At 70.7% G+C, this 230,686-nt stretch carries 203 protein-coding genes, 3 tRNA genes, 3 pseudogenes and 1 riboswitch (2 of these 210 cut by a window edge); of the genes and pseudogenes, 108 read left to right on the forward strand and 101 right to left on the reverse strand.

Translation table 11 applies throughout. The annotated features are described in order from the left end of the window. On the reverse strand, window positions 1-358 hold the 5' end (the start) of the coding sequence (locus KUM40_RS04575; RefSeq protein ID WP_217163096.1) for an ABC transporter permease. 551 nt of this gene lie to the left of the window's left edge; 358 of the gene's 909 nt are visible here — the first part of the coding sequence; the start codon lies at window positions 356-358; its stop codon lies beyond the left edge, outside the window. Then, window positions 348-1,310 carry an ABC transporter ATP-binding protein gene (locus tag KUM40_RS04580; RefSeq protein WP_308401058.1) on the reverse strand — a complete coding sequence of 321 codons (963 nt, stop codon included), beginning with the start codon at window positions 1,308-1,310 and terminating at the stop codon, window positions 348-350. The genes KUM40_RS04575 and KUM40_RS04580 overlap by 11 nt, the downstream gene beginning before the upstream one ends. Before the next feature lie 256 nt (window positions 1,311-1,566). On the opposite strand from KUM40_RS04580, the gene KUM40_RS04585 reads away from it, so the two are divergent. From KUM40_RS04585 to KUM40_RS04605, 5 genes are all read left to right on the forward strand, one after another. Beyond that, complete coding sequence (locus KUM40_RS04585) at window positions 1,567-3,324, forward strand: SDR family oxidoreductase (protein WP_217163100.1); 1,758 nt, start codon at window positions 1,567-1,569, stop codon at window positions 3,322-3,324. A 152-nt stretch (window positions 3,325-3,476) separates the two neighbouring features. After that, window positions 3,477-4,025, forward strand: coding sequence for an RNA 2'-phosphotransferase (locus KUM40_RS04590; RefSeq protein WP_217163584.1), 549 nt, complete (start codon window positions 3,477-3,479; stop codon window positions 4,023-4,025). A 6-nt stretch (window positions 4,026-4,031) separates the two neighbouring features. Then, a complete protein-coding gene (locus KUM40_RS04595) occupies window positions 4,032-4,490 on the forward strand; it encodes a hypothetical protein (RefSeq protein ID WP_217163102.1) in 459 nt (152 codons plus the stop codon). Between the two features lie 52 nt (window positions 4,491-4,542). Then, window positions 4,543-5,448, forward strand: a complete 906-nt coding sequence (locus KUM40_RS04600; RefSeq protein WP_217163104.1) for an LLM class flavin-dependent oxidoreductase — start codon at window positions 4,543-4,545, stop codon at window positions 5,446-5,448. Between the two features lie 82 nt (window positions 5,449-5,530). Next, window positions 5,531-6,418 carry an HAD family hydrolase gene (locus KUM40_RS04605; RefSeq protein WP_217163106.1) on the forward strand — a complete coding sequence of 296 codons (888 nt, stop codon included), beginning with the start codon at window positions 5,531-5,533 and terminating at the stop codon, window positions 6,416-6,418. Between the two features lie 32 nt (window positions 6,419-6,450). Here the strand turns inward: KUM40_RS04605 and KUM40_RS04610 are convergent, their stop codons facing one another. From KUM40_RS04610 to hisC, 6 genes are all read right to left on the reverse strand, one after another. Then, window positions 6,451-7,497: a M23 family metallopeptidase gene (locus tag KUM40_RS04610; RefSeq protein WP_217163108.1), complete on the reverse strand. Its 1,047-nt coding sequence runs from the start codon at window positions 7,495-7,497 to the stop codon at window positions 6,451-6,453. A gap of 122 nt (window positions 7,498-7,619) precedes the next feature. Further along, window positions 7,620-9,323 carry a GAF domain-containing sensor histidine kinase gene (locus tag KUM40_RS04615; RefSeq protein WP_217163110.1) on the reverse strand — a complete coding sequence of 568 codons (1,704 nt, stop codon included), beginning with the start codon at window positions 9,321-9,323 and terminating at the stop codon, window positions 7,620-7,622. An 80-nt stretch (window positions 9,324-9,403) separates the two neighbouring features. After that, window positions 9,404-12,907 carry a thiol reductant ABC exporter subunit CydD gene (gene cydD, locus KUM40_RS04620; RefSeq protein WP_217163113.1) on the reverse strand — a complete coding sequence of 1,168 codons (3,504 nt, stop codon included), beginning with the start codon at window positions 12,905-12,907 and terminating at the stop codon, window positions 9,404-9,406. Window positions 12,908-12,965: 58 nt separating this feature from the next. Then, window positions 12,966-13,970: a cytochrome d ubiquinol oxidase subunit II gene (cydB, locus tag KUM40_RS04625; RefSeq protein ID WP_217163115.1), complete on the reverse strand. Its 1,005-nt coding sequence runs from the start codon at window positions 13,968-13,970 to the stop codon at window positions 12,966-12,968. Between the two features lie 20 nt (window positions 13,971-13,990). After that, on the reverse strand, window positions 13,991-15,496 hold the full coding sequence (locus KUM40_RS04630; protein ID WP_217163117.1) for a cytochrome ubiquinol oxidase subunit I: 1,506 nt from the start codon (window positions 15,494-15,496) through the stop codon (window positions 13,991-13,993). Between the two features lie 342 nt (window positions 15,497-15,838). Further along, the gene (hisC, locus tag KUM40_RS04635) at window positions 15,839-16,924 is read right to left on the reverse strand and encodes a histidinol-phosphate transaminase (RefSeq protein WP_217163119.1); all 1,086 of its coding nucleotides are present in this window, start codon (window positions 16,922-16,924) and stop codon (window positions 15,839-15,841) included. A gap of 401 nt (window positions 16,925-17,325) precedes the next feature. On the opposite strand from hisC, the gene KUM40_RS04640 reads away from it, so the two are divergent. The 3 genes from KUM40_RS04640 (at window position 17,326) to KUM40_RS04650 (ending at window position 21,034) form a co-directional block, all read left to right on the forward strand. After that, window positions 17,326-18,438 (forward strand): LacI family DNA-binding transcriptional regulator, encoded by a 1,113-nt coding sequence (locus tag KUM40_RS04640; RefSeq protein ID WP_217163121.1) that lies wholly within the window; start codon window positions 17,326-17,328, stop codon window positions 18,436-18,438. A gap of 410 nt (window positions 18,439-18,848) precedes the next feature. Continuing rightward, on the forward strand, window positions 18,849-19,967 hold the full coding sequence (gene sppA / locus KUM40_RS04645) for a Ser/Thr/Tyr protein phosphatase SppA (protein WP_254394541.1): 1,119 nt from the start codon (window positions 18,849-18,851) through the stop codon (window positions 19,965-19,967). A gap of 194 nt (window positions 19,968-20,161) precedes the next feature. Next, entirely contained in the window at window positions 20,162-21,034 is an 873-nt protein-coding gene (locus tag KUM40_RS04650; RefSeq protein ID WP_217163125.1) for a hypothetical protein, read from the forward strand. A gap of 24 nt (window positions 21,035-21,058) precedes the next feature. On the opposite strand, the gene KUM40_RS04655 is transcribed toward KUM40_RS04650, so the two are convergent. Together KUM40_RS04655 and thiC are read right to left on the reverse strand one after the other, a co-directional pair. Further along, window positions 21,059-22,480, reverse strand: a complete 1,422-nt coding sequence (locus tag KUM40_RS04655) for a VWA domain-containing protein (protein ID WP_217163127.1) — start codon at window positions 22,478-22,480, stop codon at window positions 21,059-21,061. A gap of 106 nt (window positions 22,481-22,586) precedes the next feature. Then, window positions 22,587-24,380, reverse strand: coding sequence for a phosphomethylpyrimidine synthase ThiC (gene thiC, locus KUM40_RS04660; protein WP_254394542.1), 1,794 nt, complete (start codon window positions 24,378-24,380; stop codon window positions 22,587-22,589). Next, window positions 24,373-24,562, reverse strand: a riboswitch (TPP riboswitch). (Overlaps the previous gene by 8 nt.) A gap of 71 nt (window positions 24,563-24,633) precedes the next feature. Here thiC and KUM40_RS04665 point away from each other — a divergent pair. Next, window positions 24,634-26,148, forward strand: a complete 1,515-nt coding sequence (locus tag KUM40_RS04665) for a YibE/F family protein (protein WP_217163129.1) — start codon at window positions 24,634-24,636, stop codon at window positions 26,146-26,148. Between the two features lie 48 nt (window positions 26,149-26,196). On the opposite strand, the gene KUM40_RS04670 is transcribed toward KUM40_RS04665, so the two are convergent. The 4 genes from KUM40_RS04670 to KUM40_RS04685 all read right to left on the reverse strand — a co-directional run bounded on the left by KUM40_RS04670 (window position 26,197) and on the right by KUM40_RS04685 (window position 28,437). After that, window positions 26,197-26,634 (reverse strand): SsgA family sporulation/cell division regulator, encoded by a 438-nt coding sequence (locus tag KUM40_RS04670; protein ID WP_217163131.1) that lies wholly within the window; start codon window positions 26,632-26,634, stop codon window positions 26,197-26,199. A gap of 100 nt (window positions 26,635-26,734) precedes the next feature. After that, window positions 26,735-27,469 (reverse strand): IclR family transcriptional regulator C-terminal domain-containing protein, encoded by a 735-nt coding sequence (locus tag KUM40_RS04675; RefSeq protein ID WP_308401066.1) that lies wholly within the window; start codon window positions 27,467-27,469, stop codon window positions 26,735-26,737. Between the two features lie 309 nt (window positions 27,470-27,778). Beyond that, window positions 27,779-27,991, reverse strand: coding sequence for a DUF5326 family protein (locus KUM40_RS04680; RefSeq protein WP_217163133.1), 213 nt, complete (start codon window positions 27,989-27,991; stop codon window positions 27,779-27,781). 128 nt (window positions 27,992-28,119) lie between these two features. Next, the gene (locus KUM40_RS04685) at window positions 28,120-28,437 is read right to left on the reverse strand and encodes a cupin domain-containing protein (protein ID WP_217163135.1); all 318 of its coding nucleotides are present in this window, start codon (window positions 28,435-28,437) and stop codon (window positions 28,120-28,122) included. A 59-nt stretch (window positions 28,438-28,496) separates the two neighbouring features. Between KUM40_RS04685 and KUM40_RS04690 the strand changes: the two genes are divergently transcribed. The 6 genes from KUM40_RS04690 (at window position 28,497) to KUM40_RS04715 (ending at window position 33,259) form a co-directional block, all read left to right on the forward strand. After that, window positions 28,497-28,874 (forward strand): phage holin family protein, encoded by a 378-nt coding sequence (locus KUM40_RS04690; protein WP_217163136.1) that lies wholly within the window; start codon window positions 28,497-28,499, stop codon window positions 28,872-28,874. Window positions 28,875-28,879: 5 nt separating this feature from the next. Further along, on the forward strand, window positions 28,880-29,374 hold the full coding sequence (locus tag KUM40_RS04695; protein ID WP_217163138.1) for a low molecular weight protein-tyrosine-phosphatase: 495 nt from the start codon (window positions 28,880-28,882) through the stop codon (window positions 29,372-29,374). After that, window positions 29,371-30,549: a cystathionine gamma-lyase gene (locus KUM40_RS04700; RefSeq protein ID WP_217163143.1), complete on the forward strand. Its 1,179-nt coding sequence runs from the start codon at window positions 29,371-29,373 to the stop codon at window positions 30,547-30,549. Before KUM40_RS04695 ends, KUM40_RS04700 begins: the two co-directional genes overlap by 4 nt. Before the next feature lie 241 nt (window positions 30,550-30,790). Continuing rightward, window positions 30,791-31,696 carry a LysR family transcriptional regulator gene (locus tag KUM40_RS04705; RefSeq protein ID WP_217163144.1) on the forward strand — a complete coding sequence of 302 codons (906 nt, stop codon included), beginning with the start codon at window positions 30,791-30,793 and terminating at the stop codon, window positions 31,694-31,696. 70 nt (window positions 31,697-31,766) lie between these two features. Then, on the forward strand, window positions 31,767-32,249 hold the full coding sequence (locus KUM40_RS04710) for an NUDIX domain-containing protein (RefSeq protein ID WP_217163145.1): 483 nt from the start codon (window positions 31,767-31,769) through the stop codon (window positions 32,247-32,249). 143 nt (window positions 32,250-32,392) lie between these two features. Beyond that, window positions 32,393-33,259: a GNAT family N-acetyltransferase gene (locus KUM40_RS04715; RefSeq protein WP_217163148.1), complete on the forward strand. Its 867-nt coding sequence runs from the start codon at window positions 32,393-32,395 to the stop codon at window positions 33,257-33,259. Window positions 33,260-33,342: 83 nt separating this feature from the next. Here KUM40_RS04715 and KUM40_RS04720 read toward each other — a convergent pair whose 3' ends face one another. Then, window positions 33,343-33,762 (reverse strand): heme-binding protein, encoded by a 420-nt coding sequence (locus tag KUM40_RS04720; protein ID WP_217163150.1) that lies wholly within the window; start codon window positions 33,760-33,762, stop codon window positions 33,343-33,345. Window positions 33,763-33,878: 116 nt separating this feature from the next. Further along, a complete protein-coding gene (locus KUM40_RS04725; RefSeq protein ID WP_217163152.1) occupies window positions 33,879-35,090 on the reverse strand; it encodes an MFS transporter in 1,212 nt (403 codons plus the stop codon). Between the two features lie 140 nt (window positions 35,091-35,230). Between KUM40_RS04725 and KUM40_RS04730 the strand changes: the two genes are divergently transcribed. Together KUM40_RS04730 and KUM40_RS04735 are read left to right on the forward strand one after the other, a co-directional pair. Next, window positions 35,231-35,695, forward strand: coding sequence for a MarR family winged helix-turn-helix transcriptional regulator (locus tag KUM40_RS04730; RefSeq protein ID WP_217163153.1), 465 nt, complete (start codon window positions 35,231-35,233; stop codon window positions 35,693-35,695). Window positions 35,696-35,714: 19 nt separating this feature from the next. Further along, window positions 35,715-36,167, forward strand: coding sequence for a GNAT family N-acetyltransferase (locus KUM40_RS04735; protein ID WP_217163154.1), 453 nt, complete (start codon window positions 35,715-35,717; stop codon window positions 36,165-36,167). An 81-nt stretch (window positions 36,168-36,248) separates the two neighbouring features. Here KUM40_RS04735 and KUM40_RS04740 read toward each other — a convergent pair whose 3' ends face one another. Further along, window positions 36,249-37,634, reverse strand: a complete 1,386-nt coding sequence (locus KUM40_RS04740) for a serine hydrolase (RefSeq protein WP_217163155.1) — start codon at window positions 37,632-37,634, stop codon at window positions 36,249-36,251. Between the two features lie 58 nt (window positions 37,635-37,692). Next, entirely contained in the window at window positions 37,693-39,171 is a 1,479-nt protein-coding gene (gene dnaB, locus KUM40_RS04745) for a replicative DNA helicase (protein WP_217163156.1), read from the reverse strand. A 459-nt stretch (window positions 39,172-39,630) separates the two neighbouring features. Here dnaB and KUM40_RS04750 point away from each other — a divergent pair, with 459 nt between their 5' ends. Next, window positions 39,631-40,968: an MATE family efflux transporter gene (locus KUM40_RS04750; protein ID WP_217163158.1), complete on the forward strand. Its 1,338-nt coding sequence runs from the start codon at window positions 39,631-39,633 to the stop codon at window positions 40,966-40,968. Window positions 40,969-41,103: 135 nt separating this feature from the next. Here KUM40_RS04750 and rplI read toward each other — a convergent pair whose 3' ends face one another. From rplI to rpsF, 4 genes are all read right to left on the reverse strand, one after another. After that, complete coding sequence (rplI, locus tag KUM40_RS04755) at window positions 41,104-41,550, reverse strand: 50S ribosomal protein L9 (RefSeq protein ID WP_217163159.1); 447 nt, start codon at window positions 41,548-41,550, stop codon at window positions 41,104-41,106. An 18-nt stretch (window positions 41,551-41,568) separates the two neighbouring features. Further along, the gene (rpsR, locus tag KUM40_RS04760) at window positions 41,569-41,805 is read right to left on the reverse strand and encodes a 30S ribosomal protein S18 (RefSeq protein WP_003949403.1); all 237 of its coding nucleotides are present in this window, start codon (window positions 41,803-41,805) and stop codon (window positions 41,569-41,571) included. A 42-nt stretch (window positions 41,806-41,847) separates the two neighbouring features. Continuing rightward, on the reverse strand, window positions 41,848-42,459 hold the full coding sequence (locus tag KUM40_RS04765) for a single-stranded DNA-binding protein (RefSeq protein WP_217163161.1): 612 nt from the start codon (window positions 42,457-42,459) through the stop codon (window positions 41,848-41,850). 79 nt (window positions 42,460-42,538) lie between these two features. Beyond that, window positions 42,539-42,829 carry a 30S ribosomal protein S6 gene (gene rpsF / locus KUM40_RS04770; protein ID WP_217163163.1) on the reverse strand — a complete coding sequence of 97 codons (291 nt, stop codon included), beginning with the start codon at window positions 42,827-42,829 and terminating at the stop codon, window positions 42,539-42,541. 275 nt (window positions 42,830-43,104) lie between these two features. Here rpsF and KUM40_RS04775 point away from each other — a divergent pair, with 275 nt between their 5' ends. From KUM40_RS04775 to KUM40_RS04785, 3 genes are all read left to right on the forward strand, one after another. Beyond that, window positions 43,105-43,410, forward strand: a complete 306-nt coding sequence (locus KUM40_RS04775) for a hypothetical protein (RefSeq protein ID WP_217163165.1) — start codon at window positions 43,105-43,107, stop codon at window positions 43,408-43,410. Between the two features lie 136 nt (window positions 43,411-43,546). Continuing rightward, window positions 43,547-44,668, forward strand: coding sequence for a peptidoglycan bridge formation glycyltransferase FemX (gene femX, locus KUM40_RS04780; protein WP_217163167.1), 1,122 nt, complete (start codon window positions 43,547-43,549; stop codon window positions 44,666-44,668). Between the two features lie 61 nt (window positions 44,669-44,729). After that, window positions 44,730-45,761, forward strand: coding sequence for an alanine racemase (locus KUM40_RS04785; protein ID WP_217163169.1), 1,032 nt, complete (start codon window positions 44,730-44,732; stop codon window positions 45,759-45,761). Window positions 45,762-45,831: 70 nt separating this feature from the next. On the opposite strand, the gene KUM40_RS04790 is transcribed toward KUM40_RS04785, so the two are convergent. Both KUM40_RS04790 and KUM40_RS04795 read right to left on the reverse strand, forming a co-directional pair. Next, window positions 45,832-47,340, reverse strand: coding sequence for a glycosyltransferase family 87 protein (locus KUM40_RS04790; RefSeq protein ID WP_217163178.1), 1,509 nt, complete (start codon window positions 47,338-47,340; stop codon window positions 45,832-45,834). Between the two features lie 125 nt (window positions 47,341-47,465). Further along, a complete protein-coding gene (locus KUM40_RS04795; protein ID WP_217163179.1) occupies window positions 47,466-49,859 on the reverse strand; it encodes a transglycosylase domain-containing protein in 2,394 nt (797 codons plus the stop codon). Window positions 49,860-50,523: 664 nt separating this feature from the next. Here KUM40_RS04795 and KUM40_RS04800 point away from each other — a divergent pair. The 4 genes from KUM40_RS04800 to KUM40_RS04815 all read left to right on the forward strand — a co-directional run bounded on the left by KUM40_RS04800 (window position 50,524) and on the right by KUM40_RS04815 (window position 54,319). Continuing rightward, entirely contained in the window at window positions 50,524-51,201 is a 678-nt protein-coding gene (locus KUM40_RS04800; RefSeq protein WP_217163181.1) for a PadR family transcriptional regulator, read from the forward strand. 44 nt (window positions 51,202-51,245) lie between these two features. Further along, a complete protein-coding gene (locus KUM40_RS04805) occupies window positions 51,246-52,328 on the forward strand; it encodes an inositol-3-phosphate synthase (RefSeq protein ID WP_217163183.1) in 1,083 nt (360 codons plus the stop codon). 78 nt (window positions 52,329-52,406) lie between these two features. After that, window positions 52,407-53,684 carry an MFS transporter gene (locus KUM40_RS04810; RefSeq protein WP_217163185.1) on the forward strand — a complete coding sequence of 426 codons (1,278 nt, stop codon included), beginning with the start codon at window positions 52,407-52,409 and terminating at the stop codon, window positions 53,682-53,684. A 107-nt stretch (window positions 53,685-53,791) separates the two neighbouring features. Further along, window positions 53,792-54,319: a hypothetical protein gene (locus KUM40_RS04815; protein ID WP_217163187.1), complete on the forward strand. Its 528-nt coding sequence runs from the start codon at window positions 53,792-53,794 to the stop codon at window positions 54,317-54,319. 123 nt (window positions 54,320-54,442) lie between these two features. Here the strand turns inward: KUM40_RS04815 and KUM40_RS04820 are convergent, their stop codons facing one another. After that, on the reverse strand, window positions 54,443-55,888 hold the full coding sequence (locus KUM40_RS04820; RefSeq protein WP_217163189.1) for a CCA tRNA nucleotidyltransferase: 1,446 nt from the start codon (window positions 55,886-55,888) through the stop codon (window positions 54,443-54,445). Between the two features lie 227 nt (window positions 55,889-56,115). On the opposite strand from KUM40_RS04820, the gene KUM40_RS04825 reads away from it, so the two are divergent. The 7 genes from KUM40_RS04825 to trxA all read left to right on the forward strand — a co-directional run bounded on the left by KUM40_RS04825 (window position 56,116) and on the right by trxA (window position 66,048). Then, complete coding sequence (locus KUM40_RS04825; protein WP_217163191.1) at window positions 56,116-58,539, forward strand: DUF6049 family protein; 2,424 nt, start codon at window positions 56,116-56,118, stop codon at window positions 58,537-58,539. A 44-nt stretch (window positions 58,540-58,583) separates the two neighbouring features. Continuing rightward, the gene (gene murJ, locus KUM40_RS04830) at window positions 58,584-61,019 is read left to right on the forward strand and encodes a murein biosynthesis integral membrane protein MurJ (RefSeq protein WP_217163193.1); all 2,436 of its coding nucleotides are present in this window, start codon (window positions 58,584-58,586) and stop codon (window positions 61,017-61,019) included. Between the two features lie 139 nt (window positions 61,020-61,158). Beyond that, entirely contained in the window at window positions 61,159-62,877 is a 1,719-nt protein-coding gene (locus KUM40_RS04835; protein ID WP_217163195.1) for a protein kinase family protein, read from the forward strand. A 29-nt stretch (window positions 62,878-62,906) separates the two neighbouring features. Continuing rightward, window positions 62,907-63,632 carry an RNA polymerase sigma factor SigM gene (gene sigM, locus KUM40_RS04840; protein WP_217163197.1) on the forward strand — a complete coding sequence of 242 codons (726 nt, stop codon included), beginning with the start codon at window positions 62,907-62,909 and terminating at the stop codon, window positions 63,630-63,632. A 17-nt stretch (window positions 63,633-63,649) separates the two neighbouring features. Further along, on the forward strand, window positions 63,650-64,549 hold the full coding sequence (locus tag KUM40_RS04845; protein WP_217163589.1) for a hypothetical protein: 900 nt from the start codon (window positions 63,650-63,652) through the stop codon (window positions 64,547-64,549). Between the two features lie 159 nt (window positions 64,550-64,708). Then, window positions 64,709-65,677, forward strand: a complete 969-nt coding sequence (gene trxB / locus KUM40_RS04850) for a thioredoxin-disulfide reductase (protein ID WP_217163199.1) — start codon at window positions 64,709-64,711, stop codon at window positions 65,675-65,677. A gap of 38 nt (window positions 65,678-65,715) precedes the next feature. Beyond that, window positions 65,716-66,048 (forward strand): thioredoxin, encoded by a 333-nt coding sequence (trxA, locus tag KUM40_RS04855; RefSeq protein ID WP_217163200.1) that lies wholly within the window; start codon window positions 65,716-65,718, stop codon window positions 66,046-66,048. A 52-nt stretch (window positions 66,049-66,100) separates the two neighbouring features. Here the strand turns inward: trxA and KUM40_RS04860 are convergent, their stop codons facing one another. The 9 genes from KUM40_RS04860 to rpmH form a co-directional block, all read right to left on the reverse strand. Beyond that, window positions 66,101-66,718: a GNAT family N-acetyltransferase gene (locus KUM40_RS04860; RefSeq protein ID WP_217163202.1), complete on the reverse strand. Its 618-nt coding sequence runs from the start codon at window positions 66,716-66,718 to the stop codon at window positions 66,101-66,103. A gap of 337 nt (window positions 66,719-67,055) precedes the next feature. Continuing rightward, window positions 67,056-68,156: a ParB/RepB/Spo0J family partition protein gene (locus tag KUM40_RS04865; RefSeq protein WP_217163204.1), complete on the reverse strand. Its 1,101-nt coding sequence runs from the start codon at window positions 68,154-68,156 to the stop codon at window positions 67,056-67,058. Then, a complete protein-coding gene (locus tag KUM40_RS04870; protein ID WP_217163591.1) occupies window positions 68,153-69,226 on the reverse strand; it encodes a ParA family protein in 1,074 nt (357 codons plus the stop codon). The genes KUM40_RS04865 and KUM40_RS04870 overlap by 4 nt, the downstream gene beginning before the upstream one ends. 300 nt (window positions 69,227-69,526) lie before the next feature. Then, window positions 69,527-70,246: a 16S rRNA (guanine(527)-N(7))-methyltransferase RsmG gene (gene rsmG, locus KUM40_RS04875; protein ID WP_217163206.1), complete on the reverse strand. Its 720-nt coding sequence runs from the start codon at window positions 70,244-70,246 to the stop codon at window positions 69,527-69,529. 124 nt (window positions 70,247-70,370) lie between these two features. Next, window positions 70,371-70,883 (reverse strand): R3H domain-containing nucleic acid-binding protein, encoded by a 513-nt coding sequence (locus KUM40_RS04880; protein ID WP_217163207.1) that lies wholly within the window; start codon window positions 70,881-70,883, stop codon window positions 70,371-70,373. Window positions 70,884-70,899: 16 nt separating this feature from the next. Next, window positions 70,900-72,207 (reverse strand): membrane protein insertase YidC, encoded by a 1,308-nt coding sequence (gene yidC, locus KUM40_RS04885; RefSeq protein ID WP_217163209.1) that lies wholly within the window; start codon window positions 72,205-72,207, stop codon window positions 70,900-70,902. Between the two features lie 3 nt (window positions 72,208-72,210). Next, entirely contained in the window at window positions 72,211-72,585 is a 375-nt protein-coding gene (gene yidD / locus KUM40_RS04890; protein WP_217163211.1) for a membrane protein insertion efficiency factor YidD, read from the reverse strand. Then, entirely contained in the window at window positions 72,582-72,953 is a 372-nt protein-coding gene (gene rnpA, locus KUM40_RS04895; protein WP_061443637.1) for a ribonuclease P protein component, read from the reverse strand. The genes yidD and rnpA overlap by 4 nt, the downstream gene beginning before the upstream one ends. A gap of 21 nt (window positions 72,954-72,974) precedes the next feature. Beyond that, on the reverse strand, window positions 72,975-73,112 hold the full coding sequence (gene rpmH, locus KUM40_RS04900) for a 50S ribosomal protein L34 (protein ID WP_217163213.1): 138 nt from the start codon (window positions 73,110-73,112) through the stop codon (window positions 72,975-72,977). A 377-nt stretch (window positions 73,113-73,489) separates the two neighbouring features. Between rpmH and dnaA the strand changes: the two genes are divergently transcribed. The 9 genes from dnaA to KUM40_RS04945 all read left to right on the forward strand — a co-directional run bounded on the left by dnaA (window position 73,490) and on the right by KUM40_RS04945 (window position 86,458). Beyond that, window positions 73,490-75,490, forward strand: a complete 2,001-nt coding sequence (gene dnaA / locus KUM40_RS04905; protein WP_217163215.1) for a chromosomal replication initiator protein DnaA — start codon at window positions 73,490-73,492, stop codon at window positions 75,488-75,490. Between the two features lie 869 nt (window positions 75,491-76,359). Next, the gene (gene dnaN / locus KUM40_RS04910; protein WP_217163217.1) at window positions 76,360-77,490 is read left to right on the forward strand and encodes a DNA polymerase III subunit beta; all 1,131 of its coding nucleotides are present in this window, start codon (window positions 76,360-76,362) and stop codon (window positions 77,488-77,490) included. Window positions 77,491-77,716: 226 nt separating this feature from the next. Further along, window positions 77,717-78,595, forward strand: coding sequence for a phosphogluconate dehydrogenase (NAD(+)-dependent, decarboxylating) (gene gnd, locus KUM40_RS04915; RefSeq protein WP_217163220.1), 879 nt, complete (start codon window positions 77,717-77,719; stop codon window positions 78,593-78,595). Window positions 78,596-78,659: 64 nt separating this feature from the next. Next, window positions 78,660-79,781, forward strand: a complete 1,122-nt coding sequence (recF, locus tag KUM40_RS04920) for a DNA replication/repair protein RecF (protein ID WP_217163222.1) — start codon at window positions 78,660-78,662, stop codon at window positions 79,779-79,781. Beyond that, the gene (locus tag KUM40_RS04925; protein ID WP_217163224.1) at window positions 79,778-80,344 is read left to right on the forward strand and encodes a DUF721 domain-containing protein; all 567 of its coding nucleotides are present in this window, start codon (window positions 79,778-79,780) and stop codon (window positions 80,342-80,344) included. The genes recF and KUM40_RS04925 overlap by 4 nt, the downstream gene beginning before the upstream one ends. A gap of 434 nt (window positions 80,345-80,778) precedes the next feature. Next, the gene (gene gyrB / locus KUM40_RS04930; RefSeq protein WP_217163226.1) at window positions 80,779-82,839 is read left to right on the forward strand and encodes a DNA topoisomerase (ATP-hydrolyzing) subunit B; all 2,061 of its coding nucleotides are present in this window, start codon (window positions 80,779-80,781) and stop codon (window positions 82,837-82,839) included. 59 nt (window positions 82,840-82,898) lie between these two features. Further along, window positions 82,899-85,493: a DNA gyrase subunit A gene (gyrA, locus tag KUM40_RS04935; RefSeq protein WP_217163228.1), complete on the forward strand. Its 2,595-nt coding sequence runs from the start codon at window positions 82,899-82,901 to the stop codon at window positions 85,491-85,493. 18 nt (window positions 85,494-85,511) lie between these two features. Beyond that, on the forward strand, window positions 85,512-86,237 hold the full coding sequence (locus tag KUM40_RS04940) for a DUF3566 domain-containing protein (RefSeq protein WP_217163231.1): 726 nt from the start codon (window positions 85,512-85,514) through the stop codon (window positions 86,235-86,237). A 144-nt stretch (window positions 86,238-86,381) separates the two neighbouring features. Further along, a tRNA-Ile gene (locus KUM40_RS04945) sits at window positions 86,382-86,458 on the forward strand. A gap of 229 nt (window positions 86,459-86,687) precedes the next feature. Here the strand turns inward: KUM40_RS04945 and KUM40_RS04950 are convergent. Then, on the reverse strand, window positions 86,688-90,872 hold the full coding sequence (locus tag KUM40_RS04950; RefSeq protein ID WP_217163233.1) for a hypothetical protein: 4,185 nt from the start codon (window positions 90,870-90,872) through the stop codon (window positions 86,688-86,690). A 444-nt stretch (window positions 90,873-91,316) separates the two neighbouring features. Here KUM40_RS04950 and KUM40_RS04955 point away from each other — a divergent pair, with 444 nt between their 5' ends. Both KUM40_RS04955 and KUM40_RS04960 read left to right on the forward strand, forming a co-directional pair. Then, the gene (locus KUM40_RS04955; protein ID WP_217163235.1) at window positions 91,317-91,511 is read left to right on the forward strand and encodes a ferredoxin; all 195 of its coding nucleotides are present in this window, start codon (window positions 91,317-91,319) and stop codon (window positions 91,509-91,511) included. A gap of 62 nt (window positions 91,512-91,573) precedes the next feature. Continuing rightward, window positions 91,574-92,449, forward strand: a complete 876-nt coding sequence (locus KUM40_RS04960; RefSeq protein ID WP_217163593.1) for an FkbM family methyltransferase — start codon at window positions 91,574-91,576, stop codon at window positions 92,447-92,449. A gap of 52 nt (window positions 92,450-92,501) precedes the next feature. Here the strand turns inward: KUM40_RS04960 and KUM40_RS04965 are convergent, their stop codons facing one another. Together KUM40_RS04965 and KUM40_RS04970 are read right to left on the reverse strand one after the other, a co-directional pair. After that, entirely contained in the window at window positions 92,502-93,302 is an 801-nt protein-coding gene (locus KUM40_RS04965) for a glycosyltransferase family 2 protein (RefSeq protein ID WP_308401059.1), read from the reverse strand. Window positions 93,303-93,917: 615 nt separating this feature from the next. Then, window positions 93,918-94,280 (reverse strand): DUF6344 domain-containing protein, encoded by a 363-nt coding sequence (locus KUM40_RS04970; protein ID WP_217163237.1) that lies wholly within the window; start codon window positions 94,278-94,280, stop codon window positions 93,918-93,920. Between the two features lie 338 nt (window positions 94,281-94,618). Between KUM40_RS04970 and KUM40_RS04975 the strand changes: the two genes are divergently transcribed. After that, window positions 94,619-94,747 carry a DLW-39 family protein gene (locus tag KUM40_RS04975; protein ID WP_003999697.1) on the forward strand — a complete coding sequence of 43 codons (129 nt, stop codon included), beginning with the start codon at window positions 94,619-94,621 and terminating at the stop codon, window positions 94,745-94,747. A gap of 186 nt (window positions 94,748-94,933) precedes the next feature. Continuing rightward, window positions 94,934-96,277, forward strand: a complete 1,344-nt coding sequence (locus tag KUM40_RS04980; RefSeq protein ID WP_217163239.1) for a hypothetical protein — start codon at window positions 94,934-94,936, stop codon at window positions 96,275-96,277. Between the two features lie 16 nt (window positions 96,278-96,293). Here KUM40_RS04980 and KUM40_RS04985 read toward each other — a convergent pair whose 3' ends face one another. Further along, window positions 96,294-97,862: a serine/threonine-protein kinase gene (locus KUM40_RS04985; RefSeq protein WP_217163241.1), complete on the reverse strand. Its 1,569-nt coding sequence runs from the start codon at window positions 97,860-97,862 to the stop codon at window positions 96,294-96,296. A gap of 86 nt (window positions 97,863-97,948) precedes the next feature. Next, window positions 97,949-98,497: a DNA-binding protein gene (locus KUM40_RS04990; protein ID WP_217163242.1), complete on the reverse strand. Its 549-nt coding sequence runs from the start codon at window positions 98,495-98,497 to the stop codon at window positions 97,949-97,951. A gap of 180 nt (window positions 98,498-98,677) precedes the next feature. On the opposite strand from KUM40_RS04990, the gene KUM40_RS04995 reads away from it, so the two are divergent. Further along, window positions 98,678-98,750: transfer RNA gene (locus tag KUM40_RS04995), tRNA-Ala, on the forward strand. A 399-nt stretch (window positions 98,751-99,149) separates the two neighbouring features. After that, window positions 99,150-99,926: an isoprenyl transferase gene (locus tag KUM40_RS05000; protein ID WP_217163243.1), complete on the forward strand. Its 777-nt coding sequence runs from the start codon at window positions 99,150-99,152 to the stop codon at window positions 99,924-99,926. 105 nt (window positions 99,927-100,031) lie between these two features. Here the strand turns inward: KUM40_RS05000 and KUM40_RS05005 are convergent, their stop codons facing one another. Continuing rightward, window positions 100,032-100,733 (reverse strand): DUF5324 family protein, encoded by a 702-nt coding sequence (locus KUM40_RS05005; protein ID WP_217163244.1) that lies wholly within the window; start codon window positions 100,731-100,733, stop codon window positions 100,032-100,034. A gap of 331 nt (window positions 100,734-101,064) precedes the next feature. On the opposite strand from KUM40_RS05005, the gene KUM40_RS05010 reads away from it, so the two are divergent. Together KUM40_RS05010 and KUM40_RS05015 are read left to right on the forward strand one after the other, a co-directional pair. Beyond that, window positions 101,065-101,598, forward strand: a complete 534-nt coding sequence (locus tag KUM40_RS05010; RefSeq protein WP_217163246.1) for a peptidylprolyl isomerase — start codon at window positions 101,065-101,067, stop codon at window positions 101,596-101,598. A gap of 102 nt (window positions 101,599-101,700) precedes the next feature. Further along, window positions 101,701-102,591 (forward strand): rhomboid family intramembrane serine protease, encoded by an 891-nt coding sequence (locus KUM40_RS05015; RefSeq protein WP_217163249.1) that lies wholly within the window; start codon window positions 101,701-101,703, stop codon window positions 102,589-102,591. A gap of 288 nt (window positions 102,592-102,879) precedes the next feature. On the opposite strand, the gene crgA is transcribed toward KUM40_RS05015, so the two are convergent. Continuing rightward, the gene (gene crgA / locus KUM40_RS05020) at window positions 102,880-103,134 is read right to left on the reverse strand and encodes a cell division protein CrgA (RefSeq protein ID WP_217163251.1); all 255 of its coding nucleotides are present in this window, start codon (window positions 103,132-103,134) and stop codon (window positions 102,880-102,882) included. A 151-nt stretch (window positions 103,135-103,285) separates the two neighbouring features. Between crgA and KUM40_RS05025 the strand changes: the two genes are divergently transcribed. The 5 genes from KUM40_RS05025 to KUM40_RS05045 all read left to right on the forward strand — a co-directional run bounded on the left by KUM40_RS05025 (window position 103,286) and on the right by KUM40_RS05045 (window position 106,761). After that, complete coding sequence (locus KUM40_RS05025) at window positions 103,286-104,065, forward strand: DUF881 domain-containing protein (protein WP_217163253.1); 780 nt, start codon at window positions 103,286-103,288, stop codon at window positions 104,063-104,065. Window positions 104,066-104,146: 81 nt separating this feature from the next. Then, complete coding sequence (locus KUM40_RS05030; RefSeq protein WP_043382636.1) at window positions 104,147-104,308, forward strand: hypothetical protein; 162 nt, start codon at window positions 104,147-104,149, stop codon at window positions 104,306-104,308. Continuing rightward, on the forward strand, window positions 104,305-104,943 hold the full coding sequence (locus KUM40_RS05035; protein ID WP_217163255.1) for an aminodeoxychorismate/anthranilate synthase component II: 639 nt from the start codon (window positions 104,305-104,307) through the stop codon (window positions 104,941-104,943). The genes KUM40_RS05030 and KUM40_RS05035 overlap by 4 nt, the downstream gene beginning before the upstream one ends. Next, entirely contained in the window at window positions 104,940-105,986 is a 1,047-nt protein-coding gene (locus KUM40_RS05040; protein WP_217163257.1) for a class E sortase, read from the forward strand. The genes KUM40_RS05035 and KUM40_RS05040 overlap by 4 nt, the downstream gene beginning before the upstream one ends. Before the next feature lie 13 nt (window positions 105,987-105,999). Beyond that, window positions 106,000-106,761 (forward strand): class E sortase, encoded by a 762-nt coding sequence (locus tag KUM40_RS05045; protein ID WP_217163259.1) that lies wholly within the window; start codon window positions 106,000-106,002, stop codon window positions 106,759-106,761. A gap of 37 nt (window positions 106,762-106,798) precedes the next feature. On the opposite strand, the gene KUM40_RS05050 is transcribed toward KUM40_RS05045, so the two are convergent. The 7 genes from KUM40_RS05050 to KUM40_RS05080 all read right to left on the reverse strand — a co-directional run bounded on the left by KUM40_RS05050 (window position 106,799) and on the right by KUM40_RS05080 (window position 116,261). Beyond that, entirely contained in the window at window positions 106,799-107,848 is a 1,050-nt protein-coding gene (locus KUM40_RS05050) for a restriction endonuclease (RefSeq protein ID WP_217163261.1), read from the reverse strand. A 153-nt stretch (window positions 107,849-108,001) separates the two neighbouring features. Beyond that, window positions 108,002-110,014 (reverse strand): Stk1 family PASTA domain-containing Ser/Thr kinase, encoded by a 2,013-nt coding sequence (gene pknB, locus KUM40_RS05055; protein ID WP_217163263.1) that lies wholly within the window; start codon window positions 110,012-110,014, stop codon window positions 108,002-108,004. Between the two features lie 190 nt (window positions 110,015-110,204). Continuing rightward, window positions 110,205-111,677 carry a penicillin-binding protein 2 gene (locus tag KUM40_RS05060; protein WP_217163265.1) on the reverse strand — a complete coding sequence of 491 codons (1,473 nt, stop codon included), beginning with the start codon at window positions 111,675-111,677 and terminating at the stop codon, window positions 110,205-110,207. After that, entirely contained in the window at window positions 111,674-113,110 is a 1,437-nt protein-coding gene (locus KUM40_RS05065; RefSeq protein WP_217163267.1) for an FtsW/RodA/SpoVE family cell cycle protein, read from the reverse strand. Before KUM40_RS05065 ends, KUM40_RS05060 begins: the two co-directional genes overlap by 4 nt. Window positions 113,111-113,137: 27 nt before the next feature. Continuing rightward, complete coding sequence (locus KUM40_RS05070) at window positions 113,138-114,682, reverse strand: Stp1/IreP family PP2C-type Ser/Thr phosphatase (RefSeq protein ID WP_217163601.1); 1,545 nt, start codon at window positions 114,680-114,682, stop codon at window positions 113,138-113,140. 141 nt (window positions 114,683-114,823) lie between these two features. Then, complete coding sequence (gene fhaB / locus KUM40_RS05075; RefSeq protein WP_217163269.1) at window positions 114,824-115,342, reverse strand: antibiotic biosynthesis regulator FhaB; 519 nt, start codon at window positions 115,340-115,342, stop codon at window positions 114,824-114,826. Window positions 115,343-115,352: 10 nt separating this feature from the next. Next, window positions 115,353-116,261, reverse strand: coding sequence for a DUF3662 and FHA domain-containing protein (locus tag KUM40_RS05080; protein WP_217163271.1), 909 nt, complete (start codon window positions 116,259-116,261; stop codon window positions 115,353-115,355). A 442-nt stretch (window positions 116,262-116,703) separates the two neighbouring features. On the opposite strand from KUM40_RS05080, the gene KUM40_RS05085 reads away from it, so the two are divergent. Further along, a tRNA-Leu gene (locus KUM40_RS05085) sits at window positions 116,704-116,790 on the forward strand. Between the two features lie 104 nt (window positions 116,791-116,894). On the opposite strand, the gene KUM40_RS05090 is transcribed toward KUM40_RS05085, so the two are convergent. Then, window positions 116,895-117,800 carry a carbohydrate-binding protein gene (locus tag KUM40_RS05090; RefSeq protein ID WP_217163273.1) on the reverse strand — a complete coding sequence of 302 codons (906 nt, stop codon included), beginning with the start codon at window positions 117,798-117,800 and terminating at the stop codon, window positions 116,895-116,897. Window positions 117,801-118,342: 542 nt separating this feature from the next. Here KUM40_RS05090 and KUM40_RS05095 point away from each other — a divergent pair. From KUM40_RS05095 to KUM40_RS05120, 6 genes are all read left to right on the forward strand, one after another. After that, window positions 118,343-119,782: a DUF2252 domain-containing protein gene (locus KUM40_RS05095; protein WP_217163603.1), complete on the forward strand. Its 1,440-nt coding sequence runs from the start codon at window positions 118,343-118,345 to the stop codon at window positions 119,780-119,782. Between the two features lie 182 nt (window positions 119,783-119,964). Then, window positions 119,965-120,780, forward strand: a complete 816-nt coding sequence (locus tag KUM40_RS05100) for a hypothetical protein (protein WP_217163275.1) — start codon at window positions 119,965-119,967, stop codon at window positions 120,778-120,780. Window positions 120,781-120,829: 49 nt separating this feature from the next. Next, window positions 120,830-121,159, forward strand: a complete 330-nt coding sequence (locus tag KUM40_RS05105; protein WP_217163605.1) for a rhodanese-like domain-containing protein — start codon at window positions 120,830-120,832, stop codon at window positions 121,157-121,159. 184 nt (window positions 121,160-121,343) lie between these two features. After that, window positions 121,344-122,297 (forward strand): DUF5819 family protein, encoded by a 954-nt coding sequence (locus KUM40_RS05110; protein ID WP_217163277.1) that lies wholly within the window; start codon window positions 121,344-121,346, stop codon window positions 122,295-122,297. Continuing rightward, window positions 122,294-123,607 (forward strand): HTTM domain-containing protein, encoded by a 1,314-nt coding sequence (locus KUM40_RS05115; RefSeq protein WP_217163279.1) that lies wholly within the window; start codon window positions 122,294-122,296, stop codon window positions 123,605-123,607. Before KUM40_RS05110 ends, KUM40_RS05115 begins: the two co-directional genes overlap by 4 nt. Continuing rightward, on the forward strand, window positions 123,604-124,407 hold the full coding sequence (locus KUM40_RS05120; protein WP_217163281.1) for an RNA methyltransferase: 804 nt from the start codon (window positions 123,604-123,606) through the stop codon (window positions 124,405-124,407). The genes KUM40_RS05115 and KUM40_RS05120 overlap by 4 nt, the downstream gene beginning before the upstream one ends. A gap of 42 nt (window positions 124,408-124,449) precedes the next feature. Here the strand turns inward: KUM40_RS05120 and paaN are convergent, their stop codons facing one another. Further along, window positions 124,450-126,141 carry a phenylacetic acid degradation protein PaaN gene (gene paaN, locus KUM40_RS05125; RefSeq protein WP_217163283.1) on the reverse strand — a complete coding sequence of 564 codons (1,692 nt, stop codon included), beginning with the start codon at window positions 126,139-126,141 and terminating at the stop codon, window positions 124,450-124,452. Between the two features lie 158 nt (window positions 126,142-126,299). On the opposite strand from paaN, the gene KUM40_RS05130 reads away from it, so the two are divergent. Continuing rightward, window positions 126,300-127,817 (forward strand): 3-hydroxyacyl-CoA dehydrogenase, encoded by a 1,518-nt coding sequence (locus KUM40_RS05130; RefSeq protein ID WP_217163285.1) that lies wholly within the window; start codon window positions 126,300-126,302, stop codon window positions 127,815-127,817. After that, window positions 127,814-128,416 (forward strand): TetR/AcrR family transcriptional regulator, encoded by a 603-nt coding sequence (locus tag KUM40_RS05135; RefSeq protein WP_217163287.1) that lies wholly within the window; start codon window positions 127,814-127,816, stop codon window positions 128,414-128,416. Before KUM40_RS05130 ends, KUM40_RS05135 begins: the two co-directional genes overlap by 4 nt. A 76-nt stretch (window positions 128,417-128,492) precedes the next feature. Here the strand turns inward: KUM40_RS05135 and KUM40_RS05140 are convergent, their stop codons facing one another. Further along, window positions 128,493-129,011: an Lrp/AsnC family transcriptional regulator gene (locus KUM40_RS05140; RefSeq protein WP_254394547.1), complete on the reverse strand. Its 519-nt coding sequence runs from the start codon at window positions 129,009-129,011 to the stop codon at window positions 128,493-128,495. Window positions 129,012-129,185: 174 nt separating this feature from the next. Here KUM40_RS05140 and pdhA (KUM40_RS05145) point away from each other — a divergent pair, with 174 nt between their 5' ends. The 8 genes from pdhA (KUM40_RS05145) to KUM40_RS05180 all read left to right on the forward strand — a co-directional run bounded on the left by pdhA (KUM40_RS05145) (window position 129,186) and on the right by KUM40_RS05180 (window position 139,113). Continuing rightward, on the forward strand, window positions 129,186-130,412 hold the full coding sequence (gene pdhA / locus KUM40_RS05145; RefSeq protein ID WP_254394548.1) for a pyruvate dehydrogenase (acetyl-transferring) E1 component subunit alpha: 1,227 nt from the start codon (window positions 129,186-129,188) through the stop codon (window positions 130,410-130,412). Continuing rightward, window positions 130,409-131,413, forward strand: coding sequence for an alpha-ketoacid dehydrogenase subunit beta (locus tag KUM40_RS05150; RefSeq protein ID WP_217163289.1), 1,005 nt, complete (start codon window positions 130,409-130,411; stop codon window positions 131,411-131,413). The genes pdhA (KUM40_RS05145) and KUM40_RS05150 overlap by 4 nt, the downstream gene beginning before the upstream one ends. After that, complete coding sequence (locus KUM40_RS05155) at window positions 131,413-132,819, forward strand: dihydrolipoamide acetyltransferase family protein (protein WP_217163291.1); 1,407 nt, start codon at window positions 131,413-131,415, stop codon at window positions 132,817-132,819. Before KUM40_RS05150 ends, KUM40_RS05155 begins: the two co-directional genes overlap by 1 nt. Before the next feature lie 114 nt (window positions 132,820-132,933). Next, window positions 132,934-133,974, forward strand: a complete 1,041-nt coding sequence (locus KUM40_RS05160) for an NTP transferase domain-containing protein (RefSeq protein WP_374227340.1) — start codon at window positions 132,934-132,936, stop codon at window positions 133,972-133,974. Next, window positions 133,974-135,365, forward strand: coding sequence for a molybdopterin molybdotransferase MoeA (locus KUM40_RS05165; RefSeq protein ID WP_217163293.1), 1,392 nt, complete (start codon window positions 133,974-133,976; stop codon window positions 135,363-135,365). Before KUM40_RS05160 ends, KUM40_RS05165 begins: the two co-directional genes overlap by 1 nt. Beyond that, complete coding sequence (locus tag KUM40_RS05170) at window positions 135,362-136,459, forward strand: TrkA family potassium uptake protein (RefSeq protein WP_217163295.1); 1,098 nt, start codon at window positions 135,362-135,364, stop codon at window positions 136,457-136,459. Before KUM40_RS05165 ends, KUM40_RS05170 begins: the two co-directional genes overlap by 4 nt. A gap of 200 nt (window positions 136,460-136,659) precedes the next feature. Next, window positions 136,660-137,883, forward strand: coding sequence for an RNA-guided endonuclease TnpB family protein (locus tag KUM40_RS05175; RefSeq protein ID WP_217163296.1), 1,224 nt, complete (start codon window positions 136,660-136,662; stop codon window positions 137,881-137,883). A gap of 249 nt (window positions 137,884-138,132) precedes the next feature. Next, window positions 138,133-139,113, forward strand: coding sequence for an NAD(P)H-quinone oxidoreductase (locus KUM40_RS05180; RefSeq protein WP_217163298.1), 981 nt, complete (start codon window positions 138,133-138,135; stop codon window positions 139,111-139,113). Between the two features lie 7 nt (window positions 139,114-139,120). On the opposite strand, the gene KUM40_RS05185 is transcribed toward KUM40_RS05180, so the two are convergent. Beyond that, on the reverse strand, window positions 139,121-139,855 hold the full coding sequence (locus KUM40_RS05185; protein ID WP_217163630.1) for a hypothetical protein: 735 nt from the start codon (window positions 139,853-139,855) through the stop codon (window positions 139,121-139,123). A 223-nt stretch (window positions 139,856-140,078) separates the two neighbouring features. Here KUM40_RS05185 and KUM40_RS05190 point away from each other — a divergent pair, with 223 nt between their 5' ends. Beyond that, complete coding sequence (locus tag KUM40_RS05190) at window positions 140,079-140,621, forward strand: bacterial proteasome activator family protein (RefSeq protein WP_217163299.1); 543 nt, start codon at window positions 140,079-140,081, stop codon at window positions 140,619-140,621. Window positions 140,622-140,738: 117 nt separating this feature from the next. Here the strand turns inward: KUM40_RS05190 and KUM40_RS05195 are convergent, their stop codons facing one another. Then, the gene (locus KUM40_RS05195) at window positions 140,739-142,409 is read right to left on the reverse strand and encodes a Stk1 family PASTA domain-containing Ser/Thr kinase (RefSeq protein WP_217163301.1); all 1,671 of its coding nucleotides are present in this window, start codon (window positions 142,407-142,409) and stop codon (window positions 140,739-140,741) included. Window positions 142,410-142,757: 348 nt separating this feature from the next. On the opposite strand from KUM40_RS05195, the gene KUM40_RS05200 reads away from it, so the two are divergent. After that, window positions 142,758-144,368, forward strand: coding sequence for a protein kinase (locus tag KUM40_RS05200; protein ID WP_217163304.1), 1,611 nt, complete (start codon window positions 142,758-142,760; stop codon window positions 144,366-144,368). A gap of 44 nt (window positions 144,369-144,412) precedes the next feature. On the opposite strand, the gene KUM40_RS05205 is transcribed toward KUM40_RS05200, so the two are convergent. Together KUM40_RS05205 and KUM40_RS05210 are read right to left on the reverse strand one after the other, a co-directional pair. Beyond that, a complete protein-coding gene (locus tag KUM40_RS05205) occupies window positions 144,413-144,835 on the reverse strand; it encodes a pyridoxamine 5'-phosphate oxidase family protein (protein WP_254394549.1) in 423 nt (140 codons plus the stop codon). A 131-nt stretch (window positions 144,836-144,966) separates the two neighbouring features. Beyond that, window positions 144,967-145,623: a response regulator transcription factor gene (locus KUM40_RS05210; protein ID WP_217163306.1), complete on the reverse strand. Its 657-nt coding sequence runs from the start codon at window positions 145,621-145,623 to the stop codon at window positions 144,967-144,969. Window positions 145,624-145,946: 323 nt separating this feature from the next. Here KUM40_RS05210 and pdhA (KUM40_RS05215) point away from each other — a divergent pair, with 323 nt between their 5' ends. From pdhA (KUM40_RS05215) to KUM40_RS05225, 3 genes are read left to right on the forward strand one after another with little or no spacing between them, the layout of a single operon-like run. After that, a complete protein-coding gene (gene pdhA, locus KUM40_RS05215) occupies window positions 145,947-147,227 on the forward strand; it encodes a pyruvate dehydrogenase (acetyl-transferring) E1 component subunit alpha (RefSeq protein ID WP_217163308.1) in 1,281 nt (426 codons plus the stop codon). A gap of 16 nt (window positions 147,228-147,243) precedes the next feature. After that, window positions 147,244-148,209: an alpha-ketoacid dehydrogenase subunit beta gene (locus tag KUM40_RS05220; protein WP_217163613.1), complete on the forward strand. Its 966-nt coding sequence runs from the start codon at window positions 147,244-147,246 to the stop codon at window positions 148,207-148,209. A 10-nt stretch (window positions 148,210-148,219) separates the two neighbouring features. After that, entirely contained in the window at window positions 148,220-149,644 is a 1,425-nt protein-coding gene (locus KUM40_RS05225) for a dihydrolipoamide acetyltransferase family protein (RefSeq protein ID WP_217163310.1), read from the forward strand. A gap of 78 nt (window positions 149,645-149,722) precedes the next feature. Here the strand turns inward: KUM40_RS05225 and KUM40_RS05230 are convergent, their stop codons facing one another. After that, window positions 149,723-150,700, reverse strand: a complete 978-nt coding sequence (locus KUM40_RS05230; protein ID WP_217163312.1) for a Bro-N domain-containing protein — start codon at window positions 150,698-150,700, stop codon at window positions 149,723-149,725. 178 nt (window positions 150,701-150,878) lie between these two features. Continuing rightward, complete coding sequence (locus KUM40_RS05235; protein WP_217163313.1) at window positions 150,879-151,793, reverse strand: aminoglycoside phosphotransferase family protein; 915 nt, start codon at window positions 151,791-151,793, stop codon at window positions 150,879-150,881. 636 nt (window positions 151,794-152,429) lie between these two features. On the opposite strand from KUM40_RS05235, the gene KUM40_RS05240 reads away from it, so the two are divergent. Next, the gene (locus KUM40_RS05240; protein WP_217163314.1) at window positions 152,430-152,993 is read left to right on the forward strand and encodes a DUF5753 domain-containing protein; all 564 of its coding nucleotides are present in this window, start codon (window positions 152,430-152,432) and stop codon (window positions 152,991-152,993) included. Between the two features lie 5 nt (window positions 152,994-152,998). Further along, a complete protein-coding gene (locus tag KUM40_RS05245) occupies window positions 152,999-153,202 on the forward strand; it encodes a DUF397 domain-containing protein (RefSeq protein ID WP_217163315.1) in 204 nt (67 codons plus the stop codon). A 69-nt stretch (window positions 153,203-153,271) separates the two neighbouring features. On the opposite strand, the gene KUM40_RS05250 is transcribed toward KUM40_RS05245, so the two are convergent. Then, the gene (locus tag KUM40_RS05250) at window positions 153,272-154,192 is read right to left on the reverse strand and encodes a D-alanyl-D-alanine carboxypeptidase family protein (protein ID WP_217163316.1); all 921 of its coding nucleotides are present in this window, start codon (window positions 154,190-154,192) and stop codon (window positions 153,272-153,274) included. A 211-nt stretch (window positions 154,193-154,403) separates the two neighbouring features. Here KUM40_RS05250 and KUM40_RS05255 point away from each other — a divergent pair, with 211 nt between their 5' ends. After that, a complete protein-coding gene (locus KUM40_RS05255; protein WP_217163317.1) occupies window positions 154,404-155,054 on the forward strand; it encodes a GntR family transcriptional regulator in 651 nt (216 codons plus the stop codon). Next, window positions 155,051-156,361, forward strand: a complete 1,311-nt coding sequence (locus tag KUM40_RS05260) for a nitrate/nitrite transporter (RefSeq protein WP_217163318.1) — start codon at window positions 155,051-155,053, stop codon at window positions 156,359-156,361. Before KUM40_RS05255 ends, KUM40_RS05260 begins: the two co-directional genes overlap by 4 nt. A 100-nt stretch (window positions 156,362-156,461) precedes the next feature. Here KUM40_RS05260 and KUM40_RS05265 read toward each other — a convergent pair whose 3' ends face one another. Then, a complete protein-coding gene (locus KUM40_RS05265; protein ID WP_217163319.1) occupies window positions 156,462-157,286 on the reverse strand; it encodes a maleylpyruvate isomerase family mycothiol-dependent enzyme in 825 nt (274 codons plus the stop codon). A gap of 187 nt (window positions 157,287-157,473) precedes the next feature. On the opposite strand from KUM40_RS05265, the gene KUM40_RS05270 reads away from it, so the two are divergent. Further along, window positions 157,474-158,268, forward strand: coding sequence for a carbon-nitrogen family hydrolase (locus KUM40_RS05270; RefSeq protein ID WP_217163321.1), 795 nt, complete (start codon window positions 157,474-157,476; stop codon window positions 158,266-158,268). Window positions 158,269-158,948: 680 nt separating this feature from the next. Here the strand turns inward: KUM40_RS05270 and KUM40_RS05275 are convergent. Next, a complete protein-coding gene (locus KUM40_RS05275; protein ID WP_217163322.1) occupies window positions 158,949-159,443 on the reverse strand; it encodes an LURP-one-related/scramblase family protein in 495 nt (164 codons plus the stop codon). Continuing rightward, complete coding sequence (locus tag KUM40_RS05280; RefSeq protein WP_217163324.1) at window positions 159,440-160,447, reverse strand: helix-turn-helix domain-containing protein; 1,008 nt, start codon at window positions 160,445-160,447, stop codon at window positions 159,440-159,442. The genes KUM40_RS05275 and KUM40_RS05280 overlap by 4 nt, the downstream gene beginning before the upstream one ends. Before the next feature lie 76 nt (window positions 160,448-160,523). Between KUM40_RS05280 and KUM40_RS05285 the strand changes: the two genes are divergently transcribed. Further along, a complete protein-coding gene (locus KUM40_RS05285) occupies window positions 160,524-160,916 on the forward strand; it encodes a cupin domain-containing protein (protein ID WP_217163614.1) in 393 nt (130 codons plus the stop codon). 69 nt (window positions 160,917-160,985) lie between these two features. On the opposite strand, the gene KUM40_RS05290 is transcribed toward KUM40_RS05285, so the two are convergent. The 3 genes from KUM40_RS05290 to KUM40_RS05300 form a co-directional block, all read right to left on the reverse strand. Next, window positions 160,986-161,243, reverse strand: coding sequence for a DUF6458 family protein (locus tag KUM40_RS05290; protein ID WP_217163326.1), 258 nt, complete (start codon window positions 161,241-161,243; stop codon window positions 160,986-160,988). Between the two features lie 123 nt (window positions 161,244-161,366). After that, window positions 161,367-162,689: a M18 family aminopeptidase gene (locus tag KUM40_RS05295; protein WP_217163328.1), complete on the reverse strand. Its 1,323-nt coding sequence runs from the start codon at window positions 162,687-162,689 to the stop codon at window positions 161,367-161,369. 163 nt (window positions 162,690-162,852) lie between these two features. Beyond that, entirely contained in the window at window positions 162,853-164,679 is a 1,827-nt protein-coding gene (locus KUM40_RS05300; RefSeq protein WP_217163330.1) for an acyl-CoA dehydrogenase, read from the reverse strand. Between the two features lie 162 nt (window positions 164,680-164,841). Between KUM40_RS05300 and KUM40_RS05305 the strand changes: the two genes are divergently transcribed. Together KUM40_RS05305 and KUM40_RS05310 are read left to right on the forward strand one after the other, a co-directional pair. Next, on the forward strand, window positions 164,842-165,312 hold the full coding sequence (locus tag KUM40_RS05305; RefSeq protein ID WP_217163332.1) for an SseB family protein: 471 nt from the start codon (window positions 164,842-164,844) through the stop codon (window positions 165,310-165,312). A gap of 115 nt (window positions 165,313-165,427) precedes the next feature. Continuing rightward, the gene (locus KUM40_RS05310) at window positions 165,428-166,378 is read left to right on the forward strand and encodes a pirin family protein (RefSeq protein ID WP_217163334.1); all 951 of its coding nucleotides are present in this window, start codon (window positions 165,428-165,430) and stop codon (window positions 166,376-166,378) included. A 267-nt stretch (window positions 166,379-166,645) separates the two neighbouring features. Here the strand turns inward: KUM40_RS05310 and KUM40_RS05315 are convergent, their stop codons facing one another. Next, window positions 166,646-168,238 carry a recombinase family protein gene (locus KUM40_RS05315; protein WP_217163335.1) on the reverse strand — a complete coding sequence of 531 codons (1,593 nt, stop codon included), beginning with the start codon at window positions 168,236-168,238 and terminating at the stop codon, window positions 166,646-166,648. A gap of 78 nt (window positions 168,239-168,316) precedes the next feature. Here KUM40_RS05315 and KUM40_RS05320 point away from each other — a divergent pair. Beyond that, window positions 168,317-168,663 (forward strand): annotated as a pseudogene (locus KUM40_RS05320) (pirin-like C-terminal cupin domain-containing protein); the annotation flags it as partial. Window positions 168,664-169,363: 700 nt separating this feature from the next. Here KUM40_RS05320 and KUM40_RS05325 read toward each other — a convergent pair. Then, window positions 169,364-170,533, reverse strand: coding sequence for a hypothetical protein (locus tag KUM40_RS05325; protein ID WP_217163337.1), 1,170 nt, complete (start codon window positions 170,531-170,533; stop codon window positions 169,364-169,366). 795 nt (window positions 170,534-171,328) lie between these two features. Here KUM40_RS05325 and KUM40_RS05330 point away from each other — a divergent pair. Further along, on the forward strand, window positions 171,329-171,796 hold the full coding sequence (locus tag KUM40_RS05330) for a hypothetical protein (RefSeq protein ID WP_217163339.1): 468 nt from the start codon (window positions 171,329-171,331) through the stop codon (window positions 171,794-171,796). A 57-nt stretch (window positions 171,797-171,853) separates the two neighbouring features. On the opposite strand, the gene KUM40_RS05335 is transcribed toward KUM40_RS05330, so the two are convergent. Next, window positions 171,854-172,090, reverse strand: coding sequence for a hypothetical protein (locus KUM40_RS05335; RefSeq protein WP_217163341.1), 237 nt, complete (start codon window positions 172,088-172,090; stop codon window positions 171,854-171,856). Window positions 172,091-172,120: 30 nt separating this feature from the next. On the opposite strand from KUM40_RS05335, the gene KUM40_RS05340 reads away from it, so the two are divergent. The 3 genes and pseudogenes from KUM40_RS05340 to KUM40_RS05350 all read left to right on the forward strand — a co-directional run bounded on the left by KUM40_RS05340 (window position 172,121) and on the right by KUM40_RS05350 (window position 174,922). After that, entirely contained in the window at window positions 172,121-172,789 is a 669-nt protein-coding gene (locus KUM40_RS05340; protein WP_254394550.1) for a hypothetical protein, read from the forward strand. Beyond that, window positions 172,786-173,603, forward strand: a pseudogene (locus tag KUM40_RS05345) (class I SAM-dependent methyltransferase). Before KUM40_RS05340 ends, KUM40_RS05345 begins: the two are co-directional and overlap by 4 nt. Window positions 173,604-173,800: 197 nt before the next feature. Further along, window positions 173,801-174,922 (forward strand): AI-2E family transporter, encoded by a 1,122-nt coding sequence (locus tag KUM40_RS05350; protein WP_217163343.1) that lies wholly within the window; start codon window positions 173,801-173,803, stop codon window positions 174,920-174,922. Here the strand turns inward: KUM40_RS05350 and KUM40_RS05355 are convergent. Continuing rightward, the gene (locus KUM40_RS05355) at window positions 174,817-177,015 is read right to left on the reverse strand and encodes a SpoIIE family protein phosphatase (RefSeq protein ID WP_217163345.1); all 2,199 of its coding nucleotides are present in this window, start codon (window positions 177,013-177,015) and stop codon (window positions 174,817-174,819) included. The genes KUM40_RS05350 and KUM40_RS05355 overlap by 106 nt on opposite strands. A gap of 231 nt (window positions 177,016-177,246) precedes the next feature. Here KUM40_RS05355 and aspS point away from each other — a divergent pair, with 231 nt between their 5' ends. Beyond that, window positions 177,247-179,010, forward strand: coding sequence for an aspartate--tRNA ligase (aspS, locus tag KUM40_RS05360; RefSeq protein ID WP_217163347.1), 1,764 nt, complete (start codon window positions 177,247-177,249; stop codon window positions 179,008-179,010). A 157-nt stretch (window positions 179,011-179,167) separates the two neighbouring features. Here the strand turns inward: aspS and KUM40_RS41020 are convergent. The 6 genes and pseudogenes from KUM40_RS41020 to KUM40_RS05385 form a co-directional block, all read right to left on the reverse strand. After that, window positions 179,168-179,496 (reverse strand): annotated as a pseudogene (locus tag KUM40_RS41020) (helix-turn-helix domain-containing protein); the annotation flags it as partial. A 159-nt stretch (window positions 179,497-179,655) separates the two neighbouring features. After that, window positions 179,656-179,796, reverse strand: coding sequence for a hypothetical protein (locus KUM40_RS42330; RefSeq protein ID WP_308401061.1), 141 nt, complete (start codon window positions 179,794-179,796; stop codon window positions 179,656-179,658). Between the two features lie 315 nt (window positions 179,797-180,111). Beyond that, entirely contained in the window at window positions 180,112-180,408 is a 297-nt protein-coding gene (locus KUM40_RS05370) for a hypothetical protein (protein ID WP_217163349.1), read from the reverse strand. Window positions 180,409-180,610: 202 nt separating this feature from the next. Next, window positions 180,611-180,976 (reverse strand): PH domain-containing protein, encoded by a 366-nt coding sequence (locus KUM40_RS05375; protein WP_217163351.1) that lies wholly within the window; start codon window positions 180,974-180,976, stop codon window positions 180,611-180,613. Window positions 180,977-181,077: 101 nt separating this feature from the next. Then, complete coding sequence (gene metG / locus KUM40_RS05380) at window positions 181,078-182,694, reverse strand: methionine--tRNA ligase (protein WP_217163353.1); 1,617 nt, start codon at window positions 182,692-182,694, stop codon at window positions 181,078-181,080. A gap of 148 nt (window positions 182,695-182,842) precedes the next feature. Next, on the reverse strand, window positions 182,843-184,228 hold the full coding sequence (locus KUM40_RS05385; protein WP_217163354.1) for a VWA domain-containing protein: 1,386 nt from the start codon (window positions 184,226-184,228) through the stop codon (window positions 182,843-182,845). Window positions 184,229-184,492: 264 nt separating this feature from the next. Here KUM40_RS05385 and KUM40_RS05390 point away from each other — a divergent pair, with 264 nt between their 5' ends. Next, window positions 184,493-186,583 carry a PhoX family phosphatase gene (locus KUM40_RS05390; protein ID WP_217163356.1) on the forward strand — a complete coding sequence of 697 codons (2,091 nt, stop codon included), beginning with the start codon at window positions 184,493-184,495 and terminating at the stop codon, window positions 186,581-186,583. Window positions 186,584-186,644: 61 nt separating this feature from the next. On the opposite strand, the gene KUM40_RS05395 is transcribed toward KUM40_RS05390, so the two are convergent. The 3 genes from KUM40_RS05395 to KUM40_RS05405 all read right to left on the reverse strand — a co-directional run bounded on the left by KUM40_RS05395 (window position 186,645) and on the right by KUM40_RS05405 (window position 189,478). Beyond that, on the reverse strand, window positions 186,645-187,661 hold the full coding sequence (locus KUM40_RS05395; protein ID WP_217163358.1) for an endonuclease/exonuclease/phosphatase family protein: 1,017 nt from the start codon (window positions 187,659-187,661) through the stop codon (window positions 186,645-186,647). 254 nt (window positions 187,662-187,915) lie between these two features. After that, window positions 187,916-188,893, reverse strand: a complete 978-nt coding sequence (locus tag KUM40_RS05400; RefSeq protein WP_217163360.1) for a hypothetical protein — start codon at window positions 188,891-188,893, stop codon at window positions 187,916-187,918. A gap of 96 nt (window positions 188,894-188,989) precedes the next feature. Beyond that, complete coding sequence (locus KUM40_RS05405; protein ID WP_217163362.1) at window positions 188,990-189,478, reverse strand: hypothetical protein; 489 nt, start codon at window positions 189,476-189,478, stop codon at window positions 188,990-188,992. A 67-nt stretch (window positions 189,479-189,545) separates the two neighbouring features. Here KUM40_RS05405 and KUM40_RS05410 point away from each other — a divergent pair, with 67 nt between their 5' ends. Together KUM40_RS05410 and KUM40_RS05415 are read left to right on the forward strand one after the other, a co-directional pair. After that, window positions 189,546-190,793: a PP2C family protein-serine/threonine phosphatase gene (locus KUM40_RS05410; RefSeq protein ID WP_217163364.1), complete on the forward strand. Its 1,248-nt coding sequence runs from the start codon at window positions 189,546-189,548 to the stop codon at window positions 190,791-190,793. An 82-nt stretch (window positions 190,794-190,875) separates the two neighbouring features. Then, window positions 190,876-191,979, forward strand: coding sequence for a hypothetical protein (locus KUM40_RS05415; protein WP_217163365.1), 1,104 nt, complete (start codon window positions 190,876-190,878; stop codon window positions 191,977-191,979). Window positions 191,980-192,189: 210 nt separating this feature from the next. On the opposite strand, the gene KUM40_RS05420 is transcribed toward KUM40_RS05415, so the two are convergent. Then, window positions 192,190-192,378 (reverse strand): hypothetical protein, encoded by a 189-nt coding sequence (locus KUM40_RS05420; RefSeq protein WP_217163367.1) that lies wholly within the window; start codon window positions 192,376-192,378, stop codon window positions 192,190-192,192. A gap of 113 nt (window positions 192,379-192,491) precedes the next feature. On the opposite strand from KUM40_RS05420, the gene KUM40_RS05425 reads away from it, so the two are divergent. Next, window positions 192,492-193,841, forward strand: coding sequence for a helix-turn-helix domain-containing protein (locus tag KUM40_RS05425; RefSeq protein ID WP_217163369.1), 1,350 nt, complete (start codon window positions 192,492-192,494; stop codon window positions 193,839-193,841). 257 nt (window positions 193,842-194,098) lie between these two features. Here KUM40_RS05425 and KUM40_RS05430 read toward each other — a convergent pair whose 3' ends face one another. From KUM40_RS05430 to KUM40_RS05465, 8 genes are all read right to left on the reverse strand, one after another. Further along, window positions 194,099-194,914: a hypothetical protein gene (locus KUM40_RS05430; RefSeq protein ID WP_217163371.1), complete on the reverse strand. Its 816-nt coding sequence runs from the start codon at window positions 194,912-194,914 to the stop codon at window positions 194,099-194,101. A gap of 188 nt (window positions 194,915-195,102) precedes the next feature. Further along, a complete protein-coding gene (locus tag KUM40_RS05435) occupies window positions 195,103-196,779 on the reverse strand; it encodes a glycoside hydrolase family 13 protein (RefSeq protein WP_217163374.1) in 1,677 nt (558 codons plus the stop codon). A gap of 160 nt (window positions 196,780-196,939) precedes the next feature. Further along, window positions 196,940-197,932 (reverse strand): nucleoside hydrolase, encoded by a 993-nt coding sequence (locus KUM40_RS05440; RefSeq protein WP_217163376.1) that lies wholly within the window; start codon window positions 197,930-197,932, stop codon window positions 196,940-196,942. Between the two features lie 144 nt (window positions 197,933-198,076). After that, window positions 198,077-199,348 carry a threonine--tRNA ligase gene (gene thrS, locus KUM40_RS05445; RefSeq protein WP_217163378.1) on the reverse strand — a complete coding sequence of 424 codons (1,272 nt, stop codon included), beginning with the start codon at window positions 199,346-199,348 and terminating at the stop codon, window positions 198,077-198,079. Between the two features lie 237 nt (window positions 199,349-199,585). Further along, window positions 199,586-200,752: an aminopeptidase P family protein gene (locus tag KUM40_RS05450; RefSeq protein ID WP_217163380.1), complete on the reverse strand. Its 1,167-nt coding sequence runs from the start codon at window positions 200,750-200,752 to the stop codon at window positions 199,586-199,588. A gap of 130 nt (window positions 200,753-200,882) precedes the next feature. Further along, window positions 200,883-201,254: a DUF6479 family protein gene (locus KUM40_RS05455; RefSeq protein ID WP_217163382.1), complete on the reverse strand. Its 372-nt coding sequence runs from the start codon at window positions 201,252-201,254 to the stop codon at window positions 200,883-200,885. A gap of 110 nt (window positions 201,255-201,364) precedes the next feature. Beyond that, window positions 201,365-202,249 (reverse strand): serine hydrolase, encoded by an 885-nt coding sequence (locus KUM40_RS05460; RefSeq protein ID WP_217163385.1) that lies wholly within the window; start codon window positions 202,247-202,249, stop codon window positions 201,365-201,367. Between the two features lie 250 nt (window positions 202,250-202,499). Continuing rightward, window positions 202,500-203,462: a LysR family transcriptional regulator gene (locus tag KUM40_RS05465; protein WP_217163386.1), complete on the reverse strand. Its 963-nt coding sequence runs from the start codon at window positions 203,460-203,462 to the stop codon at window positions 202,500-202,502. Between the two features lie 85 nt (window positions 203,463-203,547). On the opposite strand from KUM40_RS05465, the gene KUM40_RS05470 reads away from it, so the two are divergent. Together KUM40_RS05470 and KUM40_RS05475 are read left to right on the forward strand one after the other, a co-directional pair. After that, entirely contained in the window at window positions 203,548-204,615 is a 1,068-nt protein-coding gene (locus tag KUM40_RS05470; protein ID WP_217163388.1) for a PHB depolymerase family esterase, read from the forward strand. A 22-nt stretch (window positions 204,616-204,637) separates the two neighbouring features. Beyond that, entirely contained in the window at window positions 204,638-206,272 is a 1,635-nt protein-coding gene (locus KUM40_RS05475) for a penicillin-binding transpeptidase domain-containing protein (RefSeq protein WP_217163391.1), read from the forward strand. Window positions 206,273-206,318: 46 nt separating this feature from the next. Here the strand turns inward: KUM40_RS05475 and KUM40_RS05480 are convergent, their stop codons facing one another. Continuing rightward, window positions 206,319-207,464, reverse strand: a complete 1,146-nt coding sequence (locus tag KUM40_RS05480; RefSeq protein WP_217163393.1) for a cytochrome P450 — start codon at window positions 207,462-207,464, stop codon at window positions 206,319-206,321. Window positions 207,465-207,581: 117 nt separating this feature from the next. Between KUM40_RS05480 and KUM40_RS05485 the strand changes: the two genes are divergently transcribed. After that, window positions 207,582-208,319, forward strand: a complete 738-nt coding sequence (locus KUM40_RS05485; protein ID WP_217163395.1) for a TetR/AcrR family transcriptional regulator — start codon at window positions 207,582-207,584, stop codon at window positions 208,317-208,319. Between the two features lie 12 nt (window positions 208,320-208,331). Here the strand turns inward: KUM40_RS05485 and KUM40_RS05490 are convergent, their stop codons facing one another. Together KUM40_RS05490 and KUM40_RS05495 are read right to left on the reverse strand one after the other, a co-directional pair. Next, entirely contained in the window at window positions 208,332-208,622 is a 291-nt protein-coding gene (locus KUM40_RS05490; protein ID WP_217163396.1) for a twin-arginine translocase TatA/TatE family subunit, read from the reverse strand. 88 nt (window positions 208,623-208,710) lie between these two features. After that, window positions 208,711-209,166, reverse strand: coding sequence for a tellurite resistance TerB family protein (locus KUM40_RS05495; protein ID WP_217163398.1), 456 nt, complete (start codon window positions 209,164-209,166; stop codon window positions 208,711-208,713). Window positions 209,167-209,481: 315 nt separating this feature from the next. Between KUM40_RS05495 and KUM40_RS05500 the strand changes: the two genes are divergently transcribed. From KUM40_RS05500 to KUM40_RS05510, 3 genes are all read left to right on the forward strand, one after another. Next, a complete protein-coding gene (locus KUM40_RS05500; protein ID WP_217163401.1) occupies window positions 209,482-210,831 on the forward strand; it encodes a hemolysin family protein in 1,350 nt (449 codons plus the stop codon). Further along, window positions 210,828-211,850 (forward strand): hemolysin family protein, encoded by a 1,023-nt coding sequence (locus KUM40_RS05505; protein ID WP_217163403.1) that lies wholly within the window; start codon window positions 210,828-210,830, stop codon window positions 211,848-211,850. Before KUM40_RS05500 ends, KUM40_RS05505 begins: the two co-directional genes overlap by 4 nt. 150 nt (window positions 211,851-212,000) lie before the next feature. After that, entirely contained in the window at window positions 212,001-213,452 is a 1,452-nt protein-coding gene (locus KUM40_RS05510; protein WP_217163405.1) for an MFS transporter, read from the forward strand. 241 nt (window positions 213,453-213,693) lie between these two features. Here the strand turns inward: KUM40_RS05510 and KUM40_RS05515 are convergent, their stop codons facing one another. Next, complete coding sequence (locus KUM40_RS05515; RefSeq protein ID WP_217163407.1) at window positions 213,694-213,930, reverse strand: hypothetical protein; 237 nt, start codon at window positions 213,928-213,930, stop codon at window positions 213,694-213,696. Between the two features lie 478 nt (window positions 213,931-214,408). Between KUM40_RS05515 and KUM40_RS05520 the strand changes: the two genes are divergently transcribed. From KUM40_RS05520 to KUM40_RS05530, 3 genes are read left to right on the forward strand one after another with little or no spacing between them, the layout of a single operon-like run. Beyond that, entirely contained in the window at window positions 214,409-215,155 is a 747-nt protein-coding gene (locus KUM40_RS05520) for an ABC transporter ATP-binding protein (RefSeq protein ID WP_217163409.1), read from the forward strand. Beyond that, window positions 215,152-216,402, forward strand: a complete 1,251-nt coding sequence (locus tag KUM40_RS05525; RefSeq protein ID WP_217163411.1) for a hypothetical protein — start codon at window positions 215,152-215,154, stop codon at window positions 216,400-216,402. The genes KUM40_RS05520 and KUM40_RS05525 overlap by 4 nt, the downstream gene beginning before the upstream one ends. Further along, entirely contained in the window at window positions 216,399-216,956 is a 558-nt protein-coding gene (locus KUM40_RS05530; RefSeq protein ID WP_217163413.1) for a hypothetical protein, read from the forward strand. Before KUM40_RS05525 ends, KUM40_RS05530 begins: the two co-directional genes overlap by 4 nt. Window positions 216,957-217,164: 208 nt before the next feature. Here the strand turns inward: KUM40_RS05530 and KUM40_RS05535 are convergent, their stop codons facing one another. Next, entirely contained in the window at window positions 217,165-218,067 is a 903-nt protein-coding gene (locus KUM40_RS05535; RefSeq protein ID WP_217163414.1) for an AraC family transcriptional regulator, read from the reverse strand. A 148-nt stretch (window positions 218,068-218,215) separates the two neighbouring features. Between KUM40_RS05535 and KUM40_RS05540 the strand changes: the two genes are divergently transcribed. Beyond that, the gene (locus KUM40_RS05540; protein ID WP_217163417.1) at window positions 218,216-218,596 is read left to right on the forward strand and encodes a nuclear transport factor 2 family protein; all 381 of its coding nucleotides are present in this window, start codon (window positions 218,216-218,218) and stop codon (window positions 218,594-218,596) included. Window positions 218,597-219,065: 469 nt separating this feature from the next. Here the strand turns inward: KUM40_RS05540 and KUM40_RS05545 are convergent, their stop codons facing one another. The 4 genes from KUM40_RS05545 to KUM40_RS05555 form a co-directional block, all read right to left on the reverse strand. Continuing rightward, window positions 219,066-220,019, reverse strand: coding sequence for a helix-turn-helix domain-containing protein (locus KUM40_RS05545; RefSeq protein WP_217163419.1), 954 nt, complete (start codon window positions 220,017-220,019; stop codon window positions 219,066-219,068). Between the two features lie 262 nt (window positions 220,020-220,281). Next, entirely contained in the window at window positions 220,282-220,473 is a 192-nt protein-coding gene (locus tag KUM40_RS05550; protein WP_217163427.1) for a DUF397 domain-containing protein, read from the reverse strand. A gap of 10 nt (window positions 220,474-220,483) precedes the next feature. Further along, on the reverse strand, window positions 220,484-220,597 hold the full coding sequence (locus KUM40_RS41025; protein WP_308401067.1) for a DUF397 domain-containing protein: 114 nt from the start codon (window positions 220,595-220,597) through the stop codon (window positions 220,484-220,486). Next, a complete protein-coding gene (locus tag KUM40_RS05555) occupies window positions 220,545-221,501 on the reverse strand; it encodes a helix-turn-helix transcriptional regulator (protein ID WP_217163429.1) in 957 nt (318 codons plus the stop codon). Before KUM40_RS05555 ends, KUM40_RS41025 begins: the two co-directional genes overlap by 53 nt. A gap of 115 nt (window positions 221,502-221,616) precedes the next feature. Between KUM40_RS05555 and KUM40_RS42335 the strand changes: the two genes are divergently transcribed. Then, window positions 221,617-222,225: a hypothetical protein gene (locus KUM40_RS42335; RefSeq protein WP_217163431.1), complete on the forward strand. Its 609-nt coding sequence runs from the start codon at window positions 221,617-221,619 to the stop codon at window positions 222,223-222,225. A gap of 54 nt (window positions 222,226-222,279) precedes the next feature. Continuing rightward, window positions 222,280-222,501, forward strand: a complete 222-nt coding sequence (locus tag KUM40_RS05565) for a hypothetical protein (protein WP_217163631.1) — start codon at window positions 222,280-222,282, stop codon at window positions 222,499-222,501. Between the two features lie 4 nt (window positions 222,502-222,505). Here the strand turns inward: KUM40_RS05565 and KUM40_RS05570 are convergent, their stop codons facing one another. Together KUM40_RS05570 and KUM40_RS05575 are read right to left on the reverse strand one after the other, a co-directional pair. Further along, on the reverse strand, window positions 222,506-223,156 hold the full coding sequence (locus KUM40_RS05570; protein ID WP_217163432.1) for a WbqC family protein: 651 nt from the start codon (window positions 223,154-223,156) through the stop codon (window positions 222,506-222,508). Window positions 223,157-223,386: 230 nt separating this feature from the next. Then, on the reverse strand, window positions 223,387-224,355 hold the full coding sequence (locus KUM40_RS05575) for a helix-turn-helix domain-containing protein (RefSeq protein WP_217163434.1): 969 nt from the start codon (window positions 224,353-224,355) through the stop codon (window positions 223,387-223,389). Window positions 224,356-224,483: 128 nt separating this feature from the next. Here KUM40_RS05575 and KUM40_RS05580 point away from each other — a divergent pair, with 128 nt between their 5' ends. Continuing rightward, entirely contained in the window at window positions 224,484-225,521 is a 1,038-nt protein-coding gene (locus KUM40_RS05580; protein WP_217163436.1) for a trans-acting enoyl reductase family protein, read from the forward strand. A gap of 222 nt (window positions 225,522-225,743) precedes the next feature. Here KUM40_RS05580 and KUM40_RS05585 read toward each other — a convergent pair whose 3' ends face one another. Beyond that, window positions 225,744-226,412, reverse strand: coding sequence for a YdcF family protein (locus tag KUM40_RS05585; RefSeq protein WP_217163438.1), 669 nt, complete (start codon window positions 226,410-226,412; stop codon window positions 225,744-225,746). A 122-nt stretch (window positions 226,413-226,534) separates the two neighbouring features. On the opposite strand from KUM40_RS05585, the gene KUM40_RS05590 reads away from it, so the two are divergent. Then, window positions 226,535-227,161, forward strand: a complete 627-nt coding sequence (locus tag KUM40_RS05590) for an ATP-binding protein (RefSeq protein WP_254394553.1) — start codon at window positions 226,535-226,537, stop codon at window positions 227,159-227,161. Here the strand turns inward: KUM40_RS05590 and KUM40_RS05595 are convergent. The 3 genes in view from KUM40_RS05595 to KUM40_RS05605 are tightly spaced (at most 3 nt apart) and all read right to left on the reverse strand, a layout consistent with a single transcriptional unit that may run on beyond the window. Next, window positions 227,158-229,710 (reverse strand): FtsX-like permease family protein, encoded by a 2,553-nt coding sequence (locus KUM40_RS05595; protein ID WP_217163440.1) that lies wholly within the window; start codon window positions 229,708-229,710, stop codon window positions 227,158-227,160. The two genes, KUM40_RS05590 and KUM40_RS05595, sit on opposite strands and share 4 nt — an antisense overlap. A gap of 3 nt (window positions 229,711-229,713) precedes the next feature. Then, window positions 229,714-230,466 (reverse strand): ABC transporter ATP-binding protein, encoded by a 753-nt coding sequence (locus KUM40_RS05600; RefSeq protein WP_217163441.1) that lies wholly within the window; start codon window positions 230,464-230,466, stop codon window positions 229,714-229,716. After that, window positions 230,463-230,686: the 3' portion of a hypothetical protein gene (locus KUM40_RS05605; protein ID WP_217163443.1), read on the reverse strand. The gene runs 49 nt beyond the window's last position; 224 of the gene's 273 nt are visible here — the last part of the coding sequence; its start codon lies beyond the right edge, outside the window — the gene reads right to left on this strand; it ends in the stop codon at window positions 230,463-230,465. Before KUM40_RS05605 ends, KUM40_RS05600 begins: the two co-directional genes overlap by 4 nt.

Raw genomic sequence — 230,686 nt, forward strand, 5'->3', positions numbered from 1 at the left:
TGAAGCGCAGGTCGCGCGAGACGGACTGGGGTGCCTGGGCCGCGACGTAGAGGCTGATGACCGCCTGCAGGACGATCGCGTAGCGCGTGTAGCCCAGGGGCAGGTCGTTGGCCTTGGTGGCGACGGCGACGGCGACCATGATGGCCGCCGGCAGGCACATCACCACGAACAGCAGCATCGGCAGCACCTTGGACTTGGCCGAGCGGCCGAGGCCGTAGGCGCCGCGCAGGGACTGCGAGTAGAGCGAGCGGCGGGCGTAGGCGCGGCCGAGGCGGGGGCCGCCGTAGCTGCGGTAGCCGATGTTGTGGATGCGAGTCTGGTCGCCCGGGACCGTGGCTGTGGGCTGTTCAGCTACCATGGCCGACCGCCTCCTTCCGTTCTGCGTCGCTGTCGGTGAAGACCTCCGAGATGTGGTGCCGGCGCTGTTCCATGCGCACCAGGCCGAGGCCGAGGTCGGCGATGACGTCGCGCACCAGGTCGTAGGTCTCCTCGCCTGCCGAGGTGAGCAGCAGGACGTGGCCGGCGCCGGGCAGACCGCTGCCGTCCTGGACGCTCATCCCGCGCGCGTCGAGCGCGTCGCGGACCGCGCGGGTGCCGTCGGGGTGCTCGTCGGTGTCGGTGACCTCGATCGCGAGGGTCGTCGTGGTCTGGGTGAAGTCCGTGGTGGAGCTGGAGCGCAGCAGCTTGCCGCCGTCCACGACGACGACGTGGTCGCAGGTGCGTTCCAGCTCGCCCAGCAGGTGCGAGGTGACGAGGACCGAGATGCCGAAGTCGGTGTAAATACGGCGGATGAGGCCGAGCATCTCGTCGCGGCCGACCGGGTCGAGGCCGTTGGTCGGTTCGTCGAGGAAGACCAGTTGAGGGTCGTGCACGAGGGCCTGCGCGAGCTTCACGCGCTGCTTCATGCCGGTCGAGTAGCCGCCTATGGGCCGGTAGCGCTCCTCGTACAGGCCGACGTGGCGCAGGGTGTCGGCCGTGCGCTCGCGGGCGGCGGTGGGCGGCAGGCCGGACATGCGCGCCATGTGGACGACGAACTCGGTGGCCGAGACGTCGGGTGGCAGGCAGTCGTGTTCCGGCATGTAGCCGACCCGCTCGCGGATGTCGGCGCCCTTGGTGGCGACATCGAGTCCGAGCACTTCGGCCCGGCCCTCGGTGGCGGGAGACAGACCCAGCAGGATCTTGATCAGAGTGGACTTGCCGGCGCCGTTGGCACCGACGAGTCCGGTCACACCGGGTCCGACGTCCACGGAGAGCCGGTCGAGAGCGGTCACCCGGGGGAACCGCTTGCTCAGGCTTTCGGTCGCGATCACAGTCACATCCATGACAGTAGTGACGGCCGCCACCGCGGTCGTCAGACCGGAGAGCCGTCTTGGCGTCAGACTCGAGTAGTACGGGCCCGTAGGGGATGCCGTACCTGAGAGCCACGGCGCGGCCCCCGAGGCCGCCGCCCACCGCCCTATTGACGTTGGGTCTAACAACTGGGAGATTCGGCAGCACGATCCTCGTCGTCACCGACTCGCGGGGCCCGGGGAGAGCGTGGGGACTGCGGCGCTGGGCGGAGGAGAGATGACGGTGCTGGACGGTGCGAGGGAACGCTGGGTGCGCACGGGCGGGGTCGAGCTGTGCGTGGCCGAGCTGGGCGATCCCGGGCAGCCCACGGTCGTCCTGGTGCACGGCTACCCGGACAGCAAGGAGGTCTGGTCCGAGGTCGCCACCCGGCTGGCCCGCCGCTTCCACGTGGTCCTCTACGACGTCCGCGGCCACGGCCGGTCCACCGCGCCGAGCCCGCTGCGCGGCGGGTTCACGCTGGAGAAGCTGACGGACGACTTCCTGGCCGTCGCGGACGCGGTGAGCCCGGACCGCCCGGTGCACCTGGTGGGCCACGACTGGGGCTCCGTGCAGTCCTGGGAGTTCGTCACGGTCAAGCGCGCCGAGGGCCGCATCGCGTCCTTCACCTCGATGTCGGGCCCGTCCCTCGACCACTTCGGGCACTGGATCGGCAAGCGCCTGAAGCGCCCCACCCCGCGCCGGGTCGGACAGCTCCTCGGCCAGGGCGCCAAGTCCTGGTACGTCTACTTGCTGCACACTCCCGTACTGCCCGAACTGGCCTGGCGCGGCCCCCTCGGCAAGCGCTGGCCACGCATCCTGGAGCGCCTCGAGAAGGTACCGAGCGGCGATTACCCGACCCCGTCCCTGCCGACGGACGCGGCGCACGGGGCGTGGCTGTACCGGGACAACGTGCGGCCCCGGCTGCGCCACCCGCGCGAGGACGCCTACGCGCACGCGCCCGTGCAGCTCATCACGCCCCTGGGTGACGCGTTCCTGTCGGAGCGGCTCTACGACGGACTGGAGCTGTGGGCGCCGCGGCTGACCCGGCGCACGCTGCCCGCGGGGCACTGGGTGCCGCGCACCCGGCCGGACCGGCTGGCGGACTGGATCACGGAGTTCGTCACCGCTGTCGACGGCGGGCGGTCCGGGACGGCGTCGAGCGGCAGGTACGCCGACCGCTTCGGCGGGCAACTGGTACTGGTCACCGGCGCGGGCAACGGCATCGGGCGGGCGACGGCGTTCGCGTTCGCCGAGGCCGGCGCGCGCGTCGTGGCCGTCGACCGGGATGCCGAGTCCGCGGCCCGCACCGCGGAGCTGTCCCGGCTGGTCGGTGCGCCGGCCGCCTGGGCGGAGACCGTCGACGTCTCCGACGAGCAGGCCATGGAGAAGCTGGCGGCCAGGGTCGCCGCCGAGTACGGCGTGGTGGACGTGCTCGTGAACAACGCCGGGATCGGCCTGTCGGGCTCCTTCTTCGACACCACGCCGGAGGACTGGAAGAAGGTCCTCGACGTCAACCTGTGGGGAGTGATCCACGGCTGCCGGCTGTTCGGCCGGCAGATGGCCGAGCGCGGACAGGGCGGTCACATCGTCAACACCGCGTCGGCGGCCGCCTTCCAGCCCTCCCGGGCGCTGCCGGCCTACGGCACCTCCAAGGCGGCCGTCCTGATGCTCAGCGAGTGCCTGCGGGCCGAACTGGCCGATCAGGGCATCGGCGTCACGGCCATCTGCCCCGGGTTCGTCAACACCAACATCACCTCCACGGCGCACTTCGCGGGCGTCGACGCCGACGAGGAGAAGCGCCGCCAAAAGCACACCGCCCGGCTGTACGGGATGCGCAACTACCCCCCGGAGAAGGTGGCCGACGCCGTCCTCGAGGCGGTCGTGCACAACAGGGCCGTAGTCCCGGTGACGCCGGAGGCACGAGGGGCACGACTCATGTCCCGGTTCGCACCCGGGGTGTTGAGGCGCGTCGCCCGGGTGAAGCCGCCTCTGTAGTTTCCACAGAGAACCTCAACCATCCTGTGGATAACTCGACTTGACTGTGGATCAAACCTCGTCGACAAAATCGATCGCGTGATGCGCGTCTCAGTCGGCAGGCTGGTGCCATGCGACAAGAACGCCAAGAACTCCACGAACGCCAGGAACACCTGGCCGACAGACGCACGGTGAAGGTGTCCAAGTATCTGTCGAAGCACCTGCGCCACCAGCCGGAGAGAATCGGGCTCACGCTCGACGAGGGCGGCTGGATCGAGATCGACACCCTGATCGCCGCGGCGGCCTCGCACGGCTTCCCCTTCACCCGCGAAGAGCTCGACCACGTGGTCGACACCAACGACAAGCGACGCTTCGCCGTCGAAGGCACCCGCATCCGCGCCAGCCAGGGCCACAGCATCGACGTGGACCTCGGACTGCCCTCGGCGGCACCGCCTCCGTACCTCTACCACGGGACCGTGGCCCGGCACCTGGACGCCATCCGCACCGAGGGACTGCGGCCGATGAACCGGCACGACGTGCATCTCTCCCCGGACCGGGAGACCGCGACCCGGGTCGGGGCCCGCCGCGGCCGGCCGGTCGTGCTCCCGGTGGACGCCGCCGCCATGCACCGCGACGGGCACGTCTTCCACGTCAGCGAGAACGGCGTCTGGCTGACGCAGAGCGTGCCGCCACGGTATCTGCGCTTTCCCGTTCCGCACTGACCCAGCATGATCGAAGACATGGAACACCTGCCCACCACCCAGGCCGCCGTCACCGCCCTCCGCTCCATCGCCGAGGAGTACGGCCTGGAGGTCGAGGTCACCGACGCCATCGGCGCCGACCAGACCTCCCGCCGCAGCTCCGCGGGCGTGGGCGTGACCACCGACGCCGACGGTTCCCTCCCGCACGAGGCGTTCGTCGAGTTCGGCGGCGTTCCCCGGGTGAGCGTCCGGCTCTTCCCCGACGACGACGCCCTGATCACCGTCGAGAACGTGGAGTGCCCCGACATCCCACGTGACGAGGTCCCCGCGTTCCTGCGCTCCGTCTTCGGCGACCGTGCCTTCGTCAAGGGACGCCGCTTCCCGCCCGGCTACCACCTGATCGTGCCGCTGCCCGGTGACCGCACCCACAGGGAGTACGTTCCGATGATCTTCCTCAGTCCGTGGCTGAGCAGTCGCGTACGGTGACGCCGGAGGCTGTTTCACGTGAAACCGGGGACGGCCGCATAGGCTCGGAGACATGAGCCTGCGTCTGAGCACCGTGATCCTTCCGTACCGCCGCTGGCAGGACGGCGGCCGTTCGACCTGGACACGGGCCGAGCAGCTCGGTTTCCACACGGCGTACACCTACGACCACCTCTCCTGGCGGAGCTTCAGGGACGGCCCGTGGTTCGGCGCCGTGCCCACGCTCACCGCCGCCGCGGCCGTCACCGGGCGGTTGCGGCTGGGCACCCTCGTCACCTCGCCGAACTTCCGGCACCCGGTGACGCTCGCCAAGGAACTGATCTCCCTCGACGACATCTCCGGCGGCCGGATCACGCTCGGCATAGGAGCGGGCGGCACCGGCTTCGACGCCACGGCACTCGGCCAGGAGCCGTGGACGCCGCGTGAGCGGGGGGACCGGTTCGGCGAGTTCCTGCCGTTGCTCGACCGGCTGCTGACCGAGGACGCCGTGTCGTACGAGGGCGACTTCTACTCGGCACACGAGGCGCGCAACATCCCGGGCTGTGTACAGCGGCCCCGGCTGCCCTTCGCGGTGGCCGCGACCGGTCCGCGGGGTCTGCGGCTCGCCGCCCGGCACGGGCAGGCGTGGGTGACCACCGGCGACCCGAAGCTGTTCGAGAACGGCACCTCCGAGCAGTCGGACCGGGCGTTGCGGGAGCAGGGCGACAGGCTGGCCGACGCCTGTGCCGCGATCGGCCGCGAGGTGAGCGAGCTGGACAGGGTCCTGCTCACCGGCTTCACACCGGAGCGAAGCCGCCCGCTGGAGTCCGTCGACGCGTTCGTGGACTTCGCCGGCCGGCACCGGGACCTGGGCTTCACCGAGCTGGTCGTCCACTGGCCGATCGCCGACTCGGACTTCACCGCGGACGAGAAGATCTTCGAGCGGATCGCCATGGAGGCACCGGCGCAGCTCAAGGAATGAGAGCCGTTGCTGAACGAACGTGGTCGAGGAATGAGAGCCGTAGCTCACAGATGTGCGGACTGGCGCACGGGCGTGCAGGCATATGCGTGACAATGACCGGGTGACCTCAGCGACCCGACAGCCCGAGCCCCCGGCCGCCGCCACTCGCCCGCGACTCATCGCAACCGACCTCGACGGCACGCTGCTGCGCGACGACAAGTCGGTCTCTGCGCGTACGGTCGCCGCGCTGGGTGCCGCGGAGAAGGCGGGCATCGAGGTCTTCTTCGTCACCGGCCGCCCCGCCCGCTGGATGGACGTCGTCAGTGCCCACGTCCACGGTCACGGCCTCGCCATCTGCGGCAACGGCGCCGCCGTGGTCGACCTGCACGGCGGCCCCGGATCGCACCGGTTCGTCAAGGTCCGCGAGCTGCCTCAGCAGAACGCGCTGGACGCCGTACGGCTGCTGCGTGAGGCGGCGCCCGGCACGGTGTACGCGATCGAGCAGACGTACGGCTTCCACCAGGAGCCGGCGTACCCGAAGCTGCACATGGAGGTTCCCGACGACCTGCTGCCCGCCGAGGAGATCCTGGCGCCGGGCGGTCGCGCCGCCGCCGAGCCGGTCCTCAAGATCCTTGCCTTCCATCCGGAGCTGGACCCGGACGGCTTCCTCACGCTGGCCCGTCTCGCCATCGGGGACCGCGCCAATGTCACCCGGTCCAGCCCGAGCGCCCTGCTGGAGATCAGTGGGCCGGGCGTCTCCAAGGCCAGCACGCTGGCCCTGTGCTGCGCCGAGCGCGGCATCTCGCACGAGGAGGTCGTCGCCTTCGGCGACATGCCGAACGACGTCGAGATGCTCACCTGGGCGGGCCGGTCGTACGCGATGGGCAACGCGCACCCGGACGTGATCGCCGCCGCCTCGGGTCGGACGGTCGCCAACAACGACGACGGGGTGGCGATCGTGATCGAGCGGATGCTGGCGGACCTGCCCTGACGTCCGGTCGTCCCGCGGCCCGTGCGGTGCCGTCAGAGCGGTACCCCGCGCTGTGACAGCCACGGCACCGGGTCCAGTGCCGAGCCCATCTCGGGTGTGACCCGTACCTCGAAGTGCAGGTGGGGTCCGGTGGAGTTGCCGGTGCTGCCGGACTGGCCGATCCACTGCCCGGGTCCGACCCGGTCGCCCTGGTCGACGGCGACGGCGGCCAGATGGGCGTACTGCGTGTAGTAGCCGCCCGCGTGCTGGACGACGACCTGGATGCCGAAGGCCCCACCGCAGGACACCTTCAGGACGCGGCCGGTGCCGACCGAGCGCACCGGTGTGCCGACCGGCACCGCGAAGTCCTGGCCGGTGTGCCGGTTCGCCCACCGCGAGCCGCCGCTGCCGAAGGTCGCCGACAGTTCGTAGGTCTCGACCGGTGCCACCCAGGACGGGCCGACGCGCGTGTCCGGCTGGTCGAGGCGGACCGCGCCGGGGCACGAGCCGGCCGTGACGGAGGCGTCGGCCTGTCCGTCCAGCCGCGAACGCGCCGCTTCCAGCTTGCCCTCGATCTTCTTCTTCAGCTTCGCCAGGTCGGCGTTGCGTTTCTCCAGCGCCCGCCAGGCCGCCTGTGCCTCGGTCTCGTCGGCGGCGAGCCGGGCCTCGGCCCGCAGGCTCTTGCCGATGGCCCTGTTGACGGCCAGGTCCGCGCGGGACACGGCCCGCTGACCACGCATCAGCTCGTCGGGGTCGTCGGCGAGGAGCATCCGCGCGGTGAGCGGGAGCCCGCCGCCGCGGTACTGGGCACGGGCGATCCGGCCCAGGTCTTCGTGCATGGCGTCGATCTTCTGCCGTTGCTCGTCGAGGAGTCGCTCGGCCTTCAGGGCCTTCGACCGTTGTGCCTCGGCCTCGCGGCGCCCGTTCTCGTACTGGCGGGTGGCGTTGGCCGCGTCCTTGTACAGCCGCGCCACCTGCGGGCCGAGGCCGGCGCCGGATCCGCCGTCCCCGTCCATGCCGTCGGTGGGGCGGGCCGCGAGCACGGCGAGTGCGCACAGCAGCGCCGGAACGAGCAGCGGATGTCGGCGGGATGAGCGCATGTCAGCGATCGTGGACCGGCGCGGGGCCCACGGTCCTGTTCAGGTCGTACGAGTGGGGGACCCGTTGCTGCACACGGCCCAGTGCGGCTGCTGCACACGGGTCAACACGGCGTCGGCAGCGCTCAGTACGGCGCTTCCCACAGCACCGTCGTGCCACCGCCACCGCCACCGCCGTCGCCGTCGCCGTCGGCCCCGATGCCCGGCCCGAGCCGGCTGGCGCCGCCGACGCTCTCGGCACGGCGCTCCAGATTGCGCAGGCCACTGCGCCGGCCGCCCTCGGGGATGCCGACACCGTCGTCCGCGACGGTCAGGCGCACGCCAGGCCGGCCGTCCGGCAGAGCCGCCGTCGCGTCCACGACCACCTCGATCCGGGTGGCGTGGGCGTGCCGGAAGGCGTTGGACAGCGTCTCGCGGAGCGCGGCGATGAGGTTCTTTCCGGTCAGGTCGCCGACAGCGGTGTCGACCGGGCCGACGAAACGGTGCGTGGGCGTGAAACCCAGCGGTACGGCGGCCATGGTGATCTCGCGCAGTACGCGGGTGCGCAGTCCCGCGGGCGCCTCGGCGGGCTGCTGGAGCGCGAAGATCGCCGAGCGGATCTCCTGGATGGTGACGTCGAGTTCGTCGACGGCCCCGCCGACCCCCTCGCGCACCTCGGGCACGGCCGACCCGCGCTGGGCGCTCTCCAGCATCATCCCCGTCGCGAACAACCGCTGGATGACGAGATCGTGCAGGTCCCGGGCGATGCGGTCCCGGTCCTCGTACACGGCGAGCCGTTCCCGGTCGCGCTGGGCGTCGGCCATCATCAGCGCCAGCGCGGCCTGCGAGGCGAACTGGTCGCCGAGCGCGCGCTCCGTCCGGGTGAACGGACGATCCCCCCGGGCGCGGGGCATGACGAGGCTCCCGAGGACCTTCCCGTCCCTGCACAGCGGCAACAGCATGATCGGCCCGTAGGAGCGCGCCAGTCCGGTGTCCAGGCGCGGGTCGGTGGCGGCGTCGTCCACGAACACGGAGCGCCCGGCGAGGAGTTCGGCGACGATGCCGTTCTCCGGCGCGATGACCCTGCCGAGGGCGTTCGTGCGGTGCGGCGCGTCGACGGCGACGATCTCCAGGCCGCCCCCGTCGGCCGGCAGCAGCACGATCCCGGCGGCCGCTCGGGAGAGCCGACGGGCCTGCTCGGCGACGGTCTGGAGGGCGTCGTCGATGTCGCCGCCGGCCAGCAGCGCGGTGGTGACGGCGACCGACCCGTCGATCCAGCGCTCCCGCTGCTGGGCGGCCTCGTACAGGCGCGCGTTGCCGATGGCGATACCGGCCTCCGTGGCCAGGACCCGGACCATGGCGAGGTCGTAGTCGTTGAAGGTCTCGTCGGCGTGCTTGTCGGTCAGGTAGAGGTGGCCGAAGATCTCGCCCTGCACACGGATGGGGACTCCCAGGAAGCTCTGCGTCGGCGGGTGGTGACCGGTTCCGCAGGAGCGCGGGTTCTCGGCCGGGCCGGCGAGCCGGACCGGCCCCGGACCACGGACGAGCGCGCCGAGCAGGTCCTTACGACGGTCGGGGAGGTGTCCGACACGCCGGGCGACCGCCTCGTCGACGCCGTGATGCACGAAGTCGGTCAGGCCTTCGCCGTCCTCGTCGACGACCCCGATGGCCGCGTAGCGGGCGTTCGCCAGGTCGGCCGCCGTCTCGCAGATCCGGTTCAGCGCGGAGTGCAGCTCCAGTCCACTGCCGACGGACCGCATCGCGTCCAGCAGTTTCGGCACCCGTGCCAGAAGCTCGGCCGAGGCCTCCTCACGGGGCGGCGGGGAGCCGGGAGGCGGTGCTGGGGGCATGCCCCGAGCCTAATGAGACCTTTTTGTTCTGAAAAGTCGGATTGCACGGGAATCTCGCGGCGCCGTGGCGGGGCAGCCGGTCACCCTGCTCCCACCAGCAGCTCCGCCGCCGCCTCCCGTCCGGCCAGCTCCCGCAGCGGCCCCGGCACGGCCGCCAGCTCCGCGTACGTGCCGCGCTGTACGACCCGGCCCCTGTCCAGCACGACCACCTCGTCCACGGCCCGCAGACCAGCCAGCCGGTGTGTGATCAGCAGGGTGGTCCTGCCCTCGGTGGCGGCCAGCAGATCCGCGGTGAGCGCGTCGGCGGTCGGCAGGTCGAGGTGCTCGGCGGGCTCGTCGAGCACGAGGACGGGGAAGTCGGCCAGCAGCGCCCGGGCCAGGGCCAGCCGCTGACGCTGGCCACCGGACAGCCGGGCACCGTGCTCACCGACCAGTGTGTCCAGGCCGTCGGGCAGGCTGTCGGCCCACTCCAGCAGCCGGGCCCGGGCCAGCGCGTCGCGCAGTTCGCCCTCGGTGGCGTCCTTCCTGGCCAGGAGCAGGTTCTCGCGCACCGAGCTGTCGAAGAGGTGGGCGTCCTGGGCGCACAGCCCGACGAGCCGCCGTACGTCGTCGCCGGCCAGGGCGTAGGCGTCCACACCGGCCAGCGTGTAGGAGCCCGCGTCCGAGTCGAGGAAGCGCAGCAGAACCTGCGCCAGGGTCGTCTTGCCGGAGCCGGACGGTCCGACCACGGCGATGCGGCGCCCCTGCGCCAGCGTCAGGTCCAGCCCGGCCAGCGCGTCCCGGTCCTGCCCGGCGTGACGCGCGGCCAGCCCCCTGAGGACCACCGGGAACGGCGAGGCGGGCGCCTGCCGGGGCGCCTCCGGCTCCCGCACCGGTTCCGGGGCGTCGAGCACCTCGTACACGCGCTCGGCGCTCCTGCGTACGCGCTGCCTGTACTGCACGGCGAGCGGCAGTCCGAGTACGGCCTCGAAGGCGGCCAGCGGGGTGAGGACGACGACGGCCACCGCCACCCCGGCGAGGCGGCCGTCGGCGACCGCCTGGACCCCGACGAGGGCGGCGCCCGCGACGGTCAGGCCGGAGACGAGCGCGGTGAGCCCGTCGCCCAGCGCGGTGGCGGCGGCGGCACGCGAGGCGATCCGGGTGAGCGTGCCGTCGGCCCGCCGCGCCTCGGCAGCCCGTCCGGGCAGGGCACCGGCGACGGTCAGCTCGGCGGTGCCGGTGAGCAGGTCCGTCACCCGGGTGGCGAGCACGCCCCTGGCAGGGGCGAGCCTGCGCTCGGCCCGCCGTGCCACGGCTGCGGTGACCAGCGGAACACCCGCACCGGCCGCCAGCAGACCCACCGCGAGCACCGCACCGGCCTCCGGCAGCAGCCAGGCCGTGAAGCCGACCGACGCGGCGGAGACGACCACCGCGCCGCCGGCGGGCAGCAGCCAGCGCAGCCAGTAGTCCTGCAACGCGTCGACGTCGGCGACGAGCCGGGACAGCAGGTCGCCCCGGCGGCTGCGGCGCAGCCCCGAGGGAGACAGCCGCTCCAGCCTCCGGTACACGGCTACCCGCGTGTCGGCCAGCATCCGCAGCACCGCCTCGTGCGACACGAGCCGCTCGGCGTAGCGGAACACGGCCCGCCCGATACCGAAGGCGCGCGTCGCCGTCACGGCCACCATCAGATACAGCACAGGCGGCTGCTCGGAGGCGCGCGAGATGAGGAACCCGGAGGTGGCCATCAGGCCGACCGCGCTGCCGAGTGCCAGGCTGCTGAACAGCAGCGCGAGGCCGAGCCGCCCGCGCCGGGCGGCGGAAAGGGAACGGACCCTGGAGAGAACGCCTCCGCGGGCACCCGTCGAGGACTCCGAGGCGTCGAGAGAAGCGGGCGCGGGGGCTTCTAGCGGCTCCCCGGCGGTTCGGACGCCCGGCACCACCGCGGGGGTTTCGTCGGCTCCTGCGGCGGTGGCCGGCCCGTCCAGCCGCACCACCCGGTCGGCCACCTCCAGCAGCGCCGGCCGGTGCACCACCAGCAGTACCGTCCGCCCCTCCGCCAGCCTGCGCACGGCGGCCACGACCTCGGCCTCGGTGGCCCCGTCCAGGGCGGCCGTGGGCTCGTCGAGCAGCAGCACCTCCCGGTCCGCGAGAAACGCCCGGGCCAGCGCGAGCCGCTGCCGCTGGCCGGCGGACAGTCCGGTCCCGTCCTCCCCGAGCACGGTCGCCGTGCCCTCGGGCAGGGCGTCCACGAACTCCAGGGCGCCCGCGTCCCGCAGGGCCCGCCGTACGGCGATGTCGTCGGCCTCGGGCCGGGCCAGCCGTACGTTCTCCGCGATGGTGCCCGCGTACAGGTGCGGATGCTGCGGCACCCAGGCGACGCGGGCGTGCCACCGCGCCAGGTCGAGGGAGGAGAGATCGGCCTTCCCGACCCGGACCCGCCCCCCGGCCGGGGACACGAAGCCGAGGAGGGCGTTGACAAGCGTCGACTTGCCCGCGCCGCTCGGGCCGACGAGCGCGACCGTCTCCCCGGGCTCGACGGTGAAGCTCACGCCGGTGACGGCGTCCGCGGCGCGGCCGGGATAGCGGACCGTCACGTCCTCGAAGGCCAGGGCACCGTCCGCCGGAACCGGGCCGGTCCCCGACGCCGGCGCGGGACGCTCCAGCACCGAGAAGATGTCCTCGGCTGCGGCGAGGCCCTCGGCCGCCGCGTGGTACTGCGCCCCCACCTGCCGCAACGGCAGATAGGCCTCGGGGGCGAGTACGAGCACGACCAGACCGTCGTACAGCGTCATGTCGCCGTGGACCAGGCGCATGCCGATGGTGACGGCGACGAGCGCCACGGACAGCGTGGCGAGCAGTTCCAGCGCGAAGGACGACAGGAAGGCGATCCGCAGGGTCCGCATGGTGGCCCGGCGGTACTCGCCGGTGATGCGTTTGATCGACTCGGCCTGTGCCTTGGCCCGGCCGAAGACCTTCAGCGTCGGCAGCCCCGCGACCACGTCCAGGAAGTGTCCGGACAGCCGAGACAGCAGCCGCCATTGCTGGTCCATCCGGGACTGGGTGGCCCAGCCGATCAGCACCATGAAGATCGGGATGAGCGGCAGGGTGCCGACGATGATGGCCGCCGAGACCCAGTCCTCGGTGACGATCCGGGCGAGCACCGCCACGGGCACGACCACGGCGAGGCCCAACTGCGGCAGATAGCGCGAGAAGTAGTCGTCGAGAGCGTCGACTCCCCGGGTGGCCAGAGCGACCAGCGATCCGGTCCGCTGTCCGCTCAGCCAGCCGGGGCCGAGCACGGTGGCCCGCTCCAGCAGCCGGCCCCGAAGCTCCGACTTCACCGCCGCGCTCGCCCGGTGCGCGGCCAGTTCGGTGAGCCAGCCGACCAGTGCACGGCCGCAGGCGACGGCCACCAACAGCAGCAGCGGAGTACGGAGTCCGGCGGCCGTCGTGCCGTGCTGGAAGGCGCCCACCACCACCTCGGCGATGAGCATCGCCTGCGCGACGAGCAATCCGGCGCCGACGGCGCCCAGGGCGACCACGGCCGCCAGAAAGAGCCGGGTGGCGCGGGCGTACCGCAGAAGACGTGGATCGATGGGTTTCACGTGAAACAGGCCTTCCTGCCCGGTGGGTGCGTTTCACGTGAAACGCACCCCGTTGGGCTCAGTGCGCGGCGTCGGCGAGGTGCTGGGTGCCGATGCGCTTGCGGAACACCCAGTACGTCCAGCCCTGGTAGAGCAGGACGACCGGCGTGGCGATCACGGCCAGCCAGGTCATGATCTTCAGGGTGTAGGGGCTGGACGAGGCGTTGGTGACGGTCAGGCTCCAGTCCGCGTCGAGCGTGGACGGCATGACGTTCGGGAAGAGCGTCAGGAAGAGCATCGCCACGGCGGCCACGATGGTGACGCCGGACAGGGCGAACGACCAGCCCTCACGCCCGGCCTGGTTCGCCATCAGGGCGGCGACCAGCGCGGCGACGGCCACCACGAGGGCGACCAGACTCTTGGCGTCCCCGTTGTCGGCCTGCGTCCAGAGGAGGAAGACCAGGGCCAGCACGGCCGTGACCAGGCCGACCCGCAGCGCCAGGGTCCGCGCCCGCTCACGGATCTCACCGACGGTCTTGAGTGCCGTGAACACCGTTCCGTGGAAGGTGAAAAGCGTCAGCGTGACCAGGCCGCCGAGGAGGGCGTAGGGGTTGAGCAGGTCCCAGACGGAGCCGACGTACTCCAGGTCCCGGTCGATCTCCACGCCGTGGACGATGTTGCCGAAGGCCACGCCCCACAGGAACGCCGGGATCAGCGAGGTCCAGAAGATCGCGGTCTCCCAGTTGCGCTGCCACTTGTCCTCGGGCCGCTTCACCCGGTACTCGAAGGCGACGCCCCGGACGATCAGGCAGACCAGGATGACGAGCAGGGGAAGGTAGAACCCGGAGAAGAGCGTGGCGTACCACTCCGGGAAGGCGGCGAAGGTCGCACCGCCCGCCGTGAGCAGCCACACCTCGTTGCCGTCCCACACGGGCCCGATGGTGTTGATCAGCACTCGCTTCTCGGCCCGGTTCCGGGCGAGCAGTTTGGTGAGCACACCGACCCCGAAGTCGAAGCCCTCCAGGAAGAAGTAGCCGGTCCACAGGACGGCGATCAGAACGAACCAGACGTCGTGCAGTTCCATGACTGTGCAGCTCCCTCGGCCTAGTACGAGAAGGCCATCGGCTTGTCGGCGTCACGGAGATCGCCACCGATCTTCGTGGGCGGGTTGAGGTCGGCCTCGGCCAGCTCGGGCGGGCCCGCCTTGACGTACTTCGCGAGCAGCTTGACCTCGATGACCGCCAGGACGGCGTACAGCAGGGTGAAGACGGACATCGAGATGACGACCTCGGCCGTGGAGACACCGGGGGAGACCGCGTCCCGGGTCTGCATCACGCCGTAGACCACCCAGGGCTGCCGGCCCATCTCGGTGAAGATCCAGCCCCACGAGTTGGCGATCAGCGGGAACGCCATCGTCCACACCGCCAGCAGCCAGTACATCCGGGAGAGCCCTGCCCCGAGCGGCTGCTTCAGCAGGACCAGGTGCGGGACCTCGTCCTCCCCGGTACGCAGGGCGGCCGGCAGCAGGAACCTCTTGCGCGTCAGCCACAGGCCGAGCAGACCGAGGGAGAAGGACGCCATGCCGAAGCCGATCATCCAGCGGAAACCCCAGTAGGCGACCGGGACGATGGGCTTGTAGTCGCCGGGGCCGAACTTCTCCTGGAGGTCCTTGTTGGTGTCGTTGATGCCGGGCACGTAGGACTCGAAGTCGCTGTGCGCGAGGAAGGACAGCAGGCCGGGGATCTGCAGGGCGACCTTGTTGTGCCCCTTGTCGACATCCCCGTAGGCGAACACGGAGAACGGCGCCGGTTGCTCGCCGTCCCACAGGGCTTCGGCAGCGGCCATCTTCATCGGCTGCTGCTCGTACATGACCTTGCCGAGGGTGTCGCCGCTGACCGCGGTGAGGATGCCGCCGACCGCCAGGGTGACCAGACCGAGCCGGAGCGAGGTCCGCATCACCGGGATGTGCTTCTTGCGCATCAGGTGGAAGGCGGCGATGCCGACCATGAAGGCGCCGCCCGTGAGGAAGGCCGCGGAGAAGCTGTGGAAGACCTGGTTGAGGGTGGTGTTCTGGGTGAGGACCTGCCAGAAGTCGGTGAGTTCGGCGCGGCCCTTCTCCTCGTTGATCCGGTAGCCGACGGGGTGCTGCATCCAGGAGTTGGCGGCGAGGATGAAGTACGCCGACAGCAGGGTGCCGATCGAGACCATCCAGATGCAGGCTAGGTGGATCTTCTTGGGCAGCTTGTCCCAGCCGAAGATCCACAGTCCGATGAAGGTGGACTCGAAGAAGAAGGCGATCAGCGCCTCGAAGGCGAGCGGGGCACCGAAGACGTCCCCGACGAAGCGGGAGTAGTCGGACCAGTTCATCCCGAACTGGAACTCCTGCACGATGCCGGTGACGACACCCATCGCGATGTTGATCAGGAACAGCTTGCCCCAGAACTTCGTCGCCCTGAGGTACTTCTCCTTCTCCGTGCGAACCCAGGCGGTCTGCAGCCCGGCCGTGAGGGCGGCCAGCGAGATCGTCAGCGGGACGAACAGGAAGTGGTAGACGGTCGTGATGCCGAACTGCCACCGCGCCAGTGTCTCCGGCGCCAGAGCCATGTCCACGTCGTCACTCTCCTTACATCGCCACACAGCCACATCGCCACACAGCCACGTCGCCGCATCGCCCACATCGCCGCCGGCAGCGGCGGTTTGGGCGTGTTCGTCACACCCAACACGGGCGCAACCGGGACACGCTTGTGAACGCGTTCACATTCACAAGCAATTATGACCTACTGCTTTTCGACACCGGAAGGGGGGTCCCGTGTGACGTCAACCCCTTGGCGGGAACTTCAACATCCCGTTGAATCCGCGGCAGGACCCGGGAGAGCGCCAAGGCTCACGGGCACAAGAAGAGCGCGAGACGGCCCCTGCCGTCCCGCGCGTTCCTGCGACGTCCCGAACTCCCTACAGCTCCTGCTCCTTGCGGAACGCTTCCGCCACCTTCAGGAAGATGTCGTTCGCCTCGCTCTCCCCGACCGTCACCCGCACACCCTCGCCCGCGAAGGGCCGGACGACCACGCCGCCCTGCTCACAGGCGTTCGCGAAGGCGACCGTGCGCTCCCCCAGCCGCAGCCAGACGAAGTTGGCCTGGGTCTCCGGCACCGTCCATCCCTGTGCGCGCAGCGCGTCGACCACGCGCGTGCGCTCGCACACCAGCGAGCCGACCCGGCCGATCAGCTCGTCCTCGGCACGCAGCGAGGCGATCGCGGCCTCCTGTGCGATGTGGCTGACTCCGAAGGGCACCGCCGTCTTGCGCAGCGCCGCCGCCACCGGCTCGTGGGCGATGGCGAACCCCACCCGCAGGCCGGCCAGACCGTAGGCCTTGGAGAAGGTGCGCAGGACGCAGACATTGGGCCGCTCACGGTAGAGCTCGACACCGTCCGGGACCTCGGCGTCTCGGATGAACTCGCGGTACGCCTCGTCCAGGACCACCAGCACATCGCTCGGCACCCGGTCGAGGAACCGCTCCAGCTCGGCCCGCCGCACCACCGTGCCCGTCGGGTTGTTCGGGTTGCAGACGAAGATCAGCCGGGTCCGGTCGGTGATCGCGTCCGCCATCGCGTCCAGGTCGTGCACGTCGCCCGGCGTCAACGGCACCTGCACGGACGTCGCACCGCTGATCTGCACGATGATCGGGTACGCCTCGAAGGAACGCCAGGCGTAGATCACCTCGTCGCCGGGGCCCGAGGTCGCCTGGACAAGCTGCTGGGCCACGCCGACCGAGCCGGTGCCGGTGGCCAGATGGGAGAGCGGCACGCCGAAGCGGTCCGACAGCTCGCTCATCAGCGACGTACAGGCCATGTCCGGGTACCGGTTGAAGGCGGCCGCGGCGGCCGTCACCGTCTCCATCACACCCGGCAGGGGCGGATAGGGGTTCTCGTTGGAGGACAGCTTGTAGGCCACCGGACCGTCCGCCGCGGCGGGCTTGCCCGGCTTGTAGGTGGGAATCCCCTCCAGCTCGGCGCGCAGTTTGGGGCTCTTCTCGCTCACCGCAGTCCTCCTCGTGACCACCACCGGCATCGAATACTTCTCACCTTAAGAGGATTCGCCGCCACTGCGTATAGGTGGGACCAGACCTCATTCGTCACACTGGCATCAGGGGCATCAGCACACGAAGGCGCACGATTCGGGGGGCGCGCTGCACATATATCTACGCGCCGGTGGCTCGCGCCGTGGCGCGCATCCCCCGTGCAGGTGAGTTGAGACCTCTTCGCAACATCTGCCACTTGGCAGGCCCTCACTGGTTGACACGCCAGGTAATGGGTTGGTCAGGCTCAACTGGCTTGCATTCCATGGCCGTTCAGCGTTAATGATCATGCAGAAACGTGACTGTCAACGCGTGCATATGCGTCCGCCCTACCCCACCCCATGAGCCCTACTATCGGCTCGCCATGACAGCAGCAGGGAAGCACCAGGTGAGCCGCGCGGAAACCTCACGTCGAGGCAGTCGGCCGGGCCGGGCGGGTATCAGGGACGTGGCCGCCGCCGCCGGAGTATCCATCACTACCGTCTCCGATGCCCTCAACGGCAAGGGCCGACTCCCGGATGTCACCCGGCGCCATGTGCGCGAGGTCGCCGACCGACTGGGCTACCGGCCCTCGGCCGCCGCCCGCACGCTCCGCACCGGCAAGTCCGGACTCATCGGCCTGACCGTGACGACGTACGGGGATGAACCTTTCACCTTCACCGAGTTCGCGTACTTCGCCGAGATGGCGCGCGCCGCCACGTCCGCCGCGCTCGCCCGCGGCTACGCCCTCGTCATCCTCCCGGCGACCTCCCGTCACGACGTGTGGTCCAACGTCGCGCTCGACGGCACGGTCGTCATCGACCCCTCCGACCACGACCCGGTCGTCAGCGAACTGGTACGCCAGGGCTTACCCGTCGTCTCCGACGGCCGCCCGGCCGGTTCGCTGCCCGTCACCGCCTGGGTCGACAACGACCACGAGGCCGCCGTACTCGGCATCCTCGACCACCTCGCCGACGCCGGCGCCCGCAGGATCGGCCTGCTCACCGGCAACACGACCGACACGTACACCCATCTGTCGACCACCGCCTACCTGCGCTGGTGCGAGCGCGTGGGCCAGGACCCGGTCTACGAGGCCTACCCGGCGCACGACCCGTGCGCCGGGGCGGTCGCCGCCGACCGGCTGCTCGCCCGCCCCGACCGGCCCGACGCCGTCTACGGGCTGTTCGATCCGAACGGCACCGATCTGCTCGCCGCCGCCCGCCGCTACGGGCTGCGCGTCCCGGAGGACCTGCTGCTGGTCTGCTGCAGCGAGTCCACCGTGTACGCCAGCACCGAGCCGCCCGTCACCACCCTCTCGCTGAAACCCCGCCGCATCGGCACGGCCGTGATCCAGGTCCTCATCGACGCGATCGAGGGCCTCCACTCCGACGCGCCGGTCGAGCAGGTGATACCGACCGAACTGATCGTGCGTACCTCGTCGCAGCGCCGCCCGCCCCGTACGACGGTCAGCCCCCCTCGCTCACCCGAGCGCGAGTAGGGCCGCCGCCCGGGAGCGGGAGGGCGGGGCCGGGCCGACGGGCCCGGCCGACGCACCCCGCGCGGGAGCGGCGGCAGCGCCCGCGCGGGCGGAGACGCCCACGAACGGAAGCGGCGGCGGGGGCGGGGACGCCCACGAACAAAAGCGGCGGCCGGGGCGGGGACACCGGCGAACGAAAGCGGCGGCGGAGGCGGCCGAGACGGTGCCCCGGTACGTCCTGGGCGTGATCACACCCCCGTCACGGAGGGGCGAAGCCAGGCCCAATCGGGGCGAAAGCCGCGGTGAACCGGGGTCCTGTTCCGATTCACTACCCCTGGGTCATCACACAGCGCGATCCGCATTCCTATGATGGGCCCACACACCGCGGGCCGCTGCGACCAGGCAGTCCGAAGCGGTGCAGATGCGGCGCGATGGTGGAGGGGTCGATGACTCAGGGGGCCGGTCAGGGACCCGAGGTGGAACGGACGGCGACGGTGCGCGACTTCCGGGTACCCGCGTACGTCCACGAGACCGCTCCGTACGCCACCACCGGCCCACACGCACGCGAGGCCGCTCCTCCCTCCGAGGAGGGGTTCGAGGAGGGGTACGAGGAGGCCGGTCCGGAGGGATACACACCCACGCAGCGGGATCTGCCCGTCATCCGTCGGGGTGACACGGTTCAGGTCACCGTCGACCCCGAACCGGTAGCGGTGCAGCAGCCGGCCACCGGCCAGGGTCCGCTGTTCGTCGTCGGCGACGTGCACGGCTATCTCGACGAGCTGCTGGCCGCCCTGCGGGAGAAGGGCCTTGTCGACGACGCGGGCCAGTGGTGCGCGGGCACCTCGCGCCTGTGGTTCCTCGGAGACTTCACCGACCGCGGCCCGGACGGCATCGGCGTCATCGACCTGGTGATGCGGCTGTCCGCGGAGGCCGCCGCGGCCGGCGGCTACTGCAAGGCGCTGATGGGCAACCACGAACTGCTGCTGCTCGGCGCCAAGCGGTTCGGCGACACGCCCGTCAACTCCGGCGCGGGCACCGCCACCTTCCAGGCCGCCTGGCTGCTGAACGGCGGCCAGAAGACCGACATGGACCGCCTTCAGGACCACCACCTGCAGTGGATGGCCCGCCTCGACGCGATGGAAGAGGTCGACGACCACCTCCTGGTCCACTCGGACGCCACCACCTACCTCGACTACGGCCGCTCCATCGAAGAGGTCAACGACACCGTCCGCGAGACGCTCACGCGCAACGACGCGGAGGAGGTCTGGGACCTGTTCCGCAAGTTCACCAAGCGGTTCTCCTTCCGCGACGAGGGCGGCGCCGACGCCGTGCGTTCGCTGCTGGACACGTACGGCGGCACCCGGATCGTCCACGGCCACAGCCCCATCCCCTACCTGCTGGGCGAAGTCGGCTCCGAGGACGGCGAGGACGACACCCGGACCGCGGTCGAGGGACCCCACGTCTACGCGGAAGGGCTGGCCATCGCGATGGACGGCGGCGTGACCATGGCCGGAAAGCTGCTGGTCCAGCAACTTCCGCTCGACTCCTGAGCGTTCGCCGAACGTCCGCCCGACGGGGTTTTCGGCGGCGGTGTCCGTACAAGACCGGCACCCAATTTCTGGAAACCCCCTGTCACCGCCCACCGTCACCGCTCTACCATCGGCTTATCCGTAGCAGGCTCCCCTCCGTTTCTGCCCGACGGCTCGTTGGCATGCGAGCCCCAAGCCCTACGGAGCATCGGGGGATGCACATGAACAGCGTTCCGCAGCACCTGTCGAACGAGGACCGCCAAGAGTACGAGCGGATCCTCGACGAGGCGCTGCGCTCCGCACCACACCGCCCGGAACTGGCCGCCGTCGGACAGCGGCTCAACTCCGAACAACTGCGCACCATGGCACTCAACGCGACCGCCCTCATCACGGCGGCGGCCACGACCGAGTACCAGCACTACGTGAAGGCCCGCGAGGAACTGCGCCATCCGGCGCCGTCCGGCCCGTCGTCGCCCGCCACGCGCGAATCCGGCTCCGAGGAGCAGGGCTCGGGCGCGGTGGGACTCGCCGCCACCATGGGCGAGGTGGCCGAGGCGACCGGTGCGGGTGCCGTCGCCGTCGTCGCCGTCCTGGCACCGGTCCTGGCCGGCACCGCCGCGGCGATCTTCCTGCTCGTCGGCTACCTCCTGAAGATGCTCGACCCGGGGCAGACCTTCGCGCGGACCATGCTCACCACGGGGTGGGTGTTCGGCGCCGTGACCGCGGTGGCGATCCTCGTCGCCGCGGTGGGGCTGCTGCTCACCGCCCTGCGCAACCGCCCCTCCGCCGAGTCCGGCTTCTACGGTCCACTCGACGAGGAAGTGGCCCGCGCCAGGGACGCCTGGCACGACGCCCTGCTGGAACGCGGCATCCTGCCCTTCCTGCGGGAGGCGCTCACCGAACCGGGCACGGCGGTACTGCACCGCACGGGACCAGCGGTCCCGGGCAGCCGTATGCCGCACCTCGGCTACGGCCGTCCCGGGTTCACCAGTCCCGACGGCGGCCCCGAGGCGGGCCCTCGTCCGAGCTACTCCAGCCCGGACTACAGCAGCCCGGACTACGGCGGCCCGGAGCACCGGCCCGACTAGCCACCGGCACGGGCGGGCAGCGCGTCAGAGGATGCCCGCCCGGCCGGCGGCAGTGATCCAGGACGGGAACTCGGACAGCAGACGGTCGTACAGCTCCGGGTCGGGTACGGTGCCGATGTCGTCGACGGCGAAGAAGCCGACGTTGTCGACGCGACGGTCCGGCAGGGTGTCGAAACGCTCCAGCACCCCGTAGTTGGCGCGCCCGAGCCCCACGAACTGCCAGAAGACCGGCTCCTCCACCGCCCCGCGCAGCTCCCGCTCGATCTCGGCATCGCGGTAGACGCCGCCGTCGGAGAAGAACAGCACCAGGGTCGGAACCGGTGCCGGGTTGTCCCGGACGAAGGCGCGGACCTCGGCGATCACCTTCTGCTCCTCGTTCTGGATACCGACCGCCCGCATGTCGACCTGCTCGGGGTGCAGGCCCTTCTTCCTGCCCCGGCGGAACAGACTGATCTCCCCCACGCGTACGTGCAGCGGCAGCCACTCGGGCAGTTCACCCAGACGCAGGTCGGGCAGCCGCGCCGAGTTGGAGGCGAAGGTCCATGCCTGCATCTCCCCGTCGTCGTCCAACTGCGCGGCGACGGCGGCCATCCGCTCCACGACGTCCGCGACCACGCCCTTCGAGTAGAGGAAGGACATGGACCCGGAGGCGTCCAGTACGAGGACGACCCGCGCGGTGACCCCGGCCGCCCCGTGCTTGCTCAGGCTGACCGCGACCTGCTCCTTGCGCAGGGACAGCCGCTTGCGCATGTCCACGGGCAGACGGTCCTCCCCCTTGGTGAGACGGGGGCCGGCGGAAGCCGAGGACGGAGCCGGCGGTGGTACGGGCGTGGGGGAAGCCGTTGCCGTGGGCGGTGCGGCGGCCGGGGCGGCAGTCGGCGGTGCGGCGGCCGCCGGGGGAGCGTCGTCCACGGAGATGCCGAAGTCGGTGGCCAGCCCCGCGAGTCCGGAGGCGTACCCCTGTCCGACGGCGCGGAACTTCCACTTCCCCTGGCGCCGGTACAGCTCGCCGCCGACCAACGCGGTCTCCGTCCCGGCCGTCATGTCGAACCTGGCCAACTCGGTGCCGGCCCCGGCGTCCAGCAACCGCAGCGACAACCCCGGAACCTGGCCGAACGTCCCGCCGTCCGCCGAGGCGCACAGCACGATGCGTTCGACGGCCGGCTCCACCGAGCGCAGGTCCACCTCGACGGCATCGGTCGTGACACCCGCGTCAGCGCCGGATCCGCCACGCTTGCCCAGATGCCCCACCGCGCCGGACGCGTGACGGGGCTGGTTGTAGAAGACGAAGTCACCGTCGTCCCGCACCCGTCCGGCCGAGGTGAGCAGCAGCGCGGAGGCGTCGACCTCGGGGACACCTGGTCCGGCGGACCAGACGAGTTCGACGCGCACCGCGGGGGAGTCGACGGCGACGTTGGCACCCTTGCTCAGGGAGGTGGCTGTCATGCGCCCAGTCTGCCGAGCGGAACGCCCCCGCGGGGAGAGGGCGGCGCTCACGGCCTGTCCCCTCCCCACGCCGGACGATCCAGCCCGCTCAGTCCGCTCAGCCCACTCAGTCCGCGATCGGCAGATACACGCGGTTGCCCGCCGCCGCGAACTCCTGCGACTTCTGCGCCATACCCTCCTCGATCTCGGCCTTGCTGCCCCCGTGCTCCCGGCGAATGTCGTGCGAGATCTTCATCGAGCAGAATTTCGGCCCGCACATGGAGCAGAAGTGGGCCGTCTTGGCAGGTTCGGCCGGCAGGGTCTCGTCGTGGAACTCCCGTGCCGTGTCCGGATCGAGGGCCAGGTTGAACTGGTCCTCCCACCGGAACTCGAACCGGGCGTCGGACAGCGCGTCGTCCCACTCCTGTGCACCTGGGTGCCCCTTGGCGAGGTCGGCGGCATGGGCGGCGATCTTGTAGGTGATGACGCCGGTCTTGACGTCGTCACGGTTGGGCAGGCCCAGGTGTTCCTTGGGCGTGACGTAGCAGAGCATGGCCGTGCCCCACCAGGCGATCATCGCGGCACCGATGCCGGAGGTGATGTGGTCGTACGCCGGCGCGACGTCCGTCGTCAGCGGGCCGAGCGTATAGAACGGAGCTTCATCGCAGATCTCCTGCTGAAGGTCGATGTTCTCCTTGATCTTGTGCATCGGGACATGGCCCGGGCCCTCGATCATGGTCTGTACGTTCAAACGCTTGGCGATCCGGTTGAGTTCCCCGAGGGTGCGCAACTCGGCGAACTGCGCCTCGTCGTTGGCGTCCGCGATCGAGCCCGGACGCAGGCCGTCGCCGAGGGAGTACGTGACGTCGTAGGCGGCGAGGATCTCGCAGAGTTCCTCGAAGTTCTCGTACAGGAACGACTCCTTGTGGTGCGCCAGACACCACGCCGCCATGATCGAGCCGCCGCGCGAGACGATGCCGGTCTTGCGGTTCGCGGTCAGCGGTACGTACGCCAGGCGCACGCCTGCGTGAACCGTCATGTAGTCCACGCCCTGCTCGGCCTGTTCGATGACCGTGTCCTTGTAGATCTCCCAGGTCAGCTCCTCGGCCCGGCCGTCGACCTTCTCCAGGGCCTGGTAGAGCGGGACGGTTCCGATGGGAACGGGGGAGTTGCGCAGCACCCACTCGCGGGTGGTGTGAATGTTGCGGCCGGTGGAGAGGTCCATGACCGTGTCGGCGCCCCACCGGGTCGCCCAGGTCATCTTCTCGACCTCCTCCTCGATGGAGGACGTCACCGCCGAGTTGCCGATGTTGGCGTTGACCTTCACCAGGAACCGCTTGCCGATGATCATCGGCTCGTTCTCGGGGTGGTTGACGTTGGCGGGAAGCACCGCACGTCCCGCCGCGATCTCCTCGCGGACCACTTCCGGCGAGACGTTCTCCCGGAGGGCCACGTACTCCATCTCCGGCGTGATCTCGCCCCGGCGCGCGTACGCGAGCTGCGTCACCGCACTGCCGTCCCGGCCCCGGCGCGGCCGGCGCGGCCGTCCGGGGAAGACGGCGTCGAGGTTGCGCAGGCCGCCGCGCGGCGAGGTGTGCTTGAGTCCGTCGTCCTCGGGACGGACGGGACGGCCCTCGTACTCCGCGGTGTCCCCGCGGGCGATGATCCAGTGCTCCCGCAGCGGCGCCAGGCCCCTGCGGACATCGGTGTCGACGAGTGGATCGGTGTACGGGCCCGACGTGTCGTACAGCGTGACCGACTGCCCGTTGGTGAGGTGCACCTGACGGACCGGCACCCGCAGATCGGGGCGCGAGCCCTCGACGTACGCCTTGTGCCAGCCGATGGACTTCCCGGCCTCCGTGGGCTCCTCCTGGGCGGAGTTCTGCTCGGAGGCAGGCGTGCGTGCGTCCTTGATGGTCATGAGACCTACTCCCTACGCCGGCATTACCCGGTAACAGGTTCGGCGGTCGACGCAGCGGCTTCCGTCCGTCGACGTTTCGTGGGATACGTCACTCGACTTCGGTGACGTTTCCCGTGAAACATCGCTGGGACGGAGGTCAGCGCCCTCTCAGCCCGGTGCTCCGAGCTCCCGCGTGTACAAAGGTGGCTCCACGCTAGCGCCCATTCGGGCGCGGTGAACAGAGGGCCCCCCTCGTTCTTGCGATGATCGGGCGGTGACCACACCGCAGCATCCCGCCTTTCCGCCGCACGAGCCCCACCGCGGACCGGACGCCGAAGAGGGCGACAGCCGTGCAGCCGGCCGCGTCCCCGTCGGCGCCCACGGTGCGAGCGAGGACAGACAGGATGCGGGCCACGGACACGGGGCGGGCCAGGCGGGCCACGGACACGGTGGCGGCGGGCCGGGTGCGGGCGGCGGGCACGGGCACTCGCACAGCCACGGACCGGCGGCGCCCGTCTCCCGGCATCTGCGCAAGGTCATCGCCGCGATCCTGATCCCCTTCGCCGCGGCGGTGCTGGTCGGGCTCGCGGTGCTGTGGCCGGGCGGTGCGCCGCCGCACGAGCGCACCGGGGTCGGCTTCGACCGGCAGACCCAGCAGGCCACCGTCACCAAGGTGGTCGAGCTGAGCTGCCAGTCCGTCAACGCCTCGGGCGGTACCCCGACCGGCGACACGTCCACCGCCGAGGGTTCCGCCGCGGTGCAGCAGGCGAACGGCGACTGCAAGCGGGCGACGATCCGCGTCGACACCGGCGAGGGCAAGGGCCGTACGTTCACCGAGATCGTGCAGCCGGACCAGTCACGGCAGTTGCACGAGGGCCAGAAGGTCGTGGTCGCCTACGAGCCGTCCGCGCCCAAGGACCTGCAGTACTCGGTGACCGACATCAACCGCCGGCTCCCCCTGGCCCTGCTCGCCGGCATCTTCGCCCTCGCCGTCGTGGTCGTCGGACGACTGCGCGGCCTCATGGCGCTGGTCTCGCTGGCCATCAGCTTCCTGCTGCTGAACTTCTTCATCCTGCCCGCGATCCTTCAGGGCTCGAACCCTCTGGTCGTCGCGGTGATCGGGTCCAGCGCCATCATGCTGATCGCGTTGTACCTGTGCCACGGGCTGTCGGCCCGTACGTCCGTGGCGGTGCTGGGCACCCTGATCTCGTTGTTGCTGATCGGTGTTCTCGGGTCACTGTTCATCGGCTGGGCCGCGCTCACCGGCAACACGGACGACAACACCGGCCTCATCCACGGCCTGTATCCGTCGATCGACATGAGCGGTCTGCTGCTCGCCGGAATCATCATCGGTTCGCTCGGTGTCCTCGACGACGTGACGGTCACCCAGACGTCGGCGGTCTGGGAACTGCACGAGGCCAACCCGACGATGGGCTGGCGCGGGCTGTACCGCGCGGGCATCCGTATCGGCCGTGACCACATCGCCTCGGTCGTCAACACGCTCGTCCTCGCCTACGCGGGTGCCGCGCTGCCCCTGCTGCTGCTGTTCTCGATCGCGCAGAGCGGTGTGGGGACGGTCGCCAACAGCGAACTGGTCGCGCAGGAGATCGTGCGGACGCTGGTCGGCTCGATCGGGCTGGTGGCTTCCGTGCCGGTCACCACCGCCCTGGCCGCCCTGGTCGTGTCGGCGGACCGACCGGCCGACCGGCTGGCCCAGGCCGCGGCGGCGCCGGGTCCGGGGGCGACAGCGCCGGCACGTGGCGGGCGGGGCCGCCGCCGTAAGCGCTGACGCGCCCGGTGAGGCGTTATGGCACCGCCGCAGGGCTGCCGTAACGGTTCAGCCCGCGCTCTGTTCCTCCGCCAGGATGCGGTCCAGGGCCTCGTCGAGGTGGGTGTCGAAGTCGGCGAGCGCACCCTCCTGGCCCAGTGGCACCAGCTTGTCGGTGCGGTCGAGGAAGGCCACGAGGGGCGCAGCGGAGGAGCGGAACAGCGCCTGGTCGCCGCCGACCTGAAGGCGGATCAGCACCTCGGCAAGCGGTTCCGGATCGACCGGTGCGATGCGCACGTCGCCGTCGCCGCACGGCCGGCCCACCCCGTCGACCAGCAACTCCCGGCCGAAGGCCCAGGTCACCGGCGCGTCCCCGGGCAGATGGAAGGTCAGGCGCACGGCATAGGGATCACGGGTCTCGTAGCGCAGCTCCACCGGGATGCGGAAGGAGAGCTCCTCGGACACGAGAAAGCTCATCATGACCTCTGCCTGTACGGACTCGCCCATTCGCCTACCCCGTCATTCGCCGTCGACTGTCCGGGAATCAAACCTCTAACACTGGTGGCATCTTGCTCAACGTACACACCAGATCACAAGGAGTGAGTTTTCAGATACTGATAGAGAGTGCGAGCGACCCCAGACGCCGCCCCACCTCGTTCTGCAACCGCTGCGCCGCGGGCAGCAAACGGTCCGCCTGATGGAGGGGCAGTGAGATGGCCATCGTCGCGGCCGTGGTGCCGACGGTGATCGGGATCGCCGCGCAGACCGTCCCCAGGGCGTACTCCTGGCGCTCGGTCACCGGCGCCATCCGACGCATGCGTTCCAGTCGTTTCAGCACACTGTGGCCGTCACGCACCGTGTACGGCGTGACCGGCTGCACCGGGTAGCGGTCCAGGTGGTCACTGCGGGCGTCGTCGTCCAGTTGGGACAGCAGGCACTGCCCGATGGCGTGCGCGTGCCCGGTCTCGCGGAAGTCCGCCCATTCCTCGACCGCGGGATTGCCCGGGGTGTCGGAGACGCACATGACCTCGATCTCGCCGTCCCGGTAGATGGCGTAGTAGACGGGGACGCCGATCGCGTCCCGCCAGCGCGCCATGGTGTCGACCACCGTGCTGCGACGTTTCTGCTCGGCTCCGCTGCCGCTCAGCCGCTCGGCGGCCTCACCGAGGAAGAACAGCCCCTTCTCCCGGCGCAGGTAGCCCTCGTGCACCAGGGTGCGCAGCAGGTGGTACGCCGTGGGCAGCGCCAGCCGCGTCTCGCGGGCCAGTTGCTTGGCCGGGGCCCCGTACTCGTGCTCGGCGACGCACTCGAGGAGGCGCATCGCCCGCTGTACGGAGCCGATGAGCGTCGCGGAGGGCGGGTCGGCGGAGGGTGGCGCCGGGGGTGTCCGAGACGTCGAGCAGGGCTGCACGGGCAAGGTGTGCAGCGGGGCGAATGCGGTGTCAGCCGTGGCCAAGGGTCACTCCCGGAACGCGAGGGGGCAGCCCGTGCGGGGAACACGGGTGGGGGTGTACGCCGTTCGCGAGGTCGCCCCCGCGTGGAGTTCCGGACTCTAACCGCCGGTCACCGCTCACCGACGGCCCGTCCGGGAAACTTCCCCCGCCCGAGGGAACCGGTGGTTCCTGTTACCGCCACCGGTGTCCCACTGCTCTCACCAGTCGCTGCGTGACGACGAGCCCGACATGAACTTGCGTACGACGTAGATCAGTCCGCCGACGAGCGCGACGAAGACCAGCAGCTTGAACAGCAGTCCGATCACGAACCCGACCACGCTGGCGATCAGCCCGCCGAACACGACCAGAGCGATGACCGGCACCGCGATCCACTTCACCCACCACGGCAGTCCCGTGAAGATCTCTCGCATCGCCCTCGTCCTTACCTCTGGGTCCACTGATGTCCTGCACTCGATGCTAGAGCCGCGAGGGTGCCGGCAGGGCGCGCGCATCCCTTGTCTCCCCCTGACCGATCCCCTAGGGAACCCCGGGGTCGGGCTCAGCTCTCCGGTGGAGAGAACATCACCAGAACCCGCAGGTCCTCAGTGATGTGATGGAACTTGTGGGCGACCCCGGCCGGCACATAGACCACACTGCCGCGGGCCACGTGGGTGGTCTCCATGTCCACGGTGATCGCGGCCCGCCCGCTCACCACGAAGTACACCTCGTCCTGCGCGTGCGGTTTCTGCGGGTCGGTCGTCCCCGCGTCGAGGGCGTACAGACCGACCGACATGTTCCGCTCCCGCAGGAACTGCAGGTAGGCACCGTCGTTGGCGGCGCGCTCCGCCTCCAGTTCGTCCAGCCGGAATGCCTTCATCGCCTCGTCCGCCCCTGCCTCACCGTTCGTGTCCGATCGCGTCTGCCACGATCAGACACATGAAGAATTTCCTAGTCAAGACGATCGCCAACGCGGGCGCCCTCGCCGTCGCCGTGTGGCTGCTCGACAAGATCACCCTCACCGGGGGCAGCACCGGGGAGAAGACGGTCACACTGATCGTGGTCGCCCTGGTGTTCGGCCTGGTCAACATGCTGGTGAAGCCGATCCTGCAGGTGCTGACCTTCCCGCTGTTCATCCTGACCCTCGGCCTGTTCACGCTGGTGGTCAACGCGCTGATGCTGTTGCTCACGTCGTGGCTGGCAGACAAGCTGGATCTGAGCTTCCACGTCGACGGGTTCTGGACCGCCGTCCTGGGCGGACTGATCATCTCGGTCGTCTCCTGGGCCCTCAACGCGTTCCTGCCCGACGGGGACTGATTCCGATGACCTACCGCGTCTGCTTCGTGTGCACGGGCAACATCTGCCGCTCCCCGATGGCCGAGGCCGTCTTCCACGCGCGCGTGGCGGACGCCGGGCTCGACGGCCTGGTCGAGGCCGACAGCGCCGGCACCGGCGGCTGGCACGAGGGCGAGGGCGCCGACCCGCGCACCGTGGCCGTCCTCGCGGACAACGGCCACGACCTCGATCGCACGGCCCGCCGGTTCCAGCAGTCCTGGTTCTCCCGCCTCGACCTCGTCGTCGCGCTCGACGCCGGGCATCTGAGGGCCCTGCGACGGCTCGCGCCCACGGAGCAGGACGCGGCCAAGGTCCGCCTGCTGCAGTCGTACGATCCCGCCGCCGACAGCGGTGACCTGGACGTCCCGGACCCGTACTACGGGGGCGTGGACGGCTTCGAGGAGTGCCTTGAGATGGTGGAGGCGGCGAGCACCGGGCTGCTCGCCGCGGTACGAGAGCAAGTGGAAGGACGGGCGGCATGAGTGATTCCGCTACGAACGACAGAGCCGGCAAGGGCACGCGGAGCCCCGCTTCGGGCCCCGGTGACGGCACGCGCGCGGTACGCGCCGGGCTGCCCGAACCCGTCAAGCACGAGCCGACCCTGCCCGGCCCCGTGTTCGCCGCCCACTTCCACCTGCCGGGCGACCCGACGGGTCCGTACACCTACGGCCGTGACGAGAACCCGACCTGGACCCACCTCGAGCGCGCCATCGGCGAGCTGGAGGACCCCGGGCGGGCCGGCGTCGAGACGCTCGTGTTCGCCTCGGGCATGGCCGCGATCTCCTCGGTGCTCTTCTCCCAGTTGCGCGCCGGGGACACGGCCGTCCTGCCCGACGACGGCTACCAGGCGCTCCCGCTGGTCCGCGCGCAGTTGGAGGCGTACGGCATCGAGGTGCGGACCGCGCCGACCGGCCGGGACGCCCAGCTCGACGTCCTGGACGGGGCGAAGCTGCTGTGGATCGAGACGCCGTCGAACCCCGGGCTCGACGTGTGCGACGTACGGCGGCTCGTCGAGGCGGCACACGCGCGCGGTGCCCTGGTCGCCGTCGACAACACCCTCGCCACGCCGCTCGGGCAGCGCCCGTTGGAGCTGGGCGCCGACTTCTCGGTGGCCAGCGGCACCAAGCAGCTCACCGGCCACGGCGACGTCCTTCTGGGCTACGTGGCCGGCCGTGACGCCGGGGCGATGACGGCCGTACGGCGGTGGCGCAAGATCGTCGGGGCGATTCCCGGGCCGATGGAGGCCTGGCTCGCGCACCGCTCGATCGCCACTCTCCAGCTACGGGTGGACCGGCAGGACACCACCGCTCTCAAGGTCGCCGAGGCGCTGCGGACACGGCCCGAGATCACCGGCCTGCGGTACCCGGGGCTGCCCGACGACCCCTCACACAAGGTCGCTTCGCAGCAGATGCTGCGCTACGGGTGTGTCGTGTCCTTCACGTTGTCCACGCGCGCGCGTGCCGATCGTTTTCTCGAGGCCCTGCGGCTGGTGGAGGGCGCGACGAGCTTCGGCGGGGTGCGTTCCACCGCCGAGCGGCGCGGACGCTGGGGCGGCGACGCGGTGCCGGAGGGCTTCGTACGGCTTTCGGTGGGCGCGGAGGACCCCGACGACCTGGTGGCCGATCTGCTGCGGGCGCTGGACGAATCGGCGGACTGACGCCGCCGCGCAGCCCCTTCTTACCCTCACCGGCCGGCCCGGCCGGGTGCGCCGGACGGTCCGAGCCTCCCCCCTCGTGGCTCGGACCGTCCTCCGGTTCCGCGCGCGAAGAACCGCGCGACCAAGGCTAGTTGACTGTGTGTCAGTGTCCAATCACCGTAGCGACAGCGACCTATCGACATATTTATAGTTGGGTACGGCCGGGGGCTGGAGAAGAACAGAAGAGGGGAGGGGGTCTTTCGTGGATCTGGCCTTGCTGCGCACCTTCGTCACCGTGCACCGGGCCGGTTCCTTCACCCGCGCCGCCGCCCTGCTCGGCCTCTCCCAGCCCGCCGTCACCTCGCAGATCCGTACGCTGGAGCGCCAGCTCGGCCGCCCGCTGTTTCTTCGGCAGGCCCGCGGCGTGACCCCGACGACCACCGGCGACGAACTCGCCCACAAGGCGGCACCGCATCTCGACGCCCTGGTGGAGATCGCCGAGACCGGACTGGAGGACGACTCCTCCCTGCGCACCCTGCATCTGGCCGGACCGCCCGAGTTCACCGCCGAACGGGCGCTGCCCGCGCTCACGGAGCTCACCGGCGAGGACGGACAGGGCTTCGCCCTGCGCGCCTCGTTCGGGAACGCCGAGGAGACCCTGGAGGGCCTGGCCGCCGAGCATCACGATCTGGCCATCGGCACGGCCCGCCCCCGCGGCGCGCTGCTCACGGCGACTGCGCTCTGCGACGAGGAACACGTTCTGGTCGCCGCGCCCGACTGGGCGGAGCGTGCCGGCGTCGAAAAGCCCCACAGCACCGACGCACCCGCCCTGGAAGACGTCCCCGTGGTCGAGGTGCACGAGTCGCTGCCCTTCGTCGCCCGTTACTGGGCCTCCGTCTTCGACGCCCGCCCGGCCGCCCCGGGCACGGTCGTCGCTCCCGACCTGCGTGCGGTTCTCGCCTGCACGGTCGCGGGCGCCGGACTCGCCGTGCTGCCCCGCTATCTGTGCGCGGTGGCGCTGGAACGCGGTGACATCGTCGCCCTGCACGATCCCCCGGTGCCGCCGTTGCGGACGTATTTCCTGGTGGTGCGTACCGGCACGTTGGCGATGCCGCACATCGCCAGGGCCCACGAGTGGTTACTGCGTGCGGCCGCCGACTGGAACTGAACCGGCGGACTCGCGAACCGGGGGCGCGCCGCGATGTTTCACGTGGAACCAGCCGGGCCACATTTCTCCCATGACCGTCCGACCCGTGGTCAAGCGCACCGCACGCGCCGTTCTGCTGGACGGCGACCACCTGATCCTGATCAAGCGGACAAAGCCCGGCGTCGACCCCTACTGGGTAACCCCCGGAGGCGGGGTCGAGGCGGACGACACCACCGTCGTGGACGCCCTGCACCGCGAGGTGTACGAGGAGCTCGGCGCCAAGATCAGCGATGTGGTGCCCTGCTTCGTGGACACGGTGGAACACATCGGCGAGGACGGTGGCGCGACCGGCGTGAAGGTGCAGCACTTCTTCGTCTGCCACCTGGAATCCATGGACCCGTCCCTGCGGCACGGCCCGGAGGTCGACGAGCCCGCCGGTGAGTACGAGATCGTCAGGGTGCCGTTCACCCGGGTCGGGATCGCCTCCGTCCACCTCGTACCGCTGTCGCTGCGGCACTATCTGGACGGCAACATCGAGGGGGTACGTGCCATGCACGCACCCGACCTCGGCTGATCCGACACCGGCCGGCCCACGACGGCTGTTTCGTCCGGCAGCTTCCGGAGCCCGGTGCCACCGGCCACGACATGGCCAAAAGCTCGTGTGTACCCATGGAAAGAGGTGGACGCGGACGGCCGCTGTCGGACAGCCTGACCTGCGTGCCGACACCTTCCCTCGCCTCTCAGCCGATCCGCCGTCTGACGCTCCGCGATCTCACCGCCTGCGCCGACCTGTCCGAGGACCGGGGGTGGCCGCGCGAGGAGCACAAGTGGGGGTTCCTCCTCACGGCCGGACAGGGGTACGGCATCGACGACCCCGGCGGCGGTCTCGTCGCCGCCTGCACCGTCACCGAGTACGGCCCCCGGGAGCGCCCCGCGCTCGCCGCCATCGGCATGATGCTGGTGGCCGAGCGGTACGCCCGCCAGGGCATCGGACGCCGGCTGATGCGCCACGTCGTGTCCGCCCTGGGCATCATCCCCCTGACTCTGCACGCGACTGCGTACGGCCGCCCGCTCTACGAGGAGCTCGGCTTCAAGGTGACGGGCGGGGCGAAGATGGTGCGCGGGCGATTCGCTCCGGGCGGACCGGAACCGAGGACCTTCACCCGCGCGGCCACCGCCGAGGACCTCACCACGATCCTCCGGCTCGACGAGGAGGTGTTCGGCACCGACCGCACCCCCATCGTCACGCGGCTGCCCGCCTTCGCCGACCAGCTACGAATCGCCGAGGAGGACGGCCGGACCATCGGGTACGCCGCGGCCTGGCCGAACATGGACACCCACGTCGTGGGCCCGCTGATCGCCCGGGACACCGAGACGGCCAAGGCGCTGATCGGCTCCCTCGCCGCCCGCACCGACCGACCGCTGCGCACCGACATCGACGTACGGCACGAGGAACTGCTGGCGTGGGTGAAGGAGCGCGGCCTCGCAGTGGTCGCCCCCAACGCGGTCATGACGTACGGGATCACCGAGCTTCCCGGCGACTGGACCCGGCGGTTCGCGCCGCTGACGGTGGCGGCGGGCTGACTGCGGCGCTACGCCCCTCCGTCACGACGCAGCCGGTCCCCGGGGGTCCCGGGGAACCGGCGGCCGACCGGCGGAGGCTGCCGTCAGACGAGGGTCTTCACGGCGGCCGAGGCGAAGGCGTGGTCCTGCTCGGGCGCGCCGCCTCCCACCCCGATCGCGCCGATCAGCCGGCCCTCGCGATGCACGGGCACGCCACCCGCGATGAACAGCAGCGGCCGGTCGAGTGCCGTGGGCAGGGTGTGGAAGAGCCCTCCGGGCTGAACGGCGTCGACCAGTTCGGCAGTGGGGGCGTTCAACTGGAGCGCCGTGTAGGCCTTGCGGGTACTGGTCTCCCCGGAGATCAGCACGGCACGGTCGTCCCGTCGGAAGGCGAGCAGGTGGCCGCCGGCGTCGAGAACCGTGACGCTGACGGTGACGCCGGCCGCCGCGGCGGCGTGGTGGGCGACGGTGACGAGGGCTTCGGCGTCCTGGGTCGTCAGCGGGGTGAGAGCGGTGGCGCTCATGGATGTTTCTCCTTGGTCGGCACCGGGTGGTGCGGTGCCTCGGTGGTCGTCGAGACGGAAGCAGCCGCGGGGACGGCGGGACGGCCCTGGCCCCGCGGCCCCGCGGCCGGTGTCGTTCAGTGGTGGACGGCGGCGGCCGGCTGCTCGGCGGGCACGGAACCCGCGACGACCGGGCCGGAAGCGCCGTCGCGCCGTTCCAGGGCGGCCGAGACGACGGCGAGGGCGAGAGCGGCTGCGGCGAGCACGGCGCCGACCCAGTTCGGGGCGGTGTAACCGAAGCCGGCGGCGATGACGACGCCGCCGAGCCAGGCGGAGAGCGCGTTGCCGAGGTTGAAGGCGCCGATGTTCACGGCCGAGGCCAGCGTCGGGGCGCCGTGCGCGTGATCCAGGACGCGCTTTTGCAGCGGCGGGACGGTGGCGAAGCCCAGGGCACCGATCAGGACGACGGTCACGGCCGCCGCGATCTTGTTGTGTGCGGTGAGCGTGAAGAGGGCGAGGACGACGGACAGGGCGCCCAGGGAGATGTACAGCAGCGGCATCAGGGCGCGGTCCGCGAACCTGCCGCCGACGAGGTTGCCGCCGACCATGCCGAGGCCGAAGAGGACCAGCAGCCAGGTGACCGAGCCGTCGGCGAAGCCCGCGACATGGGTCATCATCGGCGCGATGTAGGTGATGGCGGCGAAGACCCCGCCGAAGCCGAGAACCGTCATGGCCATCGCCAGCAGGACCTGGACGTTCTTGAACGCCGCCAGCTCGTGGCGCAGGCGCACGCCCTCCGCCCTGGGCACGTCGGGGACCAGCTTGGCGACACCGGCCAGGCCGACGACGCCGAGCGCGGCGACGACGGCGAAGGTGACCCGCCAGCCGACGGACTGCCCGATCAGCGTTCCCAGCGGGACGCCGACGACATTGGCGACGGTCAGCCCGGTGAACATCATCGCGATCGCGCCGGCCTTCTTGTGCGGAGCGACCAGGTCGGCCGCGACGACCGATCCGATGCCGAAGAAGGCGCCGTGGGCCAGCGAGGCGACCACGCGGCCGATCAGCCTGACGGAGAAGGCGGGGGCGAGGGCGGAGAGCAGGTTGCCGACGATGAACAGGCCCATCAGCAGCATCAGCATCCGCTTGCGCGGGACCCTGGAGCCGAGCACGGTCATCAGCGGGGCGCCGAACATCACGCCGAGCGCGTATCCGGTCACCAGGAATCCGGCGGTGGGGATGGAAACCCCGTAGTCGCTCGCGACCTCGGGCAGCAAGCCCATGATCACGAACTCGGTCGTTCCGATCCCGAAGGCCCCGATCGCGAGGGCCACGAGCGCGAGAGGCATGGAGGAGTAAACCTTTCCAGGTGATTGCAGGAGCACTTTGCGTGCGTTCACAATAGTTGCACACGCGGGCTATATGCAACCGCTGGCAATTGCGTTGCTGGTCTATCCTGGTCTCAGCCGCTCCGGGACGGAGGAACCACATGACAGCGACGGATCCCGCACTCACCGCCCTCTCCCAGGGCTGGTGCGCCCTCTCCCTGCTGCACGGGAGGATCGAGGCTCACATCGAGCGCGCCCTGCAGGCCGGGCACGGCCTGAGCGTGCGCGAGTACTCCCTGCTCGACGTGCTCAGCCGTCAGCACGACGGCGACGGGGGGCACCTGCAGATGAAGCAGGTCGCCGACGCCGTCGTCCTCAGTCAGAGCGCGACCACCCGCCTGGTCACCCGGCTCGAGGACCGGGGCCTGCTCGAGCGCTACTTGTGCCCCACCGACCGGCGCGGCATCTACACCAACGTCACCGCGGCGGGCCTGAAGCTGTTGGACGAGGCACGGCCCACCAATGACGCCGCCCTGCGCGAGGCACTCGACGACGCGGCCACCAACCCCGACCTAACCCCGCTGGTCCGGGCGGTGGAGACCCTCAAGGCACCGGTGCCCGCCTGACCGGTCCTAGAGTGCGGCCATGGGAGATCTCGAAATACGCCCCACCACCACCGACGACATCCCAGCGGTCGTCGCGATGCTCGCCGACGATCCGCTGGGTGCTCAACGCGAGTCACTGGACGAGCTGAGCCCCTACCTGACCGCGTTCGAACGGCTCAGCACCGATCCGAACCAGCATCTCGTCGTGGCCGTCCGCGACGGCCGGGTCGTCGGCACACTCCAGCTAACGATCGTCCCCGGCCTGTCCAGGCGCGGCGCCACCCGTTCGATCATCGAGGGCGTACGCATCCACGGCGACGAGCGCGGCAGCGGACTGGGCACACAGCTCATCGAATGGGCACTCGACGAGTCCCGGCGGCAGGGCTGCCACCTGGTGCAGCTCACCTCCGACAAGACCCGCACCGACGCCCACCGCTTCTACGAGCGCCTGGGATTCTCGGCCTCGCACACGGGCTTCAAGCTACGACTCTGAGTCCACGCTCCCAGCACAACCCTCAACGGCGCGCTGCCCTGTTTCACGTGAAACAGGGCAGCGCCGGGTACCGGACGGCTGCTAGCCGATCCCCCGCCACCCCTCCGGGTCCACTCCGCCCGGTACAGAAGCCCCCTCGTCATACGGCTGGCGCGTGAAGACGAACGACCCGAGGTCGAGATGGCTCACGGTCCCGTCCGGGCGCCTCACCGCTCGCAGCAACTCCCCGGCGTAGTAGCCCTCCAGCCCCGTCCAGCCACCGTCACCATTGGCCCGGAAGCGCGAGCGGCGCCCCTGGCCGGACAGCGGCTCCAGCGAGACTCCCCCGTCAGAGGTCAGCCGCAGGGCGAAGGCGTGCGTCCCCCAGTACCACTGCCCCGCCAACTCCAGCACGGAGGAGTCGACTTCCCGCAGCGGACGCCACGGTTCCGGGATCCTCGGCTCCGCCTCGGCGACGATGCGCACAAGGTCGGCTCCGACCCCGGCGAGCAGTGGCCCGGAGGTGCAGTTCGTCAGGAGGACCGCGGCCACGTCGTCGTCCACGGCGAGGGTGAGGTTGGCCAGGAAACCCGGCAGCGAGCCGGAATGCCCCACGAGCAGTCGCCCGTCCCGGTGCTGGAGCTGGAGCCCCAGGCCGTAGGCGGCACCGTCCACGACATCGGCGGCCTCGGCCGGCGCGGCGGGCTCCCGCATCTCCCGTACCGTCTCCGCGTCGAGGACCCGGTCGTCACCCCTCGCCAGGAATACGGCGAACCGTGCCAGATCCCCGGTGGTGGACCAGAGCTGCCCGGCCGGCGCCATCAGCCCGAGGTCCTCGGCGGGCTCGGGCAGCATCACATCGGCCCACGGATGCACCGCCCAGCCACCGGCGTGCGGTGCACTCGGCCGGGTGCTCGTACGGTCCAGCCCCAGCGGTTCCAGCACCTCCCGTCGCAGCACCTCCTCCCACGCAGCGCCACGCACCTTCTCGACCAGCGAGCCGAGCAAGGTGTAGCCGGGGTTGGAGTAGTGGTGCCGACGGCCCACCGGATGCCGGAGCGGCTGCTTGCCCAGCACGTCGGCGAGCTCCGGCCGCAGCGAGCCGGGCGTCCGCTCCCACCACGGCGCGGGCGACTCGGCGGCCAGCCCGCCCGAATGCGCCAGCAGTTCGGCGATCGTGGCCTCCCCCGCCCCGGTACCCGGCAGATGCTTCTCCAGCGGATCGCCGAGGTCGAGCAGACCCTCGTCGCGCAGTCGCAGGACGAGAACGGCGGTGAACGTCTTGGTGATCGAGCCGATCCGGTACTGCACGTTCTCGTCCGGCCCGTGACCGTCGACCGACGTCCGCGCACCGTGCCACACGACCCGCCCGTCCCGGACCACCGCCGCGACGAGCGACGGCGTACGCCCTTCGGCCTGGGCCACGGCGATCCGGTGCGACAGCGCCCGGCGGGTGGAGGGAAGCAGCTCTTCCTGAGGTGTCGTCATGCACCCAGTCCATCGGCCAGGACACCTCACGTCGAGCCGATTTCCCCGTGCGGGGGGATCAGGTCTGCGCCATGTCCACGAAACGCGAGTAGTGCCCCTGGAAGGCGACCGTGATCGTCGCCGTCGGACCGTTGCGGTGCTTGGCCACGATCAGATCCGCCTCGCCCGCGCGCGGCGACTCCTTCTCGTAGGCGTCCTCGCGGTGCAGCAGGATGACCATGTCCGCATCCTGCTCGATCGAACCGGACTCACGCAGGTCGGAGACCATGGGCTTCTTGTCGGTGCGCTGCTCGGGACCACGGTTGAGCTGGGAGAGCGCGATGACCGGGACCTCCAGCTCCTTCGCCAGGAGCTTGAGGTTGCGGGACATGTCCGAGACCTCCTGCTGCCGGCTCTCGGCGCGCTTGGACCCGCCGGACTGCATGAGCTGGAGGTAGTCGATGACGACCAGCTTGAGGTCGTTGCGCTGCTTGAGGCGACGGCACTTGGCGCGGATCTCCATCATCGACAGGTTCGGGGAGTCGTCGATGTAGAGCGGGGCTGCCGACACGTCGGGCATCCGGCGTGCCAGGCGGGTCCAGTCGTCGTCCGTCATCGTGCCCGACCGCATGTGGTGCAGCGCGACGCGGGCCTCGGCGGACAGCAGACGCATCGCGATCTCGTTGCGCCCCATTTCGAGGGAGAAGATGACGCTCGGCAGGTTGTTCTTGATCGAGGCCGCCCGCGCGAAGTCCAGCGCGAGCGTCGACTTGCCCATGGCGGGACGTGCGGCGATGACGACCATCTGACCGGGGTGCAGACCGTTGGTCAGCGAATCGAAGTCCGTGAAGCCCGTGGGCACACCGGTCATCTCACCGCTGCGCGACCCGATCGCCTCGATCTCGTCGAGCGCGCCCTCCATGATGTCGCCGAGCGGCAGATAGTCCTCGCTGGTGCGCTGCTCGGTGACGGCGTAGATCTCGGCCTGGGCGCGGTTGACGATCTCATCGACGTCGTCGTCGGCCGCGTATCCCATCTGTGTGATCCGTGTGCCGGCCTCCACCAGGCGGCGCAGGACCGCCCTCTCGTGCACGATCTCCGCGTAGTACGCGGCGTTCGCGGCCGTCGGCACCGTCTGGACGAGGGTGTGCAGATACGAGGCGCCGCCGATCTTGTTGATCTCACCGCGTTTGGTGAGTTCGGCGGCGATCGTGATGGGGTCGGCCGGCTCGCCCTTGGCATAGACGTCGAGGATGGCCTGGTAGACCGTCTCGTGGGCCGGCTTGTAGAAGTCGTGGCCCTTGAGGATCTCGACGACGTCGGCGATGGCGTCCTTGGACAGGAGCATTCCGCCGAGGACGGACTGCTCGGCATCCAGGTCCTGTGGCGGCACCCGCTCGAACGACGGGCCGCCGCCGTCCCATGTTCCGTTGTCCGAGCCGCGCTCGTGCTGTTCGTCGCGGCTACGGCCCCCCTCACCGCGGCGGCGGGAAGCAGGCAGACGATCGCTGGGGCCGCTGTCGGCCCACGGGTCGTCCAAGGGCTCGGAAATGCTCACCGAGCCACCTCCTCCCGTCCGCCGAGCGGACCTCGCCGTGCCCCTCATTTCTACGGCACGGCACTGACAAATAAGACGCCCAACTCTGGTTCTGGCGCGTCGGTTTTGTGAGGGTTCACCGGCCGACGGACGGAGCGGGCGCCGGTCAACCGTAGGCCCGCGGGCACCGTCAGCCAATCTGGTTATCCACAGGCCATGTGGACGACTGGTCAGATGCTGTGGAGAACTCCACGAAACCTGTGCACGACACGGTGGACAGCCCTGTGAACAAGCCCGCAGCCCGGCCTGAGCAACGGCCCTGAACTGCACCTTTACCATCCACGGCCTGTGCAGAAGAAAAAGTTCTCCAGTCGGACCAAGATCGCTTCGAACCGTGCCCAGAAGTACACGGGCTGAGACGGTACGTAAGGGTCACGGAACCTTTGCATCTCTTACCTGTGGACGATTAGATTGGTGCTCATGACACAGGCCCCCGCGCGCTCTCGGACCGCCCGCCGTCGGCACGACCGAGAGATCGTCGCGCTGGCCGTCCCGGCCTTCGGCGCGCTCGTCGCCGAACCCCTCTTCGTGATGGCCGACAGTGCCATCGTCGGCCACCTCGGAACCGCCCAGCTCGCCGGACTCGGTATCGCCTCGGCTCTGCTCACCACGGCCGTCAGCGTCTTCGTCTTCCTCGCCTATGCCACCACGGCGGCCGTCTCCCGCCGCGTCGGTGCGAACGACCTGCAAGCAGCGATCCGCCAGGGCATGGACGGTATCTGGCTGGCCTTGCTGCTCGGCGCTGCCGTCATAGCGGTAGTCCTGCCCACCGCCCCCTCCCTCGTGGATGCCTTCGGCGCCTCCGAGACCGCGGCACCCTACGCGATCACCTATCTGCGCATCTCCTCCCTCGGCATCCCCGCCATGCTCGTCGTACTGGCCTCGACCGGTGTACTGAGGGGACTGCAGAACACCCGGACCCCGCTCTACGTGGCCGTGGCCGGCTTCATCGCCAACGCCGTCCTCAATGTCGTGCTCGTCTACGGCGCCGGCCTCGGTATCGCGGGCTCCGCCTGGGGCACCGTGATCGCCCAGTGCGGCATGGCCGCGGTCTACCTGTGGGTGGTCATTCGCGGGGCACGACGACACGGCGCCTCCCTGCGTCCGGACCTGGCCGGCATCAGGGCTTCCGCTCAGGCAGGCATGCCGCTGCTCGTGCGTACGCTCTCCCTGAGGGCGATCCTCATGATCGCTACGGCCGTGGCGGCTCGCCTCGGCGACGCCGACATCGCGGCGCATCAGATCGTCCTGTCTCTGTGGAGTCTGCTCGCCTTCGCTCTCGACGCCATCGCCATCGCCGGGCAGGCCATCATCGGGCGCTGTCTGGGAGCCGGTGACGCCCAGGGTGCGCGCGACGCCTGCCGCAGGATGGTGGAGTGGGGCGTCGCGGTCGGCGTCGTACTCGGTCTGCTCGTGGTGTTGTCACGCCCGGCCTTCCTGCCCCTGTTCACCGGCGACTCCGCGGTCAAGGACACCGCGCTGCCCGCCCTGGTGATCGTCGCCGTCGCCCAGCCGGTCTGCGGAGTGGTCTACGTCCTGGACGGTGTCCTCATGGGTGCGGGCGACGGTCCGTATCTTGCCTGGGCCATGCTGCTGACCCTGGCGGTCTTCACTCCCGCGGCGCTTCTCGTCCCCCGGCTCGGCGGTGGGCTCACCGCCGTGTGGGCGGCCATGACGCTGATGATGGCCATGCGTCTGGTGACCCTGTGGTTGCGCACCCGGTCGGGTCGGTGGATCGTCACCGGCGCGACTCGCTGACCGTTTCACGTGAAACACGATGTTTCACGTGAAACGCGGCCGAGACGAACTCGGCCATGGAATGCGCCATGAAGAAGGGCCGCACCCCCCGATGGGGAGATGCGGCCCTTCTCATCGTCTCGGCGAGAGCAGCGCTCAGGCCGCGACGACCTCGATGCTGACCTTGGCGTCAACCTCGGGGTGCAGACGCACGGACGTCTCGTGGGCGCCCAGGGTCTTGATCGGCGAGCCAAGCTCGATGCGGCGCTTGTCGACCTCGGGGCCACCGGCAGCCTTGATCGCCGAAGCGACGTCGGCCGGGGTGACGGAGCCGAAGAGACGACCGGCGTCGCCGGAGCGGACGGCCAGACGGACCTTGACACCCTCGAGCCGGGCCTTCACCTGGTTGGCCTGCTCGATGGTCTGGATCTCGTGGATCTTGCGAGCACGACGAATCTGCTCGACGTCCTTCTCGCCACCCTTGGTCCAGCGGATCGCGAACTTCCGCGGGATCAGGTAGTTGCGAGCGTAACCGTCCTTGACGTCGACGACGTCGCCCGCGGCACCGAGGCCGGAGACCTCGTGGGTGAGGATGATCTTCATGATTCGGTCACCCTTCCCTTATCGCGCGGTGGAGGTGTAGGGCAGCAGCGCCATCTCACGGCTGTTCTTCACGGCCGTGGCGACGTCACGCTGGTGCTGGGTGCAGTTGCCGGTCACGCGGCGGGCACGGATCTTGCCGCGGTCGGAAATGAACTTCCGCAGCATGTTCGTGTCCTTGTAGTCCACGTACGTGACCTTGTCCTTGCAGAATGCGCAGACCTTCTTCTTCGGCTTGCGCACAGGCGGCTTAGCCATGATGTTTCTCCTGTGTGATCAAGAAGTGTGGGTAGAGCCCACCTAGAAGGGGGGCTCGTCCGAGTAGCCGCCACCGCCGCCAGAACCGCCGGAGCCGCCGGAGCCACCGCCCCAGCCGCCGCCACCCTGACCGCCACCGCCCTGCTGGCCACCGGCGGGAGCGCCGGTCGCCCAGGGGTCGTCGGCCGGAGCGCCGCCGCCCTGCTGGCCGCCGCCGGAGCCGCCGCCCCAGCCGCCGCCACCCTGGCCGCCACCGCCACCGCCGCCGTAACCGCCCTGGCCACCGCGGCCCGAGGTCTTGGTGACCTTGGCCGTGGCGCTGCGGAGGCTGGCACCGACCTCGTCGACGTCCAGCTCGTAGACCGTGCGCTTGACGCCCTCACGGTCCTCGTAGGACCGCTGCTTCAGCCGGCCCTGCACGATGACGCGCATGCCTCGCTGGAGCGACTCGGCGACGTTCTCCGCCGCCTGACGCCAGACCGAGCAGGTCAGGAAGAGGCTTTCGCCGTCCTTCCACTCGTTCGTCTGACGGTCGAAGGTGCGGGGAGTCGACGCGACACGGAACTTCGCGACGGCCGCACCGGACGGGGTGAAGCGCAGCTCGGGGTCGTCGACAAGATTGCCGACGACCGTGATGACGGTCTCGCCTGCCATGGGGAACCTCTCGGCGGGTTTGCTGCTCTGGCTGCTTGGTTGCTGCTACTCGAATCCCGGGATCAGTTGAGCGGAAGGCTCAGTGCATCTCGGGACGGAGGACCTTGGTCCGGAGGACCGACTCGTTCAGGTTCATCTGGCGGTCGAGCTCCTTGACAACCGCAGGCTCGGCCTGCAGGTCGATGACCGAGTAGATGCCCTCGGGCTTCTTCTTGATCTCGTACGAGAGACGACGACGGCCCCAGGTGTCGACCTTCTCGACCTTTCCGCCGCCATCACGGACGACGGAGAGGAAGTTCTCGATCAGCGGGGAGACAGAACGCTCCTCGAGCTCGGGGTCGAGGATGACCATCACCTCGTAGTGACGCATGTGGAACCCACCTCCTTTGGACTCAGCGGCCACGGTCGTTCCGTGGCAGGAGGGTTGCGATGCGTTCGCACCGGTATCAACGAGTAAACCAGGACCCACTGACAATCGGGCCTCCTCCGAGGAGGCGACCCGGTCGTGGCCGGCAACAGACACCGGTGCGGAAGGTACAGAGTACCCGTCCGTCGGCATGCGGTTGAAATCCGGCTCCGAGGGGACACAATCGGTAGTCAGGGATGTGAGGGCGAAAACACACTGCCTTCGGCAGGAGGTTCTCCATGGCACAGATCATGCGACCCGCCAAGCCCCGGACCGGCTTGCTGGCGACCGACGGCAAACCGCATCCGCTCCAGGACTCGCTGCTGGCCGTGACCCTGGTCCTCGGAGCGCTCGCCCTTGCCACCGCGAGCTTCCGGGGGCTGCACATCCTGACCTCCTGGGCCGGGCTGCTCGGCGTCCTGACCGGCGGATACGGCCAGTACGTCTCCGAGACGACACGGGAGCGCTTCGGCCTGGTGCTGGGCCTCGGCGCCTCCGCGCTCGGTCTGTTCTTCGGCATCTACCACGGCGGGCTCTTCGGCTGAGCCCACCGCCGGCCGCCCGCCGGACAACCCCTTCCAGCCGTACGCCGGACGGGGCGCTCACAGGGCGCAGTAGGCTTCGCGCGAGAGCCGGAGCCCCTGTACCCATGGGGACACACCAGCCCGAGGAGCGCCCCGAATGAGCCTGACCCTGAGGACCATCAGTCGCGAGCAGCATCTGGCCTACATCCAGAGCCTGCCGGCGGCTAGTCACATGCAGGTCCCGGCATGGGCGGACGTGAAGGCGGAATGGCGCTCGGAGAACCTCGGCTGGTTCGACGACCGGACCGGTGAGCTGGTCGGTGCGGGTCTCGTCCTCTACCGGCAACTGCCCAAGATCAAGCGCTACCTCGCCTATCTCCCCGAGGGCCCGGTCATCAACTGGTTCGCGCCGAACCTCCAGGACTGGATGGAGCCCATGCTGGCGCACCTCAAGCAGCAGGGCGCCTTCTCGGTGAAGATGGGCCCGCCGGTGATCATCCGGCGCTGGGACGCCACGTCCATCAAGAAGGGCATCCAGGACCCCGACGTCAAGCGTCTGCGGGACATAGAGGCCGACCACATCGAGCCGCGCGCTTTCGAGGTGGCCGACAAGCTGCGCCGCATGGGCTGGCAGCAGGGTGAGGACGGCGGCGCCGGCTTCGGTGACGTACAGCCCCGTTACGTCTTCCAGGTTCCGCTGGCCAACCGCTCCCTGGAAGAGGTCCACAAGAACTTCAACCAGCTCTGGCGCCGCAACATCAAGAAGGCCGAGAAGGCCGGCGTCGAGGTCGTCCAGGGCGGTTACCACGACCTCGAGGAGTGGCAGCGCCTGTACGAGATCACGGCCGTGCGCGACCACTTCCGGCCGCGCCCGCTGTCGTACTTCCAGCGCATGTGGGCGGCCCTCAACAACGAGGACCCCAACCGCATGCGGCTGTATTTCGCCCGGCACAACGGGGTGAACCTGTCGGCGGCGACCATGCTGGTCGTCGGTGGGCACGTCTGGTACTCCTACGGAGCCTCCGACAACATCGGCCGCGAGGTCCGGCCCTCGAACGCCATGCAGTGGGCCATGCTCCGCGACTCCTATGCCCTCGGCGCAAGCGTCTACGACCTGCGCGGCATCTCCGACTCCCTGGACGAGAGCGACCACCTCTTCGGTCTGATCCAGTTCAAGGTGGGTACGGGCGGTCAGGCGGCCGAGTATCTCGGCGAGTGGGACTTCCCACTGAACAAGCTGCTCCACAAGGCGCTCGACATCTACATGTCGCGCCGCTGACCGCACAGCCCATCCCCAATCCGCACCTCTGACAGCCACCAGAAAGGTTCCAGGTCCGGCCATGGCGCTCACGCTCTACGTCGACACCGCGCGCTGGCGGGCGCACCACAAGCACGTCCAGGAGCAGTTCCCCGGGCTGGTCCCGGTCTGCAAGGGCAACGGCTACGGCTTCGGGCACGAGCGGCTGGCGGAGGAGGCCACGCGGCTGGGCTCGGACGTGCTTGCCGTCGGCACCACCTACGAGGCCGCCCGGATCAAGGACTTCTTCGGCGGTGACCTGCTGGTCCTGACGCCGTACCGGCGCGGTGAGGAGCCCGTGCCGCTGCCCGACCGCGTCGTGCGCTCGGTGTCGTCCATCGACGGCGTGTACGGACTGGTGGGCGCGCGTGTGGTCATCGAGGTGATGTCCTCGATGAAGCGGCACGGCATCAGCGAGCAGGACCTGCCGCAGTTGCACGCCGCCATAGAGAACGTCCGGCTGGAGGGCTTCGCCATCCACCTGCCGCTGGACCGTACCGACGGCTCGGACGCCGTCGAGGAGGTCATCGGCTGGATGGACCGGCTGCGCGCGGCCCGGCTGCCGCTGCACACCATGTTCGTCAGTCATCTCAAGGCCGATGAACTGGCCCGTCTCCAGCAGCAGTTCCCGCAGACCCGCTTCCGCGCCCGGATCGGCACCCGGCTTTGGCTGGGGGACCACGACGCCACCGAGTACCGCGGCGCGGTCCTGGACGTCACGCGCGTCGCCAAGGGCGAGCGTTTCGGCTACCGGCAGCAGAGGGCTGCCTCCGACGGCTTCCTGGTGGTCGTGGCGGGCGGTACGTCGCACGGTGTGGGCCTGGAGGCCCCGAAGGCGCTGCACGGCGTCATGCCGCGCGCCAAGGGCGTCGCCCGGGCAGGCCTTGCCACGGTCAACCGGAACCTCTCGCCGTTCGTCTGGGACGGCAAGCAGCGCTGGTTCGCGGAGCCGCCGCACATGCAGGTGTCGATCCTGTTCGTTCCCACGGACGCGTCGGAGCCCAAGGTGGGTGACGAACTGGTGGCCCATCTGCGGCACACCACCACGCAGTTCGACCGCATCCTCGACCGCTAGCAGCGCATCCTCGACCGCGGGCGAGAAGGCCGTACACGATGATCTCGTGTACGGCCTTGCGCGCGTTCGCTCAGAGCGAACCGCCCGTCTGCCGGCTCTTGCCCCACTCCACCTGCGGCCCCCCGAAGTGGGCCACGGGCTCTTCGGTGTGAGCCGCGGGGCCCAGGACGAAGACGTCCTGGGCGCCGTCCAGCACGCCGCCCGACGGGTCGTCGTCGCCCGTCCGGCGGACCGGGTCCCGGTCCGGCATCAGGATGTCGCGCACGACCATGGCACAGAGGAACAGCGTTCCCAGCAGGTGCAGGACGATGGCCCAGTGGTAGCCGTCCGTCGGCAGGCCCTTGTGGGCGTCGCCGCTGGTCGTGTACGCGAGGTACATCCAGATACCGAGGAAGTAGGCCACCTCGCACGCCTGCCAGATCAGGAAGTCCCGCCACTTCGGCCGGGCCAGTGCGGCAAGCGGTACCAGCCACAGCACGTACTGCGGTGAGTAGACCTTGTTGGTGAGGATGAACGCCGCGACGATCAGGAAGGCGAGCTGGGCGAACCGCGGACGCCGAGGGGCGGTCAGCGTGAGCGCAGCGATGGCGCCGCAGCACAGCAGCATCAGAAGCGTGGCGAGGGTGTTGACGGTGTCGGTGCTGGGCGGGTTGTCGGTGTTATGGACCAGGATCAGCCAGAAGGACCCGAAGTCCACGCCGCGTTCCTGGCTGAACGTGTAGAACTTCGACCAGCCGTCGAAGGCGAAGAGCATGACCGGCAGGTTCACCACGAGCCAGGCGACGGCCGCGCCCCCGAGTGCCTTTCCGAACGCCCGCCATCTGCCCGCACGCCAGCACAGGACGAGCAGGGGGCCGAGGATCAGGAAGGGGTAGAGCTTGGCGGCCGTGGCGAGGCCCAGCAGCACTCCGAAGGCCAGCGGGCGCTCCCGGGACCACATGAGGATCGCGGCGGCCGTCAGAGCGACCGCCAGCAGATCCCAGTTGACGGTGGCGGTCAGCGCGAAGGCGGGTGCCAGGGCGACCAGCAGACCGTCCCAGGGGCGCCGGGTGTGCGTGCGGGTCACGCAGACGGCGATGACGGCCGCACAGACCATGAGCATCCCGGCGTTGACCATCCAGTACCACTGCTCCTGGTCCTGGATGGTGCCGCTGCCCGGCGTGAGCCAGGAGGCGACCTCCATGAACACGCCGGTCAGCACGGGGTACTCCAGGTACTCCATGTCGCCGGGGAGCTTGTCGAAGTACGGCACGAGCCCGTCGACGAATCCGCGTCCCTGGTAGAGGTGCGGGATGTCCGAGTAGCACGCGTGCGTGTACTGGGAGCTGGCACCGAAGAACCAGGCACCGTTGTAGCAGGGCGCCTTCTGGACCAGGCCGAGGGCGAACATACCGATCGCCACGAGTGCGATCACCCGCACGGGGGTCCACCAGGACGTGCCGAGCAGCGCGCGTCGGCCCAGAGGGCCGCCGATCAGCTCGCTGCCGGCCGCGGCGACCGTGTCTTCCTTGGTCGGCGGCACCGGGTCCGGCTCATGCACGCTCGCTGGCTTCGATTCTGCACTGGGCATGGGGCACATCCTGCCGTACGCACCTGGGAACACGCCGGGGTCGCCGCACCCTCGTGGATGCGGCGGCCCCTGTTTCACGTGAAACTTGCGGGCGTTTCACGTGAAACACCCATTCTTGACGACCCCAGGACTAGCTAGCCGTTCGAGCCCAAGATGCTGTTTCCGCGGGTGTTGCCGTTGCCGTTGCTGTCGCCGTCTCCCTCTGTCTCGGTGGTCGATGGTGAAGGCGATCCGGTTCCCTCCGAGCCTCCCGAGTCATTGCCCCCGTTGCCATTGCCGGCGTTGCTTCCGTCGTCACAGTTCCACTCCCAGACACCGCATGTCTCAGTCGCGGAAGGTGAGGTACTGGGCCCCGTGTCGCTGGGCGACGGAGTCGGCGAGGGGCTGGTCTCCTCGGTCTCGGAAGCAGAGGGGGAGGGGGAGGGCGTGGGGGTCGGCGACGGGGTGTCGTTGATGACCTCGCCGATGGGCTCCGGCTTCGGGAACTTCTCCACCTTCATGCCCTTGACCGCGTCCGACATGTAGTCCTGCCAGATCGTGGACGGGAAGGAAGCACCGTGGATCTTCTTCTCGCCACCCGTTCCGTACATCTCCAGGAACTTGCGGTCCTTGATGGACTCGTCGTCCGGGTAGCGGTACATGCTGATCGCGGTCGACAACTGCGGGGTGTAGCCGACGAACCAGGCTGACTTGTTGCCGTCCGTGGTACCGGTCTTGCCCGCCACATCGCGGCCGGGCAACTGGGCGTTGGTGCCCGTTCCCTTCTCGACGACGGTCTTCAGGACGTCCGTGACGTTGTCCGCGACCTTCGCGGTGAAGGCCTGCTTCTCCTCGACCTTGTGCGTGTAGACCGTGCCGCTCTTGTGCGTCACCTTCGTGACGGAGTACGGCTCGCGCTGCTTGCCGCTGTCCGCGAACGTGGCGTACGCGCTCGCCATGCGGATGGCACTCGGGTCCGAGACACCGATGGAGAAGGAGGGGTAGCCGGAGCCCGCCAGGCTGTCCTCCAGGAGCCCCGCGTCCATGGCGGACTCCTTCACCTTGTCCAGGCCGACGTCCATGCCGAGCTGCACGAACGCGGAGTTCACCGACTGCCGCATCGCCTCACGAAGGTCGATCTTGTAGTCCGGCGGGTTACCGATGCTGTCCTGGCCGTCATTCTCCTGACGCCACTGCTCGCCCTTCTCGTTCTCCCAGATCGACCCGTCATAGTTATTGATCTTGAGGTTGTTCTTGCCGCTGTAGAGACTCTTCGGGGAGACGCGAGTGCGTTCGTCCTGGGCCTGGACCTCACCGAGATCGGGGTCGCGCACACCCCACTTCATCGCCGCCGCGAGCACGAACGGCTTGAACGTCGAACCGACCTGGGCGCCGGTCACGTCGGCGTTGTTGGTGAAGTGTTTGGTCGCGTCCTCGCCGCCGTAGATGGCCTTGATGGCCCCGGTCTCCGTGTCGATGGACGCCCCGCCGAACTGGACGTAGGTGTCCTTTTCGGGGCGCTTCTTGGGGTCGATCTTCTCCTTGTAGACCTTCTGGACCGACTTCTCGAGCTCGTTGACCTTCTTCTTGTCGAAGGTCGTGTAGATCGAGTAGCCGCCCTTCTCCAACTGCTGCTCCGACACCTCGCCGCTCCGGACCACTGAGGACTTGGCGAGCCTCACGAGGTAACCGATCTGGCCGCCCAGGTTCGCATTCGACTGCGGGTTCTTCGTGGCGGGAAGTTCGGTGTACTTGGCCCGCTCCGTCTGGCTCAGATGCCCGTACTCCACCATCTTGTTGAGGGTGTCCTGCATCTGGGCCTTGGCCCGCTTCTGGTTGGCCTCCGGCGTGGCTCCCACCGGGTCGATCGAGACGGAACCCGCCGGGTCGTAGTAGGTGGCACCCTTGAGCACCGCCGACAGGAAGGCGCACTGTCCCGGGTTCAGCTTGACGGCGTCCACGTTGAAGTACGCCCGTGCGGCCGCCTGGATGCCGTAGGCGCCGCGGCCGTAGTAGGCGGAGTTCAGGTAACCCTCGAGGATCTTGTCCTTCGGCTCCTCGGCACCGACCTTGATCGAGACGAAGATCTCCTTGACCTTCCGGGAGATCGTCTGCGACTGGTCGTTCAGCATGGCGTTCTTCACGTACTGCTGGGTGATGGTGGAGCCACCCTGCGTCTCACCACCCTTGGCCATGTTGAACACGGCGCGGGCGATGCCCTTGGGGTCGATGCCGCTGTCGTCGTAGAACGTCTTGTTCTCCTGGGAGATGACGGCATTGCGCATCGCCTTGGGGATCTGCGAGAGATTGACGCTCTGGCGGTTGCGCTCACCGCCCGTGGCCACCATCCGACTGTTGTCGGCCCAGTAGTAGACGTTGTTCTGCGCCGTGGCGCTCTCGTCGATGACGGGAACGCTCACCATGGCGTACGCGAGGCCCGCGGCACCGACCAGGCAGCCGAAGAACGCGATGCACAGCCCGGAGACGAGCCGCCAGGAGGGCACCCAGCGGTGCCACCCGTCCTTGTCGTGGCGCGGGTAGTCGATCATCCGCTTCTTGCCGGGCGCGGTGGCACGTCCACGCCCGGGCCCTGCTGAGCCGCCGGGAGCTCCTCTGCGGCCGCCGCGGCCCGGCTCGGCCGCTCTGCGACGGCCACCCCCGTTCCGCTGTGCCGCGCGCCGGGCTTCGGCGCGGCTCCCGGACGCACGCTCCTCGTCCTCCGGGCCGTACGAGCCGGACGGAGACTCTGTGGCGCCTCGCGGTGCCGCACGGCGACCGGAGGACGAGCCGGACTGACCGCGTCGGGCCGCGGCACGTCCGCCTCCCTGCGGCTGCGGCGGTTTGCGACGGTGCTCGCTCATCGAACGACTACTCCTCGGGCAGGCGCACCTTTGCGCGCCTGGAAAAGGCGGCTGGTTTCCGGTCCCCCCGAAGTACGGATGCGGCCCCTTCCGCATTCATCCGTACTGCACCGGGGACAGGGACGCCCCCAGGCGTCACTCGGTTCCCGGTGGTCTGCATGGCGCACAGACTACGCACCGTCAAAACACCCGAGCCCCGAAGTTCACCTCAAATCAGGCAACTTGCTCGCGATGAAATCCGGATGTGACCCCGTTCACCAGCCCCCCTCTTGTCCCACGCGGAAGCTCGTTCTATCGTGCTGATGTATCGAGTCGATACATCAGCACGGCATAAGGGCGAGAGGAGGCGACGATGAGCCGGCGTTCCGGCATCCTCGAGTTCGCCGTACTCGGCCTGCTCCGCGAGTCCCCGATGCACGGCTATGAGCTGCGCAAACGGCTCAACACGTCACTCGGTGTGTTCCGGGCGTTCAGCTACGGGACGCTCTACCCCTGCCTCAAGACGCTGGTCGCCAACGGCTGGTTGATCGAGGAACCGGGGAACATCGGCGAGGCCGCCGCTTCCCTCACGGGACGACGCGCCAAGATCGTCTACCGGTTGACGGCCGACGGTAAGGAACATTTCGAGCAGCTCCTCTCACAGACGGGCCCGGACGCGTACGAGGACGAGACCTTCGCCGCTCGCTTCGCGTTCTTCGGGCAGACGTCGCGTGACGTACGCATGCGCGTGCTCGAGGGCCGGCGCAGCCGGCTGGAGGAGCGCCTGGAGAAGATGCGGACCTCCCTGGCACGCACCCGGGAGCGGCTCGACGACTACACGCTTGAGCTCCAGCGCCACGGAATGGAGTCCGTGGAGCGCGAAGTGCGCTGGCTGAACGAGCTCATCGAGAGCGAGCGGGCGGGGCGGGACCTCAGAGGTTCCGCCGCCGAGGGGACCGCTCAACAGGACACGACATCTGGAGCGACGGGCGGCCTGCCCCGGCCGGGGGACGACCCCCGGCCGGATACGCCCGGCGACACCGCCACGTGAGCGCCCACTCAGGGCCTCACTCGTACACACAGGGAGCAACCGGAATGGGTTCGGTTCGCGTAGCCATCGTCGGTGTGGGCAACTGCGCCGCATCGCTGGTGCAGGGCGTCGAGTACTACAAGGACGCCGACCCGGCGGCCAAGGCCCCCGGCCTGATGCACGTCCAGTTCGGCGACTACCACGTCCGTGACATCGAGTTCGTCGCCGCCTTCGACGTGGACGCCAAGAAGGTCGGCCTGGACCTCGCCGACGCCATCGGCGCCTCCGAGAACAACACCATCAAGATCTGCGACGTGCCGAACAGCGGCGTCCAGGTCCAGCGCGGCCACACGCACGACGGTCTCGGCAAGTACTACCGCCAGACCATCGAGGAGTCCGCCGAGGCGCCGGTCGACGTCGTCCAGGTCCTCAAGGACAAGCAGGTCGACGTCCTCGTCTGCTACCTGCCCGTCGGCTCCGAGGCCGCGGCGAAGTTCTACGCCCAGTGCGCCATCGACGCCAAGGTCGCCTTCGTCAACGCCCTTCCGGTCTTCATCGCCGGCACCAAGGAGTGGGCGGACAAGTTCACCGAGGCGGGCGTCCCGATCGTCGGCGACGACATCAAGTCGCAGGTCGGCGCCACCATCACGCACCGCGTCATGGCGAAGCTGTTCGAGGACCGGGGCGTCGTCCTGGACCGCACGATGCAGTTGAACGTCGGCGGCAACATGGACTTCAAGAACATGCTCGAGCGCGAGCGCCTGGAGTCCAAGAAGATCTCCAAGACGCAGGCCGTCACCTCCCAGATCCCCGACCGCGACCTGGGCGCAGACAACGTCCACATCGGCCCGTCCGACTACGTCGCCTGGCTGGACGACCGCAAGTGGGCCTACGTCCGCCTCGAGGGCCGCGCCTTCGGTGACGTCCCGCTGAACCTGGAGTACAAGCTCGAGGTCTGGGACTCCCCGAACTCGGCCGGTGTCATCATCGACGCCCTGCGCGCCGCGAAGATCGCCAAGGACCGCGGCATCGGCGGCCCGATCCTGTCGGCGTCGAGCTACTTCATGAAGTCCCCGCCGGTCCAGTACTTCGACGACGAGGCCCGTGCCAACGTCGAGAAGTTCATCGCGGGCGAGGTCGAGCGCTGAAAACCTCGGACTCCGGTCCGCCGAAGGTCCCCGGGTCGCATGACCCGGGGACCTTTCCCGTATGTGAGGCTGTGCCCCATGGCCGTCGTCCGTGACCTGCGCTTCCTGCTGCGCCTGAAGGGATTTCGGCGCCTGCTCGCCGTCCGCCTGCTCTCCCAGGGCGCCGACGGCGTCTACCAGGTCGCGCTCGCCACCTACGTCGTCTTCTCCCCGGAGAAGCAGACCTCGGCCGCCGCGGTCGCCTCCGCGATGGCGGTCCTGCTGCTCCCGTACTCCCTGGTGGGCCCCTTCGCCGGTGTCCTGCTGGACCGCTGGCGCCGCCGTCAGGTCTTTCTGTACGGCAACCTGCTGCGCGCCGTGCTGGCCTCGGTGACGGCGGTGCTGATGATCGCCTCTGTCCCGGACTGGCTCTTCTACGTCTCGGCCCTCTGCGTCACGGCGGTCAACCGCTTCGTTCTCGCGGGCCTGTCCGCCGCGCTGCCGCGGGTGGTCGACGCCGAGCGTCTGGTGATCGCCAACTCGATCTCCCCGACGGCGGGCACCCTGGCCGCCACGGCGGGCGGCGGACTCGCCTTCGTCGTACGCCTCGTGGTCGCGGACTCCGACGCCGCCGTGGTGCTGCTCGGCGCCGGTCTCTACCTGTGCGGGGCGCTGGCGTCGCTGCGCATCGCCGTGGAGCTGCTGGGCCCGGACCCGTCACGCGTGCCGCCGAGACTGGCCTCCGCACTCGTCGGCACCGTCCGCGATCTCGTGGCGGGCGTACGCCACCTCGCCGCGCCCGCACGCCGGGAAGCGGCGTGGGCGCTCGCGAGCATGACGCTGATGCGGTTCTGCTACGGCGCCCTGCTGGTGATGCTGCTGATGCTGTGCCGGTACGCCCTGACCTCCGACACGGACGAGGGGCTCGCCCTGCTGGGGCTGGCGCTGGGCGTCTCGGGAGCGGGCTTCTTCGCGGCCGCGGTGGTCACCCCGTGGGCGGCGGGACGGCTGGGACCCGGTCGCTGGATGGCCGTCTGCGCGGCGGCGGCCACCGTGCTGGTGCCGGCGCTCGGCCTGCCGTTCGCCACGGCGCCACTGCTCGTCGCGGCCTTCTCGCTGGGCCTGACGACCCAGGCGGCGAAGATCGCGACCGACACGGTCGTGCAGTTCTCGGTCGACGACGCCTTCCGCGGCAGGATCTTCTCCGTCTACGACGTGCTGTTCAACGTCGCCTTCGTCGGCGCGGCCGGGGTGGCCGCGCTCATGCTGCCGCCGGACGGCCGGTCGGTGCCGCTGATCGTGACCGTCGCCGTGGTCTACGGAGTGGTTGCGGCAGCTATGGACCGGTTTGAGGGCCTGTCAGTGTCACATCAGTGACACAGAGCCCCACCGGAGTACAGAGTTGTCAGTGGGACCCGGTAGCTTACGTGCGTCTTATCTCGCGGCATGTCCGCGACACGCACCTATTTCCAGGGGGACCCCCAGTGACCACTCAGCCGCCGCCTCAGGGCAACCCGTTCGCGCAGGGCCAGCCGCAGGGCCCGCAGCAGCCTCAGGGGCAGAACCCCTACGCCCAGGGGCAGCCGGGCGTCCCGCAGCAGCCCGGCCAGCCCGGTCAGCCCGGCTTTCCGCAGCAGGGTGCGCCGTACGCCCCGGTGCCGCCGCAGCCGGCTCGCCGCAAGCTGAGCTTCAAGACGATCAAGAACATCGTCATCGCGGTGGTCGTCGTAGGTGTCGCGGTCGGCGGTTACCTCGCCAGCCGGGACGACGCCGACACGGCCGCGGTCGGCGACTGCATGCACCGTGGCAGCAGCAGCGACAGCGACCCGGACCTTGAGGTCGTCGACTGCGGTGACACGAAGGCCCAGTACGTGGTGCTGGCCAAGATCGAGGGCTCCTACTCCGCCCTCACCGCCGAGAGCAAGTGCTCGGAAGCGGCCAAGGACTTCCAGTACTCGTACACCGAGAGCGGTAGCGGCAGCGACTTCCTGCTCTGCCTGAAGGACAAGTAGGGGCGGAGTCTCGAACGGCCAAGGGGCGGTGTTTCACGTGAAACACCGCCCCTTGGCCTGTCCGTCACCTCGCGCTTTGCCGGCGGGGTCGTGTTTCACGTGAAACACGACCCCGGCCCACCGTCACGCCTCCTGCTCGGCCCACCACTCCCTGAGCGCCGCCACCGCCGCGTCGTACTCCATCGGCCCGTTCTCCAGTCGGAGCTCCAGCAGATGCTTGTATGCCTGCCCGACGGCGGGCCCGGGGCGAATACCGAGGATCTCCATGATCTGGTTGCCGTCCAGATCCGGACGGATCGCGTCCAGCTCCTCCTGCTGCTGGAGCTGCTCGATCCGCTCCTCCAGCCCGTCGTACGCGCGGGAGAGGGCCGACGCCTTGCGCTTGTTGCGGGTCGTGCAGTCCGACCGCGTCAGCTTGTGGAGACGGCCGAGCAGCGGACCGGCGTCCCGGACATAGCGGCGAACCGCGGAGTCCGTCCACTCGCCCGTGCCGTAACCGTGGAAACGCAGGTGCAGTTCGACCAGGCGTGAGACGTCCTTCACCAGGTCGTTGGAGTACTTGAGCGCGATCATGCGTTTCTTCGTCATCTTGGCTCCGACCACCTCGTGGTGGTGGAACGAGACCCTGCCGTCGTTCTCGAAGCGGCGGGTGCGCGGCTTGCCGATGTCGTGCAGCAGGGCGGCCAGGCGGAGGGTCAGGTCGGGGCCTTCACTCTCCAGCGCCATCGCCTGCTCCAGGACGATGAGCGTGTGGTCGTAGACGTCCTTGTGCCGGTGGTGCTCGTCCCGCTCGAGCCGCAACGCCGGCAGCTCGGGCAGAACCCGGTCGGCCAGGCCCGTGTCCACCAGCAGGCTCAGTCCCTTGCGCGGGTGCGAGGAGAGGATGAGCTTGTTGAGCTCCTCCCGGACCCGCTCGGCCGAGACGATGTCGATGCGCCCGGCCATGTCCTTCATGGCGGCCACCACCTCGGGGGCCACCTCGAAGTCGAGCTGAGCGGCGAAGCGCGCGGCTCGCATCATCCGCAGCGGGTCGTCGGAGAAGGAGTCCTCGGGAGTCCCCGGAGTACGCAGAACGCGGGCCGCGAGGTCGTCGAGGCCGCCATGCGGATCGATGAACACCTTCTCCGGAAGCGCCACGGCCATCGCGTTCACCGTGAAGTCACGCCGGACGAGGTCCTCCTCGATGGAGTCGCCGTAGGACACCTCGGGCTTGCGCGAGGTGCGGTCGTACGCCTCCGACCGGTAGGTGGTCACCTCGATCTGCCAGCCGTCCTTCTGCGCCCCGACCGTGCCGAAGGCGATCCCGACCTCCCAGACCGCGTCCGCCCAGGGACGCAGGATCTTCAGGACATCCTCGGGGCGGGCGTCGGTCGTGAAGTCCAGGTCGTTGCCGAGCCGGCCGAGCAGGGCGTCCCGGACCGAGCCGCCGACCAGGGCGAGCGAGAACCCGGCCTCCTGAAAACGGCGGGCGAGATCGTCGGCGACAGGGGCGATCCGCAGCGGCTCACTCACCGCGCGGTGCTGCTCCCGGCTCAGGACACTGGGGCTGAGTTCGTTGGCGTTCGGCACAACAAAACAGGGTACGTGGCCCAGGCGGAGACAAGCGCCCCCATTGATCGCACACCGAATCCCCCACTTCCGTATCGCTCCCTCTATAGGCGCACATACAGGGGCGTCCCCGGCCTGGCAGCGGATCTTGTGGCGTACTCCGCGGCACTTCCCCTCGGCGCACATCGTTACCATGCGTGGACGCACATTCCGACGACCACTGATCACGACGAGGGACGGGCGAGCGCGTGGCCGAGGCGGCAGACTTCCAGGGGACCAGTGCCTCACCTGCCCGCCGGTGGCTCCGGCGCACCACGGCACTGCTCGCCGGGGCGCCGCTGCTGGCCGGCCTGGTCCAGTTGCCCGCGGCCGGCTCGGCGCACGCCGAGGGAGTGGCCGGTGCCCTGGCCGACACCGACTCGGGTTCGGTGGCCGTGGCCGTCGACTCACTCACCCCCTCCGTGCCCACGGACGGGGACACGGTGACCGTGTCGGGCACCGTGACCAACAACGGCAAGCAGGCCGTCACCGACGCCCATGTGGGCCTGCGCGTGGGCCCCCAGGTCGACACCCGCTCGTCCGTCGACGCGATCGCGAAGGACGGAGACGATCTCCAGAGCTCCTTCGCCCCGGAGATCGACAACAAGTACACCGAGAAGTTCTCCAAGCTCACCCCCGGCGTCGCCGAGCACTTCAACATCTCCGTGCCCGTCGACGACCTGAACCTCGGCGGGGACGGGGTCTACGGATTCGCCGTCTCGCTCTCCGGACAGACCTCCGCGCAGCCGTGGGAGCAGATCCTCGGCATCCGGCGGACCTTCCTGCCATGGCAACCCGACGAGGCCGACACCAGGACCAGGACCACGGCTCTGTGGCCACTCGTCTCGACCACGCACATGACCGCCGAGACGGGACCGAACGACGAGCAGACACCGGTCTTCCTCAACGACGACCTGGCCAAGGAGATCTCCCCCGGCGGCCGTCTGAACCAGATGGTGACGCTGGGCAAGGACCTCGACGTCACCTGGGTGGTCGATCCGGACCTGCTGGCCTCCGTCGACGCGATGACGCGCAGCTACCGCGTCCGGGACGGGGACAAGACCACCGCCGGCACCCACCAGACGATCGCCAAGCAGTGGCTCGCCGAACTGCAGGACGCGGTGGCCGACGAGGAGGTCGTCGCCCTTCCCTTCGCCGACCCGGACCTGGCATCCCTGGCCCACAACGGAACGGACGTCGCCGGCTCCCTGAGCCAGCTCAAGGACGCGACGGACGTCATCAACAACACGGTCGAGCCGATCCTCCACGTCAAGCCGATCACCGACTTCGCCTGGCCCGTGGAAGGCGCCGTCGACCGGTCGATCGTCAAGGTCGCCACCTCGGCGGGCGCCGACAAGGTGATCGCGCGCAGCGACAGCCTCCAGGAGACCAACGGCCTGCCGTACACGCCCTCCGCCGCCCGCCCCATCGGCGGCGGCACCACCGCCGTCGTGGCGGACGCCCGGCTGTCCACCGCGTTCGAGGGCGACCTGACGACGGCGTCCGCGTCCACACTCGCGGTGCAGCGCTTCCTCGCCCAGAGCCTGGCCCTGGACCTCCAGACCGACAAGCAGCGCAGCGTCGTCATCGCCCCGCAGCGCACGCCCTCCGGAAGCCAGGCACGCGCGATGGCGGAGGCGCTGCGGGCCCTGCAGAGCGGCACCTGGTCCGACTCCCAGAAGCTGGCGGCGGCCTCTGATGCCAAGCCGGACCCGGACGCCACCACCAAGGTGCCCGGTACCTCCTCCTACCCCTCGGCGCTGCGCAAGAAGGAGCTGCCCCGGTCGGCCTTCGTGGAGAGCGCGCGGACGCAGGACTCGCTCGACAACTTCAAGGTCGTTCTGTCGGACCCGTCCCGGGTGGTGACCCCCTTCGGACGCGCCCTGAACCGGGAGATCTCCGCGTCGTGGCGGGGCCGGGCCGCCGATGCGCAGTCCTTCCGCGCCGGGGTGAAGTCGTACCTCGACGGGCTGTCCGGGCGGGTCAGACTGATCGACAAGTCGGAGACCAAGCTCTCCGGCCGCAGCGCCACGATTCCGGTGACGGTGCAGAACAACCTGGTGCAGGATGTCGGTCCCCTGGTCCTGCGGCTCACCTCGACGAACCCGACCCGTCTCGAGATCGACGGCGCCGACTACGAGGAACAGCCGATCTCGGTTTCCGGCGGCCACAGCCAGTCGGTGAAGTTCACCACGTCGGCCAACGCCAACGGCCGGGCGACGGTGATCGCCCAGCTTTACACGACGGACGGCCGGAAGTACGGCGCGCCCGTCACCTTCGACGTGAAGGTCACCGAGATCACGGCCACCGTGATGCTCGTCATCGGCGGCGGTGTCCTGCTGCTCGTCCTCGCCGGCTTCCGGATGTATACGCAGCGCAAGCGCGCCGCGGCCCGTGCCGCCGAGAAGAACGATTCCGAGGAGTCGGAGGAGTCGGAGAAGGCGAAGGATTCGGAGGGGGCAGAGAACTCCGAGGACGACGCGCAGAACCCGGAAGGCCCCGAAGGACGTCTCACGGAGGAGTCCGAGGCACCGGCCCGGACAGGCGACCCGGAGCAGCCGAGTGACCCGACACCGGACACCCCAGCGGAAAGCACCGGCCCGTCCGGCACGGGTGAGAGAGTGGACCGTTGAGGATGTCGTGGCCGGTGGGCCCGGGACGATGAGGTGGGGTAGCCATGAACGCGCCGTACGACGGTGACCGCGGTCGGGCCGCGGACGGCTCGGGTCACCCCGAGGGTCCGCCGCCGGACCCCGGCCAGACACCGCCGCAGCCGCCCGCGGACATGTACCTCCAGGACGCCTACGACCAGGATCCCTACCGGGCGCAGGACCTCTCCGCCCAGGACCCGGTCTCCGAGGCGCTCTACGACCGCGCCGCGCACCCGCCACCGCCGCCGGGCACGTACCCGCCGCAGCAGCCGCTGTACTCCCAGCCCGCCCAGTCGCCCTACGCACCCGACCCCCGCCTCTGGGCGCAGACCCCGGCCCCCGAGCCGGAGGGCCCGACGCAGTACCTGCCGTACGGCGACGACCCTCGGACCACCCAGTTCGTCGGCGTGGACGACCTGGTCAGCCAGGCCGGCGACCAGCACCACGAGCCGGATGCCTTCGCCCACCTGTTCCGGGACCAGCAGCAGGGCGGTGGCCACCCCTCGTACGACGATCAGGCGTCCGTACCCGCCCCGGCCCCGGCACCCGGGCCGTACGGAGGAGCGCCGGGCCAGTACGGCGGTCCAGCAGGGCCGGGGCAGTACGGCACGACACCGGCCCCCGGACAGTACGGCGGGCACCAGGGGACCGACCCGTACGGGAACGCTCCGGCGTACGGCCAGTACGGCGGCCCCGCTCCGACGCCCGGACAGCACGCGGCGCCCGCGCCCGGCCAGTACGCGGTCGCTCCCACCCCCGAGGCGGCCGAGGCCCCCCTCCAGGAGCCCGAGCCCGCCCCTGCGGCCACTCCGACCGCCGCACCCAAGAAGGGCGGGCGCGCGGGGGGCCTGCTGAAGTCGAGCGCCGTGATGGCGGCGGGCACGATGGTGTCGCGCCTGACCGGGTTCGTCCGCTCGGCGATGATCGTTTCGGCCCTGGGGCTCGGGCTGCTGGGCGAGTCCTTCCAGATCTCCTACCAGTTGCCGACGATGATCTTCATCCTGACCATCGGCGGCGGCCTCAATTCAGTGTTCGTCCCTCAGCTCGTCCGCGCCATGAAGGAGGACGAGGACGGCGGCGAGGCCTACGCCAACCGGCTCCTGACCTTGGTCGTGGTGGCCCTCGGCCTCCTCACCGCGCTGGGCATGCTGGCGGCCCCCCTGCTCGTTCGCGCGCTGTCGAACCCGGTCGCCTCGGACCCCGCGGCCAACGAGACGGCCGTCACCTTCGCCCGGTACTTCCTGCCGTCCATCTTCTTCATGGGCGTCCACGTCGTGATGGGGCAGATCCTCAATGCCCGTGGACGGTTCGGCGCGATGATGTGGACCCCGGTCCTGAACAACATCGTCATCATCGTCACCCTCGGCATGTTCCTCTGGGTCTACGGCACGGCCGCCGACTCCGGTATGACGGTCGACACCATCCCGCCGGAAGGCGAGCGACTCATCGGAGTCGGAATCCTGCTCGGCCTCGTCGTCCAGGCCCTGGCGATGATCCCCTACCTGCGCGAGACCGGATTCAAGCTCCGGCTGCGGTTCGACTGGAGGGGCCACGGCCTCGGCAAGGCCGCGATGCTCGCCAAGTGGACGATCCTGTTCGTCCTCGCCAACCAGGCGGGCGCCCTCGTCGTCATCCAGCTCGCCACCGCGTCGGTCACCGACACCGACCTCGCCGGCACCGGTTACAGCGCCTACGCCAACGCCCAGCTCATCTGGGGCCTGCCGCAGGCCATCATCACCGTCTCCCTGATGGCCGCCCTGCTGCCCCGCATCTCCCGCTCGGCGGCCGAGGAGGACGGGGGAGCGGTCCGCGACGACATCTCCCAGGGCCTGCGCACCACGGCCGTCGCCATCGTGCCGGTCTCCTTCGGTTTCGTGGCGCTCGGCATCCCGATGTGCACGCTGATCTTCGGCTCCTCGGGCACGGGCGCGGCCACCAACATGGGCTACATGCTGATGGCCTTCGGCCTCGGCCTCATCCCGTACTCCGTGCAGTACGTCGTCCTGCGCGCCTTCTACGCCTACGAGGACACCCGGACGCCCTTCTACAACACCGTCATCGTGGCCGTGGTCAACGCCTCGGCCTCGGCACTGTGTTATTTCCTGCTGCCGTCGCGTTGGGCCGTCGTCGGCATGGCCGCCGCCTACGGTCTGGCCTACGTGATCGGCGTGGGCGTCGCCTGGCGCAGGCTGCGCAAGCGGCTCGGCGGGGACCTGGACGGCGCCCGCGTGCTGCGGACGTACGCCCGGCTGGGCATCGCCTCCGTCCCGGCCGCCCTGATCGGCGGCGCGGCCTGCTACGCGATCAGCCGCGAGCTCGGCCAGGGCGCCGTGGGATCGTTCGCCGCGCTGCTGGCCGGCGGGGTCCTCCTGTTCGGCCTCTTCTTCGTCGCCGCCCGCCGCATGCGCATCGAGGAAGTCAACTCTCTGGTCGGCATGGTGCGCGGACGCCTGGGACGCTGAGACCCGGGGTAGGCGCACAACCATCGTCCGCCGCCGTGTGTCGTGCATAGCGGCAGACTGTGGGCACAATTGGGTTCGGCGTCGGACGCGCGGGCCGGGAGTCGGCCGACGCACATGGAATGGGGAGGCAGGAACGACGGTGGCAGAACGGAGCACAGCCGCCGTCGACGTGGCAGACAACAGCGGCGATGAGCCGCTGACCGCACAGGCGGACCAGTCCACGGCCGACGGGGTGGCCAACAACCGGGAGCGGGACACGGACAGCGACGAGGCACAGGGGACCCCCACGAGCGAGGATTCCGGCACGGCCTCGCCTCCCGAACTGCACAGCGGGCACAAGCTCGCCAGACGCTACCGCCTCGAGGAGTGCGTCACCCGTCTGGACGGCTTCAGCAGTTGGCGGGCCGTGGACGAGAAGCTGCGCCGCGCCGTCGGCGTCCACCTCCTTCCGGCGGACCACCCGCGAGCCCGCTCCGTGCTGGCCGCGGCACGCTCCTCCGCCCTGCTCGGCGACCCCCGCTTCGTCCAGGTACTGGACGCCGTCGAGGAAGACGACCTCGTCTACGTCGTGCACGAGTGGCTCCCCGACGCCACCGAGCTGACCGCGCTCCTCGCCTCCGGACCGCTGGAGGTGTACGACGCCTACCAGATGGTCAGTCAGGTCGCGTCGGCCATGGCGGCCGCCCACCGCGAGGGCCTCGCCCATCTGCGCCTGAGCCCCAACGCGGTGCTGCGTACCTCGACGGGCCAGTGGCGGATCCGTGGGCTCGCGGTCAACGCCGCGCTGCGCGGCATCAGTTCCGAAACCCCCCAGCGCACCGACACCGAGGCCATCGGCGCCCTGCTGTACGCCACGCTGACCCAGCGCTGGCCGTACGAGAGCGACGCCCACGGTCTGGCAGGTCTGCCCAAGGACATCGGGCTGATCCCGCCGGACCAGGTCCGTGCGGGCGTCCACCGCGGTCTGTCCGAGCTGGCCATGCGGGCGCTCGCCAACGACGGGGCCACCGCTTCCCGCCACGAGTCCCCGTGCACCACGCCGGAAGAGCTGGTGAAGGCGATCGGCGAGATGCCCCGCATCCGCCCGCCGGAACCGGCGTACACGGCCCCGCCCCAGTACCAGCGCACCGCCTACCAGCAGGGCGCCTACGGCCGTCCGGCACCGCATCCGGGTGCCACTCAGCCCGTGCCGACGCCGCCGCCCCCGCTGCAGAGCCGGACGGGCAAGGCCCTCAAGTGGGGCGTCTCGGCCCTCCTGATCGCCGCGCTCGGCCTCGGGAGCTGGCAGCTCGCGGACGCCCTCATGGAGCGGGGCGGCAAGGCGGACGACCCGAACCAGACACAGACGACGGACGGCGACGACAAGAACGACGAGCAGACCAAGCCGGTCAAGCCGATCAGCGTGCAAGGAGCGCAGGAGTACGTCGTCAGTGGCGAAGCCCAGGCGCCGCAGGACGTGGCCAAGACCTACGATTCCGACGCTTCCACCTTCTGGCGCACCAAGCGGTACAACGAGGGCCCGACGCTCGCGCCTTACAAGCCCGGGGTCGGTATCGTCTACGACCTCGGGTCGCCACAGGAGGTCTCGACCATGTCGATAGGGCTCCGGTACACCGGTGATCACACGACCGTGCATCTCTACGCCACCGATGCGTTGTCGCCCTCGACAGGAGTCGACGGCATGAAGGAAATCGCGACCGCCACCACGACCGGAACCTCGCTCACGGCCGAGGCGTCGAAGCCCGTCAAGACGCAGTACGTCCTGCTGTGGATGACTGACGTGCCGAACGCTCCTTCCGACGGCTACAGCGGCGCCGGCTACAAGCAGGCGATCACCGACGTGACGTTCAAGGGCTGAGCGCCGCCGGGGAAAGGGGGAGGAGGCCGATGGCAGATGACACCGAATACGGCGACATCGGCGATCAGGATCTTCTCGCCCGGCACGTCGAGGGCGATCCCGACGCCTTCGGTGAGCTCGTGCGCCGGCATCGCGATCGGCTCTGGGCCGTGGCCCTGCGGACGCTGGGGGACCGGGAGGAAGCCGCGGACGCCGTTCAGGACGCCCTCGTGTCCGCCTACCGGGCCGCCCACACCTTCCGCGGACAAGCCGCCGTCACGACCTGGCTGCACCGGATCACGGTGAACGCCTGTCTGGACCGGGCCCGCAAGGCCGCCTCACGGAAGACCGCGCCCGTCGACGACACCGAACGCCTGGAGCAACTCCTGGAGCCGCACGAGTCGGCCTCCGCTCCCGCCGAGCGCAATGATCTGCACCGCCAGCTACTGGAGGCCCTGGGCACCCTGCCGGCCGATCAGCGGGCCGCCCTCGTTCTGGTGGACATGCAGGGCTATCCCGTCGCGGAGGCCGCCCGCATCCTCGATGTGCCGACCGGAACGATCAAGAGCCGGTGCGCCCGGGGCAGAGTCAGGCTCCTGCCGCTCCTCGCCCACCTGCGTCCGGACGGCAGCACACAGGACAGGAAGCCCGGCCCGGAGCGGAACCGGACGCAGGGGACATCCGTCCCACCCGCAGCGGGACCGCACCGTTCGGGACCGTCGGAGGCAGGGCAGGGCGATTCGGCCGCAGTGAAGGGCGGAGGTGGACGAGCGTGACGTCGTCGACGACAGACATGGCCGGGCACCCGGACGTCGCGGAGATCTCCGACCTCGCCGAAGGCCTCCTGCCGACCGCACGGACCACCGACGTACGACGGCACCTGGAGGGCTGCGGGCTCTGCGCGGACGTCTACGCGTCGCTGGAGGAGATCCAGGGACTGCTCGGCACCCTGCCGGCACCGACGCGGATGCCGGAAGACGTGGCCGCCCGCATCGACGCCGCTCTGGCAGCCGAGGCAGTACCGGGCGTCGCAGTACCGGGCGCCGCCCCGGAGCCGGAGTCCACCGAAGCCGCGTCCGGCAACGACGGCGCGCGTGTTTCACGTGAAACATCGACCTCGGCGGACCGGCCCGCCGGACACGCACGCCCCTCCTCCACCGGCCCCGGCCGCAAGGACCGGCGTCGCGGCGGGGGGCGCAGGATCGCCGTACTCGGCGCCGTGGCCGCCGCTGCCGCCATCGGACTCGGCTCGGTCATCGTGTCCTCCCTGACCGGGGGTAGCCCCTCCGACGACACGGCCCACGAGCAGCAGACCGCGCTCGCGGACACCTTCTCCGAAGGAAAGCTGCAGGACACGGTCACCGGCCTCATCGCGGACGGAAGCGACCAGAGCGGGCCCCGTACTCCGCGCAGCTTCGGCATGGAGTCCGAGAACGGCAACGAGACCGCCGAGAACCATGTCTTCAAGCAGCCGACAGTCCCCGAGTGCATCCAGAAGGGCATCGGCCGCGACGACGCGGTGATCGCCACGGAGCCGGGCATCTACAAGGGCAGGGAAGCACTGCTGGTGGTTCTGCCCGACGCCTCCAACGACACCCGGGTCACCGCCTACATCGTCGAGTCGACGTGCGTGGATCAGCCCGCGGTCGGCAAGGCCAAGATCCTCCTGAAGCACTCCTACGCGCGTTCGTAGCCGTCGGGCTCCCTCCTCGTCGGGCGCCCCGGCCCGGTAGCCCGTGTGCCCGGGCACAGCGGGAATGCGGGCCCCGTAGGATCCGTTAGGTCGGGTGAGAGTTCAGAGTGCAGCTCCACCCGGCCCTGAAGACGCAGTCCAGAGACGAGGAATGAAGCCGTGAGCGACGTCCGAAACGTGATCATCATCGGCTCCGGGCCCGCCGGCTACACGGCGGCGCTCTACACCGCGCGCGCGTCACTGAAGCCGCTGGTGTTCGAGGGTGCCGTCACCGCGGGCGGAGCTCTGATGAACACCACCGAGGTGGAGAACTTCCCTGGCTTCCAGGACGGCGTCATGGGCCCCGAGCTCATGGACAACATGCGTGCCCAGGCGGAGCGCTTCGGTGCCGAGCTGATCCCGGACGATGTCGTCGCCGTCGACCTCACCGGTGAGATCAAGACCGTCACGGACACCGCGGGCACGGTCCACCAGGCCAAGGCCGTCATCGTCACCACCGGTTCCCAGCACCGCAAGCTCGGCCTGCCGAACGAGGACGCGCTGTCCGGCCGCGGTGTCTCCTGGTGCGCGACCTGTGACGGCTTCTTCTTCAAGGACCAGGACATCGCCGTGATCGGCGGCGGGGACACCGCGATGGAGGAGGCCACCTTCCTCTCCCGCTTCGCGAAGTCCGTGACGATCGTCCACCGCCGGGACACCCTGCGCGCCTCCAAGGCCATGCAGGACCGCGCCTTCGCCGACCCCAAGATCTCGTTCGTCTGGGACAGCGAGGTGGCCGAGGTTCAGGGCGACCAGAAGCTGGCGGGCCTGAAGCTGCGCAACGTCAAGACCGGCGAACTCGCGGATCTGCCGGTGACCGGCCTGTTCATCGCGATCGGCCACGACCCGCGCACCGAGCTCTTCAAGAGCCAGCTCGACCTGGACCCGGAGGGCTACCTGAAGGTCGACGCACCCTCGACCCGCACCAACCTGACGGGTGTCTTCGGCGCCGGTGACGTGGTCGACCACACCTACCGCCAGGCGATCACCGCCGCGGGCACTGGCTGTTCCGCCGCTCTCGACGCCGAACGCTTCCTCGCCGCCCTCAGCGACGAGGACACGGCGGAGCCCGAGAAGACCACCGTCTGACCACCCCATCCCCGCACCAACCAGTTAAGGAGCCAGCCGTGGCCGGCACCCTGAAGCATGTGACCGACGACTCCTTCGAGCAGGACGTCCTCAAGAACGACAAGCCCGTCCTGGTGGACTTCTGGGCCGCCTGGTGCGGTCCGTGCCGCCAGATCGCGCCGTCCCTCGAGGCGATCGCCGCCGAGTACGGCGACAAGATCGAGATCGTCAAGCTGAACATCGACGAGAACCCGGGCACGGCCGCGAAGTACGGCGTCATGTCCATCCCGACCCTGAACGTCTACCAGGGCGGCGAGGTCGCCAAGACCATCGTCGGGGCCAAGCCGAAGGGCGCGATCGTCCGCGACCTCGAGGACTTCATCGCCGACTGACGTTTCACGTGAAACACGAATGGGCCGACCCGGACGGGTCGGCCCATTCGCTTTACAGCGGACGCAGCACTGGTTCCTTCTGGACGGCTCCGAGCAGGCGGTCCAGTGCCATCTCCACGTCTTCCTTCCAGGACAGCGTGGACCGGAGGTCCAGCCGCAGCCTCGGATGACGGGGATGGGGCCGGACCGTCTTGAATCCCACCGCCAGCAGATGGTCCGCCGGCAGGACGCAGGCCGGCTCTTTCCAGCGAGCATCGCCGAACGCCTCGATCGCCTTGAAGCCCCGGCGCAGCAGATCCTTGGCGACCGTCTGGACCATCACCCGGCCCAGTCCCTGGCCCTGATACCCGGGCATCACGAACGCGGTCATCAGTTGGACCGCATCAGGCGAGACCGGACTGGTGGGGAACGCCGTGGCGCGCGGGACGTAGGCCGGCGGCGCGTAGAGGACGAAGCCCACCGGCACGTCGTCGACGTAGACCACCCGGCCGCACGACCCCCAGTCCAGCAGCACGGCGGAGATCCAGGACTCCTTTTCCAGGGCGGGCGTCCCCGCCGCTACCGCGGCCTCACCGCTGACGGGATCCAGTTCCCAGAAGACGCACGAACGACAGCGCCGGGGAAGGTCCTGAAGGTTGTCCAGCGTGAGCGGTACGAGCCGGCGCCCCATGAAGGCTGTTCCTCGCTTCCTTCGCCTGCCGCGTCGCGGGCGGCTGTCAGAACGCTCCGTTCCCTGAGCAGGCTGCCGATGAACCCACCGACCGCACCCAGCCCCAGGCCCGCGCTCACCAGTTCGGTGCGAGTCATCGTTCGCATGGCCCCTGCCTTCCTCTCAGAGGTACTGCCAGGTGACAACGCCATCCCGATCGCATCGTATCCACGATGCGATGACCCCGACACCGACGCAAAGCAAAGGGCGGGCCGTGTTCCGGTATGCACCGGACACGACCCGCCCTTGCTGCGGCAGACACAGCACCGCGGGGGGGGGTGCTCCGTCTACCCGGGCGTCAGGATTCGAGGTCTTCGCCCTCGTCCTCCAAGAGGCCCTTCTGCAGCACCGGTCCTTCGTCGGGAGCCAGGCTGCCGAGAATCCGCTCAAGGTCCTCCATAGAGGCGAACTCCACGGTGATCTTGCCCTTCTTCTGACCCAGGTCGACCTTCACACGCGTCTCGAAGCGGTCCGAGAGCCGCGTCGCCAAGTCCGAAAGCGCCGGGGAAACCAGCGAACCGGCCCGCGGGCCCTTGGCTCGCTGCGGCTTCTGCGGCCGGGAACCCATCAGGGTCACGATCTCCTCGACCGACCGCACCGAGAGTCCTTCAGCCACGATCCGATGGGCCAGCCGGTCCTGCTCCTCCGGATCGTCCACGGACAGCAACGCTCGCGCATGCCCCGCGGAGAGCACCCCTGCGGCCACCCGGTTCTGAACCTTCGGGGAGAGCTTCAGCAGCCGCAGCGTATTGGAGACCTGCGGACGGGAGCGGCCGATGCGGTCCGCGAGCTGATCGTGCGTGCAGTTGAAGTCCTTCAGCAACTGGTCGTAGGCGAAGGCCTCCTCCAGCGGGTTCAGTTGAGCGCGGTGCAGGTTCTCCAGGAGCGCGTCCAGGAGGAGCTTCTCGTCCTCCGTCGCCCGCACGATCGCCGGGATGGCCTCCAGCTCCAGCTCTCGGCAGGCGCGGAAGCGGCGCTCGCCCATGATGAGCTCATAGCGACCGGGACCAGTCGGCCGGACGACGACCGGCTGGAGGAGACCGACCTCCCTGATGGAGGTGACAAGCTCGGTCAGTGCGTCGTCGTCGAAGTCCTTGCGCGGCTGCTTCGGGTTCGGCGTGATGGCGTCGAGGGGGACCTCGGCGAAGTGCGCCCCCATGGGCGGCCGAAGCCCTTCCGCACCATGAGGTGCCGTCGGCTCCTCCGTTTCACGTGAAACATGCGGCAGCGTGGCCACCTTCGCCGCGGCCACCCCGCGCTCGTTCGGCAGCAGAGGCATCGCCCCCGCGGACGGGGACGCCGTGCTCCCCAGCGCCGCCGAGGCCACCGACTTCTCGGTCGGGGCGTTGGGGATCAGTGCGCCCAGACCACGGCCCAGCCCCCTCCGTCGCTCACTCACTGGATCCCCTCCACCATGTTCGGGTCATTCTGAGCGCCGAGGTGTGCTTGCGTCGCGTCGTAACTGACGCCCACACCCTTCAGCGCCATCTCACGTGCCGCCTCCAGATAGGAGAGGGCTCCGCTCGATCCTGGATCGTAGGTCAGTACCGTCTGCCCGTAACTCGGGGCCTCGGAGATACGGACCGAGCGGGGAATGCTCGTCCGCAGCACCTCCTCACCGAAGTGGCTGCGCACCTCGTCCGCGACCTGGGACGCGAGCCGCGTCCGGCCGTCGTACATGGTCAGGAGGATCGTCGACACATGCAGCGTGGGATTGAGGTGACCCCGCACCAGATCGACGTTGCGCAGAAGCTGCCCCAGCCCTTCCAGCGCGTAGTACTCGCACTGGATCGGAATCAGCACCTCCTCGCCCGCGACGAGCGCGTTGACCGTCAGCAGGCCGAGAGAGGGCGGGCAGTCGATGAGGATGTAGTCCAGCGGCTGCTCGTACGCCGTGATGGCCCGCTGGAGCCGGCTCTCACGTGCGACCAGAGAGACCAGTTCGATCTCCGCACCGGCGAGATCGATCGTGGCGGGCGCACAGAACAGACCCTCGACATCGGCGACCGGCTGGACCACTTCCGAGAGCGGTCGGCTCTCGACCAGTACGTCATAGATGGAGGGGACGTCGGCGTGATGATCGATACCCAGCGCGGTGGAGGCATTGCCCTGTGGGTCGAGGTCGACGACCAGGACTCTCGAACCGTGCAGGGCAAGCGACGCGGCAAGGTTGACGGTCGTCGTCGTCTTGCCCACACCGCCCTTCTGGTTCGCTACCACCATGACCCGGGTCTGCTCGGGCCGCGGCAGTCCTTCACCGGCGCGCCCCAGAGCCTCCACCGCCTGTTGGGCAGCACGACCGATCGGAGTGTCGTCCATCGGAGGCGGTGTTTCACGTGAAACATCGGCTCCCATCGACTCGGTACGGGGACCGGGGACCGGATCGGTCATCGGTCCCGCGATATTGGCGTCGGACCGCAAGGATTCACTCTCCTCGACTTCAGGCTCGCAATGAACAGAGCCTCCCATGCCTTCGGGGTCATGAACCAGTGAGGCCTGGTCTTCTGTGGAGAAATCCACCTCTGTGGACAACTCCGTACCCTCTCCGAGCGACCCGAGAGGCTTTCGGTCGCGGGGATCGGCCGCGGCGCGGCCGCGACTGATGATGCCGTGCAGCAGTGAGCGACGTTTCACGTGAAACACGATGCACAGCAGCCGATGCCGAACTGCCGCGACACTCCGGCACGCATAGGTATGGCAGCTTGTGTGGAGTACGGCGGGCCATCAGAACGAACCGCAGCACCCTCACCGCCACAACGAGCTGGGACGCTATCCGCGACGCCGGCGCGTCCTCCCGGTCCGGGCAGCCTTGGCCCGCTTGGCGGCGAAACGCACGCCACCGGGGCTCTCACCGACCTCGACCCGCACCACGGTGGACAGGGGGTCCACGACGCCCTCCCCGACGTGCAGGATCGACGTCTCCTCCGCGCCGAGCTTGCTCAGCGCCGCGGTCGCCGCCTTCAGCTCCCCCTCGGCCGTGTCGCCCTTGAGAGCGAGCATCTCGCCGTACGGGCGCAGCAGTGGAATCCCCCATGCGGCGAGACGGTCCAGCGGAGCAACGGCACGGGCCGTCACCACGTGCACCGGCGGCATCTGGCCCATGACCTCCTCGGCCCGGCCACGCACAACGGTGACATGGTCCAGGCCCAGCAGCTCCACGACTTCGGTCAGGAAGTTCGTGCGGCGCAGCAGCGGCTCCAGAAGAGTGATCTTCAGGTCTTCCCGCACCAGCGCCAGCGGGATCCCGGGCAGCCCGGCGCCGGAACCGACGTCGCACACCGTCACTCCCTCGGGCACGACCTCCGAGAGCACCGCGCAGTTCAGCAGATGCCGCTCCCAGAGACGAGGAACCTCACGCGGACCGATCAGGCCGCGCTTCACACCCGCCTCGGCGAGCAGTTCCGCGTAGCGGACCGCGTCCGCGTAGCGATCACCGAACACGTCGCGTGCCTGCTCGGGTACAGGGGGAAGCTCCGCTGCCTCCGACACGGGGACCGTCCTTCCGTACGGCACCGGCGCACCGGGCGTCGGTACCAGAACCACCAGAACTATCAGGCTGACAAAATTCGGCCCCGCCTGCGCAACAGACGGGGCCGGAGAACGAGAGGACCGATCAGGCGGGAAGCACGACGACGAAGCGCTCCGGCTCCTCGCCCTCGGACTCGCTGCGCAGCCCCGCGGCCTTGACCGCGTCGTGCACGACCTTGCGCTCGAACGGCGTCATCGGCTGCATCCGCACCGACTCGCCGCTGCTCTTGACCTCGGCCGCGGCCTTGGCCCCCAGCTCGGACAGCTCGGCGCGCTTGTTGGCCCGGTAACCCGCGATGTCGAGCATCAGCCGGCTGCGGTCCCCGGTCTCCCGGTGCACGGCCAGGCGCGTGAGCTCCTGCAGAGCCTCCAGCACCTCGCCTTCCCGGCCGACCAGCTTCTGCAGGTCCCGGCTCTTCGTGTCGCTGATGATCGAGACAGAGGCACGGTCGGCCTCGACGTCCATGTCGATGTCGCCGTCGAGGTCGGCGATGTCGAGCAGACCCTCCAGGTAGTCCGCGGCGATCTCGCCCTCCTGCTCGAGGCGCGTCAGGGTGTCTGCGCCCTCGGCAGCGGCGGAGGTGGTGCCTTCCGTCACGGGATGGACTCCTTCTTTACTTCTTCGACGGGGACTTGGGCCGCTGCGGGCCCTTGCGCTGTCCGGACTGGGCCTTGCTGCGGCCACCACCGCCGGACTTCTGAGCCGGCTTCTTGGCACCGGCGGCGGGCTTGGACTCCGGCTTGCTGTCCTGCGGCTCGCCCGGCTTGCCGTCCTGCGGCTCGTCCGACTTGGTCAGCGACGTCTTCGGCTCGGCCTCACCGGCGGGCTTGGACTGGCGCTGGGACTTGCTCTGCCGCTTCGGCTGCTGACGCTTGGGCGTGGCCGCGGTCGTCACGGTCGAGCCGTCCGCGCTCTGCTCGGCGACGGCGGCGTCGTTCTTCACCACGTTGCCGTCGGCCTGGGCCGCCATGCCGGCCTTGTTCAGGCCGTTGATGAACTTCCGCTCGGCCTCGTTGCGTTCCCGGCCCTTGGCGACGATGGCCTTCACGATGGCCTTCTCGCCCCGGCGGCGCGTTCCGCCGTGCTCGGTGACGCTCTTGTGCAGCCGCTCCAGGTAGGAGGCCTGCGCCTTGGAACCCGGCGTCGGGTTGTTGCGGATGACGTACATCTGCTGGCCCATGGTCCACACGTTCGTGGTCAGCCAGTAGACGAGAACACCGACGGGGAAGTTGATGCCGAAGACGGCGAACATGACCGGGAAGACGTACATCAGCATCTTCTGCTGCTGCATGAACGGCGTCTTCACCGTGGTGTCGACGTTCTTGGTCATGAGCTGGCGCTGGGTGAAGAACTGCGACGCCGACATCAGCACGATCATGATCGCGGTGATGACCCGGACGTCCGTCAGCGAGGCACCGAGGGACTCCACCTTCGAGGCGCCGTCGGTGAACTTCGCGGCCAGCGGAGCGCCGAAGATGTGCGCCTTCTGCGCGCTCTCCAGCAGGGGCTGGTTGATCTTGCCGATGGTGTCGCCCGAGGCGATGCCGTTGAGCACGTGGTACAGGGCGAAGAAGAACGGGGACTGCGCCAGGATGGGAAGGCACGAGGAGAGCGGGTTGGTACCCGTCTCCTTGTACAGCTTCATCATCTCTTCGGACTGACGCTGCTTGTCGTTCTTGTAGCGCTCCTGGATCTTCTTCATCTCCGGCTGGAGCGTCTGCATCCCACGCGTCGCCTTGATCTGCTTCACGAAGAGCGGGATCAGGCAGATACGGATCAGAATCACCAGGGACACGATGGACAGGCCCCAGGCCCATCCGGTGTCAGGTCCGAAGATCGCCCCGTACACCGTGTGGAACTGGACGATGACCCAGGAGACGGGCCAGGTGATGAAGCTGAAAAGGCTGGCAATCGTGTCCACTAATCATGCTCCTTGGGCATGGGGCGGGGTCTCTGCGGCCGGGATCGAAGGACCGGACGGACTCGTGGGAGCAGTCTGTCCTTCGATGGCCGGTTCGGCGGCGGAGGGCCCGCCCTTGCGTGCACGCCACGCGTCACGCAGCATTTCGTGCCACCGCGGACGCTTGCGCGGCGGAACATGGTCCACGCCGCCCGGCGACCACGGATTGCATCGCAGGATGCGCCACGCGGTGAGCGCCGTGCCCTTGATGGCACCGTGCCGGTCGATGGCCGTGTAGCCGTAGTGGGAACACGACGGGTAGTACTTGCACACCGGCCCCAGCAATGGACTGATCGTCCACTGGTAGAGCTTGATCAGAGCCAGCAGCGGGTACTTCATCGCGCGCCCCCTCCCAGTAGCCGCGCCAGGGCGGCGTCCAGGTCTCGGGCCAGCTGTGCATGGTCGGCGTCACCCGCACCGGGCAGCGCTCGTACGACTACCAGGCTACCGGGGGGCAACAGGTCGATCCGGTCGCGCATCAGATGGCGAAGCCTGCGCTTCACTTTGTTGCGCACGACCGCACCACCCACAGCCTTGCTCACGACGAAACCCGCACGAGTCGGGGGAGCGCTCTCCCCAGGCGCGTGCGGGTCCGTGGCACCGCTTCGAAGGTGGACGACGAGGGCCGGGCGGCCGGCCCGGCGGCCTCGTCGTACCGCGGTCGCGAAGTCCTCGCGCCGCCTCAGCCGGTTCTCGGTGGGCAGCACGATGTCATGACCTGACCGGGATCAGGCGGACAGACGGGCGCGACCCTTGGTGCGGCGGGTCGCGAGAATCGCGCGGCCGGCACGGGTACGCATACGCAGCCGGAAACCGTGGGTCTTCGCACGGCGGCGGTTGTTCGGCTGGAAGGTGCGCTTGCTCACTCGGGGGCTCCAGAAAGAATCGGGGTTGGCGGGGTGCCGTCCTGGCTGTCACCGTGCGCCCACGAGTAGCTCGCGTTACGCCCGAGTGCACCGCTTTTCGATCACCTTGGACGTGACCTGTGCCCATCGGAGGCAGGCGGCAGCAGCCATCGACAACTCGACCTGGTCACGGTACGTGGGACTGCGCCATTCGGTCAAACCAACGGTGACCGGGAGACACTTGTCCACAGGCTGGGGACAACAACTTGAACCCTACCCGTCGCGCTGACTACCGTGACTGGACTCCGGATTCGTTCCCTTATCCCTGCCCCACCCGAGTTTCATCCCGACCCGTCCCCGAATCACACCTTCGAGGGACTCGTGAGAGAGCGTGCCCTGTGGCTGACGTACCTGCCGATCTTGCCGCAGTGTGGCCACGCGTACTGGAGCAACTTCTCGGGGAGGGCCGCGGGCAGGGCGTCGAGTCGAAGGACGAGCACTGGATCCGACGCTGCCAGCCCCTCGCGCTGGTCGCCGACACCGCCCTGCTCGCAGTACCGAACGAATTTGCGAAGGGCGTACTGGAGGGCCGCCTCGCCCCGATCGTCAGCGAGACCCTGAGCCGCGAATGCGGCCGCCCGATCCGCATCGCGATCACCGTCGACGACACCGCGGGCGACCCCACCCCCGGCCCCACCGGCCCCACCGGCCATTCCGGCCATTCCGGCCCCACTCCGCAGGCGCCGCCCTCCCGCCCCCAGTCCCGCTACGAGGAGCCCGAACTCCCCGGCCAGGGCCGCGAGGAGTACCGCGACCGCGACGAGTACGAGGGATACGGCCGCAGCCGCGCCGACCAGCTCCCCAGCGCACGCCCCGCCTACCCGCAGGAGTACCAGCGCCCCGAGCCCGGCTCCTGGCCGCGCCCGCCGCAGCAGGACGACTACGGCTGGCAGCAGCAGCGCCTCGGCTTCCCGGAACGGGACCCCTACGCGTCCCCGCCGCAGGAGTCGTACGGCCAGGAGCCACCGCCGTACTCCCACGACGCGTACCAGCAGGACTACCGCCCGCAGCCCCCGGAACGCCCGTCGTACGACTCCCAGCGCGGCGACTACGAGCAGTCCCGCAGCGAGTACGACAAACCCCGCGGCGACTACGACAAGGCCCGAGGCGACTACGAGCAGTCCCGGGGCGACTACGACCAGCCGCGAGGGGACTACGAGCAGCGCGGCCCCCGCCGGGACCTGCCCGCGCCGCCGGCCGGCTCCGGGCACGTCCACCGCGGCGGCCCCGTCGGCCCCGGACCCGCCACCGGGGCGCCCGGCCCGCTGGCCGCCCAGCCCGCGCCGGCGACCGGCCCGGGCGAGCCGACCGCGCGCCTGAATCCGAAGTACCTCTTCGACACCTTCGTCATCGGCGCCTCCAACCGCTTCGCCCACGCGGCGGCCGTCGCCGTCGCCGAGGCGCCCGCCAAGGCGTACAACCCCCTCTTCATCTACGGGGAGTCGGGACTCGGCAAGACCCACCTCCTGCACGCCATCGGGCACTACGCGCGCAGCCTCTACCCGGGCACGCGCGTGCGCTACGTGAGCTCGGAGGAGTTCACCAACGAGTTCATCAACTCCATCCGCGACGGCAAGGGCGACAGCTTCCGCAAGCGCTACCGCGAGATGGACATCCTGCTCGTCGACGACATCCAGTTCCTCGCGGACAAGGAGTCGACGCAGGAGGAGTTCTTCCACACCTTCAACACCCTCCACAACGCCAACAAGCAGATCGTGCTCTCCTCCGACCGGCCGCCCAAACAACTGGTCACCCTGGAGGACCGGCTGCGGAACCGCTTCGAGTGGGGACTGATCACCGACGTCCAGCCGCCCGAACTGGAGACGCGCATCGCGATCCTGCGCAAGAAGGCGGTGCAGGAACAGCTCAACGCCCCGCCCGAGGTCCTGGAGTTCATCGCCTCCCGGATCTCGCGCAACATCCGCGAGCTGGAGGGGGCGCTGATCCGGGTGACGGCGTTCGCGTCGCTCAACCGGCAGCCGGTGGACCTGGGCCTCACCGAGATCGTCCTCAAGGACCTGATCCCCGGCGGCGAGGACTCGGCGCCCGAGATCACGTCCACGGCCATCATGGGCGCGACCGCCGACTACTTCGGACTCACCGTCGAGGACCTGTGCGGCACCTCGCGCGGCCGCGCGCTGGTGACGGCCCGGCAGATCGCCATGTACCTGTGCCGCGAGCTGACGGACCTCTCGCTGCCCAAGATCGGCGCGCTGTTCGGCGGCCGGGACCACACCACGGTGATGCACGCCGACCGGAAGATCCGCAATCTGATGGCCGAGCGGCGCTCCATCTACAACCAGGTCACCGAGCTGACCAACCGCATCAAGAACGGCTGACGGCCGCCGGCACCGGCACAAGGGCGCCTCTGGACACCCCGGGGGCGCCCTTCGCGTGCCCGGGCGGCCGTACAGCCGTGCTGTCCGCTGTTCGAATACCTGCGAGGTTACGGCCGTCCTCCACAGATTCGGCCAGTTTTTTCCGTCCACAGCTTGGGGACTGGGAAGTTGTCCCGATCCTGTCCACAGGCCAGGGTGTTGAGAGATCATCAGACCAGGTCAGGCCCCTGTGGATTCGTGGACAAAGGATCTCCACAGGCTGTGGACGACGAAATGATCCACAGGCTGTGCGTTCAGTTGTCCACGTGCAACCCACAGGATGGAGCAAGTTGTCCCCAGCGATCACCAGCTTCTCCACATGCCTGTCCACTGTTCGGCAACACGACGCGCCCTGTCACCACGTCGAGTGAAAGCCGTCACATCAGGGTGCCTGGTTGGGCTGTGGGAAACATGGGTAAAGCTGGGGACGGCCCTGGGGAGAAGTCGCCCCTGCCTGTGCACGGAGTGTGCAGAACTTTCTGTTCTCCACAGATACGCCCGGTTGTCCACCGGCTCCGCCCACAGGCCCGGTGGATAAAATTCCTGCTCTGACCTGGGAAAACGAGGTTATCCACGGTATCCACAGGCCCTACTACTACTAGCAACTAGAGAGAGAGCGGAATCCGTTTCGAAGCGGGTCCTGTGCACAACTCGCCCTCTCGAGGCCGACCGCCCCTCGTCACGACTTGACCCCGAACGGCACCTACTGTCAGTGGGGTGCGTCAGACTGGTCCCCGGTGCTCTGCCCCTCACGGGGACCGACGGCACCGACTCAGACGACGAAGGCCAGGCAGGGCGAGCAGCGCCGGCAACAGCAGGAGGCGGCAACAGTGAAGATCCGGGTGGAACGCGACGTACTCGCGGAGGCAGTGGCCTGGGCGGCTCGCAGCCTCCCGGCCCGTCCGCCGGCGCCGGTCCTCGCGGGCCTACTGCTGAAGGCCGAGGAGGGGCAGCTAAGCCTGTCCAGCTTCGACTACGAGGTCTCGGCGCGGGTTTCGGTGGAGGCGGAGATCGAGGAGGAGGGCACGGTCCTCGTCTCCGGCCGTCTGCTCGCCGACATCTCCCGCGCCCTGCCCAACCGGCCGGTGGAGATTTCCACAGACGGTGTACGGGCGACGGTGGTCTGCGGCTCCTCGCGGTTCACCCTCCACACCCTGCCGGTGGAGGAGTACCCGGCGCTGCCGCAGATGCCGGAGGCGACGGGCACGGTCCCCGGCGAGGTCTTCGCCTCGGCCGTGCAGCAGGTGGCGATCGCCGCGGGCCGCGACGACACGCTGCCCGTCCTGACCGGTGTGCGCATCGAGATCGAGGGCGACTCGGTGACGCTGGCCTCCACCGACCGCTACCGCTTCGCGGTCCGCGAGTTCCTGTGGAAGCCGGAGAACCCGGAGGTCTCCGCGGTCGCCCTGGTGCCCGCCAAGACGCTCCAGGACACCGCCAAGGCGCTGACCAGCGGCGACCAGGTGATCCTGGCGCTGTCCGGTTCGGGCGCGGGCGAGGGCCTGATCGGCTTCGAGGGCGCCGGGCGCCGGACGACGACGCGTCTGCTCGAGGGTGACCTCCCGAAGTACAAGACGCTGTTCCCGACGGAGTTCAACAGCGTCGCCGTGATCGAGACCGCGCCCTTCGTGGAGGCCGTCAAGCGTGTGGCCCTGGTCGCGGAGCGCAACACTCCGGTGCGGCTCAGCTTCGAGCAGGGCGTGCTCATCCTGGAGGCCGGCTCGAGCGACGACGCGCAGGCTGTGGAGAGGGTGGACGCCCAGTTGGAGGGCGACGACATCTCGATCGCCTTCAACCCGACCTTCCTGCTGGACGGGCTGAGCGCCATCGACTCGCCGGTGGCCCAGCTATCCTTCACGACGTCCACGAAGCCGGCGCTGCTCAGCGGCAGGCCCGCGGTGGACGCCGAGGCGGACGAGGCCTACAAGTACCTGATCATGCCGGTGCGGCTGAGCGGCTGAGCGGCTGAGGCTGCCCAGCGGTTGGCCCAGCGGCCCGCTTCGTCGGCGGCTGTCCACAGGGTGGGAAAGAACCCGCAGGTGAGGGCGTACGTCTGAGCGCGTATGCCCACAACTGTGCACGGGCGTCCGGGTTTAGGCTCGGCGCGGGTACGTAAGTGCCGCGGCACGCATCCGGCGGGTACGGAGGTGCCGCCTTGCCACCTCGCACACCTAAGGAACGCAACTGATGGAGCTCGGTCTCGTCGGCCTCGGCAAGATGGGCGGCAACATGCGCGAGCGGATCCGCCGCGCGGGCCACACCGTCGTCGGATACGACCGCAATCCGGACCTCGCCGACGTCCACAGCCTGGAAGAGCTTGTGGGCAAGCTCAGCGCCCCGCGCGTGGTCTGGGTGATGGTCCCGGCCGGCGAGGCCACGCAGGCCACCGTCGACCGGCTCGGTGAGCTGCTGGAGCCCGGCGACGTCGTCGTGGACGGCGGCAACTCCCGCTGGACGGACGACGAGAAGCACGCGGAGGAGCTGGCAGCCAAGGGCATAGGCTTCGTCGACTGCGGCGTCTCCGGCGGCGTGTGGGGCCTGGAGAACGGCTACGCGCTGATGTACGGCGGCGACGCGGAGAACGTCGCCAGGGCGCAGCCGGTCTTCGACGCCCTCAAGCCGGAGGGCGAATTCGGGGCGGTGCACGCAGGCAAGGTGGGTGCGGGCCACTTCGCGAAGATGGTCCACAACGGCATCGAGTACGCGATGATGCAGGCCTACGCCGAGGGCTGGGAGCTGCTGGAGAAGGTCGACTCCGTGGACAACGTCCGCGAGGTCTTCCGGTCCTGGCAGGAGGGCACGGTGATCCGTTCCTGGCTGCTCGACCTGGCTGTCAACGCGCTGGACGACGACGCGCACCTGGACGGGCTCCGGGGTTACGCACAGGACTCCGGTGAGGGACGCTGGACTGTGGAGGCGGCGATCGACAACGCGGTGCCGCTGCCCGCGATCACGGCGTCCCTCTTCGCGCGGTTCGCGTCCCGGCAGGACGATTCGCCGCAGATGAAGATGATCGCCGCGCTGCGGAACCAGTTCGGCGGGCACGCGGTCGAGAAGAAGAAGTAGGCAACACCCGAAGGTCAATGCCCGAGGGTCCACACCCGAAGGTTGGGGAGGTCGGCGCACGACCATGCACGTCACGCATCTGTCGCTGGCCGACTTCCGTTCGTACGCCCGGGTCGAGGTGCCCCTGGACCCGGGCGTCACCGCCTTCGTCGGCCCGAACGGGCAGGGCAAGACGAATCTCGTCGAGGCGGTCGGCTATCTCGCCACCCTCGGCAGCCACCGGGTCTCCTCCGACACCCCGCTGGTGCGCATGGGTGCCGAGCGTGCCGTGATCCGCGCCCAGGTCAGACAGGGCGAGCGGCAGCAGCTCATCGAGCTGGAGCTGAACCCGGGCAAGGCCAACCGTGCCCGCGTCAACAGGTCCTCGCAGGTCAGGCCGCGTGACGTACTCGGCATCGTGCGTAGCGTGCTGTTCGCGCCGGAGGATCTCTCGCTGGTGAAGGGCGATCCCGGTGAGCGGCGTCGTTTCCTGGACGAGCTGATCACCGCCCGTTCGCCGCGGATGGCCGGGGTGCGCGCGGACTACGACCGGGTGCTCAGGCAGCGCAACACCCTGCTGAAGTCGGCCGCGCTCGCTCGCAGGCACGGCGGCCGCACGATGGACCTGTCCACGCTGGACGTCTGGGACCAGCATCTCGCGCGCGCGGGAGCGGAGCTGCTCGCCCAGCGCCTCTCCCTGATCGCGGCCGTGCAGCCGCTGGCCGACAAGGCGTACGAGCAACTGGCCCCGGGCGGCGGTCCCCTCGCCCTGGAGTACAAGCCGTCGGCGCCCGGCGAGGCGCACACGCGCGAGGACCTGTACGAGCAGTTGACGGCCGCGCTCGCCGAGGCGCGCAAGCAGGAGATCGAGCGGGGCGTCACGCTGGTGGGGCCGCACCGGGACGATCTGCTGCTCAAGCTCGGCTCGCTGCCCGCCAAGGGCTACGCGTCCCACGGCGAGTCCTGGTCGTACGCGCTGGCGCTGCGGCTGGCGTCGTTCGACCTGCTGCGGGCGGAGGGCAACGAACCGGTGCTGGTGCTGGACGACGTCTTCGCCGAGCTGGACGCGCGGCGCCGGGAGCGGCTGGCCGAGCTGGTGGCGCCCGGTGAGCAGGTGCTGGTGACGGCCGCGGTCGACGACGACGTGCCGCGGGTGCTGGCGGGGGCTCGGTTCACGGTGGCGGAGGGGACGGTGGAGCGCGTATGAGCGCGGACGAGCCGGGCCCCGCGAAGCCTTCCGGTGGCCGTGAGGGGAGTGGTCCGGAGCCCTCGGGCGTCGATCTCGCGCGCGTGGCGCTCAGGGCGGCGCGGGAGGCGGCACGCGCGCGTGGGGACGCGGCGCAGCAGAAGAAGCAGGCGCGGCGCGGGGGTCTGCGCTCCGGGGCGCGTGCCGACGGCCGTGATCCGATGGCGCTGGGTTCGGCGATCAACCGGCTGATCACCGAGCGCGGCTGGGAGACGCCGGCGGCGGTGGGCGGGGTGATGGGCCGTTGGCCGCAGATCGTCGGTGAGGACGTGGCGAAGCACTGTGTGCCGGAGCGGTACGACGAGGACGAGCGGGTGCTGGTCGTGCGCTGCGACTCGACGGCCTGGGCGACGAATCTGAGGTTGCTCGCCCCGACGCTGGTGGCTCGCCTGAACGAGGATCTGGGGCACGGATCGGTGCGGATGATCAAGGTGTTGGGGCCGGGGGGCCCGGGCGGTCCGGGGCGGCGTTACGGGCCGTTGCGGGCGCCGGGCAGCCAGGGTCCGGGCGACACCTACGGGTGACTTCCGGGTGGTCTGGCACCCCGTCAGAGGCGCGTGATGTACCTCACAAAAAAAGGTGTCACGGGCCGGTGTGAACCGTCGGTGGCCGCTTCTCCGTACCACCGCACGCGGTGCCGAATCGCGATCTGACTCCCAAGTAGCAAAGGGTTGACGCCTCGAAGCGCTGAGTGCCGTTGTGAGCCTCTTGAAGCCCCCATCCGCATATCGGGAGTCGGACGAGCCTCATTGAGGGCGGCACATGCGGACTCAGGTACCGGCAAACCCCCATCAGTGTCAGTGGTACCGGTAGAATGGAACGCAATCCCGCCCCGAACGTGGGGACCGTCCGGGACTAGCTGAGCAACGCTGATCAAGGCTTACCAACGCAACATGCCGCAGCCGCTCCGGCAACCTGCCGACGAGCCTGGCTCGTGCTGTGCCAGAAAGGGCGCTTCGTGGCCGATTCCGGCAACCCCAACGAGAACAACCCGTCCACCGACACCGGCGTGAACGACGCGGTGAGCACGTCGCACGGCGAGACCTCCGCCTCGTACGACGCCAGTGCCATCACCGTCCTCGAGGGTCTGGACGCGGTCCGCAAGCGACCCGGTATGTACATCGGCTCAACCGGTGAACGTGGCCTGCATCACCTGGTGCAGGAGGTCGTGGACAACTCCGTCGACGAGGCGCTGGCCGGCCACGCGGACACGATCGACGTCACGATCCTCGCCGACGGCGGTGTCCGGGTCGTCGACAACGGCCGTGGCATCCCGGTGGGCATCGTCCCCTCCGAGGGCAAGCCCGCCGTCGAGGTCGTGCTGACCGTGCTGCACGCGGGAGGCAAGTTCGGCGGCGGCGGCTACGCGGTCTCCGGCGGTCTGCACGGCGTGGGCGTTTCCGTCGTCAACGCCCTTTCCAGCAGGGTCGCCGTCGAGGTCAAGACCGACGGCTACCGCTGGACGCAGGAGTACAAGCTCGGCATCGCGACCGCGCCGCTCGCCCGGCACGAGGCCATCGAGGAGACCGGCACCACGGTCACCTTCTGGGCCGACGGCGACATCTTCGAGACCACCGACTACTCCTTCGAGACGCTCTCCCGGCGCTTCCAGGAGATGGCGTTCCTCAACAAGGGCCTGCGGATCAACCTCACCGACGAGCGCGAGTCGGCGAAGGCCACCGCCGGCGCTGACGAGGCGGGCGAGGACGAGAAGCACGAGGTCAAGACGGTCTCGTACCACTACGAGGGCGGCATCGTCGACTTCGTGAAGTACCTCAACTCCCGCAAGGGAGACGTGGTGCACCCCACCGTGATCGACCTGGAGGCCGAGGACAAGGACAAGTCCCTGTCCCTCGAGGTCGCGATGCAGTGGAACGGCGGCTACACCGAGGGCGTGTACTCGTTCGCCAACATCATCCACACGCACGAGGGCGGCACGCACGAAGAGGGCTTCCGTGCGGCCCTGACCTCGCTGATCAACAAGTACGCGCGGGACAAGAAGCTGCTCCGCGAGAAGGACGACAACCTCACGGGCGACGACATCCGCGAGGGTCTGACGGCGATCATCTCGGTCAAGCTGGCGGAGCCGCAGTTCGAGGGCCAGACCAAGACCAAGCTGGGCAACACCGAGGTGAAGACCTTCGTCCAGAAGGTCGTCTACGAGCACCTCGCGGACTGGCTGGACCGCAACCCCAACGAGGCCGCGGACATCATCCGCAAGGGCATCCAGGCGGCCACCGCGCGCGTGGCGGCCCGCAAGGCGCGTGACCTGACGCGTCGTAAGGGCCTGCTGGAGTCGGCGTCGCTGCCGGGCAAGCTGTCCGACTGCCAGTCGAACGACCCGACGAAGTGCGAGATCTTCATCGTCGAGGGCGACTCCGCCGGCGGTTCGGCCAAGTCCGGCCGCAACCCGCAGTACCAGGCGATCCTCCCGATCCGCGGCAAGATCCTGAACGTCGAGAAGGCGCGCATCGACCGGATCCTGCAGAACCAGGAGATCCAGGCGATGATCTCCGCGTTCGGCACGGGTGTGCACGAGGACTTCGACATCGAGAGGCTCCGCTATCACAAGATCATCCTGATGGCGGACGCCGACGTCGACGGCCAGCACATCAACACCCTGCTGCTGACCTTCCTGTTCCGCTTCATGCGGCCGCTGGTCGAGTCCGGGCACGTGTACCTGTCCCGCCCGCCGCTGTACAAGATCAAGTGGGGCCGGGACGACTTCGAGTACGCGTACTCCGACCGTGAGCGGGACGCGCTGATCGACATGGGCCGCAGCGCGGGCAAGCGCATCCGTGAGGACTCCGTGCAGCGCTTCAAGGGTCTCGGTGAGATGAACGCCGAGGAGCTGCGCATCACGACCATGGACCAGGAGCACCGTGTCCTCGGCCAGGTCACGCTCGACGACGCCGCGCAGGCCGACGACCTGTTCTCGGTGCTGATGGGCGAGGACGTCGAGGCCCGGCGCGCGTTCATCCAGCGCAACGCCAAGGACGTCCGCTTCCTCGACATCTGAGTCGGTCCCGGCCGACCGCACCAGTCGGCTGACCGCACCAGGAAGGACCTTCACCAGCAATGACCGACGAGAACACTCCTGTGACGACGCCCGAGGGCGACGCCCTGGCAATGCGTGTCGAGCCCGTCGGGCTCGAGACGGAGATGCAGCGCTCCTACCTCGACTACGCGATGTCCGTCATCGTCTCGCGTGCGCTGCCCGACGTCCGCGACGGCCTCAAGCCCGTGCACCGCCGCGTGCTGTACGCCATGTACGACGGCGGCTACCGCCCCGAGCGCGGCTTCTACAAGTGCGCCCGCGTCGTCGGCGACGTGATGGGCAACTACCACCCGCACGGCGACAGCTCCATCTACGACGCCCTGGTCCGCCTCGCCCAGCCCTGGTCGATGCGGATGCCGCTCGTCGACTCCAACGGAAACTTCGGCTCGCCGGGCAACGACCCGGCGGCGGCCATGCGCTACACCGAGTGCAAGATGGCGCCGCTGGCGATGGAGATGGTCCGCGACATCGACGAGGAGACCGTCGACTTCACGGACAACTACGACGGCCGCTCGCAGGAGCCGACCGTTCTGCCCGCCCGCTTCCCGAACCTGCTGATCAACGGCTCGGCCGGGATCGCGGTCGGCATGGCGACCAACATCCCGCCGCACAACCTGCGTGAGGTCGCGGCCGGCGCCCAGTGGTACCTGGAGAACTACGAGGCCTCGCACGAGGAGCTGCTCGACGCGCTCATCGAGCGCATCAAGGGCCCCGACTTCCCGACCGGCGCGCTGGTGGTGGGCCGTACGGGCATCGAGGAGGCCTACCGCACCGGGCGCGGTTCGATCACCATGCGCGCGGTCGTCGAGGTCGAGGAGATCCAGAACCGCCAGTGCCTGGTGGTCACGGAGCTGCCGTACCAGACCAACCCGGACAACCTCGCGCAGAAGATCGCCGACCTGGTGAAGGACGGCAAGATCGGCGGCATCGCGGACGTCCGTGACGAGACGTCGTCCCGCACCGGCCAGCGCCTGGTCATCGTGCTCAAGCGGGACGCGGTCGCCAAGGTCGTCCTGAACAACCTCTACAAGCACACGGATCTGCAGTCGAACTTCAGCGCCAACATGCTGGCCCTGGTCGACGGCGTGCCGCGCACCCTCTCCCTGGACGCGTTCATCCGCCACTGGGTGAACCACCAGATCGAGGTCATCGTCCGCCGTACGCGCTTTAGGCTGCGCAAGGCCGAGGAGCGGGCGCACATCCTGCGTGGCCTCCTGAAGGCCCTGGACGCCATCGACGAGGTCATCGCGCTGATCCGGCGCAGTGACACCGTGGAGATCGCGCGCGGGGGCCTGATGGAGCTCCTGGAGATCGACGAGATCCAGGCCAACGCGATCCTGGAGATGCAGCTCCGCCGCCTGGCGGCCCTGGAGCGCCAGAAGATCGTCCGGGAGCACGACGAACTCCAGGCGAAGATCCGCGAGTACAACGAGATCCTCGCCTCGCCGGTCCGGCAGCGCGAGATCGTCAGCGAGGAACTGACCGCGATCGTCGACAAGTACGGCGACGACCGCAAGACCAAGCTGATCCCGTACGAGGGTGACATGTCCATCGAGGACCTGATCGCCGAGGAGGACATCGTCGTCACGGTCACGCGTGGCGGTTACATCAAGCGCACCAAGACCGACGACTACCGGGCCCAGAAGCGCGGCGGCAAGGGCGTGCGCGGCACGAAGCTCAAGGAAGACGACATCGTCAACCACTTCTTCGTGTCCACCACGCACCACTGGCTGCTGTTCTTCACCAACAAGGGCCGCGTCTACCGCGCCAAGGCCTACGAGCTGCCCGACGCCGGGCGGGACGCGCGCGGCCAGCACGTCGCGAACCTGCTGGCCTTCCAGCCGGACGAGTCGATCGCCCAGATCCGTGCGATCCGCGACTACGAGGCGGTTCCGTACCTGGTCCTGGCCACCAAGGCCGGCCTGGTGAAGAAGACGTCGCTGAAGGACTACGACTCGCCGCGCTCGGGTGGAGTCATCGCCATCAACCTGCGGGAGCAGGCGGACGGCAGCGACGACGAACTGATCGGAGCCGAACTCGTCTCGGCCGAGGACGATCTGCTGCTGATCAGCAGGAAGGCGCAGTCGATCAGGTTCACCGCGTCGGACGACACGCTGCGTCCGATGGGCCGTGCCACCTCGGGCGTCAAGGGCATGAGTTTCCGCGAAGGGGACGAGCTGCTCTCGATGAATGTTGTTCGAGCCGGTACGTTCGTGTTCACTGCCACCGACGGCGGTTACGCGAAGCGCACCTCCGTCGACGAGTACCGCGTCCAGGGTCGCGGCGGTCTCGGCATCAAGGCCGCCAAGATCGTCGAGGACCGTGGGTCGCTCGTGGGCGCGCTGGTGGTCGAGGAGCACGACGAGATCCTCGCCATCACCCTCTCGGGCGGTGTGATTCGTACGCGAGTCAGCGGGGTCAGGGAGACGGGCCGTGACACCATGGGTGTCCAACTGATCAATCTGGGCAAGCGCGATGCCGTCGTCGGTATCGCACGCAACGCCGAGGCGGGACGCGAGGCGGAGGAGGTCGACGGCGATGTGGTCGTCGACGAGACCGCCGAGGGTGCCGCGACCACCGGCACGGACGAGGGTGAGGCGCCCTCGGCCGAGTAGCACGAGGAGAGAGTCATCGTGAGCGGAGCCACGGGCGCCGGATCGGCCGGTACCCCCACGGGTACGGAAACGGGCGGCGGCGGCCGTGGCTCAGCCGCGCGTGCGACGGATTCGCACACGACTCAACTGCGCAAGATCGACGACGGAGCGACCGATTCGCACTCGGCGAGCTCGTCCAAGACGCATGGATCCCAGGGGGGAACTGTGACGGACACCCGAGGCCAGCAGACACAAGCGGCGGCCTCGCCGCTGCCGGGAGAACGGCAGCCTCAGCAGCAGGGCGGGCCCTACCACCCGCCGCAGGCATACCAGACCCAGGGCGGCAACGCGTCCGCCGTGCGCCGCCCGCGCACCGGCGCCCGCACCACGCCCCGCGTCCGCAAGGCACGCCTGCGCGTGTCGAAGGCCGACCCGTGGTCGGTGATGAAGGTCAGCTTCCTGCTCTCCATCGCGCTCGGCATCTGCACCATCGTCGCGTCCGCCGTGCTGTGGATGGTCATGGACGCCATGGGCGTCTTCTCGACGGTCGGCGGCACCATCTCCGAGGCCACCGGATCGAACGAGTCCAACGGCTTCGACCTGCAGTCCTTCCTGTCACTGCCCAACGTGCTGCTGTTCACGACGGTCATCGCGGTCATCGACGTCGTCCTCGCGACGGCCCTGGCCACGCTCGGCGCGTTCATCTACAACCTGTCCGCCGGCTTCGTCGGCGGCGTGGAGCTGACGCTCGCCGAGGACGAGTGATCCGCGAGTGATCCGCGACTGATCTGAGACTGATCCGCGCGCCGTCCGCGCTCTCCGGCCCCGTGACAACCGATTTTGGGACTGCCCGCCTCGTGCGCTAATCTTCAGGAGTCAGCGCGCGGGACATACACCGCAGAGCGCGGCGGGGCTATAGCTCAGTTGGTTAGAGCGCATCCCTGATAAGGATGAGGCCACAGGTTCAAATCCTGTTAGCCCCACCAGCACGAAGACCCTCAGCCGGATCCGGTTGGGGGTTTTTGGCGTTTACGGCTCTCGGGGCTGCCGTGCGGTGCGGGGCGGTGGGCGTGAAAAGACCCGACCGCTGGCGACGGGGGATGCGCCAGCGGTCGGGCTGTGGCCAAGGCTAACAAGGCGGGGTGCGTGGTGGGTGCCGACTGGTCGGTCGGGCCTCGGTGATGTGACAGGGATCACGTGTTTCCTGGAGGGCGTTCAACGGTCGCACGGCGGGTCGTACTCCAGGCGTGGCAGGTACTCGTGCCACTTCTCCCTGGTCAGCACGCCCCGGGTGGCGGAGCAGATCCGGTCGATGGCGTCGTCGACACCCAGGTTCCACAGCCGGACGGTGTCCGTGCCGCTGGACACCCCCAGCATGTGGCTCACGGGGCTGAAGGAGAGGAAGTTGCCCGTCTTGGCGTTGGGGCTCATCGCCTGGCCGAGAGGAGCGGCCTCGGCGGGTGTGGTGACGCTCCAGAGCCGGACCGTGTTGTCGTTGGCGCCGCTGGCCAGCGTGTCGCCGTCCTGGCTGAACGTCAGCGACACCACCGAGTCGGTGTGTCCGGCGAGAACGGACTGCGCGGGAGACGCCTCGCCCGGGTCGGTGACGTCCCACAGGCGGACCGTGCCGTCGTCGCTGCCGCTGGCCAGGGTGTGGCCGTCGGGGCTGTAGGCGACGACGTTGACGGGCCCGAGGTGCCCGGTACGGGGCGCGCCGAGGCGGGTCGCGTGGCCGGGGTCGGAGACGTCCCAGAGCCGTACGGTGTCGTCCGCGCTGCCGCTGGCGAGGGTGCGGCCGTCCGGGCTGAAGACGAGGGTGTTGACGTACCCCGTGTGCCCGGTGAGCGGCTTGCCGAGACGGCGGGGGTGGGCCGGGTCGGCGGTGTTCCACAACTGGATGGTGCGGTCGTCGTGGGCCGTGGCCAGGGTGTGGCCGTCGGGCCCGAACGCCAGTGTGTCGGGGCCCGCGTAGCGGGTGTGCAGCGGCACCGGTGGTCCGTGGGCGGTGGGCCGGGCCGGGTCCGTGACGTCCCACAACTGGAGCGCGCGGCCTCCCGTGAGCACCGCCAGCGTGTGGCCGTCCGGGGAGAACACCAGCGACCGGATGTCGCCCTCCCCGGGCCGGAAGGGCGCGCTCAGCGACACGGGCCGGCCGGGGTCCGTCACGTTCCACAGGCGGACCCTGCCGTCGCGGGCCGCCGTGGCCAGTACCCGCCCGTCCGGGCGGAAGGCACCGGTGCGGCCGATCATGTCCGACGTCGGCAGTGACCACAGGCGGACCTTGCTGTCGCCGCTGCCGGTGGCGAGGGTGCGGCCGTCGGGACTGAAGCCGAGCGCGTACATCTCGCCGCTGCTTCCGGCGAGGGGCACGCCGACCTGCGAGGGGTAGGACGGGTCGCTGACGTTCCACAGGCTCGCCGTGCTGTCCGCACTGCTCGCGGCGAGCATGGCGCCGTCGGGGCTGAAGGCCACCGCCCAGATGGGGCCGCTGTGGCCGGTGAGCGGTGCGCCGACTGGTCTCGCACGGTCCGGGTCGCTCACGTCCCAGAGCCGTACGGTGTTGTCCGCGCTGCCGCTGGCCAGGGTGCGGCCGTCGGGGCTGAAGGCCACGGAGTGCACCAGGTCGCTGTGCCCGGTCAGCGGTGCGCCGACCGGCTCCGGGCGGCGGGGATCGGCCACGTCCCAGAGCCGGACCTTGTCGTCGTCGCCGCCGGCCGCGAGCGTGCGGCCGTCGGGGCTGAACGCCACCGAGCGCACCGCCGCCGTGGAGCCGGTCAGGGTGTCGAGCGCCGTCGGGCGGCGCGGGTCGGCCACGTTCCACAGGCGGACGGCGTGATCGTCGTGGGCGGAGGCCAGGGTGCGGCCGTCCGGGCTGAACGCGAGCAGGTAGACGGTGCCGCCGTGACCGGACAGGGGCGCACCGAGCGGGCGCGGGCGGCTGGGGTCGCGCACGTCCCACAGCCGGATCGTGCCGTCGTCCGAGGCGCTGGCCAGGGTGCGGCCGTCCGGGCTGAAGACCGCGGTGCTCACCCAACTGGTGTGTCCGGTGAGGGGCTTGCCCAACTGCTTGGGACGAGCCGGGTCCGATACGTCCCACAGCCGCACCGTCCGGTCGTAGCTGGCCGTCGCCAGCGTCTGGCCGTCGGGGCTGAAGGAGGTGAGGTAGACGGCGCCCGTGTGCCCGAGGAGCGGGGTGGCCAGCGGGGCGTTCACGATCGAGATCAGCCGGTTCCTGACGTCCTCGTCGTCCGGTCGCAGGCGGTGCGCCGCCAGGTCGAGCTGGGCCGACAGCGAGGGGTCCGTGTCCTGGACCCGGTCCGCTTCCGCGACCACCTGCTCGAACACGGCGTCGTTGCGCTGCTGCCAGGCGATCACCGCCGAACCGACCGCCACGAGGGCCAGGACGACCAGCGCCGACACCGCGGCACGACTGATCAGGACGGTGCGCCTGCGCAGCCTGACCGCGGCGGCCAGGAACTCCACCGCGCTGCGGGTCAGGAAGGTGTCGTCGGCCGAGTCCGCCCAGCCGCTCGCCTGTGCCAGCCGGGAGCCCCGGTAGAGCAGTGAGGCGTCGCGTTCCGACTCCTCCCAGGCCAGGCCGTCCTCCTCAAGACGCTGGCGCAGCAGGTTGCCGGCGCGGTCCTCGTCGATCCAGTCGCGCAGCCGGGGCCAGGCGTGGAGCAGCGCCTCGTGGGTGATCTCCACGGTGTCCGCGTCGAGTGTCACCAGCCGGGCCCGCACCAGCGCCTCGAGGGACTCCTCGGTCTTGCCGGGATCCCCCGACTCCTCGGCCAGCCGGCGCCGCGTACTGCGCCGGCGGGTGGCCTGGGTGTCCTCGCTCAGCCGGACCAGCCTGAGCAGCAGCAGCCTCGCGGCCGTGCGGGCCGCCGGGTCCAGGCCCGACCACGCGCGCTCGGCGGTCGCGGCCACCGCGCCCTGGATACCGCCGGCCGCGCGGTACCCGGCCAGCGTCAGCCGGCCCGCCTTGCGCCGCTGCCAGGTGGCGAGCAGCGCGTGGGAGAGCAGCGGCAGCACGCCCGCGTCGTGGGCCCCGCGCGGTCCGTCGGTGCTCACCTCGCGGATGATCAGCTCGGCGAGACCCGGTTCGAGTTCCATGCCGACGGCCCTGGCCGGGGCGGTCACCGCCTCGCGCAGTTCCGCGGCGGTGAGCGGCCCGAGCACCATGTGCCGGTGTTGCAGCGCGTCGGCCAGCTCGGGGTGGCGCAGGCACTGGTCGTAGAAGTCGGCGCGCACGCCCAGCGTCACGAGCACGGGTGCCGGGCTCTGCGCGTCGCCGGGCACACAGGCGGCCTGGAGGAGCCGGATGAACAGGCGCCGGTCCGTCTCGTCGGCGCAGAGCGTGAAGAGCTCCTCGAACTGGTCCACGATGACGACCGGCGGGGCGTGCGGCTGGGCGTGCGGCGGGGCGTGCGGAGAGGTGTCCGGCAGGGTGTCCGGAGAAGCGTCCGGCGAGGCTTCACGGTGCGCCGCCCAGGCCGCGAAGGCCGCTCTGGCGGCGTCCTCCGTCCGCGGATCGCCGGCCTCCCCCGTCTCCCCCGCCTTCCCGGCCTCGCCTGCCCCGCCCATCGCCCTCGTCTCCCCGGTCCCCTGATCGCCCGGTGCCGCCGCGCGCCTCGCGGCGCCGACCACGGGCGCGAGCTGCGGTATCAGTCGGGTCAGCTCCCCGAGCGGATCGGCCCCCGGCACGAGCTGGAGGACCTTCCTGGCTTCCCCCGCCTCTCCCGCCTCCCCGGCCTCCCCGCCCTCCCGGGGCGGCCCGCCCCCGGCGTCCGGCGCGCCGTAGCGCAGGGCGGGTACCAGGCCGGCATTCAGCAGAGAGGACTTCCCCGCCCCGGAGGCGCCCACGAGCATGACCAGCCCGCCCGTGTCCCGCGCCGCGTGGAGCTGGGCGACGAGGGCCTGCGTGCTGCGTTCCCGACCGAAGAACCAGCCGGCGTCCTGCCCGCGGTAGGCGGCCAGCCCTCGGTAGGGGCAGACCCCGCCGGGGGCGGCCGGAGTCTCGGCGGGGGGCTGTTCCTCCGCGGCGGAGGGCGCGGGGCGTTCGGCGGTCGGGTCGGCCACCGCCCGCTCCCACAGGCGCTGCCACTGGGCCAGGTCGTACAGGCCGGCGGAGACCGGTACCGGTCGCGCGCGCCGCGCCTGCGGGATGAGCACGTGCAGGACCGCCGCGAGGGCGGGGAACTGGGCGGGCACGTTCTTGGCGCGCCGCCAGTCGCTGATCCGCTGGGCGGACACCCGTACGGGCCGCCCTCGTTCGTCGACCCGCTGGAGCCGGACGACAGCCTCGGACACGCGTTTGAGGGGAGGGTTGCCCGCCTCCCTGTACAGCAGTGCGAGGCGTTCCGCGAAGGCCGTGCGTGCCCCTGAGTCGAAACTCAAGGTCTCTGCTCCTTACTTCCCCCGCACCTGGACGTCCGGACCGGAAAACTCACTCTATATGTCTGACCTGCGGCTACAGCGGCGTCGTGATTCCGGAACCTCCTCTGCGGCGACCACAGGTGGCAGGATCGCGTCGCAGTGGCGAGGCGGCCTCGCGGCACCCTGACAGGTCAGCGGCCCAGCGCTCGAGGTGTCACCCCAAGTGACCGCATGTTCTCGGTCAGCTTTCGGCGGCCAAACCCTTTTCCGACCCGTTCCGGTATCGCACGCGAAAACGGCGCCGGCATGGTTTGGCACCGGTCCCCACGAGGGGAGGGACCGGAGCCAAACCATGCCGACGCGTACGTGCCGGCCAACAGGCGGGCGGGCCGGTCGGATTCGGCGCGCGGATCCGCGGGCAGGCACGTCGGGAAGGCTCCGACACCGATCGCCGCTGGAGTGCGTATGAGGATCTCCGTCGACCCCGAGCAGTGTTACGGCTCCGGCGACTGCGTCCACCGGGCCCCGTCCGTCTTCACCAAGGTGGACGGCCTCGGTGCCGTCATACCCGGCCGGGAGTACGACGTCGACGCCCCGCGGGTGCGCGAGGCGGCCGAGGGGTGCCCGTCCGCCGCGATCACCATCACGGCGGGGGACTGAGCATCCGGGGCGAACCGGGCGGCTTTGTGCCAGAGGCCCTGGTCACCCTCGCCGCCCGGTACGTGCGCAACGGCCCCGGCACCTTCGGGAAGGCGGCCCTCGCCGCGCGCCTGGTCAACCCGCAGTTGCGCGAGCACCCACGCCTCAGAGTCGTCGAAGTGCGTTCCGGCGGTCTGTTCGCCGTGGACACGCAGGACCTCATCCAGCGGTACCTGTACCTGTTCGGCGCCTGGGAGCCGCACCTGACGGGCTGGCTGCGGCGCCGGCTGCGACCGGGGGACGGCTTCGTCGACGTCGGGGCCAACATCGGCGTCTTCAGCGTCCTCGCGGCCCAACTGGTCGGTGACGCGGGCCGGGTCGTCGCGATCGAGGCGTCCCCCGACCTCCACCGCCGCCTGGTGGGGCACGCGCGGCTCAACGCCCTCGGGAACATCCGCGCGCTGAACGCCGCGGTCTCGGACCGGTCCAGGACGTTGACCTTCGTGCTCGCCAGCTCACGTAACACGGGGGCGAACAGCATCGTCCCGTACGACGGCCCGGCGGAGTCCAGCTTCGAGATGGAGGCCAGGACGCTGCCGGAGCTGCTCGACCCGGCGGAGATCGCGAACGCCCGGGTGGTCAAGATCGATGTGGAGGGCGCGGAGGGGAGCGTGGTGCGCGGTCTGGCGCCGATGCTGGGCGCTCTGCGGTCCGACGCGGAGATCTGCGTCGAGGTGGCGCCCGAGCGCATGGCCCGGCTCGGGGACTCCATCGACGACCTGCTGACGGTGATGCGTGACGCCGGGTTCCACGTGTACCGGCTGGCCAACGACTACGCGCCCGAGAGCTACCCCTCGGCGCTGAGCGGTGAGCCCCGGGCGCCGGTTCGCTGGCGCGGGCCGGTGACCGAGGAGAGCGACCTGGTCTTCTCGCGGGTCGACGCGGAGCGGCTGCCCTGATCCCCGGTATGGCCCTCCCTGGTACGGCCCTCCCCGTCGCCGCCGAGTCGGTTCACGGACGCGCGCGCGGGCCGTCGGCGCCGTCCGGCGGACGCCACCCGAAGGAGGCCAGGGACCTCGCCCTGGCCTCCACCACCGCCATCCGGGCATCGCGTTCGGCGGGGTCCACATGGGACGCCTGGCCGGTCACCTGGCCCTCCCACTTGCGGTAGAGGAGGCCCACCTCCTCGGAGAACCACCCGCGGCTCACGGAGTTGAGTGCCAGCAGCAGACCGGTGTCCTCGGACGCCGGCAGGGCCATCCAGCCGCCCAGGGCGAGCAGCAGATCCCGCCGTACCAGGAGCGTCGCCGGGTGGACCTGGGCGCGGAAGCCGTTCGCCTTCCAGAAGCCGAGTACCTCTCCGCGCTCGATCGGCCCGTGCTCCGGGTCGCCGGGGAAACCCGCCGTCGAGCCGTCGGGCAGGAGGTCCAGGACCCGTGAGGTCGCCCAGCCGAGCGCTGGGTCGCCCTCCAGGGCGGCCAGGTCGCGGGCCAGGGCTCCCGGGGCGAGCCGGTCGTCGGCGTCCAGGACCTTCACGTACGCGCCGTCCGCGTGGGCCAGGGCCATGGTGCGGGCCACCCCCGGTCCGCCCTGCCGGCCCTGTCGCCCCTGGTGGAAGACGACACGCGGATCGTCGGGCACGTACGGCCGGACGTCCTGCGTACGGCCGTCCTCCTGGATCACCCAGTGCCATTCCCAGCCGGCGGGCAACTCCTGTGCACACAACGACGCGTGGGCCTGCGGCAGGAAGTGGGCCGAGGGGCCGTGGACGGCTGTGACGATGACGACGCGCCGGTTCACGGCGGCACTCACCACCTTCACCACCTTTCCGTACGCCTTCGGCACTCGCACTCACGGGTTCCGGTCCGTCGTCCGGGTCCGTCGTTCAGGTCCGTCGTTCAGGTCCGTCGTTCGGGTCCGTCTTCGCGCTCGCAGGGTCTCTCACAGTTGTCCGGTTGGCTTCGGGATCCTCGGTGAAGCTGTACCCGAGTGGGCCGTAACCTTCCCTGTGGATCGTCGTTTTACCGGACGAACCCGCCGCGTGCTCGAAATGCGCGCGGCCCCCGTCGCCGACATCGCGGCTTTTGTCCGAGATAGCCGGCTCAGCGTCCGACGGGGCGGCAATCCCCGGGTGTGCGAGTCCGTAGGGGCCCGCACAAGCCAGATGCCGGCAACGCCGCAGCCGGCGGCGACGCATACGGGCTCTGCGACGCGGGATCGGCCCGGACTCGTCCGCGCTCGTTATGGCTTCCACTCCTTGGGGCTACGCGATAACTCAGGATCTTTAAGAGCTCCAGAGACGCTACAACTCCTGAAGTGCACACATGGCGGCGGCCCGGCTGCTCTGTCGAGCTGCCGGGCCGTTTCTCGCGTGTGGTGCTGTACGCAGATCGCCGTTACGTCGGAGTCGAGGGTTTCGCGGTCCGCTCAGCGCTGAAGAGGGGCGGTGTGCTGGGCCGGAGACTCGGCGGCGGTGTCGTCGCACTGGGGGGCGACGGCCGTGGCGGTGGCGTCGGCGAGCGGGCGGTGACGGCAACTGGGCGCCGACCCGTGGGCCTCGGCGCGGATGCGCTGCTTCATCGTGGGGGGCAGGGAGCCGGTACGGGACCAGGACCAGGGGACCGAGGCCGCGGGTGCCGCCTCGGGGGAGGCGCTCTCGGCGTTGCTGTGCGTTCCGGTCTGCGGTACGGCCGCGGAGGCCGTCGTCGTGATGAGTCCGAGCGCCGTGCACAGCGCGAGGAAGGCGGTGACGATGGTGGTCCACAGCGTCATGACCTTGTTCCGGGCCATAACCCCTCACTTTCGGGTTGGGCGATTTGCGTACTTTCCTCATGATGTGTATGCGGGCCGCGAAGTGGTGGACCTACGTCCGTGGCGCGTCGATGTTCAGATGAACACCACCCGAATAGCCGCAGGGCGCTGCAAAAGGTGCCCAGGCGGGAGATAGGAGGGCGAAAGTCACCGCACGTAGGGGTGTGATCACCCTCCGATCGGAACGGCCGCATCCGCTTCTAGAGGGTTCCGGCGACGGGCAGTTGACCACGGACGCAGGTCACCGATCGGTATCGGCCGGTGTGTATAGTCGGGCGCCAGAGGTCCCCTACGTCAAGGAAAGACGAGGTCGCGCGGTGAAGAAGCTTCTCCTGGTCGCACTGGCCGCCATCGGCGGGCTCCTCGTGTACCGCCAGATCCAGGCGGATCGCGCCGAGCAGGATCTGTGGACGGAGGCGACTGACTCCGTGCCCACGGGTTCGTGAGTACGACCGACATCCGGTCCTGAGCAGACCCCGGCCGTCAAACGGTCGGGGTTTTGTGTTGCCCGATTCCGTACACCGGGCGCTGGGGCGCGGGGGTGCGGGAGCGCGGGGGTGCGCGGCAGGATGGGGCGCGGTCCGCGCGGGGCGGGCGGCGAGAGAGCCGGTGAACGCGAGGGGTGGCGGGTCATGGGACGGTGGTGTACGGCCTGGCGGCGTGCGGGGGCGGGGGCGGGGCGGGACCGGCCGACGGCGCCCGCGCGGCCGGCCGTCGTGACCGCCGTATTGGCCACGACCGCCGTATTGGCCACGACCGTCCTGCCCGGCGCTGCGGCCGTCGCGGCCGATGCGGCCGGTGCGCCCGCCGGCTACGACTTCGCCGACGACGCCCGCCGGATCACGGGCGCGAGCACCGCCTCGGACGCCGAACCGCTGGAGGCCGGCTCCACGTACCGCGGCTCCCTGCCGAGAAACGGCACCCTCTACTACCGCCTCGAACTCGACGCCGCCTCCGACGCCTACGTCTCCGTCACCGCCGTACCGGGACCCGACGGCGAGGTCACCGCCGTCGACGGCATCCGGGTCGCCGTCCAGGACGCCGACGGCGGCTCCTGCTCCTCCGACACCGCGACCTTCGGCGCCGCCCACAGTCCCCGCCCGGTCACCGCCCGGGGCATGCGCGAGATCACCCCCGGCGCGAACCGCTGCCAGGACCCCGGCACCTACTACGTCACCGTCGAGCGGACCCGGCCCAAGGACTCCCCGCCGGACGACTGGGACCTGGAACTCACCGCCGCCACCGAACCCCGCCCGCGACAGACCGGCGCCACCAGTGCGCCCGAGACCTGGAACTCCGCCTCGCCCGAACCCCTCGCCGGCGAGCCGGAACGCCGGCCGGGCGGCCGCGGCTTCGCCCACGCCACCGCCGTCGGACAGGGCGTCTGGCAGGACGACATCCGCCCCGGCCAGACCCTCTACTACAAGGTGCCGGTCGACTGGGGCCGCCAGGTGTACGCCACCGCCGAACTCGGCGGCTCCGGCGACGCCTCCGGCTACGCCACCAGCGCCCTGCGACTGGCCCTGCACAACCCCGTGCGCGGCGAGGTCGACGACGCCGCCAAGGGCTACACCGGCCGGCCGACCACCGTCGGCCTCGCCACGCTGCCACCCGTGGCGTACGCCAACCGGTACGCCACCTCGGGACAGGTCGGCGCACTGCGGTTCGCCGGCGACTACTACGTCGTGGTCCACCTCGCGGCACAGGTCGCCGACGACTTCGGCGAGGGCCCGTTCGGACTGACACTGCGCCTGCGACTCGGGGGAACGCAGCGCACCGGCCCCGACTACGCGGGGGAGTCCCGGCCCGAGGGCCTCTTCGAGGTCTCCGCACAGGACCGGGTGGCCGCGCCGGAGAGCGGGACCACCGGCGAGAACCGCACCATGAAAGCGGTCGCCGTCGCCGGGATCGGAACCGGCAGCCTGCTGCTCCTGGCCCTGGCCCTGTGGACGGCGGCGGCCCGGCGCCGACCCTAGGGCCTGCCGGCCGGACTCAGATACGGGTCAGCGCCCAGAAACCCACCGCATAGCAGGCCAGTGCCAGCAGCAGCAGCGGCAACGCCACCCTCGCCGGAGGACCGGAACGGCGCCGCCGCCGTCCCCCACGGTGCTGCGCGGGAGGGGCGGTCTGCGCGGTCACAGCGGTGTACGCGGCGGTGGGAGCGTCGGCGGGCCGGGGCGGTGACGGCGCCAGAGCCTGGGCGGCGGGAAACGGCGGCACGTGCGGCGGCGGCTGGTACTGAGACCCACCGGGAGACCGGTCCTGAGGCGGGTCCTGAGACCGGTCCTGAGACCCGTACTGCGGGCCGCCCGTGAAGGCCGGGCTCTGCGCGGACGAGCGCGCATCGGCCGCCGGCGCCGAGGTGACGGTCGGCTGCGGAGGCGGCAGATGAAAGCTGCCGGTCTCCGACACGCTGCCGCTGCCGCTGCCGCTGCCACCCGTCCGCCCGGCCCCGGGAGCCGACTCAGACAGCGGGCCAGCCCCGGTCGGCGGTGTGCCACTCGGCAACGGATCGGCAGGTGCCGACGGTGTCCGGTCCGGGGCCGCTGGTGTCCGGTCCTGAGCCCCTGGTGGGCCGGCCGGGGGCGCCGCAGTCCACGGTGGCGCGCCGGCCGGGGCCGCGCCCGGCCCGGCCGGCCGTCGCGGGTCCGTCGGCACGTCGTCCACCCCCGACGCCCGCTTGAGCGGACCGTCGGAGCCGAACCCCGACGGCAGCGGCCCGACCTGATCGAAGATCTCGATCAGCTCGTCGTCGGGGCCGGGCTCCGGCAGCAGCTCCGCCGCCGCGGTCAGCGCCTTGCGCGCCCCCGTCGCGGTACGGAACCTGGCCGGCGGATCCGGCTGCACCAACGTCGCCACCACCTGCCACAGCGGCTCGGGAATCCCCTGCGGCGCGGGCGGCGTGCCGCCCTCGAGGAAATGCTGCACGAGCGCCTTGGCGTCCGGTTTGGCCCCCTCCAGCAGATACAGGGCCACCAGACCCACCGCGAACAGGTCCGCGGGAAAATCCGGTTCCTCGCCCATCAACTGCTCCGGCGCGAGATAACCCGGTGTCCCCACCACGAGGTTGGTCTCCGTCAGCCGCGGCTCACCCAGCCGCATCGCGATGCCGAAGTCGGACAGCCTCAGCCGCGGACGGCCCGTCCCCGTCGCCTCGAGCAGCAGGTTGGCGGGCTTGATGTCACGGTGCACGACACCCTCCCCGTGCACTGCCGCCAGCCCCGCCAGAAGCTGGTCGAGCAACGTGCACACGAAGGCGGGCGGCAGCGGACCGTAGTCCCCCACCAGGTGAACCAGCGAACCACCCGTGACCAGGTCCATGGTGAACAGGACCTGATCGTCGTCGGCCGCCCAGCTCGCCGGCGCCAGCACATGGGGATGATCGATCCGCAGCGCCTGCTCGCGCACGAACCGCAGCAGCGAGTGCGCGTCCCGCTGCTGGAGCACCTTGGCGGCCACATAACGCCGGCGCCGATGGTCCCAGGCACGCCAGACGGCACCGACCCCACCGCGGCCGATCGGGTCGACCAGCTCGTACCGGCCCGCGAAGACCTCACCCATGGCTGTGCGCCGCTCCTCCCCTGGGACCTGTCGCGCCACTCACGGACCCGGCCGCCGACCCCCCCCGCGGCGACCGGACCCCGGGATCAGTTCTGGTGGGACTGGTAGTGCGCGACCGCGTCCGAGGTACGGCCCGCGCCATAGACCCGCAGGAACTCCGCCAGCTCCGGATGCGAGGAGGAAAGGGAGTCCGCCGCGTCGATGATGTCCCCGGCGGCCGCCACCGACCGCAGCAGCGACTGGATCTCACGCACCACCCGCTTGACCGTGGGCGCGCCCGAACTACTCGTCGTCGTCGTGGTGTTGTTGAGCACCGAGCCCCCCTGCGACTTCTTGATCTCATCCATGCGCTCCGTCGCCTCGGCCGCGCTCACACTGCCGTCCGCGACCTGCCCCGCCAGGTCCTGCAGCAACTGCACCCGCTGGACCACCGCGGGATTGCCGATCTTCGCCCGCTGGCCGCTCATCAACTGCGACAGCATCGGCGCGGACAGCCCCAGCACCCCCGCGAGACGAGCCTGGTTGAGACCGAGATCATCGATAAGCCTGCGGAAGAGCGCCCCCAACGGCTCCCCGTACCAGTTCCGCTGCAGTTCCCGCGCTCTTGCGGTGGCTTCCTGCTGTGCGGCGTCCATTGCGTCTCCCCATCGCTTCCCCAAAAACCGCAGTTCGCTCCAGCGAACCACGCCGAGCATCTTACGGAGCGTGGTCGTTTCCCGGGAGCCCCAATCATTTGTGAGATACGGGCGCCGACCCGGTACTCTTGTCTGCGGCGACCGACGGTCCGCGACACCACGACCGACGCCGCCTCCCAAGGGGCCTTAGCTCAGTTGGTAGAGCGCTGTCTTTGCATGGCAGATGTCAGGGGTTCGACTCCCCTAGGCTCCACCGTCAAGAGCGCCTCCGACCTGCGGAAACGTACGTCGGAGGCGCTCTGTGCGTTCCCCGGACGGCGGGCAGCGGCCCGTCCGCCCCGCCCCGGCGGCGCGGAGACCTTCCTCACCGTCCGCGCCCGCGCGGCACCCCCGACCGGGCACGCCCCAACCGAATGATCACCAACGACCGTACAGAAAGGGCCTGTTGACCACGCGGAACAACCCTCCGGTCCACGCGACACAACCGGAACGGACCCACGGACCGACCGAACTCGGCGCCCCGGCGGCGCTGTCTGCTCTTGATATCGTCACCCCACAGGGCACCAGCGCCACACCCCCGCGGCGCGGTGCCACGTGGCTCATCGCCGTCGGGACCGTCCGGTCGCTACCGACGAGGTGGAAGGGGTAGACCATGCGGGCGAAGGTACGGGCCGCTCTCGACGCGCTCTACATGAAGCGGCTGGTCAGGGAGCTGGAAGGACGCCCACGCCCCCAGCACATCGGCATCATGCTCGACGGCAACCGCCGGTGGGCCAAGATGTCCGGCATCGACGACCCCCGCGAGGGCTACCGGGCCGGCGGGGCGAAGGTGCTGGACTTCCTGCGCTGGTGCGACTCCGCACAGATCGAGCACGTCACCCTGTTCATGCTCTCCGACGACAACCTCCACCGGCCCGAGGAGCAACTGGAACCGCTCATCGACATCATCGCCGAGGTCGTCGAGCGACTGGCCGCGCCCGGCAACCCCTGGCGCGTCGAAGCGGTCGGCGCCCTGGACCTGCTGCCCGCCGAGTCCGCGAGCCGCCTCAAGACCGCCACCGCCGCCACCCAGGACCGCAAGGGCGGCACCAAGGTCGACGTCGCCGTGGGCTACGGAGGCAGACGCGAGATCGTCGACGCCGTGCGCTCCGCCCTCACCGAGCACAGCTCCCAGGGCGGCGACATCGACGAGTTCATCGAGACCTTCACCATGGAGCACATCTCCAAGCACCTGTACTCCAAGACACGCTCCGAGTCCGACCTCATCATCCGCACCTCCGGCGAACAGCGCCTCTCCGGATTCCTGCTCTGGCAGTCCGCCTACGCCGAAGTCCACTTCTGCGAGACCTACTGGCCGGACTTCCGCGAGATCGACTTCCTGCGCGCCCTGCGCTCCTACTCCCTGCGGGAACGCCGCTACGGCCGCTGAGCGCCCGTTTCACGTGAAACATCACCGCGGGGCGGGAGACTCGGAGTCTCCCGCCCCGCGGCGGTAGGAAAGCGATCGACGCCGACTGGGCGAGGACGCCGGGGATCAGCGGGGCTCGTCGCCCTCCGCCGCCTCCTCCTGCGCCTGCTTGGCCTGCACCTCGGGATCGAGAACCGCCTCACCGGTGCCGTCCACCGACGTCAGCCGCCCCGACTCGGGAACCTCCGTCGCCTCCGGCGGCTCCACCAGCCAGTCCGGGTTGGCCTGCTTGTCCCACCACTTCCAAGCGGCGAAGGCACCGCCCGCGACGACACCCGCCACCGCCAGAACCCTGGCGACACGACCGGCCCTCGCCCGCCGCCGATGCCTGCGCGTCAGCCTCTGGATCTCCTTCGCCGTCACCTCACCCCGCAGCGCGGCCAGTGCCGCAGCACCCCGCGCCGTGGCCTCGTCCCGCACAGGGCCGGCCGCGGCCACCGCCTGCTCGATCATCGGGCGTGAATAGTCGGCCGCCTGCCGAGCGGCCAGACGCGTACGGACGGCAGCCTCCTGAGCGGCCGCGTCCATCTTCGGCGGCACATGCGTACGGGCCTGCTCCAGCCGCGGCGCGACACGCACGCCGTACTGGAGACGAGCCTGGTCTGCGGCCTGCGACACCTTGGGCGCCAGCCGTCCGCGCGCCTCCTGTGCATAGTGAGCGGCCCTGTCCTTGGCCGTGTCGGCGTAGGGCGCCACCGCTTCCGCGGCGTGCAGCACGCTGTCCTTCGCCGAACCGGTCGCGGCGCGCACGCTGTCGATGCGGGTCACGGGTTCCTCCTCCTCGGTGGCGTACGGTAATTCGACTTTCCACCCTTTTACGGATCATGCCTGTGGACGCACCGCCAGGCATGTGAGGGCAGGCATCCGGGTCACGGACGATGCCGTCGGGCCCTCTGGGACAAGTGGTGATGAAGTTGCGAACAGGAGCTGATCAACGTCAATAACGGATGAATACCGGGCAACACGATCCCGCCCCCGACAATGCCACGGATCGACGCCCCGCGCTCGTGACCCAGCGGGACGAACGCGGGATGAACTACGAACGCACCCCCGACCGTGCGAGGATCGGGGCGCACAACAGGACGACGGAAGGCACCCCGTGGCCGAGCAGCTCTACGCCACCCTGAAGACCAACCAAGGTGACATCGAGGTGCGGCTGCTGCCGAACCACGCACCCAGAACGGTCAAGAACTTCATCGAGCTCGCCCGCGGCGAGCGCGAGTGGACCCACCCCGCCACCGGCGAGAAATCTACGGCCCGGCTCTACGACGGCACCGTCTTCCACCGGGTCCTCAGCGGCTTCATGATCCAGGGCGGCGACCCCCTGGGCAACGGCACCGGCGACCCCGGCTACCAGTTCGCCGACGAGTTCCACCCCGACCTCGCCTTCGACAAGCCCTACCTGCTGGCCATGGCCAACGCCGGCCCCGGCACCAACGGCTCGCAGTTCTTCATCACCGTCTCCCCGACGACCTGGCTGAACCGCAAGCACACGATCTTCGGCGAAGTGACGGACGCGGCCAGCCAGAAAGTCGTCGACACCATCGCCGCCACCCAGACCAACCCCCGCACCGAGCGACCCGTCCACGACATCGTCATCGAGACGGTCGTCGTCGAAACCCGCACCGGCTGACCCCACCCCGCACCGGGCAGGAACCAAACGCCCCGCCCATCCGTAAAGAAGGGCGGGGCGGTGCATCGGCACCCACCGCCTGAGGACGACCGAGGGGAAGCCATGGACCACGCGGCCGCCGGCCCACCGGACGCCCAGCGCCTGCCCGGCTGCTACCGACACCCGGACCGCGAGACCGGCATCCGCTGCACCCGCTGCGAACGCCCCATCTGCCCGGACTGCATGGTCAACGCCTCCGTCGGCTTCCACTGCCCCGACTGCGCCGCCGGCCGCACCGGCGGCAACGGACCCGCCCCCGCCGCCTCCCGACCCCGCACCCTCGCCGGCGGCACGGTCGCCGCCGACCCCCACCTCCTCACCAAGATCCTGATCGGGATCAACGCGGCGGTGTTCATCGCCGTCCAGGCGCTCCCGTCGTCCTTCCTCAGCGACATGGTGCTCATCGGACGCTGGCCCCCCGCCCCCTTCGTCCCGACCGAGGGCGTCGCCGAGGGCGAGTGGTACCGCCTGGTGACCACGATGTTCACCCACGAGGAAATCTGGCACATCGGCTTCAACATGATCAGCCTCTGGTTCCTCGGCGGCCCCCTGGAAGCAGCCCTCGGCAGAGCCCGCTACCTCGCGCTCTACCTCGTCTCCGGCCTCGCCGGCAGCGCCCTCACCTATCTGCTGGCCTCACCCACCACGGCCACCCTCGGCGCGTCCGGCGCCGTCTTCGGCCTCTTCGGCGCCACCGCCGCCCTCGTGCGCCGGCTCAACGCCGACATGCGGCCGGTCGTCATCCTGCTGGTGATCAACCTGGTCTTCACGTTCACGTGGGCCAACATCGCCTGGCAGGCCCACATCGGCGGTCTCGTCGCCGGCGGAGTCATCGGCTACGCCATGCTCCACGCCCCGCGCGAGCGGCGGACGCTCGTGCAGTACGGCTCCTGTGCGGTGGTCCTCGTGGCCGTCGTCGGCCTGACGCTGCTGAGAACGGCCCAGCTCACCTGAGCGTGCCCCGCTATCCTGTTGTCCACAGCGGGTGTCGGATCTTGTGCACAGCGTGCGGGAACACGTGTGCCCCCTGTCGCTGACTTGTGTTTCCGCAGGTCGGACAGGGGGCGAACATGCTTTCGGAACTCGGGCTCAGCCGGTACTTCCGTCACACCGGCGTCAATGCCCGGTGGGTTATCCACAGATCGTCTTTCTTTTCCCCACCATGTGGACAGTGCCTGTGGATAACTCCGTGGACAGCCCTGGCCAGAGCTACTGAGGAGCTGCCGCGGGGCTACCGCCGGGCTACTTCCACTGCGTCGAGACACCGAATCCGGCAGCGATGAAGCCGAAGCCCACCACGATGTTCCAGTTGCCCAGAGAGTCGATGGGCAGTGAGCCGTCGGTGACATAGAAGACGACGATCCAGGCGAGGCCGAGGACGAACATGGCCAGCATGACCGGCGCGACCCAGCCGCGGCTGGTCAGCTTGATGCTGGTCGTCTGCTTCGAGGGCGGCGGCGTGTAATCGGCCTTCTTGCGGATACGTGACTTCGGCACGAGGGTCTCTCCTGTCGATGCGCTGCGTGGCCGCGCAGGGAACGGGGGGTCGGTCTCGGGGGCGGCGTACATGGGACGAGGGGACTCTGAGCGCTCCCCCGGGCGTCCGTTAGCGTAGTCCTTCCGTGGCGCCGAAGGAGATAAGGGTACGTTGAGCAATTCCGCCGACTCCCCCGGGACGGGATCCAGCCCTGCCCGCAGGCGCCGATTCCGGCCCGTGCGCGTGCTCACGGCAGCCGTCTTCGCTCTCGCGGGCCTCATTTTCTTCACCAGCTTCAACACCGCGAAGGGCACCAATATCCGTACGGACGCCTCTTTGCTCAAGTTGTCCGATCTCATCCATGAGCGCAGCAGGGAGAACGGCGGGCTGGAGGAGTCGAACGCGGACCTGCGGGAGGACGTCGAGTCGCTCGCCGAGCGCGACGACGGACGGACGCAGTCGCAGGACGACGAGCTGGCGGCGCTGGAGAAGAAGGCGGGTACGCAGAAGCTGAAGGGCGAGGCGATTTCCGTCACGCTCGACGACGCCCCGCCGGACGCCACGGCCAAGCTCCCCGGTTATCCGGAGCCGCAGCCCGACTACCTGGTGATCCACCAGCAGGACCTCCAGGCCGTGGTGAACGCGCTGTGGCAGGGCGGCGCCGAAGGCATCAAGGTCATGGACCAGCGGTTGATCTCCACCAGCGCGGTGCGCTGCGTCGGCAACACCCTCATCCTCCAGGGCCGCGTCTACTCACCGCCGTACAAGATCCAGGCGGTCGGTGACCCGGAGCGGCTGAAGGACGCGCTGGCGGCGTCGCCTGCGATCCAGAACTACATGGTGTACGTCAACGTGTACGGGCTCGGCTGGAAGGTCGAGGACGACGGGAAGATCACGCTGCCCGGCTACTCGGGCACGGCGGACCTGCACTATGCCCAGCCTGTGGATTGAGGCCGTTCCGCGGGGCCCCGCGCCGCTAGTCTGGTGCGGTACGGCGTGATTGCGGCGCCGTGGTGCGACGGAAGGGACGGCATGTACGGCTGGATCTGGCGGCATCTGCCGGGGAACGCGTGGGTGAAGGCGCTGCTCTCGCTCGTGCTGGCGGTGGCCGTGGTCTACGTCCTCTTCCAGTACGTCTTTCCGTGGGCCGAACCGCTGCTTCCCTTCAACGATGTGACGGTGGACAACCAGTGAGCGCGCGCATCCTCGTCGTCGACAACTACGACAGCTTCGTCTTCAACCTGGTCCAGTACCTCTACCAACTGGGCGCCGAGTGCGAGGTGCTGCGCAACGACGAGGTGTCGGCGGCGCACGCCCAGGACGGCTTCGACGGAGTTCTGCTCTCGCCCGGCCCGGGTACGCCGGAGCAGGCGGGCGTGTGCGTCGAGATGGTGCGGCACTGCGCGGCGACGGGTGTGCCGGTCTTCGGGGTGTGCCTGGGCATGCAGTCGATGCAGGTGGCGTACGGCGGTGTGGTGGACCGGGCGCCGGAGTTGCTGCACGGCAAGACCTCGCCGGTCGAGCACACGGGCAAGGGTGTCTTCGCGGGTCTGCCCTCCCCGTTCACGGCGACGCGGTACCACTCGCTGGCGGCGGAGCCGGGCACGGTGCCGGCGGAGCTGGAGGTGACGGCCCGTACGCCCGACGGGATCGTGATGGGGCTGCGCCACCGTGAACTGCTCGTCGAGGGCGTGCAGTTCCATCCGGAGTCGGTGCTGACCGAGCACGGGCACCGGATGCTGGCCAACTGGCTGGTGGAGTGCGGCGACCAGGACGCGGTGGCGAGGTCGGCGGGGCTCGCCCCGGTGGTGGGCAGGGCCACGGCGTGACCGCGCTGCGCCCCGAGCGGGACTCCGGCACGGCCGGTGACCAGGGGGCCTCGTACGGGCAGCCGTACGGGGATTCCGGTGCGCTCGGGGACGGCTGGTACGAGGATTTCGCCCCCGTCGGTCCCGTCGGTCCCATCGGCCCCGTCGACGAGGAGACGGTGGCGCTGCGGATCCCGGAGCCCCCGGAGCCCCCGGCGCGGCGGACGGCGGAGGCTCCGTCCGGCGGCCGTGCGGCGCGCAGGAAGGCCGCGAAACGGCGTCACGGGCGCCGTGGGGCGTCCGGGGGCCACCTGGCGGGGGATGAGGGCACCGAGGCCCCGAAAGCGCCTCTGTCGCGCGTGGAGGCCCGCCGTCAGGCCCGCGCCCGCAAACCGGGCCCTGCGGTGATCGCCAGCCGTGCCATCGGTGAGATCTTCATCACGACCGGTCTGCTGATGCTGCTGTTCGTCACGTACCAGTTGTGGTGGACGAACGTGCGGGCGCACGCGCAGGCGGACAAGGCGGCGAGCAACCTCCAGGACGACTGGGCGAGCGGCAAGCGCAGTCCGGGGTCCTTCGAGCCGGGGCAGGGCTTCGCGCTGCTGCACATTCCCAAGCTGGACGTGGTGGTGCCGATCGCGGAGGGCATCAGCAGCGAGAAGGTGCTGGACCGGGGCATGGTCGGGCATTACGCGGAGGGTGCGCTGAAGACGGCGATGCCGGACGCGAAGTCGGGCAACTTCGGGCTGGCGGGGCATCGCAACACGCACGGCGAGCCGTTCCGGTACATCAACAAGCTGAAGCCGGGCGACCCGATCGTCGTGGAGACGCAGGACAAGTACTTCGTGTACAAGATGGCGTCGATCCTGCCGGCGACGTCGCCGAGCAACGTGAGCGTGCTGGAACCGGTTCCGAAGCAGTCGGGCTTCACGGGGCCGGGTCGCTACATCACCCTGACGACCTGTACTCCGGAGTTCACGAGCAAGTACCGGATGATCGTCTGGGGCAAGATGGTCGAGGAACGGCCGCGCAGCAAGGGCAAGCCGGATGCGCTCGTCAGTTAAGGGCGGATGACCAGTGGCAGCGACCACCGACACGGAGCACCAGGAGCACGCCGAGGCACGCGGTCGCGGGCGGCGTGGTCCCGGGCGGATCGTCGCGCAGGCGGTCAGCGTCCTGGGTGAACTCCTCATCACCGCGGGCCTGGTGCTGGGCCTGTTCGTCGTCTACTCCCTGTGGTGGACGAACGTGGTCGCCGACCGGGCGGCGGACAAGCAGGCCGAGAAGGTCCGTGACAACTGGGCCCAGGACCGGGTGGGCGGGGACGGCCCGGACGGTCCCGGGGCGCTGGACACCAAGGCGGGCATCGGCTTCCTGCACGTCCCGGCGATGGGCGAGGGCGACATCCTGGTGGAGAAGGGCACGTCGATGAAGATCCTCAACGACGGCGTGGCCGGCTACTACACCGACCCGGTCAAGGCGACGCTGCCCGGCTCGGACAAGAAGGGCAACTTCTCGCTCGCCGCCCACCGGGACGGGCACGGGGCGAAGTTCCACAACATCGACAAGATCGAGAAGGGTGACCCGATCGTCTTCGAGACGAAGGACACCTGGTACGTGTACAAGACGTACGCGGTCCTCCCCGAGACCTCGAAGTTCAACGTCAAGGTCATCGAGGCGGTCCCCGGCGAGTCCGGCAAGAAGAAGGCCGGCCACTACATCACCCTGACGACCTGCACCCCGGTGTACACGAGCCGGTACCGGTACGTGGTGTGGGGCGAGCTGGTCCGCACGGAGAAGGTGGACGGGGACCGGACGCCGCCGGCGGAGCTGCGGTGAGGTGACTGGGTTACTCGGAGCAACTCAGTCGTGCACCTCACTGCAAGGCGGTCAGTGGTGCACCGGCGCTCCATTCCTCCAGAAGCCCACGATGTACGGCGGTGATGCCACTCTCCGCGGCGATGTTCTGGGCATCACGTGTGAAGGGGCAGGTCGCCACGAACAGGGCCACGTCGGAGCTGTGCAGGACCTTGGCCGCCCCGATGAACTTCTGGACTTCGGGGCTGGTGATCGTGAGGTGAGGCGCGAACCTCTTGCACTGGACGACGAGTGTTCGCCCGTCGGCGGTGAGCGCGGTGATGTCGATACCCCGGTCCCTGCTGCCACCGCGCACGAGAACGTCGGTACATCCGTCACGGCGCAGTAGCAGGGCCACATGCTCCTCGAACTCGCGGCCGTTCATGGCGTCCATGCAGGCCATGACGCCGGCGAGTGGACGGTCCTCTCGCGGGCCTTCCAGCCGTTGCAGGCGGGCGTGATGCTGCCGGAGCCGCTTCTCGATGCGCTGGACTCCTGTCCGGAGAGTGATGAGCTCTCGTTGGTGATCGCTGGACGTTTCGATCAGGGCGTTGAACATCGGTACGACGGTCCGGCCGAGGATGTGGGTGATGCGCTGGTCGATGCGGGCGTCGAGGGCGGAGGTGTCTGTCGGAGCCGGGTTTTCCACAGGCTGTGTCCGGGCGAGGTACTCCATGTCCAGGAGGTACACCCGCACCTGACGTGCGACTTCGCTGTCCCGGAGGAGCATGGCGACGTTGAGGACGGAACGACGCGAGTAGAGAGTGAGGCTCGACCGGGGCTGTGGATAACCTCGCGGATAGCGTGACAAGACGTCACGCTTAAACTGTGCGAGCGCAGGGCCTTGCAGTGTCAACAGTCCGTTGCTCGACAGTTCCTCACGGTGCCGTGCCTTGAGCTGACGGATGGCCTCAGTGGTGACGCCGAAGTACGTCGCCACCATCGCCGTCGTCACGTGCATGCCGTCCGGCAGCAGGGACAGCGCCTTCACACGGTCGAGTACGTCCGTGCGGTCGAGGACGCTGCTGCGCAGGGTCGGTGATTCGAGCAGGGCCGTCTCGCTGATCATGGTCGTCCCCCCGGGTCGGGTCGTGTGGTCACCCAGGGTTAACGAGTCGTGACATACGAAGACACGATCGACGCATGGTGGTGCGTACGACGACGGAGCCCCGGTCCCTCCACTGAGGGGCCGGGGCTCCGGTCGTTCGGGCAGGCGGGTGGGTCAGTCGCCGCCGGTCAGGCCGGCGATGACGCCGCCGTCGTTTCCGCCGTTGTTGCCGTTGCCGTTGCCGCCCACCGTGGTGAGGGTGATCGGCGTGGCGGCCGGGTCGTCGACCTCGCTGTTGGCCGGTGGGTTCTGTCCTATGACGACGGCGTTGCCGTCGCCCGGACCGGTGACCTGGATGTTGGTGAATCCGGCCTGGTTCAGGGTCTGCTGGGCCTGGGCCAGGGGCGTACCGAGCTTGATCTCGGGCACCTTCGTCTTCTCCGCGACCTTGCCGACGAAGATCGTCACCTTCGAGCCCTTGTCGACCGGCGTGTTCGCCGTGGGCGTCGTGGAGATGACCTTGCCGTTCTGGTTCGGGTCGGTCGTCGGCTGGTCCGTGCAGACGGCAGTGAGGTCGCCGCCGCTCTCCACCTGGGCCTTGGCCTCGTCGCAGGTGCGGCCCACCACGTCCGGCACCGTCGCCTTCTCCTCGGCCTTGGCGACCTCCAGGGTCACCGTGGAGCCCTTCTCCCGCTCCTCGCCCGGTTCGGGGTCCTGGCTGAGGACCGTTCCCTCGTCCTGGGAGGACTCGGTCTGCTTCGTCTCGACCTCGAAGCCCTTGTCCTCGAGCCGTTGCGTGGCCTCGTCGACGTTTTTGTCGATGACGTTCGGGACGGCGACCTTCGGCGCGCCGGTGGAGACCACCAGGTTGACGGTGGACTTCTTCTCGACGTTGGTGCCCTGCTTGGGGTCCTGCGAGCAGATGTTGCCCTTGGGCTGGTCCTCGCACTCCTGCTGCTTGAACGCCAGCACCAGATCGATGTTGGTGGCCTGTTGCTGGGCGTCGCTCTTGCTCAGGCCGATGAAGGCCGGCACGGGGACCTTGTCGTTGCCCGGTCCGCTGTTGCCGGTGAAGGCGTACTTGCCGATCAGGATCGCGCCGACGAGGACGAGGACGCCGGCCAGGACCAGGAAGATCGTGGAGGTGTTCTTCTTGCGGGACTGCTGGCGGCGCCGGTCGGGGCGGTCGTCGTAGCCGTAGCCGCCGTCGTCGGGGTTCATGGGCGGCAGCATGCTCGTGGCGCCGCCGCCGGCGTCCGAGCGCAGGGCGGTGGTCGGCTGGTCGTCGGGGTAGGCGCCGTAGCCGCCCGCGGCCATGGCGCCCAGTGCGGCGGTGGCGGCGACGGGCTGGCCGTCGAGGCAGGCCTCGATGTCGACGCGCATCTCGTCGGCCGACTGGTAGCGGTAGTCGGGGTCCTTGGTCAGGGCCTTCAGCACGATCGCGTCCATCTCGGGCGTGATCTCGGGGTCGAAGACGCTGGGCGCCTGCGGTTCCTCGCGTACGTGCTGGTAGGCGACCGCGACCGGGGAGTCGCCGACGAAGGGCGGGCGCACGGTGAGCAGCTCGTAGAGCAGGCAGCCCGTGGAGTACAGGTCGGAGCGGGCGTCGACCTGCTCGCCCTTGGCCTGCTCCGGGGAGAGGTACTGGGCGGTGCCGATCACGGCTGCGGTCTGGGTCATCGTCATGCCGGAGTCGCCCATGGCGCGGGCGATGCCGAAGTCCATGACCTTGACCTGGCCGTTGCGCGTGAGCATGACGTTGGCCGGCTTGATGTCGCGGTGGACGATGCCGGCCCGGTGCGAGTACTCCAGGGCCTGGAGGATGCCGATGGTCATCTCCAGCGTTCGCTCCGGCAGCAGTTTGCGGCCGGAGTGAAGCAGCTCACGGAGTGTGGAGCCGTCGACGTACTCCATGACGATGTACGGGATGGAGACCCCGTCGATGTAGTCCTCGCCCGTGTCGTAGACCGCCACGATCGCGGGGTGGTTGAGCGAGGCGGCCGACTGGGCCTCCCGGCGGAACCGGGCCTGGAAGGACGGGTCGCGCGCCATGTCCGCGCGGAGCGTCTTCACCGCCACCTGGCGTCCGAGCCGGGTGTCATGCGCGTGGTAAACCTCCGCCATGCCACCACGGCCGAGCACCGGGCCCAGCTCGTACCGGCCGCCGAGGCGACGCGGCTCTTCCATAGCTACCTACCAGCCCTCTCCGTCGGTCCCGACCGGCATGCTTGTACGGTCGGAGGCTGTCGTCCGGCCCACCGTACCCGGCTCGCGTTGGGTGCCTCGGCCAAGCCGGGCAGCCGATACAGGACCGGTATCGCAACGTGCGCCGATGTGAAGGGGGCGTGACCGGAGTCACGTCCCGTTCATGGTGTGGTCACTTCTTGCTGTCGATGACGGCCTCCATGACGTTCTTGGCGATCGGTGCCGCGAGGCCGCCGCCGGAGATGTCGTCGCGGTTGGCGTTCTCGTCCTCGATCACCACGGCCACGGCGACGGGCGAGCTGCCGTCGTCGGTCTTGGCGTACGAGATGAACCAGGCGTAGGGGTTCTCGCTGTTGTCGACACCGTGCTGTGCGGTGCCGGTCTTGCCGCCCACCTTGTAGCCGTCGATCTGGGCGTTGGTTCCCGTGCCCTTCTCGACGACGGTCTCCATCATGGACTGGAGGATCTGGGCGTTGTCCGCGGACAGCGGCTCGCTCTTCTCCTCGGGGTCCGTCTTCTCGATGGTGTCGAGGTTGGGGGCCTGGAGTTCGTCGACCATGTACGGCTTCATCAGGGTGCCGTTGTTGGCGATGGCCGAGGTGACCATGGCCATCTGCAGCGGGGAGGCGGCGGTGTTGAACTGGCCGATGGAGGAGAGCGCGACCTGCGAGTCGTTCATGTCGTCGGAGAAGCGGGAGGCGCTGGAGCGGACCGGGACGAACTGCTCCTCGTTGAAGCCGAACTTCTCGGCCGTCTCCAGCATCTTGTCGTTGCCGAGGTCGTAGCCGACCTTGCCGAAGACGGTGTTGCAGGAGACGCGCAGGGCCTCGCGGAGGGTGGCGTTCTTGCAGGGGAGGTCGCCCTCGTTGGGCAGCTCCTGGGTGGTGCCGGGCATCGTCCAGGGCAGCGGGGAGTCGGTCTTCTCGTCGGCCGAGTCGTACAGGCCGTGCTCCAGGGCGGCCGCCGCGGTGACCACCTTGAACGTGGAGCCGGGCGGGTAGACCTCGCGCAGGGCGCGGTTGAGCATCGGGTCGTCGGGGTTGTTCTTCTTCTGGAGCTTGTTCCAGGCCTCGCCGGTCGCCTCGTTGCTGCCGGCGATGACGGTGGGGTCGTAGGAGGGGTAGGAGGCCATCGAGAGGATCTTGCCGGTGGACGGTTCGATCGCGACGACGGCGCCCTTGGCGCCCTGCTTCTTGAGGCCTTCGTAGGCGGCCTTCTGGGCGGCGCCGTTGAGGGTGGTGACGACGTTTCCGCCCTCGCGCTTCTTGCCCGTGATCATGTCGAGGGTGTTGCGGAAGAAGAGCCGGTCGTCGTTGCCGGTGAGGATGCCGTCGTCGATGGCCTCGATCTGGGTGGCGCCGAAGGCCTGGGAGACGTAGCCGGTGACGGGCGCCCACATGGCGCCGTCCTTGTAGGTGCGCTTGTACTTGAAGTCGCCCTCGGTGGTGGCGTGTCCGGTGATGGCCTTGCCGTCGACGATGATGTCGCCGCGGGGGCTGGCATACCGCTCGATGGCGACGCGGCGGTTGTGCTCGTCGTCCTTGAGCTCGTCGGCCTGGACGTACTGGAGCCAGTTGTCGCGGATGAGCAGGGTGAGGACGAGGAGGCCGCAGAAGAGCGCGATTCGGCGCAGTGGCTTGTTCACGGTCGGACCACCTGGGTCATCTCGGCGTCGGGGTTGGCGGGCGCGGCGGGTGCCGGTCTGCGCGCGGTGTCGCTGATGCGCAGCAGGATGCCGATCAGCGCCCAGTTGGCGATGACGGAGGAGCCTCCGTAGGCCAGGAAGGGCATCGTCATGCCGGTGAGCGGGATGAGGCCCATGACGCCGCCGGCGACGACGAAGACCTGGAGGGCGAAGGCGCCGGACAGGCCGATGGCGAGGAGTTTGCCGAAGGGGTCGCGGGCGGCGAGGGCGGTGCGCACGCCGCGTTCGACGATCAACGCGTAGAGCAGGAGCAGGGCCATGAGGCCGGCGAGGCCGAGTTCCTCGCCGAAGGTGGCGAGGATGAAGTCGGAGTTGGCGGCGAAGCGGATCAGCTCGGAGTGGCCCTGGCCCCAGCCGGTGCCGAGGGTGCCGCCGGAGCCGAAGGCCCACAGGGCCTGCATGGCCTGCTCGGAGTGGCCGGTGACGCCGGCGCGGGAGAGCGTGTACTCCTTCATGGGGTCGAGCCAGGCGTCGACGCGCTGCTGGATGTGGGGTTCGAAGCTGGCGACGCCGACGGCGCCGACTCCGGACATCAGCAGACCGAAGACGATCCAGCTCGTCCGCTCGGTGGCGACGTACAGCATGATCACGAACATGCCGAAGAAGAGCAGCGAGGTGCCGAGGTCGGTCTCGAAGACGAGGATGAGGATCGAGACGATCCAGACGACCAGGATGGGGCCGAGGTCGCGGCCGCGGGGCAGGTAGAGGCCCATGAAGCGGCGGCTGGCGAGGGCGAGGGCGTCGCGTTTCACCATCAGGTAGCCGGCGAAGAAGATCGCGAGGACGATCTTGGCGAACTCGCCGGGCTGGATGGAGAAGGAGCCGACCTGGATCCAGATCCGGGCGCCGAAGACGTTCTTGCCGAGGCCCGGTACGAGCGGGAGCAGCAGCAGGAACAGGGCGGCGACCATGGAGATGTAGGTGTAGCGCTGCAGGGCGCGGTGGTCCTTGAGGAAGATCATCACGGCGACGAACAGGGCGATGCCCATCGCGGTGTACAGCAACTGGCGGGGGGCGGCGTTGCCGGCCTGGTCGATGCTCTGGAGGAGTTCGGACTGGTCGAGGCGCCAGATGGCGACGAGTCCGAGGCCGTTGAGCAGGGTGGCCAGCGGCAGCAGCAGGGGGTCCGCGTACGGCGCGAACTTGCGTACGACGAGGTGGCCGACGCCGGCCAGGAGGCCGAGGCCGAGGCCGTAGCTCAGCAGGCCGGCGGGCACCTCGTCGTTGATGGCCAGGCCCACGTTGGCGTAGGCGAAGACCGGGATGAGGACGGCGAACACGAGCAGAGCCAGCTCGGTGTTGCGCCGGCTCGGGGCGCCGATGGCGCCGATCGTGGACGTGTGGTGCGTCGACGGGTTGGTTGTACTGCTCATCGTGTGACAGGGCCTCTCACGGCTTGCCTACTGCTTACCGCACAGCGAGACGACCTTCTGCTCTTCCTCCGAGAGGGTCGGGCCGGAGCCTGGAGTGGGTGCGGTCGTGGACTCGGACGGTTCGGGTGCCTTCGGTGATCCCGAGGGGTTCGGGCTCGGTGAGGCTTTGGACGTGAAGGAGGCGGGGGTGGTTCCCGTGGTGCCTCCGGCCTCGCCTTCGCCCGTCTTCGCGTTCTTCTCGGTCTGCGCGGCGCGCCGTTCGGCCTGCTTCTTGCAGGCCGAGGCCTGGACCGCCAGTTCCTCGATCTTGGCCCGGGCGTCGTTGAGGTCGCCCTCGGGGATGGTGGCCTCGACCAGTTTCTGCTGGTAGGGCGGCAGGTACTTGAGTTCGATCTCGGGGTGGTCCTTCTCGACCTTCGAGAGGGAGACCCAGGCGAGGTCCTGGCTGATGCCGCGGTACAGGGCGAGGTGGTCGCTGTCCTTGGTACCGACGTAGTACTGGTTCTGGGTCCAGCGCCAGCCGCCGTAGGTGCCGCCGCCGATGACGGCGAGGGCGAGGACGGTGTAGAGGGATCTCTTCAGCCACTTGCGGTTCTTGCGGGGTTTGACGAAGTCGTCGGGACCGTAGTCGTCGAAGCCGTCGGTCGGGACGTAGCCGGTGGTGTCACCGCTGCCGGGCGGGCCGAACTCGCCGCCCCCGCCGTGCTGTCCGCCCTGTCGGCCGAGGCCGGCGGCGCGGCCGGCCGGGGTCTGCATGATGCCGTTGTCGCCGAACTGGGCCTGGTTCTCGGCGACGGCGCCGACGACGACCGGGGTGTCGGAGAGCTGTCCGGCGAGGGTGTCGCCGGTGTCGAGGTCGAGGACGTCGGCGATGATGACGGTGATGTTGTCGGGGCCGCCGCCGCGCAGGGCGAGCTGGATGAGCTCCTGGACGGTCTCCTGGGGGCCCTGGTAGCTGGCGAGGGTGTCTTCCATCGTCTGGTGGGAGACGACGCCGGAGAGCCCGTCGGAGCAGATGAGGTAGCGGTCGCCGGCCCGGACCTCGCGGATGGACAGGTCGGGTTCGACGTGGTCGCCGCTGCCGAGGGCGCGCATCAGCAGGGAGCGCTGCGGGTGGGTGCCCGCCTCCTCCTCGGTGATGCGTCCCTCGTCGACGAGGCGCTGCACCCAGGTGTGGTCCTGGGTGATCTGGGTGAGGACGCCGTCGCGCAGGAGGTAGGCGCGGGAGTCGCCGACGTGGACCATGCCCAGGCGCTGGCCGGTCCACAGCAGGGCGGTCAGGGTGGTGCCCATGCCCTCCAGGGCGGGGTCCTCCTCGACCATCTGCCGCAGTTGGTCGTTGGCGCGTTGCACGGCGGCGCCGAGGGAGGTGAGGACGTCGGAGCCGGGCACGTCGTCGTCGAGGGGGACGATGGTGGAGATCACCTCGGAGGAGGCGACCTCTCCGGCGGCCTGGCCGCCCATGCCGTCGGCGATGGCGAGCAGGCGGGGGCCGGCGTAGCCGGAGTCCTCGTTGCCCTCCCGGATCATGCCCTTGTGCGATCCGGCGGCGAAGCGCAGTGACAGACTCATGCGCACCTCGCCCGTCGGCTCCGACTCCAGCCGGTCGTGTCGAGCCACACTGCCCACCCTCCGGTCGGGAGCGCGCCGGGGCCCGGGGTGCCGGCCGCCGCTGCGTGCTCGCTCCGCTCGCGCTCATTCATTGGTGTAGCACTACTTCCGCAGCTCGATGACGGTCTTGCCGATGCGGATCGGCGCCCCCGGGCCAATCGGTGTGGGAGTCGTCAGCCGGGACCGGTCCAGGTAGGTGCCGTTGGTGGAGCCCAGGTCCTCGACGATCCACTGACCGTTCTGGTCCGGGTAAATCCTGGCATGGCGGCTGGAGGCGTAGTCGTCGTCCAGCACGATCGTCGAGTCGTGTGCCCGGCCGAGCGTGATGGTCTGGCCCTGGAGGGCAACGGTGGTGCCGGTGAGGGTGCCCTCCGTGACGACCAGTTTGGTGGGCGCGCCCCGGCGGCCGCGGCCGCCGCCGCCCTGCTGGCGCTGCGGCGGGGGCGCCTGGCCCGGGCGCCGGTCGGTCGGCTGCGGTCGGGCGGCTTCGCGCCGCGCGCCGCGCTGGGTGACGCGCGTACCGAACAGGTCGCTGCGGATGACCTGCACGGCCACGATCACGAACAGCCACAGTACGGCGAGAAAACCCAGCCGCATGACCGTGAGGGTCAGCTCTGACATTGCCCGCGGATCACCCTTCGGCTTGCCTGTAGATAACGGTGGTGCTGCCCACGACGACGCGTGAGCCGTCGCGGAGCGTAGCGCGGGTGGTGTGCTGCCCGTCCACCACGATGCCGTTGGTGGACCCGAGGTCCTGCACCGTCGTGGGTGTTCCGGGCCGGATTTCGCAGTGCCGGCGGGAGACGCCGGGGTCGTCGATCCGCACGTCGGCCTCGGTGCTGCGTCCGAGGACGAGGGTCGCGCGGGAGATCTGGTGGCGGGCGCCGTTGATCTCGATCCAGTGGCGGGTGCGTGCGCCGGGTGCGGGCGCGGGCGCGGCCGGGGGTTGCTGGCCGCCCGCGGGCTGCGGGTGGCCGTAGCCGCCGGGGCGGCCGCCGGGCGGCGGCGCGGACGGCATGGGCGGGGCGCCCGCGGGACCGGCCGGGGCGCCGGCGGGCGGGTAGCCGTAGCCACCGCCCGGGCCGCCGGGACGTCCGGAGGGTGGTGCCGGGGGGGCGGCGGGGCCCGCGGGCCCGGCGGGGGCCGGGCCGCCCTGGTGGCTGCTCGAGGAGGCGAGCGTACGGCTGCGCACCCGGTACAGGCCGGTGTCGAGGTCGTCCGCCTTCTCGAGGTGGACCTTGATCGGTCCCATGAAGGTGTAGCGCTGCTGCTTGGCGTAGTCGCGGACCATGCCGGCCAGCTCGTCGCCGAGCTGTCCGGAGTAGGGGCTGAGGCGCTCGAAGTCGGGCGTGCTCAGTTCCACGATGAAGTCGTTGGGTACGACGGTGCGGTCGCGGTTCCAGATGGTCGCGTTGTTGTCGCATTCGCGCTGGAGCGCTCCTGCGATCTCCACGGGCTGCACCTCGGACTTGAACACCTTCGCGAAGGTGCCGTTGACCAGACCTTCGAGGCGCTGCTCGAACTTCTTCAGGACTCCCATGGGGCACCTCCTCCGTCGCTGCCGTCCTGTCCACTGCCTTGCGTACTACCCTGCGCCCGGCCGGCGCGTGCACCGCTCTTTCGCGCACTGCCCAGCTCGTACTGCTTACTGATCGTATCCACGCGCCGCTCGATCGGCTGGTTCCCCCTGTCGGCCCGGTCGACTGGTGTCGACGGGTGGCGCTCATGCCCAGGATCGTAGAGGTGGCCGCAGACCAGTGTCCCGCACCCGACTGTGGGCACCTACCGGCTCCTGGGGAGACGGGCAGGACCGGTACGAGGTTGATACGTGAACGGACACGGCTCGAGACGAGTGCCCGAAGGAGGGCGGGCGCCCCGGTCCGCCGGGCAAAAGGGATGTGAATCGGCCCCTTCCAGCATGCTAATGTTCTCGTGTCGGAAGGCGCCGGACCGCAGGGAACGGGCCCGAAAACACACCCAATGCGCGGGTGGCGGAATAGGCAGACGCGCTGGATTCAGGTTCCAGTGCCCGAAAGGGCGTGGGGGTTCAACTCCCCCCTCGCGCACCAGTCGAAAGCCCCTCAGGTCTCGGACCTGGGGGGCTTTCGCGTGTTCGGGCGCGCTCGCCCGCGGTGCGTGTGCTGCGTGCGCTGCGTGTGCTGTGAGGAAGGTCTCAGGACGCCGGCTGCCACAGGGCCGGCACGTTGGGCGGCTCCCAGCCCGTCATCGAGGTGTGCGTCTGGAGGCACCGGTAGGAGCGGCCGCCGTACGTCACCCGGTCCCCGGCGGTGTAGGAGTGGCCGCTCGCCCAGGTGCCGCCCGGCGGGTCGGTGGGCGGGTCGGTAGGCGGGTCGGTGGGGGGATCCGTGGGGCCGGGGCCGCCGTCCACGTTCAGCACGAAGTCGAAGGTGCCCTCCTTGCCGCCGCCGGCGCCTCGGACGTTCATGAGCAGCGCCGGGTCGAAGAGCATGTCCGTGCTGTTGCGGGGCTCGCCGGGGAAGTAGAGCTGGGTGGTCAGCACGGGTTCGCCGGGGGCCTGCGCCTTGACGTGGATGTGCCGGGTGCGGCCGGGGTAGAGGCCGGGGACGATCGTGCGCAGGGTGAACCCTCCGTCCGCGCCGGTGAACTGGTGGCCGCGGAACGTGTATCCGGCCATGTCGTAGGCGCCGGCGTCGTCGGCCTGCCAGAAGTCGAGGAGTACGCCGGACAGCGGCACGCAGTTCCGGCCGAAGACGTACCCGCTGACGGTGAGCGGGGTGCCCGGGGTGCCGGGGGTCGTCAGGTCGGTGCGCAGCGGGGAGTTCGGCTTGAAGTACGGGCCCTCCATCTGGTCGGGCGTCGGGTCGTCGCCGTCGTCGCAGTAGGGGGTCGGCTGCAGCGTCCGGCCGCTGGAGGAGCGGGCGGCGTCCCGGGCCAGCGCGATACCGCCGGTGGCGAGCAGCGGGACGGTGGCGCCGGCGGCGACGGCCGCCCTGAGCAGCGTCTTGCGGCTGATGCCGCGGTCGGCGTCGGCGTCGGGGCCGGGGCTGCGGCCGGGTTCGTCGGGGGTGCTGGGGGTCGTGGGGGCGTCGGAGGTCATGGCGGTTCCTCGGTCTCCTCGGTGGGTGGTCCCTGGGGAAGCTGGACGGGACGTGCGACATCCGGGACGTCGGGGACAGGGAGCGCGCCCGCCGGCGCGGGGCAGGCTGTTGCGGATGCTTTGGCGGGCGCGCTCCGTGGTGATCGCTGGAAACCGTAGGCGCCCCGACGGGGCCAAGGGCACCTCCTGTTCCGCCCTCTGCCCGGCGTTATGCGGGCGGCGGGCAGGGGCCCGTGTACGGGCGGTTCGGCCGGGGGTACGGTCGTGGCGCGCCGGGGCGGAGGGCCCGGAGGGCCCGGACCGGCGCGGTGTGGACAGGCGTACGCGCGGGGCGCGGGTGCGACGCACGAGTACGGACGAGGACGCACCAGTACGCACCAGTACGGACGACTACGGACGAGTACGACGGGTACGGACGAGTACGGGGAAAGGCGGCCGGGATGAGCGGGGCGACGGCGGGGGCGAGCGCGGAGGCGGCGGTCGGAGCGGTGCCGGGGGCGCGTGCGGGCGCCGACACGGAGGGGATGGACGGGACGGACGGGATGGACGGGACGGACGGGGCAGCGGGGGCAGCGGGGACGTACGGGACGGAGCGGGGCGTGCGGGTGCCGGTCGTCGCGGGGTTGGCGCGGTGGCCCGCGGGCGGCTCGCCGAAGGCGGAGGGCAAGGCGCTGCGCACGCGCGTTCCGCGGTCCGCACACGCCGCCCTCGACCTGGACGCCGCCCGGCCGGACCCGGTGAGCGCGGTCGAGGAGTCCAACCGCGGCCGGATACCGGGGCTCGCCCCGATCCGGGCGGGGCGGATGGCGGCCACGCCGTTCGCCTTCCTGCGCGGGGCGGCGGGGCTGATGGCGTACGACCTCGCGCGCACGCCGGTGACCGGGATCGGCGCCCAGATCTGCGGTGACGCGCACGCCGCCAACTTCGGTCTCTACGGCGACGCCCGCGGCGGCCTGGTCATCGACCTGAACGACTTCGACGAGACGGTCCACGGCCCCTGGGAATGGGACCTCAAGCGGCTCGCCGCCTCGCTCGTCCTCGCGGGCCGGGGGGCAGGCGCCGACGAGGACACCTGCCGCGAGGCCGCCCATGACGCGGCGGGCGCCTACCGGCGCACCATGCGGCTGCTGGCGAAGCTCCCGGCGCTGGACGCCTGGAACGCCATCGCGGACGAGGAACTGGTCTCCCACACCGACGCCACCGACCTGCTCGGCACCCTTGAGCGGGTGGCCGAGAAGGCGCGGGCCAACACCAGCGGGCGCTTCGCGGCGAAGTCGACCGAGTCCACCGAGGACGGCGGGCGGCGCTTCGTGGACGCCGCGCCGGTGCTGCGCCGGGTGCCGGACGCCGAGGCGGCGGCGGTCGCGGGCGCCCTGGAGGCGTACCTGGACACGCTCTCCGAGGACCGGCTGCCGCTGCTGGCCCGGTACGCGGTGCACGACGTGGCCTTCCGGGTCGTGGGCACCGGCAGCGTGGGCACCCGGTCGTACGTGGTGCTGCTCCTGGACCACCGGGGCGAACCGCTCGTGCTCCAGGTGAAGGAGGCGCGGCCCTCCGCGCTGCTGCCCCACCTGGCGACGGCCGGATTCGACGCCCCCGGGGTCGCGCACGAGGGGCGCCGGGTGGTCATGGGGCAGAAGCGGATGCAGGTGGTCAGCGACATTCTGCTGGGCTGGACGTCGGTCGACGGGCGGCCCTTCCAGGTGCGCCAGTTCCGCAACCGCAAGGGCAGCGTCGACCCCGCGGCCCTGGCCGCCGACCAGCTTGACGACTACGGCCGGATGACCGGCGCCCTGCTGGCCCGCGCCCACGCGCACAGCGCCGACCCGCGGATCGTCGCGGGCTACTGCGGCAAGAACGACGAACTGGACGAGGCGGTGGCGGCGTTCGCCGTGGCCTACGCCGACCGTACGGAGGCCGACCACGCGGAGCTGGTGGGCGCGGTGCGCACGGGGCGGGTCGCGGCCGAGCTGGGGGTGTGAGGGCGGCCTCGGCCCGCCGGGAGGCCGGCCTGCTGGGAGGGCCGGACTGCTGGGAGGGGCGGCCCGGGCGGACGGCCGTAGATCGGCGCGGAGGCCGGGCCGCAGGCCGGGGCCGCAGGTCGGTCCGGGGGCCGGTCCGGAAGGCCGGAGGGTGCGGGCGGATCGTGGCCTAGGCTGGTCGGGTGACGACGCCGGAAGCTGAGCCCGAGCAGGGGGGTGCGCCGCGTCCCGAGGAACGGCTGGAACAGGCCGTACGGGCCGCCGAGCAGGCACTCATCGAGTACGAGATCGCGCTGGAGACCTTCCGCGTGGAGGTCGAGAACTTCTCGCGGCTGCACGAACAGCGGCTCGGCCCGGTGTACGCCCGGCTCGAGGAGCTGGAGGCGCAGATCCTGGAGGCCAGGGCGACCCGTACGGGCGACGCCGACGACCGGCAGCGGGCCGACGAGGCGCGGGCCCGGCTGATGCCGATTCCCGGCGTCGAGGAGCTGCTGAACGGCTGGATGGACGGGGACGGACTGTTCCCCGAGGCCGCGGCGATGCTCACGGGCCAGGCCGTACGGCCCCCGCAGCGGGTGCGGCCGAGCGAGGAGGCCCGCAAGCTCTACCGCGAGCTGGCCCGCAAGGCCCACCCCGACCTGGCGCAGGAGGAGGACGAACGGGTCCGGCGCGAGGAGTTCATCACCCGCGTCAACGCCGCCTACGCCCGGGGCGACGCGGCGGAGCTGCGCGAGCTGGCCGAGGAGTGGGCGGCGGGGCCGACGCCTGAGCGGCGCCCGAGCCGGGGCGAGGAGCTGTACGTCCGCCTCGAATGGCTCGACCGGCGCAAGGAGATGCTCACGCTGCTCGCCAAGGAGCTGGAGGAGAGCGCGATCGGCGCCATGCTCCGGCTGGCCCCGGACGACCCCGACCGTCTCCTCGAGGAGATCGCCGAGCAGTTGGCGACGCAGGTGCGTGAGCGGGAGGCGGAGCTGGCGGGGGTGCGCGGGCGGGACTGAGCCGGCCGGCGGCTCGGGTAGCGTCTGGGGCATGAGTTTCGGAGCTGGTGTGCCCACGGTCGGCGTCGACGGCCTCAAGGACGGCGATTTCCTGCTGGACGTCCGCGAGGACGACGAGTGGCAGGCGGGTCATGCCGCCGGGGCGCTGCACATTCCCCTCAGCGAGTTCGTGGCCCGCTACGGTGAGCTGGCCGAGGCGGCGCCGCAGGACGGCCGGATCCACGTGCTCTGCCGCGTCGGCGGGCGCTCGGCGCAGGTCACCATGTACCTGGTCCAGCAGGGCGTCGACGCCGTGAACGTCGACGGCGGCATGCAGGAGTGGGCTGCGGCCGGCCGTCCCGTTGTGGACGACAAGGGCGAGCCGGGGCACGTTCTCTAGGCTGTCCCGCGGATGTGGCGACGGCCACGGTGCGGCCGGTCCGCCGGGGGCTGTGCGGGCGGCCGGTCCTGAGTACCGTTCGCGTTCGAACGTTGCCGAGCAGCCGCACGGGTGGCGCGTGGGTGCCCCTGAGGCTGTGCGGGCGGGCGGGCGGAACGACGGATCGGGACCGGAACGGGGCGGAATGGACGCGTACGACACAGGCTCGGACGCCCGGCAGGGGCGGGACGACGGGCAGGAGGAAGCCGGTGGGCCGGCCGAGCCTTCCAGGACGGCGGCAGGGGAGGCAGGAGCGGCAGGGGAGGCAGCGGCTGCCGAGGCTGCCGAGGCTGCCGTAGGGACCTCAGAGGCCGCGGCAGGCACCTCCGAAGCGTCAGGCACCACTCAAGCGGCAGGCACCACTCAAGCGGCCGAGGCCGCCGGTTTCGCCGGTGCCGCGCGTGCTCCCGAGACCGCCGAGCCCCGTACGGGCGTCGCCGCGCTCTCCCCGCGCTACCAGGTCGGCGCCGTGGTCGCCCTCGCGGTCGTCGCGGCCGCCGTGTGTGCCCACATAGGCCTGGTGTTCCTGCACGTCGCCCCGTCCAACACCCTCACCAAGCAGCACGGCGAGGCGGTGGACGAGTGGGTCTTCCCGGAGTTCGAACAGAACTGGAAGCTCTTCGCGCCCAACCCGCTTCAGCAGAACGTCTCCGTCCAGCTCCGCGCGGAGGTGAGCACGGCGGACGGCGCGATACGGACGACCGGCTGGTACGACCTGTCCGCCGAGGACGGCCGGGCCATCGAGGGGAATCCGCTGCCGAGCCACACCCAGCAGAACGAACTGCGCCGGGCCTGGGACTTCTTCGTCGCCAGCCACGACTCCGACGACCGCCCGGTGGGCCTTCGGGGCGCCCTCTCCGAGACGTATCTGCGGCGCATCGCGGTCCTGCGCCTGGACCGCAACGAGGCAGCGGGGCCGGGCGGTGTCGTCGAACGTGTCCAGTACCGCTCCAAGACCACCAACGTGAAGCCGCCCCCGTGGAGTGGTGAGAAGGTCTCCGACCGGCCGACCGTCCGCGAGCTGCCCTGGTGGTCCGTGTCCACGGCAGCGAAGGACGCGAAGGACGCCAAGGCCGGGAACGAAGGGGGTGCCGAGTGAACGGCATCGCCCTCTCGGTCTCCCGCGGCATCGCCCGCGTCACCGGCGCCGCGCTCGGCCCGTACCAGACCGCCGTGGTCCGCATCGGCGTCAGCGCCACCTGGCTGCTCTTCCTGCTGCGCGAACTGCCCCACCGCAGCGAGCTGTACGGCCCGGACGGGCCCTGGGGCCACGACCTCGCCGAGCAACTGATCTCGGACAACGGCGCCTTCACCGCGCTGATCTGGTCGGACGGGCGGACCTGGTTCGAGATCGTCTACGCGCTGGCCGTCCTGAGCAGCGTGCTGCTCCTGCTGGGCTGGCGCACCCGGACCATGTCCGTGCTGTTCATGGTCGGTGTGCTCTCGCTGCAGAACCGCAGCGTCTTCATGGGCGACGGCGGCGACAACGTCCTGCACCTGATGAGCATCTACCTGGTCCTTACGCGGTGCGCCCAGGTGTGGTCGCTGGACGCGCGCAGGGCGCGGCGCGAGGCCGCGGCACGCGCGCGTGGTGAGCGGGTCGTGGACCGGGTCGGGCCGGTGCTGTGGTGCGTGTCCGGGTTCGTGCTGCTCACCGTGACGCTGGCGGGCGGTCTCGACGGCGACTGGTTCATCCCGGCGCTGCTGTGGGCCGTGTGGGTCTCGCTGGGCCTGTGGTGGGCCGTCGGGCGTGGCGCGGAGGGCGGCGAGCCGCGGATCCTGCTGGACGTGGTCACCAACATCGTGCACAACGGCGCGCTGGTCGTGATCATGGCCGAGGCCTGTCTGATCTACGCGACCGCCGGCTGGTACAAGATCCAGGGTTCGCGCTGGCAGGACGGCACGGCCGTCTACTACCCGCTGCACCTGGACTACTTCTCGCCCTGGCCCGCGCTCTCCGACGCGCTGGCCGCCAACGGCACGATGGTCATGCTCATCACGTACGGCACGGTCGCCGTGCAGGTCGCCTTCCCGTTCACGCTGTTCAACCGGCGGGTCAAGAACGTGCTGCTGGCCGCGATGATGATCGAGCACGCGGTGATCGCCGTGACGCTCGGGCTGCCGTTCTTCTCGCTGGCGATGATCGCCGCCGACGCGGTCTTCCTGCCGACCTCGTTCCTGCGCCGCCTGGGCGGCTGGGCGGCACGCGCGCGTGGCCGGCTGTCGGGCCGGCTGCCGTCGAAGGCGCTGAGGGCCGGCCCCGGGGGCGCTCGTACGGCGGTGGTGCCCGGACCCCGGGCGCAGGAGGAGAAGCAGGAGGGAAAGCAGAAGGGGGAGCAGGAGGGAACGGGGGCCGGTGCGGTGGGTGAGAACGATCCCGAGGACACGCACGTAGGCTTCCGGGCATGACCGCCCCCGGCCCCGGCCCCGACCCCGCCCCCGGCCTCGAACCGCCGGGCGCCTGGCGCCGGCACGCCGGCCGGTGTGTGCTGCTGGACGGCTTCCACGCCCTCAAGCACGCACTGCGCTTCGGCGCCGAGGTCCCGGTCGCGGTCACCAGCGACCGCGCGGGGGCCCTGGCCCTCGCCGACGAACTGGCGCCCGACGTGCGCGAGGCCCTGGAGGGGCTGCTGGCCGAGGTGTCGCACGAGGCGTACGCGTCGCTCGTCGCGCGGCCGCACCCCACCGCGGTGGCCGCCCTGGCCGTACGTCCGTCGCGGGCGGCCGGCCTGGAGGCGCTGGCGCACCTGCCCCGCCGTACCCCCGTCGTGGTCCTGGACCGGCCGCGCAACCTCGGCAACGCGGGGGCGGTGATCCGGCTGGCCGCCGGTTTCGGCGCGACCGGCGTGGTCACCACGGGCACGCTCGACCCCTGGCACCCCACGGTGGTGCGCGGGGGCGCCGGGCTGCACTTTGCGACGGTCGTGGAGCGGCTGGAGGTGGCGGAGCTGCCGCCGGGCCCGGTGTTCGCGCTGGACCCGAAGGGTGAGGACATCCGGGGGGTGAAGCTGCCGGACGACGCGCTGCTCGCGTTCGGCTCCGAGCGCGGCGGGCTCTCGGGTGAGCTGCGCGCGCGTGCCGATCAGCTCGTGGCGCTGCCGATGCGCCCCCAGGTCTCCAGCTACAACCTCGCGACCAGTGTGGCCATGACGCTGTACCACTGGAGCGCCACCGGGGACGCACCGCACGACCCTCAGCGCTCTCTTTAGGGCTCTCCTCGGCGCTCCTCTTAGCGCCTTGGCGCCGCTGTCTCAGGCCGGCCGGCGGACCTCCACCACCCGGAAGCGGCCCGCGACGAACGCGCCGTCGCACAGGGCCGCGTTGGCCGCCGGGTTGCCGCCCGAGCCGTGGAAGTCGGAGAAGGCGGCGGTCTGGTTGACGTACACACCGCCGGTGAGGTTGAGGGAGAGCTGGGCGGCCTCCTCGAGGCAGGCCTCCCGCACGGACTGTTCGACCTCGGCGTCGGTCGTGTACGCGCCCACCGTCATCGCGCCCTTCTCGCGGATGCTGTGCCGCAGCAGGTCCACGGCGTGGGCGGCGGAGTCGACGGCGACGGCGAAGGAGACGGGGCCGAAGCACTCGCTGGTGTAGGCGGCCTCGTCGTCGGGCTTGGCGCCGTCCAGTTTGACGATCACCGGGGTGCGCACGACGGCGTCCGGGAATTCCGGGTGGGCGATTTCGCGGGAGGCCAGGGCGACCTCGCCGAGTCCGGCGGCGGCCTCCAGGCGTGCCTTGACGTCCGGGTTGACGATCGCGCCGAGCAGGGCGTTCGCGCGGGCGTCGTCGCCGAGGAGGCCGTCGACGGCGCGGGCCAGGTCGGCGGTCACCTCGTCGTAGGTCCTGTCGCCCTGGTCGGTGCGGATGCCTTCGCGGGGGATCAGCAGGTTCTGCGGGGTGGTGCACATCTGGCCGCTGTAGAGGGACAGCGAGAAGGCCAGGTTGGCGAGCATCCCCTTGTAGTCGTCGGTGGACTCCACGATCACCGTGTTGACGCCGGCCTTCTCGGTGAAGACCTGGGCCTGGCGGGCGTTGGCCTCGAGCCAGTCGCCGAAGGCGGTGGAGCCGGTGTAGTCGATGATCCGGATCTCGGGGCGGGTCGCCAGGGTCTTGGCGATGCCCTCGCCGGGGCGTTCGGCGGCCAGCGCGACGAGGTTCGGGTCGAAGCCGGCCTCGGTGAGGACGTCGCGGGCGACCTGGACGGTCAGGGCGAGCGGCAGCACCGCGCGCGGGTGGGGCTTGACCAGGACCGCGTTGCCGGTGGCGAGGGAGGCGAACAGGCCCGGATAGCCGTTCCAGGTGGGGAAGGTGTTGCAGCCGATGACGAGGCCGATGCCGCGCGGGACCGGCGTGAACTGCTTGGTGAGCGCGAGCGGGTCGCGCTTGCCCTGCGGCTTGGTCCACTCCGCCGTGTCGGGGGTGCGGGCCTGCTCCACGTAGGCGTAGGCCACGGCCTCCATGCCGCGGTCCTGGGCGTGCGGGCCGCCCGCCTGGAAGGCCATCATGAAGGCCTGTCCGGAGGTGTGCATGACCGCCTGGGCGAATTCCATCGTCCGGTCGGCGATCCGCCCGAGGATCTCCAGGCAGACCATGGCGCGCAGCTCCGCGCCCGCGTCCCGCCAGGCCCGCTGGCCGGCCTTCATGGCGGGCAGCAGCACGTCGAGGTCCGCGTGCGGGTACTCGACGCCCAGCTCGACGCCGTACGGGGAGACCTCGCCGCCGACCCAGCCGTCGGTGCCGGGCTGGCCGAGGTCGAGGCGGGTGCCGGACAGGGCGTCGAGGGCGGCCTTGCCCGCCGCCGTGTCCAGGCTGCCGTTGTCCCCGTAGGCCTTGGGGTGCTCGGGGTGGGGGGACCAGTACGCGCGCGTGCGGATCGTCTCCAGCGCCAGGTCCAGGGTCGGCCGGTGCTGGGCGATCAGCTTGTGTGCGGTGAGTTCGGCGGCCATGCGGGACCAACTCCTCGTCTCACGAGCTCTCCGTCGAGTCGTGACCTGGGGGAAACCTGGGCAGAAACAGGCGGACACGGCTAGAGTAACCGAACGATCGGTCGGGACAAGGGGGACCGCCGCATCTGTGGAAAACCCCGTGCGGGAGGATCGCGCACATGACAGCACTCGACCTCAGCAGCCCCGTGGCCGTCGTCGGCACCGGCACCATGGGCCAGGGCATCGCCCAGGTGGCGCTGGTCGCGGGCCATCCCGTACGGCTGTACGACGCCGCCCCGGGGCGGGCCCGGGAGGCGGCCGACGCGATCGGCGCCCGGCTCGACCGGCTCGTCGAGAAGGAACGGCTGACCGGCACCGAACGGGACGCCGCCCGCGCCCGGCTCAGGCCCGCCGAGACCCTCGCCGGCCTCGCCGACTGCGCGCTGGTCGCCGAGGCGGTCGTGGAGCGGCTGGACGTGAAGCAGGAGCTGTTCCGCGCGCTGGAGGACGTCGTCGGCGACGACTGCCTGCTCGCCACCAACACCTCCTCCCTCTCCGTCACCGCCGTCGGCGGCGCGCTGCGCGACCCCGGCCGCTTCGTCGGCCTGCACTTCTTCAACCCGGCGCCGCTGCTGCCGCTGGTGGAGGTCGTCTCCGGCTTCGCGACCGACGTCACGTCGGCCACGCGCGCGTACGAGACGGCCCGGGCCTGGGGCAAGACCCCGGTCGCCTGCGCCGACACCCCCGGCTTCATCGTCAACCGCATCGCCCGGCCCTTCTACGCCGAGGCCCTCGCCGTCCACGAGGACCAGGGCGCGGACGCGGCCACCATCGACGCCGTGCTGCGCGAGTCGGGCGGCTTCAAGATGGGCGCCTTCGAGCTGACCGACCTCATCGGGCAGGACGTCAACGAGTCCGTCACGCACTCCGTGTGGCAGGCGTTCTTCCAGGACGTGCGCTTCACGCCGTCGCTGGCCCAGCGCCGCCTGGTCGAGTCGGGCCGGCTCGGCCGCAAGAGCGGGCAGGGCTGGTACGACTACCGGCAGGGCGCCGAGCGTCCCGAGCCGCACACCGCCGACCCCGTCGAGCCGCCCGCGTACGTCGTCGCCGAGGGTGATCTGGGCCCGGCGGCGGAACTGCTCGCGCTGATCCGCGAGGCGGGCATCGAGGTCCGTGCGGAGGGCGAGGACAACGGCACCCGGCTGGTCCTGCCCGGCGGCGGACAGCTCGTGCTCGCCGACGGCCGGACCTCGGTGGAGTTCCGGGACGTCGTCTACTTCGACCTTGCGCTCGACTACCGGCGCGCCGCCCGCCTGGCCCTGTCCGCCTCGCAGTTCACCTCGCCGCGGACGGTCGCCCAGGCCACCGGCCTGTTCCAGGCGCTCGGCAAGAAGGTCAGCGTCATCGGCGACGTTCCGGGGATGATCGTCGCCCGTACGGTGGCGCGGCTCATCGACCTGGCGGTGGAGGTGGTCGCCAAGGGGGTGGCCACCGCGGAGGACGTCGACACGGCGATGCGCCTAGGTGTCAACTACCCGCTGGGTCCCCTGGAGTGGAGCCGCCGGCTCGGCGGGGAATGGGCCTGCGCGGTCCTCGACAACCTGCACGAGTGCGCGCCCTCGGGCCGGTACGCGCCGTCCCTGGCGCTCTACCGCCACGCGTACGCCGCCGACAAGCAGGAGGGCACCCCCTCATGACCACCGCCAGGCGCGACACGTACACGCCCGAGACGCTGCTGACCGTCGCCGTGCAGGTCTTCATCGAGCGCGGTTACGACGGTACGTCCATGGAGCACCTGTCCAAGGCGGCGGGGATCTCCAAGTCGTCGATCTACCACCACGTCACGGGCAAGGAGGAGCTGCTGCGCCGGGCCGTGAGCCGCGCCCTGGACGAGCTCTTCGGGATCCTGGACGAGGAGCACGCGCGCGTGGGGTCCGCCGCCGGGCGGCTGGAGTACGTCGTGCGGCGCATGGTCGAGGTGCTCATGGCCGAGCTGCCCTACGTGACGCTGCTGCTGCGGGTGCGCGGCAACACCGACACCGAGCGGTGGGCGCTGGAGCGGCGGCGCGAGTTCGACCACCGGGTCGCCGCGCTGCTGAAGGACGCGGCGGCCGAGGGGGACGTGCGTGCGGACGTGGAGGTGCGGCTCGCGACGCGCCTGGTCTTCGGCATGATCAACTCGATTGTCGAGTGGTACCGCCCGGACGGCCCCGACGGCCGGAGCGCGACGGGTCAGCGCGAGGTGGTCGACGCGGTGGCGCGGCTGGTGTTCGGCGGACTGCGCAAGGCGTCCTGAGCCGCTCCCGGAGCTCTGCGGGCGGTCGGCTCTGCGGGCGGTCAGCTCTGTGGTCGTCGGTCGGCTCTGTGGTCGGTCAGCTCTGCGGTTCCAGGTCCTCGGTCTCGAACACCAGCAGGGTGCGGGTGCTGAGCACCTCCGGGATGGCCTGGAGGCGGGTGAGTACCAGTTCGCGCAGGGCCCGGTTGTCCGGGGTGTGCACCAGCAGCAGGACGTCGAAGTCGCCGCCCACCAGGGCGATGTGCGAGGCCCCGGGAAGCTGCCGCAACTGCGCGCGGACGGTGCGCCAGGTGTTCTGGACGATCTTCAGGGTGATGTACGCCGAGGTGCCGTGCCCCGCGCGTTCGTGGTCGACGCGGGCGCCGAAACCGCGGATCACGCCGTCCTCGACGAGCCGGTTGATGCGGGCGTAGGCGTTCGCGCGCGAGACGTGCACCCGCTCCGCGACCGACCGTATGGAGGCGCGGCCGTCCGCCTGGAGCATGCGCAGGATGTCCTGATCGATGGCGTCCAGCGGGCGCGCGGGCGGCGGGGTGCCGGCGTCGTCCGGGGTGCCGGCTTCCTCCGGGCGTTCGGCCATTTGTTCAGATGCCATGTCCCCCCGCCTTCTTACGATGGACGTACTGCATCCATCTCAGGCTGTGGAGAACCGTTTGTCCACAGCCTGGGGCCGCCTGTAGCCAAAATGTGCCGACGACCGAACAATCGGTAGGTGGGGCCCGTCACACCCGTGGCGAGCCCGAAGCCACTCCCACGAGGAGGTGCCGTCATGACGGTCATGGAGCAGCGGGGCGCGTACCGGCCCACACCGCCGCCCGCCTGGCAGCCCCGTACCGACCCCGCGCCGCTGCTGCCCGAAGCGGAGCCGTACCGCGTCCTCGGCACGAAGGCCGCGGACCGCGCCGACGCCGATCTGCTGCGCACGCTGTACGCCCGGCTGGTGCGCGGCCGGCGGTACAACGCGCAGGCCACGGCGCTGACCAAGCAGGGCCGGCTGGCCGTCTACCCGTCCAGCACCGGCCAGGAGGCGTGCGAGATCGCCGCCGCGCTGGCCCTCGAAGAACGGGACTGGCTCTTCCCCAGCTACCGGGACACCCTCGCCGTCGTCGCCCGCGGCGTCGACCCCGTCGAGGCCCTCACCCTGCTGCGCGGCGACTGGCACACCGGCTACGACCCCTACGCGCACCGGGTCGCCCCGCTGTCCACGCCGCTCGCCACCCAGTTGCCGCACGCCGTCGGCCTCGCGCACGCCGCCCGCCTCAAGGGCGACGACGTGGTCGCGCTGGCCATGGTCGGCGACGGCGGCACCAGCGAGGGCGACTTCCACGAGGCGCTGAACTTCGCCGCCGTCTGGCAGGCACCGGTCGTCTTCCTCGTGCAGAACAACGGCTTCGCGATCTCCGTGCCGCTCGCCAAGCAGACCGCCGCCCCGTCGCTGGCCCACAAGGCCGTCGGCTACGGGATGCCGGGCCGCCTGGTCGACGGCAACGACGCCGTCGCCGTGCACGAGGTCCTGTCCGACGCCGTACGGCACGCGCGCGCGGGCGGCGGTCCCACGCTGGTGGAGGCGGTGACGTACCGCGTCGAGGCGCACACCAACGCCGACGACGCCACGCGCTACCGCGGCGACGCCGAGGTGGAGGCCTGGCGCCGGCACGATCCGGTCGAGCTGCTGGAGCGGGAGCTGACCGAGCGCGGTCTGCTGGACGAGGACGGCATCGGCGCCGCCCGCGAGGAGGCCGAGACGATGGCCGCCGACCTGCGCGCCCGCATGAACCAGGACCCGGAGCTGGACCCGCTGGACCTGTTCGCCCACGTCTACGCCGAGCCCACCCCGCAACTGCGGGAGCAGCGGGACGGGCTGGTCGCGGAGCTGGCGGCGGAGTCCGAGGCCGTGGGAGGGTCCGGGGCCGTGGGAGGGTCCGGGGCCGAGGGCGAGTCCGGGTCCGGGTCCGGGTCCGGGTTCGGGTCCGGGTCGGAAGGGATGCGTCGATGACCACCGTCGCCGTCAAACCGGCCACCATGGCGCAGGCCCTCACCCGCGCGCTGCGCGACGCCATGGCCGCCGACCCGGCCGTGCACGTCCTGGGCGAGGACGTGGGCACCCTCGGCGGCGTCTTCCGGGTCACCGACGGGCTCGCGGCCGAGTTCGGCGAGGACCGCTGCACGGACACCCCGCTCGCCGAGGCCGGCATCCTCGGCACGGCCATCGGCATGGCGATGTACGGGCTGCGGCCGGTCGTCGAGATGCAGTTCGACGCCTTCGCCTATCCGGCGTTCGAGCAGGTCGTCAGCCATGTCACCAAGATGCGCAACCGCACGCGCGGAAGGATGCCCCTGCCGCTGACCATCCGCATCCCCTACGGCGGCGGCATCGGCGGTGTCGAGCACCACAGCGATTCGTCCGAGGCGTACTACATGGCGACTCCGGGGCTCCATGTCGTCACGCCCGCGACGGTCGCCGACGCCTACGGGCTGCTGCGCGCGTCCATCGCCTCCGACGACCCGGTGGTCTTCCTCGAACCCAAGCGGCTGTACTGGTCGAAGGACACCTGGAACCCCGAGGAGCCGGCGCCCGTTGAACCGGTGGGCCGCGCGGTGGTGCGGCGCTCCGGCCGGAGCGCCACGCTCATCACGTACGGGCCGTCGCTGGCCGTCTGCATGGAGGCGGCCGAGGCGGCCCGGGCCGAGGGCTGGGACCTCGAAGTCGTCGATCTGCGCTCCCTGGTGCCGTTCGACGACGAGACGGTGTGCGCTTCGGTGCGGCGGACGGGACGCGCGGTCGTCGTCCACGAGTCGGGTTCCTTCGGGGGCCCGGGCGGGGAGATCGCGGCCCGGGTCACGGAGCGCTGCTTCCACCACCTGGAGGCGCCGGTGCTGCGTGTGGCCGGGTTCGACATCCCGTATCCGCCGCCGATGCTGGAGCGTCACCACCTGCCCGGTGTGGACCGGATCCTGGACGCCGTGGGGCGCCTGCAGTGGGAGGCCGAAAGCTGATGGCACACGCTTCTGATGGGCACATCCTGGAGTTCAAACTCCCCGACCTCGGTGAGGGGCTCACCGAGGCGGAGATCGTGCGCTGGATGGTCGAGGTCGGTGAGGTCGTCGCCGTCGACCAGCCGGTCGTCGAGGTCGAGACGGCCAAGGCGATGGTCGAGGTGCCCTGCCCGTATGGCGGCGTGGTCACCGCCCGCTTCGGCGAGGAGGGCGCGGAGCTGCCCGTCGGGGCGCCGCTGCTGACCGTGGCGGTGGGCGAGGACGCCCACGCCCCGGCGCGGGAGCCGGACACCGGCGGCGCCGCCGCCCGGGAGACGACGCCGGCCGCGGAGCCGAAGGCGGAGGGTTCCGGCAACGTCCTGGTCGGCTACGGCACCTCCGAGGCACCCGCGCGCCGCCGTCGGGTACGGCCCGGCGAGCGGGTGTCCGTGGCGGCCTCCGGCCGGGCCAACGGCCAGGTCCGTACCGCCGAGCCGGCGGACGGCCCGGTCCCCGTCATCTCCCCGCTGGTGCGCAGGCTCGCCCGGCAGAACGACCTGGACCTGCGCGAGCTGACCGGCTCCGGACCGGACGGGCTGATCCTGCGGGCGGACGTGGAGTACGCGCTGCGGGCCGCCGCCGCCCAGGGCGGCCGTACGGCGGCCCAGCAGGGCGGGACGAGCCAGGTGCCGTCCGCCGCGTTCCCCGCGTCCCCCGTGTCCCCCGCCTCGGGCTCCGACGGTATCCGTACCCCTCTCAAGGGCGTCCGGGGCGCCGTCGCCGACAAGCTCTCCCGCAGCCGCCGCGAGATTCCGGACGCGACCTGCTGGGTGGACGCCGACGCGACCGAACTGATGCGGGCGCGCACCGCCATGAACGCCGCCGGCGGGCCGAAGATCTCCCTGGTCGCCCTGCTGGCCCGGATCTGCACGGCCGCCCTGGCCCGCTTCCCGGAGCTGAACTCCACGGTCGACACGGAGGCCCGGGAGATCGTCCGGCTCGACCGGGTCCACCTCGGCTTCGCCGCCCAGACGGACCGGGGCCTGGTCGTGCCGGTCGTCCGGGACGCGCACGCGCGCGTCGCCGAGGGGCTGACCGAGGAGTTCGCCCGGCTGACCGAGGCGGCCCGCGCGGGCCGGCTGACGCCCGGTGAACTGACCGGCGGCACCTTCACGCTGAACAACTACGGCGTGTTCGGCGTCGACGGCTCCACGCCGATCATCAACCACCCCGAGGCGGCGATGCTCGGCGTCGGCCGCATCGTCCCCAAGCCGTGGGTGCACGAGGGCGAGTTGGCGGTGCGCCAGGTCGTGCAACTGTCGCTCACCTTCGACCACCGGGTGTGCGACGGCGGCACGGCGGGCGGTTTCCTGCGGTACGTGGCGGACTGCGTGGAACAGCCGGCGGTGCTGCTGCGAACCCTGTGACAGGAGTGACGGCGCGTACCGGGTGACGGCGCGTCCGCACAGACTCCGCACACACTCCGATCGCGCGGGCTCCCCCGCGTTCCCTGTGATCGCTCCGGGCCGCATACTCGGGGGGTGACCGCGAGCGAGCCCACCGGCACCCCCGGCGCCGACACCGACCCCGAGCCGGGTCCCGTTCCCGAGCCGGGTCCCGTCCCTGCCGGGTACGACGCCGTCGTGCTCGCCGGCGGGGCCGCCCGGCGGCTCGGGGGCGCGGACAAACCCGGCCTGCGGGTGGGCGGCCGCGCGCTCCTCGACCGGGTGCTCGCCGCCTGCGCCGGAGCGCTGAGCACCGTCGTCGTCGCCGATCCCCGGCCCACCGCGCGTCCGGTGACCTGGGTGCGCGAGGACCCGCCCGGCGGCGGCCCGCTCGCCGCTCTCGACGCCGGACTGCGGCACACCACGGCGGAGTACGTCCTGGTGCTCTCCGCCGACCTGCCCTTCCTCGCCGGGCCTGCCGTCCGGCGGCTGCTGTCGGCGCTCGCCGCGGGCGACGCGGACGGCGTGCTGCTGACCGACGCCGACGGCCGTGACCAGCCCCTCGTCGCCGCCTATCGCGCGCCCGCGCTGCGCCGCGAACTGGCCGCGCTCACCCGGGACCGAGCAGAGCGGGCGGACCCGGCCGACCCCACCGGCCCCACCGGCCCCACCGGCCGCACTGGCCTCACAGGGCTGCCGCTGCGCCGCCTGACCGGCGCCCTCCGCCTCACTCGCGTCCCCGACGCCGTCGCCTCCTTCGACTGCGACACCTGGGACGACCTCGCCATCGCAAGGGCACGCATCAGGGAGCATGGGCACGTGTTGGATGAATGGATTTCCGCAGCCAAGGACGAGTTGGGCATCGACCTGGACGTCGACACCGGCGTTCTGCTCGATCTCGCGCGCGACGCCGCCCACGGGGTGGCCAGGCCCGCAGCCCCGCTGACCACCTTCCTCGTCGGCTATGCGGCCGGGCGGGCCGGGGGAGGTCCCGAGGCCGTCGCCGAGACCGCCCGCAAGGCCACGGCCCTCGCCCTGCGCTGGGCTCAGGAGGCCGCCGACGCCGCACCCGCCTCCGCGAAGGGCGAGCCCGACGCGGCCCCCGACGCCACCCCCGACACCCGCCCGGACGCGTGATGACCTCCCCCGGCACGCGGGCCGACGAGGAAGCGGAAGACCTCGACGTCGAGGAGGCACTCGCCCTCGTGCAGGAGAAGCCCGGCCCTCCCCACGGCGACCCCGGTCACGCCACGCACCGCGGCGACCATGGCCACCACGCCCACCGCGGCGCTCCGCACAAGCCGACGGACCCCCACCACCGCGCGACCCCCTGGCCCGAGGCCCGGACGACCGCCGAGCGCGCCGCCCGCACCGCCGCCCGTGCCACCCGCCGCACGCCGGTCTCCGTGCCCCTCGACGCGGCCCTCGGCCTCACCCTGGCCGCGCCGCTGGCCGCCCTCACCGACCTGCCCTCCTTCGACACCTCCGCGATGGACGGCTGGGCCGTCGCCGGTCCCGGCCCCTGGACGGTGCGCGACGAGGGCGTCCTGGCCGGGCACGCGGAACCCGCGCCGCTCACCGACGGCGAGGCCGTCCGCATCGCCACCGGCGCCCGTGTCCCCCTCGAGGCCACCGCCGTACTGCGCACCGAGCACGGCCGCACCGGTGAACGCGGCCGCCTGCACCCCACCCGCGAGGTCGTCCACGGCCAGGACATCCGCCCGCGTGGTCAGGAGTGCCGCAGCGGCGACCAGTTGCTGCCCATCGGCACCCTCGCGACCCCGGCCGTACTGGGCCTTGCGGCGGCCGCCGGATACGACACCCTCACCGCGGTCCCCCGCCCCCGTGTCGACGTCCTCGTCCTCGGCGACGAGCTGCTCACCGAGGGGCTCCCGCACGACGGCCTCATCCGGGACGCGCTCGGCCCGATGCTGCCGCCGTGGTTGCGGGCCCTGGGTGCCGAGGTCCGCGCCGTCCGCCGGATCGGCGACGATGCCAAGGCCCTGCACCGTGCCGTCACGACCTCCGACGCCGACCTGATCGTCACGACCGGCGGCACCGCCGCGGGACCCGTCGACCACGTCCACCCGATCCTGCGCCGCATCGGCGCCGACCTCCTCGTGGACGGCGTCAAGGCACGCCCCGGCCACCCCATGCTGCTCGCCCGAGTCAAAGACGACCAGCACCTCGTCGGGCTGCCCGGCAACCCCCTCGCCGCCGTATCCGGACTGCTCACCCTCGCCGAGCCGCTGCTGCGCACCCTCGCAGCCCGCCCGGCACCCGAGCCGTACACGCTGTCGCTGCGGGACGCGGTGCACGGGCACCCGTACGACACCCGGCTCGTGCCCGTCGTACTGCGCGGCGACGGTGCCGTGCCGCTGCGCTACAACGGTCCGGCGATGCTGCGCGGCATCGCCGCCGCCGACGCACTGGCCGTCGTACCCCCCGGCGGCGCGCGGTCCGGACAGGAGGTCGAGTTGCTCGACCTGCCCTGGGCGACCGGCGGAATCGGAGTGTGTTTCACGTGAAACTTCCGGGCCAGGACGCGATCGCCCGCCAGGCGGACGAGCACCTCGTGACCCACCGGGTGAAACTCCCCAGGAAGCTGGTGGAGCACCCGTTTCGTCAGGTGGCCAAGCGGCTGTCCATCGCCCTGCTGGTCCTCGTGGTGACAGCCTTCATCGTGTACGTCGACCACGACGGCTACACCGACAACTCCGACGGCTCCGTAGACCTCCTCGACTCCTTCTACTACGCCACCGTCACCCTCTCCACCACCGGATACGGCGACATCACGCCCGTCGGTGACGCCGCCCGGCTGACCAACATCTTGGTCGTCACGCCCCTGCGCGTGCTGTTCCTGATCATCCTGGTCGGCACCACGCTGGAAGCCCTCACCGAGCGCACTCGGGAGGAGTGGCGCCTGAACCGCTGGAGGTCCGCCTTGCGCGATCACACCGTCGTCGTCGGCTTCGGAACCAAGGGGCGGTCGGCGATCCAGACCGTCTGCGCGACCGGGCTGCGCAAGGAGCAGGTGGTCGTGGTCGACCCCAGCGGAAAGGCCATCGAGGCCGCCACGGCCCACGGCTACGCGGGCGTGGTCGGTGACGCGACGCGCAGCGACGTGCTCAACCGGGCCGAGGCGTTCCGGGCGAAGCAGATCATCATCGCCACCCAGCGCGACGACACCGCCGTGCTGGTCACGCTGACGGCCCGGCAGCTCAACCGTGGCGCGAAGATCGTGGTCGCGGTCCGCGAGGAGGAGAACGCGCCGCTGCTGAAGCAGTCCGGCGCCGACGCCGTGATCACCAGTGCCAGCGCCGCCGGCCGGCTGCTCGGGCTTTCCGTGCTCAGCCCCGCCGCCGGCATGGTCATGGAGGACCTCATCAGCCAGGGCAGCGGACTCGACCTCATCGAGCGGCCCGTCATAAAGGCCGAGGTGGGCAAGAACCCGCGCGAGATGGAAGATCTGGTGGTGAGCGTGCTGCGCGGGCACCGGGTCCTGGGCTACGACGACGCGGCCGTCGGCGGGCTGGAGCTGACGGACCGCCTGATCACGATCGTCCGGGCGACGCCGGCCACCCACGTGGCTCCCGACAGCCGCCCGCTGCCCCGCGACTGAGGCGGCGCCGATCGCTTCTCGTCGTTCGCCACCGGAAATCACTCGCAGTATCGGGGTTTCGGCCCGGTGGCGAAGCGCATCTTGTGACTGCGGCGCGATGGTGTTCCGGTGGAGTCGAGCGCCGCTGTCTCCAGCGGGGGTGAGGTGGGGAACGGGTGTTCCGGGTTACGGCTGCGGTGGCCTGTTTGTACGGTCTTCGTATGCAGCTTCGGTACGCGTTTCGGGTGTACCCGGATGCCGGTCAGCGCATCGCGTTGGCGAGGGCATTCGGGTGTGCCCGAGTCGTGTTCAACGACGCGGTCCGTGCCCGTGAGGGGGCCCGCAAGGCGGGTCGGCCGTTCCCGACAGTGGCGGAGCTGTCGCGGAAGCTGATCACCGAGGCGAAGCGGACGGCCGAGCGGTCCTGGCTGGGCGAGGTGTCCGCGGTGGTGCTCCAGCAGTCGCTGCGGGACGCCGAGGCCGCGTACCGCGCCTTCTTCGCCTCCCTCAAGGGCATCCGCATGGGACCGAAGGTGCGTGAGCCCCGTTTCAAGTCGCGCAAGGATGCGCGGCAGTCGGTGCGGTATACCGCCAACGCGCGCTGGAGCATCACCGATGGAGGCCGCCTGTGCCTGCCGAAGATCGGCGCGGTGAAGGTGAAGTGGTCCCGCACCCTGCCCTCCACGCCGTCGTCCGTCACTGTGATCAAGGACGCGGCCGGAAGGTATTTCGCCTCCTTCGTCGTCGACACCGACCCCGCCGTCGACGGGGCTCGGATGCCCACAACCGACCGCACCGTCGGCATCGATCTCGGCCTCACTCACTTTGCCGTCTTGTCCGACGGCACGAAGATCGGCTCTCCGCGTTTCCTTCGGCGTGCGGAGAAGAAGCTGAAGAAGGCCCAGCGGGAGCTGTCCCAGAAACAGAAGGGATCGAAGAACCGCGACAAGGCCCGTCTGAAGGTCGCCCGTGCCCATGCGAAGGTCGCCGACGCGCGCCGCGAGTTCCACCACCAGCTTTCCACGCGGCTGATCTCCGAGAACCAAGGGATCGCCGTGGAAGACCTGTCGGTGGCGGGACTGGCGCGTACCCGGCTGGCCAAGTCCGTGCACGACGCCGGATGGTCCTCCTTCGTGGGCATGCTGAAGTACAAGGCGGAGCGGTACGGCCGCGCCCTGGTCACGATCGGCCGGTTCGAACCAACCTCTCAGACCTGCTCCAGCTGCGGCGTCAAGGACGGGCCCAAACCCCTCAACGTGCGGGAATGGACCTGCTCCACCTGCGGCGCCGTCCATGACCGGGACCACAACGCCGCGATCAACGTCAGACAGGCCGCCGGACTGGCGGCATCGGCCTGCGGAGCGCCGGTAAGACCGGGAGCGATCCCGGCGCAGCGCGAAGAAACAGGAAGCCACGGATTCCCGACCGATGCCCGTGCCGCGTAGCGGCACAGAACTCGGCCGGGAAGGCCAGAATCTTCGGACTTCAGCCCGAAGAGCAAGTCAATTGCGGTTGTAGAGCCCCCGCGCGCGCCGCCCGCCCGCATTGTGAGACGTGTGCGTACTCATGCCGGTGTTCCTTTCGCGTTCTTGGGCTACCCATGGGGAGACCTTTACCGTCGCGCAAACTCATCGCCGGCGCACAGGGATTTTCCGGCGGGGGGACACCGCGGGCACAGGAGTAGCGTCGCCCTCATGCATGCGATCACGATTTCCGAACCCGGAGGCCCCGAGGCGCTGGTGTGGGCCGAGGTCCCCGATCCGGTGCCCGGCGAGGGCGAGGTCCTGGTCGAGGTGACGGCGGGAGCCGTCAACCGCGCCGACATCATGCAGCGCCAGGGCTTCTACGATCCCCCGCCCGGCGCTTCCCCGTATCCGGGCCTGGAGTGCTCCGGGCGCGTGAGCGAGCTGGGTCCCGGCGTGTCCGGCTGGGCCGTCGGCGACGAGGTGTGCGCGCTGCTCGCGGGCGGCGGCTACGCCGAGAAGGTCGTCGTCCCGGCCGGCCAGCTACTGCCGGTGCCGCAGGGCGTGGAGCTGAAGTGGGCGGCGGCGCTGCCCGAGGTGGTCTGCACCGTCTGGTCGAACGTCTTCATGGTCGCGCACCTGCGCCCCGGGGAGACGCTGCTCGTGCACGGCGGCTCCAGCGGCATCGGCACCATGGCGATCCAGCTCGCCAAGGCCGTGGGCGCGAAGGTCGCGGTGACGGCGGGCACCAAGGAGAAGCTGGAACGCTGCGCCGAGCTGGGCGCGGACATCCTGATCAACTACCGGGAGCAGGACTTCGTCGCCGAGGTGAAGGACGCGACGGGCGGTGCGGGCGCCGACGTCATCCTCGACAACATGGGCGCCAAGTACCTCGACCGCAACGTCCGGGCCCTCGCCGTGAACGGCCGGCTCGCGATCATCGGCATGCAGGGCGGCCGGAAGGGCGAACTGGACATCGGCACCCTCCTCGCCAAGCGCGCCGCCGTGAGCGCGACCTCGCTGCGCGCCCGCCCGCTGGAGGAGAAGGCGGCCATCGTGGCGGCCGTACGGGAGCACGTCTGGCCGCTGTTCCCCGGGGGCCACGTCCGCCCGGTCGTCGACCGCGAACTCCCGATGAGCGACGCCGGTGACGGTCACCGGGTCGTGGAGGAGAGCGGGCACATCGGCAAGGTGCTGCTGGTCACCCCGTAGGGGCGGTCTACCCCCGGCGCAGGCGCAGACCCACGAGGGCCAGGGCCAGGCCGAGGCCGACGAGGACCAGGCCGCTGCCCAGAGGCAGGACCCGCAGTACGGGCTCGGTGGCCTCCTGGGTGTGCGCGCCGGTCTGCGGCTGGGACCGGGACGGGGAGGCCGAGGGCATCAGGGCTGCCGCGTCGGGCGGCACGGCGGTGGCCGGGTCCTGAGAGACACCCGCGTCGCTGTCGCCGTCGCCGTCCGTGCGGTGGGCGCCGTTCCTGTCCGTACCGTCCGGCTCTGTCCCCCGCTCCCGCTCCTCGGCGCGACCGGGCCGCTGCCTGCCCTCGCCCGGCAGGCTCCCCGCCCGGGAGGCTCCGGGGTCGGCCGTGGCGCCGGACGCCGACGGCGAGGGGGAGGGCGGGGGGGAACCGCGCGCCGCGCTGCCCGCCGGGCCGGATTCCGCGGCGGACCGGGAGGGGGACCCGGCGTCCGGGCGCTTGGGGCGTTCGTGGGCGTCGGGGCGCCCGGGGCGTTCTTGACCGCCCCGACCGTCGTGCTTGCCGGAGCCGTCCGCGTCGGCGGTCGCCCCCGGCACCGCAGCGTGGCCCGGCGCGGAGGGCGCCGGGGAGGGCGCCGCCCGCACCGCCGTGAACCCGGCGCCGTGAGCCGGCCCCGCCCCGTACGGCGACACCAGTGCGCCGACCCCCAGGGCCCCCACCAGGCCCGTCGCTCGCAGCGTGCGCAGCCATGGAGTCACGTCGGTGACCCCCTCCCGGTGCTAACCAGTCGCGTGAATCAACCAGATCAACCAGATCAACCAAACAACTAAATCGACCAAATCATCCAAATCGACGGAACAAGCCTCACACCACTCGGCGATACCGGCATTCCGGACCCCGCCGAACGAGGCGGGGACCGCTTGCGCGAAGGAGAGGGGGGCACCACCCGGTCGCCGTGCACGGGTGCGCGACAATGGCGGCATGGAGATGCCGAGGAACGACAGGTCGCCGGACAACCCCCAGATCCTGGTCGTTGGCCAGGACGGAATGGCGCTCAGCGGCGGCGGGGACGACGACTCCCGCGAGATTCCGGTGACCGAGCAGGTGGAGCAGCCTGCCAAGGTCATGCGGATCGGCAGCATGATCAAGCAGCTCCTTGAGGAGGTGCGGGTGGCGCCCCTGGACGAGGCGAGCCGGGTCCGGCTCAAGGAGATCCACGCCAGCTCGGTGAAGGAACTGGAGGACGGTCTCGCTCCGGAGCTGGTCGAGGAGCTGGAGCGGCTCTCTCTGCCCTTCACGGACGACGGCACCCCGACCGACGCCGAACTGCGGATCGCGCAGGCGCAGCTCGTCGGCTGGCTGGAAGGCCTGTTCCACGGCATCCAGACCACGCTGTTCGCCCAGCAGATGGCCGCGCGGGCCCAGCTCGAGCAGATGCGCCGCGCGCTGCCGCCGGGTGCCGGCGATCCGGACGGCGAGGAGCCCCCGCAGCCGGGCGGCCGCTCCGGCGGTCCCTACCTGTAGGAACGGCGTCCACACCCGTAGGAACCGGAACCGGAACCGGAACCGCGTCCACCGACATCGCGAAGGGCCCGGCAGCACTCGCACCCGCTGCCGGGCCCTTCGCCCGCTGTCACACGCTCACTCGGAGGCGGGGTTGCCCGTCGAGACCTTGAGCTGGATCTCCGGCATGTTCTCGGGGTCCACGTCGGTGCCGGCCGTCGGGAACTGGTCCCGGATCGAACCCTCGCCGTAGGTGTTCTCGTCGACCTTGACGACCTTCATCTGCCAGCCCGCGGCGTTGAAGCACTCCTTGACCGAGCCGATGTACTTGAACGTGAATTCCGGCACCTTGATCTTGTCGGGGTCGTTGTACGACTCCTCCGGCTCGGTGCACTCGTCCTTCTCGATCGTCTTCGTCTTGTCCGGCCCGCGGTAGCCCGCGGCCTTGGAGGGCGACGCGGACCCGGACGCGCTCGCGGAGCCGCCACCGCCGCCGGCCTCCGGGTCCTCGTCCCCGCCGCCGTTCATCAGCAGCGCGCCGATCAGCGCGCCGACGGCCACGACGGCGACCACGATCGAGCCGATGATCACCTGCTTGTTGTTCCGGCCGCCGCCCGAGGAGCCGGTGGCCGGGGCCGACGGCGTCAGGTTGTACGGCGGCGGCGTGGCCGCTCCCTGCTGCTGCCCGTACTGCGGCGGGGCCGGCGTCTGGTAGCCGGCCTGCTGCGGATAGCCGTACGCGGGCGAGTGCGCCGCCGGAGCCGGGGTGCCGTACGGGTTCTGGCCAGGGGTCGGCGTCGGCTGGTACGGCGTCTGGACGGGACCGGTGGGCGCCGGGGTGCCCTGGTCGACCGGCGGGAACACCGCGGAGCCGACGCCCGCGCCGCTCGACGTGCCCGCGCCCGGCACGATGCTCGGCGGGGCCGCCTGGAAGGAGGCCGCCACACGCAGGCACTCGTCCCGCATGGTCTCGGCGCTGGGGAAGCGTTCGTTCGGGTTCTTCTTCAGCGCGCGGGCCACCAGCGCGTCCACGGCCGGCGGCAGGGCGCGGTTGACCGAGGACGGAGCCACCGGCTCCTCCTGCACGTGTGCGTACGCGATCGCCAGCGGCGAGTCGGCTTCGAACGGCAGACGTCCGGTGACCAGTTGGAACAGCATGATGCCGACCGAGTACAGGTCGGAGCGGGCGTCCACGCCGCGGCCGAGGGCCTGTTCCGGCGAGAGGTACTGCGGGGTGCCGACGACCATGCCGGTCTGGGTCATCGACGTGACGCCGGACTGCATGGCGCGGGCGATGCCGAAGTCCATCACCTTGACCACGCCGCGCTTGGTCATCATCACGTTGCCGGGCTTGATGTCCCGGTGGACCAGGCCCATCTCGTGGCTGATCTCCAGCGCCGCCAGCACGTCCGCGGTGATCTTCAGCGCTTTGTCTGCGGGCATCGCGCCCTGCTGCCGGACGTCCGCGTCGAGCACGGAGCCGAGCGGCCGGCCCTCGACGTACTCCATGACGATGTACGGAGTCGTCAGGCCGTTCAGATCGTCCTCGCCGGTGTCGAAGACCGAGACGATGTTGGTGTGCGTGAGCTTGGCCACGGCCTGGGCCTCGCGGCGGAAGCGCTCGCGGAAGGCCTGTTCACGTCCCAGCTCGGTGTGCAGCGTCTTGATCGCGACCTGACGGTCGAGGACCGAGTCGTACGCCAGGTGCACCGAGGCCATGCCGCCCTCGCCGAGCAAGTCGCGCAACTGGTAACGGCCGCCGGCGAGTGCCCGCCCCGCGTACCGTCCCTGTCCGGCGTCCTGGCTCATGTCTCTGCGTCCCCCATAGGCGCCGCAACGCCGGTGGCAGCGGCACGCGCGCTCGTGATCGAAAGTGCTATTCCCGGCCAAGTCTGCCCCAGGGCACTGACACGTCAAGCGCGGTGCCCGTTCCGTGACCGTACGCGAAAGAAGCGTCGCGGAAGCGTTACAGCCGACGTGCTGCCGGTACACAGAATTTGCACGAGAGTACGGAACCAGGGTTTCATGACCGGTCCGTCTCATGTGCCGGTCCCGGCGCCCATCTCGGACCGGAGGCCAGCGCGGAGGCTGTAGCGTGGCCGACGGAGACCGTAACAACACCGCGCGCACCGCGGGCAGAAACGACGGCGAGGACCGATGGCACAGCAGCAGCGCGCCCAGGACCCGTCCGAACCCGAGGCCACCGGCGGCGGTATGTCTGACGCGCCGGAGATCTGGGGCAACGGCGGCTTGGTCGGCGACGGCCGGTACCGGCTGACCCGCAGACTCGGGCGGGGCGGCATGGCCGAGGTGTTCGCCGCCGAGGACGTCCGGCTCGGACGCACCGTGGCGGTCAAGCTGCTGCGCGCGGACCTCGCCGAGGACCCGGTCTCCAAGGCGCGCTTCACGCGCGAGGCCCAGTCGGTGGCCGGTCTCAACCACCATGCCATCGTGGCCGTGTACGACTCGGGCGAGGACTTCGTCGGCGGCCAGTCCGTGCCGTACATCGTGATGGAGATCGTCGAGGGACGCACCATCCGCGACCTCCTCCTCAACGCCGAGGCGCCCGGCCCCGAGCAGGCGCTGATCATCGTCTCCGGTGTGCTGGAGGCGCTCGCCTACTCCCACCAGCACGGCATCGTGCACCGCGACATCAAGCCCGCGAACGTGATCATCACCGACACCGGTGCGGTGAAGGTGATGGACTTCGGCATCGCGCGTGCCCTGCACGGCGCCCAGTCGACGATGACGCAGACCGGCATGGTCATGGGCACCCCGCAGTACCTCTCCCCCGAGCAGGCACTCGGCAAGGCCGTCGACCACCGCTCCGACCTGTACGCGACGGGCTGCCTGCTCTACGAACTGCTCGCGCTGCGCCCGCCGTTCACCGGGGAGACCCCGCTGTCGGTGGTCTACCAGCACGTCCAGGACATCCCGACGCCCCCGTCCGAGGCCTCCGACGCAGTGCCGCCGGAGCTGGACGGCCTGGTGATGCGCTCGCTGGCCAAGGAGCCCGACGACCGTTTCCAGACCGCCGAGGAGATGCGCGGCCTGGTCCAGTACGGGCTGCAGATGCTGTACGAGCAGGGCGGCCACACCGGCACCTGGAACACCGGCCCGGTCGCCGCGCACGACGGGCGGCACACTCCCGCGGCCGGCCTCGCGGGCACCTCGGTCATGCCGCACCCCGACCACGGCTCGGGCACCACGCAGATCCCGCAGCCGATCCTGCCGCACGGCTACGGCGGGGGCGACGACGGCGGCTTCGAGGGCCGCGGCAACAAGGGCAGCGGCCGCGGCAAGCTGTGGATACTGGCCGTCTTCGCGGTGATCGCCATCGCGGCGGGCGTCGCGCTGGCCCTGAACAACGGCGAGGGCGACAAGGGCGGCAAGGAGACGGACACGACCCCGTCTGCGACGACCTCCCAGAGCACCGGCGAGGAGTCGCCCAGCCCTTCGCCCAGCGACGAGGCGACGGAGGACACCACCGACCCGGGCACCGAGCAGGGCTCGGGCGACGGTGGCGCCGGCGGGGGCTGGGAGCAGCCGGACACACCGACGTGGACGCCGTCGGAGACCGTGACGGACGATCCGACCGGTGACCCGACCGACGGCCAGACGGATCCGTCCACGCCGACGGACGGTGGTGAGCCGACGGACGGTGGTGAGCCGACGGGCGATGGTGAGCCGACCGGCGGTGGTGAGCCGACGGGCGGTGGTGAGCCGACCGGCGGTGGTGAGCCGACGGGCGGGGAGGCGGGCGAGTAACCGACGCCCCCCGCTCCTCCTTCCTACGCGCGCGTTGCGTTCGCCTAGGCGGGCCCGGTCGCACCGTCCGTGAAGTGCACCGTGCCGAACTGCGGGTCGAGGCGCAGGTAGGCGGGCACGAAGGGCTCACCGTCCACCAGGGTCGGCGCGGGACCGAACCGCTCCAGCTCGGCGGCGCTCGGCTCGTGGTCCTCGCACCGGCCCAGGACCTGCACGGTCCACAGGCTCTCGCCGGGCCGGGCGGAGGTCAGGTTGTCCGCTCCGTAGGCGACGACGCTCCCGGCGCACACCCGGTGGTAGCCCCAGCTCCTGGGCATGCGCAGCAGGATCCGGCCGTCGGCCACGATGTGCCGCGCGAAGGCGAGGAAGGGCAGGGCACGCATGGTGGTGGCCGCCCGGCCGTAGGCGGTACGGCCGAGCAGGCCGACGGCGAGCTGTTCGTCGGAGGGCAGGGACTCGGAGGGCATGGGCTCACTGTGCGCGAGCGCGCGGAACGGGAACAGAGTCGCCCGCCCCGGCAGGAGGGGACGTAAGTCCCGAGTAAGTCCGGAGCCGGAGCCGGAGCCGGAGCCGGTGACGGTGCGGTTGACGGGACGCGTCAGCGGTTCTCGGCCTCCAGCCGTGCCACGAAGGCGGCCGCCTGCGAACGCCGCTGCATGCCGAGTTTGGCCAGCAGACTCGACACGTAGTTCTTGATCGTCTTCTCCGCCAGGTGCAGCCGCTCGCCGATCGCGCGGTTGGTCAGCCCCTCGCCGATCAGCTCCAGGATGCGGCGCTCCTGCACGGTCAGCCGGGCCAGCCGGTCGTCGGGCTTTCTCCCGCCGTCCCGCAGCCGCTCCAGCACGCGCGCGGTGGCCGCCGGATCGAGCAGCGACTTCCCGTCCGCCACCTCCCGTACGGCGCTCAGCAGCTCGGCGCCGCGGATGTCCTTGAGGACGTAACCGGAGGCGCCCGCCATGATCGCGTCGAAGAGGGCCTCGTCGTCGGCGAAGGAGGTCAGCATGAGGCAGCGGACGGACTCGTCCAGGGAGCGGATGTCGCGGCAGACCTCCACACCGCTGCCGTCCGGCAGCCGTACGTCCAGGACCGCGACGTCCGGACGGGTGGCCGCGACCCGGGCCTGCGCGTCGGCCGCCGTACCGGCCTCGCCCACCACCTCGATGTCGGCCTCGCCCGAGAGCAGATCGTGCACCCCGCGGCGGACCACCTCATGGTCGTCGAGGAGGAATACCCGGATTTTTCCGTCTTCGCGCACGCGGTCAGTCTCACACACCGACTCTTCCCGTGCCCGGGGTGGCCGGGATAACGTGCCGTTGTTCCGGCCCCCTGCGAGGCTGTGACCAGTAAAACTTCCGCCCTTCGCCGATTTACTTGGATATCCGAGTAAAAACGCAGGTCAGGAGGGGTTTCACAGAAATGTGGAGCACTGGGTAACGTGCTGTTCGCAGGGCGCTCGCCGGGGCACCTGTCACGCCTGTTCCCGACCGGGCCGCACCCACCCTTGTGCGTCCGCCGGGCCGCAGGTGAGCCGCACTGGCTTCCGGCGAACCCGGGGGCCGGACCGACGGAGGAGCACACGTGACCGAGAGCACTGCCGCGGGCAAGCCGCGACGCAGCGCCGGAAGCAAGGCGGCCGGTACCACCGGCACCAAGGCGGCCGGTACCACCGGCAGCAAGGCCGGCACCGGTGCCAAGCGCACCGCTCGCACCACTCGCACCACCACCCGCACCACCACCCGTACCGTTGCCGAGAAGGGCTCGGAGACGGAGCTGGTGCAGTTGCTGACGCCCGAGGGCGAGCGCGTCGAACCCGGCAAGAACACACCCCACGCCGAGTACGCCGGGTACGTCGCCGACATCACCCCCGACGAGCTGCGCGGCCTGTACCGCGACATGGTGCTCACCCGGCGCTTCGACGCCGAGGCCACCGCGCTGCAGCGCCAGGGCGAGCTGGGCCTGTGGGCCTCCCTGCTGGGCCAGGAGGCCGCCCAGATCGGCTCCGGCCGCGCCACCCGCGAGGACGACTACGTCTTCCCGACCTACCGCGAGCACGGCGTCGCCTGGTGCCGCGGGGTGGACCCGACCAACCTGCTCGGCATGTTCCGCGGCGTGAACAACGGCGGCTGGGACCCCAACGGCAACAACTTCCACCTGTACACCATCGTCATCGGCTCGCAGGCGCTGCACGCCACGGGCTACGCGATGGGCATCACCAAGGACGGCGCGGACTCCGCCGTCATCGCCTACTTCGGCGACGGCGCCTCCAGCCAGGGAGACGTCAGCGAGGCGTTCAACTTCGCGGCCGTCTACAACGCGCCGGTGGTGTTCTTCTGCCAGAACAACCAGTGGGCGATCTCCGAGTCCAACGAGAAGCAGACCCGGGTGCCGCTCTACCAGCGCGCCCAGGGCTTCGGCTTCCCCGGCGTCCGCGTCGACGGCAACGACGCGCTGGCCTGCCTCGCGGTCACCCGGTGGGCGCTGGAGCGGGCGCGGCGCGGTGAGGGCCCGGCGCTGATCGAGGCGTACACGTACCGCATGGGCGCGCACACCACCTCGGACGACCCGTCCCGCTACCGGCACGACGACGAGCGGGCCGCCTGGGAGGCGAAGGACCCGATCCTGCGCCTTCGCCGCTTCCTGGAGTCCTCAAACCACGCGGACGAGGGATTCTTCGGGGAACTGGAGGCGGAGAGCGAGGCGTTGGGCAAACGAGTGCGCGAAGTGGTCCGTGCCATGCCGGACCCGGACCGGTTCGCCATCTTCGAGAACGTGTACGCGGACGGGCACGCGCTCGTCGACGAGGAGCGAGCCCAGTTCGCCGCCTACCAGGCATCGTTCGCAGAGGCAGAGGGGGTCTGACATGGCAACGGAAAAGATGGCGCTGGCCAAGGCGATCAACGAATCGCTGCGCCGCGCGCTGGACTCGGACCCCAAGGTCCTGATCATGGGCGAGGACGTCGGCAAGCTCGGCGGTGTCTTCCGGGTCACCGACGGTCTGCAGAAGGACTTCGGCGAGGACCGGGTCATCGACACCCCGCTGGCCGAGTCCGGCATCGTCGGCACCGCCATCGGCCTGGCCCTGCGCGGCTACCGTCCGGTGGTGGAGATCCAGTTCGACGGCTTCGTCTTCCCGGCCTACGACCAGATCGTCACCCAGTTGGCGAAGATGCACGCCCGCTCGCTGGGCAAGGTCAAGATGCCGGTCGTCATCCGCATCCCCTACGGCGGCGGCATCGGCGCGGTCGAGCACCACTCCGAGTCCCCGGAGGCGCTGTTCGCGCACGTGGCGGGCCTGAAGGTGGTCTCGCCGTCGAATTCGGCCGACGCGTACTGGATGATGCAGCAGGCCATCCAGAGCGACGACCCGGTGATCTACTTCGAGCCCAAGCGCCGGTACTGGGACAAGGCCGAGGTCGATGCCGAGGCGATCCCGGGCCCGCTGCACACCGCGCGCGTGGTCCGCGAGGGCAGCGACCTCACGCTGGCCGCGTACGGCCCGATGGTCAAGCTCTGCCAGGAGGTCGCCGACGCGGCGGCCGAGGAGGACCGCTCCCTGGAGGTCGTGGACCTGCGCTCGATCTCCCCGGTCGACTTCGACACGATCCAGGCGTCGGTGGAGAAGACCCGCCGCCTGATCGTGGTCCACGAGGCGCCGGTGTTCCTGGGCTCGGGCGCGGAGATCGCGGCCCGGATCACGGAGCGCTGCTTCTACCACCTGGAGGCCCCGGTGCTCCGGGTCGGCGGCTACCACGCCCCGTACCCGCCGGCCCGCCTGGAGGAGGAGTACCTGCCCGACCTGGACCGGGTGCTGGATGCCGTCGACCGCTCGCTGGCGTACTGAGGAGGGGAGCGTGACGACGATGACGGACAGCTCCGTGCGTGAGTTCAAGATGCCCGACGTGGGCGAGGGACTGACCGAGGCCGAGATCCTCAAGTGGTACGTCAAGCCCGGTGACACCGTCACCGACGGCCAGGTGGTGTGCGAGGTCGAGACGGCCAAGGCCGCCGTCGAACTGCCCATCCCCTACGACGGCGTGGTCCGCGAGCTGCACTTCCCCGAGGGCACCACGGTCGACGTGGGCACGTCGATCATCGCGGTGGCCGTCGGCGACGGTGCGGCGGCCGAGGCGCCCGCGCAGGAGGCGGCCCCGGCTCCGGTCGAGGAGGCGCCGGCCGAGGCGGAGGAGAAGAAGCCGGAGGGCCGCCAGCCGGTCCTGGTCGGGTACGGGGTGTCCACCTCCGCGACCCGCCGCCGCCCCCGCAAGGGTGCCGAGGCCCCGGCCCAGGAGGCCCCGTCGGCCGCGGCCGCGATCCAGGCCGAGATGAACGGCCACGGACAGCCCGCTCCGGCCGCTCCGGCCGCCGGCGAGCGCCCGCTGGCCAAGCCGCCGGTGCGCAAGCTGGCCAAGGACCTCGGCGTCGACCTGGCGACCGTGGTGCCCTCCGGCCCGGACGGCATCATCACGCGCGAGGACGTCCACGCGGCGGTCGCGGCCCCGGAGGCGACCCCCGCCACCGTCGCGCCCGCCCCGTCCCCGTCCCCGACGGCGGCGTCGCCGACCTCGTACGACACGGCGCGCGAGACCCGTATCCCGGTCAAGGGCGTTCGCAAGGCGACGGCGGCGGCGATGGTCGGCTCGGCGTTCACGGCGCCGCACGTCACCGAGTTCGTGACGGTCGACGTGACGCGCACGATGAAGCTGGTCGAGGAGCTGAAGCAGGACAAGGAGTTCACGGGCCTGCGCGTGAACCCCCTCCTCCTGATCGCCAAGGCCCTCCTGGTCGCGATCAAGCGCAACCCGGGCGTCAACGCGTCCTGGGACGAGGCCGCCCAGGAGATCGTGGTCAAGCACTACGTCAACCTGGGCATCGCCGCCGCCACCCCGCGGGGCCTGATCGTCCCGAACATCAAGGACGCCCACGCCCAGACGCTGCCGCAACTGGCCGGGTCCCTGGGCGAGCTGGTGTCGACGGCGAGGGAGGGCAAGACCAGCCCCGGCGCCATGCAGGGCGGCACGGTGACCATCACCAACGTCGGCGTCTTCGGCGTCGACACCGGCACGCCGATCCTCAACCCGGGCGAGTCCGCGATCCTCGCGGTCGGCGCCATCAAGCTCCAGCCGTGGGTCCACAAGGGCAAGGTGAAGCCACGTCAGGTAACCACTCTGGCGCTGAGCTTCGACCACCGCCTGGTCGACGGCGAGCTGGGCTCCAAGTTCCTCGCCGACGTGGCGGCGGTTCTGGAGCAGCCGAAGCGGTTGATGAGCTGGGCGTGAATGCCACGAACCCAGTAGGTTCATGACGGGAGGGGCGCCGCAAGTTCGAGTTGCGGCGCCCCTCCCGTCGTGCCGGGCTCAGACCTGATGCAGCACGTACACCGGAGCCCCGTCCTCGGCCCCGCCCCGCGAGCGAATGCAGGCGTGTGTGCGCAACAGCCGGAGGCATTCGTTCACCCGGCGCACCGAAAGCCCCGTACGGGCGGCGATCGACTCCAGCGGCTCCCGCAGCTCACCCTTCTCGACGAGCACCGGCGCGATGACCCGGGCCACCGTCCACACGTCCTCCGTCACGGACAACCGCTGCCGCCAGTCGGCCAGCACCGACTCCGTGGTGGGTGCCGGGGCGAGGCGACCGCCCGCCGTCCCGCGCTGGAGGACCAGGGTGTCGAACCGGTCCGCGATGCGTTCCATCGCCCGAACCATGGCCTGCTGCACGGCGAGGGTGGCCTGTTGGGTGGCGAGAGTGGTCTGCTGCGTTGCCAGCATCTCCCTTTGCAACGCGATCGACACCCGCTGTCCCTCGGCCAGCTCCTCATCCAGTTGAAGGTTGTGCGCTTCCAGCCGGACGATGGCCTCGGCCACCTGGTCCGGCATGGCGTAGGCGATGGGTGTACCGGGCCCGGCGGGCTGTACCTCGGCCTCGTCCAGAGAGTACGAACCTTCGCGCTGCACGGTCTCGATGACTTCGGCGACCCACTGCTTGAAGGGAGCGCAGGCCGGTTTGGTGCAGGCGTTGACGAGGAGGATGAGACCTTGGAGATCGATCAGTTGCAAGTCTCGTCGCCACCTCCTGCCTGCGGGAATGCTGAGACAGTGACCTCCAGTCACTGTCTCGAGATTGTCTCGATGCCCCTCCGGGACATGATCGATGAGCGCCTTTCGGGGCGTGGTGTAGCCCAACTGCTTGCAGACGTCCACCGCAGGAAACCAGTGGCTTCCGTCCGGCATGGTCAGCCTCCGCACCCGGGCTCCGGTGGCCGCGTACACGAAATCGCTGACGTCGATCGCCTCGTGCCGCTCGCCGGAGTTCTGTCGTTTGCTGGGTTCGTTCATGCGAATCACCTCCGCCGCGGAACGTAGGGCGCAGGAGGGGCATATGCCAGCCAGGTCAGAGATGTTCATGATTGCGGGCGAATATGAGCGAAAACCGCTGCATCGGTCGACCGGCTGTGCCGACCCGCGCACGCGGCGTCCTTGGCGCGCCGCGCCGACGACGAGGGTGCCATCCGGATCAGCCGACGGCCAGCGACATGAGGAACCGAGTCTCCGCGTCGTCCCGCCCCGCGCACATCCTGGGGACCGCGGTGGCAGCGGACAGGGCTCGGCACCAACCCAGCACACGCTGCGGAGACTGGCCGGGGACCAGCGCTGCCAGCTCCTCGATCCTTGCTTCCAGCACGGCGAGATCGGTGACCCCGTGAAGTACCCAGTCCACGGCGTCGAAGTCCGGGTCGCCCCAGGTGGGGCGCGGATCGATCGCCACCAGGCGGTCGTCCGGACCGGACAACACGTTGGCTGGATGCAGATCACCATGTACGAGTCCCACGGGCCCCTCGACGGCGAGCTCCAACGCTGCCGCTCGGGCCTGTAGAAGCAGCGCCGAGGCAGCCGGGCCTCCGGCATTGGCCGCCGCGAGCCTGTGGTCGGTCAAATCAAATATGAAGTCGACGCGGTGTGAAAGAGGCCGCAGTACGGAGTGCTCACGCGGCGTGCGCTGAGTACTCCGCAGGTCCCCCAGCAGGACCGCTACCTCAGCCAGATCCCAGGCACGCCGCGTCGCCTGCACTCCCGGCTGCACGTCCGCCAGCAGCAGCGCTCCAGCGGCCTGATCCTGTGCCAGCAGCGTGACAACGGAGGGCGTATTCGCCCAGTTGCGCAAGGCCTCGGCTTCTTCTTGAGCAACCCTGGGATCCGGCGTGAGTTTCAGCCACACCGAGGTGCGGGTGTCACGCTTGAGGCAGCGGAATACCCGTGAGGTCCCTCCTCCGTCTGTCGCGACAACAGTCAGATCCCAGCGGGCAGCGAGTTTGCCCACGAGAGCGGGCAACTCATCGCACCAGGCGAGTACCTCGGCTCCGAACCGGACAACGAACCGGTCCCGGACCTCCGGCGCAACGCTGGCCAGCCCTCTCACGCTGTCGGACATCGGCTTCCTCGGTTCTGCTGGGGCAACTGGCGGAAACGGGCGATGTCCGAGAGGTCGGTCGCCTGGTCACGGGTGTACGCGTCCAGTGTCGAGTCCACGAGGGCCTGTGTACACCAGTGGTTAAGGGGCGCAGACCGGTTTGACACAGGTGTTGGTGAGGAGAACGAGACTTTGGAGAGAGACGATGTGCAAGTCTCGATGCCACCCTCTACCTGCGGAAACGCTAGGACCGTAACCTCCAGTTACGGTCTCGATCATCTCTCGATGCTCGTCGGGAAGATGATCTGAGAGGGCTTGCCGAGGGTTGCTGTGCCAGGCCTTCGGCTCCGGCGGTGATGGGTCCCCGCACCGGATCGCGCAAGTCCTGAGCCACTCGGCCGTCATCCCCGCCTTCCTTGCCAGTGGAAACACACTACCGCTACGGGCACCTGCTGAAGCAGCTCATCACACTACGCACGAACCCTCCTGCTCACCGTCATCTCGGCCCACGCCGTTTTGCCGACGATGAGCTGTTTCACCGCCCACTTGCCGGCCAGCGCCCGGGAGGCGTTCGCCCCGGGGGTCGGTGACGGCGATACGCAGGACAGTGCCGGCGAGGGAGGTCTTCACCCGGAACAGCCGGTCCCGTAGACATCCGTGCAGCAGGGCGTTGGTACACAACTCGCTCGCGGCCAGTACGGCGTCGCCTGGCAACTCGGCTTCATACCAAGGTTGTTGCAGACGCCCGACTATGCGCGAGCGGTAGCGGTCGGTGCCGGTTCCTGGGAGGACCCCAGTGAGATCGATCCGTTCGTGGAGGCCCGGCTGGCCCGACAGGAAAGGCTGAGGTCGGAACACCCACTGGAGTTGTGGGCCGTGATACACGAAGGAGCGCTGCGTCAACTCGTCGGTGGCCGGGACGTGATGCGGGACCAGTTGGGGCATCTGCTGGATGCCGCCCGCACCGACACCGTGAAGGTGCAGGTGGTGCCCTCGCTCGCGGGCGCCAATCCGGGCATGATCGGGGCATTCGGCATCGTCTCGTTTACTGAACCCGGCGCGCTGGATGTCGTACACATGGACGTACCCTCTTCCACCCTCTGGCTGGAGAGCGAGGAGGATGCCGCCAGGCACCGGCGCAGCTTCGACCGCATCGCGCGGGTGGGGTTGGCGGAACGCAATGCCCTCGACCTGATGGAAACGATTCGCAAGGAGATGTAGGCGCGATGACCGAGTTCGAGTTCGACAGCTCCAGTTACAGCGGCGGGGATGCCGGTCAGGAGTGTGTCGAAGTCGCCCGAAACATCCCCGGCACCGTAGCCGTGCGTGACTCCAAGGGTCTCGGTGGGGCGATACTCCGGTTCGGCCCGGCATCCTGGGGGATATTTCAGGCAGGGCTCAGGGAGGCCGGTCCGCGCGCAGCCTGCTGAGCGGGGAGACAGAACAGGAGCCGCGCGTCCCCGGCCTGGGGCACGCGGCTCCGTCGCTCGCCGCGTGCGTCAGGTCAGCTTGGCGAAGCCGTAGTTCATGAGCCGTGTGGCGTCCTTCGCGCGCTGTGCGGTCGACGAGGACGTCAGTACTGTGCCGATGACGGTCTTCCCCTTCCGGGTGGCGGCGAAGACGAGGCAGTACTTGGCCTCCGGGCCCGAGCCGGTCTTGACGCCGATCGCGCCGCTGTAACTGCCGAGCAGGGTGTTGGTGTTGGTCCAGGGCGCCATGGTGCGGGTGCCGCCCCTCTTGGTCTTCGTCTTCGCCGTGTACTTCCTGGTCTTGACGATGGTGCGGAAGGTGGAGTTCTTCATCGCGCTGCTCGCGAGGGTCGTCAGGTCGCGCGGCGTGGAGTAGTTCTTGCCCTTGCCGATGCCGTCGAACGAGTCGAAGTGTGTGTTTTTCAGGCCGAGGTTTTTGGCGGTCGTGTTCATCTTGCCGATGAACGACTTCACCCGCGCCGCCCGCGTCTTCCCGGAGCCGAACTTGTCGGCGAGCGCGTACGCGGCGTCGCAGCCGGACGGCAGCATCAGCCCGTACAGCAACTGGCGGACCGTCACCTTGTCGCCGACGATCAGGTGGGCGGAGGAGGCGTTCTTGGAGACGATGTAGTCGCTGTATGCCATGGGGATCGTGACCTTGGCGTTCAGGTTCAGCTTGGGCTGCGCGAGCACGACCTTGGCGGTCATGATCTTGGTGGTGGAGCCGGTGGCGCGTTTGGTGTCCGCGGCCTTGGTGTAGAGCGACCTGCCGTTCGCGTTGTTCATCACGAAGCCGCCCTTGGCGACGATCGAGGGCGCTGCGGGAGCTGCCCGCACGGGTGTGGCGGCCTGGGCGGGTGCGGTGGCGAGGGCGCCGGTGGCCAGGACGGCGCCGCCGGTCAGGGCGGTGGCGAGGGCCCGGTGGAGTCGGGCGCCCGGAATGGTGTTCATTGAGTTGATTACCCCGATTACGGTGAATTCGCCTGGAATGCGGCCGGGTTGTGGTCGATGGAGGTTCGGCCGCGTCAGTGCGACACCCTGAGGGTGGGGATGGTTGCGCGGCGGGGCGTCAGGAGGCTCCGGAATCACCCTGGCGGGTGACCGGGCGTCCGGATGCTGGACCCGGCCCCTCTTGTGTCCCTGTTGTATCTATCCTGTCCGCATGACCACGGCAGTGAAGCAACCCCCCGCGGCGGACCGCGTCTACACCCACGTCAAGCAGGGCGTCCTCGAGCGCCGTTACGAGGGCGGGACGCTGCTCACCGAGGGCGAGCTGGCCGAGGCCGTGGGCGTATCCCGCACTCCGGTGCGCGAGGCGCTGCTCCGGCTGGAGGTCGAGGGGCTGATCCGGCTCTACCCGAAGAAGGGCGCCCTGGTCCTGCCCGTCTCCGCGCAGGAGATCGCGGACGTGGTGGAGACGCGGCTGCTGGTCGAGGAGCACGCGGCGAGGAAGGCCGTACCCGCTCCGCCCGGGCTCGTGGAACGGCTGGAGGAGCTGCTGGCGCGGCAGAAGGAGCAGGCCGCCGCCGGTGACTTCGCCGCCGCCTCCGTCACCGACCGCTGTTTCCACGCCGAGATCGTCCGCAGCGGCGGCAACGCGATCCTCTCCCGCCTCTACGACCAGCTCCGCGACCGCCAGCTACGCATGGGCGTCGCCGTCATGCACTCCCACCCCGACCGGATCGCCAAGACCCTCGCCGAGCACGAGGAGCTCCTCGACGCGCTGCGCTCCGGCGACGCGGAGGCGGCGGTCGGTGTCGTGGGCCGGCACGTGGGCTGGTTCTCGCACCTGGCCAGGGGGGAGGTCCGATGAGTACGGCCACCTCGGCCGGCCGCACCCTGCCCGGTGATCCGCCCGGCGGCCGGCGTGCGGTCGCCGTGTGGGGCGTCGGAGTGTCCGTCTACTTCGTCGCCGTCATCTTCCGTACGTCCCTGGGCGTCGCCGGTCTCGACGCCGCCGACCGCTTCCACGTCAACGCCTCCGCCCTGTCCACCTTCTCCATCCTCCAGTTGCTGGTCTACGCCGGCATGCAGATACCCGTCGGCCTGCTGGTCGACCGGCTCGGCACGAAGAGGGTGCTGGGCATCGGCGTCGTGCTCTTCACGGCGGGGCAACTGGGCTTCGCCTTCTCCCCGTCGTACGGCATGGCGCTCGCCTCGCGGGCGCTGCTGGGCTGCGGCGACGCGATGACGTTCATCAGCGTGCTGCGCCTTGGCACCCGCTGGTTCCCGGCCCGGCGCGGGCCGATGGTCGCCCAGCTCGCCGGCCTGGTCGGCATGGCGGGCAACCTGGTCTCCACCCTCGTCCTGGCCCGGCTGCTGCACGGCGTCGGCTGGACGGCGGCGTTCGCGGGCAGCGCGCTGGCCGGTGTGGTCGTCTTCGTTCTGATGCTGCTGTTCCTCAAGGACCACCCCGAGGGGCACGAGCCGGAGCCGCTGCCGCACCAGGGGGCCGCGTACGTACGGCGGCAGATCGCCATGTCCTGGCGGGAGCCGGGGACGCGGCTCGGGCTGTGGGTGCACTTCACCACCCAGTTCCCGGCGATGGTGTTCCTGCTGCTGTGGGGCATGCCGTTCCTGGTCGAGGCGCAGGGGCTGTCCCGGGCCACGGCCGGCGAACTGCTCACCCTCGTCGTGCTGTCCAACATGACGGTCGGCCTGGTCTACGGCCAGGTCATCGCCCGGCACCACGCGGCCCGGCTGCCGCTGGCGCTCGGCACCGTGGCGGCGACGGCGACCCTGTGGGCGGCGACGCTGGCCTATCCGGCCGACCGCGCGCCGATGTGGCTGCTGGTCGTGCTGTGCACGGTGCTCGGGGCGTGCGGGCCCGCGTCGATGATCGGCTTCGACTTCGCGCGGCCGGCGAATCCGCCGGAGCGGCAGGGCACGGCGTCCGGGATCACGAACATGGGCGGCTTCGTGGCGTCGATGACCACGTTGTTCGCGGTGGGGGTGCTGCTGGACGCGACCGGGGACGACTACGGGGTCGCCTTCTCGTCGGTGTTCGTGTTGCAGGCGCTCGGGGTGACGCAGATTCTGCGGTTGCGGAAGCGGGCGGCGCGCAGGGAGCGGGAGCGGTTGGCCCCGAGCAGGGTGGAGACGGTGCACGTGCCTGTGTAGGCACCCGGCGTGGGTGCGGGCCGGGCTGGGGGCTGCCGCCCCCAGACCCCCGCTTCGGCCCGAACGGCCTCGTCCTCAATCGCCGGACGGGCTCAGAGACTCACGGCGTGACCGTGAAGTGGCGCAGGATCGCGTCCGTCAGGTCCTGGTCGCCCTCCGTCTTGATGCGGTCCGCCGACGCCTGGAGGGTCACGCGCCCGCAGGCCAGGCGGAAGTACGTCTCCCAGTCGAGGGTGAGGGTCGCGGCGGGGCCGAGGGCCGGGGCCGTTTCCAGGGTGCCGCGGCCCTGGATGTCGACGCGGATGGTGCGCAGGAACTCGACCGGGCCGTGCACGTCGAAGACGACGGCCGAGCTGCGCGGCGCGTTCGCCCGCTCGGCGACGACGGCGGGCAGCTCGCCGAGCAGGACGTCGCGCGCGACGTGTGCGCCGGGGGAGTCGAGGTTGCCGGGGCGGCCGAGGGCGGTGCGCAGGTCCTGCTCGTGCGCCCACACGTCGAACGCGTGCCGGCGTACGGCCTCCTCCAGCGTCAGCTCGGTGCCGAGCGGACCGCGCACCTTCGTGCCGGGGTCCCGGGACTCGTTGCGCAACTGGCGGTTGCGCCGGATGATCATGTACTCCAGCTCGGACGTCATCTCCGGAGCCGTGTGGTGGCGGCGGACGTCGACCTGCATCTCCATGTAGCGCTGGTGGTCGTTGGTGACGTGGAAGAGGTCGCGCGGGAGCGTGTGGATGGGGCGGGGGTCGCCCAGCAGTTCGGAGTCCATGCCCAGAATGTGGGAGACGATGTCGCGCACCGACCACCCGGGGCAGGGCGTGCGGCGGTTCCACTCTGCCTCCCCCAGCGGCTGGACCAGCTCGGATATCGCCTCGATGGAGTGAGTCCAGGCGTCGGCGTAGGGCTGGAGGGTGGGATGCAGACTCACGGAACGGGACCCCTCGGCGGTCGGTACACGGGCGGGTAGTGGCGTCGGTGCGTGCCAGCGGGCGGGTGGTTGCGGTCGGCGGGCGTCTTGGGACGCTAAGTTACGCTGCTGTGCGGCACCCCGGCAGTGCTTTCGTGTGACGATCGTAGGCCCGTGTGGACGGCTCGAATGCCAGGACGGTGGTAGTGTGCGCGCCTCTTTGATCCAAATCGCCGTGAACGAGGATGAATCGGTCGAAGCGCGCCGCCTGCGAGCGGCGGCTCTGGTAAGGGACCAGGCCGGTGCCGATCTCGTCGTGCTGCCGGAGCTGTGGACCACGGGCGCGTTCGCCTTCGAGGAGTTCGACGCGGCGGCCGAGCCGCTGCGCGGGCCGACGTACGAGGCCATGGCGAAGGCGGCGAGCGACGCGGGCGTGTGGCTGCACGCGGGGTCGGTCCCGGAGCGTGCGCCGGACGGACGGCTCTACAACACCTCTCTCGTCTTCTCCCCCTCCGGCGACCTGGCCGCCTCCTACCGCAAGATCCACCGCTTCGGGTTCGACAAGGGCGAGGCCGTGCTGATGGGCGCGGGGCGGGAGTGGGTGACGGTCCGTCTGCCGGAGACCACCCTTGGTGTGGCGACCTGTTACGACCTCCGTTTCCCCGAACTCTTCCGCTCGCTCGTCGACGCCGGTGCCGAGATCCTCGTCGTCCCGGCGGGCTGGCCGGAGCGCCGCCGGTCCCACTGGACGCTCCTGGCCCAGGCGCGGGCGGTGGAGAACCAGGCGTTCGTCCTCGCCTGCGGAACGGCCGGGACGCACGCCGGAGTTCCGCAGGCCGGTCACTCGATCGTGGTCGATCCCTGGGGCGAGGTGCTCGCGGAGGCCGGCGCGGACGAGGAGGTCCTCACGGTGGAGTTCGACCCGGCGAAGGTGGCGCGCACCCGCGAGCAGTTCCCGGCCCTGAAGGACCGCATGCTGGGCCTGGAGCCGCCACGGCGCTGAGCGGCCCGGAGCGGCGGCGCCCCGGGCGGCAGGGATGGCGGCGACGGGAGCCGGTGCGGTGGTGGCCGGGCCGCCATGGCGGTGACCGGAGCCGTTACGGCGGTGAGCGGGCCGGGGCGGCGACGGTGACCTGGCCGCCACGGCGGTCGGTGTCCGGAGCCGGGGGCGGCGGCGACCCGAGCCGGTGCGGTGGTGACCGGGCCGACACGGTGGTGTCCGGAGCTCGGGCGACGGCAACCCGGGCCGGAGCGGCGGTGTCCGGAGCTCGGGCGATGGCGACCGGAACCGGCACGGTGGTGTCCTGTGCTGGGGCGGCGACCCGAGCCGGAGCGGAGCGGCGGTGTCTGGAGCCGGGGCAGCAGCGACCGGGCCGCCTCGGTGGTGTCCGGTGCCGGGGCGGCGGTGACCGGGCCGGGCGCGGCGGCGCCTCGGGCCTGTGCTGGGGCGGCGACCGGAGCCGGAGCGGTGGTGACCGGTGCTGGGGCGGCCACCCGAGCCGGTGCGGTGGTGACCGGGCCGACACGGTGGTGTCCGGAGCTCGGGCGACGGCGACCCCAGCCGGTGCGCCAGCGACCGGGCAGGGGCGGCGGCGACCCGGGCCGCCTCAGTGATGTCCGGTGCCGGGGCGGTGGTGACCGGTGCCGATGCGCCGGCGACGCGAGCCGGGGCGGTGGGTCGTGTCAGTCGTCCTCCCGTTCCTTCTCCGCCAGGTGGATCACGCACACCGTCAGGGCGATGAGCAGCGCGGGGTCGGCGTCGTCCCGTACGACGTCGACGCCGTAGGTGTCCCGGAGGGTGAGCCAGCGCCGGGAGATGACGGCCAGCAGCTCACCGTCGTACTCGACGGCGAACTCGCGGTCGAGGATCTTGCCGCTGATGTCCAGCTCGGTACCGTCGGCCAGGGTGACCCGGTAGTGGTTGCGAAGCAGAGACAGCCGCTTCCGCCTGATCCGGGCCAGGGGCTCGCCGCCCCGCTCGATCACCATCGTGTCGCGCAGCGCGAACATCTTCTGATGGATGTCGATGAGCACGCGCCCCTGGGTGTCCTTCAGCTCCCAGGTGTCCCGCAGCCGCATCGCCTTGCCGTCGACGAGGTACGCCTTGTTGCCGTGGTCGTCCTCGATCCAGTAGTCGTCACCGATGCCGAGGAGCCGGTCGTACACGAGGAATCTCATGAGGTGATCGCTTCCCCCACGCCCGGGCCGAAACGCCGTCGGTAGGCCGACGGGCTGAGCCCGGTCTCGCGCCGCAGCCGCGTCCGCAGGTTCGCGGCGGTCCCCAGCCCGCTGCGCGCCGCCACCACCTCAAGACGTTCCTCCCCGCGCTCCATCAGCCGTCGGGCGAGGGTCACGCGCTCGGCCGTCAGCCAGGCGAGCGGTGTCGTCCCCAGTTGCGCCCGGAAGCGCCGGTGCAGGGTCGCCGGTGACACCGCCGCGCGCTCCGCCAGATCCGTTACGGTCAGCGGCTCGCCCAGCCGCTCCTGCGCCCACTCCAGCAGCGGCGCGAGCGACTCGTCGGGCACGTGGGGCATCGGCCGTTCCACGAACTGCCGCTGCCCGCCGTCCCGGTGCGCGGCGAACACCAGCCGCCGGGAGACGGCGCCCGCGATCTCGGCGCCGTGGTCCTCGCGCCAGATGTGCAGCCCGAGGTCGAGCGCCGCCGCGCTGCCCGCGGCGGTGAGGATGTCGCCCTCGTCCACGAACAGCACGTCCGGCTCCAACAGCACCCGCGGGTGCAGCCGCCGGAAGGAGTCCGTCCAGAGCCAGTGCGTGGCCGCCCGCCGCCCGTCCAGCAGCCCGGCCTCGGCGAGTGCGAAGGTGCCGGTGCAGAGGCTGACGACGCGGGCGCCACGCGCGTGCGCGCGCCGGATGGTGTCCAGAACGGCCGGGCCGCGCGGTACGACGTTGTCGGGCCGGCCGGGGACGACGAGGGTGTCGGCCCCGTCGGCGGTGTCCAGCCCGGGTACGTCGGCGAGCGTGAAGAACCCGTGGTTCATCCGGATCCCCGGGGTCGGCCCGCACAGCGACACCTCGTACAGCGGCCGTGTCAGCCCCAGCTCGGGCCGCGGCAGCCCGAACAACTCGGTGGCACAGCCGACCTCGAAGGGATTGGTGCCCTCGTCGACGATCACGGCGACGCGGTGGGGTGGACGCGGTGGCTGAGAGGATCCTTGCGGCATGTGCGATTTCTAGCACTCGTCCGGTGGGCCCGGCACCCCGCACGATGACGGCATGACACAGGAACACGATGACGTCATGTCACTGGAGCCCGTCTCCCTCGCCTCCGCCCTCGCCTCCTTCACCGAGCAGTGGAGCCCCCGCATCGTCACCGCCGTCAACGACTACGACGTCCGGATCGCCAAGGTCGAGGGCGAGCACGTCTGGCACGTGCACGACCACACCGACGAGTTCTTCCTCGTCCTCGACGGCGAACTCCACATCGCGCTGCGCGAACCCGACGGGGAACGCACGGTCGTCCTGCCCAAGGGCTCGGTCTTCACCGTCCCGCGCGGCACGGAACACAAGCCGTACGCCCCCGCCCCCGCCGCGATCCTGCTCCTCGAACCGTCCGGGACCCTGACCGTGGGCGACCGGCACGACGAGGTGCCCGCCCACGTGGACGCCACGACCGGGCACGCGCTGACCTGACGTGACCTGACCTGACGTGACCTGACGTGACCTGACCTGACCTGACGTGGGATGTCTTGACGGGGCGGATCAGGAGCCGTAGCCGTTGCTGTAGCCGCCGTCCTGGGTGTGATGGTGGTGGGACCGTTCCTCGACGACCGGGGTTGTCGGCGGCATGACGACGCGGCGGCGCCGGGCGATGCTGCTGAACGTCGCGACACCGATCAGACCGACGATCATGAAGATGACGCCGACCAGGTCGAGGTTGACGCCCTGCATGTCCCAGTCGGTCGCGAACGTGAGGATGGCTCCCACGGCGATGAGGATGATGCACCCGCCGAGGCCCATGAGTGTCGCCTCCCTGTAGATCCGGTCGGTTCCGGGTTTCCGGTCGATCCGGTTCCGTGCGGGTACCCCCGGCCGGAACACACATGCGGGGCAAGGGTGTTCCGGTCCGGGCACGCCCGGGACTCAGCCCCCCAGGAACGCGACCAGCGCGTTCGCCAGCAGGTGCGGGTCGTCGGCGCCGCACAACTCCCGGGCGCTGTGCATCGACAGGATGGCCACGCCGATGTCGACGGTGCTGATGCCGTGCCGGGCGGCAGTGATCGGGCCGATGGTGGTGCCGCACGGCATGGAGTTGTTGGAGACGAAGGTCTGGAAGGGGACGCCCGCCTTCTCGCAGGCGGCGGCGAACACCGCGCGGCCCGAACCGTCCGTGGCGTAGCGGTTGTTGACGTTGACCTTGAGGAGGGGACCGCCGTTGGCGCGCGGCTGGTGCGTCGGGTCGTGCCGTTCCGCGTAGTTGGGGTGGACGGCGTGACCCGTGTCCGACGACAGGCAGACCGTGCCGGCGAAGGCGCGCGCCCGGTCCTCGTAGGCGCCGCCGCGCGCGAACACCGAGCGCTCCAGCACGCTGCCGAGCAGCGGGCCGTCCGCGCCGGTGTCCGACTGGGAGCCGGTCTCCTCGTGGTCGAAGGCGGCGAGCACGGGGATGTACGGGAGGTCGGCGCCGGAGGTCGCGACCGCGGCCAGGGCGGCCGTACCGGCGTGCACGGACAGGAGGTTGTCCATGCGCGGGCCCGCCACCAGCTCCTTGTCGCGGCCCAGGTACGCCGGGGGTTCCACGGAGTGGGTCATCAGGTCCCAGCCGGTGACCTCGCCGCGGGCCAGACCCGCCTCGTCCTCCAGGAAGGCGATCAGGTCGCCGTCGCGCACGGTGTCGCCCAGGCCCCAGACGGGCTGGAGGTGGCGCTGCTTGTCGAGCTTGAGGCCCTCCGTGGACACGTTGCGGTCCATGTGGATGGCGAGTTGCGGGACGCGGAGCAGCGGGCGGTCGATGTTGACCAGGCGGGTCGAGCCGTCGCGCAGCGAGAGGCGGCCCGCCAGGCCCAGGTCGCGGTCGAGCCAGGAGTTCATCAGCGGGCCGCCGTAGACCTCCACGGCGACCTGGCGCCAGCCGTGCGCCCCGGTGTCCGGACGCGGCTTGACGCGCAGGTTGGGGGAGTCGGTGTGCGCGCCGACGATGCGGAAGGGGGTGTGGGCCGCGGCGCCCTCGGGGACGTACCAGGCCACGATCGCACCGCCGCGCAGCACGTACTTGCCGCCGCTGCCCGCGGCGGGAGCCGCCGATGTCACCGTCTCCCACGCGTCGGTCTCCGCGACCTGGCGGAAACCGGCCTTCTCCAGCCGCTCGGCGGCGGTCGCCACCGCGTGGTACGGCGTCGGGCTCGCCGACAGGAAGGTCATCAGGTCGTCGGTGTGGCCGCGGTCGAAGCGGGAGGGTGCGCTCATGGGGTTCACCTTAACGACGTACGAGGGCCCGCTTCCCGACTGGCGGGAGCGGGCCCTCGTGGGGCACATGGGTGTGTGACTGGAGGTGTGACTGATGTGGCGGGGGTGGGCGGGGCTGGAAGCCGGGCCGGAAGCCGGGCCGGAAGCCGGGCCGGAAGCCGGGCTAGAAGGCCGCCTCGTCCAGCTCCATCAGGTCGAGCTCGACGCCCTGGGCGATCTTGCGGGCCAGGGTGAGGCCGGGCAGGACGTTCGCGGCGAAGAACTTCGCGGCGGCGATCTTCCCGGCGTAGAAGGCCTTGTCCTTCGCTGAGGCCGTCGGCAGCTTCTCGGCGGCGATGGCGGCGCCCTTGAGGAGCAGGTAGCCGACGATCACGTCACCGGAGGCCTGGAGCAGGCGGGTGGTGTTGAGCCCCACCTTGTAGATGTTCTTGACGTCCTGCTCGGTGGCCGCGAGGTCGGTGAGCATCAGGCCGACGATGGCCTCCAGCTCGACGGCGGCCTTGACCAGGTGGTCGCGGGCGCCGGACAGCTCCTCGCCGCCGGTGGCGAGGGCCAGGAACTCCTTGATGTCCTCGGCGAGCGAGTTCAGCGCGGCGCCCTGGTTGCGGACGATCTTCCGGAAGAAGAAGTCCTGGCCCTGGATCGCCGTGGTGCCCTCGTACAGGGTGTCGATCTTGGCGTCGCGGATGTACTGCTCGATCGGGTACTCCTGGAGGAATCCGGAGCCGCCGAAGGTCTGGAGCGACTGGGCGAGCTGCTCGTAGGCCTTCTCCGAGCCGTAGCCCTTGACGATCGGCAGGAGCAGGTCGTTGAGGGCGTGCTCGGTGGCGGCGTCCTCGCCGTTCGCCTCCTTGACCTGGATCTCGTCCTGGACGGAGGCGGTGTACATCACCAGCGCGCGCATGCCCTCGGCGTACGCCTTCTGCGTCATCAGCGAGCGGCGCACGTCGGGGTGGTGGGTGATGGTGACCTTGGGGGCCGACTTGTCCATGAAGTTGGCCAGGTCGGGGCCCTGGACGCGCTCCTTGGCGTACTCCAGGGCGTTGAGGTAGCCGGTGGAGAGGGTGGAGATCGCCTTCGTGCCGACCATCATGCGGGCGAACTCGATGATGCGGAACATCTGGCGGATGCCGTCGTGCTTGTCGCCGATCAGCCAGCCCTTGGCGGGGTGGCGGTCGCCGAAGGTCATCTCGCAGGTGTTGGAGGCCTTCAGGCCCATCTTGTGCTCGACGTTGGTGGCGTAGACGCCGTTGCGCTCGCCCAGCTCGCCGGTCTCGAAGTCGAACTCGTACTTCGGGACGAGGAAGAGGGACAGGCCCTTGGTGCCGGGTCCCGCGCCCTCGGGACGGGCGAGGACGTAGTGGAGGATGTTCTCCGACATGTCGTGCTCGCCGGACGTGATGAAGCGCTTGACGCCCTCGATGTGCCAGGAGCCGTCGGCCTGCTCGACGGCCTTGGTGCGGCCGGCGCCGACGTCCGAACCGGCGTCCGGCTCGGTGAGGACCATCGTGGAGCCCCACTGCTTCTCGACGGCGAACGAGGCGATGTGCTTCTGGACCTCGTTGCCCTCCTCGAAGAGGATGCCGGCGAACGCCGGGCCCGAGGAGTACATCCACACGGCCGGGTTGGCGCCGAGGATCAGCTCCGCGTAGGCCCAGATCAGGGAGCGGGGCGAGGTGGTGCCGCCGATCTCCTCGGGCAGGCCCAGGCGCCAGTACTCGGAGTCCATGAAGGCCTGGTAGCTCTTCTTGAAGGAGGCCGGGACCGGCGCGGTGTTGGTCTGGGGGTCGAAGACCGGCGGGTTGCGGTCGGCGTCGGCGAAGGACTCGGCCAGCTCGTTCTCCGAGAGGCGGGTCAGCTCCTCCAGAACGCTCTTGGCGGTGTCCGTGTCCATCTCCGCGAACGGGCCCGTGCCGTAAACCTTGTCACGGCCGAGCACCTCGAAGAGGTTGAACTCGATGTCCCGGAGATTCGGTTTGTAGTGCCCCATGGCGACGGCTCCGTTGAGAGATCGGCGAGGCACTGACTCCTCGCATCTGTACACATACCAACTACACGTACCAAGTAGTAGCTCCGATGATGCTACCCGTCGGTAATAAGAAGCAACCCCGAGCCGGACATCTGTGACCCGTCACTCGCTACTCTTTGCGGCATGTACGGCTACGACCAGACCGCGGGTCCTCAGCAGCAGCAGTACGCTCAGCCGCCGCAGCAGCCGATGGGCGGCGGATACGGACAGCAGCCGCCGCTGTATCCCGAGCCGTCCCCGCCCTCGCTCGCGGACGCGGTGCGCGCCTTCACCACAGGGCAGATGTCCGCCGAGGACTTCCAGCAGATCTTCGCGACCTCGAAGGTCTACTGCCCGCGCGGCGACAACCCCGGCTTCCTCGCGCTGCACAACACCCAGCAGCCGGTGATCCCCATGTTCACCGGCCTGAAGGAACTGCGCCGGTACGCGGGCAAGGAGTCCAAGTACTTCGTGATCACCGGCGCGGAGGTGATCGACCTGCTGCCGACCGGCTACGGCTTCGTCCTCGACATGGAGGGCGAGCACCGGATGGTGTTCGACGCGAAGGCTGTCGAACAGATGGTCGATTTCGCGATGCGCCGGATGTACGGCTGACCCGTCGCCACCACTGCGAGCCCGGAGGGAATGCCCTCCGGGCTTTCGTGGTTCCAGGTGACAGGAAGTTCAATGCTCAACTAAAGTGGGGCGCACGCCGCCCGAGGAGGTCGACATGCCTGCCGTGACCGTCGAGAACCCGTTGACGCTGCCCCGCGTATCCGCACCCGCCGACGCCGCCGCACGTCCCGTGCTCACCGTCACGACCGCGCCCAGTGGTTTCGAGGGCGAGGGCTTCCCGGTGCGCCGCGCGTTCGCCGGGATCAACTACCGCCACCTCGACCCGTTCATCATGATGGACCAGATGGGTGAGGTAAATTACCAGGCAGGCGAACCGCGAGGGACGCCATGGCATCCGCACCGAGGGTTCGAAACTGTCACGTACTTGATTGACGGCACCTTCATTCACCGTGACTCGCACGGCGGCGGCGGGACTATCACGAATGGTGATACCCAGTGGATGACCGCAGGTAGCGGCCTCTTGCATATTGAGGCCCCGCCGGAGGAACTCGTCATGTCCGGCGGCCTCTTTCATGGTCTCCAGCTCTGGGTCAACCTTCCGGCCAGGGACAAGATGAAGGAGCCCCGGTACCAGGACATTCGAGGCGGCCAGGTCAAGCTCCTGACCTCCCGCGATGGAGGAGCACTTCTTCGAGTCATCGCGGGTGGACTGGGCGGTCGCGAAGGGCCGGGCGTCACGCACACGCCGATCACGATGGTTCACGCGACGCTCAGCCCTGGCGCTGAGATCACGGTGCCCTGGCGCTCCGACTTCAACGCGCTGGCCTATGGCCTTGCGGGAAGCGGCGCCGCCGGGAGCGAACGGCGCCCGTTCAGCATGGGCCAGACGGTCGTCTTCGACGCGGGGGACTCGCTGACCATCCGGGCGGACTCCACCCAGGACGCCCGCAACGGCGCCTTCGAAGTCGTCCTCCTGGGCGGCCGGCCGATTCGTGAACCCATGGCTCACTACGGGCCGTTCGTCATGAACCACCGTCACGAACTCCAGAAGGCGTTCGAGGACTTCCAGGCGGGTCGCCTGGGTACCGTCCCGGCGGACGACTGACGCCGGAACCCTCGGGCGCAAGAGAGCCCCTGCCGTTCGTCCTGGAGGAGGCGAACGACAGGGGCGGCTCTGTCTTGAATCACTGTCGTGATTCACTCGGCGCGGGTCACGCGGGCGTGGTCGGTGGCGACACGGCGGAAGACGTCGTGACCGGTCAGTCCCGTGTGTATCAGACACCAGTCCTGGACCGACTCCCGGTCATCGCCTCGACCAGCTCCGCGCGATCGCCCGCCGGTCCAGCTCGAGCTCCGCGGCCGCGTGCCTCCCTCACACCGAGCGAAACCATGCCTGACCAGCAGAAATCAAGGGATCACGTTCGGTTGACACGGCTTCTGACGCGTCCGGCTCCTTCGCCCAGGGCGCCTTCAGACGGGCAGGGTTGAAGCCGCGCGGGCCGCGTTGCCCAGGGAAGAGGACCATGCATTCAAACGCTTGCGCGAGTAGATCGCGGCGGTCGTCCAGCATGGTGTCCTCCCAGTGCTCGCGCATTGTGCGGCCAGTAGGTACCAGGGTGGTCCGCTTCTCCGGTTCGGCGGCGGCCAGCCTCTCCCGGCTGGCCTGGAGGCCTTGGAGCTTGGCGAAGGTCTCCGCGTCCGCCTTCGTGGCCATGTCTGCCAGGGTCTCCTTGATGTCCGCCTCCACTACGGCCAGCTCGTCGAGGCCGCCGACCGTGGTCCGCTCGATGTAGTACGGCATGTCCCCGACCGTGGTCAGGTAGCGGTCCTCGATGCATTTCTCGATGACCTTCGCGGACACACTGACCGGACGGTCGCACACGCCGCCGTTGGCCTTCGTCGGACAGCGGTACGTGACCTCCGCCTGTTTGGCCGCCTTCGGGTTGGGGGACCGCCTGGCGACCTGGAGCTTCGCGCCGCACGCGTGACAGGTGAGGAGGCCGGACAGGAGCCTGGCCGGTCGGCGGCCTCCCTTGCGGGGGTCGGGGTTCTTCACGGCAAGCGCGATGCGGAGGGCGGCCACCTGTCCAGGGGAGAGGATCTCCGGGTACAGGCGGATCAGGTTCCCTTCCGCGTCGCGGACGGGCTTCCCTCGTTCGGTGGCCCAACCGTCCATCTGGTTGCCCGTCAGGACCTGGCGGAGGGTTACGCGGGACCACGCCTGTGCCCTACGCGGCTTGATGCCCAGGTGGTTCCACCGACGCACGACGCGGGTCAGGTTGTCCGGCTCTGTGGGGCGCAAGACGGCGTCCGCCGCCTCCAGAATGACCTTGGCCTCTTCCGGGACGACTTCCAGGACCTTACCCATGTGCTTGCCGTCTTTGCCCAGCTCCGGGTTCGGCACGGAGCGAAAGCCGAAGGGGATCTCTCCACCCGGCCAGCGGCCCAGGCGGACCAGGCGCCGGTTCTTGTCCCGTGCACGCTGGCGCATGCGCTCGCGCTCCGCGCGTCCGATCTCCGCCTGAACGACGAAGCGGAAGCGGAAAGCGTCGCCGTGGTTGCTGTCCAGCCCGAAGCAATCCAGGAGGCGGACCGGCTGGTGACTACGGCGTCCCGTGTGTGGGTCCTTTCCCTCCACGACGTCCAGGATCTGGGCAGCGACGTTCAGGCCCTCACGAGTCAGTCGGTCCGTGCTGTAGTTCATGAGGACGTGGCAGCGGCCCTCACGTGCGTCGTTCAGCCAAAGGCCGAATTCGTCCCGGTCGCGGAAACCACCCGTCTTCCCATCGTCCACGTGGATCGGCTCCAGGACGTCTAAGCCCTCCCGCTCACAGTGGGCGCGCATGTCCTTGATCATGCCTTCCAGTGAGACGTTCGAGTCGTCCGCCTGTTTGGACAAGCGGGCGTACAGGGAGGCCACGGGCCGACGGGGACGGAACGTCTGGGGCACCTCTTCGGTTGTCATGCGCCCAGGGTAGCCAGACACATGTGTGTTTGGGGGTAGAACGGATCGCTCCCACCTACTGCACATTGAGAGCCGCCGCCGGAGCAGTTGGTCACCCTTCCCTGGCCGGAGGACTTCAACGGCCTTGCGTACGTCATGGCCGGACGCGGGGCCGTGGGCGGCGGGCGGCGTCCGGTGCCTCGGGCAGACCGCGGTCTTCGGCGCCGGGGGCTCGCTGACCGTCCGCGCGGACGAGAAGCAGGACTCGCACACCCCCGACCTGGAGGTCGTGCTGCTCGGCGGGCAGCCGGTCCGGGAGCCGATGGCCCACTACGGCCCGTTCGTCATGAACACCCGCGAGGAACTCCAGCAGGCGTTCGAGGACTTCCAAAAGGGCCGGCTCGGGGGAACCTCAGGTGCCCGGAATGTCCGAAGGTGGACTATAGGGCTTGGTGGACCGAATCTGGAGTCCAGTCTGAACGGGGACGGATTCGTCCAGGTTTGCGTGGGCTGCCGCCTGCGGTCGTATTGCCTTCGTACGGGCACTGCTGAGTGCTACTCACGGCTCAGAAGAGTGGTATGCCGAGGCTTGCCGAAACCAACTGGGCAACCCCTGTCCAGCCAAGGGCCGGCAGGTTCGACCCTGCGCTTTGCAGCACCCTCCCCGCGAGCTGGCGACCCGCCCGGACTCAGGCGCGGCTCTGGCGAGCTCGGCCTGCAGAGCCTCCAAGTCGGCGACGACCGTGGCTCGGACATCCTTTGACACGTCCGCGAAGTGTGCGGCGGCCAGAACCTCGCGCGCGAACTGTGCGAGCTGCTGGGGGCGTAGCCGAAGGTGTTGTTCTGGGTGTTGTCCTGGCCCATCTGGGGCGCGCCCCCGAGGCTAGTCGTGTTGGTGGTTTGGTTGTTGATCAGCAGGTGGAGGTTCGCGGTGCTGGGCCACCGACGACGGCGCCGGTAGTCCAGCCACTCCACCATCGGATGTGAGTAGTTCAGGTACAGGAAATCCCGAAGTCACGTCAGTTCACGAAACGGTGCCGGAGAGAGGACGAACGCCCTGGCACCGGGGTCGAAGACTCAAGGAGGCTCAGAGCAACCCAGAGGATGTCGCACACCCACCCACGGCCCGCACCGCCAACGGCGTCCTCACGCCTCGCTGCTCCACATCGCAGTGCCGTCGGCCTGCACATGAAGCGTCGGAGAATGCTCGCGATACCCCCACTGGGCCGCGCCGTCCGGCACCACCCAGATGCGGGCCTGAAACGCTTGAGCCGGTGTCAGCGGGACGGTACACGCCTCCAGCGGACTCGTTCTCGTTTCCTTGGCGGGAAGGGTGATCCTGCCCGGTCTTCCCCACGGACCGGGGCAGGTAAGCTCCACCTCACTCTGGACGTAGGCGAGCTTCACCTCCACCGTGACGGGCTTGCCCGAGGTGTTGGTGAGTTGCACCAGGAAGGATGCCCTCCCGTCCTCGGCGACGAGCGTGCACGGTGTCCACAGCACGGCGCCCGCGCTTCGCACCTTTCCGCACTGATGGTTTCCCTTGACACCGCCGGACTCGGTCGAGGCCACGGGATCAGGGTTGACCACGTCCGCCCCCTGCGCACTCTGCGTCGCCAGCCCGTCCGGGGACTTTCCGACCGAGGGTGACGCCGACTTCCCGCTATCCAGCCACCCGAGCAGCGCGACAGCCACAGCCACCCCTACGGCTGCGCCCGCTCCCGCCCAGAGCCACCCATACTTCGGGCTCTGCCTCCCAGCCGCCCGATGGGGGGCCGCAAGCGGGTCCTCCGCTCCAGCCGGTCCGCCGGCTACGGCTCGCTCAGTGGCTCCTTCCGGATCAAGGGGTCCGGCCGGTTCCACGATGTCGGTCACTTCCACGAGTTCGTCGGACTGCACCGTAATGCTCGTCAGGACCCGGCTCCGCCAGCCCGGTCCAGCCGCTTCCTGGAGACTGCGTGCCAAATCGGCGATCTCCCTGCCGATGCTCGGAAGCTGCTGGGCGCTCTCGGGTGCTTGCTTCTTCCTCAAGGCCCGTGCGATGGCCTCGCTGTCCTCCTCGCTGGGCAGCCGGTTGTGCTTGGTGCCCGGCAGCAGCTGATTGCGCCCCCGCAGCCAGTACGACAGCAGCGCCTCGTCGATCTTCTTGCGTGACCGCCAGACGGGTGTCTCGCGCTCCGCCTCCAACACCTTCACCAGAGCCTTGCGTGTCGGTTTCCCCCTCGTGGTCGGCTCTCCTACGCAGGCCGCCCACGCGTCCAGTGCCTGCACCAGGCGGTGCGACAGGTCGGCGCATAAGTCCCGCTGATTTCCCATCGGTGGCTCCCCTCCCAGGGACATTCCGTTGCGGTGCAACCGAGACGCAGCAGGTTATGGAGGTGCAAGTTGCGCCGCAAATCCCCAGTCGGCTTGCACTGGTGCTCTCTCCGTCCGCCTGCGGGACATTCGGTCCGGCGGTTCGGAACGTCCGGCCGCCGCCCCGTACCGGGAACCGTCGAGAACAGGAGAACCCCGAAGTGAGCATGTGGAAGTGCCAGCGCTGCAAGGGCAATGGAAAGTGCACGTCCTGCGACGGGTCCGGATCCCGAGGCATGTGGAAGTGCGACAGCTGCCGCGGCAGCGGTGACTGCAAGGCATGCGACGGTCGCGGCTGACAGCGCGAACGCTGGGTTGACCCGGCTCTGCTCCGTGGTGTGAGGGCTCCCGTCATGCGGTGAGCCCTCACCACCTCTCACACCGCGCCCCTCAACTGGGCACCGAGCACCGACCGTGCAGGTCACGGGCCCATGACGGTTGGAGCCGGTACCGCCTCCCGTAGACGACTACCGCCGTTCACCCGGTGGGAGCCCATCCTCCTGCCAAGGACCGGCAGCGGCTCGACCATCCGTCGTTGCCGGCCGGCCGCATCCGACCCCTGTCACGTGAAAGCGAAGGAGAACAACCCCTGTGAACGAGACGCCTCGTCCGGAGTCCGAGCAGAGTAACCTCCCTGGCCGACAGCCCGGCTTTGGCTTCTACATGCCGCCTCCGCCGAGTCATCCTCCCCAGCCTCCAGTGGCGCCCGGTTTCGGGTACGTGCCCCGACCGGTTCCTGCCAGTGCTTTCCTGGACATGCCCCAGCGGGTCAAGGCGGCTCGCATCGTCCTGTTCCTGCTGGCAGGCTTCCTGATCATTGCGGCTCTGGCTGCTCTTGCGGAGGCCGATGCGGCACAGAACACAGTCGAGCGCTACAGCGAAGTCCCCGGCCTCATGCCCTCTGCGCTTCACGCGGCGCAGCAGGAGGCGGTCGTGCAAACGTCGGTCGCGCGGACCGGGATGGCCTGGGGTGTCGTCTACGCTGTCCTGGCGCTCGTGCTCGCGGCACGATTCGGCAAGGGTGGCAACGCCTTGCGCATCGGCACGATCGTGTACGGAGCATGGCTCTGCGTCGTCAGCATCTTCGCTCTCGCCCTTACTGCCGACGTCGCTCCCACCGCCACCGTGATCGGGAACGTCGCAGAGCTCGCCGCCGGCATTCTGCTGATCGTCCTCATGGTGCAAAGGGAGGGCATCGCCTGGTTCAGCCGGGTCCGCTCTTGAACTGGTCTCCGCTACCAGGTTCGGATCCGGGTTGGCCGCTGATCAGGGCCGCCGCGGCTACACCGTATCCGCGAGGGGCAGACGGGCCAAGGTCCCAGAGAGTTGACGAGCCGACACCGAGCCCGTCTCGGGCAGGTCGGCCTCGATCCAGGCCCGGCGGGCGGAATCCTTGTCACCCTCGGCCGCGGCCAGCAGGTTCTCCTTCGCACTGTGCTCGTGCACGGGGTCGGTGTCCGGGCCGTGGTCGCTCAGGTAGACGACGGTCCGGACCTGCAACTTGGCGTTGGAAGACATCTGTTCGTTGATGCGGTAGACGCGCAGCCGGTGGCCGACCAGAGTCCTGGCCCGTTCGATCACCGTCCGGCGTATTGGACCGGGCAGTACGAGCGGGCGGCCCAACCCGCCCAGGTCGGTCGTCAGCACAGGGAGGGCGGCAGCATCGGGGTACGGCTGGCGAGTCTGGAGGCGCGGGCGCTGGCGATAGGCGGCGACTCGGCAGGAGCGCTCGCCGCCCTGTCGGATGCCGAACGATCGCGCGAGGCGATCTCGGGTCGGGACGAGGCACTGGGAGTCTTCGACTTCCCCGCGGCCAAGCAGTTCGCTTACGCCGGAACCACTCTTCTGGCCGTGGGCGGGCAGGAACATGTCCACCGGGCCATCGTCAGCGCGGAGACGGCGATCCGCCTCTATCGCAACGCGGACGGAGATGACCAGTCGGTCGGCGACCTGTTCGCCGCGCACCTCGACATCGCCGGCGGACACCTGCTTCTGGGCGACCTGGACGGCACGGAGAAGATGCTCGGCTTCGTTCTCCAGTCCTCGCCGGAGCGCATGTCGGCCAGTATCGTGCGCCGGCTCACCGTTCTGGGGCGGGAGCTGGGAGGGCCGCAGTACGGTGGAGCCGCGCAGGCGGGGCACCTGCGTGACCGGCTCCAGCACACGGTCGTCCGTGCGTCCCTGCCCGCCGCCCGTCCTCCGGAGTTGCCGACGTGACCGACTCGTCCGCCGCCCACGACGCCGCTGTGACCGACCGGGCCCGCCTGGCGGGCAGTGCCTACAACGGAGACCGGGACCTGGCCGCCCGGCAGTCGCTCTACCAGTGGCAGACGCCCCGGTACGATCTGCCAGGTCTCGTCGTCGAGCAGTTGGCGACGTACGCGGGAGCGTCGTCGACATCGGTTGCGGCAACGGCAAGTTCATCGAGCGGCTCCGTCAGGACCGTGGAGACCTGTTCTTGCTCGGCCTCGACATCGCCCCCGGCATCCTCGCCGACGTCCCCGGCCCCGTCGCCGTGGCGGATGCCACGAGGCTTCCGCTCACGACGGGCAGCGTCGACGCCGCCCTTGCGCTCCACATGCCCTACCACGTGCCCCACATTCCCCAGGCGGTCAGGGAACTGGCCAGGATCGTGGCCGGTGACGGGCTGCTGATCGCCTCCACCAACAGCGACCGCGACAAGGCCGAACTCGACGACCTCTGGCAGCGGGCCGCCGCCGACGTCCTCGGCATCGACCGGGGCCCGGCTCGCCTCTCGCTCAGCGCTCGCTTCTCCCTGGAGAAGGCGCCCGCCTTCCTCGACGAGGAGTTCAGCCGCGTGGAGGTTGTCGAACTGCCGGGGACCATCACGGTCCACGACCCCGAACCTGTGGTTGCCCACATGGCTTCGTACCGTGCCTGGGCGGACCAGCACGACGTGCCCTTCGACGCGACTGTCGACCGTACCCGCACGTTGGTGGCCGACCACATCGCCCGGCACGGGTCGTACGAGATCACCTGCCTTGGTGGCCTCGTTGTCTGCCGTCGCTGAGAGGACGAGCTGATGCAGGCCTTCGAGGACTTCCAGAAGGGGCGGCTGGGGACCGTCCCGGCGGTGCACGGCATGTCGGGCGAGGGCCCCGGGGCCTGACGGCCGGCGCGGGGCGGCCCCGCGTCTGGCTGACACCGCGTCACCCGGGCGGGCCGTCCGCGCAGGACAGCCCGCCCGGCGCGTGATCGGCTGGGGGCGTGCAGCTCCTCCCCGGCCCGGTGCGTCGCTTCGCCGCCTGGTGCGCCGTCATCCTGCTCGCCAGCGGGGTCGTCTACGTCGCCGTCCGGCTCTGCGCCGAGTTCCGCACCGCGGTGACACCGGCGCTGCTGGCGCTGCTCGGCACCGCCCTGCTCAGGCCGCTGCACGCGCGGCTGGTGAAGGCCCATGTGCAGCGGTCGCTGGCCGCCGGGCTGACCTGCGTCGCCGTGCTGGCCGTGGTCGGCGGGGCCGTGTACATCGTGGTGTCCGCGCTCGTCGAGACCGGCGACCAGATCGTCGCCTCCGTCCGGGACGCGGCCCGGGACATCGCCGACCACTTCGGGGCGGCCGGGACCTCGCTGGACGACGTGGCGTCCAACGCGCGTGAGCTGCTGGGCAAGTTCGGCGGTACGGCCGCCTCGGGCGTGGTGACCGGGATCAGTGTGGTCGGAGAGATGCTGGCCATGGCCGTGCTCGCCCTGCTGCTCGTCTTCTTCTTCCTGCGCGACTCCGACCGGGCCGTCGGCACGGTGCGGGCCCTCTCGCCGCCGCACAGCGCCGACATGGTCGAGGCGATGGCCCGGCGGGCGTTCGGGGCCGTCGAGGGCTTCATGCGGGGCACCACCCTGATCGCCCTCATCGACGCGGTCTGCATCACCGTCGGGCTGCTCGTCCTGCGCGTCCCCGGCGCGGTCGGGCTCGGGGCGCTGGTCTTCGTCGGCGCCTACGTGCCCTACCTCGGCGCGTTCCTCTCCGGTGCCGTCGCCGTGCTGGTGGCGCTGGCCGACCGGGGGTTCGTCATCGCGCTGTGGGCCCTCGGGGTGGTGCTGGCCGTGCAGGTGCTGGAGGGGCACGTGCTCCAGCCGATGATCCAGAGCCGGACTGTGCAGATGCACCCGGCCGTCGTCCTGCTGGCGCTCACCGCGGGGGCGTCGGTGGCGGGCATCCTGGGGATGCTCCTCGCCGTTCCCCTGACCGCGGCGGCGTTCGGGATCGTGCACGAGTTGCAGCGGCGTTACGCGGCTCCGGAGCCGTCGGTGCCGTCCGAGGGGCCGGGGCCAGGAGTGGGGCCGGGGCCATCCGCGGGGCCGGGGCCGTCCCCCGGGACCGGGGACTCGTAGAGCTCGTACCAGATGCTCTTGCCCTTGCCGCGCGGGTCGACCCCCCACGCGTCCGCGAGCAGCTCGATCAGCATCAGGCCGCGTCCGGAGGACGCCATCTCGCCCGGCCGGCGCTTGTGCGGCAGGTCGTCGCCGTGGTCGGTGACCTCCACCCGGATCCGCCGTTCGCCCGGCTCCCCGGCGACCTCGGCCACGAGCAGGGCGTCGGTGTCGGTGTGGACCAGGACGTTCGTCAGCATCTCGGAGAGCAGGAGCACCGCCGCGTCCCGCTGCTCCTCGCCCGGCCAGTCGTGCAGCAGGTCGCGCAGATGCTGCCGGGCGGTGGCGATCCGCGCGGGCTCGGCCTGGGCGACCGACAGCATCGTGCGGCGCACCGGCGCCGCCCGGGGCATGGTGCTGTCGCCGCAGTCATCGCCCTGCCGGCACAGCAGCAACAGGGCGATGTCGTCCTCCCGGCGGTCGGACAGCGGGCCGACGGTGTGGTGCGAGGAGGGGCCGTGCACGGCCTGGACCAGCGCGTCGGCCAGCTCCTCCAGGCCGCCGTTGTACTCCTCCAGGATCACGCGCAGGCGGTGCCAGCCGGTCTGCAGGTCGTGGCCGCCGGTCTCGACCAGGCCGTCCGTGCACATCATCAGGGTGTCCCCGGGTTCCAGGACGAGGCGCGTGGTCGGGTAGTCGGAGTCCGGGTCGATGCCCAGGGGGAGTCCGCCCGCCGTGGCGAGGATCAGCGCCGTACCGTCCGCCATGCGCACCACCGGGTCCAGATGCCCGGCGCGGGCGCTCTCCAGGGTGCCGGTGGTGGGGTCGACCTCGGCGTAGTAGCAGGTCGCGAAGCGCATGTCGCCGGGGTCGTCCTCGGACTGGGTGAGGCCGTGGAAGAAGTGCGAGGCGCGGGAGAGCACCGCGTCGGGGCGGTGGCCCTCCGCCGCGTAGGCGCGCAGGGCGATGCGCAACTGGCCCATCAGCCCGGCCGCCCGCACGTCGTGTCCCTGGACGTCGCCGATGACCAGGGCGAAGCGGCCCCCGGGCAGCGTGATCATGTCGTACCAGTCGCCGCCCACCTGGAGGCCGCCGCCGGTGGGCACGTAGCGGGCGGCGACGTCCATGCCGGGGATCTCCGGGCCGAGCACGGGCAGCATGGTGCGCTGCAGCCCCTCGGCCAGCTCCCGCTGGGTCTCCGCGGCGCCCGCCCGGGACAGTGCCTGCGCCAGCATCCGCGCCACCGTGGTCAGCACGGACCGTTCGTCCGGCGTGAACGCGACCGGGTAGGCGAAGGCCGCCAGCCAGGCGCCCATGGTGCGGCCGGCCACGGTCAGCGGCAGGTAGGCCCAGGAGCGGCGGCCGAAGCGCTCGGCGAGCGACCAGGTCATGGGATAGCGGGACCGGTACTGCTCGGGGGAGGAGAGGTAGACGGCACGGCCGGTGCGGACCACCTCGGCGGCCGGGTAGTCGGTGCTGAGGGCCATGTCCACGAACGGGTTGACCTCGTTCTCCGGCTGCCCGTGGTGGCCGATGACGGTGAGGTGGTCGCCGGAGACCCCGAAGACCGCGAGGCCGTCGGGGGAGAACCCCGGCATCGAGAGCCCGGCCGCGACGCGCAGCACCTCCTCGGTGGACCGCGCCTCGGCCAGGGCCCGGCCGGCGTCCAGCAGGAAGGCCTCCCGCGAGCGGCGCCAGTCGCCGGTGACCGCGCTGCGCCCGGCGGGGGTGCCCGGCCTCGGCTCGGTGACCTCCTGGAGGGTGCCGGTCAGCTCGTACGCCTTGCGTACGGGGTCGAACGAGGGCTTGGAGCGGCTGCGCACGACCCGGACGATGTGGCCGTGCTCGTCCATGATCCGGATCCGGACCTCGGCGAGGGTGCCCTCGGCGACGGCGAGCTGGACCACCCCGGTGATCTCGTTCCAGTCCACCGGGTGCAGCCGGGCCCGTACCTGGGCCTCGGTGAGGAGTGCCTGCCTGGCGGGCAGCCCGAGCAGGCGGGCGGCCTCCGCGTCGACCGTGACCTCCCCCGCGGCGGTGTCCCAGTGCCACAGACCGGTCGCGAGGGCGGCAAGGACGTCCCCCACCTCGGGCAGGGGCTCACCAGTGCGCATTGCCCCACTGTAAGAAGAGGTGATCGAACGCTGCCACCGGTCGCACGCCGGTCGCACACCGGTCGCACCGGCGGCGACGGCAGATCGGTGGCGAGTCCGCGACGAGTCCGTGCGATTCCGTGGCGAGCCCCGCGGCGAATCAATGCGGGGGAAGTCGGCCGTGGGTGCCCGGTACGCTGGGGGTGTTTCACGTGAAACACCCCCCGATCCGCGAAGGCTGGATGAACGACGATGCATCGGTACAGGTCCCACACCTGCGGCGAGCTCCGCTCCTCTGACGTCGGCACCGACGTCCGACTGAGTGGCTGGCTGCACAATCGGCGCGACCTGGGCGGCATCCTCTTCATCGATCTGCGCGATCACCACGGCATCACGCAGCTCGTCGCCCGGCCCGGTACCGAGGCGTACGAGGCGCTGGACAAGCTGACCAAGGAGTCGACCGTTCGTGTCGACGGCAAGGTCGTCTCCCGGGGCGGCGAGAACATCAACCCCGACCTGCCCACCGGCGAGGTCGAGGTCGAGGTGGGCGTCGTCGAGCTGCTCGGCGCCGCCCAGCCGCTGCCCTTCACCATCAACACCGAGGACGGGGTCAACGAGGAGCGGCGCCTGGAGTACCGCTTCCTGGACCTGCGCCGCGAGCGCATGCACCGCAACATCATGCTGCGTACGTCGGTCATCTCCTCGATCCGCAGCAAGATGGTGGCCCTCGGCTTCAACGAGATGGCGACGCCGATCCTCACCGCCACCTCCCCCGAGGGCGCCCGCGACTTCGTGGTGCCCTCCCGCCTGCACGCGGGCCGCTTCTACGCCCTCCCCCAGGCGCCGCAGCAGTTCAAGCAGCTACTGATGATCTCCGGCTTCGACCGGTACTTCCAGATCGCGCCCTGCTTCCGCGACGAGGACGCCCGCGCCGACCGCTCGCCGGGCGAGTTCTACCAGCTCGACGTCGAGATGAGCTTCGTCGAGCAGGAGGACGTCTTCCAGCCGGTGGAGCGGCTGATGACCGAGCTGTTCACGGAGTTCGGCAACGGACGTGAGGTCACCTCCCCCTTCCCGCGGATCCCGTTCCGCGAGGCGATGCTCAAGTACGGCTCCGACAAGCCGGACCTGCGCGCCCAACTGGAGCTCGTCGACATCACCGACGTCTTCGAGGGCTCGGAGTTCAAGGCCTTCGCCGGCAAGCACGTGCGCGCGCTGCCCGTCCCGGACGTCTCGGGCCAGCCCCGCAAGTTCTTCGACCAGCTCGGCGACTACGCCGTCTCGCAGGGCGCCAAGGGCCTGGCCTGGGTCCGCGTCGGCGAGGACGGTGCGCTGACCGGCCCGATCGCGAAGTTCCTCACCGAGGCGAACGTCGCGGAGCTGACCAAGCGCCTGTCCCTGGCCCCCGGCCACGCGGTGTTCTTCGGCGCGGGCGAGTTCGACGAGGTCTCGAAGATCATGGGCGCGGTGCGGGTCGAGGCCGCCCGGCGCGCCGGACACTTCGAGGAGAACGTCTTCCGGTTCTGCTGGATCGTCGACTTCCCGATGTACGAGAAGGACGAGGACACGGGGAAGATCGACTTCTCCCACAACCCCTTCTCGATGCCGCAGGGCGGCATGGACGCCCTGGAGAGCCAGGACCCACTGGACATCCTGGCCTGGCAGTACGACATCGTCTGCAACGGCGTCGAACTGTCCTCCGGCGCGATCCGGAACCACGAGCCGGACATCATGCTCAAGGCCTTCGAGATGGCGGGCTACGACGCGGAGACCGTCGAGCGCGAGTTCGCCGGCATGCTGCGTGCGCTGCGCTTCGGCGCCCCGCCGCACGGTGGCATCGCCCCGGGCGTCGACCGCATCGTCATGCTGCTCGCCGACGAGCCCAACATCCGCGAGACGATCGCCTTCCCGCTCAACGGCAACGCCCAGGACCTGATGATGGGCGCCCCGACCGAGCTGGACGAGACCCGGCTGAGGGAGCTGCACCTGACGGTGCGCAAGCCGCAGCCGAAGTAGCCCGCCGACGGCCCCGCGGTCCGGGGCTGATGATTGGACAGCTTGTCCCGGCGACACGCCGCCGAAATGGCGCTTCTGCCGGGACAGACTGTCCAAACACCGACCAGCCTGCCCGGGGCCACGACGGCGAGGACCGCGCGCAGGGCGTACGGCGGTGAGGGGCGACCTCGCGTTCCAGCCAGGCGGTGACGCCCGGGGCGAGGTGCTCGGCGTCCGTGCGGAGAGGACGAGACGGGGTCGCGGTGACGCAGGCCGGTGAGGACGTCGACGGCTGCCTGGAGGAGGGCGGGGGCGGGATACCGACGGCTGGGGCACGGCGGGGAGGCGCTTGCGTGGCGGCGGCTTCTCCTGGGCCACGCGCCGGGTGCGTGTCCGGGCCTGTTGCAGGAGACCGTGCGGGTGACGATTCGGCCGGTGGATGTGCGCGCACGTGCGCCGCAGGTAGCCGTGCTTCTCGAGCTTGCGCAGCCCGGCGGCTATGCGGGTGGGGCTCCGTCGGTCTGACAGGTCACCGGCCTGCTCACGCGGCATCCCGGCACCCTCACCGAGGATGACGAACTTCTCCGCAAGGCCGTACTGGCCCGCTCCCCTGAGATCAACCAAGCCGACCTGCTGCGTAGCGGTCCTTCTCTCCTGAGGGTGCGGTCAGACCGCACCCTCCACCAGTCCGAAGCCGTCCGGAAACTCCTCCAAAAAAGCTCGCCGCGACGGATCAGACTCCTCGCGGGCCATGGTGACGAGCAGGCCGAGGAAATCGTCCTGCTGCTCACGCGACAGCTTGCTCACGACGTGAGCTACGCCTTCCAGGACCTTGACGGCGTCGTCTGGATCCAATTGTTCGTCTTCACAGCCTTCGACGAATCAGAGGACATCGACCAGAGCCTCGGCCAGAGCTCGCGTCAAGGAGGGGTACGCACCAGGCATCGGGACGATCTCCCAGTAAGTCGGCGAAGGGAATCCGGTCATCCCAACACATGCCACCGACGTCACGGTCAGCAACCGGGTCACGAACTGCGCCAGACCTCGGAATTGGCCATGTCCTGTGCCCGTTCGGGGCTGCTGCCTGAGGAGAAGCTCACGGCGTCCACGGACCCTGGCTTCTCAGCGAACCCTGTGGGGCCTACCGCCCGCGTTCCAGATGAGTTCACAACGCGGGCACTGGACGGGGTCGCGGCCGTATCTCTTCACCTGGGCCTTGGTGACGATCATGATGTGGGGCCGCTTGAACCGGTGCGCGCACGACGGGCAGGTCAGCATGCCGTCCGTCGCACTGCCCGCCAGCGGCGATGCCTCGCCCTCTGACCACGTCACCGCACGACGGCTGCGCCGCACCACCAACACGCAACCCCCTACCAGCGCCAGGCCGACCACCAGCCCAATGATCACCACGACATTCACGCCGCACTCCTTGGTCTGCCGTCGCTTCGTAGACCGGAAGACCCTAGCCCCGCCTCCTCGGGACGGGTCCCGGGACGGCGGTGGCATCGTGGGAGAGGCGTCATGGCACAACAGCGAGACGACCACCGCTGTTGTCCCCAGGCGGGGCTGCAACTTGATCGCCCGATATCGATATACGGACCAGCCCCTTGCAGTTGCTCGACTACCGGGCCACGAACTGGGTGAGGATCGCCTGGACCTCGTAGATGTCGACGCCCTTGGTGAAGGTCTTCTGGATGGGGGCCTGGGAGCCGGACAGCCAGATCTTCAGTTCGGCGTCGAGGTCGAAGTGGCCGGCCGTCTCGACCGAGAAGTGCGTGATGCTGCGGTACGGGATCGAGTGGTACTCCGTCTTCTTGCCGGTGATGCCCTGCTTGTCGACCAGGATCAGCCGCCGGTCGGTGAACAGGATGGTGTCGCGGATCAGCAGGTATGCGGCGTGGATCTGCTCACCCTGGCCGAGCAGACGCGCGTACTCCTGCTGCGCCTGGGCCGGGTCGATGCTGTGCGCGTTGCCGAACAGTGCCATGGATGGTCCCCCATGTGAGCTGGTTGCTTGTCCGATCTTCGCAAAGCGGGAGGCCCGGGAGAAGGTCTGCCTTCTCCCGGGCCTCCGCTGTAGCGAGCGTGTTACGCGGTCGGCTTCTCCTCGAGACGCGGGAAGAGCACCGCGCCCTTGGTGACCTTCGCACCGGCGGGGAGCCGGCCCCAGTCCGCCGCGTCCTGGACCTTCTGGTCCGCGAGGCTGCCGAGGGAGGCCTCGGCGCCCAGGGAGGCCCACAGCTTCTGCGAGGTGTCCGGCATGATCGGGTTCAGCAGGACGGCCATGGCGCGGAGGGATTCCGCGGCCGTGTAGAGGATCGTCGCGAGGCGGGCCCTGCCCTCCGGCGATTCGTCCTTCGCGACCTTCCAGGGCTCCTGCTCGGTGATGTAGCCGTTGACCTGCTTGACGAAGTCGAAGACGGCCAGGATGCCGCCCTGGAAGTCCAGCTCCTCGCCGATCTTCCGGTCGGCCTCCGTGACGGCCTTGGTCAGGCCGTCGTGGATCGCCTTCTCCGCGGCTCCGTCGGCCGTCGCGGCCGGCAGTTCGCCGCCGAAGTACTTGGTGACCATGGCCGCCACGCGGGACGCCAGGTTGCCGTAGTCGTTGGCCAGCTCGCTGGTGTAGCGGGCGGAGAAGTCCTCCCAGGAGAAGCTGCCGTCCTGGCCGAACGCGATCGCGCGCAGGAAGTACCAGCGGTACGCGTCCACGCCGAAGTGCGAGGTGAGGTCCTGCGGCTTGATGCCGGTCAGGTTGGACTTCGACATCTTCTCGCCGCCGACCATCAGCCAGCCGTTGGCCGCGACCTTCCCCGGCAGCGGCAGGCCCTGCGCCATCAGCATCGCCGGCCAGATGATCGCGTGGAAGCGGAGGATGTCCTTGCCGACCAGGTGCACGTCGGCGGGGAACGTCGACTCGAACCTCTCCGGGTCCTCGTTGTAGCCGACCGCCGTCGCGTAGTTCAGCAGGGCGTCGATCCACACGTAGATGACGTGCTTGTCGTCCCAGGGGACCGGCACGCCCCAGTCGAAGGTCGAGCGGGAGATGGAGAGGTCCTGGAGGCCCTGGCGGACGAAATTCACGACCTCGTTGCGCGCGGACTCGGGCTGGATGAAGCCCGGGTTGGCCTCGTAGTGCGCGAGCAGCTTCTCGCTGTACTCGCTCAGCTTGAAAAAGTAGTTCTCCTCGCTGAGGAGCTCCACCGGCTTCTTGTGGATCGGGCACAGCTTCTGCCCCGCGTACTCGCCCTCGCCGTCGAGCAGCTCGCCGGGGAGCTTGTACTCCTCGCAGCCCACGCAGTACGGGCCCTCGTAGCCGCCCTTGTAGATCTCGCCCTTGTCGTGCAGGTCCTGCACGAACTCCTGGACGCGGTCGGTGTGCCGCTTCTGCGTGGTGCGGATGAAGTCGTCGTTCGCGATGTCGAGGTGCTCCCACAGGGGCTTCCAGGACTCCGTGACGAGCTTGTCGGCCCAGGCCTGCGGGGTGACCCCGTTCGCCTCGGCCGTGCGCATGATCTTCTGACCGTGCTCGTCCGTGCCGGTGAGGTACCACACCTTCTCGCCGCGCTGGCGGTGCCAGCGGGTGAGCACGTCGCCTGCGACGGTCGTATAGGCGTGGCCCAGGTGAGGAGCGTCGTTGACGTAGTAGATGGGGGTCGAGACGTAGAACGCCTTCGCTCCCTGCTTCTCGGTTCCAGTGGCCGCCATGGTCGAAATCCTACTGGTCGGACGGAGATCGACTCACACGTGTTTCGGGGGGTGGACGGGGGGCTTCCCCTTCGTCCACCCCCCGAGGGGTCGTGCACCCCCCGAGGGGTCGTGCGTGCGGCTGCTGTGCCTGTCCCGCTACCCGTGGCTACGGGCGCCAGGTGGACAGTACGCCCTCGTACAGCTCCTTGTCGGTCAGCTCCTTGGGGGTCTCGCCGGCCAGGAAGTGGGAGGCGTTGCCCGTCTTGAGCTTGCGGAGGTAGTCGAAGGCCTTGTTCTCCGGGTCGCCGAAGGCGACGAAGGAGAAGTGGACGTTCGGGTGGCTCGCCGCGGCGTCCGTGAGGGACTGGGTGGCGGGGGTCTTGGCGTCGGGGGCGCCGTCGGTCTGGAAGACCACCAGGGCGGGGGTGCCGGGGGCTTCCTCCTCGGTGTGGTGGGCGAGGACGGCCGCTACGGCGGAGTGGTAGCTGGTGCGGCCCATGCGGCCGAGCGCTGCGTGCAGCTCGTCGATCTTGTTCTCGTGGTCGGTGAGGGTGAGGTCGCCGGTGCCGTCCACTTCGGTGGAGAAGAACGTCACGTGGACCGTGGCCTCGGGGTCCAGGTGCGCCGCGAGAGCGAGGGTCTGCTCGGCGAGGGCCTGGGCGGAGCCGTCCTTGTAGTACGGGCGCATGGAGGCGGAGCGGTCGAGGACGAGGTGGACCTTGGCGCGGGCGCCGGTGAGGTCGTGCTTCTTCAGGGCGGTGGCGGCGGCCTTGTAGGCGGTGGTGAGGCCGGGGGCGCGGGAGCGGAGCGTTGTGGGGGGTGTCGCCGGCTTTGACGCCTCGGCTTCGCCTTCGGCGTCCGTGTTCCCACCCGCACCGCCCGTGCTGCTTTCGTTGTCGGGTGCGGGTGGCCCCTGTGGGGCCTTGGCGCCGTCGGCGGCTGCGGCAGCGGGCGCGGGGTCGGCTGCGGCTGCGGCTGCGGGGTCGGCTGCGGCTGTGGGTTCGGCTGCGGGTTCGGGGGTGGGAGTCGGTTCCGGCTTTGCCTGCTCCGGTTCCGCCTCCGGTTCCGGCTTTGCCTTTGCCTCCGGCTTCGCTTCCGGTTCCGGCTTTGGCCCTGCCTCCTGTGCCGGTTCCGGCTTCGGTTCGGGCTCTTGCTTCGGCTTCGGGTGGGTCTCCGCTGCCGGTTCTGGCTCTGCCTCCGGTTTCGGCTTGGCCTCCTGTGCCGGCTCCGGGGCTGTGGCCTGTGGTTCCGAGGTCGGGTCCGGGGACTCCGTCGGCTTCGGGACCGTGATGTTGGCGAAGGCGGCCTTGACGAGATCGTGCTCGTTGGGGGCGGCTTCGGTGGGGGTCTCCGAGCGGGGCTCGGGGACCTGTGTGGCCTCCGGCTGCTCCGGGGCCTCGGTCGGCTCCGGGGATGCGGTGGGCTGGGACGGGAGCTTCGGCTCCGGCGCGGTGACCGGCGGTGCCGTGTCCTGCGTCGCACCCTCCGCCTGGGCGGTCCGTTCTTTGCGTGACCGGCCGAACGCGTTCCGCAGGAGAGTGAGAATGCCCATGTGCGCAACCCTTCGGGTGAGTTGATGCCGTCAATCCCTGGCCAGGACGGACACGTAAGGTTAGCGGTCCCGGCTTGTGATCTTGTGCAGGGTCTGCCATGCGTACGCGGACGCGTCAAGGCCGGATCGAGACGCTGCCGCAATTCCCTCACGGCTTCCGCGGGTTCACCCTCCGTTCACCGCGGCGCCCGGCTGCCGCACGTATGTGCACCTACGGTCGCGCTGACACCAGGGCATTCAGGGATTCTCAAGGGGAGAAACACAGTGCGCAAGCTGCTGCCGTTGATCGGAACGCCGTCCGGTTCGCATCCTGGCGGCCGGTCCGCGATGACCTGCCGTTTCCGGTGTGGTGACGCCTGCTTCCACGAGGTGCCCAACACCAGCTCCAACGAGTACGTCGGTGACGTCATCGCCGGTGCGCTCAGTCGCCGTTCCATGATGCGTGCCGCCGCCGTCGTCACCGTCGCCGCGGCGGGTGCCGGGGCCGTGGGCGTCGCGGGGGCGCCGCCGGCACAGGCCGCGCCGGCGACCGGGAAGGGGCACGGGAAGGGGCACGGGAAAGCGTCCACGACGCGGGGGGCGCGGGGGCTGCGGTTCACGCCCGTCGCGCCCAACACCGACGACGCCGTGACCGTTCCGGAGGGGTACCGGCAGGACGTCGTCATCCGTTGGGGTGAACCCATTCTGCGTGGGGCGCCCGCCTTCGATGCCGAGAAGCAGACCGCCGAGGCGCAGGCCGGGCAGTTCGGGTACAACAACGACTTCCTCGCGCTGCTGCCGCTGCGGGGCGAGCACGGCCGGCAGGTCCTCGTCGCCAACCACGAGTACACCGACGAGGTACTCATGTTCCGCGACTACGACCCCGAGAACCCGACCCGCGACCAGGTCGAGATCGCCTGGGCCGCGCACGGGCTGTCCGTCGTCACCGTGGAGGAGGAGAGGAGGAGCGGGCGGCTGACGCCCGTCTCGCGGCATCGGCTCAACCGGCGGGTCACCGCCACCACCGAGTTCCGGCTGACCGGGCCCGCCGCCGGGTCCGACCTGGTGAAGACCTCCGTCGACCGGACCGGCCGCAAGGTCCTCGGCACCCTCAACAACTGCTCCGGCGGCACCACCCCCTGGGGCACGACGCTGCACGGCGAGGAGAACTTCAACCAGTACTTCGCCAACGCCTCCAGCGACACCGACAAGCGCTACGGCATCGGCACCGGCGCCACCGAGCGCCAGTGGGAGCGGTTCGACAAGCGCTTCGACGTCGCCCGGGAGCCCAACGAGGTGCACCGCTTCGGGTACGTCGTCGAACTCGACCCGTACGACCCGGACTCCACGCCCCGCAAGCACACCGCGCTCGGCCGTTTCAAGCACGAGGCCGCGACCGTGCGGCTGACCCACGACGGGCGTCCGGTCGTCTACACCGGCGACGACGAGCGGTTCGACTACTTCTACAAGTTCGTCGGCAGCAAGCGGATGCGGCACGGCAACAGCCGCTGGGCGCGCGAGCACAACCTCTCACTGCTCGACGAGGGCACGCTGTACGTGGCCGGGCTCAGCGGCGACTCCCCGGAGATCGAGATCGACGGGACGGGCACGCTTCCGCGCGACGGCGAGTTCGACGGCAGCGGCCACTGGATCCCGCTGGTCACCGCCACCGAGGACGGTGCCGTCTCGCACGTCGAGGGCATGAGCGCCGAGGAGGTCTGCGTCTTCACGCGGCTCGCCGGTGACAAGGTCGGCGCGACCAAGATGGACCGGCCCGAGGACATCGAGCCGTCGCCGACCAGCGGCAAGGTGTACGTCGCCCTCACCAACAACTCCAACCGCGGCGTCGGCTCGAACGCCAGGCCGGACGAGGCCAACCCCCGTAACGCCAACAAGCACGGCCACGTCCTGGAGCTGACCGAGCGCCGCAACCGGGCCGACGCCACCACCTTCGCCTGGTCGCTGTTCCTCGTCGCCGGCGACCCGGAGGACCCGGCGACCTACTTCGCGGGCTTCCCCAAGGACCGGGTCAGCCCGATCTCCTGCCCCGACAACGTCGCCTTCGACGACCACGGCAACCTGTGGATCTCCACCGACGGCAACGCGCTCGGCACCCACGACGGCCTCTTCGGCGTCGCGACCAGAGGTGACAGGCGCGGTGAGCTGAAGCAGTTCCTGACCGTGCCGACCGGTGCGGAGACCTGCGGTCCGCTCATCCAGGACCGGCGGGTGCTGGTCGCCGTGCAGCACCCGGGCGAGGTCGACGGGGCCTCCGTGGAGGAGCCGGCCAGCACCTGGCCCGACGGGCCGGGGAAGATCGTGCGCCCGGCGGTCGTGGCGGTGTGGCGCGCGGACGGCTGCGACATCGGCGTCTGAGTCGGCCAACCACCCAGTAGTAGGGAGTAGCGGGGAGTAGCGGAGAGTAGTGGGAAAGGGGTCAGGCTTCCGGCGCGTGCAGGGTCAGGTCGACGACCAGCGCGCGGTGGTCGGTGTCGGCCAGGTCCAGGAACCGGGCGCGGTGCGCTGCGAAGTCCTCGGACACCAGCACGTGGTCGATCTGCACGCCGAACGCCGGGGCGGTCCTGGCCGGCCAGCTCACCGTCCGGTCGGCCCCGGTCAGCCGGGCCGCGTCGCGCAGTCCCGTGTCGAGGATGCGGCGGAAGGCGGCGTGGTCCTGGGAGGCGTTGAAGTCGCCGGCGAGGACGGTGGGGGTCCCGCGGTCCTCGGCGGCGGCGTCGCGCAGGGCGTCCAGCTCCTCGCGCCACAGGTCCACCTGGTCCGGCAGCGGTGGCATCGGGTGGGCGAGCTGGAGCCGTACGGCGTGGCCGCGCACGTCGGCGACGGCGCCGGGCATGCCCATGGTGCCCCGGACGCCGGGGGTCGCCTCGAGCGGGAAGGCGCTCAGGATGACGGAGCCCTCGGAGCCGCCGCCCTCGACGGCCTGCCGGTGGGGGTAGTCGGCGGCGAGGTCGCGCCGCAGGGTCGCGGCGCACGTGTATTCGCACTCCTGTACGAAAATGATGTCCGGCTTCTCGCGCCGCACGGCAGAGACCAGCGCGCCGGTGCCCTGCCCGAACTCGACGTTCGAGGTCAGCACCCGCAGCTCGGCCACGGGCGGCCCGGTGGGCTCCCCGCTCTTGCCGTACGGCTCGATGAACCACGCCAGCAGCCCGAGCAGTGCGACGCCCCACACCGCGCCGGTCCACCACCGGGCGAGCACCGTCAGCAGCAGTCCGGCGCCGGTCGGCACCAGCAGCCAGGGCAGGAAGGCGAGCAACTGCGGTACGGGGGTGATGCCGTCGCTGTCGGCGACGCGGCAGCCGACGACCACGCTCACGCCGGTGAACAGCAGGCCCGTACACCAGGCCGCGAGGCGCCGTCCGGTGCGACGGGCCGCCGGCCGGTCGTGGGCGTCGGTCCACCCGCCGGTCGCCGTGTCGGTCTCGGTGCCCAAGTCCCGGCCCTCCGCTCGCGGGTGCGATGCCCGAATCCTCCCTCAAAGACGGCAGCCGGGGGTGGGAAGTTGCGCGCGGGCCGGTTGAACTCCGCCGGCTCCCCCCGCCGGGACCCACAGCTCCAGGATCGTCTCGCCGCCGGCCCTGCGTACCGGGTAGCGCTACAGGAAACCGGCGTCGACCTGGAAACGGGTCAGGGACGTTCATGGACGGTGACGCCATCCGTCCGGGCGCGGGGCCTCGCCAAGTGATTTCAGAGGCGGGTTCGCGTCGGCCGGGTCGGCGCCGGGTCGGGGGCGGCTCGCGCGGGTGCCCGGCGGCGGTGCAGCCGATGCCCGTAGCGGCCCGTGAGCCAGGAGGTCAGGGCGACCGTGAGACCGAGGGCGACCAGCAGCCAGGAGGCGGTGCGCAGGGTTTCGGTGAGGGCGTCGTAGACGGCGCCCGCGGCCGGGCCGTCCACCGCGCCGGGGAGTTCGGCGAGGGTGAGGCGGCGGCCCACCACGACGGCGAGGGCGAGCAGGGCCCCGCCGAGGGCGGTGCCGATCCCGGCGGCCGTGACGGCACGGCGGCGGCAGGCGGCGACGGCGATGCCGGTGACCGCGAAGACCACGGCCGCGAGCGGGAGCCAGAAGGCGGCGACGTCGAGCACGCGGTAGCCCTTCCTGAGCCGGTCCGCCTCGTGGGCCGGGAGCACGGTGACCGCGGTGTGGCGGACCGGGATGCGCCGGGCGAAGGGCACGTGGTCCTCGGCGAGCCGGTCCCGCACGCGTTCGGTGACGGGGGCCAGGTCGACGGTGACTGCGCGTCCGGCGGCGCCGTCGTCGCGCAGGGCGCGCAGTACGGCGGCGTGGACGGTGCGGTTGGCCGTGTCCCAGCCTTCGTGGAAGGCCTCGGTCCGGGTGAACGAGCGGGCCGCGTCCTGCACGAAGAGCCGCACGGTGCTGTTCACGGGGCCGGACGCGACCTCGTCGGCGAGTCCGGCGAGTCCGGCGAGTCCGGCGAGTCCGGCGGGTCCGGCGGGTCCGGCGGGTCCGGTGAATCCGGTGCCCAGTGTGTCGGCGACCGCCTCCCGTACGTCCGGATCGTCGGCGAGCGGCGCCATGGCCGCGACGTACCGTCCGGTGTCGGCCAGCCCGTACGCCGCCCAGCCCGCCAGCGTGCCGCACGGTGCGAGCAGGCAGGCGAGGGCGATGAGGACGGCCGACAGCGTCCTCCGGAGGCGTGGGAACACCCTCCCAGGCAAACCCCCGCACGCACGCCGGGCGACCGGAGTGACTGCATATGGCCCCCGAATGCGGCTCCGAATACGGCCCCGATGACGAGCCCGTCAGGTGGTGCGGGCCGCCCGGGCCTCCTCCGCGTCCTGGTGGGTGTAGTAGCGGTAGACCAGCGAGGCCGTCACCGCCGCCGCGAGCGCCAGGGACACGAGGACGCACGTGAACATGGCCACGCCGCTGCCCGCGTACAGGAACCCCAGCGCGCTGCCCGCGAACGCGCCCCACAGCACCGCGTGGCCCTCGCGTGGCAGCCGTTCCGCCACCGCACGGACCACGACGTAGAGCACGGCGAACACGAGTGCGGTCAGGAAGCCGAACAGCAGGTTCCCGCCGGTGATGGGGCCGCCGCGGCGGTGGATGGCAGCGGCCCAGTAGCCGTAAACCAGCCCGATCGTGACGGGCATCGCCCACTTCGCCAGCAGGTGGGTCCGCTGGCCGAAGACGTCGGGCATCGGACGGCCGCGCGGGCCCGTCCCGGTGGATGGGCCGCGCGTGCCCGTCCCGGTCGATGTTCCGCGTGCCGGTGCCGCGTGAGCCATGAGAGCACTCCTCTCGCCTCGCCCCGTCTACCAGGGCACACCTGGGCACGCCGGGTGGCAAGTCAGGATGCGGGCCGGTCGGGGGCGTGCTTCGCTGGGCTCCGTGAGGGGTCGTGTGCGCAGGCCGGTGCGCGGCCGGTGGCGGCTGCTCGGCCGGCTCGTCCACGCCGCCGGTCGGGGCGACGCCGTGTCCCGGCACGAGCTGCTCAGTGTCCGTGGCCACGGCGCCGCCTGGCTGGTCCCGCTGGTCCTGCTCGTCGCCATCGTCGTGGGCGACATCACGACCGGCGCGTTCGAGATCATCTCGTGGACCGTGCTGGTGCCCGGCGTCGCAGCCGCGATCTGCGGAGTGCGCGGAACGGCCGTGTTCGCCGCGCTCGCGATCATCGTCTACGTCATGGCCGACACCGTCTGGCAGCACCGCGACGAGACCGGTTCGGCGGGCCTGATCCTCGTCGTCCTCGGCGGAACCGTCGCCGTGGTGGCCGCCGGGGTCCGGGTCGGCGGCGAGCGGCGCATGCTGCACATGCGGGACATCGCCGACACCACCCGCCGCACCGTGCTGCGCCCGCTCCCGGTGGGCCTCGGCGGCCTCGACCACGCCGCCGTCTATCTCTCCGCGGACGTCGACGCCCGCGTCGGCGGCGACTTCTACGACATCCAGCCCAGCCCGCACGGCACGCGCGTCCTCGTCGGCGACGTGCAGGGCAAGGGGCTCGGCGCGGTGGACACGGCCGCCGCACTGCTCGGCACCTTCCGCGAGGCCGCCTACCACGAACCGGACCTCGCGACGGTCGCCGAGCGCCTGGAGATCCGCATGCTCCGCCACCGCGCGCACAGCGCGGGCCTCGGCCGGCCCGAGGGCGACCGGTTCGCCACCGCCGTGCTGATCGGCTTCTCCCCCGGGCTGCCCGACGCCGTGGACGCCGTCGTCTTCGGCCACGAGCCCCCGATGGCGGTCGGCCCCGGCGGCGTACGGTCCCTGCCGGTCGTGGGCGGGCTGCCGCTGGGCATGGCCGAACTCGACTCCGGCCGGCCGGGTACGGTGCCGCCGGTGCACCGGCTGCGCCTCGCCGCGGACGAGACGCTGCTGCTGGTCACCGACGGGGTGACGGAGGCGCGCGACCCGGGCGGGGCCTTCTACCGGCCCGCCGACGACATCGCCCGCGCCGTCGCCGCCGACGCGCGCAGCGCCCTGCCCACGCGGCTGGTGACCCTCGTACGGGACGGCACGCTGCGGCACTGCCGGGGGCGGGTGGCCGACGACACCACGGTCTTCGCGGTACGGCGCCGGGAGGAGCCGGCCGACGGCTGAGTGCGCTGAGTGCCCCGCTTTGCAGCCGCAGCGGTTACGGTGCTGCCGTACGTGATCGACAGGGGGAGGGGTGGGAGGGCACATGCCCGGAACCGTGCTGCTGCTCGCGGCGTCGCCCGTGGGCCGGGGGTGCCTGGTGGACGCCGCCTCCGTGCTCCCCGTCCTCGCGGCCGTGGCGCCCGCCGTACTCTCCGGCACCGACACGGCGAACGTCGTCGAACTCGCCGACCCGCTGGAGCCGCAGGCCGTCCTCACCCGGCTGCGGGCCGCCGCGGCGGCACCCGGACCGCTGACCGTCTACGTTGCCGGGCAGCTCCAGTTGGACCGGCGCCAGCGCCTGCCGCACCTTGCCCTGGCCCGCACGACCTCGGCGACCGTCCGCTACACGGCGCTGCCCTGGCACTGGATCCGTGAGGAGCTGCGGCTGCGGCCGAGTGGCGCGACGACGCTGCTGCTCGATCTGCACGCCGACCACGAGACCTGGCAGTGGCTGCGGACCAACCCGCTGGACTCCGGGCGCAACAACGCCGTTTACGGTCGCATCGCGCCGCCGCCCTCGCGGCGGACGGTGGCCACCCCGTCGTACATGCGGGGCGTCGCGACGATCCTGCGCAGTGGGCACCGGCCGCCGCCGGACCAGCTCCACCAGCAGGCCCTGGCCCGCGTGGCGGCCGACGGCTCGGGTGGGGGCACGGGTGGTGGCGCCGGGCGTGGCGCGGTGGCCGGTGCGGACCTGGTGCTGACGGTGCCGGGGCCACCGGCGGGCGATCCGCACGCCGTCATCGCCGCAGCCGTGCAGGCCGGACGGCACGCGGACGCCGACGCGCTCGCCGCCCGGCACGAGGGGGCCGCCGCTCACGCGTACGGGCCCGCCTCCGAGGACGCGCTGCACTGGACCGAGGTCCGGGCCGACCTGGCGATGTTCGCGGGGGACCCGGTGCGCAGTTGCCGGGCCTGGCTGACGGTGGCCGGGGCCCGGCTCGGCGCCGGGCAGCCGCCGCAGGCGCCCGCCGTGGAGGCGGCCGTCGACCGCGCCCACCACCAGTGGGGGCAGATCCGCGACGCCGGGCGGGCCCGCGAACTGGGCGCCGCGCTCGCCGCGTTGCGCGGCCGCGTGCCGGGCCGCCGCGAGGGCGCGCTGGACCACGTGCAGCGCGAACTGAGCCGCCTGCAGACACAGGGCTGAGGCCGGGTGCGGTGGACCGGCCGGTGGTGTGCGTTGCGGGTCGGATCGGGTCGGGTCGGGCCGGGGCGGTGGCGGTTGTGGTCGGCGTGGACCGACGCGGACCGGCGTGGCGGTGACGGACGTGTCCGTCTACGGCGGGCTCGCGGTGTGCGCCGTGTGCGCCGTGTGCGCCGTGCGCGCGGGGCGATGACAGGCGGCCGCTCGTCGTTCCTAGCGGTCGGCGGCGGTCAGGTCGTCCATGACCGGGGCGGTGTCGTGCGCCGGTGCCGGTGCCGGGGTGGAGGAGCCTGCCGTGTCCGTGGGGCCCGCGTTCGCGGCCAGCAGCAGGCAGGCCACGGCCGCGACCGCGGCGGCGAGGGCCCTGGCGTAACGTTCGGCGATGCGGGTGGGTCCGAGCACGGCGTCCTCTGCGGGATCAGGGAATTGTGTCAAGCACTGTTAAGCGCGCTTAATACGCGGTTTAACCTAGAGCCGTCCGAGCTGGACGGCAAGAGCCTCATGGGGAGTTGGCAGTGGGGGACCGTGACGACCGAGACGCCATCGGGCGCCGGGTGCAGCGACTGCGGGCCGAGCGCGGGATGACCCAGCGCCAGCTCGCGGAACCGGCGTACACACCCGCCTACATCTCCACCCTGGAGGCAGGCCGGGTCCGCCCCTCCGACGAGGCGCTGCGGCATCTCGCCGAGCGGCTCGGCGTGGGCTACGAGGAGCTGGCCACCGGGCGCCCGGCCCGCCTCGCCACCGACCTGCGGCTCAGGCTCACCGAGGCGCAGCGCGCCCTCGCCACCGAGGGTGCCGAACAGGCGGCCGGGCAGTACGCCGAACTGCTCGCCGAGGCCGAGGCGTACGGGCTGGCCGAGGAGCGGGCCGCCGCGCTGCTCGGGCTCGGGGAGTGCGCCGTGGAGACCGGTGAACTGGTCGCCGGCCGACGGTACTTCGAGCGGGCCGAGGAGTGCCTCGCCGAGGCCGGTGCCCCACTGCCCGCCCGGGTCCCCGCCGTGCGCGGACGCGCCCTCGCCCACTACCTCGCCGGTGAACTCCGGTACGCCGTCTACCTACTGGAGTCCACCCTCGACGAGCTGAACCGCGGTGGCCTGCACGACCCCGACGCGCTGCTGATGCTCTACGCCAGCGCCATCGGCCCGTACATGGACATGGGCGCCCACGCGCGCGCCGCCCAGGCCGCCGAACTCGCCCTCTCCCTCGCGCCCAGCGCCGGCGACCCCGCGCTGGTGGCCCGCATGCACCGCTCCGTCGCCCGCACGCTGCTCGCCGAGGGGCGCCTCGCCGAGGCCGACGCGTCGCTCGCCAAGGCGGCCGAGCTGTACCGCACGCTGCAACTCCGTACCGAGCTGGCCAACTGCCACTGGATGCGCGGCTACGTCTGCGCCCAGAACGGCGAACTCCCGCGCGCCGAGGCGGAGATGCGGGAAGCCCTCGACATGCTGTCGGTCACCCGCGCGGCGCTCTACAGCAGCCAGGTCGCCGTCGAGCTGGCCGACGTGCTGCACCGGCGCGGCAAGTCCGAGGAGGCCGCCGAACTGCTGCACGGGGTGCTGGACGACCTGTCCTCCGAACGGGGCGCCGTGCACTCCGCGGGCGCCCACCGGCTGCTCGGCATCATCGCCGAGGACGCCCGGGACACCGAGGCCGCCGAGGAGCACTACGTCCGCGCGCTGAGCCTGCTGGAGCGGGCCGGCGCGGCCGGTGACCTGGCCGACCTGTGCCGGCTCCTCGGCGATCTGCTGCGCCGCACCGGCCGGGTGGAGGCGGCCCTGGACGCGTACCGCACCGGCCTCGGGCACCGCACCGCGCCCGGCACGACCACCCTGGGACCGGCCCCCGCACAGCCGCCGCTGTAGCCCCGTGGCCTGTAGCCCACGGCCCGCCGGCCACGGCCCGCCGGCCACGGCCCGCCGGCCCGGTTTTCCCGGGGTGGGCAGGGGTAGTCGGCTTTCCGGATCCGTGAGGCAAGGGGGCGGTGATGCGCGTGCCGTCCGACGACGAACCCGGTGGCCGCTGGACGGCTCACCTGCGTCCGACGCCATCACCGCGCAGGTGCGCGGCGCGCTGCCGGGCGAGGCGGCCGGAAGCCTCGGGCTTCAGCCCGGGGAGCACGTCAGACCTGGGTGCGTCCCTGCCGCCGTACCTCCGTCAGGCGCCGTGTCCCCACCTCGACGGCCGTCCGGGTGGCGTCGTCGGACGCTTCGCCGAGGGTGCCGTTGGTGAGGCTGATCGCGTCGTCGCCGACGCGGACGGCGACGAGGTCCACGGTGAGGACCGCGTCCCCGGTGTCCCCGGTGTCCCCGGAGTCCCCGGAGCCCGCCGTCGTGCCGGTCACCGTCACCCGCAGGCCTTTGCGGGCGTCCCCCGTCTCCGGCAGCGTCACGCCGGTCACCCGGACGTCGCGGGTCGCGCCGCGGGCGGCCCGGGCCTCGAAGTGCCCGCAGGTGTCCGGCAGCGTGCCGAGCCAGGCCAGCGTCGCGTCGATGTCGGCGGCGCGGTACGAGGTGACCCGGTAGTGCAACTGGGCCCCGCCGTCCGCGTCGTCCAGGGCGGCGGTGGCCCGGGGGGCGGTGGCGGCGCCGAAGAGGTCCTCCGTGTAGAGGACGTCCAGCAGCCGACGGCAGTCGGACCCGTCGGCGGTGGCCTTGAGTACCTCGTCCCGCCAGGTCGCCGCACCCCGCGTCGGCTCCCACGCCTCCCCCAGGTCCGCCGCCGTGATCAGGGCCGCCCGGGCCTGTCCCCGGGTGAGCACCGGCGGCAGGGCGGGTGACGGCAGCGCGGCCGGGGACTGGGCAGTCGGCGGCGCGGTGGCGGTCGGCCGGTCGGCCTCGCCGCCCGTGCCGTCGGAGGCGCAGGCGGCCACCGTCAGCGCCAGCGCCGCCGAGAGCGCCGCGGCGAGCAGGGGGCGGGCGACGGGGGCGTGCTGCATCGGTGCCTCCTGGAGGGCCGGTGCGACCGGCGCCGTTCCGGATCGGTCACCCCTCCACGGCACCACCGTCCCCGCCCCGCCACCAGCGTGCGGGGCCGTCCGGGTGAGCGGCCACGGGCGGGCCACGGGTGGCAACGGGCGGGCCACTGGCGGGCCGGGACCGGCTACAGCCCCGGCTACAGCACCGGCTACAGCCCCAGCCACGCCGTCGTGTCCGGGCCGAGCCGGCCGTCCTCCAGCGGTGCGCTGGACAGCAGGACCTCCCCGGCCGGCAGGTCCACCGTGGCGCCGGAGAGATTGGTGACGCAGCGCCAGCGGTCCGAGCGGTCGAACCGCAGTACCCCGGCAGGGGCCTCGTCCGCCCAGGTCAGGGACTCGCCGTCGAGCAGTTTGCGGCGCAGCCGCAGGGCCGTGCGGTACAGCTCCAGGGTCGAGCCCGCCACCCCGTCCTGGGCCTGGACGGCGTACGCCGCGAAGTCCGGCGGCTGCGGCAGCCACGCCGCGCCCGCGCCGAAGCCGTACGACGGCCCGTCCGTGGTCCACGGCAGCGGTACCCGGCAGCCGTCGCGGCCCTTGCGGACGTGTCCGGTCTGCTCCCAGATCGGGTCCTGGAGGACCTCGGTCGGCAGGTCGGCCACCTCGGGCAGGCCCAGTTCCTCACCCTGGTAGACGTACGCCGAGCCGGGCAGCGCCAGCATCAGCAGGGTCGCCGCGCGGGCCCGGCGCAGGCCTGCCTCCCGGTCGACGGCCGGTGCGTGGCCGCCGGACAGCAGCCAGGCGTCGGTGTCGGTGTCTGGCGGCAGGACCAGGCGGGTGGCGTGGCGGACGACGTCGTGGTTGGACAGCACCCAGGTCGCCGAGGCACCGGCGGCGTGGGCGTCGGCCAGCGAGCCGGTGATGACCTCGCGCAGCTCGGACGCGTCCCAGCCGGCCTGGAGATACTCGAAGTTGAAGGCCTGGCCCAGTTCGTCCGGGCGGGCGTACAGCGCGCGCCGGGCGCCCGGGACCCAGGCCTCGGCCACCGCCGTGCGGGGCGGGGTGTAGGTGTCGAAGATCTTGCGCCAGTCGCGGTAGACCTCGTGCACCTCGTCGCGGTCGTAGAACGGGTGGGTGCCCGGCGCGAAGTCCGCGAGGGCCGCCTCGCCGCTCAGTTCGGGGGCGCCGAGGTCGCGCAGGGGCTCGGCCAGGTCCTTGACCAGCGCGTGCGCCACGTCGACGCGGAAGCCGTCGACGCCCCGGTCCGACCAGAACCGCAGCGTGGTGCGGAAGTCGGTGCGGACCTGCTCGTTCTCCCAGTTCAGGTCGGGCTGTTCGGGGGTGAACAGGTGCAGGTACCACTGTCCGTCGGGCACCCGCTTCCAGGCGCTGCCGCCGAAGACGGACTGCCAGTCGGTGGGTGGCAGTTCCCCGTGTTCGCCCCGGCCGTCCCGGAAGACGTAGCGGTCGCGGGCCGGGGAGCCGGGGCCGGCGTTGAGGGCCTCGCGGAACCACACGTGGCGGTGCGAGGTGTGGTTGGGGACCAGGTCGGCGATGACCTTGAGGCCCAGCCGGTGGGCCTCGGCGGCCATCGTGTCGAAGTCGTCCAGGGTGCCCAGGCGGGGGTCGACGTCGCGGTAGTCGTCGACGTCGTAGCCGCCGTCGGCGAGTTCGGAGGGGTAGAAGGGGCTGAGCCACAGGGCGTCGACTCCGAGAGCGGCCAGATGGGTCAGGCGCTGGGTGACGCCGCGGAGGTCTCCGAGTCCGTCGCCGTCGGCGTCGGCGAAGCTGCGGGGGTAGACCTGGTAGATGACGGCCTGCCGCCACCAGTTGGGGTCTTTGGAGGACAGGTCGGGTGCGCTGCTGGTGCTGGTGCTGCGTACGGTCACGCGGTCTCGTCTCCTTCGCGATGCGTGCGGGCGACACGAGCGGAACTGTTGGGTCGGATCTGTTGGATCGGATCTCTTGGTTCGGTCTCTTGGGTCGGATCTGTTAGATCTGTCCAGATCACCCGAAAAGCGAACCCGTGCGCCCGCGACGCGCCGGGGGCTACGCCTCCGTGCGCTCGACCGTTCCCAGGTACAGCTTCACGTACCGGGCCACGTCCACGTCCAATGCCACGTCCACCAGGGGCTGTTCGCGCATGCCCTCGTGCAGTTCGGACTCGCCGACGCGGCGGCGGCGGTCGACGAGGGTCTGGCCGCGGGCCGGTCCGGGCGCCAGGGACACCTCGACGGGCAGCCGGTGCGTGGTCAGGCCCTCCGGGTCGATCACCGCGCAGACCGCGCCCGCGTCGCCGAGGCCGCCGCCGGGGTCCGACGCGTCGGTGGCCGGGCCGCGGTGGGCGAGCAGCTCGCCGGCGAGCCGGGTGCCGGGCTCGGCGCTCGCGCGCAGCCGCCGTACGTCCGGGCCGGGCACGATCACCCGCTCGAACACGTCCAGCCCGTACATCGTGATCGGCACCCCGGCGGTGAGCAGGATCGCGGCGGCCTCCGGGTCGTGCCAGACGTTGAACTCGGCGACCGGCGTGGCGTTCCCGGTGGCCACGGCGCCGCCCATGAACACGATCCGCTCGATGTTGCCGGTGACCTCGGGGTGGGTGCGCAGCAGCAGCGCGATGTTGGTCAGCGGCGCGGTGGGGATCAGGGTGACCGGGCGCGGGGAGGCGAGGATCTCCCGGCGCAGCAGCGTCACCGCGTCCACGTCGTCGTCGGCGGCGGTGGCGGTGCGGGTGGGGGCGGGCAGGCCGAGGTCGCCCATGCCGTCGTGCCCGTGCACGTGCCGGGCGGTGCGCACGGCCTCGATCAGCGGGCGCTCGGCGCCCCGGGCGACGGGGACGTCCGGGGCGCCGGCCCGCTCCAGCACGGTCAGCGTGTTCCGTACGACCCCCTCCACGTCCGTGTTCCCGGCCACGCAGGTGACCGCGCGCAGGTCGAGACGCGGGTGGCGGACCGCCAGCAGCAGGGCCAGGGCGTCGTCGACGCCGGTGTCGCAGTCGATGATCACCGGGATGGTCTGCTGCTGGTCGGAGGGGGTCGTCACGGCGGGGTCTCCTTGTGCTTCGCGGGGGCGCCGGTGCCGGTGACCCTACGCGCGCTCAGGCGGATTCCCACGGCTCGGGGCCGTGTTGCCGGACCGGGGTCGGTGATCCGCCGGGGTGGGCGGGTGTCGTGACCGTACGCGCGCTCAGGCGGATGGCCACAGCTCCGGGCCGCGTGCCCGGACCCGGTCGGCGATGCGGTGCAGCAGCTCGGTGCCGGGCACCTGGCCCGGGCGGTGGCCGTCTCGCAGGCGTACGTCGACCAGGTCGCCGCCCGCTGCCTCCCGGGCGCCGATCACCACCTGGTACGGCACCTTCCGCGCCGCCCGGACCCGGGCGCCGAGGCTGCCCCGCTCGGGGCCGGCGACCTCGGCGCGCAGCCCCTGGTCACCGGCGCGCCGCACGAGGTCGTACGCCCGGTCCTGCTGCGCCTCGGCGACCGGCAGCACCACCAACTGCACCGGTGCCAGCCACGCCGGGAACGCGCCGCCATGGGCCTCGATCAGATGGGCGACCGCCCGTTCGACGCTGCCGATGACGCTGCGGTGCACCATGACCGGGCGGTGCCGGGAGCCGTCGGGGCCGATGTAGCGCAGGCCGAAGCGTTCGGGCTGGTGGAAGTCGATCTGGACGGTCGACAGGGTGGACTCGCGCCCGGCCGCGTCCTCGATCTGCACGTCGATCTTGGGCCCGTAGAAGGCGGCCTCGCCCTCCACCGCCTCGTACGGCACTCCGTCCAGGGCCTCCTCCAGCAGCGCGGTGGCCCGCCGCCACAGCTCCGGGTCGGCGACGTACTTGCCGCCGGGACCCGGCAGGGACAGGCGGTACCGAGCGGCCCGGATGCCGAGGTCGGCGTGGGCGCGGCGGATGAGTCCGAGGGCGGCGCGGGCCTCGTCGGCGGCCTGGTCCGGGGTGCAGAAGATGTGGGCGTCGTTGAGGTGGATGGCCCGTACGCGGGTCAGCCCGCCGAGCACGCCGGAGGGCTCGGAGCGGTACATGGCGCCCAGCTCGGCGATCCGCAGGGGCAGTTCGCGGTAGCTGTGGGAGCGGGAGCGGTACACGAGGGCGTGGTGCGGGCACAGGCTCGGGCGCAGCACGACCTCCTCGGCGCCCAGCTCCATCGGCGGGAACATGTCGTCGCGGTAGTGCTCCCAGTGCCCGGAGATCTCGTACAGCTCGCGTTTGCCGAGTACGGGCGAGTAGACGTGCCGGTAGCCGGCCCGGCGCTCCGCCTCGCGGACGTACTCCTCCAGGGTGTGGCGGACGATCGCACCGTCGGGCAGCCAGTACGGCAGGCCCGCGCCCATCAGGGGGTCGGTGTCGAACAGTCCCAGTTCGCGGCCGAGCCGCCGGTGGTCGTGGCCGCTGTCGTGGTCGCGGCCGCTGCCATGGTCGTGGTCGTGGTCGTGGTCGTGCACGGTGGTCTCCTCGGGAACGGGTCCCACAGGACGAGCACCGCGCGACGAAGCCCCGGGGCGCTCGCCCCGGGGCTTCGGACTTCTGGTCAGCAGTCAGCGCGCCGGGACGTTCCCCGGCGTCGTCATCAAGAACGGGCAGGCGCGCTTCATGGCGGCGACGGTACCGGGGGCCGGACGCGGCCGCGAGCGAGTTTCGTCCGGTCCGGCACGGTCCGGCCCCCCGGCCCCCCGGTCCGCTCAGTGCACGATCACCAGTTCGTGCGAGGTGGTGTTGAGCCGCCGGCCCCCGTCCTCCGTGCAGGTCACGACGTCCTCGATACGGACGCCGAAGCGGTCGGGCAGGCGGATGCCGGGCTCGATGGAGAAGCACATGCCCGGTTCGAGCGGCTGCTCCTCGCCCTCCACCAGGTAGGGCGGCTCGTGGGTGGTGACGCCGACGCCGTGGCCGGTGCGGTGCGCGACGTGCCCGGCGTGGCCTGCCTCCTCGATCACGGCGCGGGCCGCCCGGTCGACCTCCTGGCAGGACACCCCGGGCCGCACCGCCCCGAAGGCCGCCCGCTGCGCGGCACGGACGGTCTCGTGGACCCGGCGCTCCTCGTCCGTCGGCGCCCCGACGTGGACGGTGCGGGCGGTGTCGGAGCCGTAGCCGTCCCTGAGCCCGCCGAAGTCCAGGACGACCATGTCGCCGTCCCCGATGACCCGGTCGCCGGGCCGGTGGCGCGGGTCGGCGCCGTGGGGTCCGGAGCCGACCACCGTGCAGTCGACCCGGCTGTGGCCGTGCTCGCGCAGCAGTCTGCCCAGGTCGGCGGCCAGTTCGCGTTCGCTGCGCCCGCCGAAGCGCAGTCCCAGGATCTCCTCGTACGCGGCGTCCGCCGCCGCGGCCGCGGCCGCCAGCCGGGCCACCTCGTGCTCGTCCTTCACCGCGCGCCGCATGGGCAGTACGGCGGACAGCGGCTGGAAGGCGGCCAGCGGCAGGGACTTCTGGAGGCGGAGCAGGTGCAGTGCCCAGGTCGCGTCGGAGACGGCGTACCGGCCGTGCGGGCGCAGCAGTCCGGCCGCCGCGGCGTAGGGGTCCTGGCCCTCCCACCAGTCGGAGACGCGTAGCGCGCTCGCGCCGGGTGCGGTCTCGGCGTTCGGTCGGTCGAGCGTCGGTACCAGCAGCCGGGGCTGGGAGGTGGCGGCGAGGACGAGGAGGGTGAGGCGTTCGGCGGCGGCGGTGGGCCGGTAGCCGCACAGCCAGACCAGGTCGGTGCCTGGGGTGACCAGTACACCGGCGAGCCCGAGAGCGGCGGCCTCGTACGCGGTCCGGTCCATGCGGGCCGCGTAGACCTCGTCCGTGAAGGCGGCGGGGTCGGGGGTGCCGTCGCCCGTGCCGTCGCCGGTGCCTGCGCCGGGGTCGCCCATCACCGTCAGCGGCGCACCGCGCGTGCGGGCCTTCCGGTACCGGTCATGTCTTCGCCTCCAAGGACCTGGTGGGGCACTTGTGGGCCGGAGGGCGTGCGCACGCCCTCCGGTGTACCGCCGTACGGGCGGCTCAGACGCGCCCCGGTCCGCCGCTGCCGAAGGATCCGCTCGACCCCGGCAGCCAGCGGCGGCGCTTCTGGTCGTCGCCGCGGCGGCTGCCCGAGTGGTGGAGCTCGTAGGGCATGAGCCGTGGGCTTCCGTTCTCGTTCAGCGGGATCTCGTCGGGTTCGCGCATCTCCCGCTCCTCGCGGACGGCGCCGCCGTCCGGGAGGTGGGGCTGTTCGTCGGCACGGGGGCGGTCGGGTTCGCGGTCCATGACCCGCATGCCCATGCGTACGGCCCAGATCAACGCGCCGGCGATCACCAGCCCGAGGATGAAGACCACCGTCACCTTGAGCGCGCCCGAGGGCGCGGCCAGCAGTACATACGTTGCCGTACTCATGTTCTGATTATGTACCCCCAAATGCCGGAAAGCGCCCGATATGGCTTAGTGATCTTCTCCGGCTGGTGCCCGGTCACGTGCCCGGTCACGTGCCCGGTCACGGTGCTCGGTCACGGTGCCCGCAGGGCGTCCACCGCGATCCGGGCCGCGGTGCCGATCACCGCGTCCGCCGCCGGGAGTACCGCCGCGGTGTGGGCGGTGCGGGTGAAGACGGCCACGGCGTAGCGGCCGCCGTCGGGGTACTCGACGACGCCGACCTCGTTGCGCAGGGTCGGCAGGCTGCCGGTCTTCCCGGCCACGTGCACGTCGTCGAAGGGGAAGCCCGAGGCCAGGCGGTGCGGCCACACCTGGAGGCCCATGATGCGGCGCGCGGCGGCCCCGTACTCGGGCGGGCAGGCCTCGTCGCGCCACAGGGCGGCGAGCAGGCGGGTCATGTCCCGCGGGGTGCTGTGGTTGGTGCGGGCCGGGTCCAGGGCGCGCAGCCGGGTGATGACGTGCGGGTCGGCCAGGGCCTGGGCGCCGTCGGGTCCGGCGTCCTCGCGCATGGTGCCCAGCATCTCGGCGAAGCCGTACACCGCCCGGGTCCGGGCGAGGCCGAGCCGGGCCGTGGTGCGGTTGACGGCGTCCAGACCGACCCGGCCGAGCAGCAGGTCGGCGGCGGTGTTGTCGCTGACGGACATCATCAGGTACGCGGCGTCGCGCAGCGACAGCCGGACCGGGTCGAGCATGGCCGCGAGCCCCGTGGGCCCCGGGGTGCGTCCGGCGGGCGGGCACTCGACCTGCTCGGTGAGGTCCAGCACCCCGGCCGCCGCCTGTTCGTGCAGCGTGACGAGCACGCACAGCTTGTGGACACTGGCCGTGCACACCGGCCGGTCCGCCCCGGCGGCGATCTGTGCCCCCGAGTCGATGTCCACGGCGTGCAGCCACCCGGTGACCCCGGCGTCGGCGAAGGCCGCGTCCAGACGGGCGGCGGTGGCGGTGGCGGTGTCGGTCATGACCGGAACTCCGACTCCGAATCGGACCCCGACTCCGATGCCGATGTCGATGCCGACTCCGGTGCCGGGCGAGGGCTCACCGGCCGAGCGGCTGCCGCGACGCACACGCCGGCCCGGGCACGCGCTTCCCGCAGTGCGCCGTCGAGCGCGCGACAAGCGGGTCGTGGTCGGGTGAGGGACGCCGGGGGACGGCGGTGGATGCCGACGGCGGCGGGCCGCACCGGTCGGTGGCCGAAGGTGGCGGTGTCGGTCAAAGCCAGTACTCCGATGCCGGGCGAAGGTGCAGTGGCCGGGCGGGTGCCTCGGAGTGCGCGTCGGCCGTGGTGCGCAGGGCGTGCGTGGCCGCGTCCGCGAAGGCGCCGACGGCCGCGTCGCCGCGCCCCTTGGGCCACGCCGCGGAGTGCCGCCAGGTCGGCGGGGCCCCCGCCAGCGGGCGCCAGACCAGGTCCTGGTCGCCGGGGGTCACGAGCCGGGTGTCGCGGGGGCCGAGGGCGACGGCCCCGGACGACAGCACCAGGCCGCGTACGAAGCCGGCGCCCTGGCCGTGCCGTACGGCGGCGGGCGTGTAGCCGCCCCGGGCGCAGGCGGTGAGCAGGTCGTCGTAGACCGCGGGGGCGTCGTCGCGCGGGAAGAGCACCAGGTCGTAGCCGGTGAGGGCGGCGAGCGGCACCTCCGTCCGCTCCGCCTGCGGGGCGCCGCGCGGCAGCAGGACGCCGAGGTCGCGGCGCAGCACCGGGCCCAGCTCCAGGCCGGTGACGTCGCACGGGTGGTGGATGAGGCCGACGTCCAGCTCGTGGGCGGCGAAACCGGCGAGCTGCTGGGCGGTGGTCAGCTCGTGCAGCTCCAGCTCGAGACCGGCGTGGCGGCGCCGGAAGTCCGCCAGCAGGGCGGCGACGGTCTCGCCGGAGATGTCGGGGGACACGGCGGCGCGCAGCAGGCCGCTCTCGCCGTCCCGGACGCGGCGCGCGGCGGTCCGCAACGACTCGGCGCGGGCCAGCAGTTCACGGGCCTCGGTGAGCAGCAGCGTGCCCGCCTCGGTGATCGTCACCTGGCGGCTGGTGCGCTCGAAGAGCCGGACGCCCAACTCCTCCTCCAGTCGCCGGATGCGCTGCGACAGGGGTGGCTGGGCCATGCCGAGACGGGTGGCGGCACGTCCGAAGTGTGACTCTTCTGCAACAGCCACAAAGCACTCCAGGTGCCGCACCAGGTCCACGAGCAGTAATCATATCGGGGATTGATCGATCCGACATCCATATGAATCTTGGACAGGGGCCTGGCGGGGTTGCTCTCCTCGGGGCATGCGCTCCTTCCGTGACCTCGCGCTCCGCACCCGCACCCGCGCCCGAGCCCGCGCCCGGTGGCCCGGCGCCCTCGCCCTCGGCCTCGCCCTCGTGCTCCCCCTGGCCGGCTGCGCCACCGACGCCGACCGCCCGGACGCGGCGCCACCGGCGAGCGGCTCCGCCAGCGGCACGGCGGCTTCGTCTCCGTCTCCGTCTCCGTCTCCGGAGGTCCGCGCACAGCTTCGCGTGGACGGCCGCACCCGCCAGTACCTCCTGCACCGGCCCGCCGCCGCCGCCGCCGCCGTCGCCGACGACGGCCCGAGGCCCCTCGTCATCGCCTTCCACGGCCGCGGCGCCGACGCCGAAGAACTGCGCGAGAAGACCCGGCTGGAGAAGGCGGCAGCCGCGCGCGGCATGCTGGTCGCCTTCCCCGAGGGCCTCGACCACGGCTGGGGAGCAGGGACCCGGGCGACGGAGCAGCGCCCGGACGCCGACCTGGACGTGCGGTTCACCGAGGAGCTGATCAGGCACCTGGTCCGCACCGAGCGGGCCGACCCCGGGCGGGTCTACGTCGCCGGCTTCTCCAACGGCGGCTCGATGGCCCTGCGCATGGCCGCCGAGCGTCCCGGCCTGCTGGCGGGCGCGGCCTCGGTCTCCGGTCAACTGCCCTCCGGGGACGCCGCGGTGACGCCCACGGGTCCCGTCCCCGTCATGGTCGTCTACGGCGCCGACGACCCCGTACGGCCCCTTGCGGGACTGCCCTCCCCGCCACCGGACCCCGAGGAGCCGATCCTGCCGACTCTGTCGGCCCGGGAGACCGCGGAGGCCTTCGCGGCCGTCGGCGGCGCGGGCGACCCGGTGACGAAGGGCGAGAAGGGCTACGACCGCACGGTCTGGCGCCTGAAGGCCGCCCAGGACGAACCGGCCGCCACCGTGCAGCTCCTCGTCGCCGACGACGCCGGCCACACCTGGCCCGGTTCGACCGTTCCGCCGCCCGAGGGATTCGGCCCCGTCAGCAAGGCCCTGAACGCCACCGACACGATCCTCGACTTCCTCACCGGCTCCGGCCCCAACCACAGCCGCTGACCCGACCCGACAAGGACCTTCCATGCCCGACAGCCCATACGTCACCTCTCCTCGCCGCCGCAGGCCCCGCAACGGTGTGCGGGCCGTCGCCGCCGTGGGCGTCGTCCTCGTGATCGCCGCGGGCGGCTCGTACGCCGCCGGGTTCGGCCCCTTCGCGCGCGGCGACGACGGACCCGACCCCGCCGCGATGAAACAGGCGCGCGCGTTCCTCGCCGACTGGGCCGCGGGCCGGCTGCCGAGCGCGGCCGGCCGCACCACCAGCCCCGACAAGGCGCAGGAGGTGCTGCAGAGCTTCACCGCCGGACTCGACATCGACGAACCGAAACTGACGGCCGGGGAGGGGGCGAAGGAGGCCGAGGACGGCACGCTCGGCGTCCCCTTCACCGCCCGGATGCCCGTCACCGGCCTGGGCACCTGGACGTACGAGTCGCGGCTGCCGTTGCGCGAACAGGACGACGGCGGCTGGAAGGTGGACTGGCGGCTGTCCCTGGTGCACCCGCGGCTGACCGACACGGAGAAGTTCCGGCTGGAACGTGAGGAGACGACCCCGCCGAAGGTCACGGACCGCGCCGGGACCTCCCTCTCGGGCGGCGAGTACCCGTCCCTGACCCCCCTGCTGGACCGGCTCGCGGGCAGCCGGGGCGGCGGTCCGCGCGGTGCGGTCGAGCTGATCGACCGCACCAGCGGCGAGACCGTGCGCACCGAGGCGTCCTTCGGCAAGAAGCCCGACCCGGCGAAGACCGACGAACCCGTACGCACCACCCTGGACGCCACCTGGCAGTCCGCCGCCGAGAAGGCCCTGGCCGAGGCCGACGGCAAGAACGCCGCCCTCGTCGCCCTGCGCGTCGACAACGGCGAGGTCCTCGCCCTCGCCAACTCCCCCTCCTCCGGCTTCAACCGTGCCGCCTCCGGCACCTACGCGCCCGGCTCCACCTGGAAGATCGTCACCAGCAGCGCCCTGCTGCTCAAGGGCGCGGTCGAGCCCGACGACGTCGTGGACTGCCCCAAGTACCTGACGGTCGGCAAGGAGTTCCACAACGTCGAGACCTCCGAGTACCCCGGCGCCACCTTCCGCAAGGACTTCACCGCGTCCTGCAACACCGCGTTCATCAGCCTGCGCGGCAAGCTCGACGACGGGGAGCTGGGCAAGGTCGCCCGCACCTACTTCGGGGTCGGCCAGGAGTGGCACATCGGCATCCCGACGTACGACGGCTCGGTGCCGGCGCCCAAGGACGAGACGGAGAAGGCGGCGTCGATGATCGGGCAGGGCCGGGTCCAGGCGAACCCGCTGATCATGGCGTCCGTGACGGCGACCGCGGTGTCCGGCGAGTTCCACCAGCCGTCCGTCACCGCGGGCAACGAGGACAAGACGCGCACCGAGCCGCTTCCCGGCAAGGTCGTCAGCCAGTTGCGCGAGCTGATGCGGGCCACCGTCACCGACGGCACCGCGCACGTCCTGGCCGACCTGCCCGGCGAGGTCGGCGCGAAGACCGGCACCGCCGAGGTCTCCGACGACCAGGACAACAACGGCTGGCTGGTCGCGCACCGCGGCAACGTCGCCGTCGCGGTCGTCGTCGAGGAGGGCGTCACCGGCGGTGGCTCGGCGGGCCCGATCGTGCACAGCCTGCTGTCCGCCGTACCGCAGGATCCCTCCTGACACCGGCCGCCACCTCCTGACACCGGCCGTCGCGCCGCCCTCCGTCTCAGCCGAGGCGCACCGGCAGTTCCGCCAGGCCCCGAAGGAGGGTGCTGGTCCGCCAGGTGAGCGTCGCCGGGTCGGCGGCGAGGGCGAGCGCGGGGTGCCGTTCGAGGAGCAGCCGTACGGCGACGGCGGCCTCGACGCGGGCCAGCGGGGCGCCGAGGCAGTGGTGGAGGCCGTGGCCGAAACCGAGGTGGCCGCGCGCCCGGCGGCCGATGTCGAAGCGGTCGGGGTCGGGGTCGGGGAAGTGGCCGGGGTCGCGGGAGGCGGCGGCGAGGGAGACGAGCACCGACTCGCCGGCCTCGATCCGGGTGCCCGCCAGCTCCAGCGGCTCGGCCGCGAAGCGGAACGCGGAGGAATGGACGGGGGAGTTGTACCGCAGCGACTCCTCCACGGCGTTCTCGGTCAGGTCCGGGTCGGCGCGCAGGCGGGCGAGCTGGTCGGGGTGGGTGAGGAGGCTGTGCACGGTGGCGGAGATCAGGTTGACGGTCGTCTCGTGTCCGGCGACGAGGATGAGGAAGGCCATGCCGAGCAGTTCCTCGGCGGTGAGGACGCCGTTGTCCTCGGCGGCGACCAGGTCGCTGAGCAGCGTGTCGTCCGGGGTGCGGCGCTTGTGGTCGGTGAGGTCGGTGAGGTAGCCGGTGAGGCCGGCGGCAGCCGAGGCCGCCGTCTCGGGCGAGGTGGGCATGACCAGCTCGTTCGACCAGGTGTGGAAGCCGCCGCGGTCGGCCTCCGGGATGCCCAGCAGTTCGCAGATCACCGTGACCGGCAGCGGCAGCGCGTACCGGTCGACGAGGTCCGCCGTGCCCGTTCGCGGCAGCGCGTCCAGCAGGTCGCCCGCGACGCGTTCGACCCGGGGGCGCAGGGCGGTGATCCGGCCCGGTGTGAAGTGCCCGGCGACCAGAGCGCGCAGCCGGGTGTGGAGCGGCGGGTCGCTCTGGAGCATGTTGTGGCCGATGGCGTGCCCGCCGTCGCCGTGCCAGGACGCGGAGTGCCGGATGTCGTTGCTCAGCCGCGGGTCGGTGAGCGCGGCCCGCGCCGCGTCGCGCGTCACGACCAGCCGGCTCTCCCCGCTGCCCGGCACGTGCACCCGGTGCACGGCGCCTTCCGCGCGCAGGGCGGCCAGTTCCTCGAGGGTGGGCGCGGTCATGGGGCCTCCCGGGTGTCGGCGGCTGAAGTGGGGAGTACTCCCCGTTTACGGCGACGATAGCATCGGCACGGAAAGCGCGGGGAGCACTCCCCGGTTCGTACGGCCCGGAGGGTGAGGATGACCGTCGGCGCACGCGACGGAGCGCCCCGGCAGCGACGCGACGCGCGGCGCAACCGGGAGTTGTTGCTGGAGGCGGCCCACGAGGTGTTCACCGAGCACGGTCTTGACGCGCCGCTCGACGTGATCGCGCGCCGGGCGGGGGTCGGCAACGCGACGCTCTACCGCCACTTCCCCACCCGCGCCGCGCTCGTGGACGCCGTGTTCCGCGACTCGCTGACGGGCACGATGGACGCCGGTGAGCGGGCCAGGCGGGCGTCGGACGCGTGGGCGGGCCTCACCGCCTATCTGGAGGTCGTCTTCGGCACGCTGGCCGCCGACCGCGGCTCCAACGACCTCATGACCACCCGTCTGCGGGGCGTCGACAGCCTGGAGGCCGTGCACGAGCACAACCGCCGGACCGTGGACTCGCTGCTGCGCCGCTGCCGCGACGAGGGCACCGTCCGCGCCGACGTCACCACCGAGGACGTACTGTTCGGGCTCGCCGCGCTCGGGCGTGCCGTACCGGCGCTGACCGCCGCGACCGCCGCGACCGCTGCGACCGCTGCGGACGTGCCGGACGCCGCGACCGTGCCGGACGCCTGGCGGCGCCCGCTCGCCCTGTTCCTGGGCGGCCTGCGCACCGCACCCGCCCCGCCCCTGCCGGCGGCGCCGCTCACCGCCGCGCAACTCGGCGAGGTCCTGCGCGAGCTGGGCCCGCACCGCACCCGCGCCAGTGACCGCGAGCCCGACGCGTGAGGCGGGAGGCGCTCAGCCCTGGGGCGTGCTCTGGGTGCCGGTGCCGGTGCCGGTGCCGGTCTCGGTTCCGGTGCCGGTCTCGGTGCCGGTCTCGGTCTCGTTTCCGGGGTCCGCGCGCTTGACCGTCTCCCCTTGGATGACCCGTGGCGTCCCCGGTTCGTCCGCGTCCTTCGCCGCGCGGGCCTCGGCCTTGAGGATGCGGGCCGACTTGCCCGCCGAGCGGGTCAGCTCGGGGAGCTTCCTGGCGGCGAGGACGACCGCGACGATGATGAGAATGATCGCGAGCTCGCTCAGTCCGAACACGGCGCTCCCCTGGTGGACGTACGGTGCGGGCCCGCGGCACGGGCCCACACACGGAATCTACGGCATGGCATGTCCGGGGGCCGAGGTGTCAGAGGTCGAACTCGTGCGGCGGCAGGTCCAGGGCGTAGCAGGCCTCGCGGACCACGGCCCGCTCGTCCTTGTCGAAGTCCCCGTCGGCGCCGCCGATCACGATGCCGATCTGCACCACGGCCCGTGCCTCGGCGGGCTTCTTCTTCGCCTTGGCGATCTCCTGGAGGATGCCGACCTTGCCGAAGGCGAAGTCGGCGGTCAGCTTGTCCAGGTTGTCCTCGAACCGGCGGCGCAGGTCGTCGGCGGGGAAGTTCGCCAGCACCTCGTTGGTCGAGATGAGCTGCGCGACCCGCTGCCGCTCCGAGGGGTCGACGGTTCCGTCGGCGGCGGCGACCAGCGCGCACATCGCCATGCTCGCGTCGCGGAAGGCGCCGCTCTTGAGGTCGTTCTTCTTCGACACGAGCTGCGTCTGCATCTGCGACGCGGACTCCTTGAAGCGGTCCCACAGGGCCATGAGAACTCCGTACGGGTCGGGAGAGGTGAATATCTACAGTGATGTAGAAGTTATCAGCCCTCGTCGTCGCCGGAGCCGCGGGAACAACCGGAACCACCGGGCCGTTCTCTACACACGAGTAGAAGCGCGGGCGTCCGTAGACTCCCGATCTCTTTGCTCGACCTTTACTATGTGAGGGAAACCTCGGGCGGCCGGCGACGGCCCCCACCACCCCGTTAAGGAGTCCCGTTCCGTAATGGAGCCTCCCAGTACCGGCCGTGCCACGGTCGGCCCGCCAGTGCCCCTGTATGCGCGTGAGGGAAGCGGGGTGGCACGGTGACCGAGGTCCTGCTGCTCCTGCTGGCCCTCCTGCTCACCCTGGCCTGCGCGCTCTTCGTCGCGGCCGAGTTCTCCCTCACCACCGTCGAGCGCGGTGACCTGGAGCGGGCCGCCGAGTCCGGTGAGCGCGGCGCCGACGGCGCCCTGAGGGCCGTACGGTCCCTGACTCTCCAGCTCTCCGGCGCCCAGCTCGGCATCACCGTGACCTCGCTGGTCATCGGCATGCTGGCCGAGCCGTCGATCTCCGTGCTGCTGCGCGGCCCGCTGACGGCGATCGGCCTGGGCGGTGCCGCCCCGACGGTGGCGACCGTGCTCGGCGTGGTCCTGTCGACCGTCGTCCTGATGGTCGTCGGCGAGCTGGTCCCCAAGAACTGGGCGATCTCCCGCCCGCTGGCCGTCGCGAAGGTCGTCGCGGGCCCGCAGCGCGGCTTCACCACCGCGTTCGGCCCCTTCATCCGGCACCTGAACAACACGGCGAACCGGTTCGTGCGCCGCTTCGGCCTGGAACCGGCCGAGGAGCTGGCCTCCGCCCGCAGCGCCGAGGAACTGGTCGCCCTGGCCCAGCACTCGGCCGCCGAGGGCGCCCTGGAGGCGGACTCGGCGGAGCTGTTCGTGCGCACCCTGCACCTGAGCGAGCTGACCGCGGAGAACGTCATGACCCCGCGCGTGGACGTCAAGGCCCTGGAGGCCCACGCCACCGCCGCCGACGCCGCGAACCTCTCGCACGCCACCGGCCTGTCCCGCTTCCCGGTCTACCGGGACAGCCTGGACGAGGTCATCGGCACCGTGCACATCCGCGACGTCCTGGCCCTGGAGCCGGACCGCCGCCGGACGACCGCGGTCACCGACCTGGCCACCGCGCCCCTCCTCGTGCCGGACAGCCTGCCCGCCGACCGTCTCCTGGAGCGCATGCGCCGCACCCGCACCATGGCCGTCGTCATCGACGAGTACGGCGGTACGGCGGGCGTCGCGACCGTCGAGGACATCGTGGAAGAGGTCGTCGGCGAGGTCCGCGACGAGCACGACCCGGTCGAGATACCGGACCTGCTGCCCGCCCCCGCCGAGTCGGACGGCCGCGCCGCCTGGGAGGCCGACGGCTCGCTGCGCCTGGACCACCTGGAGCGCATCGGCCTGACCGCGCCGGACGGGCCGTACGAGACCCTGGCCGGACTGGTCGCCACCCACCTGGCGCGCATCCCCGCCAAGGGCGACGTCATCGACCTGGACGGCTGGCGCCTCGACGTCCTCGACGTCGAGCACCACCGCGCCGACCGCCTTCGCGTCACCGCGCCCGCGCAGGCCGTGTCGGCCGCGTCGGCCGACCGGGAGCCGGAGGCGGCCCGATGACCGTCGTACAGCTTTTCATCGGCGCCCTGACGCTGCTGACCAACGCGTTCTTCGTGGGCGGCGAGTTCGCCCTGATCTCCGTACGCCGCAGCCAGATCGAGCCGCGTGCCAAGGAGGGCGACAAGCGGGCCCGGATGACCCTGTGGGGTCTGGAGCACCTGTCGGCCATGATGGCGACGGCCCAGCTCGGCATCACCGTCTCCTCGCTGGTGCTCGGCGCGGTCGCGGAGCCGGCCATCGCGCACCTGATGGAGCCGGTGTTCGAGGCGGTCCACATGCCGCACGCACTGGTCCACCCGATCGCCTTCGCGATCGCCCTGGCCCTCGCCACCTACCTGCACATGCTGATCGGCGAGATGATCCCGAAGAACATCGCGCTGGCCGCCCCGGCGACCACCGCGCTGCTCCTCGCCCCGCCGCTGGTCGCCCTCACCCGGGCCCTGAAGCCGGTCGTCTTCGGCATCAATGCCTTCGCCAACACGCTCCTCAAGCTGCTGCGGGTGGAGCCGAAGAACGAGGTCGAGGCCGTTTTCACCGACGACCAGTTGGCCCGCATGGTGGTCGACGCCAGCGAGGCCGGACTGCTCACCCCGGCCGACGGCGAGCGCCTGCGCGACGCGCTCGAGCTGGGCACCCGCCCGGTCGGCGAGATCCTGGTCCCGGCCCAGAAGATGCGCACGGTCGCCCACACCGTCACCCCGGCGGAGCTGGAACGCATGGCCGCCGACGCGGGCTACTCCCGCTTCCCGGTCACCGGCCCCGGCGGCACCGTGCTCGGCTACCTGCACATCAAGGACACCCTGGGCCTCACCGACCGCGAGAGCCCCTTCCCGCGCACGGCCCTGCACCGGGTCACCCGCGTCCGCATCGACACCCCGCTCGACGACACCCTCACCGCCCTGCGCACCGAGGACAGCCACCTCGCCGCGGTCACCGGCGAGACGGGCGCGGTCCTGGGCTTCGTGACGATGGAGGACGTCCTGACGGAACTGGTGGGACCGACCTCACCGGTCGCCTAGGCCGATTCACCGATTCGCCGATTCGCCGATTCCGCCGGGACGCCTACCGCGTTCCGGCGGAATTCCGGGCCGCCACACCTGCGTGCTCCCTGTTCACCGCCGCGCGGGTGATAGTCGTCGGGGATGTGACGGCCGGTGAAGGGAGCGGAGATGGACGCCGGCAGTTCCGGGCACGTGCGGCACCTGCCACGGCGAGGTGCGTCGGCCGTGCTGCTCGCCGCCACGTTCATGGGCATCCTCGACGTGCTGATCGTCAATGTCGCCGCCCCCTCCATCCAGCGTGATCTGCGGGCGGGATTCTCCGACATCCAGTTGGTGATCAGCGGATACGTGCTGGCCTACGCCGTCGGCCTGACCACCGGAGGGCGGCTGGGCGGCGCCTACGGGCACAAGCGCGTCTTCATCACCGGCCTGCTGTCATTCGCGGCGATGTCGACGGCGTGCGCGCTGGCACCGAACGTCGACGTACTGGTCGTCCTGCGCATCGGCCAGGGGCTGGCCGCGGCCCTGATGCTCCCCCAGGTCCTCGCACTGATCCAGACCGTCTTCCCGCCGGAGGAACGCCCCCGGGCCCTGGCCCGCTACGGCGCGACCATGGGACTGGGCGCGATCGCCGGGCAGCTCCTCGGCGGGCTGCTGCTCAACCTCGACGTCCTCGGCCTGGGCTGGCGTTCCGTGTTCCTGGTCAACGTGCCGGTCGGCCTGGTCGCCGCGGCCTGCGCCGCCGTCCTCCTCCCGGCGTCCCGGCCCGGACCGCGCCGCCAACTCGACGTTCCCGGCCTGGTGCTGACCGCGATCGCCATGACGCTGCTCATCTACCCGCTCATCCGGGGCCAGGCGGGCGGCTGGCCCCTGTGGATCTGGCCGTCGTTCGCGGGCTCGGCGCTGGCGCTGGCCGCGCTGTGGCGCGTGGAGCAGAGATGCGCGCGGTCCGGCGGCTCGCCTCTCCTGCAACCCTCCCTCCTGCGCAAGCGCGGCTTCAGCCTGGGCCTGGCCGTCGTCGTCGCCTTCTACAGCGGCAACTACGGACTGTTCCTGCTCCTCGCCTACGTCTTCCAAGAGGGCATGCACCTGTCGCCGCTCGCCTCGGGCACGGCCTTCCTGCCGCTCGGCATCGGGTTCGCCGCCGCATCGATGGCGGGCCGGAAACTGGTCGCCCGGCACGGCAGGAACGTGCTCGTCGCAGGCGCCGCGGCCATGGCGGCCGGCTACCTCCTCCTCATCGTCACCCTGCTGCCCGGCCCCGCGTCGCCCGCGCCCCTCGCGGCACTCGCCATGGCTCCGGCGCTGCTCGTCGCCGGCGCGGGCGGGGGGATCGTCGCGGCCCCCCTGGTCGGCAGCATCCTCGCCACCGTCCCCGAGCAGGACGCCGGCGCGGGATCCGCCGTCCTGCTCACCGTCAACCAGGCGGCCATCTCCCTGGGCGTCGCCGTCTTCGGCACCCTCTTCGTCGCCCTGCTCGGAGCCGACCCGCAGGACGCGTCGGCGTCCATGTCGGTCACCGACTTCACGCAGGCGCTGATCGGCTGCTCCTGGTTCCTGATCGCCCTCGCGCTGATCACCGGCCTCCTCCTCCGACGCCTGCCGCGACGAGCGGGGTGAGCCGGGCGCCCGTCGTCGGCCGGAGTCTGGAGTTGGTCGTCCTGCTGTACCTTTTCGCAGTTCAGCGCGTTGTGCTCCGGTCTCACGGACACGGCCGAGCCGGGCGCGCTGCGCTTCCGGTGGTGCGTCCGATCGCGGTAGCCTGGTAGGGACGTCAGGGGTCGTGGGCCCCTGGAAGACGTGGGGCCAGGTGACCTGGGGCATTACCGGGAGCCTGGCCTGGCGCATGTCTGGGGCCCGTTCAGCGCACCTCGACGGGGAAGTCGATGACCCGCTCCCCGAGGATCTCGCGGTACCGCGGCTCTCCCAGCTTCTCCGCCCGCACCGCGCCGGCCACGACGTCGGGGACCCACAGCAGCGGCTCGGCCGCGCCGGGCAGATGGTCCAGGCGGAAGACGGCGTCCTTCGGCAGCGCGTACCGGGCCTGCTGAACGGTAGCGACGTCGCGGGCGTTGAGGATCTGGTCACGGGCCTCCATGCACAGGTGCTCCACCCCGAAGCCGTGCAGCTCGCAGACCACAGGTTCAGACAGTGCGCGCGGGCCCGCTCCTGTCGGCGCGGTCTCACCGGGGCGCCGACGGCGACGACGTGCAACCCGTCGAGGGCGGCCACCGTACGGGCCAGCTCGCCGCGCTGGGCGGCGTCGGCCTTGGTCCAGTGCACCTTCTGCGGGGGCCTGGCACAAGCGCTGACCAACGCGGTCGGCCCGGCGGACCGGGAACCGGTCTCCTCGCCTCACCGGATGGGAGATCCTCACCAACTGCTTCAAGTCCGGTGCCACATCAAGTGGCACGTGGAACGGTCACGGCAGTGGCGACTATCACTTCGTGATCGACTACAGGGCCAACGTCTACGCCCCGTGTCGGTCTCTTCGCTGACCGTCTACTACTGATCGGTACTTCGCCGGGTCCCACCGCACACTGTGCGGCGGGACCCGGCGCACAGAAAGGCCCTCCATGACTCTCACCTTCCGCGAGTGCACCTTCCGCTACCGGGGAGGTGATGACGTCATCCAGAGCCTCGATCTGGCTTTCACTTCCGGAGCCACTGTTCTCCTCGGACCCAATGGAGCAGGCAAGAGCACACTTCTGTCGCTCGGGGCGAGCGCACTGCGCCCACGGTCCGGAGACGTGACATTCGACGGCCTGAGCGCGTGGAACCGCAAACAGTCCGCGGCCTACCGCGCATCAGTGGCGTGGCTCCCGCAGAAGCCGTCGTTCCTCTCGGGGATGACCTGCCGTCAGCACGTCACCTACGCGGGATGGCTCAAGGGCATGGCGCAGCGCGACGCGTCGAGCGCGTCCGGCGAGGCACTGGAGCGTGTTGGCCTTGCTGAGCAGGCGGACCGGAGGGTCAGCGATCTGTCCGGCGGGCAGCAGCAGCGGGTCGCAATTGCTCAGGCCCTCGTTCACCGCGCCAAGGTCCTGCTCCTTGACGAACCCACCGTAGGACTCGATCCGAAACAGCGGAGGTCTTTCCTCCAGCTCATCGCATCGCTGCGGAACGAAACACATCTGATCGTCTCCACCCATGACATCGCCGACATCAGCGAAGCCTTCAGCGACGTCGTAGTACTTCATGGGGGAAAGGTTCTGTTCAGCGGATCTGTTCCTTCGTTTCTCGCTCAATCGGGCACTCAGAGCCACTCGGAACGCGCTGCGGAAGACGCCTACACCGCTGTCCTCGAAGGAGGATCCCGGTGATCATCTGGCATCAGTTGCGGCGTTCGGCGGCCCCATGGGTCGTCCTGCCGGCCGCCCTGTTCGTGTACCTGTACATGCAGAGTGCGGTGTCCACCGTTCCATCGCACTACGGAGTCGAGTCGGGCGAGAGCACGATCTACGCTCTGGCCACCATCGCTCCGGCCGTCGCGGCATGTGCCGCATGGGACTCGGGGCGCATGCGGCACATACGCCACATGTTGACCACATCCGCACGGTCACGATGGTCGCTGATGGTGTTCATCGGTGCTCCCGCCGCCGCACTGGGAGCCGCACTTCTCTTGCTCGCCGTCGTACTGGCACGGATCAATACCGGAGTATTTCCTTCCGGTGCCGGATGGACCGCACTGGCACACGTGATCATCATCCCTGCCGAGTGGGCCGTGATCGGCTGGTACGTCGGCGGACGTCTCCCCAGAAGTATTGCCGCACCAGCAGCAGCAGCCCTGTGCTGGGCCTGGCTGACGATGCCACATGCCATGTCCAACGCATGGCTGAGGCACCTCGGCGGGTTCATCGACGGAACATCCACCATCACCGATGTCCACCAGCCCGAAATCTACTTCGTGCCATGGATCTTCACCGGCTGTCTTATGGCTGTCGCATGGCTCCTCACCCGTCCCGGCTCCCGCCGTATCTTCCTCCCAGTCGGTGCAGTTGTCGCCGCAGCAGCACTCGTCGTCGGACACGCCGCAGTCAGTGGATGGGGGTTCGGCAACCCGGCAACCGTCCGTGCCGTTGATTCCGTATGTTCCGGAACCGCCCCGCAGATCTGCGTTCCACCGGAGTACCGTTCCTACATTCCGCAGATCCGCAACAGCACCCAAGGTCCGCTCAGCGCCCTGGTCGCCGCCGGCGTCACACAGCCGAAGCGTATGGAAATCCTCTCGCCGTCAGTGAAGCTCACACCGGGCGTATGGCGGCTGCACTGGTCACTCCCTGCCGTTCACCAGCAAGCCGCCTACCACACGGCCGCCGATGTCATGGCAATATCGGCTGTCGAGGGAACCGCGGCTCAGCATGGAAAACAGTCATGCGGAGGCCCGTCCGCTCCAGAAGTCGTATGGGCCACTGCCGTTGCAGGCGATAAGGATGAGATACGCAAGGGAACCGATCCGCAGTTGTGGGGCCTGGTGGGTCCTGTCTTCGATGAACCGGTGAAGCAGCAGTCCGCCTGGTTCACGCAGCAGGTCCTCAACCATGCCTGCACGGTGCGGGGGGCGCGGTGAGGCTCTATGTGACAGCAGTGCGGAAGTGGTGGACCGCGGCTGCAGCAATCATCCTGATGACGGTGATATGCCAGCTTTCGGGAACGAGCAGTATCGAACTGCCCGCTCTCAACGGCAGTGGCGTCGCGCCCTTGGCCTACTTCACTCCACTGCTGGTGTCTTCCGCGGTCCTGTACTGCCTCAATCGACGCGCCGATCACATCGAACGGACCGCTGTAGTTGCTGTCGCCGTGATCGATGCGGCATTCGTGGCGTCCGTATTCGCTCTGTGTCTGGCAGCCGGTTTCGTCACAGGCTTCGACACCGCCCGCAACGTAATACTGCTGACCTGCGTCGGTCTCCTGATCGCCCAGGTGGGCAACAGCGCATCAGGTATCGCCACGGGCATGATGCTGCTGATCGCCAGCATCGTCGCGGGACGTGGCCCGGCAGGAAGCCACGCCTGGTGGGCTGTTGTCCTGTATCCGTCGAGCAGTGTCCCCGCGTGGTCCCTGACTGCGGTACTGCTGGCAGCCGCAGGCATCCGTTCTGTCAAAGCCTCCGGGAAGCCGTAGCCCTCCGGGGCCAACCGGAGCCGTAATGGGCCACGCGGGCCCGCTCCAGCCGGGCCTTCGTCGCCCAGGCCGCCAACTCCCGGCAGGCCGTTGCTGATAGGAGGCGACGACCTGCTCCGACCGCGGCATCTGCCTGGCCGTGGCGGCTGCCGAAACGGCGGTCGGCCGGCCGGTTCCTGGCCTGGCTGCGTGCTGCACTGGTTCTTGGCTAGCGCCAGCGGCTGCGGAAACCGCCGGGGGTGTCGCCGGTCTCGCGGGTGAAGAACTTCCCGAAGTTGGCGGGTTCGGAGAATCCGAGCATTCGGCCGATCGTTGCGACGGGCAGGTCGGTGTGCACGAGCAGGCGCTGCGCCTCCAGGGCGGCGCGGGCGTCGATGAGTTCTTTGGCGGTGCGGCCGGTGGCGGCCTGGCAGGCCCGGGTCAGGGTGCGTGGTGAGTAGCCGAGTCGGTCGGCGTACCTCTGCACGGAGCGGGTAACGGCAAAGGAGCGCTCCAGCTCGTACCGGAAGGCACAAAAGACCTCGCCGCCGATACTCGCCGAGGCGTCAAGGGCCGGATGGGGCAGCCGGGCCAGGCGCAGCAGCACCGCGCCGAGAAGCTGGCGCAGCAGTGTGGTGGTGAGGTCCGTGTCCGTGTCCTCCCTGTGGCGCTGCAGGGTGTGGTACTCGGCCGCGATCTCGGCCAGGGCCCGGTCGAGGACCTGGTGGTCGTCCGGGGACAGCGTCCAGCCCTGCGGACCGAAGCCGTCGAGGAGGGACGCGAGCTGAGGCAGGCGCGGTGGGAAGGCGGCGGTGAACAGCACCATCACGGCATCCAGTTCGGCCAGGCGGCCCTCCGCATCGGCCGGGAACCGCTGGACCTGGCCGGGCCGCAGATGCAGCAGTCTGCCTGGTGCACAGAGCTGAGAGACGAAATCGACCATCATCGTCGCCTCACCGCCTCGTACGAGGAGCAGTTGGTGGAAGTCAGTCCGGCTCGCGGTACGGGCGACTGCCCTCTTCATGCGGCGGCGCAGGACGTCGAACGTCAGGACCTCGATGCCCAACTGCGGCCGGTCGGGATTGAGGTAGGCGATGTCGATGACGTCGTCGTGTTGTCCAATTTTGATCACGGCAGGTCCCGACTCTACCTCGTTGTCGGGAGCCTTTGGCGGGGATCGTGGAGGCGTCGCCGCGTGCTGCCGGCCTGGTCACCCAGACCCGTGGCGCGCTCGTGCATCCCTGCCTCCGATGGCACCTACCAGGTAAGGACCCACCACTGTGAAGTCTGCGATCACCGATCCCGCACTGCTGCCCGGCGCGTTCGAGGACGCCCTGAACGGCGGTGACGTCGAGGGCGTGCTGGCCCTGTTCGCACCCGGCGCCACCATGCGCACGCCGGCCGGCGAGGTCATCGCCGGTCACGAGGCGCTGCGCCGGGAGATCAGCGGGACCGTCGCCGCCCGTGGGCGGCTCACCAACATCCCCCGGCACACCCTGCGCGGCGCCGAGGCCGCGCTGCTGGTCACCGACTGGACCCTCGAAGTCACCGCTCCGGACGGCGAGCGTGTCGCCCCGACCGGCACCACCGCCAACGTCGCGTGCCGAGGAGTCGACGGCTGCTGGCGGTTCGCCGTACTCAATCCGCTCGGCACAGCCTGAGCGACCGCCTGCACGCGCAACACGCCGGCCTCCACCGGCCTGACAGTGGTCCGTCCCGCCGGCAGCGGCCGGACGGACCACCGGTGCTCCACGGCGCCGCTGATGGCTGCCGAGTACCACTGTCGTCACCACCGAGTGGGGCGATGATGCTCATGGCTGTGCGAGGACGCTGGTCCGCAGGAGCTCGAACGAAAACAGATGATCTACACGCGAGACATCCACCCACCACCAGCACGAGGACACCGAACAAGCACCACGCCACCACCCTGACCAGCAACTTCAAGATGTCACAGCTTCAGTGAGTGGCTCGTCCACACCAACCGGCGCCTCAACGGGGCGTGGACCCAGCGCTGCACGACCGGAACGCTGGTCCACTTCAGGCCGGACAGGTCATTGGGCCCGAGGACCATGCCGTCGGCCGACGGTCTTGCACGTCTTGCCACGGCCTGGCCGCATCTGGACGTGCGGGTCACCGGTCGGCCGTGATCTCCTCCCGGGTGCCGAACGCGCTCGAGCGGGGCGGGTTCGGGCGCCGGGCTTCTCGGCAGTCGCGGCAGTGGGTTTCGGTTTCGGGGGCGCGGAAGCCCCGGTCGCAGCCGTCGCAGTTGCGGACGGGGTGCCGGACGGGAGCCGGTGGGGTTGTCGCCGTCGCCGTGGGGCGGAACGGGGCCGGGGGTGGCAGTTTGTCGGCCAGGCGGTGGGCCAGGAGGGCGGCGGGGCGGTGCAGGGGCTCGTCCGGGAGGTTGGTGGTCAGGGCGTGGCGTACGCCGCTGGGGAGGACGTCCCGCTCCAGCCAGGCGGCGACGCCGGGCACCAGGTGGGCCGTGTCGGTGGCGGAGAGCAGCAGGCGGGAGTCGTGTCGGCGCAGGTCGGTGAGGAGGTCGACGGCGGCCTGGAGGAGTCCGGGGACCTTGCAGCCGGGCTGCGGTACGGCGGGCAGCGCCTTGCGTCCCGCCGTACGGCGCGGGTGGGGCGTGCGCTGCGGTCCCGTGGCTTCGGGTTGCGCCGGGCCCGTGGGTCGGGCGGGGCATTCGGTGCCCGTTGCTGCACGGTGCCGGGTCCGGGGGTCGTTGCAGGAGACGGTGCGGGTGACGAAGCGGCCGTCGGGGGCCTGTTTCCGTTCGCGGCGCAGGTAGCCGTGGGCCTCCAGCTCGCGCAGCGCCGCGCTGATGCGGACCGCGCCCTCCTTGAAGCGGGCGGTCAGGCTCTTGATGTCCACGGAGGTGCCGCCGCGCACGGACTGGACGTACAGGCCCAGGCCGATCGCCAGCAGGGACAGCTTCGGGTGCTGCGCGAGGTGGTTGCCGACCACGGTGAAGTTGGCGGTGTGGCGGACGTTGTCGTGGATGACGCCCGAACGGGGGCGATTGTCGTCAGCGGCGGACTCGGCGCGTGCGGGCACGCTAGGGTTTGCGGTAGCCATCCGGAAGGTTCTCGCTTCCTCGGTGGTCAGGCCCCCGCGAGGATCCCAAGTCCCCGACGGGGGCTGACATATGTCAGCGGTCGTTGCGCTGAGAGTAAGGGAGCCGGGGGTACCGAAATCCAGCCCAACCGGTGATGTTCACCCAGGCGGGTGACTCGACGCCGTGGGCGGGTGGGGTGGGGTTTGGCAGGGGTCCTTTCCCCAAGTCGTCCTTGGAGGGAGTCGCCCGAGACTCCGGAACGCGAGAACCCGGGTTCCGGAGTCAGCGCAGGGCAGCGGCGAACGCCGACCACGCCGCGTGGCTGACCAACAGGACGGGGCCGTCAGGGCTCTTGCTGTCCCGGACCGGGACGACGCCGGGCAATCCGGGGGCGATTTCCACGCAGTTGCCGCCGTTGGCGTCGCTGTAGCTGCTCTTGATCCAGGTCGCCGCGCTCAGGTCGCAGATGCCCATGCCGCGCCGATCAGCGCAGGGCTGACGTGAAGGACGCCCAGGCGGAACGGTTGACGACCAGGGTGGGGCCGTCAGGGCTCTTGCTGTCCCGGACCGGGACGACGTCGGGGAAACCGGGGGCGATTTCCACGCAGTTGCCGCCGTTCTCGCCGCTGTAGCTGCTCTTGACCCAAGTCGCCGCGCTGAGTTCGTGCCTGTCCATGCTGCCCGTACCCTTCCATCGTGTCGCCGATGAGGGCGAAAGTCTGGCGGGCTGACAGAACATCCGCCCTGAGCACATCATAGGTGTGGCTATGACGCGCGTAAGCGGCCGGATCCCGGTTGAAATGGCCACGGTCCGCTGACTCCGAGTACACCCATCGCTCCCTGTTGGGCAGCTCGATCAGCGACATGGAGACGTTGGGGCGGAGCAGTTCCGGGAAGCTCGCCGGTGCGACTTGAACACGGATGTTGGGGCGCCGCCCGAGGTCCAACAAGTGCGCGCACTGCTCCTGCATGATCCCCGGACTCCCTACGACGTTGCGCAAGCAGCTCTCGTCAAGGACAACGATGTAGGAAGGGCCGCTGCCGACCAGGAAGCGCTGCTGCCGACTCAGTCGCGCTCGCACGCGTTCCTCCAACTTGGGTCCGCTCGCGACGCGCGAGAACAACGCCCGCGCATACTCCTCCGTCTGCAACAGCCCCGGAATGACCCGTTCCTGATACTCCCGCAGCGCCACCGCCTCCGCGTCCATGTCGGCCCTGCGCTGGAACCAGTCCGGATGCTCCACCTCCGGATACCAGTCGATGCGCCCCCACAACCGCGCCAACACCCCACCCGTGCCCAGCAGCTCGTCGCACGTCTTCGCGAACGTGTCCTGCGGCACCCGCGTCCCCGCCTCCACCCGGGCGATGTGCGACCGGTCGCAGGGGATACGGACCGCAAGACCCTCCTGCGTGAGCCCCGCCGCCTCCCGGAAGTGCCGCAGCACCTCACCGAACACGGCGGCCGTACTTGCGCCCGAGCCAACGGCGTTGCGTCGCCCCACGGTCCCCCACCTCCCCTCCCTTGCGTGACAGTGGACGTGTGTCACGCGTCAAGCGTTGATACCGACGATTCCCCTGCGCAACTCTCAATACACCCAGAGTCACGGAGGTTGCACGATGAAACCGGGAACGTTCGTCTACGACCCGCGCACCCGCAGGGTCGGTGAGTACCGGGGTGAGGCGGGGCCCTGCGCGATGCTGCGTCCCGTCGGCGGCGGCCGGGAGTGGCAGGCCGACCCCGCGCTGATCCGGGCGGCGACGGCCGAGGAGAAGCTGAGCGCCGGGGTGCGGGCGGCCAACGACCGGTCGCGCGAAGGGGTGTTGACGGCAGGGCCGCTGGTCGACGTGGGGCCGCCGCCCGAGCCGGTCACCGGCTGCGCCACCTGCGCCGGGCTGGCCGAGCGCCGCGCCCACGCACGGGCCGCCGGTGACGGCAGCGCGGAGACCGACGCCGATGTGCTGCTGGACCGGCACCAACGGCGGGAGCACCATGCCCGCCGGCTCTTCCGGTTCGTACCGTTCGCCATCGTCCAGGACCCGTCGGCGCTGCCCGAGTACCAGGCGCACTGCGTGTCCGGCGACGCCGCCGACTGCGGTGCCACGTCGGGACCCTGCGCCGCCCCGTGGGACGTCGAGGAGTGGCAGCGCGGGCACACCCGGGACACCCGGCACACCCGCTATCGGCGCTGCTTCGCCGACTACGCCGTGCTGGAGCGCCGTGCCTGAGTCGGGCGGATGTTCTGGTCGGCGTGGAAGAGGTTGTGTGGATCGGATGGGCGCTTGGTCTGTGCCGACCGGTCGTCGTTGTCCCGGTACTACGGGGTGCACGGCGGGGGCGAGCCATTGGTACTGGTGTACGGCTCGTGGCTCGACGACGCCCTCACGGCCCTCCGCACCGAGGACAGCCACCTCGCCGCGGCCACCGGTGAGACGGGCGCGGTCCTGGGCTTCGTGACGATGGAGGACGTCCTGACGGAGCCGGGGTTGCCCACGAGGACGTGAAGCGTCAGAGAACCTCCCCTCTGCCGCGGGCGTGCGCGGCCGCCACCAGGCCGTGGTCCAAGGCGAGCTGCCGCATGCCGGCGGCCACCTCCTGCGGGCCGAGTGCCGCCAACGCCCACAACGAACTGAGGCTTCGACCGGCGGGCCGGATGCTGGTCGTCGGCGGCCGGAACGGCAGAACGGCGATGCCCTCGGCGGCGAACGGTTCCGGGTCCAGGTACGTCATGCCACCGGTTCCGCGCACATACGTGCGAGCACCAGTGATGGCGCAGAGATCGGCAAGCCGTTGGGAACGACCCGGCCGGGACGGCAGATCGCTGCTGACGAGGATCTTGCCCTGCCGGCCGAGCAGGCCGAGCAGAACACGGGTGGAGATTTCGGCAACCGTGGCGGTCCTCACCGTACCGAAGGCATCCAGTACTGGGGCCAGGGTGTGTGCGAGCGCGGGCCAGTAGGGGCTTGCTCCGTAGTGCTGCCGCAGCATCCCCGCAGTCTTCCGGCAGGCCCGGTCGGGATCGTGGATCAACGCGTCCCGGATGAGAGTCCGCTGTCCGTGGGGGAGGCGGGTGGGGGTGGTGAGCCACTGCCGACGACCCGGGTGGTCGAGGGCCCCGGGGCGGGTTCGGTGCTGGTAGTTGCGGCGGGTGAATTGCACGTCGTCCAGTTTTCCGAGCGTCGATGTGCAGAAGAGCCCCTGAACTGGAAGTTCACGTCCCGTGCATGTCCGCGACGTGGAGGACAGCGCTGCTGGCCGCCGTTCTGTCAGCGCTCAAGTCATCAACTGCTGGAGATTCTTGATGACTGACAGTGGCCAGTTGAAATTCCCCATCGGCGGCCAGTAGGTAGGGAGCTAACTGGCCGCCGATGGCTGCTGACCGTGAAGTGTCAGCTTCCGTGATGCGGGCTTGGGACTGGCTCTTGGGGGCGGAAGGTGCGGCGGTAGGTGTCGGGCGGGACGCCGACGCTGCGGTGGAAGTGGCGGCGCAGGGTGGTGGCGGTGCCCATGCCGGTGGCCGTGGCGATGGTGTCGACGGTGGCGCTGGTGGTTTCCAGGAGTTCCTGGGCGTGGCGGATGCGCTGGGTGTGGAGCCACTGCAGTGGTGTGGTGCCGGTGAGGTGTTTGAAGTGGCGGGCGAGGTGGCGTGAGCTCATGCCAGCCTGGCGGGCCAGGTCCTCCACGGTGAGCGGTTGGTCCAGTCGTTCCAGCGCCCAGGGGAAGAGTCCGCCCAGTGGGTGGTTGCCGAGCTCGGGCAGGGGTGTGGAGATGAACTGGGCCTGGCCGCCGTCGCGGTGGGGCGGGATGACCAGGCGGCGGGCGATCTTGTTGGCGCTGGCCGAGCCGTGGTCGAGGCGGACCAGGTGCAGGCACAGGTCCATGGCGGCGGCCTTGCCCGCAGAGGTGAGGACGTCGCCGTTGTCGACGTAGAGGACGTCCGGATCCACGGTGGCCGCCGGGTGGCGCCGGGCCAGTTCCCGGGTGTGGGCCCAGTGGGTGGTGGCGCGCCTGCCGTCGAGCAGTCCGGCCGCGCCCAGGACGAAGGCGCCCGTGCACAGCGAGGCCACGCGGGCGCCGGCCTCGTGGGCGGTGCGCACCGCCTGGACCAGGTCGCCGGGTGGTTCACGGTCGGTGTCGGCCCAGCCGGGGACGATCACCATGTCGGCGTGCGCGAGATGGTCGAGTCCGTGGTCGGGCGCCAGGCGGAAGCGGTCGACGTGTACCGGACCGCTTCCACAGACGGAGAAGTCGTACCAGGGGTCCACGATGTGGGTCAGATCAGCGCCGAAGATCTCGATGGCCACGGACAGTTCGTAGTGGAGCATGCCGTCGGTGACGGCCAGCGCAACAGAAGGCATGTCCGAAACTGTACGCGCCATGTCGTTTCCGACGCTCGTGCGGGGTGCTGCCGCGAGGACAGGATGTGCGTGTCAGGCCGCGGCGGATCGACACCGCGGCGGGTGTTCCAGTGCACGGGAGTAGTCTCATGGGGTCAGGTCAGCAGGTGGCGGTGTTCGGCGCGTACGGTCACACCGGGCGGTTCGTGGTCGCGGAACTGGCCGCGCGCGGATACTCCCCGGTGCCCTCCGGGCGCAACGCACAGGCGCTGCGGGAGCTGGCCCAGGAGCACGGCCTTGAGGCCCGGATGGCGTCAGCCGAGGACGCGGCGTCGCTGGACCGGGCCCTGGCAAGCGCGGTGGCGGTCATCAACTGCGCGGGCCCCTTCGCGACGACCACCGGTCCCGTGATCGAGGCCGCGCTCCGTGCGAAGATCCCGTACCTGGACGTGGCCGCCGAGCTTGAGGCCAACCTCGACACCTTCGCCCACTACCAGGACCGGGCCCGGGAAGCGGGAGCGGTGATCGTCCCGGCCATGGCCTTCTTCGGCGGCCTCGGTGACCTGCTAGCCACCGCGGCGATGGGCGACTGGACCGCAGCCGACGAGGCCCACATCGCCTACGCGCTCAACAGCTGGCGCCCCACCGCCGGCACCCGCCTGTCCAGTGCCGTCTCCCGCGAGCGCCGCGGCGACGTCCGCCTGCGCTACAGCGGCGGCCAGTGGGAGCGCCGCACCGACGCCGCGCCCGCCCTTCAGTGGACCTTCCCGGAACCGGTGGGAGTCCGGGAGGTGATCGGCGAGTTCACGATGGCGGACGTCGTCACCGTTCCCCAGCACCTGTCCATCCCCGACGTGACCACCTACATGACCGTTGAGGCGGTCCGTGATGTCGCTGCCCCCCACACACCGGCCCCGACAGCCGCCGACCGGAGCGGGCGCTCGGACCAGACCTTCCTCGTCGACGCCGTCGTACGCTCCGGCGGAGTCGAACGCCGGGCCACGGCCAGCGGTCAGGACATCTACGCCGTCACCGCGCCTCTCGTCGCCGAGGCCCTCGAACGCGTCCTGACCGGCCGCACCAAGACTGTCGGCGTCACCTCCGCCGGCGAGATCTTCGACGCACCGGACTTCCTGCACGCACTCGCCCCGTACATCGCACTCGCCCTCCACCCGCAAGGCGCCTGACCGCGACGCTCCACGACGCAAGACGGTTTCCGGATTCCCGGAAGCGGACTCCCGCCACGTCTTCTGAGCGCACGCACGTACGCACTCCCGGAGATTCGCGAGTCTCCGCTACTCTCACTGAGAGTCACATTCCAACTGGCCGTACGTGGGGAATCTTTGGTGGCCGCCCACAGGAACAGATTGGGCTGGTGAATAGCGCACAGCCCGCCCGACTCCGGCAGGTCAGGAAGAGATGAGGCGACTGGTGAAGCCGTCACGGATGAGGGATTCGTACGCTGCATGCATGTCCTCCGGGACCTCCTGCTCGATGGCGAACCCGAGCTTCGGATACTCGATGACCCGCTGGAGATCGCCGACGAGCATGTCCAGGACGAGCTTCTCGTCGCCGATGGACTTCACGTAGTCGTCGAACTCCAGCGGCTCCGACGCGCAGAGGATCTCGACGTCGGGCCACAGCTTGCGGGCGGTGGCGAACGACCGCCGTTCCATATAGGGCTTGGAGACCAGCAGCACCGTGCTCGGGGTGATGCCGGCGGCGGCGAGGACCTCACGGGAGAGAGTGATGTTCTGCCCGGTGTTGCCGGCATCCGGTTCCAGCAGGATCGCCTCGGCGGGAACGCCGAGGTCGATGGCGTGCTCGCGGAAGTGGACGGCCTCGCCGCGCGGGAAGACCTTGGCGGTGGTGGGGCTGTTGCCGCCGGTGAAGACCAGGGTCGAGAACAGCCCAGCGCGGTACAGCTCGGCGGAGTGGGTCGCGACGCCGAGGTCGTGACTGCCCAGGCCGATCGCCACGTCGACGGACCGCATCTGGTGCTGCATCTGGTGGTAGTCCCAGATCAGCACTGCCCGGTGCCACTGATCCTCGGTGATGGCCTGCTGGTGCTCGCTCACGCGTCTCTCCCTGGTCACCTTCGCCGGGGCCGGTTGGCCCCTCGTTCATGGCCTTGATGCCCGCAATACTGCGCATCGGCCGAAGCTGGTGCAGCCACGACCTCCGATGGGAGACTCGCCCGGTGGACGTGACGAGGGCCTCCTGGACCAACACGACGCACGACTGGGCCGGTGACGTCGATGCGGAGCATCTGTCGCACATCCGGCAGAACGCGGTCGAGTTCGCTCCGGACGGGCCCTGGCACCTCGTACTCGAGGTCCTGGCCTACGCCGCCGACGAAGCGTCGGGCACGGGCGGGGGACGGTGTGTCGTTGTTGTTCGTCCGGACGGTTCCCTCTCGGTGCGGGACGACGGACGGGGCACCGACACACGCGTGGACGAGGACGGCCGGAGCGTGAAGAAGCCGGTCATGGCTACGAGGGATCTGCGGTTCTTCGACTTCCCGGAGGCCGAAGTGCTGCCCGACGGTTGTCCCCGGCGCGGCGTGTCCGTAGTCGCGGCGCTCAGTGAGTGGCTCGTCCACACCAACCGGCGCCTCGACGGGGCGTGGACCCAGCGCTATGAACACGGCGTCCCTGTCACCGGGCTCGAGCCCGTCGAGGCCGACGGTACGACAGGGACGCTGGTCCACTTCTGGCCGGACCGGTCGCTGGGCCCGTTGCGCGTGCCGGAGGCCGTCGACCTGACACGTCTCGCCGATGCCTGGCCCCACCTGGAGGTGCGGGTCGACGACCGGTGCGCCTCCTAAACCGCTCGCAGCGCCTCCGCCGGTGGCGTCCGCAGGGCGTGGCGGGTGGGGAGTTCGATGGTGAGGTAGGACGTCAGGACGACCGTCGCGGCCACCGCCGGGAGCAGCCAGGCGGGGCCCGCCGGCCAGGGGTGGCCGAGGAAGCCCTGGCCCAGGAGGGCGAGTGGGACGGCGGACAGGAGCAGGCCGGAGACGAGAGCGGCGGCGGCGATCACCGCGGCCTCGCGGCGCATCATCGCGCGGATCTGCCGGGGCGTCGTACCGACCAGGCGCAACGCGGCGATCTCGGCCCGGCGCTGGGCGGTGGCGGCGACCAGCTTGTTGGCGATGCTCAGGAGCAGGTAGCCGAGGAGGACGACGATGGTGGCCAGGTTGATCCACACCTCGGGCGGCGCGTCCGCTCCGGTGTCGTCCGGGGTCGTGCTCGCGACCGTCAGGCCGGTGCGGTCGGCGGCCAGCGCGGCCAGGCCCCGCCCTGCCTCGGACGTGCCGTCGGTGCGGACCAGGACGCGCTGGTCGAGGCCGGTCGTGGTGTGCCCGGCGGCCAGTTGGCGGGAGAGGACGACGGGGCCGAAGCCCAGCCCGCGGTCGTACACGGCGACGACCCGGGCGTCGACCCGCGCCCCGTCGCCGAGCACGAGGCGTACGCGCTTGCCGATGCCCGCGTCGCGCGTGCGGGCGGCTTCGGCGCTGACGGCGACGGTCGCACCCGTCAGCCGGTCCAGGCCGCCGTCCGTGACGCCGAGGTCGACGACGTCGCGGGCGTCCGGGGCGAGGATCATCGCCGACGCCGACTCGGCCGCGGGTTCGCCGAACTGCTCGTACTCCCACACCACCGTGGTCGTCCCGGCGGGCGCCGCCGACCGTACGCCGGGCACCTGCCGTACGGCTGCCAGGGTGTCCGCGGGCAGTCCGCCGAGGCCCGGCGCGGACACCTCGTACTGGGCGAGGGTGCCGGTGCGGGTGTCGTCCGAGGTGGCGGCCAGCACCGTGGTCTGCGCGAACGTGTACGTCAGGACGAACACGACCGCCATTGCCAGCGGGCTGACCACGCCCGACAGGCGCAGGGCGTAGGCGCGCGTGTTGGACAGGGCCAGCCAGGTCGGGGCCGCGACCCCGGGGCGCAGTCGCCGTACGGCGGCCTCGCTCGAGCGCTTGACCAGGGCCGGTCCGGACAGGGCCAGGCCGATCGCGGCGACGATGCCCGCGATGGACGTGGCCGAGGCCCCGATGACGGTCCTGGACAGCAGCGGTGCCACCGCCAGTGCGCAGGCGCCGAGGATCAACAGCAGTCCCGCCCGCGTCCGGACCCGGGACGGGGTGCGCGGCTCGCTGCGCGACTCGGCGACCGCCTCGGTGGCCGGCATGCGGGAGGTGCGCCAGGCCGCGCACCGCGCCGAGAGCTGTACGGCCGCCGCCACCAGGAGCAGTGTGGCGAGCGCGGGCAACGGGCTGATGGTGAGGGGGAGTTCCTCGGGGAGTACGCCGCGGTCGGCCAGCAGTTCCCGGAAGCGGCCCGCGAGCAGGTAGCCGACGGCCACGCCCGGCACCAGGGCCACCGCCGCGACGACCGTGGACTGCGCGGCGGCCAGCCGGCGGATCTGCTTCGGGGTCGCCCCGACGGCCCGCATCAGCGCCAGGTCGCGGCGCTGTCCGGCGATCGCCACCCCCAGCGCGCCCGCGACCACGAACCCGGTGATCAGCAGCACGATCCCGGCGAGCGAACCGGCGAGCAGGATCAGCAGCGAGCGCGCCGAACCGACGCCCGGTGACACCGCCTCGCCGCGGTCCGCGCCGGTGGCGACCTCGAGACCCGTGCCCGCCACCTCCTCGCGGACCGCCGAGGCCACCCGCTCCCCGGCACCGGCCTCGACCCGCAGACCGACCAGGTCGACGGTCCCGGCGCGCGGGCCCTTGCCGTCGGCGCCGCGTCCGGCCAGGGCTGCGGCCGTCCCGTCGGCGAAGTAGACGCCGCCCGCGTCCGGGGCGTCGACCACCGCGGAGACCCGGTAGGAGGCGGCGGGGCGGCCGGCCGCCACGACGTGGACCCGCTCGCCGACCGCGAGGCCCGTCGCCGCGTCCACGGCGACCTCGCCCGCGCCGGTGGGCGCCCGGCCCTCGACGCGCGGGTGTGCCAGCAGCTTCGTCGAGGACCAGCCGTGGCCCGCCGTCTTCGGGTCCTGGGCGGCCGTCGGTACGACCTGTTCGTTTCCGTCCCCGTCTCCGTCGACCAGCGCGGCCGGGAAGCCGATGTCGCCGACCGCCGCGGTCACGCCGGGCAGGGCGGCCAGCCGGTCGACGAGCCCGCCCGGGACCGTGGCCCGCTCGGGCAGCGCGATCGGCAGGTCCCCGCTCGGGTGGAACTCCTGATCGGCGGCGACCACGACGTCCGCGCCGCCGAGCCGTCCGGGCGGCAACTGGGAGCGGAGTCCGGACTCGGCCAGTACGCCGGTGGTGGCGATCAGTGCCGCGCCGCCCAGGACCGCGCAGGCCACGGCGAGCAGTGCGGAGATCCGGTGGGCGGCCATGCGCCAGGCGAGATGCAGCATGGTCTACCGCTCCCCCAACGCCACGAGACGCTCGGCCAGTCGAGGCGCGCTCGGCCCGTCGAGGGCCTCGACCACCCGGCCGTCGGCCATCACCAGCGCGTGGTGCGCGCGGGCCGCGGCGGCCGGGTCGTGGGTGACCATGACGACCGTCTGGCGCAAGTCGTCGACGAGTGCGCGCAGCAGGTCGAGGACCTGGTGGGCGCTGCGCAGGTCCAGCGCGCCGGTCGGCTCGTCGGCGAAGACGACGGCGGGCTTCGCCGCCAGCGCCCGTACGACGGCGGCCCGTTGCTGCTGTCCGCCGGACAGCTCGGCCGGGCGGTGCGACAGCCGGTCGGCCAGCCCCACCCGCTCGGTCAGCGTGCGCAGCCAGTCCCGGTCCGGGCGCCGGCCGGCCAGGCGCAGCGGCAGCGTGATGTTGTCCTCGACGCTGAGCGAGGGGATCAGGTTGTACGCCTGGAACACGAAGCCGACGCGTTCGCGGCGCAGTTCGGTGCGGCGGGTCTCGTTCATCCCCGAGATCTCCTGCCCGTCGATGCGGACACTGCCCGACGTGGGGGAGTCGAGCCCGGCCGCGCAGTGCATCAGGGTGCTCTTGCCGGAGCCCGAGGGCCCCATCACGGCGAGGAAGGTGCCGTGCTCCACGGTGAGCGACACGTCGTCGAGGGCCCGTACGTCGCCCGGGTACGTCCTGGTGACGTTCGCCAGCGCGATGGCGGGTGCCCGGCGCGCGGTGGCCGTCGTGGTCGCGGTGCTCATCGACGGCCCCGCAGGCCGCGCAGGACGAGCGTGCCGGCGGCGAGGACGGTGACCACGCCGCTGGCCAGGTGCACCAGGACGGAGGCACCGGCGAAGGAGGCGACCATGTTGGCGACCACGCTGAGCACGACGACGGCCCACAGCAGCGTGCGCAGCACGTCCCCGCGGGAGACGGCGTCCGGGCCGTCGCCGGGGGTGGGTGCGGGGCCGGGGGTGGGGC

Source organism: Streptomyces sp. AC512_CC834, from assembly GCF_019049325.1.
Taxonomy (GTDB): Bacteria; Actinomycetota; Actinomycetes; order Streptomycetales; family Streptomycetaceae; genus Streptomyces.

Coding starts and splice junctions, on each gene's coding strand:
- KUM40_RS04640 (WP_217163121.1), top strand. CDS start 17,326: ATGACAGCAGCAGGGAAGCACCAGGTGAGCCGCGCGGAAACCTCACGT.
- KUM40_RS05275 (WP_217163322.1), bottom strand. CDS start 159,443: ATGAGATTCCTCGTGTACGACCGGCTCCTCGGCATCGGTGACGACTAC.
- KUM40_RS05255 (WP_217163317.1), top strand. CDS start 154,404: ATGACCACGGCAGTGAAGCAACCCCCCGCGGCGGACCGCGTCTACACC.
- KUM40_RS04595 (WP_217163102.1), top strand. CDS start 4,032: ATGATCGAAGACATGGAACACCTGCCCACCACCCAGGCCGCCGTCACC.
- KUM40_RS04690 (WP_217163136.1), top strand. CDS start 28,497: ATGAAGAATTTCCTAGTCAAGACGATCGCCAACGCGGGCGCCCTCGCC.
- KUM40_RS05415 (WP_217163365.1), top strand. CDS start 190,876: ATGCCCGGAACCGTGCTGCTGCTCGCGGCGTCGCCCGTGGGCCGGGGG.
- KUM40_RS05015 (WP_217163249.1), top strand. CDS start 101,701: ATGGACCACGCGGCCGCCGGCCCACCGGACGCCCAGCGCCTGCCCGGC.
- KUM40_RS05220 (WP_217163613.1), top strand. CDS start 147,244: ATGGCGCTGGCCAAGGCGATCAACGAATCGCTGCGCCGCGCGCTGGAC.
- rpsR (WP_003949403.1), bottom strand. CDS start 41,805: ATGGCTAAGCCGCCTGTGCGCAAGCCGAAGAAGAAGGTCTGCGCATTC.
- KUM40_RS05120 (WP_217163281.1), top strand. CDS start 123,604: ATGACCGCCCCCGGCCCCGGCCCCGACCCCGCCCCCGGCCTCGAACCG.
- KUM40_RS05080 (WP_217163271.1), bottom strand. CDS start 116,261: ATGGGAGTCCTGAAGAAGTTCGAGCAGCGCCTCGAAGGTCTGGTCAAC.
- KUM40_RS05155 (WP_217163291.1), top strand. CDS start 131,413: ATGGCACACGCTTCTGATGGGCACATCCTGGAGTTCAAACTCCCCGAC.
- KUM40_RS04585 (WP_217163100.1), top strand. CDS start 1,567: ATGACGGTGCTGGACGGTGCGAGGGAACGCTGGGTGCGCACGGGCGGG.
- KUM40_RS04670 (WP_217163131.1), bottom strand. CDS start 26,634: ATGGGCGAGTCCGTACAGGCAGAGGTCATGATGAGCTTTCTCGTGTCC.
- KUM40_RS05315 (WP_217163335.1), bottom strand. CDS start 168,238: ATGACAACCGAAGAGGTGCCCCAGACGTTCCGTCCCCGTCGGCCCGTG.
- gnd (WP_217163220.1), top strand. CDS start 77,717: ATGGAGCTCGGTCTCGTCGGCCTCGGCAAGATGGGCGGCAACATGCGC.
- KUM40_RS05180 (WP_217163298.1), top strand. CDS start 138,133: ATGCATGCGATCACGATTTCCGAACCCGGAGGCCCCGAGGCGCTGGTG.
- KUM40_RS05330 (WP_217163339.1), top strand. CDS start 171,329: ATGCCCCAGCGGGTCAAGGCGGCTCGCATCGTCCTGTTCCTGCTGGCA.
- thiC (WP_254394542.1), bottom strand. CDS start 24,380: ATGACCATCAAGGACGCACGCACGCCTGCCTCCGAGCAGAACTCCGCC.
- KUM40_RS05065 (WP_217163267.1), bottom strand. CDS start 113,110: ATGAGCAGTACAACCAACCCGTCGACGCACCACACGTCCACGATCGGC.
- yidD (WP_217163211.1), bottom strand. CDS start 72,585: ATGAAGTACCCGCTGCTGGCTCTGATCAAGCTCTACCAGTGGACGATC.
- KUM40_RS05300 (WP_217163330.1), bottom strand. CDS start 164,679: ATGGGGCACTACAAACCGAATCTCCGGGACATCGAGTTCAACCTCTTC.
- KUM40_RS04805 (WP_217163183.1), top strand. CDS start 51,246: ATGGGTTCGGTTCGCGTAGCCATCGTCGGTGTGGGCAACTGCGCCGCA.
- KUM40_RS04990 (WP_217163242.1), bottom strand. CDS start 98,497: ATGGACGCCGCACAGCAGGAAGCCACCGCAAGAGCGCGGGAACTGCAG.
- KUM40_RS05235 (WP_217163313.1), bottom strand. CDS start 151,793: ATGTCCGACAGCGTGAGAGGGCTGGCCAGCGTTGCGCCGGAGGTCCGG.
- KUM40_RS05175 (WP_217163296.1), top strand. CDS start 136,660: ATGCAGCTTCGGTACGCGTTTCGGGTGTACCCGGATGCCGGTCAGCGC.
- KUM40_RS05190 (WP_217163299.1), top strand. CDS start 140,079: ATGGAGATGCCGAGGAACGACAGGTCGCCGGACAACCCCCAGATCCTG.
- KUM40_RS04610 (WP_217163108.1), bottom strand. CDS start 7,497: ATGCGCTCATCCCGCCGACATCCGCTGCTCGTTCCGGCGCTGCTGTGC.
- KUM40_RS05260 (WP_217163318.1), top strand. CDS start 155,051: ATGAGTACGGCCACCTCGGCCGGCCGCACCCTGCCCGGTGATCCGCCC.
- KUM40_RS05495 (WP_217163398.1), bottom strand. CDS start 209,166: ATGGCCCTGTGGGACCGCTTCAAGGAGTCCGCGTCGCAGATGCAGACG.
- KUM40_RS05375 (WP_217163351.1), bottom strand. CDS start 180,976: ATGGCACTGTTCGGCAACGCGCACAGCATCGACCCGGCCCAGGCGCAG.
- KUM40_RS04655 (WP_217163127.1), bottom strand. CDS start 22,480: ATGACAGCCACCTCCCTGAGCAAGGGTGCCAACGTCGCCGTCGACTCC.
- KUM40_RS05070 (WP_217163601.1), bottom strand. CDS start 114,682: ATGAGTCTGTCACTGCGCTTCGCCGCCGGATCGCACAAGGGCATGATC.
- pknB (WP_217163263.1), bottom strand. CDS start 110,014: ATGGAAGAGCCGCGTCGCCTCGGCGGCCGGTACGAGCTGGGCCCGGTG.
- KUM40_RS05130 (WP_217163285.1), top strand. CDS start 126,300: ATGACAGCACTCGACCTCAGCAGCCCCGTGGCCGTCGTCGGCACCGGC.
- KUM40_RS04740 (WP_217163155.1), bottom strand. CDS start 37,634: ATGACGACACCTCAGGAAGAGCTGCTTCCCTCCACCCGCCGGGCGCTG.
- KUM40_RS05050 (WP_217163261.1), bottom strand. CDS start 107,848: ATGATCAGCGAGACGGCCCTGCTCGAATCACCGACCCTGCGCAGCAGC.
- KUM40_RS05140 (WP_254394547.1), bottom strand. CDS start 129,011: ATGGCATCTGAACAAATGGCCGAACGCCCGGAGGAAGCCGGCACCCCG.
- KUM40_RS04870 (WP_217163591.1), bottom strand. CDS start 69,226: ATGGGAGGCTCTGTTCATTGCGAGCCTGAAGTCGAGGAGAGTGAATCC.
- KUM40_RS05485 (WP_217163395.1), top strand. CDS start 207,582: ATGACCGTCGGCGCACGCGACGGAGCGCCCCGGCAGCGACGCGACGCG.
- KUM40_RS05405 (WP_217163362.1), bottom strand. CDS start 189,478: ATGGCTCACGCGGCACCGGCACGCGGAACATCGACCGGGACGGGCACG.
- KUM40_RS05095 (WP_217163603.1), top strand. CDS start 118,343: ATGGACGGGACGGACGGGGCAGCGGGGGCAGCGGGGACGTACGGGACG.
- KUM40_RS05310 (WP_217163334.1), top strand. CDS start 165,428: ATGCCTGCCGTGACCGTCGAGAACCCGTTGACGCTGCCCCGCGTATCC.
- rpsF (WP_217163163.1), bottom strand. CDS start 42,829: ATGCGTCACTACGAGGTGATGGTCATCCTCGACCCCGAGCTCGAGGAG.
- gyrA (WP_217163228.1), top strand. CDS start 82,899: ATGACCGACGAGAACACTCCTGTGACGACGCCCGAGGGCGACGCCCTG.
- cydB (WP_217163115.1), bottom strand. CDS start 13,970: ATGGAACTGCACGACGTCTGGTTCGTTCTGATCGCCGTCCTGTGGACC.
- fhaB (WP_217163269.1), bottom strand. CDS start 115,342: ATGTCAGAGCTGACCCTCACGGTCATGCGGCTGGGTTTTCTCGCCGTA.
- KUM40_RS05090 (WP_217163273.1), bottom strand. CDS start 117,800: ATGACCTCCGACGCCCCCACGACCCCCAGCACCCCCGACGAACCCGGC.
- KUM40_RS04730 (WP_217163153.1), top strand. CDS start 35,231: ATGACAGCGACGGATCCCGCACTCACCGCCCTCTCCCAGGGCTGGTGC.
- sigM (WP_217163197.1), top strand. CDS start 62,907: ATGGCAGATGACACCGAATACGGCGACATCGGCGATCAGGATCTTCTC.
- KUM40_RS05515 (WP_217163407.1), bottom strand. CDS start 213,930: ATGGAGGCCCGTGACCAGATCCTCAACGCCCGCGACGTCGCTACCGTT.
- KUM40_RS05455 (WP_217163382.1), bottom strand. CDS start 201,254: ATGAGTACGGCAACGTATGTACTGCTGGCCGCGCCCTCGGGCGCGCTC.
- paaN (WP_217163283.1), bottom strand. CDS start 126,141: ATGGCCGCCGAACTCACCGCACACAAGCTGATCGCCCAGCACCGGCCG.
- rplI (WP_217163159.1), bottom strand. CDS start 41,550: ATGAAGATCATCCTCACCCACGAGGTCTCCGGCCTCGGTGCCGCGGGC.
- KUM40_RS04600 (WP_217163104.1), top strand. CDS start 4,543: ATGAGCCTGCGTCTGAGCACCGTGATCCTTCCGTACCGCCGCTGGCAG.
- KUM40_RS04725 (WP_217163152.1), bottom strand. CDS start 35,090: ATGCCTCTCGCGCTCGTGGCCCTCGCGATCGGGGCCTTCGGGATCGGA.
- KUM40_RS05475 (WP_217163391.1), top strand. CDS start 204,638: ATGCCCGACAGCCCATACGTCACCTCTCCTCGCCGCCGCAGGCCCCGC.
- KUM40_RS04800 (WP_217163181.1), top strand. CDS start 50,524: ATGAGCCGGCGTTCCGGCATCCTCGAGTTCGCCGTACTCGGCCTGCTC.
- metG (WP_217163353.1), bottom strand. CDS start 182,694: ATGGCGGCCACTGGAACCGAGAAGCAGGGAGCGAAGGCGTTCTACGTC.
- KUM40_RS04685 (WP_217163135.1), bottom strand. CDS start 28,437: ATGAAGGCATTCCGGCTGGACGAACTGGAGGCGGAGCGCGCCGCCAAC.
- KUM40_RS42335 (WP_217163431.1), top strand. CDS start 221,617: ATGAAACCGGGAACGTTCGTCTACGACCCGCGCACCCGCAGGGTCGGT.
- KUM40_RS05510 (WP_217163405.1), top strand. CDS start 212,001: ATGGACGCCGGCAGTTCCGGGCACGTGCGGCACCTGCCACGGCGAGGT.
- KUM40_RS05460 (WP_217163385.1), bottom strand. CDS start 202,249: ATGACCGACACCGCCACCGCCACCGCCGCCCGTCTGGACGCGGCCTTC.
- KUM40_RS04700 (WP_217163143.1), top strand. CDS start 29,371: ATGAGTGATTCCGCTACGAACGACAGAGCCGGCAAGGGCACGCGGAGC.
- KUM40_RS05355 (WP_217163345.1), bottom strand. CDS start 177,015: ATGCGCACTGGTGAGCCCCTGCCCGAGGTGGGGGACGTCCTTGCCGCC.
- KUM40_RS05325 (WP_217163337.1), bottom strand. CDS start 170,533: ATGGGAAATCAGCGGGACTTATGCGCCGACCTGTCGCACCGCCTGGTG.
- KUM40_RS05480 (WP_217163393.1), bottom strand. CDS start 207,464: ATGACCGCGCCCACCCTCGAGGAACTGGCCGCCCTGCGCGCGGAAGGC.
- KUM40_RS04980 (WP_217163239.1), top strand. CDS start 94,934: ATGGGACGGTGGTGTACGGCCTGGCGGCGTGCGGGGGCGGGGGCGGGG.
- KUM40_RS04735 (WP_217163154.1), top strand. CDS start 35,715: ATGGGAGATCTCGAAATACGCCCCACCACCACCGACGACATCCCAGCG.
- recF (WP_217163222.1), top strand. CDS start 78,660: ATGCACGTCACGCATCTGTCGCTGGCCGACTTCCGTTCGTACGCCCGG.
- KUM40_RS04860 (WP_217163202.1), bottom strand. CDS start 66,718: ATGGGGCGCCGGCTCGTACCGCTCACGCTGGACAACCTTCAGGACCTT.
- KUM40_RS05110 (WP_217163277.1), top strand. CDS start 121,344: ATGGACGCGTACGACACAGGCTCGGACGCCCGGCAGGGGCGGGACGAC.
- KUM40_RS04970 (WP_217163237.1), bottom strand. CDS start 94,280: ATGGCCCGGAACAAGGTCATGACGCTGTGGACCACCATCGTCACCGCC.
- KUM40_RS05250 (WP_217163316.1), bottom strand. CDS start 154,192: ATGAACACCATTCCGGGCGCCCGACTCCACCGGGCCCTCGCCACCGCC.
- KUM40_RS05600 (WP_217163441.1), bottom strand. CDS start 230,466: ATGAGCACCGCGACCACGACGGCCACCGCGCGCCGGGCACCCGCCATC.
- KUM40_RS05165 (WP_217163293.1), top strand. CDS start 133,974: ATGACCTCCCCCGGCACGCGGGCCGACGAGGAAGCGGAAGACCTCGAC.
- KUM40_RS04785 (WP_217163169.1), top strand. CDS start 44,730: ATGGCGCTCACGCTCTACGTCGACACCGCGCGCTGGCGGGCGCACCAC.
- KUM40_RS05290 (WP_217163326.1), bottom strand. CDS start 161,243: ATGGGCCTCGGCGGGTGCATCATCCTCATCGCCGTGGGAGCCATCCTC.
- KUM40_RS04650 (WP_217163125.1), top strand. CDS start 20,162: ATGCACATGAACAGCGTTCCGCAGCACCTGTCGAACGAGGACCGCCAA.
- KUM40_RS04845 (WP_217163589.1), top strand. CDS start 63,650: ATGGCCGGGCACCCGGACGTCGCGGAGATCTCCGACCTCGCCGAAGGC.
- KUM40_RS05520 (WP_217163409.1), top strand. CDS start 214,409: ATGACTCTCACCTTCCGCGAGTGCACCTTCCGCTACCGGGGAGGTGAT.
- KUM40_RS04695 (WP_217163138.1), top strand. CDS start 28,880: ATGACCTACCGCGTCTGCTTCGTGTGCACGGGCAACATCTGCCGCTCC.
- KUM40_RS05245 (WP_217163315.1), top strand. CDS start 152,999: ATGACCGAGTTCGAGTTCGACAGCTCCAGTTACAGCGGCGGGGATGCC.
- KUM40_RS04720 (WP_217163150.1), bottom strand. CDS start 33,762: ATGAGCGCCACCGCTCTCACCCCGCTGACGACCCAGGACGCCGAAGCC.
- pdhA (WP_254394548.1), top strand. CDS start 129,186: ATGACGGTCATGGAGCAGCGGGGCGCGTACCGGCCCACACCGCCGCCC.
- KUM40_RS04795 (WP_217163179.1), bottom strand. CDS start 49,859: ATGATCGACTACCCGCGCCACGACAAGGACGGGTGGCACCGCTGGGTG.
- KUM40_RS05550 (WP_217163427.1), bottom strand. CDS start 220,473: ATGGGCATCTGCGACCTGAGCGCGGCGACCTGGATCAAGAGCAGCTAC.
- KUM40_RS04710 (WP_217163145.1), top strand. CDS start 31,767: ATGACCGTCCGACCCGTGGTCAAGCGCACCGCACGCGCCGTTCTGCTG.
- KUM40_RS05285 (WP_217163614.1), top strand. CDS start 160,524: ATGTCACTGGAGCCCGTCTCCCTCGCCTCCGCCCTCGCCTCCTTCACC.
- KUM40_RS05030 (WP_043382636.1), top strand. CDS start 104,147: ATGTACGGCTGGATCTGGCGGCATCTGCCGGGGAACGCGTGGGTGAAG.
- KUM40_RS05545 (WP_217163419.1), bottom strand. CDS start 220,019: ATGGCTACCGCAAACCCTAGCGTGCCCGCACGCGCCGAGTCCGCCGCT.
- murJ (WP_217163193.1), top strand. CDS start 58,584: ATGAACGCGCCGTACGACGGTGACCGCGGTCGGGCCGCGGACGGCTCG.
- KUM40_RS05230 (WP_217163312.1), bottom strand. CDS start 150,700: ATGAACGAACCCAGCAAACGACAGAACTCCGGCGAGCGGCACGAGGCG.
- KUM40_RS04790 (WP_217163178.1), bottom strand. CDS start 47,340: ATGTGCCCCATGCCCAGTGCAGAATCGAAGCCAGCGAGCGTGCATGAG.
- KUM40_RS04750 (WP_217163158.1), top strand. CDS start 39,631: ATGACACAGGCCCCCGCGCGCTCTCGGACCGCCCGCCGTCGGCACGAC.
- femX (WP_217163167.1), top strand. CDS start 43,547: ATGAGCCTGACCCTGAGGACCATCAGTCGCGAGCAGCATCTGGCCTAC.
- KUM40_RS05205 (WP_254394549.1), bottom strand. CDS start 144,835: ATGCCCTCCGAGTCCCTGCCCTCCGACGAACAGCTCGCCGTCGGCCTG.
- KUM40_RS05305 (WP_217163332.1), top strand. CDS start 164,842: ATGTACGGCTACGACCAGACCGCGGGTCCTCAGCAGCAGCAGTACGCT.
- KUM40_RS05295 (WP_217163328.1), bottom strand. CDS start 162,689: ATGAGCGCACCCTCCCGCTTCGACCGCGGCCACACCGACGACCTGATG.
- KUM40_RS05575 (WP_217163434.1), bottom strand. CDS start 224,355: ATGCCTTCTGTTGCGCTGGCCGTCACCGACGGCATGCTCCACTACGAA.
- KUM40_RS05430 (WP_217163371.1), bottom strand. CDS start 194,914: ATGCAGCACGCCCCCGTCGCCCGCCCCCTGCTCGCCGCGGCGCTCTCG.
- KUM40_RS05385 (WP_217163354.1), bottom strand. CDS start 184,228: ATGGGCATTCTCACTCTCCTGCGGAACGCGTTCGGCCGGTCACGCAAA.
- KUM40_RS05000 (WP_217163243.1), top strand. CDS start 99,150: ATGCGGGCGAAGGTACGGGCCGCTCTCGACGCGCTCTACATGAAGCGG.
- KUM40_RS04680 (WP_217163133.1), bottom strand. CDS start 27,991: ATGCGAGAGATCTTCACGGGACTGCCGTGGTGGGTGAAGTGGATCGCG.
- KUM40_RS05135 (WP_217163287.1), top strand. CDS start 127,814: ATGACCACCGCCAGGCGCGACACGTACACGCCCGAGACGCTGCTGACC.
- KUM40_RS04810 (WP_217163185.1), top strand. CDS start 52,407: ATGGCCGTCGTCCGTGACCTGCGCTTCCTGCTGCGCCTGAAGGGATTT.
- KUM40_RS05470 (WP_217163388.1), top strand. CDS start 203,548: ATGCGCTCCTTCCGTGACCTCGCGCTCCGCACCCGCACCCGCGCCCGA.
- KUM40_RS04765 (WP_217163161.1), bottom strand. CDS start 42,459: ATGGCAGGCGAGACCGTCATCACGGTCGTCGGCAATCTTGTCGACGAC.
- KUM40_RS05280 (WP_217163324.1), bottom strand. CDS start 160,447: ATGCCGCAAGGATCCTCTCAGCCACCGCGTCCACCCCACCGCGTCGCC.
- KUM40_RS05335 (WP_217163341.1), bottom strand. CDS start 172,090: ATGTCTTCCAACGCCAAGTTGCAGGTCCGGACCGTCGTCTACCTGAGC.
- KUM40_RS04985 (WP_217163241.1), bottom strand. CDS start 97,862: ATGGGTGAGGTCTTCGCGGGCCGGTACGAGCTGGTCGACCCGATCGGC.
- KUM40_RS05195 (WP_217163301.1), bottom strand. CDS start 142,409: ATGAGCCAGGACGCCGGACAGGGACGGTACGCGGGGCGGGCACTCGCC.
- KUM40_RS04605 (WP_217163106.1), top strand. CDS start 5,531: ATGCGTGACAATGACCGGGTGACCTCAGCGACCCGACAGCCCGAGCCC.
- KUM40_RS05150 (WP_217163289.1), top strand. CDS start 130,409: ATGACCACCGTCGCCGTCAAACCGGCCACCATGGCGCAGGCCCTCACC.
- KUM40_RS04925 (WP_217163224.1), top strand. CDS start 79,778: ATGAGCGCGGACGAGCCGGGCCCCGCGAAGCCTTCCGGTGGCCGTGAG.
- KUM40_RS05410 (WP_217163364.1), top strand. CDS start 189,546: ATGCGGGCCGGTCGGGGGCGTGCTTCGCTGGGCTCCGTGAGGGGTCGT.
- KUM40_RS05580 (WP_217163436.1), top strand. CDS start 224,484: ATGGGGTCAGGTCAGCAGGTGGCGGTGTTCGGCGCGTACGGTCACACC.
- KUM40_RS05450 (WP_217163380.1), bottom strand. CDS start 200,752: ATGGGCGACCCCGGCGCAGGCACCGGCGACGGCACGGGCGACGGCACC.
- KUM40_RS05595 (WP_217163440.1), bottom strand. CDS start 229,710: ATGCTGCATCTCGCCTGGCGCATGGCCGCCCACCGGATCTCCGCACTG.
- aspS (WP_217163347.1), top strand. CDS start 177,247: ATGCATCGGTACAGGTCCCACACCTGCGGCGAGCTCCGCTCCTCTGAC.
- KUM40_RS04775 (WP_217163165.1), top strand. CDS start 43,105: ATGGCACAGATCATGCGACCCGCCAAGCCCCGGACCGGCTTGCTGGCG.
- KUM40_RS05200 (WP_217163304.1), top strand. CDS start 142,758: ATGGCACAGCAGCAGCGCGCCCAGGACCCGTCCGAACCCGAGGCCACC.
- sppA (WP_254394541.1), top strand. CDS start 18,849: ATGGTGGAGGGGTCGATGACTCAGGGGGCCGGTCAGGGACCCGAGGTG.
- KUM40_RS04955 (WP_217163235.1), top strand. CDS start 91,317: ATGAGGATCTCCGTCGACCCCGAGCAGTGTTACGGCTCCGGCGACTGC.
- KUM40_RS04615 (WP_217163110.1), bottom strand. CDS start 9,323: ATGCCCCCAGCACCGCCTCCCGGCTCCCCGCCGCCCCGTGAGGAGGCC.
- KUM40_RS05505 (WP_217163403.1), top strand. CDS start 210,828: ATGACCGTCGTACAGCTTTTCATCGGCGCCCTGACGCTGCTGACCAAC.